The organism is Paenibacillus sp. 22594 (assembly GCF_052044425.1).
In the GTDB taxonomy this organism is placed as follows: Bacteria; Bacillota; Bacilli; order Paenibacillales; family Paenibacillaceae; genus Paenibacillus_AQ.
Genome location: NZ_JBQENA010000001.1, coordinates 1 through 230,686, shown reverse-complemented (window position 1 = coordinate 230,686; position 230,686 = coordinate 1). Strand labels below are relative to the sequence as shown.

Here is a 230,686-nt window from a genome sequence, read left to right as displayed (position 1 = left end):
CCATTAATGGGTTAACCATTTGGGCGCCAACGGTAGACTTGGAGCGGGATCCACGATGGGGCCGCACCGAAGAAGGTTATGGAGAAGATCCATTCTTGACGGGAAGGCTAACAACCAGTCTGGTCCAAGGTCTTCAGGGAGACGACCCTTTCTATTACAAGGCAGTCGCAACATTAAAGCATTTTTACGCAAACAATAATGAATTGAACCGTGGCAGCGCATCTATCAGTATCGACCCGCGTAATAAACGCGAGTATTATTTGAAGGCATTTGAACCAGCCATCCGGGATGGCCGGGCGGCATCTATAATGACTGCATACAACGGAGTTAACGGAATTCCATGCAATTTGAATCATGAGGTGAATGAGATCGTCAAAGGCGAGTGGAACATGGACGGCTTTGTCGTTAGCGATGCCGGGGATGTTCTGGGAACGGTGACAGATCATCACTACGCCGATTCTTATGCAAAAGCAGTAGCAGGCTCGATCAAAGCTGGTATTGATAATATAACGGATGATCAACCGGTCTCTTTTCAAGCGCTGCGTGATGCACTGGATCAGGGATTACTGGCAGAAGAAGACCTAAACCATGCACTGCGAAACACGTTCCGTGTAAGGTTCCGTCTGGGTGAGTTTGATCCTGCAGAGCGAAATCCATACAGCCATGTTCCGGAGGAGAAATTGTGCTCGTCAGAGCATAAGGCTTTGTCACTCGAAGCAGCCCGGGAATCCATTGTCTTGCTGAAAAATGATGGTTTACTCCCGCTATGGACAATATTGGATTCTGTAGCAGTAATAGGACCGCTGGCTGATGAAGCTTTCACTGATGCTTATAGCGGTACGCCACCTTATCGTATTACCCAGCTCCAAGGTATTTCGGAAAAAATACAGGATCGTCAGGTTCTGTTTGCAACGGGAATGGATCAAATCCGTATCCGTACTGCCACCAGCGGGAAATATGTGTGTCTGCGTGATTATGGAAACGATTCTGCTGTATTAGCGGCAGATGGCAACATCGCAACTGAAGCGGCTGTGTTTGAGTGCAGCGACTGGGGCTTCGGTAGTTTTACACTGCGGGCAATGGACATCCATAAATTGGTTACTGTAAGCGAAAATGGACGTTTGACCGCAACGGCAGATGCAGTGGGAGGATGGTACGTCAAGGAAACATTCAGATTTGAAGCGCTGGAAAAGGATTCCTTTACGATGAAATCATGGGATGACAAACCAGTTGTCACCGACGCCCATGGGCGTTTAATAGCTCTTGAAGGTCAAAGTGAATTTATCATTGAGGTCGTGAACCAAGGGCTGGAAGAAGCCATACAGTTGGCAAAAGAAGCAGAGACGGCGATTGTATTCGTAGGCAACAATCCTTATATCAATGGTAAAGAGACGGTTGACCGGCCAGATATCACACTTCCACCTGCTCAACATGAACTCATTCAAGCGGTTCGGGCCGTGAATCCAAGGACCGTTGTCGTTATCATAGGCAGCTATCCTTTTGCGGTTCATTGGGAAAATGAACACGTCCCGGCAATCGTTTTCACATCGCATGCCGGCCAAGAGCTAGGACATGCCGTAGCCGATGTGCTTTTTGGCGAATATAATCCTGCAGGCAGATTGAACATGACATGGTACAGTTCTATGGATCAACTACCAGATCTGATGAATTACGACATTATTAAAGGTAAACGTACCTATCAGTATTTCGATGAAGAAGTTCTATACCCGTTCGGTCATGGTCTGAGCTATACAGACTTTAAATATGGTGAGTTGACTGCCGGCTGTGAGGTTGTTTATGAGAATGAGACATTTCTAGTTTCTATCCTGATTTGCAATACGGGAAGCTGGTCTGGAGATGAAGTCGTTCAGCTCTATATTCGGGCTGATAACCCGCGTGTCACACGTCCAATAAAAACACTCATCGGTTTTGAACGGATGCAGCTGTTCCCCGGAGAATCCAAAACCGTTCAGTTCACCATAAAGGTGAATGACCTGGCATTCTGGGACGTAACCCGCGAGCGGTATTGTGTGGAGAAGGGGATGTATACGCTCATGGCCGGGTCATCCTCTTCTAAGATTTTTTCGATGACTACACTGCATGTAGAAGGCGAGGAGATCCCTGCACGCTCACTTGGAGAATGGGTTAAAGCGGTTAATTATGATGATTATAAGAACATTTACTTGGATGAATGCCGGGAAGGGGGAGAGAGTATCCGCCCCGTTGCAGGCAGCGGCTGGATTGCTTTTCATGATGTAGATCTAAACGAATGGCCGGTGAAGTTCATGGCCAGGGTTACCGGGAACATCCAAGGCGGGGAGATCGTATTGACACTTGATTCTCCTGCTGGTGATCCTATAGCGGTCTGTCCAATTCTGCCAACTGGCGGTATCCAAGCATGGACGACTGTAGAGTGTGAGGTTCCATCCCGGTTGATCACAGACCTCCTTACACCTGCGGAAACTGTATTCTCGGAACGGTGCAAGCTTTATCTGCACCTCAAAGGTGATGTGCAGATCAGCTCTTTCTGTCTGCAGCTGCTATGATTCTTGCATTTTACGAAATGCTTTCGGGGTCATGCCGAAGCTTTTTTTGAATTGGCGCGTGAGGTAATTGCTGTCATTAAAACCACACTCGTAAGAAATATCCGTAATGGAACGGTTTGTCTGCTTAAGCAGTGTGCAGGCACGTTCCAAACGCAGCCGGTGAAGATAAGCAATGGGTGTCGTCCGGTAATACGACTGGAAAATCCGGTTTAAATGTCTGACGGATATGTCTGATTTGGACGCAATCTCCTCCAGAGTCACTTGTTCCAGGTAGTGGTCCTCGATGTAAGAAATTGCACTGGCCAGATGCATCAGACTGTTGGCTACGCCGTTCTCCTGGTGGTCATACTGCCTGGACAGATAAACAACAAGCTCCATGAACCTGGAAGCGAGCATGGTCTGATAACCTTGTTGCTTCGTTTCATATTCTTTAATCATAACCGAAACTAAAGCTGTGACATATTCAAGGCTGGCTATCGACATGTTCAGTTTGCTTTTGTACGGATTAATGCTGCGGTAGAACGGTTCCAAAATGAAAAGCGCCTGATAACCATCCAAGGACCGTAAATCCGGTCCGGCAGACTTCAACATATCCGGCTTGTACATGATGTTGCAAATCTTAAATTCGTGCGGGGCCTTGTAGGCATGATGGGTCCCGCCGTTCAGGACAAATACATTCCCTTTCTTGATAAATGATTCTTCATTGTTGACGATATGTGTAGCATGACCATTTAATACGATGACCAGCTCAGAGAAATCCACATGTTTATGGAGGGACATTTCTTCTTCATGTCCTCCATACTGAATGAAAAATGGAAACTGTTCATCGGTCGTAAACCAGTTTAAATATACATTGCTCAAAATAATACCACCCAATCCATTGTTGTTCATGTCTATATTATGCTATTTCGTGACTTGATTATCAAGGTTTTCACTAGGACCAAAAGTTAAAATAAAGACGAAAACAGCCACTCGCAACACACCAAAAGGGGGAAATGATGACCATGATTCAAAAATTGCCCAAGACCTGCGGAATAGCACTTTTAGCAAGTGCACTCCTTCTATCTGCGGGCTGCAGCAGCTCGAAAAACAATTCTGTGAATACCGCAAATGACAGTACCGGCAGTGATACCAGTCCGATTACGTTTTCATTTTTTGGAGCGGATGCGAATCCGAACTGGAATAAAATGCAAGATGATGTGGGGAAAGAAATCACCGCGAAAACCGGAGTAACCCTTAATGCCGAATTTGATGTGGGCAACGGCGGAGGAGACAGAATCTCTTTAATGGCTGCCAGCGGGGATTTTCCAGATATCATCTACGCCAAAGGAGAGCTTGGCAAACTGGTGGATGCAGGAGCGATTATCGATTTGACGGATCTTATCGACAAATATGCTCCAAATATTAAAAAGGTCATGAGCAAGGATATGAACCGTATGAAATACAGCAACGAAAACCAGGCCATCTATTCGATACCCACCAACACAGGTGTTGACCAGCAGTATTTTGACGTTACGAGCGGCTTTGAAGTTCAGCTTCGTGTGCTCAAAGAATTAGGATATCCGGAAATTAAAACCGTTCAGCAATTTGAAAGCGTCCTCAAAGAATATGTGGCTAAACATCCGACAACCGATGGGCAGCCGACGATTCCGTTATTGTTAAATGCGGATGGCTGGAAGAGTATGATTACCGTAACCAATCAAGCCGCGGCGACTACGGGGGGTGCAGGTGACGGTGAATACTATGTGGTTCCGGAAACGTATCAAACCATGCTGCACTACAAACGTCCGGAAGAAAAAGACTACTTCCGCTGGCTGAATCATATGTATAACGAAGGACTGCTGGATAAGGATTCTTTTGTAGAAAAGGATGATCAGTATAAATCAAAAATCTCCAGTGGGCGAGTACTCGGTCTCACTTCTGTAGAATGGGAGTATGCAGATGCTGAAAATGCTCTGAAGGCTGCAGGTAAAGATGAATATACGTATGGTCATTTTCCGGTGACTATGGGTGAGCAGTACAAAGAGAACACCCTGCAGGCCATCGGAGTTGACGGTTATGGTATCAGCATTACTACAGCCTGCAAAGACCCGGTCCGCGCCATCAAATTCATAGACTGGTTATCCTCTGATGAAGGCCAGGTATTGCGAAATTGGGGCGTGGAAGGCAAACAGTACAATATCGAGAATGGAGTACGAGTGATCCCGGACGAGATCCGCAATCAGAAGGTGAATGATTCGGCCAATTTCGGGAAACAGACGGGCATCGATCTGTATACTATTTTCGGAGTCCGTTATGGAGATGGTGTTAAGGACTCAACAGGCAATTACTATACTACGAACTTCCCGGAACAGATCATCGCGAGTTACTCGGATGCTGAGAAGGAAGCATTAGCGGCATATAAAGCGACAACGTGGAAGGATCTGTTCCCGGCCGAGGATGAGTTCCCTGTCAAAGAATGGGGGGCACTGTATAACATGCAAGTTCCGACGGATGGAGATTATCAGGTGATTTACCAAAAGACCCAGGATATTGTCCACAAACGTATTCCGGAGGCCATTCTCTCTAGCCCAGCAGACTTTGACAAAATATATGATGCATTCCTCGACGAATTGAACAAAGTTGGAGCAGAGAAAATGGAGAAGGAATATACCGAGCTGGTTAAAGCAAGGGTATCACTTTTTACCGGCAAGGATATTAAATAACACAAGGAAGCATATGCAAGACCCTTACCTGTATTGAGGTGAGGGTCTTTATGTCTGTATATCTTCCAGACCTCCAGAGTGTTCTGAAGATTTGAACAAGTGCATCAGTGGATTTCAAGCATTTGAACTGTTAAGATAATATTTACGTCATTAAAGGGTTATAGGAAAATGGGGACAACGGAATGATGAAGATTTTCAGGCATAAAGCTTATTTTATCGGAATACATGTTTTATTGTTTATTTCCTTGTTTGTGGTACTGTACGCATACTCCCCGTCCATTCGGGTTAAAGTTAAAGAAATTATTGATCCTCCGGATAACGTATCTACAATTGCCCATCGCGGCGCTTCCGGATATGCTCCTGAGAACACAATGCCTGCCTTTGAGCTGGCGCTTGAAATGAAGTCGGATTATATTGAACTCGACATTCACTTAACCAAAGATCAAATTCCTGTCGTGATTCATGATGAGACTGTCAATCGCACAACAAATGGCAAAGGGTATGTGAGAAACATGACATTAGCACAGATTAGACGCCTGGACGCAGGTTCATGGTTCAATGAAGCCTATCCGATGTTTGCCAGAGAGAAATATGCAGCGACACCCATTCCCACACTTGATGAGGTATTCGACACTTTCGGGAAAAATATCAGCTATATCCTTGAAATCAAGGACTCAACTAATGAGACTAATATTGAATCCTTATTAAACGAATATATTTTGAAATATGATTTGGAGAATGTGGTGTCCATTCATTCATTCAGTAGAGCCAGTTTACGTAAATTTCATACAATAAATCCGGAAATTCCGCTCTATCAACTCGTTTGGAATGATTATTCCGAGGTGAGAGTCTCAGCATCTTTTCTGAAGGATGTGAAATCCTACGCTGTCGGAATTAGCCCCAACTTCCAGGGAATCACTTCGGCCTATGTGGCGCAGTTGAAGCGGGCCGGACTCAAAGTGATGCCATATACAGTGAATTACCAGCTCAACATGAATAAAGCCTATCTATGGGGTGTGGACGGGGTATATACTAATTTCCCTGACCGTTTTCTTGAAGTCATTGAAACGAACCGAAAGAATGCCAAGTGGTAACGCGATTGATGTAGGGAGGCGCCCTTACAAGCTGCTGAAGACGATATTGCGCAGCTTACGCGTAATCGCCATCGTTCCGGCATCTTTTTTCTGGACCATAAACAGTACGGTCAGACCATCTTGCGGACTATTGCTGAAATATGCCCCCAGCCAGCCATCCCAGCCGTATTCACCTTTGCTCCCGATAAAACCGGCTTTCCCGGTCTGGGTCATGATGCGCATCTGGTTGCCGTAGCTGTGCCCCTGCAATGAATGCCAAGTATCAAAGCCTTTTTGCTGACCATCCGTCAAACTAGCCGAAGTCATATATTGAACGGTTCTAGGCTTAAGCAATTGAACGCCATTATAGCTCCCCTGTTTCATAAGCATTGTTGTAAATTTAGCGGCATCGTCAATGGTAGAGACTAGTCCCGCACCGCCCGACTCAAATACAGGTTCACAGTTCATATGGTGGTTGATGCCCAGATGGCTGTCCGTGTACACCTTCAAGCCGCCCTCACTGTCATCCTGATAGACTTTCGCAAGACGGTCTCTTTTTTCTTCAGACAGCCAGAAACCGGTATCATTCATTTCCAGCGGCTCCAATATCTCTTTTTTCAAAAATTGCCCGTACCGCATGCCGCTAACCGCTTCCACAATGGCGCCAAGGACATCCGCCGACGTTCCATATTGCCAGTAAGCTCCCGGCTCGAACGAAAGGGGGCCTTGACCCAGGCGGTTTGCGAATTCAAGTGTGTTCATTGGATTGTCACCATGTAAGCGGCTGCCCAGTTCCTGGAACAATATCTCTGTCTGCTGTCCGGCTGTGTCGGTTCCGCCGTATACCAGTCCCGATGTCATATTCAGCAAGTCATGAATGGTGACATCCCGGCTGACGGGTACCAGTGCGCCGTTTTTCTCAACCCGTTGATTTTTGAAACCCGGAATATACCGGCTTACAGGATCGAACAAATCGATTTCGCCACGTTCCAGGAGCATCATGACGGATGTGGCAGTTACCGGCTTTGTCATCGAGTATAGACGGAAGATCGAATTTCTTGAAATAGGGCGTCCTGACTCGAGGTCGGCCAAGCCATCTTCATGATAAAAGACTTCGTTGCCGTCCTTGATCACCATAAAGTTCGCGCCGGCGATTTCCTTGTTATCGATACTTGCCCTCAGCGTTTTTTTCAATAGATTGGTTATGTTTGACTCCAGCATATCTCTAATGACTCCCTCTCCTGATAGGTTCCCTTAATCAAAGCTAACTTTATAATTGGCTAAAGTGAATATTAAACGCTTTTGGGCAGATTGTATAGTACATGGATTATAGGCTTCTCTCTAAAAGGGCCCCGACTTGCTTAGCCATCTCATGCGGCGGATACGGCATCCCATTCCTAATCCACCATTCGATGACTCCAACATACGCTGTCCCTGCATATTGCAGCATAACATCATCACTTAAATCAGCGTTCCTATCACTTTCCCTGTCAATCTCACCTTGGAATCCTTTCATAAAAGAAGCAAGAAGCCGCGTCCTAAAAGAGGATGGCGTTCCTTTACTTGCTAGCATCGTTGAAAAAAATAAATAGTTTTTCTCAAAATATTCAAAATAAGGTACAAGAGCATCGACCCAATTCAACTCACATGCCCAGGCATCCATCTCCCCTAATTCATTAATGTGTATTTCTATGAGCTGATCCAGCAAATCAAATTTGTCCTGATAATGAAGATAAATAGTTCCTCGGTTGACATTTGCCCGGTCTGCCAGCTCCTGAATGGTAATATCATCAAAATTCTTCTCCGTCATGAGTTCAATCACAGCATTTTTTAAAGATTCTTGGGTTTTGAGAATTCTGCGATCCACTTTTCCCATCGTAAATGATCACCAAACTTTCTTAGATCATGAATAGTATTGATAGATTTGTTTATAAATCAACAAATCACGTCTTTTTGATCATTGAACATAGACTTTTTACTTATATAATAATGGACATGAGTTGATTAAACAAACTATTTTGATTATGCATAAAAATGAAAGGGGGAGGCGATCATGATTGGCACCACGAAATAACTTAAGCTAGGAGTGTTTTTTTGGCTAAACCAAATAAAATGCTGGTTTTCATATTAACCTTAGGTGTATTCGGTATCATAAATACTGAGATGGGGGTTATAGGGATATTGCCTTCCCTTGCTGCCCACTTGGGTGTGAGTGTATCCAAGGCAGGGTGGTTGGTGAGTTTTTTTGCCCTGGCCGTTGCTGTTTCAGGCCCAACAATGCCGTTATTGTTTTCGGGGATCAACCGGAAGCAGGTCATGCTGCTTGTGCTTGGCGTTTTTCTGCTTGGGAACATCGTATCTATCTTTACAAGTAACTTCACCATTGCATTGATTGCTAGAGTAATTCCAGCTTTTTTTCATCCGATATATTGTTCATTGGCATTTACAGTAGCTGCAGGCTCTGTTGACACAAAAGATGCCCCAAAAGCTGTTTCTAAAGTTTTTATAGGTGTATCTGCAGGTATGGTTGCTGGTGTACCGATCGTGAGTTTCATTGCTAACTCCGCTTCGATTGAAATGGCGCTGGCGTTCTTTGCACTTATTAATGCTATTGTATTTATCGCAACACTACTATTGGTACCATCGTTGCCTGTTCAAGAAAGACTTACTTACGGATCTCAAATCAGAGTATTAAAGAAATCAATAGTTTGGTTATCTATTATAGCTGTTATTTTATTGAACTCAGCCGTATTTGGTGTGTATAGCTATCTTGCTGAATATCTTAAGACGGTTACAAATATGTCTGCAAATTCAATCAGTTTAATGTTAATTCTGTTCGGTGGGGCCAATATTCTCGGGAACATTGCAGCAGGGAGATTACTTGCAAAAAATGCGAACAAATCAGTCATGATTTTCCCCTTTGTTTTAGGGACCGTTTATATTATTTTGTTCCTGGTCGGTCAGTTTAGTATACCAATGGCAATCCTCACTGCAATATGGGGGGTACTGGCAGGGATCGGGGGGAATTTCAATCAATATTGGATTAGTTCTGCAGCTCCAGAAGCCCCTGACTTTGCTAATGGATTGTTCTTAACATCTGCGAACCTAGGAACAACTGCTGGTGCAGCTGTAGGTGGATTGTTTATATCAAGTATGGGTACACAATATGTCGTATGGGTGGGAATCCTGTCCCTGATGTTGAGTGTTGTAGCCATTTTACTTAGATACTACTTTGCAGGAGGGTATTTATGAATAAGGTTAATGCACGTGCTACATTCAGTCCAGAAGGGCCATTCAAACTGACCACGATAGAGCGCAGGGATCTAGAGCCGCATGATGTCCTGATAGAGATTAAGTTCGCAGGTATTTGCCATTCTGATATTCATACAGCTCGTGGCGAGTGGGGGCCGGTAGAGTATCCGCTTGTTCCTGGGCACGAGATCGCCGGGATTGTCACACAGATAGGTTCAGAAGTTAAAAAATATGCTATCGGTGACCGTGTCGGGGTTGGCTGTATGGTTGATTCCTGCAGAGAATGTGATAACTGCCATAAAGGGGAGGAGCAGTATTGCCTGGGCGGAATGACAGGTACTTACGGGGCTATCGACAGGTACGGGCAATTTACACAGGGTGGTTATTCCACTCATATTGTCGTAACGGAAGATTTCGTGGTGCGAATTCCCGACGGTATTGAGCTGGATGCTGCAGCTCCGTTGTTGTGTGCGGGCATCACGACGTACTCGCCACTGCGTCATTGGGGAGCAGGGCCAGGTAAAAAGGTAGCTGTAGTTGGACTTGGAGGGCTTGGACACTTGGCTGTAAAGATCGCACATGCCATGGGGGCAGAAGTTACTGTTTTATCCCAATCATTAAAGAAGAAGGACGACGGTTTGAAGCTTGGCGCGGAACATTATTATGCTACGAGCGATCCGGGAACATTTACTGAATTGGCTGGCTCGTTCGACCTCATTGTGAATACTGTGAGTGCAAAGATTGATATTAGTTCCTACCTTTCGTTATTGGCGCTGGATGGTACTCTCGTCAATGTTGGTGCTCCAGCGGAGCCATTGCCAGTTAACGTATTCTCACTTATCGGTCAGCGCCGGTCATTTGCCGGTTCCATGATTGGCAGTATCCGCGAAACACAGGAAATGCTTGATTTTTGTGCGGAACACCACATTGCTCCTGAAATTGAGATGATTTCCGCCAATCAAATCGATGAGGCTTGGGAACGCGTCCTGGCTTCCGATGTCCGCTACCGGTTTGTAATTGACATCAGCACGATGGAGAATGAATAATCACGAAAGCGGACTTAGCGCTGCTGCCATTATTCTAATAAAGGATCACAAAGAAAGAATCTGCTACGGAAATAGCAGATTCTTTCTTTATAACTAATTCTTACGGAGAAGTTATTGTGTTAAGTATTAATAATGTTATAATACCCGTAGGGGTATACGTTTTTAGAGAATATTATAAAGGAGAGATTAACATGGCATTCAAGATTTCTAAAGAAATCACTCCCCAGAAGGTAGCAGCAAAGCTCAAGAATGGGGAGTCCCTAAATATGTTGGATGTTCGCGAACTTGGAGAATGGAGGGAAGGACACATCGCCGGTGTCAAACATATTCCGCTTGGAGTTCTTTTGGAACGGCAAGATGTGCTTGATCCGGCACAAGAGACCATTGTCATCTGTCGAAGCGGGAACCGGAGCGGCCTGGCTTGCGAGTTGCTGAGTGAAAAGGGGTTTAATGTTGTGAACATGACGGGAGGGCTTAATGCTTGGACGGATGAATTGGTGCGTGACTAAAGCCGCTAATGAAAGGACAGGACGATATGATAACACTTATATACTTTTTGACTGGAGCAGTGGTCTTATGGTTCTTGCGCCAGATATGGCCCGTTCGTTCACTTTCCTATATTAATGCTCGTGATTGGGTGCAAGCAAAAGAACGGTTAAATTTGAAAATGCTTGATGTCAGAGATGCTTCGGATTATTTGGAAGAACATATTTCCGGCTCAATAAATATATCTTTAGGGCGCCTTCCTTTTGTATGGCAACACGATCTATCCCCGGATGATGGTGTAATCATTCTGTCCAACACTGGGTATCACAGCAATAAAGCAGCAAGAATTCTCCGTAAGCATGGATTCCTAATCTGTACGCAATACAAGGCGATGTTTGGCCTACACAAGCGTGTTTTCAAAAAATATGCGCATTCAGAGGAAGACATTGTGGACACAGATTCAATCATTAGCATTGTTGGAATTGTTTCCGGTTGAATAGAAGCATAATCTCTCCTGTAGACCTTCTAAGACTTCTTCTGGCAGTTCCCTAACCTTAACGTCACTACCCAGGAAAAGTAGCCAATTTGTCATTTCGGACAATTCTCCAGGTTTATCTACATGGATATAAGTCCTTAGAATGGCTGTGGTCTGGTATGGATTCGTATAGGAAATTGAAATTTTAAATGGATGGTATTTTTTGAACTGGGCAATCGCTTTTGGACCAAGTTCAAGCACAAGGTTGATTTCTTCTTCCTGTTTCCTAAGTTTTTCGAGAATCTTTTTCTTGCTTAATCTATTTTTCTCCGGATAGGGGATAATATTGGTGAGATAGTCGACCTGAAAAATCCTCTTCTTTTCTTCTTTTAAGTCAAAGCCTTCAATCAGCCAAAGGTTTTTTTCACGATAAAGGTGCATGAGATAAATGGGGTAGGACGTAATGACTTTCTCTTCTTCGATGGTAATCAATAAATAACTATCCAAAAGGAGGATTTGGATTAGTTTTTCCAGCATGGGATGGGGGAGGTCGGAAAGATCAAGCAAGTCAGGATTATTAGGGTTGGTCCCTTCAAAAAATAAGGTTTGATTTAAAAGAAAAAGATCATCTTGCTGGTTTTCTGAAATGAGGCCCAGTAGTTTTTCGGATAAAGACTGTCGACTCTTTAGATAAGGGAGTTGCCCGTTTCTTGTGGCCATAAAGGCAATAAAAAGCGCTTTGACCTCATCATCGGTAAAGCGGACAACGGGAAGAACAGAGTTGCGCATGACAAAATACCCCCCATCCCTTCCAACTTCAGCGACAAGCGGCATTCCCATGGCCTCAATTTCTCTGATATCTCTAATAGCCGTCGAACGGGAAATGTTAAATTCTTGCATGATTTCAGAAATGGTAAAGTGGGCGCGGTTGTTGATATACCTCATGATGATATTGATCCGTTCAACTTTTTTCATGGGAACTCCTAAACAGTATCATTTTTTGACATGATTTAAGGCTATCATATATTTATCAAGTGAAGAAGACAACTCATTTGATGAATCCACAAAAAAAGGATGGTTTTGAATATGGCAGATTATACCCTTGAAGAAAAAGACAGCTTTATTGTTATAGGTTTAGGAACTGAGCTTAAGAGTGATTACACAGATTATGCTGGCATTAACAAGGAGAAGTCAGACTTTTGGCAGGCCGTCAGTCAAGATGGAAGGCTTGATTATCTAAAAGGCATAGCTGCGAATGACTACATTTTTGCTGTGAACGAAGCGGTGAATAACAAAATGATGCATTATGCCGGTGTTATGACCGAGGCAGCAGCACCAGATGAAGCCCGAGTGATCCAATTTCCTAAGGGAGACTATCTGGTTGTTAAAGGGGAAGCGGAGACGGCGGATGCATTGAACAATAAGCTTGCAGGTCTTGCCTTTGGTCAAGCCTTGCCTGAAGCCAAGGATTTCGCCTACGTCGGGGGACCAAATGCATCGGTGGAGATGGGGCAGCGGGACGGCTTGGTTGTTGGTGAAATGTGGATCCCTGTGGTAAGGAAATAATCTGAACATAAAAGGAGGGATGGATATGTCCTACACCGTTGATTTTACAAATGTGTCAACAGTTGGCTTGGAGTCTTCACCTGTAGTTGATACACTTGCAGGCTTACGTGCTAATGAAGCCCGTTACTTCATGAACAAATACAAACATGAATTCGAGGTTGTACCAGCCAGTGAGAGCCAGGATACTCTTGATTATGTGAACCGGATTTTGAAGGAAGAACGTGATATTGTTTTTGCAGCCAAGCCATTAGAAACATCACGTTTTCAAGTGGAAAATATCCGGTTTGCTTACGTCTTTTATGAGGATGGCCTTGCGCTCAACGTGATGTATACGGTGGATGACCCTAAGAAGCGGGCTGTAGGTTTTAAGCTATCTGAGGGGATGGATGTACCACAGGAGTTAGAAGGGAAGTTTAAGTTTGCCAGACAGAAGTCAAAACTGGCGGGAACCATCCGGGGTTCGTTTTTTGTAATAAAAGGTGAATATTAGAGTGAGTAAAATGAATACATGCAAGCCTTGGCAGGATTTCGTACGCCACATAACCAAAAAAAGAACCTGATGAAATTCATCAGGTTCTTTAACATTGCATCTAGACAGACGCGATGATATAATCGGTTTGCATCAAAATTAATATGTATTAGCATAGTAAAGGTATCTTATATTATTAATATACCACGCAGTCAAACTCTTGTCAAATTTTTTTCTCAATTTAATGGTTAGGGGAGATCTTGAATGAGTTCATTAGTTATCGGCTTTCAGGAAGTGGATGATACCCAGCTTCTACTTGTTGGGGGAAAAGGGCTCCATTTAGGAAAGTTATCGAAACTGCCCGGAATACAGGTACCCGAAGGATTCTGTGTTACAACAGTGGGATATCAAAAAGCCATCGAACAAAACGAAATGTATCATTCTTTATTGGGTAAACTAACCATGCTAAATGTTGAAGACCGGGATCAAATTCGGGAAATCAGCCGGAAGCTTCAACAAATCATCATGGAAGCAGAAATCCCCCCGGATGTTGTGACCGCAGTTACTCACTATCTCTCCCTGCTTGGAGAAAAGCAGGCTTATGCGGTACGTTCCAGTGCGACTGCTGAGGATTTACCGCATGCTTCATTTGCCGGTCAACAAGACACCTACTTAAATATCATCGGCGTTGATGCAATCCTGCAGCATATCAGCAAATGTTGGGCTTCCCTATTTACGGAGCGGGCCGTAATCTACCGGATACAAAATGGATTTGACCACAGTCAAGTTTATTTATCCGTTATCCTGCAAAGAATGGTATACCCGGAGGCCTCAGGGGTATTATTTACCGCCGATCCGATTACTTCTAACCGGAAACTGCTATCCATTGATGCGGTCTTTGGGCTTGGAGAAGCACTGGTCTCGGGCTTGGTATCTGCCGATGGTTATAAAGTACAGGAAGAGGAAATCGTTGAGAAGAGAATCGCAACCAAGAGGTTGGCCATCTATGGATTAAAAGAAGGCGGAACAGAAACCCGGCAGATTGAACCTATTCGGCAAAAAGTTCAAACACTTACTGAACAACAAATTTTACAGCTGGCACGCATCGGAAGAGAGATTGAAGGTTACTTTGGCTGTCCCCAGGACATCGAATGGTGTTTGGCCGAGGATACTTTTTATATTGTCCAGAGCCGGCCAATTACTACGTTATACCCGATTCCTGAAACGAACGATCACAACAATCGCGTCTATGTATCTGTAGGTCATCAACAAATGATGACGGATCCCTTAAAACCACTGGGAATGTCTTTATTCCAGTTAACCTCTTTTGGACCCAGGTATAAAGCTGGTGGAAGGTTATATGTGGATATCACACAGCATCTGTCTTCGCCTGTCGGCAGGGAAACTTTATTAAATAATCTTGGATCCGATCCGCTTATACAGGGCGCCCTCATGACCCTAATAGAGCGTGATTTTATTCAATTGCTCCCCACAGATAATAAGGATTTGAGTCCCACTAAAAACAATAAAGGGATGCCGTCTGCGGGTCTTCAGCCACAAACTGAAATCGATCCGGCAATCGTTCCTGATTTGATTAAGCGAAGTCAAACATCGATAGAAGAGCTAAAACAAAATATCCAAACGAAATCAGGCTCTAATTTAATTGATTTTATTCTGGAAGATATCCAGCAATTAAGGAAGATCTTATTTGACCCGCAAAGTACGGCTGTGTTTATGGCTGCTATAAATGCTACCTCATGGATCAATGAAAACATGAACGAGTGGTTAGGCGAAAAAAACGCAGCAGATACGCTTTCTCAATCTGTGCAGAGCAATATCACTTCGGAAATGGGTCTTGCACTAATGGATGTCGCGGATGTGATTCGTCCTTATCCAGAAGTGATTGATTATTTGCATAATGCAAAAGATACTAATTTTCTGGATGAACTGGTAAAGCTTGAGGGCGGGCAGGAAACCCAAGACGCAATCCATGCTTATCTCGACAAATACGGAATGCGCTGTGCCGGAGAAATCGATATTACCAGAACGCGTTGGAGCGAGAACCCACTTCCCCTTGTCCCGTTGATTCTGAATCACATCAAGAACTTTGAGCCTAACGCCGGCCATCTGAAATTTGAGCAAGGGCGTCAGGAAGCATTGAACAAAGAACAAGAGTTATTAGATCGACTGAAAGAATTACCGGACGGTGAACCAAAAGCCAAAGAGGCAAAACGAATGATCGACATCATCCGGAATTTCATCGGCTACCGGGAATATCCAAAATACGGTATGGTAAGCCGCTACTTCGTTTATAAGCAGGCTTTACTGAAAGAAGCCGAACAACTCGTTCAAACTGGCGTTATCCATGATAAAGAAGATATATACTTCCTCACTTTTGAAGAACTTCAGGATGTCGTGCGCACAAATATGCTGGATTACAAGATCATTTGCCAACGAAAAGAAGAGTACCAATTTTATGAAAAACTAACTCCCCCACGTGTCATCACTTCAGAGGGTGAAACACTCTCCGGTGAGTACAAACGGGAAAATATGCCTGCTAATGCAATTGTAGGTTTACCCGTATCTACTGGAGTGATAGAAGGAAGAGCGCGTGTCATTTTAAACATGGACAATGCCAATCTGGATGATGGTGATATATTAGTCACCACCTATACTGACCCTGGATGGACACCACTATTTGTATCTATAAAAGGTCTAGTCACGGAAGTTGGCGGACTCATGACTCATGGAGCCGTTGTCGCGCGTGAATATGGCTTGCCGGCAGTTGTGGGAGTGGAGAATGTTACCAAACTGATCAAAGATGGGCAGCGAATTCGGGTGAATGGAACAGAAGGGTATATCGAAATACTCACTCTGAGTTTTGAATAAGAAGTAATTATTTCTCCCAAAGTTCAATCAGCCGGCCTTCAGGATCTTCAATCCAAACAAACTTTCCAAATTCACTAACCTCAATATTCTTGGCAAGCGGTACACCTATCTGTTCAAGATGTTGAATCGTCTCGTTGAGATCATGTACTTGGAAATTCAGCATCACTTGTTGTTCGGTTGGAAAAGAACTGTCATTCTCAGTAAAGAAAGAAAAGATCGTCTCATTTCCTGATTGGGGTTTAATCACAGTCCCATTCCAGTTGTCTATTTCAATCTTCAACACTTTGCTGTACCAGTTTTTCACAACTTCAAGATTCTTAGTTCTCCAAAATATTCCTCCGAAACCTTTTATCATTGTATCCAACTCCTGTCTGTTATCAAATTTTTAGTTGTCCGATTTGATATTCGAGATGGATCTCCTTCTTCCTTTTTTAATAAGATTATGGTTTTTGAATTTCTTGCATAAGCTCCGCGATATAATGGAAAACTTCTGTAGTGCGAATCAACACATTGATTCGATTTCTTAGGAGGTTAAACATTATGACAACTCAGGATCCGCAGGAGCTTCTTAAGCTTAAGCACGAGCAGGATGAGGAAAAAAGACAGTTCACAAATTTTGCACGGGCTGTCTCCGGCCACGGTGAAGTAGAAGCAGGTCAGGAAAACAGTAAAGACCGGCTGCCTGACGATCAAAACCGTATGAAATCTGTGGAGAACAGACAAAATTAAGGATTAAAATGAAGCCGATCCCCCAAAGGATCGGCTTTAAAATTCATAACTTCTTTCTTAGGTTCAACTTAAATAATTCTAAAAAATAGCTTGCTATAAAAGAAAATTTATCATAAACTGTTGATAGATCAACCGTTGACACATCAACAGATATGCTTCAGTTAGCCGGAAGTAAGGAATACAGTTTACGGAGTAGTGAACTTAAGACTGCCCGTAGAAGAGGGAGAATAACAGATGACAAAGACAGCATTAGTAACTGGTGCGAATAAAGGTATCGGATTTGAGATTGCAAAGCAATTGTTAAAAGCGGGGTATCGTGTTTTGGTTGGGGCACGCGATCAGGAGCGGGGAGAAACAGCCGTAACTGCCCTCCAAGCATTTGGTGATGCACATTTGGTATTGTTGGATGTTGCTGACCTGCAGAGTATTGATAATGCAGTAACAAGTATTAAGCAGAATTTCCCTGAGTTGACGCTTTTGGTGAACAATGCCGGTATTCCAGGTGATATGCATAAATTTGGATGGAAATTTGCGGTTGAAGAGCTGCAGGAAACTCATCAAGTTAATTTTATCGGTCCTTTTGCACTTTCAAAAGGCTTGCTCCCCCTATTGATAGCCAATAAAGGCACTATTCAAAATATCAGTATACCTATTGAGCCGTTACCTTATTTCAATGCATTTGCCTATCAAACATCCAAAGCTCCTTTGAATGTCATGACTAAGTCTTGGGGAATGAGCTTTGAGAAAGAGAATATACCTGTAGAGATTTTTTCAGTGATGCCTGGAGCGGTTTCAACAGATTTAAATGGTAATATGACAGGAGACTTCGTGAAAACAACTGCTCAAGCTGCGGAATTTATCCTTTCCTTTGTTTTGGATGAAAAAAATCACAATAAACAGGTCATTAATTACGACGGCACTCTAGCAGTATACTGATTGAATAAAAAAGATTCACTTACACATTCTGAACGACTTCAACTTTTAGGATAGCCCTTTCTCACCGGAGAGAGGGCTTTTAGGTTTGGATGAACTCACCCCCATATTCAGGAAGAGGGATCGTTGTGGCTCTAGGCAGACTTGCTTGTAAAGAAGTTACGTTGTATATTGTCTATTACATTGCAAGCCTATAGTAACAAAAAACGATTAAGAAAGATGGGATGGTTTTGAGCAAAGATTGGTCACAAAAAGCCACGCTGTTATACCAAATGTATGGTGTAAACAACGCCATTAACACTACATTCGATGCTTACATCAGCATCAGCCAATCTCGCTTTGAAATACTCGCTTTAATATATCAAGAGATCGAAATCAGTCAAAGTGACTTACAAAAAAAAGTGACCCTGGACAAGGCAGCTGTCGCTAGACATCTCAAACAGCTTGAAGATAACGGGATCGTAGCAAGAAGAAAAAAAGACGGGGACAACCGTATAACTCTGGTTAAATTAACGGATCGAGGAAGCGCATTAATCGAAACTTCACAAAAGGAGAAAGAGCATTTTGCGGAGGAACTATTAACTGATATTAGTGATACAGAGCTTACCATGCTGAGGAAAATATTAGTTCAGTTAAATAGAAATGTTGAAAAAATGAAGGGAAACGTTTGAAGTAGTTGATCTTGTAGAGGCGAATATGTGCTTATTGAAATCTGCACTATGTGCGGATTTTTTGTTATGTGCAGACACAGACCGATTGATGGATTGTAGATTGGCTGAACAAGCTGGGTCTGAAACCGCTTGAAGGCATTCAGTTGAACAGATCGCGTTGACAGCGTTTGAGGCTATAAAGCCATTTGAATCTGTCAGAGACTTTATGTAATCATAAGCCGATCTTTTTCTGATCGGCTTATTGTATTGGTACACATTTTTTCGATGTCAGAAGACAAGAATTACGCTCAGAAATCGCAAGCTTAAGTGGTCGGGTTCAATGCCCCTTGATACTCATTCATTAAATTGTTGACAATCTGCTGTACGGACAAAATCTCTTTAATCTCATGAACTCTGGACCCAGCAAAAACCAATCCGTTCTTAACATCTCCTCTAAGGGAAGTGAGCAGGGATTCCATTGTACAGAAGCGATGTGAACAAACCTTTAGACAATCATAGCATTTGACTATCTTTAATTTGGCATCATCACTGATCCGGTCCGTAAATTCATTCCGAATCGCTCTTCCTTCTAGACCCACTGTAGACTTGATGAGGACAGTATCTCCTTGCTGAGCATCTACATACTTTTGCTTAAAGGCTAAGGGAGCATCACACTCATGACTAGCCACAAATCGGGTGCCCATTTGAACACCAGATGCGCCAATCCGAAGAGCTTTTGCGATATCATCCCCTGTCAAAATCCCACCCGCAGCAATAACCGGAATCGAAACGGCCTCTAAGACTTCAGGAAGGATATCAAACATGGATCTGTCTGTACCTAAATGGCCCCCAGCTTCGAACCCTTCCACAACGACTGCGGAGGCACCAAGTCTTTCGGAAATTCGGGCTAATTTGGCGGATGAAACAATCGTTACGACAGGAGTACCATGTTCTTTACCCCAAGAATAAATATCTCTAGAAATTCCGGCTCCGGAAATAATAAAGTCAACCTTTTCTTCCAAAGCAACCTTCATTTTTTCGGCAAAGTCCTTCACTGCGAATAGTACATTCACACCGATATAGCCAATTCCATTAGTGAGTTCTCTTGTTTTGCGAATATGCATTCTCAGCTCTTCAGTAGTGATCCCTGTACCAGAGATGGTGCCGATCCCGCCTGCATTGGCTACAGCAGCAGCTAGTCCACTTAAGGATATGCCTACACCCATTCCACCTTGAATAACAGGAACTCTGGATTTAATATGTCCGAATTGGATTGTTGGAAGTTTCAATTACACACCTCTTTCATAAGTTGTAGACATTAGAATAACTCCGCTGGAGTAATTAGCTATAACTTAACACAGTTAAGTTTTTCCCGATGTGACTGTGAGCATGCTCAAACTATGTTAAATATCATGTCTTTCAATATGAAATTTGTAACGCCTTTTGGGCAGATAACATTTTTTTAAACAAGTGAAGCTTGCTTTAATAATCAGTATGGATCAATTTTATATTCGAGGGCAAACATGTCACCCGTTACTGGAAAATAAAGACCCTCTGACCAACATGCATGCCAACACAACCATTCCTGAAGGACTCGGTTGTGCCAGAGCTTACGAAGTAACCGGCGAACAAAGATGGATGGACATTGTCGCTGCCTACTGGAAATGTGCTGTCACAGAGAGAGGAACTTTGGCCACTGGCGGGAATACTGCGGGTGAAGTGTGGATGCCCAAAATGAAGATCAAGGCACGCCTCGGTGATAAGAATCAAGGTACTGTACTGTACTGTATATAATATGATTCGTCTGGCAGAGTTTCTCTTCCGACATACATCAGATCCGGCATATGCACAGTGCGCAGATACATACAAGGAGATGTACCCTTCAAGAACAGCTAACCGAAATATAACTGGTTCATATTTAATGCTTATCTAAAAATATTTGTTCGAAATTTGGACATATATGCGTAAATAATGTTTGACTTCACTAAGGTTATCTCATAACATCTTAAGTATGAACCAGATATGAACCAATGTGAGGGGAGGGCTGAAATGAAATCTGTTATTTCCTTGAAAGGCAAGGTTGAAATCTTGGATATTGATGACCCTTTAGTTGAGGCAAATTACGTGAGTGTAGAAACCATCTATTCTGCTATCAGCTCGGGAACGGAGCTACTTCTGAAAAACCTCCAATCCGAAAATCCCATTCAACTTGGGTACAGTGCGATGGGAGTGGTCAGGGACATCGGGGAGGGTGTCACTCATGTGCAGAAAGGGCAGCGTGTCGCTTGTTACGGTTCTCCATATACCAAGCATGCGGAGATGTTGGCTGTGCCTAAGCATTTAGTAGTCCCGCTTCCTGACACATGCACATCGAAGGAAGCAGCGTTTGTCGGGCTTGGTGCGATTGCTATTCATGCACTCCGGCAAGCCGATTTACGTTTTGGGGAATCTGTTGTTGTCGTTGGACTCGGGATATTAGGTCAAATCGCAGGCCGAATTGCTGACATATCGGGGAACAGGGTCATTGGGTTTGATCTGTTGGCAGAACGCTGCAGCAAGCTTTCGGAAGCCATCCGGGCACAGGTGTATGACCAAGTGGAAGATGTAAGCAGAGCAGTCGTCTCGTTAGAGCAGCATCAAGGTGTTGATGCCGTCGTTATCTGCGCTAATGGCGCCAATTCGGGTATAATCGATCAGGCACTGCATTGGATTCGCGACAGAGGCAAAATCATTATTGTAGGCGATGTCAAAATGGATTTCGACCGGGAGTTAATGTTTGCCAAGGAGGCGCAAATTCTCATTTCACGTGCTGGCGGGCCTGGACGGTATCACGAAAGTTATGAAAGTAAGGGTGTTGATTATCCGATTGGATATGTGCGTTGGACGGAAGGACGCAATATGGCGGAGTATATTCGCTTACTCGCTGAACAACGGATTTCGATCCATAGTCTTATCACACATGAATTGTCGTTACTATCCATGACTGAAGCTTACGAAATGCTAAGCGAGTCACCGCGGGATGTACTGGGTGTCATCATTGATTATGGAAAGGGATGATGTGAATGGTTATTTCCAGGGTTGAAAGAACCGCGTTTTCCAGATGGCTGCTGTCAGGATTATTAATTTTGCTCTGCTTCGTTTTATCCTTGCCTGCCAACGTTCAGGCCGCTGAGGCTGCAGAAGATATTCCCGTGGTTAATTCCGGATTTGAACAAGATCTGGTTGCAGGTAAAATACCGGGTTGGAGTTATTTTTCTGCTGGTATCCCTTCAGGGCTTTCCTTATCTGAAACCGTCAAATTTGCAGGCAATCGAAGCTTAAAAATAGAAAGGACCGGAGCTGTGGCTGGAGCCCTTGGAGCGGAGAGCGTAAAGCTGGCCGTTACAGCCGGAAAATCATATGAGGCAGCGGTAAAACTGTATATTGAAAACTATACCGGAACACCTTCTCTTTGGATCCGCTGGCATGACAGTTTGGGGAAGCCATTGAACCAGCAGGCGACTTTTAACCTGGCCGCTCCTTCGTTAAACAAATGGCTGGATATTCGAGTTCAGGGTATTGCTCCTGCGGAAGCAGCCTTTGCGACGGTCTTTGTGTATGCTTCATCGGGTACTACCCTGACTGCTTATGCGGATGAGGCGCGGTTTTATCGTGTGGCGGATCAATTGACAGTCCTCAATCCGGGATTTGAAGATCCTATCTCCGGCACAAGTATTCCTGGATGGGGGTTGTTTCCGGGGACACCAACAGGCTCTGTATCGATAAGCAAGGAGGAACAGAACAGCGGACTTTCCAGTCTCCTCATTAATGACACCAGCAGTTCAAACCCCGTTGCTGTGATCACCCCGGCGATATCCATAGAAGAAGACGGCCTGTATGAAGCGATGGCGAATGTTAAATTGATATCCGGGGGCGGTGTCATTTTATACATCAAATTCTATGATTCATCAGGAATTGAAAGAGGGCAATCTACCGTTTCTTATACTGGTCCTCTGAATATATGGAAGACCCTAAAAGTTGAGGGAATAGCACCAGCTAATGCAGCAACCGCAAAACTCCTGTTGTATTCCGGTGCGGCTACGCTCAGTAAAGCTTATTTTGACGACATTTCCCTTACGAAGAAAGTGAATGACACGCTGACGTTGCCGTTTACGTATGGCTCACCCGTTAATTTGGGTAAAGCGACTCTTTCGGGAACCACTTTGGGGGGAGCAATAGGAAACGGGGAATTATACTTCGTGGCCAACGGTGCCCCTGGTACGTTTTATGCTGTAGATGCGGTTACCGGACACGTCAACTTTTCCGAGCAAGTTCCCGGTACAACAGAAACCTGGGCGGTAACGGTCGGCTCAGATAACAAAGTCTACTTTTCCGCTACAGCCAATCAAAGCTTTTGGCAATACGATCCTATTCTCCAAAAGATCACCCTGATCGGGAATAATCTTACTAATGATTTCGTATGGGATCTGGATGCAAGTTCAGATGGGCTCATCTATGGTTCCACCTACCCAAAATCTAAAGTATTCTCATACAATATTGCCAACGGCAGTTTTAAAGATCTGGGCAGCATGCACGATAAGGAGGAATACGCACGGGGAGCCGGGGTTACGGACCAGTACCTATACGTTGGAATTGGCTCAAAAAAACACTTAATGCGTGTTTCCAGAACCACTGGGGAAAAGATTGAGATCCCTATGCCGTTCACTGGGGCTGACGATTTTGTACACAACATTTCTCCCTTCAATGGACTTCTATACATTACCCACGGTACCTCACTTACCGTCGTGCATGGTCAGACTTATGAGGTGATAAAGAATGTGGCGAATAGTTCGCTGGAGGCATTTGATGGCAAAATATCTCCTCCGTCACCTTATAATTCAAATCTGCTATATTACCATAATAAATATTCACACACCTTATGGACATATAATGTCGGGACCAATTCCGTTCAGGCTGTTGCTCCAATGATCAAGCTGCCTGAAACGGGGACTAAAGCGGTGAACTGGATCACGTTACCTGACGGCACTCAAGTATTAGCCGCTTTATACGAGAATGGACAATATACCCTGTATAATCCAACAGACAATTCAATCATAACCCGCCAAGTCCCTGTGGTAAAAGACGGTGTCAATATTCAAAGTCTCGCAGCTGGACCCGATGGAAAGCTGTATCTGGGCGGTTTCATAGATGGTCTGAGTATATTCGATCAAGCCAATCAGAAATATGATATGCAGATGTCAAATTTTGATTCTCCGCATCAAATAGAGGAGATTGGTTTCTTAAACGGAAAAGCCTATTTTGGCGCTTACTCTGGAGCACGGATTTACCGTTACGATTCAAATCAGCCTTATAACTACGGGACGCTGCCAACGAATAACCCCGGTCTCATAAAAACGATTCCGGAAGGGCAAGATCGCCCCTATGCGATGGCTTCCGGCGATAACAAGTTATTCATCGGAACTGTACCGGGTTACGGGAGTCTGGGCGGTAGCTTAACCACCTATGATGAATCTGCGAATACATGGACGTCAACTCGTAATGTCGTTCAAGATCAAAGTATCATAGCACTTGCCTATAACAACGGAGTTGTCTTTGGCGGTACATCCATTGAAGGAGGACTTGGCTCCAAACCGACGGCAACGTCAGCCAAGCTGTTCAAATGGGATGTAGCGACAGCAACCAAACTCGATGAGTTTGTACCCGTAATTCCAGGCTTGACGTCTCCAAGGTTGCTTGGCGGACTGTCCTTTGGTCCCGATGGAATGTTATGGGGCGGTGCCTGGGGAAGTGACGAGGAAGGCGGGCATATATATGCGATTTATGCTTTAGACCCTGATACGAATAAGGTTATGAAAAGCAAACTGTTTTACCCGAAAGCGAGCGGAGGAAGCCCTTGGCGGGCCTTTTATTTACGCTGGGGACAAGATGGACTGTTGTATACGAATATTGCACGTTATTTAACGGTTGTCGATCCTATCTCTATGAAATCACGTAAGCTTGTAGAGACATCAACGAACCTCGTGGACTTGGGTGTGGACGGAAGCATCTATTATGCATCTGGTCCGAATTTATACAAACTTCCAGTTCCGCTGGCTCAAGCCTCAATAACAATGGCGAAAGTTAAGCTGGAACAGGGGCAAACTGAGCCGGTTGTCCCTTCCGGCATTTTAGCCAATGGATTGCCTGCCATCATGGCTGGAAGTACAGTTTCTTTGACAAGCAGCGACCCTACTGTCGTGTCTGCGGTGTATGGGCAGGTCAAAGCACTAAAGCCGGGGACAGCAAACGTTTACGCTGATATCAGCTTAGGTGGGAAGACCGTCAGAACGAACATTATCGGAGTTACTGTTTACCAGGGAACTTCACTTACTCTCGATACCGTATCGAAGGCCACTTACAGCGATACCGCGAATTTGAGAGCGAGACTGACGAATCTTCAAGGGCAACCTCTAGAAAATCGTTCCGTACAGTTCTCAGTCGGAGGAGAAGTAAAAGGTAATGCTACAACGAATGCTGATGGCGTTGCAGCTTTTTCCTATTTAGTAAGTCAAGAGGCACCGGAGAATGCAGAAGAGGCTGTGTATGATATACGTGCTGTTTTTCAAGGGGAACCCAACTTGTTTATCGGAGCAAGCGAAAGGAAAAGCAGCCTGACTGTAAAACGCGAAACAGCTTCTGTTGCTTATTCAGGTAGTACAGCTGTCTCGGAAGGGATAGTTAATCTGTCAGCTCATGTATCACAGGAGGATGATCAAGAGTTAGGATCTATAGCTAGGCTGCCCATTCAATTTACGATCTCGAAGATGAAACCGGATGCAACGCTAGAGGCATACCAAACGCCGGTGATCCAGAACGTATATGAGACAGATGTCTCAGGCAATGTAACAACAAATGTACAGCTTCCCGCGGGATTATATCAGGTAAAGACAGGGCTGTTGACGAATAGCAGATATGTGGCAGCGGAGTCAGAAGCTATACTAGCTGTTCATAGCCCAAGCGATAATGGGTTGGAAGTAGGTGGGTGGTTCGCTATTGCCGAAGGCAATGACGAGTTAGGCAGTGTTGCGAAGAAAGTGCATATCGAAGCCGTATGGGGGCTGGATACTGAATCAACACAACGGATATTGAAGATTCATGTAGAGCCCAAAGGATTGAATCTGGAGCTGGATGAGATTCATTGGTTGGTTACGACATCCGATAGCGTCTTTCTGCAGGGTCAGGCTAAGGACAAAAACGGAGTATCCTACACGATCAGGCTGATGATTGGACAACAACAGCAAGTCGTCTCACTCCAGATTTGGCAGGGCATGAATACCCAAAGTATTCCTTTCTATGAGGCACTTGGACAGAAGTGGTTTGGCAGTACCATCATTTTATAGTAACGAAAATGTATAAACTACCGATGATTCCATAGGATAGAACAGAATGCCGACGCCCCATCCTAGACAGATGGGGCGTCGGCATTTCGCGATTGTAAGTTAAAGGGAGAGCTTCAGCTGTCGGCAAACGGTCTCAAAATCATCGAGACGTGCCCAATACAGTTTAAGAATATGCCGCATGATTTCAAGTTCGCGGAAAGTAATATTCATATCGCTGTAAAAACTGAAGGTTGGGATGATATCGCGGTACATGGGAAACCGGGAAGGCCTTGTCAACGTTTCTTCCCCGGCCCATTCTGCCGCTGTTTTGACACTAGGAATGCTTAAAGTGTTCTTGCGAATGTGCAGCTGTGCCTGGTCCGAGATGAGAAAATCCAAGAGGGTCCGGGCCGCTTCCTTATGCTTGCTCAATGTACTGACCGCAAGACCAATGATTAAGAGCTGAGTCTTTGCTTCTAATGAATAGGGTAGTGGAGCAATGTCATAAGCGAAGTCAGCTTTACGCAAATGGTTCAGGCTGAAATAGCTGGTGACAATCATCGAAGCTTTTTGCTGCAGGAAAAACCGTTCGGCATCCGAGTCGTTCTCCGACATATAGACAGTGTCCGGGTTCATTCCTTCAAATAATCCAAGGCTGATTTGCAGGGCCTGACGGAAATTGTCATTGGTAACCACCAGCTTCCCCAGCGAATCCCGTTCAAAAACGACCTTGTTTTGCAGCAAAAAAAGCGGCCAACGGTTGATGGATTGCAGATGGAACAATATGCCGATCCTGTCATGTTTGTGTGTTAAGGCTAGTGCTGCCTGTTGAACATCGCTCCAGTTCCAGCCACTGTCCGGTTCAGGCCATGCAGCTTCCCTGAAATGCTCCAGGTTATAACACAACACGACCGGTGAAAAAATAAACGGCTGCACATACAATTGTTTGTCTTGAGTAAATGGTCCAGATAGGAAGGGATATGTACTGGTCTTGCGCTCCAGTGGCTCCAACATGTCGGAGACCCGTGCGGCTTCAGAAAGTGATTCATAGCTTTGCATATTTAAAGTGATCAAGTCCAGAGCGTCTCTCTCCATGGCTGCTTTCGCGTCCTGTGAAAAGTACGAATGCGATAGAGGGATCATCTGCACAGAAATATGTGGAAACTGCCCTTCGAACACTCCCACCAGATGCAATAAATCGGCTTCCAGGGTGAGCGTTGGGTAATAACCGAATCTCAAGATGATTTTTTCGTTACGGCCTGTACCGATAACGCGTGTACCGACCCGCGGCACTTTTTCGATCATTTCCAGGTCAAGCAACTGATCCAACCCTTTGCGAACCGAGTTTTTACTAAGTTGAAACTTCTCTGTAAGCACCAGTTCGGAAGGCAGGAAGTCACCGGGTTTTAATACTCCTGTTATGATGTCCGTCTGCAAGGCTGAGACCATCTCTGCAAGCCTAGTTCGAAAGGTTGTTCGTTTAGGCTTCGCGGCCATTAATGTTGAACCTCCATGAAAAACTCTAGTGTATTGTCTTGGTATCTAACTGGGTTACATTATAGTATAAATGGAAGGGAATTGCCATCTGGACCAGTGTGATAAATGTGATATTTCTGTATATAGACTACTATTTCTTGAAATGGTCTGCTAGTTCCAACCCTGTCCGGGGCCTATAATAAATTCAAGTCATCGAAACAAATGGCGAACATCATACAAGAGGAGGGTGTTGGTCGAATGAAAAAATTATTCGTGCTAGGACTCAGCGCTATGTTAGCGCTTACGGCATGTGCTGCTGGCGAGAACACAGCAAACGAAACATCAACTACATCGCCTGATGGTGCGGGAAGTCCAGAATCGGCGAAGTTATCCTTGAACTGGTCAGTTGCTAACGGGTTTCTTGCGAATGTGACCTTGCCTTCAGCGGATAAAGATTTCGTTAAAAAAGCTATTGAAGAAAAGTTTAATGTAGATTTGAAAATTGACTATATGGCGATAGGCAAAGAGTACCACGACAAACTGAATGCCTCCTTGGCCGGAGGCAGTGCACCGGATCTGTTTATCGCTGCAGGTACGGAGTCCCAAAAATACATTTCGGACGGTATTACCGCTAATTTAAGTTCCTTTTTCACCCCGGAGACCATGCCTAACTACTACAAATGGGTGAGCACGGAAGAGGTAGAAGCTTTTCAACCCAAGCAAGGTGAGTTCACCCGTGCCATCATGCCTTTCCAGCGGAATGCATATGCATCTTGGTATATCCGCCAGGATTGGCTGGATAAGCTGGGTTTGAATCCCCCTACTAATTTCGCGGAATTGACCGATGTCCTCACTAAGTTCACTAAGGAAGATCCGGACGGAAATGGGAAGCAGGATACTTACGGCTTCACTGCTGCAGGAAGCGGACAAAGCTTGCCGCTAGACTTCCCGCAATGGTTGAATAACGGCTTTGTTGCCGATTTCATGATCGCTGACAACACCTTTGTAGATAACCGTTCGGATCTTAAGGTTCAGGGTGTTATCGATCAAGTGGTGGAATGGAATAAGGCAGGAATCGTAGATCCGGACTGGTTCCTCAACAAAAGTCCTGCACACATTGATAAAGCCGCTCAAGGTAAAGTCGGAATGATCTTCTCACCAGGTGACAAAACCATGGCACTGGATAGTGTACCGACCAGCTTGCAAAACCGGACGAAGGCGCTTAATCCGGAAGCGGACTGGCAGCCGATTTATCCGTTGGATCAACCAGTCATGTGGAAGAATAATGTACCTGAAAACACAATTCTGATCAGTAAAACGACGGCAGATAAATCACCGGATAAAGTCAAGCGCTCCTTGGAGATTCTGGATTGGCTGACTAGTGAGGAAGGGTTCCTGTTGACTCACTATGGTCAGGAAGGGAAGCATTATACGAAATCCGGCAACAAGGTTACCCTCAATGTGGAGGCTTACGATACGGATATCGCCAAAGCCGGCAACTGGTTGAATGTATATGGCGTGTTTACCCCGGATGAACCAAAGGTTCTGGGTTTAGAGTTGATGGACCCCCGAATTTCCGAGCATGACTACGCCATATTGAAGACGATTGAAGATTATCCTAAGCATGATGCTCTGCCTCCAGTGAGCCTGATTCCTCCTGCCGGCATTAACATCGGGGATTTCCGTAAAGAAATGAGTAAATTCCATATCAAAGCTGTACTGGAAGACAAGAGCGGTAAGAACTGGCCGCAATATCGTGAAGAGTTAATGACCAAGTTCAAGGGTAGAGAGATTTTTACGGAATATACGAATCAATTGAACGCGGCGCTCAAAGATAAGAAGCTTAACGATTTTAAATAGATTTAAAAATAGGAACTCAAGCTGGCGGAGGAAGCCTGGACCGATCAAGGGTTTCCTTCTGCCTTCCACCAAAGATTGAGCTAGGAGGTGATGGGGATGGCGGCGGAACCCATAGCTGTGCGGGAGAAGAAATCGATTGCTCCACGTCCTTGGAGGCAGGGTAAATTAAGCTCCGTTTACCGCAGCAGATGGTTTTATCTCATGATGTTACCGGGACTGCTCTATTATATTCTGTTTCACTATGTACCCATGGCGGGAACCTTGATTGCTTTTCAAAATTACAATTTAATGAAAGGGATCTGGGGTAGTTCTTGGGTCGGTTTTGACAATTTCCGGATCATTTTTGATAATCCTGAATTCTTGCAAATCATGAGAAACACGCTGCTGATCAGTATTTACAAAATTATAGGGAACATGGTTCCCGATGTGATACTCGCACTTATGCTGAATGAAGTGAGAGTTCGCTGGTTCAAAAAAACGGTGCAAACCATCACCTACGGACCCTATTTTTTATCCTGGGTTATTGTATATGGATTGGCCTTTTCATTTCTAGCTCCAGGCTCCGGATTAATAAGTACATTTGTACGTGATATGGGCTGGGGACAAATCGATCTAATGGCAGACAAGAATTTTTTTAGGCCGATGCTGGTGCTTACAGAAATTTGGAAAAACACAGGATTCGGAGCGATCATATATTTGGCGGCTCTGGCATCCATTAATCAGGAACAATACGAGGCTGCCGTCGTAGACGGAGCCGGACGTTGGCGCCAGCTTTGGCATATTACGTTGCCCGGTCTCCGGGATGTATTCGTACTCCTGCTGATTATTCGAATCGGCGGCATATTGGATGCAGGCTTCGACCAAGTATTTATCTTTTTGAATGCCCGGGTATATGACGTAGGAGACATTGTGGATACATGGGTTTACCGCTACGGCTTTGAACGCCTGGAGTTTGGTGTTGCTGCAGCAATGGGGGTTTTCAAATCTTTGGTTGGACTCATTTTGGTTATCGGCGCTAATAAGCTGGCCAAGAAAGTAGGAGGTTCAGGGATATGGTAGGCTGCATGCGTGTAAAGGAGGGGGTATCGGATGTTCTCACTTCAGAAGTCCAGGGGAGATAAGATTGCTGACGGGGCGATTTACACGTTTCTGGCTTTGTTCGCTCTTGTTACTTTGTTTCCACTATACTACGTCGCAATTGTCTCAGTAACTCCTTATATCGAGGTCATGAAGAATGGCGGATTCGTCATTTGGCCTGAGCATTTTACCTTCCAAGCCTATAAAGAAATATTCAGCAGCGCGCGTATCCCCCAAGCTCTAAAAATAACGGTATTCATCACTGTAGTGGGCACGGTATTGAATATGGCCGTCACAACGCTGCTGGCGTATCCTCTTTCTAAAAAGTCGGTGCCGGGTCGGAATTTTATCCTCATGGGGCTTGTTTTTACAATGATTTTTAGCGGAGGTATTATTCCTCTTTACATTTTGGTGCGGAGTCTCGGTTTATACGATACAGTGTGGGCGCTTGTGATTCCAGGCATGGTATCTACCTTTAACCTGTTAATCGTCAAAACGTATTTTGAGAATCTTCCATCGGAAATCGAGGAGGCGGCTAAGGTGGATGGCTGCGGTGATGTTACTACGTTGTTTCGCATCGTGCTTCCGCTATCGGCACCTATTATGGCAACTATAGGTTTATTCTATGGAGTTACGCATTGGAATGAATACTTCAAAGGGATATTCTATCTTTCAGATAAGACGCTTATGCCGATGCAGGTCGTGCTCAGAAGCATGATTCAAACACCGAATGTGAGTACAGAGCTGTCAGTCAATTCGCTGGCTCTGGATGCGCTGCCTCCGGAAACCATTAAAATGGCTGTAGTGGTTGTGGCGACACTGCCGCTTCTGGTCATTTATCCGTTTTTGCAAAAATATTTTATCAAAGGCGCCTTGTTGGGTTCGGTTAAGGGGTAATGATCATGCTATAATAATGGCTAAAAGCGACAGCCCTCGATACTCGGGGGCTTTGCTGTACCCTTCCTCCATGGAGTCGGCATCTGATAAGGGAGTGATCTTGTATGATTCATTTACGCACAAGGGGACGATTCACTTCCAGCGTCAGTACCAAGCTTTTCATCCTCACCTTTCTCTCCGTTATCGTATTGTTTCTGGTCATCGCTTTATTTGGATATCAACGGTTGTCAGAGCCCATCAGGCAGAACAATAATAAAGTACTTCAAGGTTCTGTTGTACAGGTTGAAGATTATATTAAAACCTTGATGAACTCTTTGCAGAGTCAGCTCATTTTTCTCTCCACACCAGTTCTCTACAATACAATGAATGAAGATGATTATTCGCAGCTGATAGATAACATCATGATCTACCATCAGGAACAGATCCATGGGATTTATTTAATCGAAAATGACAAAGTACACATCAGCTCTCCCTATGGTTATCAATTTTTCGTTCCCCCGGAGCGGATCAAGGAGATTAAAGCTCAGACGGGTAAAATGGGCCTCTGGTGGAGTCCCCCGCATCCGGTCAACGAACGCTCCGTGATTACAGTTGCCAAGCAAATCGATAAGAACAGAGTCATTGCGTTAGACATCAATTTAAGTGCACTAACGGGGCCACGGATCATCCAAGACGAGCAGCGCCGTATTTATCTGTACACGCATACCGGAGAATACTTATCAACGAATACGTATCTCGAATATCCGAAAACCTATCAGGATCATTTGGAAATGAAAGAGGCTTTGCGTTCGTTAACCCAAACAGGCGTGTCCTCTTATAACACAGTTCATACTTCTTTTGGTAACTATACCGTACTTAGCAGTAATCAGAATCGCTGGGACTGGGTCATCTTCTCCGTGATCGAGGAGTCCCAAGCCTTTCCATTATTAGATTCTCTTAAACATCAGTTGGAATTTGTGCTTCTCATTGCCATCCTGTTAGCGGTAATCGTATCCGTATGGATTACGAACTACATCCGCAAACCGGTAACAGCCATTACACGTCAGTTCAAGGCGGCGGCACTGGGGAATCTGGAAGCCCGGATCAAGCTGAAGCGTAATGATGAGTTTACGCATATTGGTGACGGCTTTAACCGGATGATGGACAATATTCAATCGTTATTTGACGATTTGCGGGAAGCGGAGGAGAAGAAGCGGCATCATGAGCTCAAAGTGCTCCAGTCACAAATTCATCCCCATTTCTTAAACAACACGCTTAATGCCATATATTGCTTGGGGGAGACCGGGCAAACTCAAGAAATGGCTGAGATGATCCGCTCACTCATGGGGCTGCTGCAATACTCCACTGACAAGGTGGGAGATATTGTGACGGTCGGGGATGAACTGCAGCAATTAGAAAGATATGGTCAGGTTATGAACCTCAGGTATGGCCCTGTGTTCGAGATGGACATTGCCGTGCCGGAGATCATTTGGGGTACACCGATTCCCAAGCTGACACTAATTACATTAGTAGAGAACAGTATCTTCTACGGCCTGAATCAAGATGAAGTAAATCACATCATTGTGACTGGGAAACATGAAAGTGCAGGTCTTGTGATTCTTGAGGTTTCCGATACAGGACCGGGTATTGAATTAGAGAGGCTTGAATCACTGATGGAAAAACCGGAAACATCTAATCCTTCCAAAGGTCTGAACAATCTTGGACTCCGCAATGTGCAGGAACGGCTTCGAATGACATTTGGTTATCCGTATGGTTTGAATTTTCAGGTAGAACCGGATGAAGGCCTTTTGGTTACCATTCAGCTCCCTGCGGGAGAAAATGGGGAATAGAGGGCTAATGCAGAAGGGGGTTGCGGCATGCTGAAGCTTCTAATGGTGGATGATGAGCAGTGGGTTCGTGAACGATTTTCAGAACGGATTCCTTGGTCTGATGCTGGGTTTATGTTTCTAGGAGCAGCTTCGGGTGCAGAAGAAGCCATCCGGATGATCGAGCGGGATATGCCCCATCTGCTGCTGACGGATATAACCATGCCGAAGATGAACGGGCTCGAATTAGCCGGCTATGTGCGAAAAAGATGGCCGCGGATTCGAATCGTGATCCTGACCGCCTATGGGGAGTTCGAATTCGCGCAGCAAGCCATTCGGCTCGGTGTGAACAATTATTTGATCAAGCTGGCCCAGACACCCGAACAGATTCTGGAGGCCTGCAGCAAGGTAGCCGAAGAAATTGAGCAGGAGATGGATGTTCATCAGAAGCTTGAGATGCGGAATAAGCTCGAACGGGAAAAAGATTGGACGAATAAACGTCAGTGGACGGATCGTCTGATGATTGACGATGGAGGCAGCTATGTCCTGACGATGCCTGAGGAATGGTTCGAAGGAATATCGAAAGCCCGTTATTTGGCGAGTTTGACTCTTGGCTGGAACAAGCCTGCGGATATCGAGGAGATTGAACATCACACTGAAGTAGAACATGGACAGCTTCAAAGTCAATTCGGTGAAGTACTGGAAATGAGACTGGACCAGCGCCTGACCGGTAAAGACAACCCGTTGATCATGCTGCCGATCGGTCAAAACCGTATATGTCTGCTGATCGGTTCCCGGCAACCATTCGAAGGCTTTCAGCTGAACCAGATGGCGTTGACCGTGCTTGAGGCTTTAAAGCCATTTGAGCCTGTCAGAGGCTTTATTCAAGTTGGGAAGGTAAGAGAACTAAGCAAACAGCCTTTATCTATAAGGCAGATTGCTGATGTTATGCGAGAAGGACTGGATGGACTGGCTGCGTATTTCTATAATCCCGGTTCGCCCATCGTTGGTAAGGAGGCTGCAGCATTCAAGCGAATGGATGCGGAGCTGTCGCGGGACTGGATTGCTGGCGTGGTCAAGGCGCTGCAGAGAGAGGATGCCAGTATGTTTCTCGAGGCGGCCTCTGTGATGATGAAGCCCTCGGACCCTGCGGTACATCCGGCTGATTTACTGCGCTTAACCAAGCAGATCTTCCATCCAGGTTTGTTGAAGCTGCCAGCATCAATCAACCCGCGTTTAGCCCGGATCGACAGGTTGGAGACATGGACAGATTACTGTGCATGGTGGGAAGGAACGATACTCGCCATTCAGGAAGGGCTGGAGAACAGCATCCAGCCGCTTGCTGCTGTGCGTAAGGAAATTCAATTCATGTGCCGTTATATCCGTGAGCACTATCAAGAGGATGTGCAGGTGGGCGAGCTAGCTGAGCTTGTTCACATGCATCCTTCCTATGCAGGTCAGTTGTTCAAGCAAGAGGTTGGAGAGAACGTATCGGATTATTTGAGTCGGGTACGGATGGAAAAGGCGAGTGAGCTGCTCGAGCGGACGACGATGAAAATTTATGAGGTTTCCGGGGCGATCGGCATATCCGACTACCGCTATTTTTGCAAGTTGTTCAAGAGCTACACCGGATTTACGCCCACGCAATATAAAAGCAGACAGATATAACGGCTATGAATCAGCCGCTGACCAGGGAACTGGTCCAGCATAGATCTAAAGGAGTGCGAAAGATGAAAACCATTCGGGTAGGTATTGTAGGTCTGGACAGCTCTCACGCTCTGGCATTCACCCGATTGTTAAATGATAAGAAGGATGCCTATCATGTGCCTGGCGGGGAAGTGACCATTGCATTTCCAGGGGGTTCCGCGGATTTTGAGCTGAGTTATTCTCGTGTTGCCGGGTATACGGAACAATTACGCAGCCAGTACGGTGTGAAAATCGTTGAGACTCCGGAAGACGTAGCTGAAGAATGTGATGCGATTCTACTTGCGTCGGCCGATGGGAGGGTGCATCTGGAAGGATTCCGGCGTGTTGCGTCTTATGGTAAACCCGTATTTATTGATAAGCCCCTGTCTGTTACGTCCATAGATGCAAAAGCAATTGTAGAATTGGCACGGCTTCATGGAGTTCCGCTGGTGAGCTGTTCTGCGCTGCGGTATGCTGAAGGATTAACAGAAGCTTTATTGCAGGCGGATAGCTGCAGCATTATCGGCGTGGATTGTTATGGTCCGCTTGACATACAACCTACTCAACCTGGGCTATTCTGGTATGGAGTTCATTCGGCTGAGATGTTATTTAGAACGTTGGGAACAGGTTGTGTTAAGGTTTCCGCTATCACAAGTGGCGATCACGACCTCATTACCGGTGTTTGGGAGAATGGAATGATCGGTACGATTCGCGGGAACCGCAAAGGCAACACCGGATTTGGAGCATTGCTGCATAAGAACACGAAAACACAATTTATCGATATATCCAGCCATCCGAAACCGTATTATGCCAGCTTGATGGAGAAAATTATGAACCTGTTTATAACAGGCATATCTGATATAGATACTGAACAAACGCTTCAGATCATTCGTTTTCTGGAAGCGGCCAATGAAAGTCGTGAATCTGGTATAGAAGTCTATTTATAGTTTCTGTTTCTGACAGGTTGCAATCACGTAACAATGAAACCTAGGGGGAATAAGCCTTTGGGCATCATGCGAGCAATCAGAGAACCTTCGACAGTCTTCAGTTGGAGAATTTGATGATACGGATTCAATCACCTTTAGGAAAGGTTGGTAGGCCTCAGTTCTTGGCTCAGCACGGGCTCATTGCCCGAAATCAGTAGGCCGCAGGCATGGGAAATCCGGATTCCCTCCAGATAACAGTGAAAATGCTCCCCGATAAAGGCTTTAAAGGAGAAGCTGAAATAACGGTCTGTTGCAATATGTAAATCCGCTGCAAGGCACTGCTTCAACTTATGAATATTCTAACGAAAAAGGAATCGAATGGTTATCATTAATACAGAAAAAAAGACGCCTCTCACCACAAATCAATGTGGAGATAGAGGCGTCTTCTTTACATCTTCATTTTTGCCCTTACTGCATTCAAGATCTGGTATAGGTACAAGAATCAGTCCAGGTACGGAGTTCCAGGGACGTTTTTTTTACAACGCTTGACCCTATGGTCATCTACAATACTGAGATTTCGCTGTGCCAAACCATGACTTTGAATCAAAATATGAATTATGCAAAATGCTCATACAAGTGAAGCATGCTTTATTAATCAGTATGGATCAATTATATATTAGTATTAATCATTGGATTGAAGGAAACGCTGCTTTATAATTTCATTGTAAAATCAAAGATATTTTAAGTCATACGAAAGATTCAACCGAATCAAGATAAATCCAACTCAATTGAGGGGCTGCAGGCGATGATAGAACTGAAGGGCAAACATGTCGTTCTTCATGATGGTGATTTGAAACGCAGGGAAGAAGCAAACAGGGCGTATTTAATGAAACTGACGAATGATAATCTCCTGTTTAACTATAAAGTAGAAGCAGGGAGATATCATGGCAGAGATATTCCACATGATGCACATGGGGGATGGGAAACTCCAGTTTGTCAGATCCGGGGACATTTTCTGGGACATTGGCTGTCTGCCGCGGCTATGCGGTTTCATGAGACTGGTGATTTGGAACTCAAACTTAAAGCGGATCTCATAGTAGACGAGCTTGCCGAATGCCAGAAAGATAATGGCGGACAATGGGCTGGGCCTATCCCAGAGAAATATTTACATTGGATCGCAACAGGAAAAGGGATATGGGCTCCACAGTATAATATCCATAAGTTATTTATGGGACTTGTGGATATGTACCAATTTACCGGCAGTCAAAAGGCACTCGATGTGGCCGATCGTTTTGCAGACTGGTTCGCCACATGGAGTAGTACCTTCACAAGAGAGAAATTCGATGACATTCTGGACATGGAGACAGGCGGTATGCTTGAAGCTTGGGCGGACCTGCTCCATATTACAGGGAATGATAAATACACTACCTTGCTGGAGCGTTATTACCGCAGCAGACTTTTTCACCCGTTACTGGAAAACAAAGACCCTCTGACCAACATGCATGCCAACACAACCATTCCTGAAGTACTCGGTTGTGCCAGAGCTTACGAAGTAACCGGCGAACAAAGATGGATGGACATTGTCACTGCCTACTGGAGATGTGCTGTCACAGAAAGAGGAACTCTGGCAACTGGCGGGAATACTGCGGGTGAAGTGTGGATGCCCAAAATGAAGATCAAGGCACGCCTCGGTGATAAGAATCAGGAGCACTGTACTGTATATAATATGATTCGTCTGGCAGAGTTTCTCTTCCGACATACATCAGATCCGGCATATGCGCAGTATATCGAATATAATTTGTACAATGGTATTATGGCTCAAGCCTATTACCAGGAATATCATCTGACCGGCAATAAGCACGGTAATCCCGAATCAGGGCTGTTGACTTATTTTCTGCCGATGAAGGCAGGCTTACGGAAGGATTGGAGTTCGGAGACCGATAGCTTCTTCTGCTGCCACGGAACGATGGTACAAGCAAATGCAGCATTAAACAGAGGCATTTATTATCAGGATCACAATGATGTATTTGTATGCCAGTATTTCCATTCTGAGCTGACAACAGAGATCAACGGAGAGAATGTCCGAATTCATCAATCTCAGGATCATATGAGTGGAAGCATGCTGAACTCTTCGAATACTGCAGGACAGCAGGAATTGAATGAGATCACAGCTCTTCACGAGAATCTGCCTGATTATAAAAAGTATGATTTCGAAGTCCATACCGGCTCTTATAATGAGTTCGCAATCCATTTCCGGATTCCGGACTGGATCATGTCAGAAGCCGTTATCTATGTGAACGATCAGCTTCATGGGAAATCTGCGGATCACAATGCATTCTACACCATATTGCGGAATTGGAGGGACGGCGATCGCGTCAGCATCATTCTGCCTGTCGGCATCCGTTTCTTTCCTCTGCCGGACGATGAACAGACAGGAGCGTTTCGCTTTGGTCCTGAAGTACTGGCTGGTATTTGTGAGAATGAAAGGATTCTCTTTACAACAGAAGAGGATGTTGCCTCTGAATTGATGATGGAGAATGAACGGGAATGGGGCAGCTGGCGCTATTTCTTCAAGACGGCCAATCAGGATCCGGGAATTCAGCTGAGAAGAATTCGCGATATTGGTTATGAACCCTATCAAGTTTACTTCCCGGTAAAAAAACTTTCTAGGTGATCTTAAAATGATTATTGAGGACATAAAAGGAAAGGGTGGTTATCTAGTGGAATATCATGTTGCAATTCATGGAAGCGATCAAGCGGCGGGTACGGAGGCACAACCTTTCCGCAGTATTTCCCGCGCTGCGGCTATAGCGGAGCCGGGAGATATCATAACCGTGCATACCGGTGTTTACAGGGAATGGGTTAACCCGGCCAATGGAGGAACAAAGGAAGAGAGGATTGTATACCAGTCTGCCGGGGATGGAGAAGTGGTTATCACGGGTGCTGAGCCTGTGGCTGACTGGAAAGACGAAGGGGACGGTGTCTGGAGGACGGAGGTGCCAAACAGTCTGTTTGTCATCCGCAACCCCTATCAGACTAAATTGTATGGTGATTGGTTGTTTGAAGGTGCGTTCGAGCCGCATCTGGGGGATGTGTATCTTGACGGAAAATCCCTATATGAATGTGATAGCGTTAACAAACTGCACAATCCCCAGGTTTGGCCGCAGGCCAAATATTCGGAGGACTCTTTGATGCAATGGTACGCGGAAGTAAGCCCAACTACAACCACCATATGGGCGAACTTCGGAGGCAAGGACCCCCGGCAAGAGAATGTGGAAATCAATGTGCGCCCTTATTGCTTCTGGCCAGAGAAGACCGGCCGCAACTATATTACCGTCAGGGGCTTTACTCTCCGCCAGGCATCACCCCAGTGGGCCCCGCCAACGGCTCTGCAAGAAGGGCTTATAGGTCCCCATTGGAGTAAAGGCTGGATTATTGAGAATAACACGATCAGCGAGTCCAAATGTACAGGTATCAGCCTAGGCAAAGAAATCACTACAGGGCAGAATGAATTCTCGGACAATCCCATCAAAGGTGGAACACAACGGGAGCAGGAGGTTATTTTCCGTGCACTACGCAAGGATTGGCATAAGGATCATATCGGAAGCCATGTTGTCCGCAACAACGTAATTCATGATTGTGAACAAGCTGGAATCGTTGGACATTTAGGTGGTGCTTTTAGCCAGATCTACCAGAATCGCATTTATAATATTCACCATAAGCGCATCTTTCACGGAGCAGAAGTGGGGGGAATCAAACTCCATGCCGCACTGGATACCCAGATTAGCGGGAATGTCATCTATAGTTCTTACCGGGCACTTTGGCTGGATTGGCAGGCACAAGGCATCCGCATTAGTCGAAATACCTTTTACGACAATCTTTCAGAGGATCTCTTTGTCGAGGTCTGTCACGGCCCTTATATGGTGGATCATAACCTGTTCCTATCGCCAATGAACTTCCGCAATATGGCCCAAGGCGGTGCGTTTGTTCATAATCTGTTTACCGGGAGATTTGTAGTGCGCTCCGAACTTACCCGCTATACTCCCTACCATATGCCTCATGAGACAGCGGTTGCCGGGTACAGCAACATCACGGGCGGCGACGACAGGTATTACAATAACCTATTTATAGGGGATGACGATCCGGGCAAAGAGCCGCTGCCTATGACCTTTTTCGAGCATCTTCCGCTCACGCCAAGGGAGGATATGGATTACGGCGAAGGCGCGGTGATGGACGGTGTACCAGACAACTCCCGCTGTTACCTTTATCCTGCCGGACTGGGCGGCTACAACGATTACCCAAGTACTTATCAAAAGCAGTGGTGGGAATATACCAAGGAAGAAATTGCGGCTATAAAGGAATCCGGAAAGCCATTTCAGCCCGATAAAATGGCACTCCCCGTTACGATACAGGGCAATCTGTATTTGAAAGGCGCGGTGCCGAGTAGTCATGAGTCAAATGCAAGAGTGTATGTCAAAGGCGGGGTCGAGATCGATATCGATCCGGCTACTTGCAAGGTAAAAGTGCATGTTCAAAGCCCTGAATTATTGCGAGGTGCAGCGCCTACGGTAGTCACCACTGAGCTTCTTGGTAGAAGCCATCACGCCGAAATGTATTACGAGGAACCGGATGGATCTTCTTACCGTTTCGACCACGACTTCTATCATAAGCTGCGCTCAGAAAAAAATGTAACACCCGGTCCGTTTGAACTATTTGACGACAGTCCGGTTGAGATTGTTTTGTAAATAGAATTATTAGATGATTTTTATACTACCCCAAAGAGAAATATAGTATCTTGTATCTGCTGCATGGAAAGGGTGGTTGTCAACATAACTTATTTGGGAAAAGCTTGTTATTTCAGGCTTTTCTTTTTTTATGTAGGAACATTTGTGTCAATGAAAAATGCATAAAGATGGAACAAGGTGGGATGAAGGAAATATAAGATGTTAGCTGACGCGGGACCTAAACCTTTGATGCCTAGATTGTCCAAGTGATTAATCTCATCAAGGATATCTTTATCTTCGTTTGTCTCAGAAATCTGTTTCTACCCGGCGATTCAGGAGTAGATATAAAGATACATAGATGGCACTAACACCATCGGCATATCAAGCCGTACAGCGTACGATCCGCGATGCTCAATATTGCCGTCTGGTAGCACACAGATTTCTCCAACCGTTAATATAAGGCTATGCGTGTTGAGAATAGACACATCGCTTTACCCTTTTAGATGTAATAATCTAAAGGGGGTTTTTTAAAATAAGAGAACGTAGCTATATTGAATTGAAGAGATCGCTATAGTCTACCATAATAAAACAAGATATCCATACCCTTGTACAAGGAGGCAGATTCTATGAAAACAATCGCCATTATTGAAGATGATGAACATATCGGAAATATTCTGGCAGAAACTTTGACCCGTGAAGGATATGATGTTATCCGGGCTTACTCAGGTACAGAAGCAATCTTATTATTTCAGCAGTGGACACCGGATTTGGTGTTGCTTGATTTGATGCTCCCTGGACGATCCGGTGAGGAATTGCTTCCTGAATTAAAAGGGATTCCGGTGATTGTAGTCAGTGCCAAGGCCGGGATTGATGATAGAGTTAATTCTCTGTTAGGCGGCGCCGCGGACTATATAACCAAGCCCTTTGAGATTAAAGAATTGCTGGCTCGAATTACCGTTCAGCTTCGTAGTCGAAGTGACCATGCCTCCGTCCTGACCTTTGGCGATTTGGCGATAAACATGACCTCTCATGCGTTAAGCGTAAAGAGCCATCCAGTGCATTTGACAAAAACGGAATTTGCAATCATCAAACTTCTGATGCAGAACCCAACGCAAGCGATAGCAAAATCAGTTCTGCTTGACCGAATCAGTATGGATACACCTGACTGTATGGAAAGCTCTCTAAAGGTCCATATCAGCAATATGCGCCGGAAACTCCGTGAAGTCAGCGGGAAAGAATACATTGAGGCCGTATGGGGAATTGGCTTTAAGCTGTCTGAGCATAAATCTTAACTGTTTCTTTACTGTTTTCTTTACTACCTTCTTAACTATTTCCCGATACACTCCATACATCAGTAGTAAGGAGGCGATTTAATGGATTATTGTTTAATAACCAATAACTTAAAAAAGTCATATGGGAATTTTAAAGCTTTGAATGGGCTGACCATGAAAGTGCCCAAAGGCTCAATTTATGGTTTTGTAGGGAGAAATGGGGCCGGAAAGACAACGCTCATTCGTTTGATTTGTGGTTTACAGCAGCCAACGGCAGGAGACTATACGCTGTATGGTAAAAAACACACCGCTAAGGATATAGTGAAATCCCGCCGTCGTATGGGTGCTGTGGTGGAAACGCCGTCGATTTATCTCGATTTGACTGCGGAGGACAATCTCAGAGATCAATATCGTGTATTAGGACTTCCTTCGTTCCATAATATCCCGGAACTGTTGCAGTTTGTGGGACTGGGGGATACAGGAAAAAAGAAAGCAAAAAATTTCTCGCTCGGTATGCGCCAGCGTTTGGGTATTGCCGTCGCTCTTGCGGGGGATCCGGATTTTCTTGTTTTGGATGAACCCATCAACGGACTTGATCCACAGGGTATCATTGAAATGCGTGAGCTACTTTTGAAACTTAACAAGGAACGGCAAATCACTATTCTAATCTCCAGTCATATTCTGGATGAGCTATCCAGATTGGCGACTCATTATGGTTTTGTTGATCAAGGGCAAATGGTTAAGGAAATCAGTGCAGCGGAATTGCACGCAGCATGTCGGACATGTACCTGGTTTAAAGTGTCGGACACGGGTGTGCTCGCCCGAGTGCTCGACCAGCGGGGAATAGAATACATAATCCGTACGCAAAACGAAGCCGTTATGTATGGAAAAGTGAGCGTCACCGACCTTGTTATGGAACTTGCAAAAAATAATTGCGAAGTCTTTACTATGAGCGAGCAGGATGAGAGCTTGGAAAGCTACTTTATCGGTCTAACCGGGGGTGGCGAAGTTGAATAAGCTGTTATCTTCCCACTTCTCACGCATGCGGAAAAGCAGAACGCTCCTGTCTTGCACAGTGGCTATGATGCTGTTTGCCAGTGCAATACTGTTCATTATCTACAGAGAAACAAGAATGAGCGAAGCTAGTCTGCAGCTTCATGAACTGCCACTCTTTCTTTTTAACATTGTAATTGGAGGAGCTCTGGCTACGTTTATAAGTCTGTTTTTGGGAACGGAATACAGTGACGGTACGATGAGAAATAAGCTGATCGTGGGACATCGAAAAAGTGACCTTTATCTGTCCAATTTAATATCCTGTTTTGTTGCGGGACTGATTCTTGCCCTAGTCTATATTGTCATTCTTATGGTAGGCGGCATTGCGGTACTTGCTTCTTTTGAGGCGGATTGGAATATGATATTGCTGTTACTAATAAGCAGTGTATTATTAATACTGGTATATGCTTCTATTTATACCATGATGAGCATGCTGTTTCAGAATAAAGCCGCGGTGGCGGTGACTGCCTTGATCGCATTTTTTGTTTTGCTTATAGCCGCAACCCAGCTTCAGAGTCGGCTCAGCTCAGAGGAATTTTATTCAGTTGACACACTTACGGATACAGGGAAGTATGTACAGGAATTGGTGGCGAACCCCAGTTATCCGCGTGGCACAAAAAAGGCAGTATATCAATTCTTATATGATTTCCTGCCGACAGGTCAAGCCAATCAAATTGCTATGGGGAATGCAACGGATTTTATCCAGATGTGGGTCTATTCTCTGGCAATTACAGTTATGACCACAGTTATTGGATTGTTAGGATTCCGTAAAAAGGACATAAAATAATGGAGTAGGTGTGGAATGAACATCGGATTGTGGCTCTTATTCGGCGTATTCGTGTTAATCATTGTATTTCTTGTAGGGAAGGTGTACCTTTTACGGAAGTCTACTCAGGAAATAAAGAACTCAATCGACGATATCCTCACATCCGATACCAATATATTGATTAGTATTTCCAGCCGTGACAGACAGATGCAGCAGTTGGCGCACAACCTGAACACCCAACTTGGTTTGCTGCGCCAAGAACGTCACCGTTATCAGCAGGGCGACACTGAATTGAAGGAAGCAATCACAAATATATCCCATGATTTGCGCACCCCTTTAACTGCAATATACGGTTATCTCGATTTACTGGAAGGGGAGAATAAGTCGGAATCCGTACAGCGGTATCTTGATCAAATTCAGAATCGGACTGAGGTCTTAAAGCAGCTGACCGAAGAACTTTTCCGCTATTCATTGATCACTTCGGTGCAAGAGATAAGCTATGAGAAGTTGACCCTGAACCGGGCGCTGGAAGAAAGTTTGTTATCCTATTACGGTGCATTTAAGACACGGCAAATTGATCCGGAAATCGAGCTTCCGGATTCACCGATTCACCGGTCGCTTGATCCCACTGCCCTCAGCCGTATTTTGGGAAACATCTTAAGCAATGTAATTAAGTATAGTGATGGTGATTTGAAGGTGAGTTTACATGGGGATGGGAAAATCACTTTTACCAATTCCGCTAAAAAGTTATCTCCGGTTACGGTGGGCAGGCTGTTTGATCGATTTTATACCGTTGAAGACGGCAGAAGCTCGACAGGATTAGGATTATCAATCGCAAAAATTCTTACAGAACGTATGGAGGGATATATTAACGCTTATTATCAAGATGGAAATCTAACGGTTGTATTGTATTTTCCTAAATAAAAGCAGAATGCCGCAAGCGGCGAGGTAACTTTGTGCCATTTGTGTAGGCGACTTTATGTCATTGGCAAACCATTGTCGGTAGACAAGAACATAGTTCTATAAGAACCCGCGCCCAGCGCGGGTTTTCTGTTTAAGGGACTATAAGGTATAGCATCATAACTTGTCAAAATTTAGCTTTTAACGTGAACAGCGAATGACTTTATAACTTAAGTTTATCTCTATGCTAGATACTGGTTTGTTAGGAATGTTATTTTCATTGTCTTCCAGAGTTAATATGAAGGTAGAATTTAACTAAACGAATAAACCCCATGTGACACAAGAAATTGTGAGGACTATATGTATTAACGTAAAGCAAAATTCATGTCATTGGTTGTTGGTGTCGGTGGACAAGAACATGGTACTATTTTTGATTAGATGATTAAATAAACATATTGATATGTTGATACATCGGACCTGAAATTACACAAAGTTGATTTTTTGAATGGATATACACTGCTCTTTTAGCATTTGGGTTTACTGTTCTAACAAAGAATTCCATGATCCCGCTTGCTGTGCTCATGATAAATTCATCTGTTGTATCATTTAGTGTCCTGCTTTTTAAGGTTACAAAGTTGGCATTTTACTTACCAGATCGGGCTGGCATTGATATGTTTATGTCTATGAGCGACAGAATTCACACCCCGTTCACAGGCGGTTTAGTCATGTTTACTTGGGTAGTCGTTCTTTTCATTGTTGCAATTGTTGTATTCCACAGGAGGGGCATCGCATCATGACTGTCTCATCTAGTAGGAAGATAACACAAATCCTTGGTGCTGAACTGGATAAATTAGTTACATTGCCATTGATATGGCGCACTCTTATGGGTACATTCATTCTTAATTTAGTTTTAGCCGCAGCATTTGGCATTAGCAATTATAACCATACCTGTCGCATTTATTATTGCTGCATCAGGTGTACTATATACTTTTATTATGATGAGAGACACAGCACTAGGATTAGAAGTAGACACAATGATAGAAACATTAGTAGGTGCAACAGGCTATTTAACATTAACAACACTTGTCAGTGCAGCTTTAGGTGGTTTATTAAGACGAACAACTCCTGCTTTAGGTTATTATTTCATTGTCAGTCCATTGTCGAGAGATTTTCTACCCAGTATTAAAAATTATTTTCCGGATACGGCAGGTATTATATGTATATGCCAACTTCCTCTGATGAAAAAAACGTCCTTACACCAATGCAAGGGACAGGCGTTGGGAGAAACGCAGCTTACATTACTTAAAATGGAATAAAGGATGTGATTAAATGTTTTAGAAATGATTAATGCAACTCACTTCTTTCGGAGTTCATTAAAGGAGGGAACACGCTTTCCTTCATTGAAATCATTGCTATACGGAGAACTTAATAGGCCGCCTTGCATGCTCTTTTGCAAATAAAAATTATATATAGGATAGGTGAGAATAAAATGATTGATTTATTACAATTACAAAAAAGAGTTTATCAGAATAAAATTGCGAAAGGATTTAATGTTACTGATATTTTTCAAGAATTTTGTTTTATATATGGCGAATTATCAGAAGCTTGTGAGGCTTATCTGAAAAAGAAAGACGATTTGGGTGAAGAATTGGCTGATGTTGCACTTTACTTAATAGGACTTTCGGAACTTCTAGGAATTAACTTGGAAGAAGAGATAGTGAATAAAATGGAAAAAAATGAAAAAAGAAAATACGAGAATAAAGATGGTGTACTTACAAAAGTAAAAGAATAATATAAAGAAATTCACACAACACTATTTTAAGCAGCCGATCAATCCCTTATTGATACTGGTTGCAAAGCGTTGGATACGTAAATCAGATCCGCTCAATTCCTAGAATTTTTAACGAATATAGCGTTTAGTAAGGAACTTTGTGTCAATTATCAATCAACAAACAATTGTAAGAGAACAAACATATAACTGGACAATAATCTCTATTGTCGGAGGACAAGAATGTGTTCCGCATAGAAGCTGAGTACTCTTTAAAATGTGGATTCATGCTATTTTGCTCAGATAATCATTGTGCATCTTATATATCGAATGAGCTCGGTCTCTGAAGAGGTAGAGCTTGAGAAGATCTTCCCGGTGATAAGATTTTTGTCCCGCTTTGGTACCTGAAAAAACCCGAAACCCTAATTCTTCCAGGACCAATCGTAAGCATCAATGACTCGGACAGTACTTTCTTCTTCGACAAAGTCATTCAACGTATTTGGCAATAAATAAATTTGATGTCTATCTTCACCTTCGACATAAGGCATACACGCTCATCTCCTTGGATATAGAGATTCGACAAATGTCTTCAATTTTTATGCCGAAAACGAAGATTTTTAAATAATTGTTAGACAGTCTGACGTACGGTGGTGTGAAGGGTCGGGGGCTTGCTGCCCCCTCCTACTCGATTGTGTTTAGTAACGACAGCCAACCAGCCATGAATTGAGATACCGAATGACCGGACAGGTGATGGAAATATGAAATCCATTCACCACACATAGAGCTCACTTAGCTTAATAAAAGTGGCAGCTTCCGGCAGTGTGCAGCAGCTTGAACAAGCAGCGGCTTTGTAGTCTGGGGCGATAGAATAGGTCTGTAAGTACATTGATTCCGCATGTGTGATCAGATTAAAGCTGCCATCTTCACGCTGCTGTACCGTAAAGGAATCAAGCGGCCGGGACAGCCCGGTGCCAATCGCCTTGATATAGCTTTCTTTTAACGTCCACAAGTCATAAAAAAAATCCAGCCGTTCCCCGGCAGACTTACCTTGTAACGCCTCTCTCTCCTCCACAGAAAAAAACCGTTCTGCTATTTGAATATCTATGGGCCGTATCTGCTCAATATCTACTCCGAGAGAACCCTCATTCATTCCCCAGATCATTAACACCCAATCTCCTGAATGAGACACATTATACTCAAAATCAGGCAACCCAGACACCCCCGGTTTGCCGAATGGATTCTCCTCGAATTGAATATTGCCATTCCGTTGACCGAGCTGGCTGCAGAGGATGTACCGCACCAGTATCTCGCCAAATAAAGAACGATACGCATCTTCTTTATGGAAAAACCGGGCGAGACGCGCGCGCCGGGCTTCCGATAACTGAGCTGTAAAATAAGCATAGCTCTCCAGACTTAGCTGCTCCGGGAGCTTAAAAGCAAGAACTTTGGACATAAACAACACCTGTCTTAGGAGATTTTAATTTGTTTTTCGTTATTGTGAATGTTGTGAAATATGAAGCCCGTTCTCTAAACAGGACAACTATACGATTCTAGCATAATTATTTGAACTCACTCCATACCTGAATTGGTACTAATTGCTCATTCCGAAATTTGCACATTATTGAACTGCTGGCAACTTACGACATAATAGGACGTCGAATGCTGCAGATATATACACGATTCCATTAATTTACTTAAATTTAAATTAATTATCTTTATTGTTATATAGTCCTAAAGATTGGTATATATTTAAATATTTTCATAGTATAGTTGGTATTATCAAGCCCTCGTCAAAATCAGTTTTAATACTACAATAATATTGAATAAAAGCAATATTACGGGAGTGTTATTATGTCATTGGAGAATGAATGTGTAGATAACAAGGCGGATATTGCCATTATTGGCCTCTCCATCCGTCTGCCTGGCATTGATACCGTTTCACAGTTCTGGGAAGCAATTCTGGGTGGGGAAGAGGTGGTTGCCAACATATCCTCGCAGGATGTAGCAGAAGATGCAGCGATGGAGGGAAGGCAAAACTTTATCCGCACAAACACCAACATTCGGAACATTGAGAATTTTGATGCTGCTTTCTTTAATTTCAACATAAGAGAGGCATCCTTGATGGACCCACAGCATCGTCTGCTTCTGGAGATGGCTTGGGAAGCGCTGGAGGCAGCGGGATATGATCCGGGAACCTATGACGGTCTTATCGGGATGTATGCGGGCGTGTACGCGAACTATTATCAAATGTTCAACCTGCTGCCGCTTATCAATGGCAACAGAGCAGCCTCTGAACTCCAAATGCAGATCGCAAGTGAGAAAGACCATGCGGCGACGATGGCCGCCTACAAGCTAGGCCTTACCGGACCAGTGCTGAATGTTCAGTCCGCCTGTTCCAGCTCGCTGGTTGCTGTACATTTGGCTTGTGAGAGTCTGCTCACTTACTCCAGTGACATGATGGTATGCGGAGGTGCAACACTCGGCATTCCCCAAGCCAACGGCTATTTCTATCAGGACAACGGGTTGTTGTCCGCTGATGGGCATCTCCGGGCGTTCGATAAGCAGGCTACCGGCACATTGTACAGCGACGGGGCAGGTTGCGTCGTACTGAAACGATACAGTGATGCCCTTGAGGATGGCGACACCATTCATGCTGTTATTAAAGGTTCTGCCGTCAATAATGACGGAGCCCTCAAAGCCGGATATACTGCTCCCGGAGTCAAAGGTCAGATTCAGGTTATTGAACGCGCACAGATGAACGCAGGCGTAAGCGCCGCCGACATCTGTTACATAGAAGCTCATGGTACCGGCACTCCTCTAGGAGATGCGATTGAGCTTGAGGCACTACATGAGGTATTTGCCAGACATACTGGAAAAAGCGCTTTTTGTGCTTTGGGTTCGGTTAAATCTAACGTCGGCCACACGGGGCCATCCGCAGGTATTGTTGGGTTAATCAAGACAGTTATGGCCCTGCGAGAGAGGATACTGCCACCCACTATTCACGCAGATACACCACACGACAGGTTAATGACGGGCCAGAGCCCGTTTTATCTAAATCCTGTTCCGCTGGAGTGGAGCAGCCCCAATCAGCGGCGTCTGGCTGGGGTCAGCTCCTTTGGGCTTGGAGGCACCAATGCACATGTTATCCTGCAAGAAGCGCCGGTGTTGCCGGGGGAACCTTCCTTACGGCGCAGCAAATTGTTCGTCCTCTCCGCCAAAAGTGCAGAGGCGCTCAAGAGGCAAAAGCAATCCTTGCAGCAATTTCTAAGCTCATCTTCAGAAGAACTGTTAGCGGATGCAGCCTATACACTGCAAACCGGACGGAAGCTGTTTGAGCACCGGGCAGTTTGGCTATACGGCTACGGAGGTGAGACGGAATGGATGGAACGGGAGACTGGCAAGAAAGATAACCCCGATCTTGCGGGCATGCCCTTGTTCCACTTCCCGGACCTATCCAATTTCGATGCTCCTGAGCCCGGGCATTGGATCGCTGAGGAACCGGTATTCTACAACAACTTCGTGCAGGGTAAGGAACTGGCAGAGGAAGGGTTCTGCAAGGGAAATTCGGCATTGCAGGAACAAGCCACATACGCATTAACCGTACAGATCTCCTTATTCAAACTCTGGGAGAGCTGGGGAATCCATCCCTCGGGCTGCCAAGGTACGGGCAGTGGCTTATTTGCCGCCGCTTATGCCTGTGGCCTCCTGACTCATACGGATGCTTTGTATCTTGGCAGCTCCTTCACAGCCGCACTCGCAGCTTCGGGTGAGGCGCGGGGTACTTTTGTCCGAAGCTACCGGCAACGTGTCTCAAGTCTGAAAACGGGGCCGATAAAGGTTCCACTTGCAGCACCGCCGGGGAGGGACCCGATGACTCATACGGAGTGGAGCAGCAGCGATTTTTGGACAGCGTATCTGATGGATGCCCTGGAAGACGGAGCCTCATTACAGACCAACAGTAAGAATGTAAAAGATCGGCTGGCGCTTGTTATGAATCTCGGTGAACCTTCAGAAAGTCATGGAACCACAGTTTGGAAGAGCGTTTACCTTCTACTCGGCAAAGTCTGGATGGAAGGATGCCCCGTCAATTGGAAGGCTTATTATCAAGGGGAACGCCGCCGACGCATTGAATTGCCTGCCTATCCATTTGAAAGAACACGCTGCTGGGTGGAGTGTGAAGATTCTGCACTTGATACTACTGGACCGCTTCAACCCATTTCGGAACCCATCAACTTGCGGCCAGAGCAGTTGGATGGATACATCGCACCAGGAACAGAGGTTGAACGGGATCTGGTCGCAGCTTGGGAGCTGTATCTGGGGGTGGCCCCGATCGGAATCAACGACAATTATTATGAACTGGGAGGCAACTCACTACTGGCAGCTTCCTTGCATGCACATATATGTGAACAGTTTTGCGTGACGCTTAGACTTGAAGTTTTTTTGGAGCAGCAGACGATAGCCCGATTAGCCGAATCCATTGAATCCTGGAGATTGAACTCTATATCTGCGAAAGGCGGACACTGACATGGATCTTGTGAATAAGGCATTGCATCGTTTAAGCCATCCCCAAAAGAGAATTTGGTATACCGAATGCCTTCATCCCCAGACAGCCGTACATCACATTGGTGGCTGTGTCCGTATTCATGGAACGCTCGACTTCCCCCGTTTGGAAACTTCGATCCAGAATGTCATTCAGTCTCATGATAGCATGCGCCTGCGTTTGCGGGCACAGACCGGTGAACCGCAACAATATGTAGCGGATGCTTCGCTACAGCCGCTACCCCGCTACGACTTCAGCTCATACGCCAATCCCCAGGCGGCATATGAGAGGTGGGTAAAGGTGGAGGCGGCAAAACGATTTGAACTTTTCGATTCTCCTTTATACCACATCGCTACCTTCAAGGTGGGGGAGCAGGATAATGGTTTCCTCCTGAAAGCCCATCATATCATCTGCGACGGCTGGTCAATGGATCTGCTGACCAGACAAATTATCGGACATTATCAATCACTGGGCAGGGAAGACATCTCTGCCTGTGCCGTGTCCGAACCCTCCTATTTGACTTATCTTGATCTCGAAAGTCAATACCTGAGCTCTCAGCGCTGTCAGAGCAACAAACAATTCTGGGAGAGCAAATTTGACGTTCTTCCCGAACCGCTGTTTGACAAAACTGCCACTGATCCGGCGGGGAGGCGCTATACCCGCCTGCTCGACAAGCAGGCCACAGAGCAGATTACCCGTATCCTGCCAGAGCTTAATGTGTCATTGCCCCTATTTTTGTCTGCTGCATTCGGGTTGGTACTAGGGAGATATTACCAGAGAGAAGATCTAATTCTGTCCATCCCCGTATCCAACCGCTCTGCACACACCAAGGCAACGGTTGGCATGTTCACCGGCAATCTGCCGCTGGCGCTCCATCTTAAGGAAGGCCTGTCCATACAGACATTTTTACAGCGGGTACGCCGTGAATATTCACGTAATCTTGCCAATCACAAGTATCCGTTCGATCTCCTTGCCAAGCATCTTCAGTTGCGACAAAAAGGTCATGACAGCTTATACCAGGCCGCTGTGAATTATTATAATACCCACCTGCTGACAACCATGGACGGCATGATGATTAGCAATGAGGAGTTCTACTCCGGCGAGCAGGCTTATCCCGTACAGTTGATGATCAAGGACTGGTCCGAGGATGGCACGTTATTGTTCACTCTGGACTACCAGACTCAGATCATTGGCAAGGAAGAGGCAGAAACGCTGGTGGAATGTCTCCTGCATGTGTTGAACCAGATGGTGCATACTCCAGACCTCCCATTGAAGGAACTGACACTGTCTACCGAAAGGCAATGGGAACAAACCTTGATTCATTACAACCGGCATTCTATCCATAACTATCCACTTGAAAAGTCGGTTATGGATCTATACGCAGATCAGGTTCGGCTCCATCCGAATCGGATTGCCGTGAGCTGTGCAGATGAGAAGCTGACCTTTGCAGAATTGGCGCAGCGGGTTAATTGCCTTGCGGCAGCCCTGACCGCAGAATTTCCGCAAGTGTCAGGCGTTATAGGCGTACGGATGCATCATTCTCCTGAACTGGTCATTGCAATTCTAGCGATTCTTCAGTGCGGTGCGTCTTTTCTGCCGCTTGACCCCGGAGTTCCGGCCGCCAGAGCAGAGTATATACTCCGAGACTCGGGAGCGATCTGCCTGTTGACCGATCTGCCAGAGGAACCGGCTTCCGGCTGGCCTATTCCAACGCGAAATCCCCGGCATCTGCTCCGGCATAGGCCGTTGTCTGCGGGGGAACAGATGAGGCCGAGGCCGGAAAGTACGGCTTACATCCTATATACCTCGGGATCTACAGGAGCGCCCAAAGGGGTTAAAGTTCTTCATTCTAACCTGGCCAACTATATCACTTGGGCAGCAGCAGAATACTTGACCTCGGAACACGAAGTGTTCGCCTTTTATTCCTCAATCGCCTTTGATCTAACGCTGACATCCTTGTTCGTACCGCTGGTCAGCGGCACCCAGTTGAGGATATACCCCTCCAGCGGCGAGGACTATACCTTGAGCCGGATTCTGAGCGAGAACAGAGCTACAGTAATCAAGCTTACCCCGTCCCATCTTGCGCTTATGGGGGAAGAACGGAGGCCGGATGCTGCCTTGCGGACATTGATTGTGGGCGGGGAGAGTCTCAAGACCGGCCTTGCGGCAGCCGTTCAGCAAGCCTACGGGCCCAAACTGGCTATTTATAACGAATACGGGCCAACGGAAGCAACCGTAGGCTGTATGATTCACCGTTATGATCCCATAGCAGACAAGGGAGCGGCGGTTCCTATAGGAGTACCTGCTGCAAATGCGAAGCTATACATATTGGATAGGGATTTGCGGCCGCTGCCTCCAGGCGCGAGGGGAGAGCTCTACATCTCCGGCCCCGGTGTTGCGGCTGGCTACGTCCATCAACCCGGGCTGACGGCGGAACGATTCTTGCCGGATTCAGTGAACAAGGGCAACCGGATGTATCGTACGGGGGATCTGGTCCGGTGGGGTGAAGGCGGAGTGATGGAATATATCGGCCGCTGCGATACCCAGCTTAAGGTTAGAGGCTACCGAATCGAGACGGAAGAGATTGAACATCATCTGCTGGAGATGGAGGGCATCCGTAATGCAGTTGTCTTGACGGAGGGTGAAGGCCCCGGCATGGAACTGGTCGCCTGTATTGTCGGAGGTTCGCTTACAGCGCTCGATATCCGCAGCCGTCTGGCAGGCATCCTGCCTGGATACATGGTTCCGGGACGCATCATTTTTAGGACAGAGATTCCGCTTACTGCTAATGGGAAGACCAATCTGAGGCTGCTTGCACAAGATTTAAATGCCGCCGCAGATCAGGTCCAGGAGTACGAAGGAGGAACTCAGACTGAACGCCTTTTATCTGCACTACGGACCGTTCTGGAGCGTAGGGAAATCAGCCTGGAGGACCGTTTTTTCAATCTGGGCGGGGATTCCATCAAAGCGATTCAGATTTCAAGCCTGCTCAAAAACCAAGGACTTCAACTCAGCGCGGCAGACATTCTGGATCATCCCCTCATTAGCGAAATGCTGCTGCATCTCACGGAAGATAAGGAGGTTCAGCCGCAGGGTCCGGCGGAGGGAATCGTCCCGTTGACACCGATATTGTCGTGGTTTTTCTCCCGGGAGCTTGAGAATGAAGACTACTATCTACAATCGATGCTGCTGGAGATCAGAGAAGATGTTGCCACGCCTACCCTTGAAGACAGTTTAAGGCAGTTGGTCCGGCAGCATGACTCCTTGCGCTTGCATTATGACTCTGTACAGCAGCAGCTATCCTATAACAACGACCTTTCTGTGTGTGAGTTCCAGCTAAATGTACTTGATTTGACCGAATTTGATCCTAAACAACGGGAGCAAGAGTTCCTGTCATATACCTCCGCACTGAAGGCAGGCATACGCCTTACTAAGCAGGATCAATTCCCCTTCTGCGCCTGTCTGATTATGGAGCCGGGACGGGCTAATCGTCTGCTGCTGGCGGTTCACCATGTCTGTATAGACGGTGTCTCATGGCGGATTATTATGGAGGATTTGGGACGATTGCTTCGGGGAGAACGCCAGTGGCTGCCCAAAACATCATCGTTCAAGCGCTGGGCGCTGGCGCTGAGCGAACGCGCTGAACCGCTGGTCCAGCCGGAGCGGGAATATTGGAGCGGAAATTACAACCTCCCGGATGATCATTGCTGTTGTTTAGGGCAACCAGGTAGTCGTGAGAGCAGAGCGCTTCGTACACTGATGTTCGGCCCTGCTGAAACGGGGCTATTGCTTGAACAGTGCCGGCAGATCAACGGTCTGCAGCCCCATGAGCTGTTGCAGACTGCCCTTGCCTTGGCACTTCATGATACCTGGGGCTGGCAGACGCAGGTCATTTGGCTGGAAGGACATGGCCGAGAGCCCTTGTTCCCTGAAATTGATCTCTCGCGTACCACTGGCTGGTTCACCAGTCTGTATCCGGTCAGAATTACGGTTGAGGCGGGTACAGGTGTAATCGAGAGGAGGGATAACATCCTCCAACAGTTCAGGGCGGTGCCCCGCAAAGGTCTGGGATATGGCATTTTGGCTTATGGATTGGGGCAGATTACACCGGCTGTTCCCCGGATTTTGTTCAATTATCTTGGGGAATTTCAGGAGGATTACGAGGATGGGCTGTTGCGTGTTCTGAATGAGCCAACAGGACCGGATATGGCCGAAGACAATTCAACACCATTCGTACTGGAGATCAACGCTTATATTCTGAAGCGCAGACTGTATCTGGAATTAAGTTATCCCTCCAGTATGCCGGACAAGGTCATAGAGCAGTGGATGGAGCGGTATGAAGCCCTCTTTGTGGAACTTCTCACAGAGCCGCCGGTTCAGAGGGAGCCAAACTGGACACCCGCCGATTTTGATGCGGTGGATATGACGCAGGAGGAATTGGATTCGTTATTCAAGTAACAGGGGGGATGACATGAACCGCTTGCTAATCAAAATGCTCTGTGCCTGTATTCTGCTTGGCGTAGCTACGCTGCCGCCAGCTTCGGCAAATTCTGCCGGCAGCGGGATTTCGGCTGAGTCCGTCGACGAATATGTGCTTAGGCTAATGGATCAGATGGACCTTCCCGGTGTCTCTGTAGCTGTGCTTCGCGGTGACAAGACTTATGTTAAGGGGTATGGCGAGGCAGACGCCAGCCGGAATATACCGGTAACCCCGGACACCTTGTTCGAACTTGGCTCCAACAGTAAAGCCTTCACCGGCGTCGGTCTGCTGCTGCTTGTTGAAAGAGGGCTTGTTGACCTGGAAGCGCCAGTAACCCGCTATCTGCCGTGGTTGGCACTGCAAGCGAAGGGGGAGGCTGCCGAACCAACAGTCGGGCATTTCCTCCACCAGACCAGCGGACTGGGCAGTGATTCCGTTGCACTGATTGATCCGTCCATCAAAGACACCGCACTCCAGGATACGGTGCGCGGACTAAGCGAGAACCCGCTCTGGTATAAACCGGGGACCCAATTTCTGTACTCCACCGGAAATTATGATGTGCTTGGCGCGATTATTGAAGCTGTGAGCGGGATGTCCTATGAATCCTATATGTCCGCTGAAGTTTTGCAGCCTTTGGGTTTAGAACAAACATCCGCAGGAAGAGCCATCCTGCAAGGTGGCAAGGAAATCTCCCAAGGCTACAAGCCTGGACTTATCGGCAATAGAGAGTATCAAGCCCCCGTCTACCGGGGGAATGTACCGGCAGGCTACATTTTATCAAGCGCTAAGGATATGGCCCGCTGGTTGAATCTACAGATGAACCCGGCAGCAGCGCCTCCAGAGCTTAGGGGAGCCATTGCCCATGCGCAGATTCCCGATGAAACGGTCAAGGCAACAGAAACCCCTCCGTACACGACACCTTTTCGCTATGGCGGAGGCTGGCTTGTATTTAACAAAGGAGATCATACCCTCTTTTCACACGGGGGCAATAATCCCAATTTCTCTTCTTACGTCTTGTTTGATCCAGTAAAACAAATCGGAGTTGCTGTCCTGGGGAATCGGAATACGACGGCGACTTACGCCATCTGCGAGGGACTGTATGCCTTGCAGCAAGATCTGAAACCTGCCGCTGCACCAATGGATACTATGGACACGGCGAATCTCGCAGGACGGATCATTATCATCAGTTGTGCGGCTCTTTGTCTCTGGATGATCTACGTGTGGGTCAAGGATCTGCGCTTGATCCGCAATGGCAGACGGATGCGCAGGGAACCTTCTTTCGCCCTATACGTCAAAACATCCGGTTTTGTTATCCTGGCCGCTTTTATCGTGGGCGTGGCCTGGTATATACCCAAATTGCTTTTTTGGGGCTATCCTTGGAGATTTATTGTCGTCTGGGCACCGTTTACGATAGTCCCGGCTATGATTTTGATCGCTATCACAGGAACGATGTTCCCGGCCCTAAGACTGTTAAAAATGTGGTTCCCGCAACAACCAGAGGTGCAAACGAATCGCAGGGCACTGCCGCAAGTGATTCAAGAGGAGGCCTCCTTATGACTATCAAGCTTTTTACAATTCCGTATTCCGGCAGCTCAGCGGCCATTTACCTGAAATGGAGGACCCTGCTGCCGGAAAATATCGAAGTGGTACCCCTTGAATTTCCAGGCAGAGGCAAACGATTCGGGTCCAAACTATGCGACAGTATGGAGGAATTGATTGACGATCTTGTACAGCATATTGGCAGCCAGCTTCAGGGGAGTCCTTATGCGCTGTACGGACACAGCCTGGGAGGACTGGCGGCTTTTGAACTGAGTGTGCGGCTCCTGGAGAGCGGACAAGCGCTTCCGGTACATGTCTTCCTCTCCGGCTGTAATCCCCCGCACCTGCGTTATGGAGAGGAGCAACTGCATAAACTGCCGGACGAGCTATTCCTTCAAGAAATCATCAAGCTGGGCGGTACCACTCAGGAACTGGTTAATCACTCGGAGCTAATGAGAGTTTTTCTGCCGATCATCAAAGCGGACTACAGAATCTATGAGTTATATGCCGGCAACGGCCGGAGCGTGAAGCTTCCGGTGGATTGCACGGTCATGCTCGGCACCGATGATCCCTTGATGCCTGCGGAGAACGGGAGAGAGTGGGAGCAGTATATCAGCGGGAGCATGGTGATCAAAAATCTGCCCGGCGGCCACTTTTTTATTCATGACCGGCAGGATGATGTGATCGCCGCCATTCAGGATGCGCTTGCCGTTCATAAGTGAGGAGGCCCGAGATGAAGGTTGAGAAAAACAACGTCCAGGATATTTGGCCGCTGCGGCCGCTGCAGCAAGGGATGCTGTTTCATTATTTGCAGGGGGAATCCAAAAGTGAATACATGGAGCACCTTGTCCTTAGCCTGCAGGGACAGGTGGATAACCGGCTGTTCAATGAGGCCTGGCTCGCTGTCTACCGTGCGAATGACGCACTGCGGTCTGTTTTCAAATGGGAGGGGCTCCGGTCACCTGTGCAGGTGGTGCTTCGGGTCTGCGAACCGTTGCCGGAAATCTATGATTTCACGGGCGGAATTATCCCTGATGAATTTAAGACCGTCATTTCCAGTGAAGATCAAGAGGCTCTGAAGCAGACGAAGAGCATGGAAGAACAGATGCAGCTAACTGCAGAAATCATTGGCAAACGGAACCGTGCGATGCGTTTCGACCTGACCCGGGAAACCCTAAGAATCGTATTATGTAAGTTCGACGGGGAATGCAGGTTGTTCCTCACGTACCATCACATTGTGCTGGATGGCTGGAGTCTCGGCATTGTACTGGAAGAATGGCTTCATGCCTATCGGGCACTCGCTGAAGATCAGGAAGTGTCCCCTTCGGCAAAGCCGGGAATGAAGGCTTATCTAGCTGCTGTTAAAAGCTCACGCGAACCGGAGCGGGAAGCGGCATATTGGGCCGGTTACCTGCGGGATTATGAAATAAAGCAGACGATACAGCCGTTCTACAAACCCCGGCGCTCGGGATTCAAACGGGTATCCCTCAACATACCGGAAACGGCAGCGGCGGGAATGCGGCTATTTTGCCAAAACAATGGCATGTCAGTAGCCACCTTGATGAATGGTGCCTGGGGCATATTGCTCCAGCGGTTCAAACACGTCGATGATATTGTATTTGGCTCAACGTTATCCGGCAGGGGCGTTACTCTTACCGGCATCGAGCGTATAGTCGGGCTGTTGATCAATACGGTGCCGCTGCGCCTTTCCAGCCGAAAGAGGGAGAGTGTCCAGGAGTATTTCGCGGGCGTTCAATCAGCAATCGCAGCCAGGCGTCCATATGAAATGGCCGGTCTGTCCGAGATCCGGGGATACGCCGGGATTCAAGGTACGGAGGAGTTATTTGATACCTTACTGGTCATGGAGAACTATCCGCTGGATAAGGTGCTGCTGGAGCAGCCGATGGCAGGCTCCACACCGGAAGGCCTAACCGGGCAAGCCCCCTTGTCGATTAGCGCCTTTGAAATGGCAGAGCATACTCATTATCCGCTTACTCTGCTCATTCGGGAGAGCAGCGGTTTCGAAATGGACTTCATCTATGACCAGGAAAGCTATGAGTATTTTGTGGTGAATCAGATGTCACAGTGCTTTGTACAACTGCTGCACAATCTTGTCGCGCGGCCAGAGGCGTTGGTGTCAGACATTAGGATCGCGGAACCTGACGCACTAAAAATGAACGGACTGCTGTCCTCCGCCGAACCCCTGAAGCTGCTCCGGGAACAATCTATTCCGCAGTGGTTCACTGAAATGTCACGGAGCCATCCCCAGCACATTGCCATCATTCATGAGCAAGTCAAGTGGACCTATGCTGAGCTTGATCGGATGTCTGACCGGGTAGCCGCTGCACTGATTCGTTATGGAGCCGGGCCGGAGCAATGCATTGGAATCGAGTCCCGGCGGAGCCCGGAGACGATCATGGGACTGCTCGCGATTCTGAAATCCGGGGCGGCTTATGTGCCTCTGCACCCGGATTATCCCGAAGAGCGGATCAGGTTCATGGTCGAAGATTCAGGAATGCGGCTTATGCTGTCAGACACGGACAGTCGGCTTTCTTATATGAAATCCATGAATGTAGAAACGCTATGTTATCAAGATATCCTTGAGAAAGAAGACCCAGCACCGCTGGACAGATTCCCTTCTCCGCAATATGGCGGACACCGTCTAGCCTGCATTGTTTATACTTCCGGCTCAACCGGAAGGCCCAAAGGCGTAATGATCGAGCATAGAGGGATCATGCGGCTGGTAAAGCATACAGAGTTTGTGAATTTCAGTACCAGCGATGTGATTTTGCCGACATGTCCGTTTGAATTCGATGTCTCCAACTTCGAGATCTGGGGGGCACTCCTGAATGGAGCGTCACTGTACCTGATGGCTCAGGACAAGCTGCTGATGCCTCAGGTATTAAAAGAAACGCTGCTCCAGCAGAAAATAAGCTTGATGTGGATGACTACACCGCTGTTCAATCAATTAGCCAGTGTGGATGCTTCGCTGTTCCGTTCCCTGCGTTATCTGATTATTGGTGGTGATACGTTGTCGCCAACACAGATTAACAAGGTGAGACAGGCCTGCCCGGCTTTGACACTCGTCAATGGCTATGGTCCTTCCGAGAATTCGGTGCTGTCCACCACATTTACGATTGAACGGGAATATGAGTCCAGAATCCCGATCGGCAGACCTGTCTCAAGCTCCACTGCTTATATCCTGGACCGGGATCAACAGTTTTTGCCTGTGGGAGCGATTGGTGAACTATGCGTCGGGCTGGAAGGCGTAGCAAGAGGGTATCTGAACAACCCTGAGCTGACCGAAGCCAAATTTATTCCCGATCCGCTTTTTCCAGAGTACAGGATGTACAGAACAGGGGATTTGGCCCGATGGCTTCCCGATGGAAGTATTGATTTTCTCGGCAGGGCCGACAATCAGGTGAAGGTACGGGGTTACCGGATTGAGCTGCAAGAAATCGAACATGAATTAAGCCGGCTGCCCGGAATAGAAGACTGTACGGTTATTGTTATTCAATCATCTGATCGGGAGAAGGAGCTGGCTGCATATTTTGTAGCGGGTGACACACTGCAAGCAGGTTCGCTAAGAAAAGCGTTGCTGGAACGGTTGCCATCCTATGCGGTGCCTACGCGTTATATGCAGCTTGCTGCGCTGCCGCTGACGATCAACGGGAAGATTGACAAGAAGGCGCTGTGCAACCTGCCGTTCCCTTCTTCCGTCATCGGAGGTACACCTGCAAAATCATTGGCCTTTATGGAAATCACGGTGCTGGAAGCCTGGAAGGAAGCATTAGGGGTGGAACAGATTGGACTGGATGACCCCTTTTTTGATATCGGCGGGAATTCACTCCTGACGATCCGTATCAGCGATAAGCTGCGGGCCTCCACTGGTATTGAGCTGTCGGTAACCGATTTATTCCGATATCCAACGGTCAGAGAGCTCGCCTCGCATATGGCGGCTAAGCAAACCGAAGGGAGCCCGAAGAACGACACCGGTCATATGGCTGTTCCCTCCCAAGTAGAGCAACAGCCGATGGAAGCTGGTTCCGCAACAGCAAGCGATATTGCTGTTATCGGACTTGCCGGAAGGTTCCCGGGTGCTGCCGATCCGATGAGTTTTTGGCGCAATCTGCGGGATGGGAAGGAGAGTATTTCGTTCTTTTCCGATGAAGAATTGCGCGCTGCCGGAATTGCCGAGACGCTGCTGCGTGACTCCAGGTATGTGAAGGCCAAGGGGATGCTTGAGGATATCGAATACTTCGATGCCGAGTTGTTCCATTACAGTCCGCAAGAGGCCGAACTTATGGACCCGCAGCTTCGCATTCTGCATGAACTCGCCTGGGCGAGCCTGGAGGATGCCGGATACGATCCCATGCGGTACCGGGATGCCATTGGCTTATTTGTGGGCGCAACGGTCCATTTGAACTGGGTGAACCGTCTGTTCGATTCGCTGGAGGACGATACAGAACGCTGGCGGGCGGCAAATCTTAATGTACATTCCTTGAGCATGCCCATCTCTTATAAGCTCAATCTGAAAGGTCCGTCGTTAACCGTTGAAACCGCCTGTTCTTCGTCACTTGTAGCGGTACATTTAGCCTGTAATTCCCTGATGCGGGGAGAATCAGATCTGGCGCTGGCAGGAGGGGTGTCGGTCTCAGTACCCAAGAAATCAGGCTACACCTACCAGGATGGCATGATTAAATCACCGGATGGACACTGCAAAGCCTTTGATGCAGATGCCAAAGGGACAGTCAGTGGCGACGGTGCGGGTCTTGTGGTGTTGAAAAGGCTGGATCAGGCTGTTCGGGATGGCGATCATATCTACGCTGTGATCAAAGGGTCTGCGATTAACAACGATGGAACGCGCAAGGCTGGATTCACAGCACCTAGTGTAAAGGGACAACAGGAGGTTGTGGCGGCTGCACTGGAAGCCGCAGCTGTCTCTGCGGACTCCATCAGTTACATTGAGACGCATGGAACGGGCACCCCGCTGGGTGATCCCATTGAGATCGAAGCCTTGTCCGGGTTGTTCCCCGCCTCCAATGGAACCGGAACAGCCATCGGGTCCGTCAAAACCAATATCGGACATCTCGATGCTGCTGCGGGAATTGCCGGATTCATCAAAACAGTGCTGGCACTGCATCACAGGCAGCTGCCTCCCAGCTTGCATTATAAGCAGGCAAATCCAGCCATCGGCTTCGACAAAAGTTCATTGTATGTCAATGCCACGCTTCAGGATTGGCTGCCGCCGGAAGGTTCTCCGCGCCGTGCCGGCGTAAGCTCCTTCGGAATCGGTGGGACCAACGCGCATGTCGTACTGGAGGAGGCCCCGCTTTCCGTCGAGGCAGATCATGGGAGCGAACAGAACCGGAGTGAGGGCTCACCGGAATTGTTCCTATTATCCGCTGCTACAAAAGAAGCCTTGCTGCAAAAAACAGAAGACTTGCTCTGTTATCTCAGTTCGGCAGAAGGTCAAGAGCAGCAGCTTGCAGATATCGCCTATACGCTGAATACAGGCCGTCAAGAATTGAATTGCCGGGTGGCACTGATTGCCGCAGATGCAGCCGAGCTTGCTGCCGGCCTGCGTGCTTGCCAGAGCGGAACACGCAACATCGCCCGTATCCGGGAGGCCGTGCATGTAGTATTCGCATTCCCGGGCCAAGGAACCCAACATGCAGGAATGGCACGTTACCTGTATGATACGCAGCCGCTATTCCGGCGTGAAATGGATCGCTGTCTGGAGCTGGCCTCACCGCTCTTGGCGACCGATTTGCGGTCCATCTGGCTGCCGCAGCAGGGGCCGGACCCGGGAGGGTCAACACTGCCGTCTACGGCTTTGAAGGCTATCGACCAGACCGAAATTGCCCAGCCGCTGCTGTTCATGGTGGAGTATGCGCTGGCCCGGCTTTTGCAGAATTGGGGCATCTCACAGGCGGCTATGATCGGGCATAGCCTCGGTGAATACACGGCGGCCTGCATCGCAGGCGTGTTGACACTGGAGGAGGCCATCCGGCTGGTGATCCGCCGATCCTCGCTAATGCAGCAGATGGAGCACGGCGAGATGATTAGCATCAGCCTGGGGCATGAACATTTGCTTCCACTGCTGGGCGAAAGGCCCGATCTGTCCGTGGCTGCGACCAACAGCCCGGAACTTACTGTGATCTCGGGACCGCCCGCATCCATTCGTGCTCTGTCAGCCGCGCTGCGGCAAAACGGCCACGAGCCGTTCCGTCTGCAGGTATCGCATGCCTTTCATTCCGCGATGATGGAGCCGATGCTCGGCCCCTACAGCAAAGCGCTCCAAAAAATCAAATTGGCGGCTCCGGAAATTCCGTATATCTCCAATGTTACGGGTGAGTTTATCACAGCCGAACAAGCAGTGGACCCTGAATACTATGTGAATCATGTCCGGCAAACCGTTAGGTTCTCGGAAGGCGTAGCAACGCTGGCGGAACAGCTTGAGCCTGTATTTCTGGAAGTCGGCCCGGGCCGGACGCTGGGTCAACTGATCCGCCGTAATCCGGGTATTAGCAGTAATAGTAAGATTCTTAGCATAGTACCCAAAGCCTCCGAGGCACAGGCCGCAGGTGTCCATCTGCTTCAGGCCTTGGGCGATCTATGGATGAGCGGAGTGGCTATCAACTGGGAGAAAGTATTTGAGAACCGCAAAGGACGGCGGGTTTCCCTGCCGGTGTACCCGTTCGAAAAGCAATACTACTGGAAATATCAGCAGGGGAAGGCAGAGAATATCCAACCGGACAGCTCGCTTTCCCGCAAACGTCCGGTTTCAGAATGGGCTTATGCCCCGGACTGGAGTGAGCAAGAGGGCCGCTCAGAAGACAAACGTCCTGCCAGAAACGGACAGACGGTGCTGTTGTTCACTGGGCGGAGCCTTCTCGCTGACCAGCTTGCAGCGTTGCTGGAGGAGCAAGGGGACCGCTGGATCATGGTCTACCCCGAAGGGACCTTTCAGAGTGAGTCTGCTGCTGTGTACACCCTTGATCCCGGCAACCCGGCCCATTATGCTCAATTGTTTGATGTGCTTGCCGAAGCCGGGATACAGCCGCCCGAACGGATCATTCATCTGTGGAGTCTCGGGTTGGAACAAGCCGATACCTTGGCTCAGGCCCAAGTAGCGTCCAGCCGGAACAGGGAGAATCTTGCCGGCATAGAGGTGCTTAACCGCTGCCTGTACAGTGTGCTGGAACTGGTTCGTGCGGCCGCTGTAGCCGTGCAAGGGAAGCCGCTGGAGCTTACGCTGGTCACAAATCAAATGGAACGGGTCCATCCGGACGACATTGTAGATCCGCTAAAAGCTACCCTGCTTGGAGCAGCCAGCGTTATCCCGCTGGAGTATCCGCATATCCGGGTTCATACGCTGGATCTCGATAAGGAGTCCGCCGCCGTGAATCCCGGACTTCTGCTGACACTGCCTTTCGAAGGATCGGAGGGTAAGGCTTGCCCGCTTCCCACTAGGCAGGCGCTGCGGTCCTCACACCGATATGAACATGGCTTCATCCGGGTGCCCCTTCCCCGGAGAACCCTTCCGTCCGGCGCTTTGCGCAAGGGTGCGGTGTACCTGATCACTGGCGGCCTTGGCGGAATCGGCCTTGCGCTCGCCGATTATCTGGCTAGTCAATATCAGGCCAAGCTTGTGCTGGTTAGCCGCAAGCCGCATCCGGTTCAGGATCGGCTGGAGCAGCTATGTGTGAGCGGAGCTCAGGTGCATGTGGAATATGCCGATGTCGCTGACCGAGCATCGATGGAACGCGTCATTCGCTCAGTGGCGGAGCGTTTTGGCCCGCTGGACGGAGTATTCCATGCCGCAGGAGTACCGGATGGAAGCATGATCCACATCGCAACAAGAGAACAAATCGCAGCGGTGCTCCGGCCCAAAATCGCAGGTACCACAGCCATATATGAAGTGCTGGCTGATATGCAGCCGCCGCCGGCATTTCTCCTGCTGTTCTCTTCGATCAGCGGCACGTTCGGTGCTTTCGGGCAGAGCGGGTACGCAGCGGCCAATGCCTTTATGGACGGATTCGCCCGCGCACATGCCGGGGAATCGTCTGCAATACGCGTAATCAGCATGGATTGGGATGCTTGGAAGGAGACGGGGATGGCTGCTCAGGCTGTGAACCGGTATAACGGCTCCGACAAAGACGATTTGGATACCCCAGGTTTTAAAGAAGGGCATACGGACCTTCCGCTGCGCATCACCCACCCGCTGCTGACCTCCAGAAGTGAGGCGGCTGGGAAGACGCAGACGGTTTATGTGTCCAGATTGTCGGCAGAGCATCATTGGGTACTGGACGGCCACCGGATGCTCGGTTCCTCCATTTTACCGGGTACGGGTTATGTAGAGATTCTCAGGGCATCGTTTGAAGAGTTAACCGGCGAAATAGGCCTGAACATTGTAGAACTGTTTTTTGTTCAGCCGCTTGTGGTCGAAGAGGTGTGTGAGCTAAGAACCGTATGGTCCAAAAACAGCAGCGGCTGGGAATTCTCCATGTCCTCCATAGGAGCGGCAGGAGAATGGATACAACATGCCAAAGGCTGCACGGAGCGCCTGGAAGAGCAGACTGATCGGACGCTCAGCCACGCAGAGCTTAATAAGCTTCATAACTGCCTACTGGCAGCGACGGTTCCTGCAGAAGCAGAACAATCCGGGGAGGGCACGAAGGTACGCATGCAGTATGGCCCTCACTGGAACAACATGCGCAGGGTCTTCCGAAACGGGAATGAAGCTGTTGCCGAATTGTCACTGCCAGAGGATCTGGCAAGGGACTCGGCTGATTTCGGAGTTCATCCCGCTCTGATGGACCGGGCAACGAGCCTGTTAAGCGGACAAACGGAGGACAGCCGTGCTTACCTGCCTTTTGCGTATAAGAACCTTCAGATTCTCCGGCCGTTTCCTGCTAATATTTGCACCATTGTGCAAGAAGGGGAACAAAGTGAGGAAGCTCGGACGTATACCTGCCGCATTACCGATCCGGAAGGCAGTGTACTCATGGAGATTGAAGAATATGTCATGAGAAAAGTCCGCGACCAGTCGCTGTCAGACAAGCTGCCGCTGGAACGCGAAGGAACGTTGCCTGCGGTCGGCAATTACCGGCTGGGATTAGCCGTACCAGGTGAACTGAACAGCCTGCATATCCTGTCTGAATACCGGATGCCTCCGGGACCGGATGAGGTAGAGATAAGAGTGGCGGCTAACGGCCTGAACTTTAAGGAAGTGTTGTATGCACTCGGTGTGCTCAAGCTGCCGGATACCTATGGTTTCAGCTTCGGCCTGGAATGCGCCGGAACGGTAACGAGGGTGGGGGCAGGGGTAACCGATTGGCTGCCTGGAGATGAAGTGATGGCGATAGCCGGAGCAAGCTTGGGCAAATACGCGCGAGTGCCGGCAAGCTCGGTGGTGCGCAAGCCTTCCCGGATATCGTTTGCTGAAGCGGCAACCTTACCGATTGCCTTTATGACGGCTTACTATGCGCTGATTATCCGTGGACAGCTCTCCTTGGGTGAGAAAGTACTGATTCATACGGCAACAGGCGGCGTGGGTCTGGCAGCCGTGCAAATCGCCCAGTGGGTTGGAGCGGAGATTTATGCAACGGCCGGCACCGAAGAGAAACGAGACTACCTGCGTTCACTGGGTATCTCCCATGTGTACTCCTCTCGGGATCTTGCTTTTGCCGGCCAAATCCGTGAGTCTGCCGGAGCGGTAGACGTGGTTCTGAATTCCCTGACGGGAGAGGCTGTCGAGAAAGGGCTGTCCCTATTGGCCCCGCACGGCAGATTTCTGGAAATGGGCGTAAAGGACATTATGGAGAACAGCAATCTGGGGATGCGGATTTTCGAGAAAGGAATTTCTGTGTCAGCCATCAGCATGGACAGCGGCCTGCCAGGCTACACAAGGCTCTTCCGCGAGATTGCCCGGCATGTGGAAGACGGCACTTATACACCGCTGCCTGTGATCCCCTACCGGTTCGCAGATACGGAAGAGGCTTTCCGGTATATGGCATCGGCCAAGCATATCGGCAAAATCGTCATTACTCAGGAACACGCTGCAGCTCAAAAGCCGGAGATGTTGCAGCTCCAGGGTGGAATGACCAATGCTGAAGGAATGGAAGTGCTTGAGCATATTTTATCCAAAGTCATGAGTGCAGAGTTGTCTCCCGTTCAGTGGCTGTTGTCGACGACAGACCTGAACACCCGGTATTCCTTACTTGAGGCCAACACGCCGGAGGGGTTAAGACCTGCTAATAGGCATCTTCCTGCGGGACACAAGCGGAAACGGCTGGCTAGCAGCACCGAATATGCACCACCGCTTACGCAGACGCAGAAGAAGCTGGCAGAACTGTTCATGGACTATCTGGACCTGGAGGCGATTGGGCTACATGACAATTTTTTCGAAGCGGGAGCAAGCTCACTTGATCTGATTCAGATTAATGCCCAAATCAATGCTTTGTCCGTCAAAGATACGTCGATTGTCAAAATGTACTCGTACCCGACGATTCATCTGCTGGATGCCTATTTGTTCGCTGACAGGGAAGACCAGACGGACAAGAGCGAGGTTCTCAAAGATTTCGAAGACCGCAAAAAAAAAGCAAGCCGCCTGAAAACACTGGAGTCCATCAAGGGAAGAAGGTGACGTGATGAGTGAAGAGACCGCAGAGACCGGACTTGAGATTGCCATCATTGGCATGAGCGGTAAATTTCCGGGCGCGGATAATATCGAGGAGTATTGGAATCTGCTGATACAAGGCGTCTCCTCGGTAACCCAATTCAGCTTCGAAGAGCTTCGGGAACAAGGGATTTCTCCAGAACGTTTGAACCATCCCGATTATGTCAAAGCGAAGCCTTACCTGGGCAACGTATACGATTTTGATGCTTCTTTATTCGGATATGCCCCCTGGGAAGCCGAGAACATGGACCCCCAGATCCGTCTGTTCCACGAAATTGTCTATCATGCGCTAGAGAATTCGGGCTATCACCCCGACCGCTATGAAGGACAAATCGGCATGTATGCTGGGGCCCCGCTCGACCTGAAATGGACGAGTGATCATCTGTCCCGCCACGGAGACGGAGAAGATGTGCTGGAGTCGGGCATCGTGTCGAGCAAGGATTTCTTAAGCCAACTGATCTCCTACAAGCTCAATCTGACGGGACCCAGCTACACCCTGTACACCGCCTGTTCAACCTCACTCGCAGCAGTCCATCTGGCTTGCCAGGGTCTCCTGCTTGGAGACTGCAACCTGGCCGTTGCCGGAGGTGTGACGCTGGAGCAGCCGGGCAAGTCGGGTTATCTCTACCAGGAGGGCACTATTTATTCCAAAAGTGGCGTTTGCCGCCCTTTCGACAGCCGGGCCGATGGCACCATATTCGGAGAAGGCGCGGGCGCCGTGGTGCTCAAGCGCCTCTCGGAAGCTATAGATGACGGCGACCATATCTATGCCGTGATTAAAGGTTCGTCGAGCAACAATGACGGGCGTCGAAAAGTAGGCTTTGCTGCCCCCAGCCTGGAGGGCCAGAAGGAGGTCATCCGCTCGGCCTGGAACCTTGCGGATATTGAACCGGATACCATCGGTTACATCGAAACCCACGGAACCGGCACCAAAGTCGGTGACCCGATTGAATTTACCGCCTTACAGCAAGTGTTCGGGCAGGAGAGCCAGCACCGGCCCATCGGCTCGGTCAAGGGCAACATCGGACACCTTCATGCCGCTGCCGGGATTGCCGGCTTGATCAAGACCGCTTTGTCTCTGGAACGGGAGATGATTCCGCCGACAGCCAATTATGCTGAACCCAATCCGCTGCTGGAGATGGAGAAGTCGGCCTTTTACCTCAGCCGGGAACCCGTGGCATGGCCTAGAGGAAAGCTGCCGCGCCGCGCAGGCATCAGTTCGTTTGGTGTTGGCGGCACCAACGTCCATCTGGTTCTCGAGGAGCCGCCTATCCGGGCACTCAGTGAGCCGGCGGAGCTTCCGGCTGTTGTGCTTCTCTCGGCTAAAAGCCCTGCTGCCCTGGAGCGGATGCAAGGCGAATTGGCAGATCATTTAGAGAATATGTCAAGCAGCGTACCGCTGGCCGATGTTGCGTTCACGCTGCAAATGGGACGGGGGCAATTCAAATACCGGTTAGCCTGCACTGCGGTGCAGACGGAAGAGGCTGTCCGCCTTCTAAGAGGGTCTGACGGTGTTGGAATTATTCGTTCTTCCCAGGAGATTATCAACCGTCCTGTGGTGTTCATGTTCACGGGCCAAGGCTCCCAAGCCATGGGGATGGGCGCTGAATTGTACCAGCGCCATCTGTCCTATCGCCAGGAAGTGGACCGGCTGTCGGAGCTGCTGCAGCCAAAGCTTGGCCTTGATATCCGCCGCTATATCGGCTTGGCGGAGGCCGAAGATCTGATTCTTGCCGGCACTTCTTCTGATTCAGAGCTGCACCAGACCTGGCTCGCTCAGCCCGCATTGTTCGTTTTGGAATATGCGCTTGCCCGTGCCTGGATGAAGCTTGGTGTCCGTCCTTCCTATATGGTGGGACACAGCATCGGGGAATATGTTGCGGCAACACTCGCCGGGGTTTTCACCCTTGAGGATGCTCTCGATATTGTTGTGGCTCGCGGACGACTGATGCAGTCCGCCCCTGGTGGAATGATGCTAGCCGCAGCTATTCCTGCATCTGAAGCAGGCCGGTATGTCAGTGCTGACGTATCGCTCGCAGCGATTAACCAGCCGGAGTTATGCGTATTCTCAGGCGACGAAGAAGAGCTGCGGCAGCGGCAGGAGGAGTGGAGCCAAGCGGGGATTTTCACGGCAAGGCTGAACACCTCCCACGCGTTCCACTCTGCACGGATGGATACCATTCTGGAGCCGTTCGGCGAAGTGCTCCGGTCCAAACACCTGAATACACCCGGGCTGCCGTTCTATTCCTGTCTGACCGGGGAACCCGTCACTAGCGAGATGGCAGTGAATCCCGAGTATTGGACCGCGCAGCTTCGCGGGACGGTGAACTTCTCGGCGATGATCAGCGGCTGTCTGGCTAATAGGGACAATGTCTTCCTTGAAGTAGGCCCAGGCCAGACGTTATGCCGTCTGGCGAAAGCTCAGGCCGGAAGTGACCGGCTGGTGTTGTCCAGCCTGGGGGCCACGGCAGCAACAAGTGAAGCATGCGTTTTCGTGCAGACCTTGTCCCAGCTATGGCTGGCCGGGGTACCCGTCCAGTGGGAGCAGCTCTATCCGCCGCAGTCCCGCCGGCGGCTGCCCCTGCCGATGTACAGCTTTGACCGGCAGACCTATCTGCCTCGGCCAACGCTTTCAGGGCCGCTCCGGGCGGCAACGGCGGAGCCGGACATTTCCTTGCTCTATCTGCCCGAATGGAAGCAGGAGCCGCTCTCGGACGCACCAAGCAATACCAGTACGCATCCTTTAACCTGGCTCATTCTGCAGGGAGAAGGCCAAGCAGTCGAACGATGTAAAGAACGGCTTGTTGAACAGGGAGACCGCTGTATCGAGGTGCTGGCTGCCGCGCAGTATCGACGGCTCGCACCGGATCTGATCGAGCTCAATCCGGTCCATGCCGGGGATTATGAGCGGCTCGCCGATGACCTGCGAAGGGACGGCATTGTCATCGACCGCATTCTCCATGCCTGGATGCTGGAAGAGCAGCCGCAGCCCGGAATTCCGTCCGCTGCAGAGATGACGGGAGCAGCAGCAGCCGAGCGCGGATACCTGTCGCTCATTCATCTAGTCCCTGCCCTGGATAAGGATCTCTGCGGAGCGCAAGTCCAGTTAACGGTGGCGGCCAGCCGGATCTTTACGATCTTCGGAGCAGGAGGAGGTGAGGCGGAACGACGGGCCATCCTGGGGCCGCTCCTGACCTTGGGCCAGGAGCAGCCCGGCTGGCAGGGCCGGCTGGTTGACTTCCAGCCTGAGGAACCCGAAAGACGTCTGACAGACAAGCTTTGGCTGGAGCTCATGTCGCCCTCCGGTACTTCGATAGTAGCCGCTTACCGGGGCGGGACGCGGCTGGTGCAGGCTTTTGAACCGTTTACCGCTCCAATTCATTTGGGCGGGCCTGCTAACTTCTCCGAAACAGCGGCAGCAACACCCGGGGAGGTTTATCTGGTCGTCTCTCCCGCTGGTGGCGCGGAGTTGATCCGCAGCTTTTTGGCAGCCCGGCCTGGTGTGGAGGTCATAGCCTCCGAAGGCCTCGGATCAGATCAGCTTCGCCAGGCCATTGCGGCAGCGGCTGGAATCTGCGGCCGGATTAACGGGGTGGTATACGAACCGGAGCTGCAAGCCTTGGAATGGCGGACACTTGCGGCATTGTCTGCGGCGGCGAACCTCAAGGTTCCGGAGCCCTGCACCTTCCAGGAACTGAACAAGCTGCTGCAGAGCTGCGGTGCTGAGATCGGTTTTGGCTGGCTATTATCTTCCTTATCTTCCGTAGTTGGCGGACTGGGCCTCACCCAACTTGCAGCGGCAGCAGGCGTGCTTGATGCCGCTGCGGAAGCTGCGGGCAGTGCGAATATCCCCTGGCTGTCGCTGAGCCGGGATTTCATCCGCAGCACGGCAGCCCCGGGTCCGGGCATTACCCGGGAACAGGAATATGCCTTATATGAGCAACTGTGGCCGATCCGGGGACAAATTAGCCGGGCTATCATCTCTGCTCAGCCTCCAAAATTCCGGTTGAAGATCGCCTCAGAGGGACAGCCGCTTCCGGCGGAATCCCATCTCTCCGCCCATCCTTACGATGCTGCGGGCAGCCGCGAGCGCCCGGCTTATCTTGGAGTATACAAACCTCCAGTGACGGAGCAGGAGGCCATCATCTGTGAGATTATCGCCGAACTGCTTGGCGTACATCCGGTGGGTGTGGACGACCATTTTTACGATTTGGGTGGACATTCGCTGCTGCTGACACGACTCCTGTCACGAATCAAGGATGTGTTTCGCACCGAACTGCCGCTTCGTACCGTGATGGAGAATCCAACGGTGGAAGGGATGATCCACAGCTTGGTGAGCGAGTGGGGAGATGCCGGAACCGTAGCGGACATTGCAGATGCTTACCGGGAATATCAACGGCTGACCTATGAAGGTGTACAGTGAGCAGAATTCAGGACGGAGGAAGAACGATGGAACAGAGGATTGGCGTTGTAGGCTCAGGCGTGATGGGAAGCGGTGTAGCCCAGGTCTTCGCTCAAGGGGGGTACGACACCGTAGTTGTAGATGTATCCGAAGCGCAGATGCGCAGAACCCGGGAGAAGATCCTGGAGAGTCTTCGTTTTCAGAAAATGATGACCGGTGTAGCCCCGCGGGAACGTGCAGGGGTGGTGCTGGACCGCATTCACTTCACCCAAGAGATCGAAGCGCTCGCTGCGTGTTCGTTCGTGGTGGAGAATGTGACCGAGAGCTGGGAAATCAAGCAGGCGGTATACGAACAGCTTAACAGGGTCTGCGCGAAGGATTGCATTCTGGGGGTCAACACGTCGGCGATTTCAATCACCCGGGTTGCTGCATTGGTGGAACGCCCCGAGCGGGTTGTCGGGATTCATTTCATGAATCCGGTGCCGCTTAAACCTATGGTTGAGGTCATCAAGGGATACCATACCACCCCGGAGACACTGCAGATGACGCAGGAACTGCTGGGAACCCTCGGCAAGCAAAGTGTAGTCGTTAACGACTCGGTCGGGTTTGTGACGAACCGGGCGATGATGATTTTTGTCAATGAGGCCATCTTCATGGTGCAGGAGCAGGTGGCTTCCCCGGAGGACATTGATATTTTGTTCAAACAGTGTTTCGGACACAAGATGGGCCCCTTGCAGACAGCCGACCTCATTGGTCTGGACACCATTCTCAAGTCACTTGATGTGCTGTACGAAGGTTATAACGACAGTAAATACCGCCCTTGTCCCTTGCTCAAAAAAATGGTCGATGCCGGGCTTCACGGTATGAAATCCGGTCAGGGTTTTTATTCTTACAATTGATTACAGGAGGCTGATCCCTATGAATCATGAGGAAATCAAAGCACAGGTGACTTCATTTCTTACCCGCTCGCTGCGTACCAAGGAACTTAAGGAGGACGATAACATATTGGAGCTGGGCCTGGTGCATTCCCTGTTCATGATCCAGTTGATTATGTTCATCGAGAAGACCTTTCATCTGGAGCTGGAAGAAGAGGATTTGGATATGGATAATATCAAGACGGTCCGCGATCTGGTAGTTCTGATTGAACGCCATCAACCTACGGGAGCTGAAATCTGATGACTACGCCATTAAAAGCGATCACCGTCCCTACCGCCCTTACCATCCGCCAGTTTGTTGACACGCACGTCCTGCCGCAGGCCGTCCAGATGGATCAGGAGCAGGAGATTCCGCGGGCATTCTTCACCGAGATGGCAGCCGAAGGACTTACAGGCCTTGCGATTCCAGAAAAATATGGGGGAACTGCCGCCGACTACGCCACACTTGGAGCCATTCATGAGGAGTTGGGCCGCGGATATGCCTCAGTGCAGAATGCCTGTACTGTGTTCGGCATGGTCTGCAAACCGCTGGCGCGGTTTGGGTCGGAAGCCCAGAAGCATAAATGGCTGCCCGCTATTGCGACCGGCGAAGTAATCCCGGCGATTGCAATCACCGAACCGATGGTGGGAAGCGATATTGCCAAGCTGGAGACGGAAGCCGTGCAGGAAGATGGCCAAATCATCCTGAATGGCCGCAAAAAGTACATCACACTCGGGCAAATCGCCGATTTGTTCCTGGTGTTCGCCCGCCTGAACGGGCGCGGGGTCGCTGTACTGGTGGAACGGGGAACTCCCGGCTTGCAGATTGATCCGCTGCGGGGGTTGATGGGGCTGAGGGCCAATATGGTTGCCGAGCTGACCTTTGAGCATTGCTGTGTGCCTGTGGAGAATCTGGTTGGCAAAATCGGCTTCGGTTTCACTCATGTGGCAAATTATGCGCTGGACGAAGGCCGTTACACCACCGCCTGCGGCAGCGTCGGGTTGGCACAGGCCTGTCTGGAGCAGAGCATCCAGTATTCCGGTGAGCGGTTCCAGTTCGGTGAACCCCTCCGCAAGCATCAGCTTGTGCAGAAGATGCTCAGCGAAATGATTACCGGGACCAAAGCCGCCCGCGAGCTGTGTGCCGCCGCTGGGAGGCTGCGGGAGCAAGGTGATCCGGCTGCTATCACAGAGACCTTGATCGCCAAGTACCATGCTTCCAAAACGGCTGTCCATGCAGCAGATCATGCCCTGCAAATACACGGCGCTTCAGGCTGTATGAGCGGTAATCCGGTAGAACGGTTCTACCGGGATGCCAAGATTATGGAGATTATTGAGGGAACTTCACAGATGCATGAGCTGCAAATTGCACGCACCTTCCGTTTGTGACACTATGCCGCATCTTTGGCAGAAGGGTGAGGATCGGATGAACAATCAAGCAGACCTGGCTTTATTATTCCCCGGATCGGGGGCCCAGTATAAAGGAATGATGCGGAGCCTCTATGAATCCTCGCGCATGGTGCAGGATACCTTGCATGAGGCAGATGACATTCTCGGGTTTGAATTATCCCGGCTGATGATGGAGGGCAGCACGGTCAAGCTGAACCGGATCGGGCATATGCTGCCGGCCATCTGTGTCGCGAGTGTTGCCCATTACCGCCTATACCGGGAGCAAGGCGGACCGCTCCCAGCCTACATGGCGGGACACAGTCTGGGCGAATATTCCGCACTGATCTGCAGCGGTGCCTTGTCCTTCAGGGACGGGCTGATGCTGGTCCGCTTCCGTGCACGGCTGGCGGAAGAGGTTATGGAAGCCACGGGCGGCGCTATGAGTATTATGAAATCGGTTGATCCTGCACAAGTCGCTTTGCTGTGCCTGGAACTGCAAGCCGAGGGGCAGGAGGTCAGCATTGCCTGCCATAACTCCCGCAGCCAGATCGCAGTTTCTGGTCAAGACGCTGCACTTGCGGAGCTGGAGCAGCGAGTCACGGAAGCATCCACCTATGCACAGATTAGCCACTTGATCGGCAGCGCCCCTTATCACTGTGCTCTAATGCAGCCGAGAGCGGCGGAAATGACGGAGGAGCTGCTCAAATATAACTGGAGCCTTCCGGCCTGTCAGCTTCTGTCCAATGTAACTGGACGGCCTTATACATCTATCCAGGATATGCAGGAGCTGCTGGCGCAGCAGCTATACAAACCGGTGCTATGGCAGAACTCCATCATGTATCTGCTGGAGAACGGTGTTCGGACATTCATTGAAATGGGTCCGCAAAACATTCTCAAAACACTGATGCCCGAAATTTCTGAGCAGACCCGTGTGTATGCCCATGATGAAAAGTTGGACCGGATGACGATCCGAAATCTCGTCGCCGCTTCTTCCGCCACGCCTGTGCCCAGGCACAAGGCTGAGACAAGCCCGCCCGCCGCAGATTTGCGGCTTAAAGCGATAAGCATGTGTCTAACCCATGCCATGACGACACGCAATAATAACCAGGCTGATACCTCGGATATGCCGTCTTTGGAGCTGTATACACAAGTCAAACAGATGAAGCATGAGCTTGATCAAGGGGAAATAGTGCTTGGAGAAGAGCATGTTGCCCTGGCGATATCCATGCTGCAGGCTGTGTTTGAAGATAAGCGTATCCCGGACAGTGAACGGGAGCTTCGCTGGCTGCAGATCAAGGAAAAGACCGGTGTGGAGCGGCAAGATGAGGTTACTGCGATTGCAAGGAGGGAACCGGAATGAGTCTGCCTACTGTAGAGAACGAATTGCTGCATACGCTGCGCGGCTTCAACGATACCGCCGCGCCTTATCCACAGGACACCACCATTGTCCAGCAATTTGAAGCACGCGTGGCGGAGCAGCCGCTCGCACCTGCTGTATACGTAAAGGAGGCCATCTACACTTACGGGGAATTGAACCGTGCGGCGAACCGGCTGGCTCATGCGCTGCGGTCAAGCGGCGCCGGAAACGGGTCGATTGTCGCCTTAATGCTTGAGCGTTCTTTTGACATGCTGGTTGCCATATTCGGTGTTCTCAAAGCCGGAGCTGCATATTTGCCGCTGGATCTGGAGAGTCCGCCTATGAGGCTGCAGACCATGCTGTCTGACAGCGCCCCGGGCTGGGTCGTTACGGAGGGAGGCGTTTCCCGTCCGTCTGTGCTGCCTGCAACAGCAAAATGGGTCCCGCTGGATAGACTGGCAGACCGTGATCTGCCCGAGACGAATCTGCCGGACGGACCAGAGCCGGGTGATCTGGCTTATGTAATCTATACTTCGGGTTCCACCGGCAACCCCAAGGGTGTGCTTGTGGAGCATGATGCCTTGACCAACCGGATCGAATGGATGCAAAAAACCTTTCCCATTACCCGCAAAGATATCCTGTTCCAAAAAACAGTGTATACGTTTGATGTCTCGGTCTGGGAACTGGTCTGGTGGTCAACCGCAGGCGCTGCGGTCTGTCTGCTGCAGCCGCGCAAGGAGAATGATCCGCGCGTGTTCGTGCGACATATCGAGAAAACAGGGATCAGTGTCATTCATTTTGTTCCCTCCGTATTGCGTCTGTTCCTTGAATATATCGGCAGCGATTTTGCTCTGGAACGCTTGCGCAGCCTGCGGTATGTCTTTTGCAGCGGAGAAGCGTTGACCGTCCCGCTGGTCAGTCAGTTCTACCATACCTTCCCGCCCGAACAAGGAGTGAAGTTGATCAATCTATATGGTCCTACGGAAGCGGCGATTGATGTCACCTGTCATGTCTGTGAGCGGGATTCTCTGGACCAGCCAGTTCCCATCGGACGCCCCATTGACAACATCCGCTTGTATATTCTGAGGGATGATTTAACGCTTGCATCCATTGGAGAGACGGGACAGCTATATATCTCAGGAGTGGGTCTGGCACGCGGATATCTGAACCAGCCACAGTTAACGCTCGAGAGATTCGTGCCCAATCCCTATGAGCCCGGACAGCGCATGTACCGTACAGGCGATCTCGCCTCATGGACTATGGAGGGGGAGGTCATGTACGCCGGACGGGAGGACGATCAGATCAAGCTGCGTGGACTCCGCATTGAGCTGGGTGAAGTGGAGAGCTGCTTGCTCCGTGCTGAACATGTAAAAGCCGCTGTTGCAGGGGTGCGCATAGGTGATGCCGGGGAACAATTCCTAACCGCCTTTGTGGTTGCGGCTACAGACGCGGAGCCCATTCCGGAACAGGACAAGCTGCGGGCGCTGCGCGCCGAGCTTGCTTTGTATTTGCCTGCATATGCGATTCCGACAGAGATCATCTGGATGGATGAAATTCCACTGAAACCAAACGGCAAGGCAGACCGGAGCCTCCTGCTTGCCATCCACGGAGGTAAGGCCGCACGAAGCTAAGGGGGCGGAATAATGATGATAAACAATGAGCTGTATGACAGATTATTGCGCAAAAAAGGCATTTCAGTTCCGGGGCACGGGCACACGGCGATTCCCCGTACAGGAGAGTCTGGTTCCTTCGGTTTGTCTCCCGCGCAGCGCGGGATCTGGTTCCTCCAGCAGTTGCATCCGGGCAGCGCCGCCTTCAATAACAGCGCGGTGCTGAAGATCGAAGGGAAACTCGACTCAGACTGCATGCGGGCAGCACTGCGCTCCCTGCTGGAGCGCCACGAACTACTGAACGTAAATTACAGACTGCGCCAGGGTGAACCGTGCGCCTGTCCTCACGCAGGAGACTTAGCTTTTGAAGTAGTGGGAGCGGAGGGCGGTGGCAAAGCCGCTTCTTCCGAATGGCTGCATGCCGAAATCTCACGCATTGCGGGAAGTCCGATAGACCTGGAGCATGATCCGCTAATTTCTTTTACACTGCTGCATGTGGGTGAGCAGGAGCATATCTGGATCATCCGCATGCACCATATTGTAGCGGACGGCTGGTCCAAGGGGATTCTCCTTCGTGACTTCACACATCTGTATGAAGCAGAGCTGGACCGGACAGCTCCAGACTTGCAGCCGCTTGCGATCCAGTACCGGGACTATGTACGGTGGCTTGAAAACCGGAGCGAAGAGACGGCGTATGCACGGGATCTGGAATTCTGGCTGGATAAGCTGGAAGGCGCGCCCCCTATGCTGGACATACCCTCCGATTTTAAACGGCCAAGCTCCATGTCGGGCTTGGGAGGGATGGAATCGTTTCGGATAGAGCCTGACGTGTATGAGCGCATTGGCAGCTTTTGCCGGAAGGAACGCTTATCGGTGTTTCACTTCCTGCTGACCGTCTTCAAGACGCTGCTCTTCCGATACTGTGCAGCAGAAGATTTGCTTATCGGCACGCCGGTAGCCGGACGGACAAGAACCGAGCTGGAGCCGCTGATAGGGATGTTCGTGAATACTGTGGTAGTCCGTACGCAGCCGCGGGGCGACCTGCCTTTTATAGATTATGCAAGGAGCGTTCAAGAAGAGGCTTTGCTGGCTTTTGACCATCAGGACCTGCCGTTCGATCTGCTTGTCGAGAGACTGAACCCGGACCGCGGGCGAAGCGTACAGCCCGTCTTCCAGACCATGTTCCAGCTCGATAATCTGGAGATGCCCGTTATGGAAGCGCAAGGTCTCCGCTTGTCAGCCGTCCCGCTGGATATCGGAATTGCCCAGAATGATCTGTCCGTATCCTGCTGGGAGGAGGACGGAGGACTGCGGGGGACTTTTGAATTCAGCTCCGATATGTTCACAAGAGCAACGATGAGACGAATGATCGGGCATTTTATCCGGCTGGCGGTGGCAGCTCTGGATGATCCGCAGGAGACGCTTGGACGGCTCAATCTGCTGGAGGCCTCAGAAGAGAACATGATCTTACGGACATGGAACGAGACAGAGCAGCCAGTACCGGAACATGGATTTGTAAGGTGGATCGAGCGCAGAGCTGCCCAAACTCCTGAGAACTGCGCGGTGCTTGAGGGAGAACATGCACTTAGTTACCGCGACCTGAACCAGTGGGCGAACCGTCTTGCGGCACAGCTTATGGACAAGAGTCTGCACGCGGAGACGCCGGTGATCGTCTGCCTTCCCTCCTCGGGACGTTTTGTGGCGGCTGCACTTGCCGTATCCAAAGCAGGGGGAGCCGTGGTGCCCGTTGATCCTGCGATGCCCCGGGAACGTATCCGGCAGATGGTGGAGGAGCTTGGCGACGTGCATGCACTTAGTGATGCCGTCCATTCCACGTTGCTGCCGCTCCCGCCCGGGCGGGTAATCTTGCTGGAGGAGCAGCTCCCGGTGTTCGGTGAGCAGGACGAGCGGGGACCGGACAATGGATTATCGCCGCAGGCGCTTGCTTTTATCATCTTTACTTCCGGTTCGACAGGGGTCCCTAAAGGAGTCCTTCTGGAGCGGCGCAGCATCGACAATCTGGTCCACTCCTTTGTTTCATCGTACCAGGTGACGGACTCAGATCGTCTGCTGCCCATTACATCGGTTGCTTCGGCCAGTTTCATCGGGGAATCGCTGCCGATTCTGGCTGCCGGAGGGACTCTCGTCTTGCCTGATACCGAAACTGTGCTGCACCCGGGCAAGCTGCGGGCATACATGGAGCGGCATCACATTACGATCCTCAGCACCGTACCCTCTATGGTTCGGCGCTTGAATAGCGACGGCGGAGCCTCTTCCCTGCTTCGCCTCATTCTGAGCGGCGGAGAGACTTTGCTGCCCACACATGTGGACAGGCTGCGCGGAATGGATATTGCCAACGGGTATGGACTATCAGAATCCGGCGTGTGCAGTACGTATAAGCTGCTGAAGCCCGGCCAGGATGGGGGGCAGGCCGTTTCCGCTTCGCTGGGCAGGCCGGTAGCCAATCACCAAGTCTATGTGCTGGACCCTCATCTACGGCCGGTTCCGATTGGGGTGAAGGGGCAAATCTGCATCTCTGGACACGGATTGGCCCGTGGATATTTGAATCGCCGTGACTTGACCGAAGCGGCATTTGTTCCCCATCCGTTCCGTCAGGGTGAGCGGCTGCTTCAGACAGGAGATTCCGGATATTGGCTCCCGGGCGGCGAGCTTGCCTTCATCGGCCGCAGCGACCGGCAGGTCCAAATTCGCGGATACCGGATTGAGCTAAGTGAAGTGGAGCGGCATTTATGCGCTTTCCCGGAAGTCGAAGAGGCGGCCGTGCATCCTCAGCCCGATTTTGAAGGCAACCTGCGGCTGTTCGCGTACTATACGGTCCGCAGCCAAGCGAGCATTATCGGCCAGCAATTGACGCATTGGCTGGAGTCGCGGATTCCTTCATATATGAAGCCCGCTGCTTATATTCAACTGGAGCGTATTCCCTACAATGCCAATGGCAAGCTGGAGGTTTCTGCCCTTCCGCAGCCCGGCGAGAGCCTTGCCCGTAACGGGGCCGCCTATGAACAGCCCCAGACCGCCACAGAGAAAACCATCGCAAAGGTCTGGGAGGAGATTCTTCAGCTCCGGCAGATTGGCGTGGAAGACAACTTTTTTGATCTGGGCGGACATTCGCTGCTGCTCGCCAAAGTGCATGACCGGCTCAGCCGGGAATTTCCCGTTCCACTGACGCTGGTGGATTTGTTCAAATACCCGACGGTCCGTTCACTTGCCGGATATCTCAGCGAAGGCTCGCGCGATGCTCTGGGGACTGATATTTACGAGACGGCCGCGAAGCAAAAAAACGCATTTCTCCGTTACCGGAAAACAGCTTCTTCCGTAGCGGTTCGCAGCACCACAGAGAAGGAGGAATAGATGCTATGAGTCATCCTGAGTATCCTTATAACGGAAATGAAATTGCGGTCATCGGCATGGCGGGAAGGTTCCCTCAGTCCGAGAACCTGGAGGCCTTCTGGCGGAATCTGACCGAGGGGAAAGAGTGTATTTCCCATTACTCCAGCCGGGAACTGGAGGAGGCCGGCATTGACCCCGGAATACTGAGTCAGCCGAATTATGTCCGGGCCAAAGGGGAAATCGGCCAGCTCGATGCATTCGATGCCGCTTTTTTCGGGATCAATCCCAAGGATGCGGAGCTTATGGACCCCCAACATCGGATGATGCTCGAATGTGCTTGGGAAGCGCTGGAGCATGCGGGCTACCAATCCTCAGAATGCAGAGGCTCCGTGGGCGTTTTTGCCGGAAAAAGCATGAGCTCATATCTGTTCCTGAACCTCTATCCTCATATTCAAAAAATGCTGGCCACCGGCAATTTGCAGGCAGCCATCGGCAATGACAAGGACAGTATGGCTACAACGATCTCCTATCGCCTGAACCTCAAAGGCCCGTCTATGGCGGTGCAGTCCTCGTCGTCCACCTCTCTGGTCTCCGTCTGCATGGCAGCACAGAGCCTGTTGACCTATCAATGTGACATGGCGCTGGCTGGTGGCATCACGGTTGGCCCGCCTGAACGTGCAGGCTACCTGTATGAGCCTGGAGGAATTATGTCGGCGGACGGGCACTGCCGCGCTTTTGACGAGAACAGCAGCGGATTTGTTCCGGGCAACGGTTACGGTCTTGTCGTGCTGAAACGACTGGATGAAGCGATCCGCGACAAGGATCATATCTGGTCTGTCATCAAGGGGTTTGCCGTCAACAATGACGGAGCGGATAAAATCAGCTATACCGCGCCAAGCGTAGGCGCACAATCCGAAGTCATCGCTTCGGCCCAGGCGCTGGCAGAGGTTCACCCGCAGACGATTGGTTACGTTGAAGCGCATGGCACCGGAACACGAATGGGAGATCCCATTGAAATAGAGGCGTTGACTCAAGCGTTCCGCCTCGGCACGAACCAGCGCGGGTATTGCCCGATCGGTTCGGTCAAGACGAACATAGGCCATCTCGATTCTGCCGCCGGCATTGCCGGCTTTATCAAAGCGACGCTCATGCTGCACCACAAGCAAATTCCGCCGACGCTGAATTATGAGCGCCCTAATCCGGCGATTGACTTTGACGGCAGTCCTTTTTACGTAAATACAGGGCTTACGGATTGGCCCGAACAAGCCTACCCGCGCCGCGCCGGAGTGAACTCGCTCGGTATGGGCGGCACCAATGCCCACGTGGTCCTTGAAGAAGGCCCACGTATGTACAGCGCATCAGCCGCGCCGGGGTGGCATATCCTTCCGGTCTCAGCGAAATCCGAGACCTCCCTGGCTGGTAATCTGTCCCGGCTGCAGCAATATTTGCGCGAAGAGACGCAGACTGAACTAGCGGATGTGGCATATACACTGTCGGTTGGCCGGCAGGCTTTTGGGATCAGGGCAGCTGTGGTCTGCTCCACGCAGGAAGAAGCGGTCCTGGCAATGGAAGCGGCCGACCCGCAAGCGGTATACCAGGGAGAAAGTCCTTCCAGGAACCGTCCTCTGGTGTTTATGTTCACGGGGCAAGGCTCGCAATATGTGGGGATGGCGGCAGGGATTTATGCTGCTGAACCGGTATTTCGTGATTATTACGACCGCTGCGCAGTGCAGATCCAAAGCCTGACGGGGATGGATATCAAGCCATTGATGCAATCCGTGAAGAACCACCCGCAAACACTGGACGTGAACGAGACCGCGCTTACCCAGCCATTGTTATTTGCTGTTGAGTACGCTATGGCCCAGCTCCTGATCAGCCGGGGACTTCGTCCACAGGCCATGATCGGCCACAGTCTGGGAGAATACGCCGCCGCAGCAATTGCTGGTGTGTTCAGTCTTGAAGACGCAGTTCTGCTGGTCTGCCGCAGGGCAGAGTGGATGTCCCGGACCGAAAGAGGAGCGATGCTGGCCGTTGGCCTCAGCCGTGAAGCAGTGAACGGATATCTTCAAGAGAGAATTACGCTGGCAGCGGTCAACAGTCCAGGTCTATGCGTGTTGTCGGGAGAAGAGGCCGCCATTACCGAACTGGAGCAGCGGCTGACGGAAGAAGGGATTTTTAATAAAAAACTGTCCACCTCTCACGCCTTCCATTCACCGCTGATGCAGCCGATGGTCGCCGCTTACCGTGAGCTGTTGATGCAGTTGGAATTAAAGGAACCCGCTGTTCCGATAATGTCCTGTCTTACCGGTACCTGGATGAAGGCTGAGGAGGCTACGGATCCCGAGTACTGGACCCGGCATATTCTCGACCCGGTTGTCTTTATGGATGGACTTGGGGCCCTGCTGCGCGAAGGGAACCGGTTGTTTGTGGAATTAGGACCAGGCTCCACATTGTGTGGTCTGGGGCGGCAGAACCCGGCAGCGGCTGAAGACAGTGTATGGGTGCCCGCCTTGCGTTCTATCGACGGGCAGGACGAGGACACGCGGGTGTTGGCCCAGGCCATAGCCAACCTATGGGTATGCGGTGCAGATCTGGACTGGGGGCTTTATTTCGGAAATGAGACGCGCCGGCGGGTTCCGCTGCCAACATATGCGTTCTCCCGGCAAAGCTACTGGGTATATCCCGAAGCTGCCCCATCCGGCTCAAATGCCACGGTTGCGGCAGGGACACAAGCATCCGGGATATCCGTACCGTTCAGTCCCATTCCCGAGCAACGTCAAACCGGATCACACCATGCCCGGCCTAAGGTAACGGCAGCTTACCGTGCGCCGGAGGGAAGCATCGAGCAGCAGCTTGTGGAGATTTTGGAACGGGAGCTTCATATTCAACCGGTGGGTGCAGATGATAACTTTTTCGAGCTGGGAGGTCATTCGCTGCTGGCCACCCAGGTGCTTGACCGGATTCGGCAAGCTTTGGGCGTACAACTGTCCATCGAGAACATATTTCTGCATCCGACCGTAAGCGGAATGGCTCAAGTGCTGGAGAACACTTCCGGAGAGACCCGCAAGGAGCAATCCATTGCAAGTTTGTTCCAGGAAATGGCTGCTATGAGCAGTGGCGAGATCGCCAGCGGCCTTGCAGAGGACAAACTCAAACCGAGCGGAGGGAAGGGGTAATGGCCGAACAAGTAGCCTTATCCTCATTGTCGCCTGAGCAAAAACAATGGTTTCGGCTGCAAATGCGTGAACGGGGCATTCCCGTGCTGCAAATTCCACTGGAAAAACAAACACGCGATGGCAAGGGATTACCGTTGTCCTACAGCCAGGAGCGGTTATGGCTGATGGAACAGCTCGGCGGCACCGCCTCCAGTTATCATCTACATCAGGCTATCCGAATTACCGGTGCTCTTAAGAAGGGGCATTTGGAAGCCAGCCTGCGCCTGCTGGCGTCCGCGCACGAGAGCTTCCGGACCTCATTCACCGCCACAGAGGGGAAGCCGCAACAGCACATTGCCGCTGGCAGCAACATTCCGCTGCTGCAGGTCAAGGTCACAGGGGCATCGGAAGCGGAGCGGCTGCGCCAGGTCGAACTGGCGGCCCAGCCGCTGCTTACGCAGCCGTTTGATCTCGGCAAGCCGCCATTGCTGCGCGCCGGATTGTATGAGCTGGCAGAGGACGATCACATGCTTGTGTTCGTCATTCATCATATTGTTGCGGATGGCTGGTCGCTTAGATTGCTTACAGAAGAATGGGTGCAGCTCTATAACGCATTATGCAAAGGTCAGAGCCCACTGCCTAATCAGCGTGTATACGACTATGCCGATTATGCCTGCTGGCAGAGAGAATGGATGCAGGCAGAGATGCTGACAGAAGGTCTGAATTACTGGAAGGAGCAACTGCGGGGCGCAGATCCTTTCTATACAATTCCTTCCCATCGCTCGCGCCCGCGCTTGCTGACCTCGAGTGGAGCTAGCTGCACGCTGCGGGTCGAAGCGGAGGAGCTTGAAGCGCTCAGAGTTCTCGCAAAATCTGCAGGATCCTCGCTCTTCATGACTGTACTGGCTGCCTTCAACGTGCTGCTGTACAGATACACCGGCAGGGGAGATGTTGTGGCCGGTACTCCGACGGCGGGAAGATGCCGGGAAGAAACCGAAGAGATGCTGGGCTGCTTCGTGAACAATGTGGTGTTAAGAACGGATATCCGCGAAGCGGGCAGCTTCACAGAGGTCTTGCAACTGACCATGCAGACAGTGCTTGGAGCCCTGAAAGCTCAGGAAGTTCCGTTCGAGCATGTACTGGATGCATTGAATCCGCCCCGGGACATGGCTTATTCGCCTTTATTCCAGCTCTTTTTTATCTTCCAGCAAGGCGGCATGTCATTGGATCAACTGGACGGTGCTGTCTGCACGCCACAGAAGTGGACTCAGCCCTCTGCCAAATTCGATATCACACTGGAAGTTATCGAGCATCTCCACCATTTGGATGTAATGCTGGAATACAACACCGATCTCTATGACAAAAGAATGGCAGAAGGACTGCTCGCCAACTATGTCTGGATGCTTGGGCATTTGCCGGCAAACGTGCAGCAGACGCTCCCGCAGCTTCCATTGATTTCTCCGTTTGAAGAAGCGGAGCTGCGTAAGGCAGGCATCGGCCCGGGTGTCGTTTACCCGGAGGGGTCGACACTGTATTCACTGGTGGAGCGGCAAGCCGCAGCCAGCCCGTCAGCCGTGGCTATTGTCTGCGGCCCACGTTCCTATACTTATGCTGAATTATATGGGGCCGCAGAGCGATTAGCCGCATATTTGCAGCGCTCAGCCGGCGCAGGGCCGGGCCGTCGCGTTGGCATCTGTGCCCGTCCTTCGTTCGAGCTGGCGGCAGGCATCCTGGGCATTCTGATCAGCGGCAGCGCTTATGTTCCGCTCGACCCGGCCTTTCCAGAGCAGCGGCTGCAATACATCGCGGGCCACGCCGAACTGGACTGCATTCTGGTAGATCATCCTGCGGAAGCCGGGCGGTTCGGCGGCCATCGCTGCTGCGACATCAGCCCAGGCAGCCTGTGTTGGCAAACGAATGGTGTCCTATCTAGCTCCAAGACATCTGACAGACCGCATCACGCTTATATGATTTATACCTCCGGGAGTACAGGTCAGCCCAAAGGGGTAGCCGTGACTCAACGGAATGCGGTCCATTTCCTATATGCCATCCAGGATCTGCTGCATATGACTTCCGAGGATTCGCTGTTGTCTGTCACGACATGCTCGTTTGATATTTTCTTGCTCGAACTGTTTTTGCCATTATCCGTTGGGGCAGCGGTGATCTTCCCGCAGGAGGGAAGCAGCAGAGATCCAGGACTGCTTATGGAGAATATGAATCGTTATAAGCCGACCTTTATGCAGGCAACACCGGTATTGTGGCGGCTGCTGCTGGCGGAGGGCTGGAAGGGTTCGGAGCACATGACTGTACTCTGCGGTGGTGAGGAACTGAAGCCGGAGCTTGCTGCACAATTGTTCCATAGGGGTAAAGCGGTATGGAATTTGTACGGTCCTACCGAAACGGCGGTATGGTCTCTGGCCCACAAGCTTACGCCGGATGACCTCCTGCACAAAGTCCCGATTGGCAGACCGATCGGACGTACAACCTGCTTGGTCCTGGATGAAGCGCTGGCGCTTGTCCCACTCGGAGCCGAAGGCACACTGTACATCGGAGGTGACGGCGTAACGGATGGCTATCACCGTCAGCCGGAGCTAACCGCGCAGAAGTTCATCATAAACCCGCTGGACAAGGCGGGAGGACGGCTATTCAATACGGGAGACCGGGTCCGGCTGCTGCCTGGAGGAGAAATGGTCTATCTCGGCCGCAAAGACCAGCAGCTCAAGCTGCGGGGCTTCCGCATCGAGCCTTCTGAGATTGAACAGCAGTTGAACCTTCAGCCAGAGATTGCGGCAAGCGCCGTGGTCGCTTGTGACGACGGACAGGGAGAACAACTGCTGGCTGCGTATTGGGTGCCGTCTCCTTCAGCCTCCGGCAAGGAGGCCATTCCTGACGAAGCAGACTGGAAGGAAACACTCCGCGGGGTGCTTCCCGGTTATATGATCCCGGCACGGTTCATTAAGCTTGCTGAGCTGCCTTTGACACCAAACCGCAAGGTAGACCGGCAATTCCTTTCACGGCTGCCACTGGACAAGGCGGTGTTAACCCGCAGTTACACAGCGCCGCGAAGCACAACTGAGATCCGGCTCGCCGAGGTATGGGGTGAGGTGCTGAACCTGACCAGCGTCGGAATATACGATCATTTTTTTGATTTGGGTGGTAATTCTTTGCTCGCTGTCAAGCTGCTGGCTGAAATCCGCTCCAGGATGGAGGTAGAGCTGACGCTCCGGGAGCTGCTTATCGCCTCCACCATTGCCAATATGGCAACTGAACTGGATACGGCTGCAGTGGCATCTTTGTCAGAGACAGGAAGCTCAGCCAGAGTGGATTTACCCGAATTTACAGTGTCGCCGCATGAAGCCTTTGAACCCTTTCCATTGACCGAAGTGCAGATGGCCTATTGGAGTGGGAGACGGAATGGCAGCGCCGCCACCCATGTCTACCAGGAGATGGAGTTTGCGGGTCTTGATATTGAACGTTTCGAACAGTGCTTCCAGGCGCTCATTAAGCGGCATCCTATGCTGCGGGCCATGATCATGCCGGACGGCTTGCAGCAGATTCTGGAGGAAGTCCCGCCATACCCAGTGAGAATGGCAGACGCAAGCAGCTGCTCCGAAGCGGAGCGCATCGCGCGGCTAGACGACATTCGTCAAGTGATGTCGCAGACCATTCATACCGGCAGTTGGCCGATGTTCGCCATTGAAGCGACCCGGCTGCCCGAAGGACTGACCCGGCTGCATATCAGCTTTGACCTAATGATCGCCGATGCGCGGAGTTTTCGGATTATTCTGGATGAACTGGCTGCGCTGTATGCCGGAGCGGCCGAATTGCCGCCACTGGAAGCGACTTTCCGTGATTATGTACTTTCCTTGCTGTCCGTAACCTCTGCAGACCGCTACAGAATAGCACAGTCCTATTGGCAAGAGCGAATTTCCAGCCTCCCGGGTGGTCCGCAGTTGCCTGTTGCGGTTTCTCAAGTCTTGACGCGGCAGGAATTCAAGCGCTGGAAGGCCGTTCTGCCGGCCAGGCTCTGGTCGAAGCTGTCGGCGGCGGCACGCAGACGGGGGTTAACTTCCTCCGCTTTGCTGCTCGCCTGTTATGCGGAAGTGCTTGCGTTGTATGCCAAGCAGCCGCATTTCTTGGTGAATCTAACGCTGTTTAACCGTCTCCCGCTGCATCCGCAAATGGAGCATCTGGTTGGCGATTTCACAACCATCAGTCTTCTGGAGGTCGATTACCGTGACCCTCTTCCTTTTGGCAGCAGGGCTCAACAGCTCCAGGAGCGTCTGTGGACCGATCTCGATCATCGCCTTTACAGTGGCATCCGTGTGACAGAACAGCTTATGGCCCACAGCATTCTGAGTGAACCGGTTCCGGTAGTGTTCACAAGCCTGCTGGACTTGTCTGGCACGGAGGGGACGACAGCCGGATTTGATCAGATCTTCCAGCGGAGGAATGAATCCGAGACGGAAGCGCGCAGTCTGTCGGAGACACCTCAGGTGTGGCTGGATCACCAGGTAGCTGAACGGGACGGCGAGCTTCACTACAATTGGGACGCGGTAGAGAGCAAGTTCCCGCCGGGAGTGCTGAATGAGATGTTTGCCATCTATGGAAGCTTGCTGCGCCGTTTGGCAGAAGAAGAAGAGGCCTGGGAGCAGGCACTGCCGCTGGCCGATTCGGGTTCAGCCGGATTCGCTCACCGTCTTAGACTGGCAGAAATTGACACACGACACCAACACAAACAGGAGACGCAGGACATTGCCCTGCATCATGGCTTTCAGCGGATGGCCCGCAGCCAGCCTGGTGCAACGGCTCTCATTGCCAATGGATATACGTTCTCTTACGAGGAACTGAACCGCACTGCCAATGCTGTAGCGCATCAGCTGGTGGCGTATGGCATACAGCCGGAGACATTGGTTGCCGTAGTGATGGAAAAAGGTTGGGAGCAGGTGGCGGCGGTCCTAGGGATCTTAAAGGCCGGAGCTGCCTACCTGCCGGTGGATGCGGGTCTGCCTGCCTACCGCATTGGTGAGCTGCTGGAGCTCGGACAGGTTCAAGTGGTACTGGTCCAGTCCTCTGTCCCTGTAGGTGATTGGGCCACTACCGGTATGAAGACCATAGAGGTCAACGTAAACACCGGAAACGAAGAGACGCCGGAATATGGAGGCCATGCGGATGGAATAGGCGAGCAGCTGGCCTACGTTTTATTCACTTCCGGCAGTACAGGAACGCCTAAAGGGGTGATGATCAGCCATATAGCCGCGGTTAATACGTTGACCGACATTAACCGCAGCTATGGGCTGAACCCGCAGGATGTCGTGCTTGGCCTTTCTTCGCTAAGCTTCGATTTGTCCGTATTCGACATCTTCGGCTGCTTGGCGGCAGGAGGCACACTTGTGCTGCCAGAGCCGCAGCGGCTGCGCGATCCGGCACACTGGCTGGAGCTGATGCAGAAGCACCGGGTTACGGTCTGGAACAGCGTTCCGGCCTTCATGAACATGCTATTGATGTATGCCGCATCTGAAGTACGGCTGGATTCCCTCAGACTGTGCCTGCTGAGCGGAGACTGGATTCCTTCTACTCTTCCGGGAGCCATCCGCCGCCTGAGTCCTGAGGCCGGGGTTATTGCGCTTGGCGGGGCAACCGAAGCAGCGATCTGGTCGATTCACTTCCCGGTTCACACTGTCGATCCGGCTTGGACCAACATTCCCTATGGTCTGTCCATGTCCGGCCAGCGTGTATATGTGCTGAATGCACGGATGGAAGAATGTCCAGTATCGGTGCCGGGAGAGTTATATATTAGCGGTCTGGGCGTTGCCAGCGGCTATTGGCGGGATGAGATCCGCTCTGCTGAGCGCTTTGTCATGTCGCCTATCACCGGAGAACGCCTCTACCGGACGGGGGATTGGGGCCGCTATGGGTCAGACGGAGTCATTGAATTCCTTGGACGCGACGACCTCCAGGTCAAAATCAGCGGCTACCGCATTGAGTTAAGTGAAATCGAAAGCACCCTGAAGACCTGTCCCGGCGTTCAAGAGGCTACTGTGCTTGCTGAAGGAGAGGAGGACGCGAGACGTCTGCGCGCTTTTGTGATTCTCGGTTCGGAACTGCAACCCTTGCCGGACCCGGCTGCACTGCGTTCCCATCTGCGCTCCCGGCTTCCAGGCTACATGGTTCCTTACAGTATAAGCATTCTCGAAGAATTCCCTTTGACTCCCAACGGCAAAATTGACCGCAAAGCACTTTTGGCCATTCTGCCTGAGACGATTGAACTCGCAGTGGGACCGACGCAATCCGTACTGGAAGAAGGTATTATCTCCATTTGGAAGGAACTGCTGAACCGTCCGCATATCGGCAGGGATGAGCATTTTTTCGATCTTGGCGGCAATTCGCTTAAGCTGGTTCAAATGCAATTGAAGCTGCAGGGGATGCTGAACCGCGAGATTCCTATCGTCGAGCTGTTCAGGCATACCTCCGTCGCGGCGATGGTTGAATTTTTCGGAAGTGCTTCAGTGGACAAGTGCCCTGCAGGTATGGAGCAAAAAGCGGTGGACCGGGCGGACAGGCGGTTTCATGCAAGACAGACGCGCCGCAGATGATTTTGAACATAAGGGAGGAAAAATAGTGAGCAAGGAACAGTCGGAGCAGGATATAAGCAATGATATCGCCATCGTCAGCATGGTGTGCCGGTTCCCCGGGGTGGATTCCGTGGAGCAGTATTGGGAGCTTCTCGTTAGTGGGACGGATGCGCTTCAGCTAAGCCCCGCACCGGCAGGACCAGGCATAGAACCCCTGAACCGCTTGGGGAGCGAAGGTCTGATCCCGGTGAATACTTCACTGAAGGACACCGAGAAATTTGATGCAGCCTTCTTCAAGCTGACCGGCAGGGAAGCCGAAATCACCGATCCGCAGCATCGGCTTTTTATGGAGAGCGCCTGGGAGGTACTGGAGAAGGCAGGGTATAACCCGCTGAATTATCCCGGACTGATTGGTTTGTTCGCGGGAGTCAGCACCAGTACCTACCTGATTAACCACTTGCTTGCGGACAGGGACCGGAACGAATCCGTCAGTGATTTGCAGCTCATGATCGCCAACGACAAGGACCATATGACCGCCCAAATTGCCTATCGCCTAAATATTTGCGGACCTGTCGTTGCCGTACAGACTTCTTGTTCGACTTCTCTCGTAGCAACGCATTTGGCCTGTGAAAGTCTGCTCAGCGGACAATGCGACCTCGCGCTCGCAGGGGGTGTGACGCTCAAATTCCCGCAAGTTCCGGGTTATCTGCATCGCCAAGGGGGGTTGACCGCAGCAGATGGGATGATTCGCGCTTTTGACGCAGAGGCTACTGGGACTGTATACAGCAATGGCCTGGGAATCGTCGTCTTGAAAAGGCTTGAAGATGCGCTGCGTGACGGAGACACGATCCAGGCCGTAATCAAAGGATCGGCGATTAACAGCGACGGCGCTAACCGGATCGGCTACGCTGCTCCCGGTGTGGATGGCCAGGCGGCAGTCATTGCTGAAGCCATGAGCATCGCCCAAGTCCAGCCGGATGCAATCAGCTACGTTGAAGCACACGGCAGCGGCACGCCGCTAGGAGATGATATTGAGCTTGAGGCGTTAAGTAGAGCATTCGCAGCGGCACGCTCCAACCGTTTTTGCGCAATTGGTTCAGCCAAAACCAACATCGGCCATGTCGAGATGGCTTCTGGGGCAGCCGGTCTGATCAAAACAGCCTTGGCGCTCAAGCACCGGAAAATTCCGGCAAGTCTTCATTTTGAGACACCGAATCCCAAGCTTGAGGAGCACAGCAGCCCCTTCTACGTGAATGATATGCTTGCTGACTGGGATGCCGGGGAATATGGGCGGTATGCCGGAGTCAGCTCCTTTGGACTAGGTGGAATCAATGCCCATCTGGTGCTGACAGAAGCACCGGTTCAGGCGGAAGGGGATGCGGAGAACCGCTGCGAGCTTCTGGTCCTGTCGGCCAAGACAGCAAGTGCATTGGAGCGGATGTGCGCCAATATGGCGGCTCATATAGAAATACACCCGCAGCTTAATCTAAGCGACGTGGCCTATACCCTTAAGACAGGACGGGCAGTATTTGCCGTTTCAAAAGCTATTGTCTTTCGCGGGCGCACCGATCTGCTGGAGCAGCTAAGGGCTGCGAGTGTAACGGGTACTACACGTCTGGGATCTACGGAGGGCAAGCTGGCAGTTTGTTTAAGCTTCTCCCAAAACTGTGTGCTCTCTGCAGAGGAGGCCCGCGATTTATACGAATCGAATCCGTCATTTCAGCAGTTGATTGGCGAGTTGTCCGACCAAATCCGCCGCTCTTATCCACTCGACCTGAGACATTATGTTCGGTCCGCCCTTGCGCCTGAAGCTTCTACCGCTACCGGGAGAATGCTGTCGTTTGCGCTGCAATTGGCGCTTGGCCGCCTGTTCCTTGGCTGGGGCATTGAGGCCTCTTCCATCGTTGGTGCAGGAATAGGAGACTGGGCCAGACAGGTGTTGGAGGGCGAATGCGCCTTGGAGGATGCTATACATCAAGTCTATAGCGAAGACAAGGATCATACTTCCGGTCAAGCACCTGTACAGGTGGAGCAGGTCTATGTCCTGAACCTGGGCAAGCCCAGCCAAACCGGCGGGCAGATTGCAGCGGCAGGCCAAGCACCCGGACAATATTGGCTGCAAAGCGAAATTGCCCAGTTATGGCTGGCAGGCGCTGAACTGGATTGGGCGCTGTATTACGAAGGGGAACGCAGACACAAGCTGGAGCTCCCAACCTATCCTTTTGAACGTGGTGTATTCTGGATCGGCCCTTCCAGCGGGCGTGCCACAGCAGATGTTGAGAGTGACAGCCGCCAAGGGAACAGAACGGCTAGCAACAACTATTATCAGCAGAAAGTCAAAGAAATCTGGGAGCAGAGCCTTGGGCTTGAGATCACGAATGGACAAGAGACCTTCTTCGAGCTGGGCGGGCATTCCCTGCTGGCGACCCAAATTTTGTTTGTGATGAACAAGACCTTCCGTACGGAAATTACGCTCCAGCAGTTTTTCGATCATCCTACTGTGGACGATCTGGCTGCATTGGCAGCGGAGCAATCCGGGCAAGGCATCAGTGCGTATACCGATCTTCCTGAGGTGCAGATTGCCTTGGCGGAGCGGTATGAACCCTTTCCACTGACCGATGTGCAAAAGGCCTACTGGATCGGCCGTTCGGAGGGCCTGGAGCTTGGGAATGTATCGACCCATATGTATTTTGAAAATGATGTCGATGACCTCAATCTGAACACGTTCCAGCAGGCGTTCCAAGCGCTGATTGACCGGCATGACATGCTTCGCGCAGTAATTCTTCCAGATGGACAGCAGCAGATTTTGCCTCATGTTCCCGGCTATGCAATCCGTTCTTATGACATCGCCTCTTTCGGGGAAGAGGCACGGAGCGCCCATGTGCGGTCCGTTCGTGAAGAGATGTCGCACCAGGTGCTGGATTGCAGCCAGTGGCCGCTGTTTGATGTCCGCGCGACGCGGCTGCCTGAAGGCCGGGTCCGGCTGCATATCAGCGTCGATCTGCTAATCGCCGATGCCTGGAGCCTGGAGCTGCTGCTGCGCGAGCTCTCTGTGCTGTACCTGAATCCAGCCCATGTCTTCGAGCCGCTGACCTTGTCCTTCCGCGATTATGTGCTGGCTGCTGCAGAGATTGAAAAAAGCGAATTATTCAGCCGCTCCGAGACGTACTGGAAGGGCCGGCTGGACTCCCTGCCGATGGGACCGCAGTTTGAACTGGTGAAGGAACCGTCCCAGGTGCTGAAGCCGGAATTCAGACGGCGGCAGCATGTCATCTCCGCCCCACACTGGAAGCAGTTCAAAAAGAGAGCGGAAGGTTATGGCATTACCTCTACGGTGGCTTTACTGTCTGCTTTTTCGGAGGTGCTGACGTTATGGAGCCGCAAGGCGCATTTCGCCCTTAATCTGACCTTATTCAACCGTCTGCCGATCCATCCCGAAGTAGGCGAAGTCATTGGGGACTTCACCTCCCTGACTCTGCTGGAAATTGACAACCGTGAACCGGGTGCCTTCATCAGCCGGGCCCGGCGCCATCAGCGCAGGCTGCTTGAGGATATGGATCACCGCTATTTCAGCGGTGTGCGGGTGACAAGGGAGCTGCTGGCCAAATACAAAGAGCCATCGAAGGCGATTGTACCCGTAATCTTTACGAGCATTCTGAATCAGACGGAACAGGCTGTGGCCGAAGGCCAGCCCGCACAGGCTCTGCAGGAGGATCGCTACAGTGTCTCGCAGACTCCTCAGGTGTGGCTGGATCACCAGGTGCTGGAACGGGATGGGGAACTGCATTTCAATTGGGATTCTGTAGATGAACTGTTCCCGGCCGGCATGCTGGACGAGATGTTCGCTGCGTATTGCGGGCTGCTGGACATGCTGGCTAAGGAAGCACAAGTCTGGGATGAACCACTGCCCCTGAGTATGGAGCTTTCGCGCAGGATGCCGCACCGCGAACGTCTTCATGAGGTTGCAACGTTCCATGCCCGGCCACTGCCGCCTAATTCGTCACCTGGATCACTGCTGGAGCGTTACCATAACAATGTACGGCAGCGTCCGTCCGCAGTGGCACTTATCGCCTCTGGAGGGCAGCTTAGTTATTCCGAATTGAATGACTACGCCGATTACGTTGCCGGTCAGCTTATCCTTAATGGAGCCCGTCCGGGCGAACCGGTGGCCGTTGTGATGCACAAGGGCTGGGAGCAGATTGCTGCCGTGCTTGGCATTCTCAAGGCTGGCTGCGCGTATCTGCCCGTGGATGCCTCGCTTCCCCAAGCCCGGATAGCTGAGCTTCTGCGGCTTGGACAAGTCGCAAATGCCGTCATTCAGCCCCATTTGGATCATACAGATTGGCCGCAGCTTATGCATGTTGTTCTTAATGAGCAGTGCAAGCCCGACGGCAAATACGGAGCAGAGGATCCGGAGGCGGCGGACCGCCTGGCATATATTATGTTCACTTCAGGAAGCACAGGCGTTCCCAAAGGGGTCATGGTTAATCACCGCTCTGTTCTCAATACCACTGAAGATATTCTTCACACTTATAAAGTTGGACCGCATGATGTCATGTTCGGCTTGTCTGCGCTGAACTTTGACCTGTCCGTGTTTGATATCTTCGGCATGCTCTCTGCAGGAGGCACACTCGTTCTGCCGGACAAGGATCATCTCCGGGACCCTGCGCATTGGCTGGAGCTGATGAACCGGACAGGCGTGACCCTCTGGAATACAGTTCCTGCTCTCCTTAGCATGCTTACCGAACTGGTCAAGGATACGAATGCTCCGGTCTGCGGCTCGCTACGGCTCGCTCTGCTTAGCGGTGACTGGATCCCGCTGGGCTTGCCTCAAGCAGCCAGCCGGTTGAAGCCAGGGCTTGAGGTGGTCTCATTAGGCGGGGCCACCGAAGCAGCTATCTGGTCGATTGCTTACCCGATTCAGGAGGTCTTGCCTGGCTGGACCAGCATTCCTTACGGACGTTCACTCGCCAATCAACGGGTATACGTGCTGAACGAACGGATGGAGGAGTGCCCTATTGGCGTATGCGGGGAATTGTATATTGGGGGAGAAGGCCTAGCTATGGGCTACTGGCAAGATGAACTGCGAACCCTTGAACGGTTCATCCGTCATCCTCTGACCGGCCAGCGCCTCTACCGCACCGGTGATTTCGGGAGATATGTGGAGGACGGGAATATAGAATTCCTGGGCCGGGAGGATTTGCAGATTAAGGTACGCGGACATCGCATTGAGCTAGGCGAGATCGAAGCTGCCCTGAAATCCCATCCTTATATCAGGGAGGCCACCGTAATCAGCCAGGGGGAAGGCGAACGCAAACGGTTGTCCGCCTATGTGACCGTGGACCGTGAACAGGCTTACGGTGTCACGGGGATGGCCGGGCAGGAATTGATCACGGGGGCAGTGGACCGGATGTTGTTCAAGCTGAATGAACCCGCATTGCGAAATAATCTATCCGGTAAAAGCTACAGTCTGGGCGATGCAGAGGAAGGCAACGCTCCATTCTTGCGGCGGCGCAGCTACCGCAGCTTCGTGAAGGAGCCGATTTCCCGGCGGCAATTCGGGGCATTTACGTCCGCTCTGTCACAAAGGACTTTCGATGGTCTTCCTTTTCCCAAGTTCCAATATGGTTCTGCAGGCGGGTTGTATCCAGTCCAGGTCTACTTCCATCTGAAGCCGGGAGCGGTAGAGGATCTGCCTGGCGGGCTGTATTATTACAACCGCAAGGAGCATCAGCTTGTTCTGCTAGAAGAACATCCAAGGATGGATGCTGCCATTCATGCGCCGGGGAACCGTGAAGTTTTTGAAGCTTCGGCCTTCCAGATTTTCCTGATCGGCTGCATGGATGCAATCGTCCCTATGTATGGACAGAAGGATGGCCTGGGCTATTCGATGATGGAAGCCGGGATCATCTCGCAGCTCCTGGAAGATAAAGGCCCTGAAAACGGAATTGGCTTAATTCAAATGGGTACCCTGGGTTTCGATCACATCCGCCCAATGTTCCGGCTGCGTAGTAACGATGTTTATCTGCATTGCCTGCTTGGAGGCGGGATTACGCCTGAGCAGATGACTTTGTCTGGACAGGTGGAAGAGATGAACCTCTATTCTTCCAATAAAACCACTGCCAAGGAGAGCAAACCGGACATCGGCAAAGCCCTAACCGCTTATCTAAAAGAGAAATTGCCTTCATACATGGTACCGTCCGCTATACAGGAGCTGGAGAATTTCCCTCTGACGGCCAATGGCAAAGTGGACCGCAAAGCGCTTGCTCTTCTGGCGCCGCAGCTCCCGGAAACCGATGAAGCGGCCGCTATGACGACTAGCGAACTCCCCTCTGGATCAGCTCCGTTGTTGCAGCAGATTGCGGATGCCTGGCGCAAAGTTCTGAACCGTCAGGATATTGGCCTGCACGATAACTTCTTCGATCTTGGTGGTGATTCGATTACCATGGTCGCGCTCTTCCGTGAATTGCAGGAGGATTATGGAAGCAGGCTGACAATGGTAGAACTATTCAGGTATCCGACGATTAGGGAGCTGTGTGAATTCCTGCTGGAAGATGAAGCAGCTTCCCCGCCGCAGGATGGCTTGCCTCTGGAGCGGGAACGGGCCGATTCCCGGCGCAGCGCCCTGGCCCAGTTAGCCGGCAAACAGCGGCAAGGCCGATAAATAACCTAAATTCAGGAGGGAATAGAACATGAAGAAATTTTTGCTGCTGTTATTTATTGCGCTGCTGGCTTGTCCGGGCGGCTCTGCCTTATCGGCTGCTGCTCCAGGGATCAAGATCTCGTGGAATGGCACACCGATTACCTTTGCAGGGGCCTCACCGGTTCAGGAGGGCAAGACCTGGCTCGTACCGATCCGGCCTGTCTCCGAAGAACTGGGTGCAGATTTGCAATGGGCTGCCAAAGAAAGGAAGCTTACCCTGTCAACGTTTGCCCGGACGGCAATACTGGTTCCCGGCAGCAAGCAAATGAAGGTCAACGAGCAGACCATTACTCTTCATACAGCCCCTAGAGAGCATCAGTCCGCCATCCTCGTTCCATTGGAGGCGCTGGAGGCGATTGGGCTTGTAATAACCTGGAATCCGGCGAAAACCGCAGTGGATCTGAAGCCGGAATTCACCGTTGTCAAAAAGTACGTTTTCCCCATTCAGGTTGCAAGCATCCGTTACCGCGGCCAATACGAGGAAATTACCAAGGTCTTTACCCTGCTGGACAGCAAAGTGAAAGATGTAATCAATGGTCAAGGCATGAGTTTGTATTATGAGCAGAATTATGAACTGGGACATGACACAGAGCTTTGCATTCCGGTCAGCAAAGCTGTGGAGGGCGAGTCCATAGAGTACAAGGGCCAGAAGATTCCGATAGTTACCAAAACGCTGGAAGGCGGTTATTTCCTGTCGGTGGTTCACCAGGGAACGCCGGATACGCTGGGTGACGTCTGGGCGCAAATGGACTTATATGCTAAAAATACAGGAGTCCAGCTTACATCACCGTCACGGGAAGTATATGTGCATGAGGATCTGAAGGATTACCGTAAACAGGTTACGGAAATTCAGCTCCGGTTCAAAGACCTATGAAGCATTATAACGAAGGTACGTTTTGCTGGGCCGAGTTAGGTAGCGGTGATCCGGCGGCATCCGCTGCATTTTATACCGCATTATTTCCTTGGACCACGCAAACGACAACTATGGAAGATGGGCGCAGCTACACGGTATTCCAATCGGACGAACAAGATGTGGCTGCCATGTATTCCTTGGGTGATCCCAAGTTGACCTCTTTCTGGGGCTGCTACATTGCTGTTCAGGACGTGGGGTTCTCGGCTGAACGGGCCCAGCTACTTGGAGCGGAAATGCTCATTGCCCCAAGACGGATAGCGGACAAGGGCGGTATGTGTGCATTCCGTGATCCTACCGGAGCGATGGTGGCCTTATGGGAAGCGGCAGAGCACCTGGGCTCGGGCGTTCAGCACGAACCGTACTCTATCGACTGGCATGAGCTGTATACAACGGATCTGAACGCCGCCGCTCATTTTTATACGGAACTGCTGGGGTGGGCAATGGAAGAAGTGCCTACTCCGTCAGGCCGTTATCTCCAGTTCAAGGTTGGAGCAGACTACGTAGCCGGCATGAAGGAAATCCCCAAAGACATGGCGAACATGAGCAGTGGCTGGGGATTATATTTCAAGGTTCCCGGATGCGAGAAGGTCACTCAGCAAGCGGCAGCTTTGGGAGCTGCTGTGGTTATTGCCCCAACTCCTGTGCCGGGTGGCGGGACATTTGCCACTTTGCAAGATCCGCAGGGAGCTTTCTTTTCGATCCAACATGGGTTCTAAGCAAATATTCTTCCGGGATAGCCCTAAACAACTGTTTGACGTTTGGCTATCCCGGATATTCCAAAAAGAATAGTGAGGTAGTGACACAATGACCTACTTGCAAATTACCAAAGAAAATATTGAGCACGAACATATCTGCTGTGCCCTGGGCGCGAAGCAATATGAGCAGGCGGTCCGGGACAAAAAACAATGGCTGAGTGAACGGATGGAGGAAGGGCTGGTTTTTTACCGGCTGAATGACCGGGCGAAGGTTTTTATTGAATATTTGCCTGCTGAGAAGGCTTGGATCCCGCTTAATGCCCCTAACTATATGTATATTAACTGCCTATGGGTATCTGGGAGACACAAGGATAACGGTCATTCCAAACAGCTTCTGGAAAAATGCAAGGCAGATGCTCAAGCCAAGGGCATGGATGGTATTGTCCATATTGTCAGCAAGAAAAAGATGCCTTATTTGAGCGACAAACGTTTTTTTGAGCATATGGGTTTTCAAATCATCGATGAAGCAGCTCCTTATTTCGAGTTGGCGGTACTAAAGTGGAACGATGAGGGGAAGCAGCCGACTTTTGCACATTCTGTGAAGTCTGCGCCAGCCTCAGGCGATGGGATTTGTATTTATTACACAGCACAATGCCCCTTTGCCGTTGGCGTTTTGGAGGATTTGCGGAAAGTGGCCAAGGAGAAAGGCATCCCGTTTACGGCTCACCTGCTTACTACCAGGGAAGAAGCACAGGCTGCCCCCTCGGTCTGGACAACCTTTAGTCTGTATCTTAATGGTACGTATATTACCCACGAGATTATGAGTCCGGGCAAGTTCGCGAAACTGCTCGACAGCGCCAAATAGGACGGATACAGGGAGGGAAAAACTTGAATTTAGCTTATCTTACCGCTTCCGATGTAATCCGGCTGCTTGAACAGGGTGAGGTGAATTCCAGGCAACTGCTGGATCACTATTATGGCCGTATGGACCATGTGAATGAACTACTCAATGCCGTTGTGCAGCAGCAGCGGGAAACTGCCTACGCCCAGGCGGATCAGGCGGACCGGGACAGAAAAGAAGGCCGGTGGCATGGGCCACTGCATGGCCTGCCACTTACGGTCAAGGAGTCTTTTAATGTCAGCGGGATGCTTACAACCTCCGGAGCCCCGCATTTGAAACATAACATTGCTGCAGAACATGCGGCCACGGTGCAACGATTGATTCAGGCCGGAGCGATCGTTATGGGGAAAACCAACGTGCCGGTAATGACTGCAGACTGGCAGACCTATAATGATCTATACGGCACGACCAACAACCCGTGGAACACAAGCTTGACACCAGGGGGTTCATCTGGCGGCAGTGCAGCCGCTTTGGCGTCTGATTGCACGCCTGTGGAATTCGGCAGCGATCTGATCGGCTGCCTGCGGATTCCTGCGCATTATACCGGTGTATATGCCCATCGCTGCAGTCTTGGAATGCTGTCGCTTAGAGGACATGTTCCCGGTAATCCTCCCGGTGATCCAAGCGAACCCGATTTGTCGGCGGCTGGCCCACTGGCCCGAAGCGCCAAGGATCTGCGGCTGATGATGGATGTACTGTATGATCCCTGGGTAGATGTGCCTGTCCCTCCTGATTTCCGCACTAACACATTAAAGGAGCAAGCGAAGATTAAAGTCCTGACCTGGTTTGAAGCTCCGGGGCATGAAATAGATGAACGTATTAAACGCAGATATGCTGATTTTACCGCAGGCTTATCAGGGCTGGAGGGGGTGGAGGTTCACCACGGAATGCCTCCTGAGATCCAAATGGACGAGTTGTTCGACTTGGCTATGAAGCTGTCTGGACGGCTTGTCGGCACCTCATTCAATTCAAGGCAGCGCCTGACTGCAAGTCTGGCCTCCCTTGGCCTGAGGGCATCCCGTTTGGTGACGAAGGCTTTTCCCGAAGGGCTTGAGGACTATTACCGGGCGATGAATCAGAGTGAGGGGGAACAAGAGGAAACGGACCGCCTGCGTCAGGAATATAACCGTGTGATCAATTCCTTACTTCAGGAATATGATGTTCTGCTGCTGCCCATCAGTCCGGTATTGGCTATTCCCCACATGCAGCAGGCGGTACCTAGAAGGATTCTGGAAGTGAATGGACGAGCGACTGGATATAACGAGCATTTAATCTGGAATATCCTGGCGACTGTCTTTGGGCTGCCTGCCACGATTTTGCCGCTAAACCGCTCTAACGATGAATTACCTTGTGGAATCCAAATCATCAGTGGGCATTTCAAGGATCACATCACCATTGACTTTGCCGAAATATGCGAGACATTGACAGGTGGATTTCAAATTCCTCCTGGCTATTAGTACAGATGAGAAAAAGGAGAGCACCCCAGTAGATACTGCGATGCTCCTCCTCAACCTTTCTCAAAACTCAGCTAACTTTTGATATGACTGATCCCGAAAATGGCACAGAGCTGGTCTGCACTATGTTCCATGGCCTTGCTGATTTCCCAGAGGCAGCAAAATATTGTCCTGTACGGTCAGACCATCAAGCAGCATAAAGTCTTGAAATACAAAACCGAGCTTTTTGATTGCGGACTTCAGCCAGCAACCGACTATATTCTCAAACACCATAGAAAAATGAGTGGTGTCATAATAGCCCATCTTCTGACCAATCTCATAGATTTTTCACTCACAAGAGTATTCCTGGAAAATGGTCTTTGCCAAAAATGATGCTGAATATAACAAGCTCAAGGAAGAAATGATTACGAAGTCTAAAGGCCTTGGTTATGACGAGGCGGTAGCCTTTGAAGTCGGAAATGCCGAAAAAAAAGGTTTTCCCAAACAGATAAGCTTCTATATTTGCAGAATAAGAAAGCCGGTTGTCCAGAGGGATCTGGTCAACCGGCTTTTCCTTAAGAAAAGCTATACAGGCGTACGTCATGAGGTGGTTCAGTGGTTGAAGCACACTGGCGGTAACTTGGGCTGGCGTCCCGCTCCACAACTCGGTGCTGGAGGCTACACCGCTGAAGCCAATCTCTTTAAGCGCCAGTTCCAGCGGTAGCGGGATATCGCCAACGTTGAATACTCCAGCATACCTCGTGCCATCGCTGTGTATGATAGTCCAGACGTTGAGAGTGCCTCTCTGGCTTCGCAGCTCTCGCTGTTCATGCGTGGCACCTCGCGGTTGGTCAGCTGCGACAGTGTCCAATGAAAGGCGTACTATCGGCGGTCAGAGGTGGCACTTCCCCCGCAATTCGCAGGAATTTACGCCAATGGGACAAAATCAGTTTAGGCCGGAACAGCAATTGCCAGGGATCTTTTGAATCCGGGAAATACGCCTTCACCGGAGTGGTGTACTTAGGTAACTATGCGGACGACTCGCCAGACGCTTCCGGGCTGAACCTCAGCGGCAGAGGAGGGCAGTCGGGACATCATTAACTGGCCGTTTCTGAATACTGCCCGCCTAGTAAACCCGCTTACTACGAAGCCGCAACGCCTAGCAAAAGGGACCCGTCCTAATTTGGAAGGAAGCTTAAACCGTCTCGGGGTGAACCATACTGAAAGATGAAGGAAGGGAACTCGGTAAACCCGATATATCAAGGTTCTTTCAGATGTTTAAGTATTGTTTTTTTTACGAAAGTCCGAAGGATTAACGCCAGTCCATCTTTTAAATTGTCTACTGAAGTGGGAGAGGTTCTTATAACCTAAACGACTTGAAATTTCATTTAATGATATTTTTGGCTGCTGTAATAATATTTTTGCTTCCTGCAGTTTTAAATCAGATAAATACGTACGGGGGGACATATTATAGAGTTTTTGGAATACTTCTAATCCATAATTGGGGCTTATCCCAAGAGAAGCAATAATCGGTTGGATGTGGATGGTATAATCTGAATTTTCCTCGATACAATTTTTTTTGAAGGCTCTCTTGATGGCCTCTGCAATCTCTTTGGCATATTTTGCAGTTGTCATTGATTGATTAGTTCTTATATCCGTGTTTAATGGCTGGATATCCAACAAAACCTCCAATAACTCAAAGAGGACAATTTGTGCTTTTAACTTTGCTTTGGAGAACGATAAATCGGGTTCATCTAAAATATCAATCCATCTTTGAAGGCATTCTTTTAACCTACTGTGATATGGATTGGAAGGTTCGTAGACCCAATCACAGTTTTTCATTATTTTCATCCGTAAGGAAGGTTCGTCTATATCAAAATGAGCGCAAAAATAGGTCATAGATTTAGTGGAGATACATTTATTGGCATGCTCAAAGCCAGGAGGAATAAGAATAATATCATCCTTTTTTAAGATGAATTGTTCATTATCAATATTTGTTTCTTGAGCACCATCTAAAACAATTAAAATCTCAAAGGCATGGTGGAATTCCTTAGTCATGATCCAATCAAAAGGAACGGTCTGTTTGTGTGCACCAAAAAAACGTATATTCCAATCTATACGCTGAAGGAGTTGGGTTTTAGCACCTGTGAATTCAAATTCATTATTTTCCAATTTTAAAGACCTGCCTTTGATTTGGGTAAATGTAGCCGTAATCATACAATCGCATTTTGATGGTGTTAGTTATTATAATATAGCTAGGCAACAGGAAACACTTTCGTTATTACTGCAGTTAACGTGAGTATATCAGGACTTGGATCTATTATAATCATAATGGAAAACGGTATCAATGTATTGCTCAAGGAATAAGAAACGTTATAAATAAGGGTAAATTGTAAAGACGTAAAATAGAAAGCGCTTATAAAAAACGACCAGCTAAACTTAAGCAAAACAACAGGCGGTGAAAGGAAGCGGAGAAATGACAATTATTAATAATCCTATAATTCCTGGGATGGCACCAGATCCATCAATCATTAGAGTCGGTGATGTTTATTATATCGCAACGTCCACGTTTCATTGGAACCCCGGCATACAAATTTTTAGATCAACTGATTTAGCAAACTGGGTGCTGACTAGCATTGTATTAAATCACGGTGAAGTCAATTTACGCGGTACGAATACACCGGCTGGTATCTGGGCGCCGCATTTATCCTATGATATCTCCACGAACAAATTCTGGTTAGCCTATTCTCACATGGTAAATATGGCAGGCCGAGAATTTAACTCGGATTCCTATGCAATGTGGGCAGAAGATGTCAACGGACCTTGGTCAGAACCCATCTATATTACATCTATTGGCTTTGATCCGGCTATCTTTCATGATGAGGACGGTAAACATTACGTGTCCATACTTGAATGGGAGACGCGTCAAGGGTATCAAGCGCCCGGACATATTGTCATCGCTGAGATTGATTTAAATGATGGGAAGATTATCGGGAAATGGCACCGGGTAACGCAGGGGTTCACAAGCCGCGGATGTGCTGAAGCACCGCAGATTTATAAATATAACGGAAAATACTATCTTATTATAGCTGCCGGCGGAACCGGCTATGCACATGGTGTGGAGATTGGCCGTTCAGAGAGTGTTTTTGGCCCATATGAACCGCATCCATCCGGGGAACCGATTATTACCTCCTCACCGCGTCATTTATTTTCACTTGGTAATCCGGATGCCGGGCATTTCGAAATGTATAATCCCTATTCAACTATGCAAAAAGCAGGTCATGGTTCCTTGGTTCAAACACAGACAGGTGAATGGTATATTGCTCATCTGATGTCACGCCCCATTGAAGGAACGCTTTTAAATCCATTAGGGCGCGAAACGTCTATTCAAAAAATGAAGTGGACGGAGGATGGCTGGCTGGAAATGAATGATGGGTCAAATTTGGCGAAGATGGAAGTTGAGGGCATGGAAGACGTTAAGGTAGCTGCCGGATTATCTCATGATGTCTTTGATGATTTTAATCGCGGGTAATATGCCATCCATTTTATGACTCCATACCGGGAGCAGGATGCTGTATGGGTGAATACGACTGAACGCCCGGGGTATTTACGGATTCATGGGGAGAACTCTCTTTTTTCGCAGGTCAATCCGGCTATTATGGCAACACGTGCAACCTCATTTCATTATGAACTTCAAACCAAAGTGGAAGTTCATCCTGACCATTACTCGGAAACTGCCGGTACGGGGCTTTACTATGATTCGAATAATTGGATGTATGTCCACTTGACCCATTCAGAATCAGAGGGAACTGTTTTAAAATTACTGCAGGCTAAACTGGGGAAACGCATCGAATTTGTTAAAAATAACATTTCAGTACCTGAAGATAAAGTCGAGTTGAAGATTATCTATAATTCAGGAATAGCGGGTATCTTTTACCGCTTCGAGCTTGATAGGGATTGGCAAGTATTGGCAGAGAATATCGATGTTCTCTATTTGTCGGATGAAGGCGTTAATGGGGAGCCGGGGGAGATTGGCGGATTTACAGGCTTATTTAATTTCATTGGTTCAGTTGATTCTCACCAGCATGACTCATTCGCAGATTTTAACTACTATGCAGTAAAAAATTACTAGCTCCAGAGAGGAATTCTCAGATGAACACGATACCACTGAAACGTTTAGTACCAGGCTTAATCATAGGACCAGCTTCCTGGCTTGGGCCCTATATTGCAATGGCAAGCTTATTTTTACCAGCGATGATTACGCATTTGGATGCAGAGAACAAAATTGAAATCGTAGCCTTATTTTCAGCCCTGGGAATGGTTGTTGCGGCCATATCCAATATGCTTGCCGGTTATCTGTCGGACCGTACCCAATCCCGCTTTGGAAAACGGACGCCTTGGCTGATTTCCGGATCATTCGTTTATATGCTGGCAATGATTTTGGCCTCAGTAACCACTACCATTCCGTTACTGTTACTAAGCTGGATGTTAGGACAGATTGCTCTAAACTTTATCGTAGCACCTATGGTAGCCTGGTTAGACCTGGCCCCTGAAGAGGGGAAAGGAACAGCCTCATCGGCTTATGGTGGACTGGGAATGGCGCTCGGCAACAATGGTTTTACCATATTCGCAGCTGTCTTTTTAGGGCAATACCGTTTAGGCTTTATCATTTTTGGGATTATTACGTTCATCGGCACATTGATTGCAGCCATTATTGTCCGTGAGCTGTCAAACTTGGGAGAGAAAATAGATGTACCGGCATCAGATAAAAAGACAGCATTCTCGATAAAAGGAATAACCACTCTTTTTCCAAAGTGGTCGGTTGGCCGTGATTACTATTTGGCCTTAATCGGTAAGCTTTCCCAAGGCGTTGGTAACTTTGCGATTACAGGCTACCTGTTATTTATAATGACAGATTTCTTACACAAAAACACCTCTAACACGCAGCATTCTATACAGTTAATTAATATTATAATGTTGATATTTGGTATTGCCATGGGTTTCATTGCCGGGCCAATTTCAGATAAGTTCAAAATATTAAAATTACCCATAGGCTTATCCACTATTTTATTAGGAATTGGAGCACTAAGTATTTTCTTCCTGCAGAATGATATCGGCATCATTATTTATGCTTTTATGGCTGGTCTGGGCATGGGAGTATGGAATTCTTTGGACAACCTTTTAAATTTGAGAGTTATTCCTGATAAAGAACGGGTTGGATTTTTCTTGGGGATCTATAATTTGGGTAATACCGTAACTCAAGCTATTGCACCAGTAGTTGCTGCATTTATGATCTCACAGATTGGCTTCTCGTCCATCTTTATCATGTCATTTGTTCTCTCGATCATCGGGGGGATATCCATTCTTTCCATTAAATCTGTATCCAGATAGATTCTATATTAAACCGTTGAGATTAAATTTAGACTCAACGGTTTTTATTAATTACAGGAAGAAACTGAAAACAAAAGAATATAGTATTCCAAAAAGCTACTTCAATTGAAGAACTTATTAAAGATCCCGATATCGATATTGTATTAAATCTTAGGGTTCCAAAAGTCATGCAAAAATAAGTCTTGCTGCGTTATATGAGGGAAAGCATGTATATACGGAAAAACCTCTGGCGGTATCATTAAGCGAAGGTTTAGATATTATAACTTTAGCTAAGGTGAAGGGGTTAAGGGTTGCTTCAGCACCGGATACCTTTTTGGGCGGAAGGTTGCAAACTGCACGAAAGGTTTTGGAGACGGTCTAATTGGAGATGTGATTGGTACAAGTGCATTCGTAGTTTGTCCTAGTCATGAATGGTTTCATCCTAACTATCAACCGGAAGGCGGACCGCTTATGGATGTAGGACCTTACTATATAACGGCAATATTATTATTACTTGGACCGATTGCTCGAGTGAGTTGTCTGGCAAATCATATGAATGATGATAGAAAAATTCTTACGGGTCCCCGGCAGGGGTAGCAGTATACTCATAACAAGTTTCGATGTTTGGGACTCTCAATTTCCAAGAATAGAGATATACGGTACAAAGGGAACTTTGTGTATTCCGGACATCGCAAGAAAGCGTGGCTTCCCAAGGCAAGAAGGTTGGATCATAGATTTTCTCTAAATCCCCTCTTGAAACGATTAAAATCATCCGCCTGACGACGTTCATATTCGATCTCGGCAATAATATTTAAGATGGTATCGGAGATTTCCTGTCTACTGCTGGGTTTTAAAAGATAATCACTGACACCAAGAGTAATTGCCTTTTGTATATAGGGGAAATTGTTATAACCACTTATAATTACAGATTTGATATGAGGATAAGTGTCCCTGACTTTCCCAATTAACGTAAGGCCGTCAATTTGCGGCATACGGACATCCGTAATTAAAATATCTACATGAAATTTGCAGAGTTGTTCCAGCGCCTGAGCACCATCATGAGCTTCTGCAATAATGGTTATCCCAAGGCTTTGCCAATTAAGTAAGGTTCTAATGCCTTCCCCTGCACGCTCTTCATCGTCAACAATCATTAGATTAATCAATTTCGGCGCATCCTTTCGCCTGAACATCATTTTTGTTTGCATTACGGACATTATACTAGGCATTGGCCAAAATAGATTTAGACAAAACAAGGGGATAATTGCCCTAATCGAAGGTGGATACTACATGGGATTTGAAAATTTACAGTCTTATATATCAACAGGTACTCGTTGGTTTCCGTCAATAAACTGGAATATAAAGTTCTTTGGAGCTCATATGCAAACGGTCGAGAGGGGCTGGCTGGTTCCGGAGGAATCGCATCATGCCTTCGAACTGATCTATATTTTAGAGGGGAGTCAACATACCTTGTTGGAGGGTATTCGCTATGAGCTGCAGGAAGGTGACATTCTGTTCATTCCTCCAGGTTTTAAACACGTTAATCAAAGTATGGGGGAGCAGGGACTGACTTATTTTGTTGCTCATTTCAACGTGGATGATCCTTTATTCCGCCAAAAAATGAGTCGCAGCACCCGGTTTTATTATCATAAGGGAACAGAGGATAATGAAAGGTTGAAAGAAGGGGCTATAGCCTGGATTTGCCTGCTTAAACGCGGTGGAGAATACTCTATATCAGATCTTTTCAAAGTTCAATCGGGATTATTTGAAATTCTGAGCATCCTTACCCTTAGTATTTCTTCCAATAAAGAGAAGAGTATCTCTCCGACAAGGCTCCACTATGCGACCCTAATTGCAGAATCAATAAAAATTCATTTTAAATCCATAATTATGGGAGGGGAAACGCTTTATAGTGAGAGGGTCCGCATCGAAGACATTGCCGCTTCTCTCAATATAAGTCCCGGATATGCTCAAGAAGTATTCAAGGAAGTCTATGATCAATCGCCGCGCCAATACCTCTCCGAGCTTAAGCTTCATGAAGCAAATCAGTTGATCCTTCAGCCAAATCTGGATTTGACACGTATAGCCGGTATGCTCGGTTACTCGAGCCTTGCTCATTTCAGCCGCCAGTATAAACGCTGGACAGGTATAAGTCCTCGTGAGTACCGGAAAATAATTGCGAAACCCTCTTAATCTAGAAAAAACAGCAAGTGTAAGGCTCCATGATCTATGAACTTACCTAGGGTTGATCTTGATGAAGATCAGCTTTTTTTGTTATCCTAAGAGGGAATAGATAAAATAAATTTATTAAAGGACGCAAGAGACTAAAAATCAACCTATGTACATATGTACAAAATACGGGTTTTGTGCAGATGACAAAGGAAAACCGCGAAGCACCGCTAGCAGATAGTCCATTTCCCAGGAAGGTGGGTTCTTCCAGAAAATAGTTTGTTGTCTGCTGGACAAGCAACACACTGATCCAAGCACGCTGGCCCTATTCGAATAAAAAGGATGATCATTCAATCGGAATGTACAGATCCAGTTTGGAGACCGGCGAGTTAGGGGGAAATCGCCAGTCGTATACATCCAAATCGAAGCCCCCGCCGTTCAAAGTACGCAGCGTACAGCCTGAGCTGGTAGCCACACCTAATATATGAAGAAAAGTTTTATCCAGCAGCTCCGTCACTCTCAAAGATGATATCAATCTAATCGGGGCAATAGTACCATGTTCTTGTCCATTATCGGCAATGGGATCAAGTTCTTGTCCTGAGAAAAGGACAAGAACTTGATCCCATAAAACAGAAAACCCGCGCAGGGCGCAGGCTCTTTTGGGACTATGTTCTTGTCTTCCGACATATATCCACTATATGGTTAAGTCTACTTATAAAATGACCATTAATATCCTTGGCTACGGCTCTTTAATTTTACAAAAGCATCAAAGCAAGAAAGTAATGTATAAAAAATCCATGGGTAATAAATGGAAGCGTCATATTCGGTCATTTGCTTATCGTTATGGTGTCGGATTCCAAATCGATTTAAAATGTTAAATATGTCGTCCTCTTCCTTAGGGAGAGTCTGTTTCAATTCCTTCCGTATGTACTCTAAGGCATCACCAATTTCACGGATTGCATTTTTCTTTTCTTCCAATCCAGATCCATATTGTAAAAACTGTTTTTTCGCAAATCGGATCCGGCTGTCCACATTCTTTTGATCACCATAAAGTGCAGTTTGATCAAGTAGCTCAACATAATAATCTTCCGTCAGTTCTCGTATGTATCCAATATCCGTCAGTTCCCACCCTTTTCCATATAGACGCAAACATTTATTTACTTCACGCCGAAACTCGTCTTCGCCAGTTTCTTTGCACCAAAAAAAATCTTGAGCAGCTCCAGATACCCAATGTTCTGGATAGACAATATTTTCGTAGAGTAGTTCTATCAGGCTGAATAAATCGGCTTCTTGATACTTTTTATGGCTGTCAATGTCCCTTGGATTAGGTAGAGCTTTACCGATCTTACGTAGAGTGTACGCTTTAAAAGCATACCCGATCCTTCCTGGTGACGTCACGCCTATGGAATTGGTTCCCCCAAGAAAATCAAAAAAATAATCTTGCCCGTCTAATTCGGTGAAAATTGAGAAGACGACATCACGTAAACCTCTTAAAGATAGCTCTTCCCTCTCCCATCCGGTTCGCTCAAGAAAATATTTTTGTTCCATTTAAAATTGAACCTCCTTGCTTGTCTATTTTTTAATTATTGTTGCTTATTTATGATGTGAGGGTCATGAACTACTTTGTTCCTAGTTTAAATTCCATATTAGCACAATGAAGATTCTTATTCGAAGATTTAGTTTGACGGGAGCCCCGAACGACCGTGTGGATTGTAGTCGGTACGCTCAACTTGTCCCGGGCCCACAGCCGTCTCTTAAAAGAACAAAATCACCCTAACACTACTTTCAAAATGACACCCTGCAGGTTTTGGCCGGAGCCAAAAGGCGGGCGACTTGGGCGCAGCAATCCGGATCGTGAAGCTCCTGTCCAGGCTGCTTCCGGGATTTTCTCCTCCTGGCAGGGCTGCGGGTGACCTACAGTTGCTGCTTATCGACGGCTGCATTGCTAATGCTGCCGTTGATAAGCAGCATCCAGGATGCCCTTTTCTTTCAGGTTGTTGCCGGAGCCAAGCCGCCCGGCGGGAGGCGCGCACTAAAATTGAAGGATGCATTAAAGTGGAGCACTCAAGTGAGAACTCCATTATTATGCAAGTGTTACCTATAGTAACAGATCTATATCATCTTTATTCGCTTCAATTATAATATTCAAAAAAAAGCAGACTGCAACTCAATATGAGTACAGTCTGCTTTTAGCAGTAGCTATCAAACCTATATGGTCTTATATCTAAGTATATTCATAGTATCCCCAATCTATTCAGCTGTTTCAGAATGACATTGGAGCGGGATTTCCTGTGCAAATTCCGCGAGAATTTCCGATTTCAGCAATATGGTTTATAACATGAATTCGAATTGCTTCTGAGAAGAAAAGATCATTTACAACCGTGCTTAGCTTGTTGCTAAAACTCCACTAACCTGGTTCCTTTCGGTCGGAGCCGGGCAATACGTTAGACGCAGGCTGGTCTTGCCAACTACTTCAGTTCCGTTCACCTGCCATTCATCCGAATGAGGCCAGACAATACGACCGCCGCCAGCGGGATGGCTCACTACTTCAGCCCAGTGCACATGCTTGTATCCGGATGAAGCCGGGTGGTACGTTCGACGCAGGTGCACAGGAATAGCTCGGGAACCTTATTGGGAGCTAAACATTGGATCATGTTGATTTTAATTATTATTCTGCTCAAGACAATTACCTGTTGTTTTTAAAATCACCGCAAAGCGATTTTATTGACTTATTTAAGACATATTTAGATAATTATCAAATCGGCAATGGGATCAAGTTCTTGTCCCGAGCAAAGGACAAGAACTTGATCCCATAGAATACAAAACCCGCGCTGGGCGCAGGTCCTTATGGGACTATGTTCTTGTCTTCCGACAGTTATTCAGCGAAGTCATGCGCGAGTGGATGCTGCGGGCTATCTACCACGTCGTCAAAACCTCTTCGCGCGACGCGGAAATCATCAACGAGATCATCACGTCCGGGCGCGGAGCGGAGTTTGTCGCATACAAACAATCGCTGGCGAAATCCGCCAACGATTGTTTGCAAGCTAATTTCCCCAGCCGGACGATTCCGGTCATCCGCTCAGCTTTTTCCGTTGGCTGCTTCTGCCGAATCCGGTTCATGCTTCGCGCTTCGAGAGCGATCTGCTGGCAAAAGGCGTGCGTGTCTTCCACCCGGAGCGCTTTCTGGTGGGAACAGCGTCGTGCGACCATCATGTGCGCGTCGCCTTATCGTCAACCTAGTCACTAGACGAGCTGCGCAAAGGTCTTGAAATTCTGCGCAGCCACCTATAACCCGATAACCTCATCGAGAAGGATCGGCGAACGAAGCTCTTGGATCACTCGTCGCGGACGGCGAAACGGGAACCGCAGCATCCCGATCGGGACCGGAAGAAGCGGCGTCCGCTTGTTCACCGCGTGTCGTATTCCGCTCGTCTGCTGCCGCCGGATACCCTCCCTCTCGCCAGCGCATCCAGTCGATCCCGATCCATAAACGGAGCCAACGCGGCCAAGCCTTTGAAATCCGAAGATCGAATCGCTCCGCCGACCAGCTCGGACACGACCTCAGATTCCAAAAATGGCGCAAGTGCAACCAATTCCGATAACGCCACCGTGTCGAAAGCCCGCAGCGCGCATTCCCCGAGTACGTCTTTGCTGATAAAATACGCAACCACAACCAGCTCGCTCAACCCGCTCGGCTGCTCGGTGCGGCCGAATACGGCGTCTGCTTGCTTGGACGGCAGCAGCGGTGCCAGCTCACGAAATTCCTCCGCCGATACTTCGCCCGGTCGCAGTGTCTCTTCAACCAGCCCCGCAACAATTTCCGTACCAGTTCCGCCCCGCGTCCACCGCTCAAAATGTCGTCGATACTCACGCCGAAGCTGTCCGCCAATAAAGGAAGCTTCGAAATATCCGGTATCGCTCCTCTCCGTTCCAAACTGCTTACCGCCTGATAACAGATCCCCAGCCGGTCCGCCAGCTCCACCTGGGCCTTTCCGCTTTCCTTGCGCAATGGATCGAAAAAAGCTCGGAACGACGGGTTTTTCAGACTTTTCCTCAACCTGATTACCCCATCGTTCCGCGCTTTAGCAGCGAAGAATTTCCGCAAAAAATCGAATTGCAATCTTTCCAACTCAAAGCCATACCGCTACTTCATACTCAGTTCCTTTTTCTCTACCGCCTTCTCCACGAGTGCCGCAAAAGCTTCGGCTCCTGCAGAAGTCAGATGCACGCCGTCCTCCGAGAAATAATCGTTATGTCCCGCGCTTGCGCCGTACCAATCGATTAGTGAAACATTGTCGTAACGTTCGGCAGCTTCGTTCAGAGAACGGTTCACAATACGCTTCCAGGAGCGCGGCACTCTCACCGTAACGAGATAGACCTGCTCCTTTCTTTGCAGGCTGTCCAGCACTTCATTCAGCTTTTTCGAATTGAAAGAGCCGTTTGTCCCCAGCTCGATCACGACGCGCCCCCCGAGCTTTTGCTGACTCTCTAATTGCGACAGCAGATTGGGCGCTTCCCACATTTGCCGTCCGATTTTGCCGTCCACGTAGACTTGCGCAATGTTGTCTTCCAGATATGGCTTGGCATCGAGAATTACCGAATCGCCGATGACCGTGTATGCCACCTTACCCGGAGTTGCGGCCGGCTGCTGGTTCCGCGTTTCTTTCGAAGGCGCCGGAGCCGAACTATTCGTTTTCTGTTGAGCAGGCAGGGTGCTATTGACTGAAGCTCCTAGTCTGCTTATCAAAGCAGGCTTGGTTCCCTGCTCCGCGTTCTTCACCGTTTCCTTGGAAGGTGCTGCCGCTTGCTCTTGCGGAGCAGGATCTGCCACGACACCTTGGGTCGCAGGCTCCGGCGCATCGACCAGTCGAACCAGGGCAAGCACAATCAGCGCCGCACTCATAAGCGTGAGTGTTCGGGAGAGCACGACGCGACCCGGACGGCGTCTGCCGCGTTTCCACAGAACGGACGCGATGGCGCGGAACCCATGCTGGCGGACCGGATCTTCGATAACTTTTAACGACAAAGCCGCCAACACGAATATAGCCAGCAGTTGAAGCGCGATTCGAAGCGGATTGAGTACTCCCGTGTCCACGCTCGGCGTCGTCAATACAATGACCGGATAATGCCACAGATATAACCCGTACGAATGCCGTCCAATCCAACGCAAGGGCGAGATCCCGAACACGCGAGCCAGCAGAGACGCAGGATGCGACAATGCAGCGACAAGCAGGGCGGCAGCCAATGCTTGCACCGCCATACCTCCCGTGTACAGCGCTGAATCATACTCACTTCCTGTCAGCATTGCATACATCAGGAAAGCCAGAGCCGCAGCCCCGATCAACTCAATTATAATACGTGCGCCAAGACTGATCGTGGAAGACAGCATCCGGCTTGGCCAGACGACTGCCAGCGCAGCCCCTGCCAGCAGTGCGAAGGCACGCGTATCAGTTCCGTAATAAACGCGGCTTGGATCGAGATCCGGATTGTATAACAACGCCATCATTTCCGCAGATAGCAGCATAAGCCCGATAACGAATACCAGCAGTGGCCCCTTTTTCTGCATCAATGGAATGAACAGCAGCAAAAGCAGCGGCCAAACGATATAAAACTGCTCCTCCACCGCGAGCGACCAGAAATGTCCTAAAGGCGACTGCGGCCCGAAACTTTCAAAGTACGAAACCTTATGAAAAATGTACCACCAATTGCTTATGTATAACGCCCCTGCGCCAATGTCTCCGCGAAGCTCGGACAATCGGCTCGGATCAGCGAATAACAGCCAAATCATAATGGCAGCCATGACGGCAAACATGCCCGGGAGCAGCCTTCTTGCCCGTCGGATATAGAAATCTTTCAGGTTGATGGAGCCCGTATTATGCCATTGAAAGAGTAAGATATCGGTAATCAAATACCCCGATAACACAAAAAATAGCCCGACCCCGAACAATCCCCCCGGCATAAAACCGAGGTCGAGGTGATAGGCGATGACCGCGAGTACCGCGACGGCCCGAAGGCCATCCAATCCGTTCATATGCCGTCGACCGCTTTCGGCCTTCAGCTTCCCGGCCTTGCCGGGTCCTTGAATATTCGGGGAATATAACGTCGCCTGACTCCTTTCATCATTCGTCTTGCCTGAAGTATTTTGCATTCCTGCTGCACCTTTCATATCCTGTTTATTTACACCGTTAGAATTATACGCCTGCTGGAGACGTTCAAAGAAAATAAAAGATGACAAAACGGAGTGAAAATTGTAACTTGCTTGTTCGCGTCAAAACGATACGTTCTATTGTACGCCTAAGCTTCGAGCAAGCTCAAGCAGCGCATAACTTTTTCCGATACTCGTATTCCAAAAAGACTTCAAAACGCCTATACCCTTCATTCGAATTCCGTCATTCAGCCTCGAACGAACGGTTCGATCTGCGAGCCCTTCGGAACTTTGCCGTTCTGAAGCTGGCGCAGCGTATAGCCGAAGTCCATCTGAAAATGCGGATAATCTGGAAATCGTCCCCAGTCTTCGCCCCAATCAAAGTCTAACGTCATCGCCAGCTCTACGACCTCCATCCAATCTGAGCGCCCGTTGCCGTTACGATCCACTTCCATATCCCAGATAACGCCACCTTATCTGTCACGCGGCGCAAAATCGATCGCCAAACCGTAATTGTGATAAGACTGGCCGCCCCCGGCATTGGTGGAGATACTCCCCCAATCTTCACGCCCCTGCCGAAACAACCGATCCTGCTCATCGCTGCTGCGGAAATCCGACGTAATCACAATCTTGATGCCCGGCCAGCCGCTTGTGCAACCAAAGTATTCGTTTTGGCCTGCACCTCTGGGTGGGTGCCGATGATTCGGCCTTCTTCTTCTCGCGGAACGTCCGGCACATAGCCGAAGTAGGCCAGTCCTTTCCAGGCAGCGACCAGAAGGATCAACAAAAAGACAACAGAAACGAAGGTCGTCTTCCCACTTTTCTTTTTGTATGCCGACTTACGAACCCTCGACCGTGGTGCTGCCCCTGACATGGATGTGCCCCTTCCTTTTTCCGGACTTGTTCATCTTGAATTTATAACACTCGGGCAGGATATTGGACAAGTCGCACCAGAACTTGACACCTGACTTTTGCATAAAAAAACGCCTGTCGAGCTCCGCATGCAGCATCGGAGAATCGAGAGGCATTTTTTCATCGTTCTTTTTATTTACTAGGGCGTGTTTTAAAACTCGATTCAATCCAATTATTTCAATAAAATCATTATCGAAGCCAAATAAACGAAGTTCAAGAAATGTCGAGAAAGCTTCTCGTAACGCGTTGCGATTCCACAAAATTGCTTCAGTTGATTTAAGAAGCTTTCAAGGACATGACGCCCTTTATACCGATGAAAATCACAATCCCAAGGTTGGGACGCATATTGGTTTTCAGCGGAATACAAAAGGTAGCTTGCTGCGATTCAATAAAGCTCCGGTTACTTACATCCTCATCATAGTCCGAAGCGTTCTGCGTTCCTGTGACCAAGGTCGTATTATAGTGGCGGCCCATAAGAAATACGGGTTTTGTGAAGAAGTAATAAGAGAAACACTTACCAGTTCTTATTTTTCATTTCCTGATCCCAGTCTCATACTGTATTCTTTGTATTCCACTAGAGAACCTCTTCAATCGTTGAACATTATTTATATTAAAAAACGGCTGCCTCTAAAGGCAACCGCGTAGTTGAATTATTTACGAACGGAGACAATGAACTTCTCCAGCGAGCTAGTATCGGTGATACTCTGGTTACAAGCATGGCCGTCCATACATACGTATTGGCCAATGGAAGAATATTGATCGGGCAAAGCACCCGCAGGCTTCGTCTTGACCGTTATGAACGCAAGCTCTTGATGCCGGTTGCAGAACATACAATACCCTTTTTTGTGTGTCGGCGTAATTCTTCCCTCGATGCCGATGAACTGGCCTTCGAATGGATAGACAATGTATAATTTGTTCGTGGCTATGTCTACCCAGCTCAGATACGTGACATATCTAAAGTCGATGGATTGCAGATCAGGTACCTTCAACTTCTTATTCTTTGGGAAAAGTTTCTGAATCTGCTTCAGTGTAATCGGTGGAAATGGCTCCAGAAAGGGTTCTAATGCAATAAGATAACTCTGAAATTCATGTGCTGTTTCCAAGCTCGATACTTGCTCCAGCAGGTGTTCCCGCTCTGTTGTCAGAGAAGAAAATGCTTCTATAATATTCACTGCTGTACGATATCTTACTGTTTTCAAGACGCTCTGATCCGCGACGGATCGCAGTGTTTTCTGAAGAAATTCGGCTTGTTTCTTAATGACATTATATTGATGGTTTCTAATAAATGGTGTATTCATAGCTCTTCAGCCCCTTATTTTTGTTGAAAAAACATAAGGTGCAAAGCCGTTATTAGAAACGATAAAGTCAAGTATGGGCGATCGGATCGTTCTCTTCTCTCGCCCTCACGCAAAGTATCGCCCCTGGATTAGGCTTTGCATGAGGACTTCCTAGCTAATGAGCAATTCGGTTTTGCCATCAGTACAACCCCCTATCAGATGAACACGTTTCTGCAAGAAAGATAAGGAACCTTTACAGCGTGAAGCTAATAAATTCTTATCTTTCGAAAAAAGTATAGCAGGGAATTCAGAAAGGCGCAATTCATCAGCCTTCATCTACTGCATTCCGGATATCATAATCACTGATATCTATTTCCATTTCCCTTTCAAGAGCCATCCTGGCCAACTGCCTTCCTAGATAAGGGCCCATGGTTAAACCCGAAGCTCCGAGGCCATTTGCTGTAAGCAAACCTTCCCAGCCGGGTATACTCCCCATAACAGGAAGAAAACCGGGCGTAAAGGGGCGAAAACCGACTCTCGTCTCCAGAAATGTGCTGTGTGCTAAACCAGGTGCAAGATCGATCCCCTTATTCAGAATTTCCTGGATTCCGCCAGCAGTTATCCTGCTATCGTACCCTTCTATATCATTTTCGTGTGTCGATCCTATAACAATCCTTTGTGGTCCCATTGAAAGCAAATACTGATCATTTGGCGGAATAACTACTGGCCAGGCATCTGTGTCTTGACGGTCCGGAACCTCTAAGTGAACGATTTGCGCTTTTTGAAAATGGACTTTAAAATCAATGCCTAAAGGCTGTAGCAATAGATTGGCCCATGCACCCGCACATACAAGGATGAGATCTGCCGAAAAGTGTTGAGCTCCGACATTTACTCCGGTTACATGGTTTGCAAGATGTTCAAGCCTGGCCTCCCCACTGACTAAGACAGCCCCATTTTGCTGCGCTGACCGGATGAGGGCGTCGCGAAGTGCACGACCATCTACCCGGGCGGCACCGCTGATATGAATGGAGGAATAACCTTCTGCCAGCAAAGGAAAACGATCATGGGTCTGTGTTTCATTTAGCCGAGTAATATCTCCGATTTCCGGTGCATCCGCTTTGCGTAATTTTGCCCGCTCCTCCATCTGATTGATTTTCATCATGTCATGATGAACACTAAGTGCACCTATCTGAGCATAGCCGGTTTCTGTCTCCCCTTCGTCCCGAAGCTGTCCAATCAACTCAGGGTAATAACGGGCACCTGCTTTGGCGAGACGATACCAAGCCTGATTACGCCGCTGCGACAGCCAAGGACAGATAATGCCGGCAGCAGCATCGGTGGCTTGCCCTTTATCTTTACGGTCAACGACTAGGACATCTGCCCCCATTTTGGCTAAGTGATAGGCGGTAGATGCCCCAAGAATTCCTGAACCGATTACGATGACTTTCTTCATAAGTCCCTTTTCTTCCCTTCCTAAAGCAAGCTCAGAGCTCTATGATCTTCGTAGCGACATTGCCGCAGAACTCCCGGTCATGCTCCACAAGAATTATGGTCGGAGTGTATTCCAGCAGCAGCTCTTCTATTTGCATCCGAGAAATAACGTCAACAAAGTTCAGCGGCTCATCCCAAATATGCAGGTGAACGTGCTCACTTAGACTTTTGGCGATCAGCACCTTCTTCTTCTGGCCGCCGCTGAAAGTGGAAATATCCTTCTCAAATTGCACTCTGGAGAAATCAAGTTTTCTCAGGATGGATTTGAACAGGCTCTCGTCTATCCCATTGTCGCGGGCGTAATCCGTAAGATTGCCGTGTAAATGCGAGGTGTCTTGGGACACGTAGGAGATTTTGAGCTGACTGTCCTTAGTGAAGCTGCCTGTGTACTGTATATCCTCGCCGCAAATCAGTTTCAGGATACTGGATTTGCCGGAACCGTTCTTACCCGAAAGCACGAGGCGATCTCCTTGCTCAACCGTGAAATTCACATCGGAACAGACCTGTTTCTCACCATAAAAAATGGAGATCTGTTCAAGCTCTGCAAGGGTGTTTTTATGATAAGGAAGCTGTGCAATCTCCAGGGTTTCCGAGCTTTCAATGTTTTTCAGCAGCTTTGATTTTTGGTCAATCGCCGATTGTTGTCTCTGCTCAATGGATTTTGAACGTTTCATCATTTTGGCAGCCTTATGGCCAATGTATCCCTTATCTACCTTGGAGCCGGAGTTTCGGGTCCCGTTTTTAGTCTTTTCCACTTCGTGTGACCAGTTCCCTGTTCTTTTGGATGAATCCGCAAGGCGGTTAATATCTCTTCTCAGCTTCTCATTTTGTGCCAGCTCAAAGTTATCCAACCGCCTTTTATTCTCCCACCAGCTCGAAAAATTCCCTTTCTGAATTTCAATGTTGGTTTTGTTGATAGACAGAATATGATCTACACAGTTATCCAGAAAGGCTCTGTCATGAGAGACCAGAATGTAACCGCTTTTGGTATTCAGATAATCACTGACCCATGTTCTTGCTTGCATGTCCAGATGATTAGTAGGTTCATCGATGAGCAGAAAGCTGTTTTCCTTAATAAACAATGCGGCCAGCAGCACCTTCGTCTGCTCTCCGTTCGACAGTGAAGCAAAGGGCCGATAAAGAACGTCTTCATCTACCTTCAGCAAAGAAAGCTCACGCATCAACTGCCAGTGAATATAATCCGGAAAGATTTCGCTAATGACATCCAGGGTCATATTTTCCTTGTTCGGCACAGGATATGGGAAGTATTCAAATGTTACATTAGCAGAAATGGTTCCACTGTATTCATGTTTACCGAGCAGCAGCTGAAGAAAGGTGGTCTTCCCTCTGCCGTTCCTCCCCGTAAATCCCAGCTTCCAATCGGTGTCGATCTGAAAATTCACGTTTTCAAATATGTTATCGTAGCTGCCCTCATAGGCAAACGTCAGGTTGGTAACATTAATTAATGACATTTAGTGATCCTCCTGTATAAAAAATAAAAGCCGCAAGAAAGTTAATTTCTTGCAGCTCAAATAGATACAGAAAATCAAGCCCCGGGGGACTGATTAAGGATCTACCGTTTGAGTGAAAGGAAATGTAACTTTCTTGCTTAATAAGAAATAAAACATGCGATATCGACCGCATTCCAATAGCTGAACATGAAGTCCAGTCTTATAGTGGTTTTATTCTCCTATCGATCAGCAAGAAAATCCTACATTATCCTCTTCAGCTCCGTTCATTAATTTACAGGCATCTTATCATAATCATTTCTGATTTTCAACTCTCCAATAACGGGTAAGAATAGACAGATGAGAGGGAAATGTGTTTATAGGAGGCTGCGATATGTTGAAACTATTCGAGTATAACTGGCAGGTTCGCAAAGATTGGTTGGACTGGTGCGGTACGGTGAACAAGGAAGAATTATTGAAAAAACGCACTGGCGGCTTAGGATACATCCTTCCTACGCTTTATCACATTGTGGCAGTTGAATATGGCTGGATATGCGTTGGAATACAAGAAAAAGCGATTGAGATCCCTCCGTTCGAGGAGGTGGTCAGCTTACAGCAAATAAAGGATTTTTCCGTCCGTTGCCATGTGGAAATCGCTCCATTTGTCTATGAGTGGAATGATGGTCTGGAAGAACGCATTGTGATTGATATCACGGATGAAGGTGAACGGGAAGCCCATAAATACGGCGAAGTGATGCGGCACGTGATAGCCCATGAGATTCACCATATCGGCCAATTGTCTATATGGTCACGAGAAATCGGAAAGAATCCGGTTAAGGCTAACTTGATTGGCAGAGGGTTATTCGATATTTAAAATTCCACCTACATAGAAAAAGAACAGCAAAAAGACCCACTCCAGGCGGGCCTTCAGTAAAGCGGTAAGTGGAATGCTCTTGAAAAAAGCGTGCTGCTCATTAATGGTTACAATCCTTGATTAAGCTCAATTAAGGTACCGGCAGGATCACGAAGGTAGGCAACGCGGTGGCCCCATTCCGGCGTGTCGTGAGGTTTTTTTACAAATTCAACATGCTTGCTGCGCAATTGATCGTATACGGAATCAACATTATCCACCTTGAAAATAAGAGCTGCCCGGTCATGTATGCTGAAATCCTTGTGTTCCCGCAAGACCTGGGGTGGTTCATTGCCCATCAGGGGCTCTAATGCCAGATTGATGTTTCCTGTTTGAAACTCCGCATAAGGAGTCTCTTCGTTACCGTGAAGGACTTTCAGACCGATAATGTCCCGGTAAAATGTAAAACATTCACATACATCCGGTACCAGCAGACGAAAATGTGAAAGATTCAAGCGAATCCCTCCTGTCTAAGATTTGGATTTGTATGCGTCTTATCGTAACATGTAGCTCATTACATGATTTCTTATGAATTGCGGTTATTCAGATTAATCTGTGACTGAGCTCGTCTGTCGTCTGATGCTGTAAAATCTCATCGCCGCAGGAATACCTTTGATTTCAAGGATACCATCATTGATAAGCTGTCTTATACGATATTCGAAATATGAATCACCGATATGTTGATCACAATAGCCAAGAACCTCGCCTACCAGGCGGGCAGATTTCACAAAGCCTTGATCTTCCTTAGGCGGTCTCAGAGAATCCAGTTTCTCCAGAAGATAATTGTCGTAGTAATCAGCTGCCACTTCAACGACTCCACTGTCCTCCCAAATGCGCAGCACCCCGTTTTTTTCGGCAATTTGTATCCACTGATCCTGCATATGATTGACCGCTGAACTGTCTAAAAGCCCGTTGCTGTCCATACGCAGAAATGCTTCACGTAGCTTATCCGCCGGAATCTCCCCGGAGCTTCGATAAATGATCGAAGCTCCTGGGGTATTGAACAACCCTTCACAAATTTCACAAGCATCATATAAGGAAATCCGATGAACTGTACCACGTAGTAAATAAAGTGCATGTCTTATCCCTGTTTGTTCGCGTACACTGCGGCTTATCCATAACACAATCACCGCTTGTTGCGGAATGCGCTTCAGCATTCCCAGCAGCTCAGCATATTCGTCTTCATATTCAGCTACGGTATACCTCTCAAGCCCGTGTGAAATATGCTCACGAAACCATTTTTCTCTTGATAGCCTTCCTTCCGGTGAATCCAGCCCGCCAAGCGGCCCGATCGCGTAATTATCCCGTAATATAATCAGCTTATGCAAGTCAGACCACCCGAGATTTTTCAGTGCTTGTTTCATACTACCTGCAAAAGAATCGCCAACCACGACATGAACATGAGTACAGTCCGGCCCAGGGTCCCAATAATCAACTTTTCCCAGCTGGCCCATTAGCTCGTCATACATGCATTACGCACCTCATTTGTCGGTTTGATAAAAAAACTATCTGTCAATACTTTACCGCTTCTGCCGCCTCCGGGTCAAAGTCCGCCACAATCAGCATATCCATATGCCTTGCATTCCGTAACAAATAATGGACGAAGCTTTCTTTGAATAAGCTGCGCCACAGCGGCCTGCGTGAGTGTCCAATAATCAGCTGGGTGGTCCTTACTTCATTCATTCTGTTGAGCAGCTGCTGATGCACGACAGCACTGCTGCCCGCCAGAGCCACTTCCATTTTCCCGCCCAGCCGTTCCGTCAAATGCCGCAGTGACTCCAGCCGTTTTTGTTCTTCGGGGGTATGGTGCCCTCCGCAGTGAACATAGTGTACATACCATTCTGCCTTGAGCCGGTGGGCAATACGGAAGCCGCGGCGGATTAGGCGCTCTGCACGCGGGCCGAGATCGACACAGACAAAGATGACCTCACGACGGCTCCATGGGCCCCGCAGGGATGGCTCCCGGTCCCATGCCTCCAGCCGTTCATCGACATCGTCAGCAATTTCACGAAGAGCCAGCTCGCGCAGAGCAATCAGATTCCCAATCTTAAAAAAAGACTCCAAGGCCTGGTTCACCTTCTCCGTTGCGTAAATTTTCCCTTCGCGCATCCGCTCCTGCAGCATTTGTGGCGTAACGTCAATAAGTTCAACCTCACCGGCCATTTTCAAAACCGCATCAGGGACCGTTTCCCTGACACGAACGCCCGTCAGCTGTGCCACTGCGTCATTTAGGCTCTCAAGATGCTGAACATTCACGGTTGTGATTACGGAAATGCCGTTATCGAGCAGCCGCATCACATCCTCATAGCGTTTTTTGGTCACACTTCCGGGGACATTGGTATGTGCCAATTCATCCACCAACACAACCTCCGGGTGACGGGCAATAATGCTGTCTGTGTCCATCTCTTCCAGTTGTGAGGACTGATACTGAATGCGGGCCCGCGGAATCATGGTCAATCGCCCGATTTGCCGTTGGGTCTCCTTCCTTCCATGTGTCTCCAGCAGACCTATGACTACATCAATCCCTTTGGTCAGCAGCAGATTCCCCTCTTGCAGCATTTTATAGGTTTTCCCAACACCGGGCGCCGCACCAATATAGACCTTGAACGTTCCACGGTGAATCCGCTCAATCTTCTGTTCCATCTCCTGGCTGGTCAATCGGTGAAAAGGTTCCTCCTTCCCTTTGGAGCTCGGTTTGATCGGCAATATCCGTTCCCCTTCCTGCTCTGCTCTGTCAGCCATCAGGAATACATCGATGTTCCGTGACTTCCGAAGGACCCGGTTGGCGATGGAGCCCTGCCACTTTTCCTGCCAGCGGCTTTTTTTGGAGTGTCCCATGACGATTCGGGTGACGTTATTCTGGATGGCATAACGCACCAATATTGCTGGAAGCAGACGCAGGCTTGGGAGGGACAGTTCTTCGAAACGGGCATCGACCCGCTCTACCAGCTTGGTGATCGCGCGTTTGAAGCTCTGCTGATCCTTCGTCAGCTGGCGTTTCATAAGCACGAAGGTCACCACCATGAGCTCACCGTTCAGCCGCTTGGCGATTTGCTGTCCTCTTCTGACATACAGCGAACCGTTCCAATGATATTGCGTGGAGACGAGAATCCGTTCACTGGCGCCGGAAGGGCCGATCAGCCCTTGCTCCTCCCGGTGTCTTTCCAGCGAATCATTGACTCCCTCGGCGACCAGACGGAGTGAGAGCTCACGGAGGACGCCGAGATTTCCGCGCCGGGTCAGGGCCGGAGGCGTCTCGCCGCCAAGAACCCCTTCTTCAATACGCTTTAATATGGTTTCAGGAGACACATCGATCAGGCGCACCTCATCCGCAAGCTCCAGCGTGTTGAGCGGAACCGTTTCCTCCGCGCAGATGCCCGTCTTCTGCTGAATAATTTCGGACATCCCAGCCAGCTCATACACGTTAATGGTTGTAATCACACTAATGCCGTGATCCATTAAATAACGGATATCGTCGAGCCGTGTCTCGAAACGGGCTCCTTCCCGGTTGCGGTGGGCCAAGCTGTCCACCAGAAGGACCTCAGGATTGCGCTGAAGCAGAATATCGACAGGAAGATCCTTCTGTTCCTTACCGTCCTTGATCCAGTGAAGGCTGGGGACGCGCTCCAGATTCACCAGTTGCTGAACAGTCTCCGCCCGTTGCATCGTCGAGACAGCACTGATCACCACATCGATCCCTTGCTGCTGCAAAAGCTTGCCTTCCTCCAGCATGTGATAGGTCTTGCCAGAACCGCTGACGGAACCGATGATGATCTTGAGACGGCCCCGGCGCAGGCGGTAAATGGAATACAGAATTTCTTCCGGAGTTTTACGTTTGTACGGGGACATCCGGTTGGCCTCCTTATAGGAATATAAATTACCCTGTCCGTGTGGAACACGAACAGGGTAAGCGCCTGATTACTCAGCTGACAATTCAGTTAAAGCCATATTCAGCTTCAGCACATTCACACGTTCTTCGCCGAACAAGCCAAGATCGCGACCCTCGGTATTTGCTTTGATTAATTGTTCAAGCTTATCCGAAGAAAGGCCGGTCAGACTGCTGATTCTGGGAACCTGCACGATAGCCGAGGCTGGGGAAATATCGGGGTCCAGGCCCGAGCCGGAGTTCGTAACCAGATCGATAGGCAGTTGATTCACTGGAACCTGCGGATTGTCCAGCTTCCACTGGGTGATAAAGTCGCTGGTGCGCTTCAGCATATCCGCATTGGATGGGCCATAATTGTTCGAGCCCGAAGCCTCGGCTTTGTAATCGATGCTGGACACTCGCCCATGGAACAGCGCCGGATTGGTGAAGCTCTGACCAATCAGCTCGGAGCCGATAACCTGGCCGGCACTGTTCTTCAGCAGGCTGCCGTTCGCCTGTGAAGGCATCAGCACCTGGGCAATAGCTGTGGAAGCCAGCGGATACACAACTCCGCAAAGAATAATAAATATGGCGCTGAGTCTTACTATGCTGAGTATATAAGAACTAGTGTTCTTCATTCATGATCCATCCTCTCTATCTTACAACCCTATTAAGCTTATATCCAAATACTAACGAGCATATCAATGAGCTTAATTCCCAGAAAAGGAACCAGTACGCCCCCGAATCCATAGATGAAGATATTCCGGCGCAGCAGCTTGACTGAGCTCATTGGCTTATAGGATACCCCTCTCATGGCAAGGGGGATCAGGAGCGGAATAATAATCGCATTAAAGATCAGTGCCGAGATAATAGCAGAGCTTGGTGATCCCAGCCCCATTACGTTCAGCACCTCCATTTCCGGAATCGCGAGCGTGAACATAGCAGGAATGATTGCAAAATATTTGGCGATGTCATTCGCAATACTGAAGGTAGTCAGGGCACCGCGGGTCATCAGCAGCTGCTTGCCGATGGCTACGACCTCTATAATCTTGGATGGGTCTGAGTCCAAATCGACCATATTCGCCGCTTCCTTGGCGGCAGAGGTTCCGCTGTTCATGGCAAGCCCCACATCGGCCTGGGCCAGAGCAGGAGCATCGTTCGTTCCGTCACCCGTCATGGCGACCAGCTTGCCTTCCTGCTGTTCACGGCGAATGACTTCAATCTTATTCTCCGGTGTACTTTCGGCGATAAAACCGTCTACTCCGGCTTCGGCGGCAATCGTTGCAGCGGTTAGTGGATTGTCTCCGGTACACATAATCGTTTTGATGCCCATTTTACGCAGCTCATCAAATCGTTCCTTCATTCCGGGTTTCACGGTGTCTTTCAGATAAATAAGTCCGAATATCCGATCGTCAACGGCTACGGCAAGCGGAGTTCCGCCTTTACCGGCTATTTCATTCGACTTTTTGTCCAGATTATCGGGAATCTGCCCGCCTTGGGAAGAGACCCAGCGCTTCATGGAATCAACAGCCCCTTTACGGACCTTGCGACCGTCCTTCAGATCCAGTCCGCTCATTCGCGTTTCGGCACGGAACTCAATGATTTCTGCCTCTTCTGCCAGTCCGGCCTGATAAGGATGACCCTGTATTTTGATCAGTTCAATCACGGAACGGCCTTCCGGCGTCTCGTCCTTCAGTGAACTGACTGCTGCCCACCCTGCCAGTTCGGCTTCATTCTCATTCCCTACGGGGACAAATTCGCTGGCCATACGGTTCCCGAAGGTGATGGTGCCTGTTTTATCGAGAATCATCGTATTAATGTCTCCGGCGGCTTCAACCGCTTTACCTGACATCGCCAGCACGTTGAACTGGGTAACCCGGTCCATGCCTGCGATTCCGATTGCAGACAGTAGACCACCGATGGTAGTAGGGATCAGACAGACCAGCAGCGCGATCAGGACAGGGATCTCCAAATCGACATTCAGATAAGCGGCAATCGGACGCAATGTGACTACGACAATCAGAAAGATAATGGTTAAGCTGATTAAAAGGGTATTGAGTGCAATTTCATTGGGTGTTTTCTGGCGTTTGGCCCCTTCGACAAGCGAGATCATACGGTCCAGAAACGACTCACCGGGATCACTGGTAATCCGAACCTTGATCTGATCACTTACTACTCTTGTGCCGCCTGTGACAGAGTTGAAGTCTCCTCCAGCCTCTTTGATGACTGGAGCGGATTCCCCGGTAATCGCAGATTCGTCCACGGAAGCAAGGCCTTCAATGACTTCGCCGTCACCGGGAATGAGTTCTCCTTGGCTGATGACCACGACATCTCCTTTGCGCAGATCCGAAGAAGAGACGATCTTAACAGCTCCGCCCACCAGCTTGTTTGCGGAAATATCCTGTTTCGTTTTCTTCAAGGTATCCGCCTGTGCCTTGCCTCGGCCTTCAGCCAGTGCTTCTGCAAAATTAGCGAACAATACTGTAACCAGCAAAATCAAAAACACTGTAATATTGAAGCCTATGGAGTCTTCGGCATGGAAATAGCCGGGGGCCAACACCATCATCAGTACGATAATAGTGCCGATTTCTACAACGAACATCACCGGATTCTTCATCAAGGTCACCGGATTAAGCTTCATGAAGCTGTCCTTGACCGCACTTTGCAGGATAGGGCCGGTCAGCAGTTTCTTTTTAGGTATGGTACTCATCTTGTTCTCCCTCTCTTAACGTAAGGTCAAATATTCTGCAACCGGACCGAGAACCACAACCGGCAGAAAGGTCAGTGCACCGATAATCAGCACCGTACCGATCAGAATCCCTGTAAATAGGCCATTGTCGGTACGGAACGTGCCGATCGTCTCCGGAACGGGCTTCTTACGGATCATGGAGCCGGCCACCGCCAGCATGGCGATAATGGATACATATCTTCCGAGCAGCATGACAATCCCTGTAAGTACATTCCAGAAGGTAGTATTATCGGCCAGCCCTTCGAAACCCGAACCGTTGTTGGCCGCAGAAGAGGTGAATTCATAGAGCACCTGCGTCATTCCATGGAAGCCCGGATTCGAGATGCTTCCCTTACCCAGCTCGGTTAAGAAGGCGGCAGCGGTAGGTGCCAGAATGATCAGCGGATGAATGAGTATTGCGATTGCGATCAGCTTCATTTCCCTCGCTTCTATTTTCCGACCAAGGAACTCCGGCGTCCGCCCTACCATCAGACCGCAGAGGAACACTCCCAGGATTGCATACATCAGCATGTTGACTAGACCTACACCTTTGCCCCCGAACACATTATTTAGCATCATCAGGGACAGCGGAGTTATGCTGCCAAGCGGGGTGAGGGTGTCATGCATATTATTAACGGTACCGGTAGTTGCAGCCGTTGTTACGGCAGTGAACAAAGAAGACTGTGCGATACCAAATCGGACCTCCTTCCCCTCCATACTACCCTGGGAAGCGTCGATACCCATGGCATTGATTGCCGGATTCCCTGCCGTTTCTGCGTAATAGTTGAGGCCCAGCAGCAATACGAACAAGGTCATCATCGCGCTGAAGATCATCCAGCCTTGACGTTTGTTTTTGGCAAATAATCCGTACATATAGGGCAGGGATGCGGGCAGCGTCCACATCGAGAGGATTTCAATGACATTCGTCAAAGGTGAGGGATTCTCAAACGGATGGGACGAGTTGGCTCCAAAGAATCCGCCGCCATTCGTACCCAGGTGCTTGATCGATTCAAGTGAGGCAACCGGACCGATGGCGATCTGCTGTGAACCACCCTCAAGCGTTGTTACATGAAGAGATGGCTGTAATGTCTGCGGAACCTGCAGCGCCACCAATACCAATGTCACCAGCAGAGCCAGCGGGAGAAAGATACGGATGATGGATTTCACGAAATCTTCGAAGAAATTCCCCACAGTATCTCTTCCTGTAATGCCTCTCACAAAAGCGACTGCCACGGAGAAGCCGCTCGCCGCTGAAGTAAACATCATCATTGTAATCACAGCCATTTGAGAGAAATAGGATAGACCAGTTTCTCCGCTGTAATGCTGCAGATTGGTATTCGTCATGAAACTGATGACTGTATTGAACGTTAGTGACTGTTCCATGCCTCCGGTTCCATTGGGATTCATCGGCAGTGCGCCTTGCAGACGAAGGAACAAGTAACTGAAGACTACCAGTACAATGTTTGTCCCCAGGAAGCTGATGGCATATCTCTTCCAAGTCATTCCCTCACGGTTCTTCAGTCCGCTCAGTTTGAATATTCCACGTTCGAAGCCGCCAAATATGCGGTCCGTTCGGTTCGGTTCATTTGAAAATACATGATATAAATAAGTTCCTACCGGCTTAACCAGCAGCAGCAGTATGACAATGACTGCGGCAATTTGCACAATACCCACGAAGGCCCCTCCTTAAGTTGACACTCTCTCTTTTAGCATCATTCAATGAATCTTTAGAATTTCTCTGGATGAATCAGGGCATATACCAAATACAGAAACAGAAGCAAGGTTGCAGCAATAACCACCGTCATTGTTCCGTCCCCCCTGTATCATCAGTCATATGTCCGCACCACTGTGCAAAGGCGTAAAGGAGTACGAAAAGCACCGCCAGAACTGCCACCATATACACATCCATCATGTTCTTTGCCACTCCTCTCACTATCATCTTTTGATCTCTTTCTCTTTTTCATAAATTCAGCGTAACATTTCTGCCATTAGTTAAGGATTAGAGATTCCGGCAGCGAATTAAGATTGCATTAAGATTGGCGCGTCTTCTCATCGTCCTCATGCTCCTCACTAAGCAGGCTTTGCCAATAGTAATGGTCATAGAATTTTTTCACAACAAATAGAATTCCGGCTATGATGGAGATAAGACCAGCATTTTTTAAAAACTCATTCATACATAACTCCTTCTCTCTTCGGCTGTTCACTACCCTTCCAGCGTAACACTGCAGCCATTTATTCAGGATTAGGATTTGCCGGAGCAGATAAAGATCACGTTAAGGTTAGGAGAATAATAAGGCTCATTTTCTATACAAAAAAAAGCGGAAGACCAAGGCTGTAAGGATAAGCCTTGGTCTTCCGCTTTTTACACATGTCCGTTCAAATGGCTTTGTTGTCATCGCCAACCTGCAGCATCCGGTATCCGACGCCAATATGCGTTTGAATGAATTTGGGCTGCGAGGGAGTTCTCTCGATCTTTTTCCTTAAGGTGGCCATAAAAACACGCAGGGCGGGAATATCGTACGTGTGGCTGCCCCAGATTTCATGAAGAATGTAATTATGAGTCAGCACTTTGCCCACATTTTTGGCGAGCAGTCCCAGCAGCTTGTATTCAATAGGAGTCAGATGAATTTCTTCATCATCCAGCCATACACAACCTGCCGCATAGTCGATTTTGAGGCCCTCATTCGTAAAAACAGAGGCATCCTTCAACAGCTTCTCACTGTCATACCGGATGCGCCTCAGACTCACCCTGAGCCGGGCCAGCAGTTCCTCCACACTGAACGGTTTGGTCAAATAATCATCTGCTCCTGCGTCTAGTGCATCAATCTTGTCCCGGTCCTCGCTGCGGGCACTGACCACAATAATGGGAAGATTGGACCAGGAACGTACTTTACGGATAATATCCACCCCATCCATATCTGGCAGACCCAAATCCAGGATCATAAGATCGGGCTGCCCCGATACCGCTTCAAGGATAGAGGCTTCACCGGTTTCAGCCGTGTGGTATTTGTACCCTTGTGTCTCCAGTGTGGTAGTTATCAGCTTGCGGATCGGTTTGTCGTCTTCAACAACGAGAATCAAAGGTTTATTCATGAACGTTTACCTCCTCTGCTTGCAGGGTAAAGCGGAATAGTGTCCCTTGCGGGAAGTTGTCATGTACGGCAAATGTGCCGCCATGAGCATTAATAATGGATTTGCACAAAGACAGCCCCAGGCCAAGTCCCCGGCGTCCGTCCCCGCGGATATTATCCGCCGTATAGAACATATCGAATATTCTGGTCTTGGCTTCATCAGAGATACCGGGACCGTCATCAGCGACCTCAACCACCACCATTTGTTTATCCCTTTTGGCCGAAAGGGTGATATGAGAGCCGGTTCCCGTATACTTAATCGCGTTGTCTAGCAGGTTGATCAGCACTTGGATAATCAATCTGGAATCCATTCTGGCCATGATCAGCTCATCACTCAGAACGGTACGAATGATGTGTTCAGTGCTTTTTCGATTCAGGTGCAGCAGCGCTTCTGCAATGACCTCCTCGATAAGCTCCGCCTGAACATTCAGATTTAAGCTTCCATTTTCGATCCGGCTAATCGACAACAGGTTCTCTACCAGATTGATCAGCCATATGGAATCGTCATAAATATCTGTATACAGCCCTGTCTTTTGCTCCTCACTTAGTACACCAGAATTCCCTATGAGAATGCCGGCATTTCCGGAAATGCTGGTGAGCGGTGTGCGCAAGTCATGAGAAATGGCCCGCAGCAGGTTGGCCCGGAGATGTTCCTGCTGAATCTGGATGGAGATTTCCTTTTGTTTTTCATTCAATTGTTCTTTCTCCAACGCCAGCGCACATTCTCCCAGCATGGCAATCACCAGGCTCTTGTCAAATACCTCGAGCGGGTCTTCGTTCTCCATCACGATGGCGGCTACTGCAAATACACTGTCCCCCCCGCGAACCGCATGATACAGACAGCCAGCAGCAGAAAAAGTATCCGTGGTGGCTCCAGCACGCTTATTGTTTTTGTAGACCCAGTCGGCTACTGAACGCTCACTGTTGCTTGTATAGATTTGCAGATCCGCAGCCAAATCCTCTTTGGGGAATATAAGAGGTTCAGACAAGGAACCAGGCAATACAGAATAAAAAATAACTGTCCTGTCCAAAAGCTTAACCATTTGCTGCGCTGTTTCATTGATGATGGCAGCCGGATCTTTGGCCTGCTGCAGCTTGCGGCTGGTCTCCAGCAGTACCTCGGTACGAAAGGCTTTTTTCGCTGATTGTCTGGCCTGCTCTTTAACCCGCATTGTCAGAGTACTGGTTATGAAAGAAGCTGCCAGCATCACCAGAAAGGTGACCGGATATCCCGAATCATACGCCCGCAGGGAAAAGTAAGGTGCGGTAAAAAAATAATTGAATACCAGCACACTGAATATAGAGGTTGCGGCACTATAGAGTCGTCCTTCGGTAATCATCGCACTTAGCAGAACGCCCAGTATATATACAGTGATGATATTTGCTTCCCTGAAACCCAGTGCACTAAACCACAAGCCGATGAGAGTACAGACCAGGAGTATTCCAAAAGTTTTGAAGGTGCTGGTCAGTGACAACCGCGGCGAAACCCTATATTGCGGAAATCTGTTGTAAAGGGCAGGCTGGGTGTCCGGGATGATATAAATATCCATATTCGGGGAGGCCGCAGCCAGTTTGTCCATGATATTAGTGTTACCGAACCAGCTTTTTTTAGAGTGTGAACGGCCCAAAATAATCTTGGAGACCCGGCTTGTTTTGGCATACTCTGCGATCTGTCCTGAAATATCCTCCCCGTAAGTTGTCGCAATCTGAGCACCAAGCTGTTCCGCCAGCCGCAGGTTCGCTCTCAGCTCGGTTTTATTCTTCTGGGTGAGCCCCTTCGTTTCCGGTGTTTCCACGAACAGTGCCGTGAAACCCCCGTGGAACGCCTCAGCCATTCTCGCGGCAGTACGGATTACCTTTTTATTTGACGCTGCCGATGACAGGCAAACAAGAATATGCTCATTGGAGTAATGCTCTTGGTTAGCTTCCTGGCTGCTAATTTGAAGCGCAATCCGGTTCAGCTGGTTCGCCGTGTAGCGCAGGGCAATCTCGCGGAGCGCAATCAGCTTTTCCGGGCTAAACCCGCCCGCATTTTGGTCTTGAGGTTGTTCATGATAGATTTTCCCTCTGTTCAGACGGTCGATCAGATCATCAGGTTCAATATCGATCAGTTCCACTTGATCGGCACTGTCTAATACATGATCCGGAATGCGTTCGTGTACGGTGAGACCGGTGATGGATACCACTATATCCTGCAGGCTTTCTATATGCTGGACATTAACGGTAGTATAGACATCAATTCCCGCACGCAGCAATTCCTCCATATCCTGATATCTTTTTTTGTGCCGGCTTCCTGCAGGATTGGTATGTGCAAGCTCGTCCAGCAGAATCAGTTCCGGCTGTCTCCGGATCGCCCGGTCCAAATCAAATTCATGTGAGTCAATTCCTTCCCGGGATATTTCCAGAGGAGGAATCTGTTCCATACCAACCAGCAGTGCTTCCGTTTCCGGCCTGTCCCGGTTCTCAATGATCCCGGCAACTACATCCATTCCGTCTTTTTGCTCTTCCCGGGCAGCACTCAGCATGGCACAGGTTTTACCGGCTCCTGCCGCATAGCTGAAATATATTTTTAGCTTTCCCCGTACTGCCATTCCATGCCTTCTTTCTGTCTATCCGTAGCTAATTCAGCTGAAATCGTTTTACTGTAAGTATAGCATGAGGCAAATCAGCATAGCATTACGGTTTTGGATCAAGCATTAAGATTGTATAAAGATTCTCCTGCGAAATATATGAATTCATGTCTCTCTGGATAAACCTGCAAAGAATTACCCATACTATGCGTTATCTAAATAAAGGAGGCATCAGCATGAAGATGACGGGCGACCGGCTGTGGATTGCAGCTCTGGGTGGTGTATATGAAATTGGCAAAAACATGTATCTTCTGCAATACGCTGAAGACATTATTGTCATTGATTGCGGGTCAAAATTCCCGGATGAGACTCTTCTTGGTATTGATCTAATTATTCCCGATATTGCCTATTTACTTAGTAATATAGATAAAGTCAGGGCTTTGGTAGTTACCCATGGACATGAAGATCACATCGGCGGCATCCCATATTTCCTCAAACAACTGAATATTCCGGTGTATGCTTCCCGTCTGACACTCGGCTTAATCGAGATCAAACTTAGGGAGCATGGGCTTCTGCGCCAGACCGAGCTTCATTGCATAGATACGGAGTCCACGCTGAATTTCGGTTCTATCACCACTACCTTTTTCCGAACAAACCACAGTATTCCGGATTGCCTTGGCATTGTCTTCGATACACCCGAAGGAACAGTAGTTCATACCGGCGATTTCAAGTTCGATATGACTCCTGTCAACAAGCAGTATCCAGATATACATAAAATGGCCGCGATCGGAGAAAAGGGGGTAAAATTTCTTTTATCGGAGAGTACAAATGCTGAACGGCCTGGCTTTACCCCATCGGAAAGGCTGGTAGGCGCTCATTTGGAGGAAGCCTTTCAAAAAGCGGAGAACAGAATCTTTATCTCTACCTTTGCTTCGAACGTGCACCGTTTGCAGCAGATTGTTGACGCAGCTGAGCATACTGGACGCAAGCTCGCCCTGCTGGGCAGAAGCATGGTCAATGTCGTTGGAGTAGCCCAAGAACTGGGGTATTTACATATCCCTGAGGGCATGCTGGTAGAGACGGCTGAGGCGGGCAAAGTGGAACGCGATAAGATCGCTGTATTGTGTACCGGAAGCCAGGGTGAACCTATGGCAGCATTATCCCGACTTGCAAATTCCAGCCACAGGCAGCTTGAGATCAGTCGAGGAGACACCGTTCTCCTCGCGGCGAATCCGATTCCAGGCAATGAACGCAACGTTTCCAGGATCGTAGACAATCTGTATATGCTGGGTGCACGAGTAATATACGGATCACGCAGTGAGCTTCATGTCTCGGGGCATGGCAGCCAGGAGGAATTGAAGCTGATGCTGACCTTGATGAAACCCGAATATTTCATACCGATTCACGGGGAGTACCGGATGCTTCATCATCACAGTTTGCTGGCTGAAGCCGTAGGGGTAAAGAGTGAGAATATCTTTATTTTAAAAAATGGGGAAATTGTTGAGTCAAACGGCGGAGATGTCCGCCAAACCGGACGGATCACAGCTGGACAAATTTTTGTGGATGGACTGGGAATCGGGGATATTGGCAGTGTTGTACTTCGCGACCGCAGGCAGCTGTCTGCAGATGGGATTCTGATTACAGTCATTACATTAAGCCAAAGTGACGGGCGGATTCTGAACGAGCCGGATACGATCTCTAGAGGTTTTGTGTACGTGCGCAACTCTGATACGCTGATGGAAGAGATCAACCAGCTGATTACAGCTACTCTTCAGAAGATGAGCACCGCAGATCTCGGTCAATGGAATATCATCAAAGAAACCATCAAAGGAACATTAAGTAAATTCCTGTATGAACGCACAAAACGCAGACCGATGATTCTGCCCATTATCATTGAGGTCTAGAAATGGGAAAAAATCCGCAGATTATGGACTTTAAGTCCTGTCTGCGGATTTTTTTTACAGAATTTGACGTCACTGAATCATGGAATTAATGAATTTTGCCATTTCGACGCTGGTCTGGTTAAGCCGTTCAATAACATCGCTGAACTCGATGACCCTTTCAGCCTGCTCAGAGGAAGAAGCGGCAATCGCTTCTATTTCCTTTTCCATCTGATGGATAGAGCGCTGAACCGTATTAAGTGAATCCTCAATCGATTTGGTCGCATCCCTCGTATGTACGGACAATTTGCGCACTTCCGTGGCGACGACACCGAAGCCAGCCCCCTCCTGCCCAACACGCGCGGCTTCGATGGCAGCATTCAACCCCAGAAGATTGGTCTGTTCAGAAATTTCACGGATAAAGCCCGCTACCTTGCTGACCTGATTAGACTCTTCCACCGTCTTTCGTGAATTCTCAAGAATCTGTGCTGTGGTAGCCGATAACTCTTCAGACTGGGCGGCAACATTTTGAACCATATCGACCAGTTGCCCGCTGATTTGATTAATGCTGCCGGTCAGTTGCTCCATTTTATCCTCGTTTTCCAAGGTATAGGCGATCGCAAATGCGCCGATAATCTCACCTGCTCCATCATAAATCGGGACGGCTGAAGAAATCACAGTAGCCCCATACAGCTCAGGCGACAGCCGGTTGGTTGTGGCTCGTCCTGCGAGCGCATTTCCGAGGGAAGGGTCATCCGGAGGAACAGGACTTCCTTTGCTCAGACCGAAATCCAGCACCTTGCTGGGAGCATAATAATGGAATATTTCTTTGTCGGTGATCCCAATCATAATATCCTGGGAATGAATTTGTTTGAAGAATGGCGCAGCTAATACCAAAGCATTTAAATTATCCATGATGTTTCTCTCCTAAATTAAGCTTTTTTACATTATTATCGTCACCTTGCAGCCATAAATTTAGAGGGGGATTATTTGTTGTACAGCTCCAAGGTAGTATGAAAGATATAATGATGTCGCCATTTCTACAAATTTTCAGCTTGGCTCTAACGAATACGTTTACATTTCTATCGTATGCTATACAGTCTGACCTCATCGAAAAGACAAAGAGGAGGAAAATGAATGTCGTTTGGTTTCAGGAAATTTGGTTTGCTGTTCGTTGCTTTGGTATTGCTGGCAGGTGCCTACGCGTATCCGGGCCAAAAGATGAAGGCTCAAGGTGCAGAGGGTTATTATCACACTTCAGGCAGCCGGATCGTGGATTCATCAGGTAACCCCGCAGTATTCAATGGACTCAATTGGTTTGGCTTCGAAACCTCAAATTATTCTCCGCATGGCTTGTGGTCACGTTCCATGGATGATGTGCTCGACCAAATCAAGGCTGAAGGCTATAACTTGATCCGCCTGCCCTACTGCAATCAGATGTTGGATACAGGTTCTGCCGCCAACAGTATCGATTATGCCAAAAATCCAGACCTCGTGGGTCTGAAGCCCATTCAGATCATGGATAAACTGGTTGAAAAAGCCGGGAAACGCGGCATTCGGATCTTCCTGGACCGCCACCGTCCGGATTCGGGAGGGCAATCGACGCTGTGGTATACTGCTGCATATCCCGAAACCCGTTGGATCAGTGACTGGGTGATGCTGGCTGAGCGCTATGCGGGTAACCCCACGGTCATCGGGGCGGATCTGCATAATGAGCCGCACGGCACGGCAAGCTGGGGCACCGGGAATCTTGCCACAGACTGGCAGCTGGCAAGTGAGCGTGCGGGAAATGCGATTCTTGCCGCGAATCCGAACTGGCTGATCATCGTCGAAGGTGTCGAAACCAACGTGCAGGGTAACTCCACCAGCTATTGGTGGGGCGGCAACCTATCAGGTGTGCGGAATCATCCGGTCGTGCTTACCCAGCCGAACCGTGTAGTCTATTCTCCACATGATTACGGGCCCGGTGTAGCGTCACAGCCTTGGTTCAGTGCTGCCAACTTCCCGAACAACCTGCCTAAGTTGTGGGATGATACCTGGGGTTATATCAGCAAGGAACAAATCGCCCCAGTTCTTGCAGGTGAATTCGGCGGCCGCAGTGTAGATACCCTCACCGTAGAAGGGAAATGGCAAAATGCACTTGTAAGCTACATTGGCCAGAATAATCTCTACTGGACCTACTGGAGTCTTAATCCTAACAGTGGAGATACCGGGGGGCTATTACTGGATGACTGGACCTCGTGGAATGAGCCCAAGCAAGCCATGCTTGACCCTATCATGAAGCCGGTTACTTTTCCTTCTGTACCTGGTGATCCGGGAGAGGGACCGGGGCCGGGAGACGTGCACGCCATATCCCTTTATCGTGTGGGTGAAACGGGGACTACTGTTAACTCAATCAGGGCGAGCCTGCAGCTCAAAAACGATTCGGGCACTCCTATTCCCTTAAATGAACTCACGATCCGCTATTGGTACACAAGTGATGGATTTACAGCACAAACCCTAGAATTTGATTATGCTGCAATTGGAAAAGAAAAACTGCTGACAGCGATCGTTCCCCTGGCGAAGCCATTGAACGGTGCCGACACCTATGCGGAAATCAGTTTTACGGCAAACGCAGGCTCTCTTGCAGCTTCCGGCACAACCGGTGACATCCAATTCCGCATTCATAAAAATAATTGGACAAATTACAATCAAGGGGATGATTATTCCTTCAAACCAGACATTACCAGCTATGCAGCGAATAATCATATCACAATCTATCATAAAGGGAAGCTGATTTATGGGATTGAACCTTAACCTGAAACATCCCTTCCCGTATTATTCTTTTCGCAGAATATCGATCGTTTTTCTATGATGCGATCATCGTCTGTATGAAAACTCTCCACAAAAAAAGCGCCGGCTCACGATATTATCGTGAAACCGGCGCTTTTTCGATCGTTTCCACATATACGTTCAAATGGAGTCTCTGTTAGGAAGCTCTGTTGGACAATGTGGGACTCCGGCTGGTTGCAATTCAGGATGCGCATGTCAATTGCGGCGAGCCGTTCGCTCTATGGCATCAACGATTACTTTGTACAGTTGGTGCGAAAGGTCATGCCCCATGCCGTCAACCAACATTAGTTCGGCGCCAGGAATGGCAGAAGCCGTGTCCTCGCCACACGCTGGGACGAACAGGGGATCGTCCACTCCATGAATGACTAGTGCTGGCACCTGTATGCTCGCCAGCCGTGGACGACGATCACCGGAGACAGCAATCGCAGCAATTTGTCGTCCGACACTGCCTGGATCGTAGGCTCGCTGGGCTTCCTCAAGAATGAGCGCACGATAAGAATCCTCTTCAAACAGATAGCCGGTGCCGGCGATGCGTTTGGCAAAAGTGAGGCTGTGCGCCAAAAATCCTGCTTCATCCTCAAACGGGTTCGGTGCCGGAGCAGTCATCATCGCCATGACCTCCGGGGAAGATTGCGGAAGGGTGGGATTACCGGAGCTGGACATAATGGATGTCAGTGATAATACCCGCTCCGGGTACTCACTGGCTGCGATCTGGGCGATCATTCCGCCCATCGACCTGCCCACGAAATGTGCCTGGTCAATGAAAAGGGCGTCGAGTAGTCCGATAGCATCGTTGGACATGTCATCGAGAGTGTAAGGGATGTCCGGTCGCTGTCCCGACATGAGAGCAGTCGCCAGAGCATCAAAATCCAGCGTCTTATAATGGCTAAAGTGCGTCGAGCAACCTACGTCACGATTGTCAAAACGAATCACGCGAAAGCCCCGCGATGCTAATATCCGACAAAATGAAACCGGCCAGCGGATCATCTGGGTTCCAAGCCCGGCAATTAGGAGAATAGCCTCGTCATTTTCGTTACCGAAACTGTCATAGGCCAAATCGATACCGTTTACTTTCAGGATGTTCATGATCGTCTTCTCCTCCAATTTTCTATTGTTCCTTTTTATTTATTTACGACTCCGCATGCTCTCATTTATTGGTTCCCTTCGTTAAATGCATTAGCGGCTAATTTTTTGACATGGTCTCTGATATCAGGTACCCAGTCATCGATGAAGTGGTGAAAACGATCCAAATCACCAGCGTACATCGCCCGCAAAGCTTCTTCGTAATGATGGAAGTTACCGGCCATTGCTGTCATGAAGTTATATGTTGCTTCTTGTGACTCTCGGATAGTGCTTTTCTTTTCTCCAGCATGGCGAGCCTCATCAATGAGTTTTCGCAATGTGACCGATGCCCCTCCAGGTTGATTCTTGAGCCATTCCCAATGCCGTGGCAATAATGTAACCTCACCGGATACAACCCCCAGCTTGGGTCGACCGACCCGCCGTGTAGGTTGATGATTCACTTCCGTAACGGATAGGTCACCAGGCTGTTCTCCTAATCGTTTGAGAACATCATCTGTACTCCCGCGAAAATCAACATCAATTAGCTTCCCTGTGGAATCGTCGAATATAAACAGCTGTGTGAGGTCTCTGTTATCCAGAGCATCCATCACTGAAGTAACAACGTGCTCTAACGAACCACTGGCGACGACTCTCATACCCAAAAATGCCGTGCAGTTAAAAAGCGTTGGGGTATTATTCATGCTGACCTCCTCTCTGCTTACCTCACCAATTATACCCGGGTAAAAATAAAAAATCAATATTACCCGGGTATAATTTGACGTACTTGACGATTCTTCCACGGCTTTGAACAGTGATTATACTTGGCTCGGCTTACACTCACTCAGATTAAAAGAAATATAGAGTCCAATTGCTGCGATCCCAGTCAATGTCCAGAAGGAGGCCTGCAGCCCATGGAGCATACTCTCAGGGAAGTGAATGGAACTATGGCTCATCGAGGCAGTCATTATGGAAATTAACATCACGCCACCCATTGAACTGCTTAAGGAGCGTATGGTAATTGTCATTGGTGAAGCATGTGCAATCATGGTGACAGGAACGCTTGCCATCGCATAGGCCGTTACCGGTGTCATAATGAACCCGATGCCAACCATAAGCAGCGCATAAATAGCGGCCACAAGAACCATTGAAGTCTGCAATGATAACAACAAAGTCAAGAGCAGCGTAATGATGGCAATTATAGAAAAGCCTCCCCGTATGATCAACCGTATACCATACCGGTCATAGAGCCTGCCAGAGACCATACTGGCTACACCCAGGAGGACAGCCCCCGGCAACAGCAACAGACCAGATATTTTCGGAGTCAACCCCCTGACATTCTGGGCATACAGCGGTATCAGCAGTTCCACCCCGACCATGACTATGAACATCAGTACTCCGATAATAGAGGATTGGGCAAATCTCCGGTTGCGGAATATATTGAAATCCAAGAGGGGTACGGCCAGCTTAAGCTGACGATGGATAAACATAACAATAATGAATATCCCCCCGAAAATGACTGCCCATGTGATCAAATGTGAACCTCCCTGTTCTCCCGCCAAATTCACCCCATACAATAATCCTGCAAATCCAAGGGTTGAAAATAGGATTGATCTCAGATCAAGCTTCTCATGATGGGTATCCCCTACATTCTTCAGACTAATTGTAGCCAGTAGCATATTAACAACCACAATGGGAAGCACAGCGTAGAACAGAATTCTCCAGGAATGCTCCTGAACGACCAAACCGGACAACGTCGGTCCCAGTGCCGGAGCGAGTCCCATCACCAGACCGATTAGCCCCATTGCAGAACCGATCTTATCCTTCGGAAAAACTCTTAGAATCGTAGTCTGAAACAGAGGCATCAACAGGCCTGCTCCTATCCCCTGAATGATCCGGCCTGTCAGGACCCAACCAAACTCTGGAGCGATTGCAGCCAGCAGCGTCCCTGTGGCAAATGACCCTACGGAAGTAAAGAAAAGTGCTCTTGTAGTGAATCTTCCGATCAAAAATCCGGCAACAGGCACAGTAATACCTGCAACCAGATAATAAATTGTAACCAGCCATTGCGCCTTGTTCTCGTTGATTCCCAAATCCAGCATGATCCGCGGAAGTGCAGTATTCAGCATCGTCTGCATCAGCTGTGCCAGGAAATTTGCGATCACCAGAGAGGAGACCATGATCCCAGGTTTTTTTCTCATTCCTTCCCCCGCCTTATCTCTTGTTCTTATTAAATACATTAAAGACTCTTTAACTCCTTGATAGTACCAAAAAAATTTTCTACTCGTTCAGCAAACCACAGGCATGATTACCGGGTAAACGAAATAAAGTTTAATCACGGACTTAATATATCCAGAATATATGCATATAGGCCTTTTGTCAAACAGAAGTTCAACATGGAAAATATAAAAAAAGAGCCACGGCAGTCAACCGGGCTCCAGTCAGTGATTATTTAAGAGAACCTCTTGTAAAAGCTATGGATTCGTCATAATCTACGTAAACATTCTGAATGTTGGGTTTATGCAGAACATCTGAAGTATAATAATACAACGGAATGACCACCATTTGATCCATGAGCAGTCGTTCAGCTTTTGCATAATATCGGATTCGCTCAGCGGGATCTGGTTGCTGCCTTGCTTGTCTCAAGTAATTATCATACTGCTTATTGCCCCAGCCCGTATCGTTAGCTGCACTCCAGGAAGTGAACAGTTCCAGAGAAGAGGCTGGATCATTATAGTCTACTGTCCACCCGCCTCTGGCCACTGTATAATTCTGGTCTGAGCGGTTATTGAGGAACTGCTCCCAGTTCTGAACCTCTAGACTTGCGGTAACTCCCAAATTTTTCTTCCAGCTGTTAATGACAGATTTCGCGATAATACTGTGACTTCCTTCATTCATAATGACTGAGAAATCAGGCATCCGCGTCAACCCTTCTTCCTTCAGACCTTCCTGAAGAAGGTTCTTAGCTGTTATTAAGTCTTCACTAAAATATCTTTTATCTGAAATTTCTGAACGGTACGGCTGCTTGGCTCCATGAATAGTTAGCGGAACGAATCCATAAGCTGGCGTACCATAATGAATCGCTTCACGGTCAATGGCCATGGCTAGCGCTTGTCGAATTTTCAGATTGTTAAAGGGTGCTTTTGACAGGTTGAATTGATAGAAGTAAGTTGCACCCGTAGGGACTTCATAAATTTTTTCGGAAGTAGAGTCGTCCAATATCGAATAATCCAATGGACCTGTCCCTATGCCCCCCAGCCAATCTATTTCACCATTCAAGTAGGCATCTGTAGCTGAAACGGATGCTGTTCCCGCTCCAGGAACAAGGAATTGCACCTCGGAGAAAAGAATCTCCTTTGCGGCATAATAGTTAGGATTTTTGACCAATACCACATGTTGATTGTCCCAATTAGCAATCTTAAAGGGGCCATTCGTAACCACGGTTTTCAGATTGGCCGCCCAGTTTTCATTCGCTTTGGCAACTACTGCATTTACCGGCAAATAGACATTTTCCGCGAGCATCTGGATGAAAGTGTAGTTCTTCTCGGACAAAGTTACCTGTAGCGTATAGTCATTAAGCGCTTTGATCCCTACATTAGAGGCATCCTTCTGCTTGCCGATGTGATAACTCTCAGCACCTGCAATCATGAACATTTTAAATGCCTGCACATTGTCTGACTGGGGTGCCAGCGCGCGTTTCCAGGCATATTCAAAATCTGAAGCTTTCACTGGCTGACGATTGCTCCATTGGCTACTAAAACGCAGTGTAAATGTGTATGTTTTGCCGTCAGCGGATATCTTCCATGACTTAGCTATGCCCGGTACGGCGAGACCAGCTTCATTCAGACGAACCAAACCTTCGAATAATCCTTTTACCACCGAAGATGCTGTGTCATACTCTGCCGAAGCAGGATCAAGCACCTGAGGAATGTAATCGACACCTATTCGAAATACCTGCTTGCCTGCCGCCGCAGAAACACCTTTTTCCTGTGTAACATTAAGACTCATAAGTAAACTAAAGGCTAGTAGCATCTGCAGCAACTTTTTCATCCACAATTCCCCTTTATATCCCCCAATATTAGGCATTCAACTTATAATATCACGAAACCCTTCTGCCAGATATGTCTGAATTGACCATAGCCGGTGCCCTGTCCAACCGATACCCGTTCCTAAGTATCTTCCTAATTCTCTGCCCGCTAACTGTTCATAATTTCCACAAAAGCTTTCAGCAGGTATTCATCGGCTCGAATTCGCAGAAGCTTATTCATACACAGATTGGCAGCCAACACCGTTCCAATCAGCCGAGTCGTTACAGGGATCATGGCATGTGTTCAGTCAATAAGCCGTGCTAAAACTTAACAACAAAGACTTAACAACAAAGCACCGCCCAGGGAATCGGGCGGCGATGGTATAAAGGTGATCTCGTAAATGGAATACATAATCCAGGCATCGCCTAGCTTTTCTTCTTCGGACAGTTGTCGCAGTATTCTGCGGTACTGGATATCTCATAGTAAAAGCAGCAAGTTTTACGGATACGCAGGGGCGAATCAGGGAGCGAGGGACTGGACGGGCGGCTATAGAAACGATCCAGCGGATTTTGCTTTTCTCCGAATAAGGCGCCGGGAGCCTGATGAACCAAGTACTGAAAGTCTGCCCGGGCCTGCTCGTGCTGGTCCCCCAATAGGCCAATTCGTTTCTCGTAGAGCGAGAACACTCGAACTGCCACATTCTCCCATAGTATGGCTTTGGGCACATGGGCCACTCTGGACATGACCTGGATAAGTCTGCCCAAATTTCTGGCAAACAGTGTTTGAAGCACCGTCTCGCGCCAAACCTGCCTTCCTTCAGCTCCCGGTATTGTGGCATTTGCATCGGTCAGACTGACATATTCCAGCCAGGAGCGGCCCGGTGGTGCTGCGAGCCAGCAGTTTCCGGACGAAAAATCCAGTCCCTTATTGTACACTGTCATAGTGTACAGCAGAGGGGCAGCGCTTAAGAAGGCGTACCTTTTTACAAACTGCGAGGCTGCAACCGCTCTCGTAGGGGAGGGCAGAAGTACATTGAGCCTGTCCAGGTAAGCAGAGCAGGTCTTTGCATCCTTTAAGGCCAAAGCATTTACCGAATAAGCGCTGCAAGGCCTGGCTTGCTTCCGCAAGCCAAAATACTGGCTCAATTCAGACCATTCTTCCTGCGATAGCGGGGACTGTTTATTCAAACACAACCCCTCCTTTTGTCCTCAGTTAAGCGCATCGGCTATCTGATCGATAATAAGATTGATGGCAATAGGCCCATAATAACCGATCCATTGTGCGGTATTCTCCGCGTATACTTGGTTGTCTTTAACTGCACTCAGATTTTTCCAGAGCGAGGTGCTTTGAAATTCAGCCGTCAGCTCCTTATTCGTATCATCCTGAAGCAGGAAAATATGGTCAGCACCAAGCTCCGGCAAGACTTCAATGGAGATCATCGAACTTGTTTCCGAGCTGTTTACGGCCATTGGAGGGGGAGTCAGTCCCAGGTCGTCGTATAGAATTTGGGAGGTTCGGTGCGCTGTGTTTTGGATACGAATCATTTTATCCCGCGGGCGGATCAGGGCAACCGTCTGACCCTTCATCTTGTCAGCCAACGCGGCTTTTAGATCGCTCACCTTCTGATTGTATTCATCTATCAGCTGCTGGGCCTTTTCGGGCTGGTCTATTATTTTCCCGAGCTTCAACATTACGGTCTTCCAATCTTCATTGCGCTCAAGCATAAGCGTCGGGGCGATTTTCTGCAGATCTTCATAGATCTTGTCATGGAACTCTGTACCGATGATAAGATCCGGATTCAGCGAAACGACCGCTTCCACATTCGGTTCTTCATATGTTCCGATTAAAGTAACATTGTCCATTTGATCTCCCAAATATTCGGGCACTGCATTGTCGGTACCGGCTACTACACTGCCTATCGGTTTCTTACCCAGTGCTAGCAGTTCGTCTGCGTACTGAACGTCCAGCACAACAATTCTCTCCGGTACTTTTTCAAGTTTGAACTCGCCTTTCAGATGCTGAATCGTTATCGGCGCCGCCGGTGCGGAGCTTATGCCGGCAGTTGGTTCTGGATTGGCCTTACCTTGATTTGAAGGGCCAGAGCACGCCCCTAGCAGCATAACCAGACATGCCAACAGGCTGATAACCCCTGCCGCTTTTATTTTCGGATGCATAAGTACAACCTCTCCTTTATCTAAATGATAATGATATTCATCATCATTATAATACTATAATGACCCAAGCAGTCCTCGGCAATGGATACTTGCGACAGCCTCAATGGATTATGGCGACCAAGTCGAAAATCGGCTATTTCGCATTTAGAAACACTTCCGCCACCTGATCTACAACCCGATTCATCGCAAGCGGACCGTAATAAGCGATCCACATGCTCGTTTGGGCTGGATACACATGTTCCTGCTGCACGGCACGTAGACTTTTCCAGGTTGCTGTTTTCTGAACCTCATCCGACCAGCTGTCAAATCTGCTGTCGGTCAATACAAAATAATGGTCGGCATCCAGCTCCGGCAAGCCCTCCAAGGGAATCATTGAGCTGGTGCATTGGCGGTGAACGGCTTGCTTTGGTGGACGCAGCCCCAAATCTCCGTATAAAATTGCCGCAGTACGGTGTGCGCTTGTATGTAGTCGGATGTCATTATCCCGGGGACGGATGACCGTTACCGACTGCCCATGCAGCTTGGCTGCCAGAACTGATTTCACCCTGCCGATTTTTAGTTTGTACCGCTGCAGGATCTGCTCCGCTTCCATTTCCTTGCCCACAATGCGCCCGATGATCCGCAATGTTTCTTTCCAGTCATGATTTCGCTTGAGCATAATGGTAGGCGCAATTTGTGTAAGGCTTTCGTAAATGTTTTTTTGAAACTCGGTGCAGAGGATCAGATCGGGTGCAAGCGCCTGCAGTGTTTCCAGATCTGGCTCATTCTTTGTTCCCAAGGTCTGCACCCCGCGCAAGCTGCCGATCAGATACTCTGGGAAGCCGTTTAGATCCCCGCTCACCGTAACGCTTCCGGCTGGCTGTTCTCCCAGAGCCAGCATATGGTCCGTAAACTGTGGGTCCAGTACAGCAATTCTCCCTGGCAACCGCGTGAGCGGCAGTTCGCCTTTAAGATGAATAATCGTCCGCAAGGAGCGGCGGAGTGCGGTATTCAGCAGATCCTTCTTTGCCGGTACAGCCGTAGCACCCGATTCATCTTCGCCGGATTGCCGCATCCATTCCCGATACGTGCTGGGAGACATCCCTGTGCAGCGTTTAAATAACCGGCTGAAATAATAGCTGTCCGCATAACCGACCGCTTCGGCGATATCCTTAAGTCCGGCATTTGTACGGCTGAGCAATGCCTTGGCTTTGACCATGCGCACCTGCAGCAGATAGTCCATCGGTCCAAGTCCCAGTCTTTTTTTGAACATCCGCTGCATCGTGCGGGAACTGCATTCCAACAGTGCCGCAAGAGTGTCCACGGTAATCGGTGCTGCATAATTTGCATCCATATACTTGGCAGCATGCAGCACAGTGTCCGGTGAAACCTGCTGTAGCCTCCGACGCTGTAGCTGATCCATCAGCTCGCACATGAACTGATAAAACAACGATTTCAGCTGTAGCTTCGCTAACGCTCCCGGTCGCTCCTTTAACAGTTCCATACGTGACAAGGTTGCGGAGAGCGGAGCGGCATGATTGGAGACAAAGCCATATTGTCTCTCAAACGGCTTCGCACGCTCCAGTAAGTCAAGTAGATCCTGGCTGCACGGCTGCGGCAAAGCGGCTGTATACTGAACCCAATAACAGCTCAATGTTTGAGTGATATCCGTAACCGTAAGAACTGCGCCTGTACCCGCATGGAAAACATACCCATTCTCCAAAAGCCGCTCTTCCCCTTCCAGCAGCAGCCGGGCACGGCCCTGTGTGGTGTATAACAGAGTACTTTCCACAAGCTCGAAGATATGTGGCTGCCCGCCGATCGGCAGCTCGATGCGCCGCACATCCACTATGTTCAGAGAGGCCTGATTCCAAAGTAAAAGCTGATCTTCCACAATCATATTCTGATGTCTCCAATCCGCGAAGCTTATCATTTGCTGAATAATTGTTCCGCATCATCAAGCGCCAACCTTTGGCCGATCGAAGAGTAATCCAGCCATTTCTGCCCGTCCAGCAGATAGACTTGATTGTTTTTGACAGCCTTCAGATTTTGCCAAACCGGATTCTTCTCCAGCTCTTCAAAGCTGCTCTTTGCCTGCTTTCCCGTGCTGATAATAACGAAAATAGCGTCTGCATCATAATCCGGGAGCACTTCCTTGGAAATCACCTGAAAAGGCTCATCTGCTGGAATCTTCTCTACTCCGTTTGCCATGTTAAGTTTCAAATCCTCGAACATGATCGGCCCCAGAGGTCTCTTGGTCCCCATGACCCGCAACTCCTTAGCTGTCATTCGGATCGCCATTACCTTTGCATCTGCACCCAGCTTCTCAGTGATCAGTCCGCTGACCCGCTCAGCTTTGGCTTCGTAATCCTGGATGTAGGCTTCAGCTTCTTTCTCGCGCCCCACATTTTCCGCAATCAGCTTCAGATGGTCTCTCCAGGTTCCGCTGTCCATGTCAATGGAGATCGTGGGAGCAATCTTCTCAAATTTGTCAAGATCCTCACCTGAGTTAGTATCATCGATATAGATTACATCCGGCTTAAGGCCAAGCACAGCTTCCATATCAGGGTCTGTAACAACCCCCAGCTTGGTCACGCCCTGCAACTGATCCGCCACATGCGGCAAAAAGTCTTTCACATCACCGCCGACTACTGAGCCAACGGGTGTAATGCCCAGAGCGAGCAGATTATTTGTAATATGAATGGACATAGAAGCGATTCGGGCGTTGGGGTCGTGGATTAATGAGTCCGCAGCAGGCTCGGCAGAAGCAGACACTGCTGGCATATTTGTTGCAGCCGGGTTAGAGGACGATTCCTTAGATTGCCCGCCACAGGCGGACAATAAGGCAAGCAGCAGTATGGAGACAAGCGTTAAAGTTAGTTTTTTCATTTGAGTATATTCCTCCAAATCATTCTTTGGTTTTGAATAGCAGATATAAAAAGTATGGGCCGCCGATAGCTGCAACAACTACGCCGGCAGGAATGGCATTTGGCCGAAAAATAGACCGGCCGACGGTATCCGCCGTAACCAGAATCACGAGGCCGATCAGTGCTGCCACAGGCAGGGAATATCGGTGCTGCGGACCGGTAAGACGTCTTGCGATATGCGGGGCGATCAGTCCGATAAAACCTATTCCCCCCGCAACCGACACACTGGCACAGGAGAGTGCTACGGCCATTCCCAGCTGCCAGAGCCGTTCACGGGTGACATGACTGCCAACACTATAGGCAATTTCATCGCCAAGCACGAAGATGTCCAGCGCTTTGGAACGGCTGTAGATGAGCGGTACGAGCACAACAATCCATGGCAGGAGAGTCCATACATGAATCCAGTCCCTCCCCCAGACACTTCCGGCTAACCAGCGCGCTGTAAAAGCATAGGTATCCTCGTCCAGCTTCAAGGAGAGCAGCAGTGTGACCGCACTAATACCAGCCGCAACCGCAATACCGACCAGGATCAACCGGATCGGCACAATCCCCCTGTGGCGGTCATAGGCGAAAATGAAAATAATCAGTGCGCATAGGGTTCCTCCGGCAAAGGTGAACAGTGGAATCAAGAGCGCCATAGGACCTTCCATTGTGCGAAAAAAAGACACAAAGATAATAAGTCCGAGCGCTGCTCCGGTATTGATTCCAAGTATGCTTGGGTCTGCAAGTGTATTCCGGGTAGTCCCCTGAAATACGGCACCTGAAACGCCAAGCCCGATCCCAGCCAGCATCGTTACGATGATCCGCGGCATCCGGTATTCGAACAAAATCATTGAATCTTGGGCTGTTCCATAGCCCAGCAGCGTCTTCCACACTGTACCTGGCGATAAGGAAATCGTCCCGGTGTTCAGGCTGGCCGTTATTACGGCCATGGCGAGCAGCAGCAGGCTGAGACTGATAAAGAGTGCCGTTTGCCCTCTTTTTCCTTCGAGCACCTTCATGTTCCTCTTCATCCTATAGCTCCCTTCCCTCTTGTCGCGCCAAGTAGAGGAAAAAAGGAACACCTACCATAGCGACCATAGCACCTATTGCGAATTCCTGCGGCGGATTTACCATACGCGAGGCGAAATCGGCCCAAACAAGCAGAATGGCTCCAAGCAGTGCAGAAAAAGGAATCAATACACGGTAATCCACGCCCAGCAGCCGACGGGCGATATGTGGCACAACCAGACCTACAAAACCAATGGACCCCGCCACCGCCACCGAAGAACCGGCAAGAGTTACAGCGGCAATAAGCCCGAAAATGCGTATGCGATTCGTATGTATTCCCAGGTTTACCGCTGTTTCATCCCCCATAGCCATCAAGGTGATCGGTCTCCCCATTATGATGGAACATACAATTACAATAAGGACTATGGGTGTAAGTACCCGCAGATGCTCCCAGGTCACTCCAGCTACTCCCCCGGCATACCAGAAGGCCAAATCCTGGCTCAGCTCAAAATAGATCGCTACTCCAGTGCTGAGTGAATGGAGAATAGCCGCTATAACTGCCCCTGCAATCGTCAGCCTGATGGAGGTTAATCCACCCTTCGCTACGGAGCCCAGGAGAACAATAAACAAAGTGGTCAGCGCCGCCCCGATGAAAGAAAATAGGATCAGTTCCGAGTAGCCCATACCCGGCATAAAAGCAAAACACAAAGCAACTGCAAATGCAGAGCCTGCATTTACGCCAAGTATCCCGCTGTCTGCCAGCGGATTGCGTGTGACACCCTGCATTATCGCACCCGCCACCGCAAAAGCCATTCCAGTCACTGCTGCTCCAAGCACACGGGGAAGCCTGAGCTCATGCACAATTTGATGAGAGGTTAAGGCCGGATCGTATTGAATGACCGCCGACCACACCGTCTGCAGCGTTAGTTCCTTAGCACCGTAGGAAATTGACACGAAAATTGTAAGTAATAATCCCGCTGCCGCAGTGATAAACCATAGACATGTGCTGATTCTCCGATTTAATTTCATATGTTTTCGCTTTGACAGCTCCCTCAATCCATTTTCTTGAAAAAACACTACCCCATAAGGTAGTGTCCAATTATAGATAATGATAATCAATATCAATTATAAGGATTGAAAGACTTGTTGTCTATTCTAAAAGCCGGTTCTTCTTGTTATGCAATTATTTAAGCTGAGGGCGTTCATTTATTGAATGACCCATAATCAGTTATGGTGAACTTAATACTAAAGGTTACCGGTACTTTGCTAAAGGTTTCATCCCAATGATCCTTCAGCTTTTTCCATACCTTAGGATGTTCAATACTTAGGCGTTCTCCGAAGCCGGCAACCTCCACCTTATAAGTGGACTGCATCTGTTGCATCAAATGATTAAGCATGCTGCTCAATCTCTTTTCAAAAAATTCTTCCCTCTCTTTAAGGGAGTCTACCTTGGTTGAGCGCTGCTCGGGGTCCCAATTTTCAATGAAGCGTCCATCCGATTCTATATTCACGTGAAATGAGACCTTGTTGTCTCCAGTGATTTTTGAAGTTATTTTACTTTTTGCGGACTTGACTTCATAGGTAATGGTTTCATGGTTATTATTGTACGTCTTGATCGTTCCTCCCTTGACATCTCCTTTGATCCAGTTAATACTCCTCAGATCGTCCTGGCCTAATGACCCAATCCATTTGCCCGTTTCCCCCTTGATGATCCCAGCCCCAGACAACTCGATATCTCCTTTAGCTTCTATAATGTTTTGCAGCACAAAGCTTTGTTTAGAGTGCATTAGAGCATCCAGAGTTGATAAGTTGACGGCTCTCATTACTTTGCTGGTTCTAAAGCGGTTGCGGACCATTTCCCTGAGATGAAAGGAAGGTACATCCTCCTTATCTTTCAATACAAAAGTATCTGAGGCCCGTCCGGTACTTAAGAAGATAAAACAGCTGGGACGGATATCGTTGTCACGAAGCATAAAATCCATCAATTGCTCTATCTTGTGCTGCTCCACAAGCTGTGTAGAAACAATGATTACCTTCAGGTGATGACCAATGATCGGGCGGTCCAGACGATTCGAGAATTGGCGAAAAATCTCCAGCACAGAGTCGCCCGTTTCCGAGACATTGATATATTGTGGCTTATTTCCGCTATCTGATGACTTGGATGCACCACCAGATGATTTTTTGGGAACTATTTGAAGAGTCGCCGTAAGCTTATTATTCTTAAAATAATCCCCGCCTTCATCCTCTAGTGCCTGCTCTGTCGAAGGTTGTTCCCCTGTATCAAGAGCCACACCGGTGTAGAGGCTCAGGTCTTCAATTTCCTTACTGCTCCAACAGCCGGATTGCGTGATCAGGAGCGTAACTGCAAGCAATACAAGGAGAGGCCTAAGTTTACACATTCTGCTTCAATCCCTTCTTTCGAATGATCAGAACTACCGAAAGCATCACAGGAAGCAAAATAAACAATATTATTCCCATCCTTCCAATAGCATCACCAAGGGCAAATACATCATTGATACGTTTGGGAACCATGGTCGAGATGAAAATCAACGGCATTAGCCCGAAGATCACAGGGACAATTTTTAACTTGAACACCTGAGAGATCCCGAGGGAAGCATTGAAGAAAAAACTGCAGAAGTTACAAAACATTTGCATCATCCAAATCACCAATAGCGGAAACTCGAACCGTTCAAAAAAGAATCCGGAGATCTCAAAGCTGCGGACTAAATCAATTGTAGGCCAAGTGCTCGTAATCACAGAATCTATTGACAGGCCTCCTACAACCACAATCACAGTCAGCAGGTATAAGACCATAGGTATGCCAATCCCCGCTAACATGGCTTTAACCGCATGCTGAGGATGCTGCATGAAGGCTGTAATTGTCATCACTACTTCGCATCCCGTATAGACGAGTACAGTGGACTTGAGTCCCTTAATTACAGGCATAAGACCTTCACTCAGTACAGGACGCAGATGGTTAATATCAAATATTCTGATACTTAACACATAACATATCATCAAGATAAAGAGGCTTATCGGGAAAATAATTTGATATAACCTTGCGATGGAATTGATTCCTCCAAACACCAGATAACATCCCACCCAGATAAATGGAATGACGATTGCCCAAACGGGAGTTCCTTCAAGTAGAAAAAACATGGTAATTTCAGCCAATACCCGTATTTCAAATCCGGCGATGATAATATAGTAAATAATGAGCAGCGAGCTTAAAAAACCTCCTGGTAATGTACCTACAATTCGTTTGGAGTATTGATAAACGGTTTTCCCTGGAAACTGCTGGCTTAATTTCACCATTACGAAAATAACCAACATTACAATCAGCCCGCCCAGCAGTACGGACATCCAGGAGTCCGGAGTTTTGGCCGATTCCGTCACACTTCTGGGCAGAGTCAGAATTCCCGCACCCAGTACCGTATTCGTCAAGAATAAAGATGCCTGACTTGTTGTGATTTTATCAGCAGAGCGTACAAACATTTCATGTCCCCCATCCTTTACTTCCTAGGATCTGCGCTTATTCTTTTGTGTTTTCATCATTTTAGGTCTTCGTTTCATAAGTGACAGAGGTGCGCGAACGTAGAGATCCTTCCAGTCACTAAAGCGTATGGGAGCGAAGGGAGTAACATAAGGCACCCCAAAGCTCTTTAATTTACTGAGATGAATGATGATCAGCAGAAAAAACAATATCGTTCCAAACATCCCGAGTACAGATGCAAACAGCATGCCAACAAAACGCAAAATGCGGAGTGTTATGCCCGTACTGTACATGGGTACTGAAAAGGAAGAGATCGCTGTCACCGCCACGACGATAACCAGGAATGGACTAACAATCCCGGCCGCCACAGCGGCATCGCCAATAATCAAGCCCCCTACGATGCCCATTGCTGGTCCAATGGGTTTGGGCAGCCGAATCCCTGCTTCACGTAATATCTCAATGGACACTTCGAGGATCATAACTTCAATAACGGATGGAAATGGAACGCCTTGACGGGTTTCAATAATGGTAATCGCCAGCTGAGTGGGGATTAATCCGGGATGGAACGAGATAAAAGAAATGTACAAAGCTGGAGTCAGCAATGCCAGAAAGGCTGTGAAAAACCTCAGTATTCGATACATGGTTCCCGGAAGCCATCGTTCATAATAATCCTCTGGGGATTGCAGCAGCATACTAAAGGTCACAGGAACGATGAGTGCAAACGGAGTGCCGTCCAGCAGTATTGCTATTCTTCCTTCCAGCAGAGAGTTAATAACCCGGTCGGGCCGTTCCGTATTCTGAGTCTGCTGGAACGGGCTCATATAATTATCTTCAATCAGCTGCTCCACATACCCGGATTCAGCGATAAAATCCATATCAATTTTTGAAATCCTGTCCTTAACCTCCTGAAGCAGCTCAGGATTAACAATATCGTTAATATAGGCAATAACCAGCTTTCTTTTGATACAGTTTCCAACCTCATAGAGCTTCATCTCCAGATTTTTATTAAGGCCTTGGCGGCGCAGCATGGAGGTATTCTCGCTTAGGACCTCCGAAAATGAAATTCGCGGCCCGCGAAGCAATCCTTCTGAGACTGGTTCTGTAATCGCCCGGATGGACCCGCTTGGTAATCCCACCAACAGCGCTGTGGACATCCCTTCTATGATTAATGCTGTATAGCCAAACAGAATCTTCTCCTGAAGCTTTTCCAATTCATTGATTTCACTAAGCTCCGTAAGCGGAAGAATTTTTTCTTTTACAATGGATAAAGTTATAGCCTCACTATCAACTTTGAGGTCTTGCATCAAAACCTGCATCACTTGTTTGTTAATCATCTCTCCATCCTGCATGCCATCTACAAAGATAAGCACAGCTCGTACATTAAACCCATACACCATAAATTCACGAAAATTCACATCACTGTTTTCGCCTATCGCTTGTTTTATGGACATTAGATCAGCATTATAATTCCCGCTAAGCTGTGGACTGGTTTGAGTAGCCATTTTCTCAGGTGAAGCAGGAGCTGAAGCTTTTCCCGTTTTCGAGGCCCTTCCGCTCCCTACAACGGAATACAGTGAATTGTATAGATAATAAATTCCTAATGGACACACTAGCGTAATTGCCGCCTGCATAAATGTTTTCCAATCAGGAATAAAAGAAACGATAGTTGACCACATCCTGATCATCCTTAACTGTAGTTTTTTTGAAATAACGCTCCGTGATGAAATCTGCAGTTTCCAGGTGAGAGGCTATAACCTAAAGTGTGCCAAAATAAAGATTTCTTTAGTCACAGTTAATAAAACTCTCCTAAGGTAAATCCATCCACCACTGTTAAAGGATGTTCCCATAACAAAAACTCCTGCCAGGGAATATTTCGCTGGCAGGAGTCAATTATTCGAAATGAAGCATCTGCATCTGTTTTCTGAAGTCCGTAGGCGTAAGCCCTGCATTCTTCTTGAACTGCTTGGAGAAGTAGAACAGGTCGCTGAAGCCGAGCTGCTCGGCGATTTCACTGATGGTGCTGGTTGTAGCTGTGAGTAGCTCCTTGGCTTTTTCGATCTTTTTTCGTGTGATGTACTGTATGGGAGGCACGCCTAACTGCTTCTTGAACAGGCGGATAAAGTAATTGGGGTGCATGTGTGCAATCTCGGCAAGCTCATGTACAGTTATATTTTGTTCAATATTGGCTTCAATGTGATTCAGGATTTTGGTTAGCTTTTCAACGGAGGTTAAATTTTTCAGGGTGATCTCATTTAGGTCCAGCTTGCTGAGGTAATAGGCGAATAGCTCCATCAGTTTGCTCTTGGCAAGCAGCTGGGCGTAAATCTCACTCGATTTGGCGTGAAATACAATGCTGCTGAACATTTCCTTAACAATATCGAGGTCTACGGTGCTGCATACATGACTCAGCTCTAGTATTTTGAACAGACTCATATCTCCTGCCCTTACACTGAAGTGGCACCAATATTTGTGGAAGGGCTGGCTACTGATACAAGAATAAGATTGCTTCACTCCCTCCGGCATCAAATAAAGCTCTCCAGGCTGGGGATAGTACTCCTGCTCCCCGATCTTCAGCCAGCCCTCACCCTCGCAAATAAAATAAAACTTGCTATAGTCAGGTGTGTAGTCCAGGTCCTTCCAATCCGTACTGCACAGATTATAGTCCGCCATAATTAAATCAAGCTTCAGGTTAGATATATAGCTGGTGAGCAGCATGTGGTTATCCATAACAAACCGCCTTAGAGGGTTATTTTTGTACATCAACAAGTTAATCATCTACATACCTATTCTCTCCAACCCCCGCTACAATGAAAGCGGTACAAGAACTTCGAGAGGATGGGAACAATAATGGACAAGGCCAGCTACTTAAAGGAGATCAATGATACGATTGGGTGTGGCAGATTCAAGGATAATTGGGACTCGTTAAGTGAGTTCCGGGTTCCTTTGTGGTATGAGCAGGCAAAATTCGGAATATTCATTCATTGGGGTCTCTATTCTATTCCTGCGTTTGGCAGCGAGTGGTACTCCCGCAATATGTACATTCAAGGCTCCCCGGAATATGAGCATCATCTGGCTGTATACGGCAAACATACAGATTTCGGTTATAAGGATTTTATTCCATTATTTACAGCGGAGCACTTCGATGCGGCCGAATGGGCACAGCTTTTCAAGCAGTCCGGTGCCAGATACATTATGCCAGTTGCTGAGCATCATGACGGTTTCCAGATGTATAAAAGCGCTTTCTCTCATTATAACACGTACGAAATGGGGCCAGAACGTGATCTTCTGGGTGAAATGAAGGCTGCCTTTGCCGAACAGAAGCTGGAGCTGTGCGTGTCTTCACACCGTGCGGAGCACTGGTTCTTCATGTCGCATGGAAAAGAATTCACATCCGATATTCATGAACCGCTCGTTCCCGGAGATTTCTACTGGCCGGCAATGCCTGAACCGGAGCATCAGGACTTATATGGTTCCCCCCCGACAGAGGAATTTCTGGAGGACTGGCTGATCCGTTGCTGCGAGCTGGTCGATCAGTATCAGCCTAAGGTATTTTATTTTGACTGGTGGATTCATACCGCTGCCTTCAAGCCTTATCTCAAGAAATTCGCCGCTTATTATTACAACCGAGGTGAAGAATGGGGATATCCGGTTGCGATCAATTACAAGCATGATGCCTTTATGTTCGGCGCTGCGGTTCCCGATGTGGAGCGGGGCCAATTTGCCGGGCTGAAGCCCTATTTCTGGCAGACAGACACCGCTGTGGCCAAGAATTCCTGGTGCTACACCGAAAATAATGATTACAAATCCGCTGTAGAGATTATCAGGGATCTGGTCGATATTGTCAGTAAAAACGGGAATCTGCTGCTAAATATTGGCCCTAAGGCGGATGGTTCCATTCCCGAGGAGGACAAGAATATTCTTCTGGAGATTGGGGAGTGGCTCAAAGTCAACGGCGAAGCCATCTATGATACGTCATACTGGCGCACTTTCGGTGAAGGTCCGACAGAGATCCAGGAAGGCCAATTTACTGATGGCCAGACCAAGCTGTTCACGAGCGAGGATATACGGTTTACGGTCAAAGGCTCTGTTCTATATGCCACCGTTCTTGTGTATCCTGAGCAAGGTAAGGTCCATATTCAGTCACTTAAAGAGAAATCCCATCATTTCCAGGGAATCATCAAAAATATCAGCATATTGGGTTGCGACGAGAAACCCGCCTGGCAAAGAACAGAAGAAGCACTTATCCTTACAACAACTACTGTTGCAAGCAACGCACCGGTTGTTTTCAAGATTGAGCTTGATTAATACAAATTTTATGGTTTCAAATTAATACTTGCTATATAAAAGTTATATGCTATAATAAAAATACGTTAAGTTACACAGCAGATTGGGAAGTAAATACAACTACTTAGGAGGAAAATCAAATGACAACGTTAAACATCGGAATTATTCTGGGCAGCACCCGTCAAGGACGCGTGAGCCCGCAGGTAGGCGAATGGGTGAAAGGTATTGCGGATGCACGCGGAGATGCAAACTATGAAATCGTAGATATTGCCGACTATAAATTGCCTCTCCTTGGAGAATCGGATGACTATGCTCCCGCACAGGCTTGGGCGGCTAAGCTGGCTACTCTCGATGGTTTCGTCTTCATTGCACAGGAATATAACCATAGTCTTACGGGCGCACTCAAGAATGCACTGGATTCAGCCCGTGAAGAATGGAACAATAAGGCAGCGGGCATCGTCAGCTACGGCTCTGCTGGAGGCGTTCGTGCAGCCGAACACCTGCGCGGAATTCTTGGTGAATTGATGGTCGCCGATGTTCGTGTACACCCACTGTTGTCCCTGTTCACCGACTTCGAGAACGGTTCTGTCTTCAAGCCGGCTGCCCTCCACACACCTAACGTAAATGCAATGCTTGATCAAGTGCTCGCATGGAGCGGCGCCCTAAAGAACTTGCGTTCATAATTTAAGTTAGCTAAGATCAAAAAAGCCACTTCAGCTGTTGAAGTGGCTTTTATTATGACCGGGACAACAGCATGAATGGCAAGTGGATGCTGAGACTAATGTAGCCCTCTTTGCTCTGGTACTGTATGAATTTGCCCTTTCGAATAGGACGCATCATCAGAGGAACCATGACCCGGTCCGAGCAGATTCAGGACAACCACTCCGATGACTATAAAGGCAATGCCAACAACACTTGCCGTATTAATCTTTTCCTTCCAAATGACTACCGAAATAATCACTGTTATTACTGTGCCTAGTCCAGACCAGATCGCATAGGCAGTATTTATTGGGATTGTCTTCAGCGATATCGACAGGAAGTAGAACGAACACACGAAAGCAACAACCGTCACGATGGACGGATACAGTCGGGTAAAACCTTGAGAAGCCTTCAGCATCGAGGTTCCGAGCAGCTCACTGGAAATGGATAAGGCCAATAACAAATAAGCCATCATTTCACCTCCTTCGTAGAGAGCAGTAATTCGTTTCGGACCTGCTCCTTCAATTCCTTGTCAGGGGGAGCAAGGCCAAACATTTCCGCAAACCACAAGCCGTCAGCCGCAAGTCTGGCGATGGTCGATTTTACAGGATCAAGGCCGTCATTCTCAATGTTGTGCTGCCACTTTATATATGCAGACCGGATACTATTCAAAGATTCCGGATTGAAAAAGAGCGCGGAAGCCAGTACCGGACCCATTTCATTACCGATACCAATGTCATCTAAGGTAGACTCGAGATAAGCCCTGCTCCATCTTCCTTTTTCTTCCTTGTCCCGCGCAATCCGTCTGGCGATATCGGCCTCAAAGGTCTTCGTCATCTCCTCCACTACACCGAGCACCAGCGCTTCTTTACTGGGAAAATGATACAACAGGCCACCTTTGCTGACGCCCGCCTTCTTGGCAACCAGATCCAGAGTCAATTGCTCTCCACCCAGTTCCTTCATCACAGCTGCGGCAGCAAGTAATATTAGTTTTCGTTTGGGGATTTTCTCTTTCTCTTGAGCTTGCGAATCCATACTCATCACCGTCCTGAAGTAACTATACCGTCTGGACGGTTTAGTTGTCAAATTGGCTACCCGTACAATAATCTCCCATCAAAACAGTCGTTGATATCTGAATCCGTCCCGGACAGCTTATGGTTTTCAAGCTGAATCCAGCCGATTGTGCCGTCAGCCATCTTAATCTTTCCATACTTCTTAGTGTCACCACCCAGAAAATAAACCGTCTCTCCCGGCTCTACCCATTTGAGGATGTTCTGCTTCCCTGAGGTTTTGTAGATAGGAAACCGTACTTTGGCTACCCAGGGCGTTGGCGGCTCCATCGGATAAAAATCTGCAGGAGCTGCTTTCCACAAGTGATTGCTGTCCAGCTTAAAATCTTCAAGGTAGAACCAGCACTGAAAATCATAGGCCTGTCTCGGAGAAACCGCGGTTCCCTGCCCATCCATGGCTTGCGCATTACCGGTAAACCCGTCCAGAGTCCCCATGCTTATCAGCCTTTTTCCGTTGTAATAATAGTAATATGTGGAATTCTGTGCACTCTCATTGGTATCCTCCAAGGCGAGTTCAAAATACGGATCTTGGATATTGGCATCTACGATTTTAAAATGGGGGATGGAATTATTAGACAGAGAAATCTTCGCTGTAGCATCATTCACCATGAGAATCCATTCGTCATCTACCTCGAAGTGTTTGCTTAATGTCATATGGATATGGTCAACAGCTCCGTCACCGTTCATGTCCACATTGGCATTTTGAAGTCCGGTTGAATCCTTCTTCGGATATCCCAGAAAGTGATAATCCACATCCCATTGTCTCTCCAGCTTGTTTGCCGAAATCAGCTTTTCGTATTTCTGAATCCTCTTGATATTTTGGCTCTCGATTTCCGTTAAACTACCCTTATATTTCTTATCCGCCTTGTACCAGCGTTTACCCGCAAAGAAGGTATTCAGGTCGGCCCGTTCAAACACCAATCCATGCCGGGCAAAAATCTCATTCCGGGCCAGCTCCAGTATTCTGCTGTCGATGTTGCTGAGATTGGCTTCTGTTAACAACGTTGTGCTGCTTTCCCGAAATATATAATCTCTGCCCTTGAAAGCTTCAGTATCCTTGCTTTGAACGCTTTTCGTATTTTGCACCTCCGGCGACTTATCGGGCTGTGCGGCTATTTGTGTATCACATCCGACAATTTGCAGCGGCAAGGCTGCTACGAGTATTAACAGTTGAAGTTTACGACGATTCAATTTAACATCCTCCTTTCATGTAGCTGAAGTAGAAACTAAATAAGAAATCTTCAGGTCTGCCCCTCCCGCAAACTCCGCTCCAGCCGCTCCATATCTACGGAGGTCTCTATTCCTTCCCGATGCCAATGCAGCACACAGCCTGAATAGTGAAGCAGCACACATTGTGGCAGATACCCCATTTCCCGTGCTTTATAGCCCCCTGAGATAAGATTCAGCACACAAGCTACGCCGATAATGCCAACCTCTCCCACACGTATACGCTCATGACCAAAAGCCGTTGAAGCATGCGGTATCATCAGCACTTTACTGCCATAGGCTTCGGCCATCACTGTAACTGCATGTACCCGGCAGGTTTTGGAGCAGCGTCTGCAGACATATCCCGGTCCTTCCTGTACAGCCCGGCAGTTCTCGGCAGTTTTGTTACGCATGCAAATGGGTAAAAAGACTATTTTATCAGGTGCCGCATGGAATCCGTCATGAAAGACCCGGTTCATGATCTCAGCACCTACCATGTTCAAATGGTACTCCACCCGCTCCCTGCTACAGAAAATACGGTTTTCCTGCCATCTCAGGCGTTGGCAGTTGTTCTCAATATAAGTGTCTACGTTCGAGGTGTATCTGCCCAGACATTCCAGACTCCGCCGTTCAAACCATACAGCCTTCCGAACAGCCCTTTGCAATATGCCTTCGCTCTCCTTCTCCGGCAATCCCCGCAGAAAATCCAGCCAGACCTTTAGCCGCCTGCTCTCCTGCTCAAACTCTCCACTGGCGCGTAGCCACCCTAGCAATTTGGCTAATGAATGCAGCTGTATTCGTTCATCCACATGTCGGCGCCGGGCCAACACCGAAGTTCCAGTAATCCCCTTAAGCCGGTCTACGACTCGGCGCGCCTCTTGGCTCCGGCTTCTAAGCGTGTACAGTGAGGATAACAGCTTACCCATGTACACACTTCCCGCAGTCGCCCTTGATCTGTATACATTCCACAGTACGCCAATCATCAGCAATTCAAGCGCATAGATATTAGGATCCCAGGCTTCCAGTTTTCGCAATGCGATATACTGGCTGAACTTGGATATAGACTGATCTTCATGCAATTTCTCCAGAACTTCATCGGTAAACACGGCAACATCTGTATAGTATTGATCTGCTCCTCCGTCTTCACCGGTTAAGGAATACGTGGGGGCATCGCTACTCTCGTCCAAAGAGATCACCTCCAGTTCACTATACCAACAAGGTAGCATTTCACCTGCAGACTGTCAGTGACTTTACGTCCGGACTAAAAGATTTTCCGATAGAAACGTGATAGGATAGTGGGATGATATTTATAGATAAGGAGTGACAGAGATGAACCAGCTTGTATTTTTTCTGGGACCGGCGGGTGCCGGCAAAACAACCCTGGCCAAAGCGGTCGCGTCACGCCGTAAAGCTGCTGTTCTGGATATGGACATTCTGCTCCGGCCTGCTGCAGATATGATTATGAATATGCACGGTCTGGACCCCGATGACAGAGACTCAGCCGAGTATAAAAGGTTATGCCGGGATCTGGGCTACCGGATCACTATGGATGCTGCGCTCGACAATATGGGACTGGAAACTGATGTATTTGTGGTGGGTCCATTTACCAAGGAAGCTGAAGATCCGGGATGGATTAGTAGTGAGCTCGCCCGGATTGGCCGGACCTTGGAAGAAATTGAAGTTAAGGTCGTGCTAGTGAGCCTGGGTAACGCGGAGTTGTACCGGGAAAGGATTGAAAGCAGGCACTCGCCGCTGGATGATTGGAAATTCCGGAATTGGGAGATGTTCCGCACATCATTAGGAAGCCGAACGGTTGCTTGGCCGCTTCCTGCGGAAAATATCATGCAGATTGATAATTCGAATCCGGATGTTCAAGCGGCAGCTGAAGCTGTCGAAAGGTTCATTTTCGTTAAGGCTTACCCCTCCAGCCCATGAAGCTGTTTGAATTCCTCAGGCCGCATGCCGGTGACCCGTTTGAAGACCGCACAGAAGTAGCTGGTATTCTCAAATCCCGCCTGCTCTGCAATCTCATAAATTTTCTTCTCCCTGCCGCTGAACATCAACTGCTTACTGCGGTTGATCCTCTGCTTGTTAATGTAAGTTACAGGCCGTTCATGTAGCGTCCGTTGGAACAAACGGCATAAATACTGAGGAGAAATCGAAACTACCTCAGCTAACTCTTTGAGTGGCAGTGTCCGGTGCAGATTCTGTTCGATATGCTGTAGCACCGGCTTGATGCGTTCCAGCTCATCCTGTCCGCCTGCCGGTGCCGACAGCTGTGCTTTGAGATCAAGCATCAATGCATACATCAGCTTGGAACGTTCCATATTTACTTCGAGACTGTTGCCATGGGACAGCTCCAGCATTTTTTGCAGGGGATTCAGTAGTGAGAGATCGTTCAGCCGTCCCGGACCCGATTCCCGGATTCCGGCATACGTCAGAAGTCTTCCCGCCTCTCTTCCATTAAAAGATACCCAGGACAGTCTCCATTCCGCGCTGATTGGCGCATAGGCATGGGCAACATGCGGAAACAGAAAGAAAACATCCCCCGGCTCCACAATGTAGCGTCTATCCTTTAGAAACAGCTCCCCTTTGCCTTCAAGAACCTGATGCAGCTGATAGTCCGGGAACCCCAAGGGCCGCTCCATTTCCGGTTGATGCTCCCAGAATCCGATAGTTGTGGCATACAGCGGCAGTGCCTCAATTTCTTCTGTTTCACAAAAGATCAATGTGCTCTCCATGTCAGTTCTCCTGTTTCATATTGTTATATTTAAGCGAATATTCTTTTATATCTCTTGAAGTATTGGCATTTTATAATATGAATATAATAATATAAGGAGATGTTAATGTGCGCAACAAATTTACCTATGAGCCCCCTGCAAATGGATACCCGGAATGGAATAACAACCCGGAGATTTTTCAGCTGAACCGCCTGGATGCGCATGCCTCCATGATCTCATATCCAAGTATCCCCGAGGCGCTCAAGGGTGAACGGGCAGCTTCGCCCAATTATCACCTGCTGAACGGAAACTGGAAGTTTGCTTTTGCAGAGACACCTGAGAAGCGCATCAAAGACTTTTATTCAACAGATTATGACAGCAGCAGCTGGGTCGAAATTCCCGTCCCTTCCCATTGGCAGTTTCAGGGTTATGACTACCCTCAATATACGAATGTCCGTTATCCGTGGGTGGTATCCGAGCCGGATTTGAAGCCTCCTTTTGCCCCAACGAAGTACAATCCTGTAGGCTCCTACATCCGTACCTTTACAGTGCCGGAAGATTGGGCGGGCCAGCCGGTGTATATCAGCTTCCAGGGCGTTGAGTCTGCCTTTTATGTGTGGGTCAATGGTGAGCTCGCAGGTTATGGGGAAGATACCTTTACACCTTCCGAATACGATATTACAGCCTACCTGCAAGAAGGAGAGAATACGCTGGCGGTTGAAGTCTACCGCTGGTGTGATGCCAGCTGGCTGGAGGATCAGGATTTTTGGCGGCTCAGCGGTATTTTCCGTGATGTCTATCTGTATACGGCCCCTCCTGTGCACATTGCCGACTTTTTCGTGCACACCGACTTGGATGAGCAATACGCCAATGCCGAACTCAGCGTTGATGTGAAGGTGGAGAATTATTTTAATACAAAAGCAGGCATCTTTACGGTTGAAATGCAGCTATATGACGGTACTGGCAAGAACGTGTGGGCCGCTCCTGTATCTGCAGGCGTTTCCTTTGGAGATGGTGAATTGCAGCAGCTGAAGCTCGGGGCAGCAGTAGTCGGACCTGATAAATGGAGCGCTGAAAAGCCGAATCTGTATACGCTTGTCCTCTCTTTGAAGAATGAACAGGGTGAATTGCAGGAAGCGGTCAGCACCAAAGTGGGCTTCCGCACCTTCGAAATTAAGGACGGCCTGATGAAGATTAACGGAAAACGGATCGTCTTCAAGGGTACGAACCGCCATGAGTTCTCCTGTGAGACCGGACGCGCACTCGGCAAAGAAGATATGATCCGTGATATTGAGCTGATGAAGGCTCATAATATCAACGCCGTTCGAACCTCGCATTATCCGAATCAGTCGATCTGGTATGAGCTATGTGATGAATATGGACTCTACGTGATCGATGAGACAAACCTGGAGACGCACGGTTCCTGGCAATATGGTCAAAAAGAGCTCCATGACGGCAACGTTCCTGCCAGCAGACCCGAATGGCGTGCCAATGTACTTGACCGCTGCAATTCCATGATGCAAAGAGACAAGAACCATCCATCCGTGATCATCTGGTCGCTTGGCAATGAGTCCTTCGGAGGCGATAACTTTATCGCGATGCATGATTATCTGCGTGAAGCGGATCCAAGCCGGATCGTTCATTATGAAGGCATCTTCCATTACCGGCCGTCGGAAGCAGCAAGTGATATTGAATCCACAATGTACATCAAGCCGCGGGAAGTTGTGGAATATGCGAAGAATGATCCGAAAAAGCCTTACATCCTCTGCGAATACAGCCATGCGATGGGCAACTCCTGCGGAGGTCTGCATTTATACACAGAGCTGTTCGATCAATATGATATCATTCAGGGCGGATTCATCTGGGATTGGGTTGATCAGGCTATCCGCACGACTACTGCCGACGGCATTTCCTATCTGGCCTATGGTGGAGATTTTGGAGAAACGCCTCATGACGGTAATTTCAGCGGTAATGGGCTGCTCTTCGCTGACCGTACCGTTACACCTAAGCTGCTTGAGGTTAAGAAATGCTATCAGAATTTGAAAATAACTGCTGCAGATCTGGCTCAAGGCCGTTTTGAAATCCGCAACAACTACCTGTTCACGAACATCGCTGAGTATGAGTTGAAATGGACAGTAGCCTTGGGTGGTGCAGTTGTTCAGGAAGGTGTAGTGAAGGTCTCTGCTGAACCAGGGGAAACGGCCGAATGCACCATTCCTTACGACCAGAGCGCATTTGTGAACGATCAAGAAGCAGTATTGACTCTGTCCTTCTCGCAGCCTGCCGCTACAGCATGGTCTGAAGCAGGACATGAAATTGCCTGGGAACAATTTATATTATCGCCTCACGTCGAAGTAAGCCCCTCCGTGTATGCTTCCACTGCTGGAAGTACATTGCGCATCACGGAGCAGATGGATCAGCTTACCGTTCAGGGAGACAGCTTTGCTCTGGCCTTCAATACAACAACAGGTGACCTGTTCTCTTATACTTCTTCCGGTAAGGAACGCTTGCTTGCACCGGTAAGACCGAATTTCTGGAGAGCGGTAACGGACAACGATCTGGGTAATGGACTCGATAAACGCTGTGCGGTATGGAAGGATGTTTCTTATAACAGAACCCTTACCGGCTGCTCTTATTCCGCAGATGACAGTCTTTGCACAGTGACAGTGAACTACCTGCTGGGTACTGAGCCCGCTTCCACCTTGCTGCTGCAATATAAGATTACACCGGACGGAACAGTGGATATTTCACAGGAGCTGAATCCAGGAAGCGATACATTGCCGGAAATCCCCGAATTCGGATTGCTCTTTGAACTGGACGGGGAGCTGGATACCATCTCCTGGTACGGCAAAGGCCCGCATGAGAACTACTGGGACCGCCAGACAGGAGCCAAGCTGGGACGTTACACAGGGAAGGTAAAAGACCAGTTCGTTAATTATCTCAAACCCCAGGAATGCGGCAACAAAACTGGAGTTCGCTTTGCTTCCCTTACTGAGAGTGTAACCGGCAACGGATTTCATGTGGAGAGCACCTTGCCGATGGAAATCAATGCGCTCCCTTGGACGCCTGAAGAGCTGGAAGCCAGCGATCACACCTACAAGTTGGCTCCTTCCGCCAAAAGCGTACTGCGAGTCAATTACAAACAGATGGGTGTCGGCGGAGATGACAGCTGGGGTGCTCCAACACACGATGAGTTCACCCTGCCGGCCAACCGTCCTTACAGTTTCCGCTTCACGCTGTCTGTACTTTAATCACTAAGAGACTAATATAAATGGAAAAGGCGCGTTTCCCTTCTTGATGAGGGGAAACGCGCCTTTTATCAGTCCTGTGGATTAATCTTTTACGTATATTCAGAGGCGCAATTTCACCACAAATAATATATTTAATAAAACAGGTAATCCTATTGCTGATAGTATTGTGATTGCAGTACGTACTTTTTTATAATCTCGTAATATAAATAGTAAAAACTTATATCCTAAAATACCAATGAATCCACCCAAACAATTTAAAATGATGTCATCAATATCTGATGCTCCAATGCCAAAAAGCCCCTGAATGGTTTCAATAAATAAACTCACTAAGAATATATATAGCAGATTGGTTATTACTCTTTTATCGGTTTTGAATAATGACAAATATGTGCCAAGAGGAATAAAGATTTCTATATTGCCACCCACATTTGCAAAAGCGAAACTTCTTATAGTGGCAGAGTTGCTAAATATATATTCCTTTATACTATAAAAAGGAATGAGATTGATTGACCTCTGTAGTGTCCTCTGACTATTTAACAAATCCACAAGAGAAACTCTTGATAAAATAAATATTTTAAATAAAAAAATTATGTAACAAATGAAAACTCCATACAAAATGACTGTTTCAATTCTCTCTCGTTTATTCATAATACCTCCATTTTTCACTTCTTCCCGCCTATTATCTGAAATTCAGTTTATATAATTTCTTATGAACCACTTGGGCGGATATACCATAAGATACGGTATACATGCTCTAAGCCTATACTTCCGCAGCCAGTTTGTACGAAGCTGGTGCAAGGAACATATGCTAAAGACGTTAAGGAGGAAATTCTATGCAGTACTACTGGAGACCCTACTTTCCCGCCCAGGGATATCCGAATGACATGCATCAACCTATGCCAATGTACGTGGCGGCAGCGTCGGAATGCCTGAGCAGAGCGCAGGTTGATCTCAATAATCAGATGAGGTCACTCTGGGAACAGCATGTGGCATGGACCCGTATGGTGATTCGCAGCATTGTTTTCTCTTTGCCTGACACAGATGATACTGTAGCCCGTCTTTTGCAGAACGCGCCGGATATGGGCGATGCCCTTAAGCCTTTCTATGGCGTGGCAGCAGGTGATGCATATGCCCAGCTTATTAAGGAGCATTTAGTCATTGCTGTCGACCTTGTAAAAGCCGCAAAAGCTGGAGATCAAGCAGCATTAGCCACAGCAGAAAAGAAATGGTATACCAATGCAGACCAGATTGTGGAATTTCTCAGCCGCCTCAATCCGTATTTCCCCAAAGAGGAATTCAGAAAGATGTTCTATCATCATCTTGCATTAACAAAAGCAGAAGCGGTAACTCTGCTGCAGAAGGATTACAAACAAAGCGTGCAACTGTATGACCAAATCGAAAAGGAAGCCTTGGTTATGGCGGATATGATCACTAATGCGATCATTCACCAGTTCCCGCAGAGCTTCAGATGATTCGCTACCCATGGTGAACCGTGACTTCATCCAAGGTATTGTCCGGCTTCCTTGAAGCTTCCAATCTCTCCAGCGCCAACTGCCGCGCACAAGGCCGCTCCGATAGCAGCTTCCTCTGAAGTTGAATTAAGGGTAAGGGGCAGTCCGAACCGCTCTTCCACTTTCGTGCACAGAGCCGGTTTTGCGCGCAGCGCGTTGCCGGAGCCGATCAATCGAGTCCAGTGATTCTCAGAACTCATTTCCTCAATACGATTATAAAAAGCATACAGCTCATCGACCATGCCCTGAAGAAAAGCATGGGCCAGCAGACCCGGAGTGAAATTGTCCAGTGTAATCCCCTCTATGCTTCCCCGCGCTTCAGGATGCAGCCGCGTCCCCAGAAATTGCGGGTTCACAGACAGGCCATGAGTGGACGCTTGCCCGTCCCCGAGTAATTTATCCATAAATGTGTACATATCTCCATGGGATTCTCCCGTATAGGCCTCTATAAGCTCGCGAATAAACTTCTCCAGAAGCGCATAGGATTTCCCGCCGCTCAGTGCGGCTCCGACCATCAGCACACCGCCTCCTGGATATGGACGTGCCTCCAAACCCTCAGGTGCGATACCCGGAAGATTCATCAGAACCGAGAGCTGGCTTCCAGTGCCAATGTTCAGCAGCATTGATTCTTCAGCAAATGGCACGCTACCCAGAAAGCTCGCCTGATTATCTCCGAGAGGAGTGAATACCGGAATACCTTCCCGGGTTAATCCCAACAGCGTTCCGGATGGAGTTACCTTCGGCAACAGGTCTATACCTATACCTAACCCTGCAATGGCTTCTTTGTCAAAATCACCCTCAGGGATGCTGTAGCATCCCATTCCTGCAGCTTGGGTGGGATCAACCAGCGGCAACGTCCGCCCGGTAAGTCTCATGGCAACGTAATCGGCAATGGTGCAGAAGCTGACTGCTTCGGATGGGACAAGGTCATGCTGCAGGTTATATAAATGAGTTGCCAGTCCGTAGCCGGGTGCAACTGGATAGCCGGTGCTCTCCTTCAGTTTCTGTGCTACTGTAAATTGATCGTCGTAAGGCAGACCTCCTCTGCCATCCTGCCAGGAATACAGCGGGGTCAGATGTTTCCCGGCAGCGTCTGTATACACTATACCGTGCATTTGTCCGGTCAGGCCAATTCCCCGGACCTCCGGCTCCACTGCCGACAAGTTGCATAGGATACCTTGCACTATATTTAGAATGACTGCGGGATCTTGCAGACGTTCCCAGTCCTCCCGGCTGACATGCAAGTGCGCCGAATTCTTTTCAGTGATAGAGTGCACAGCCCTGCGGTCTTCCAAATCATAGACCAAACCCGTTATGGAGGTCGTTCCTATATCAATTCCGATAATTTTCACATGCTTGCCTCCTATGCTGAGTCTGTTGCGTTATTTCTTATGATTTTTTTTGAAGAACAACAGGTTGAGGGTATATCCTGCAAATAGCATATCCTATAAGGCCTCCGAGCACATTCAGAATAAGATCATCCACATCAAAGCTGCCCATGGCCAAGAGAACCTGTGTGCATTCCAGAGCTGCACTCCATACTAAAGAGAAAATAAAAGCAGTGAGAAAGCTTCCTTTGCCCGATAGCCGGACGAAAATTCCCTGCGGAATAAAGAGGGCAATATTCCCGAACAAATTCATAAAATCATTGGGCTGCGAGAGCCGATCCAGATTGCGGTTGATAGAAACAAAGGGTGTAAAGTTGGCAAATGCCAGCCGGTTCTGAATCATCCCAGGCTCCTCCAGCACACTTTGCAGCTGACGCCAGAGCACTTGGACATCCACAGCTCCATACTTGAACAAAATAATTTTTATCAGCAGGTACACGTAAAGAGCATATCCCAGTATCAAAAGTTTCCGGTTCCGTCTCTTCATCTTTTCCCCCATTTGCTCAGTTCTACAGTGACGATTACCCCATCAATGTTGTTTCCTGAAATCTCATAAGGATGTCCAGCCGGCAATTGAACACTGCCAAGTTCCGAACCCGGTACATAGAGAATGAGATATTTTCGGTTGTCGACTGTAACCTTCAGACGTTTCTGCTGTTTCAGATCAGCAAGATATTCCTCCAGCACCAGGTTCTTCTCCTTCATCAGCAGACTGTGCGGCAGCCCGACATACCGGAAATGCCAAGCCTCGTATTTAATCCCGGTGATATTTGTCTTGTCTTCAGGATACCTCAGAATAAATCCATAATGCCATGCGTTGGCCTGCAGCCAGTCCCCCTCCGGAGAATGTGCTATCTCTCCAAGCGATGAGCCAATGTCCAGCGATAACCCTGTGTTATGCTCACTGTGACCCGCAGGAAGCGCGTAATCCGCTCCTTTTTCACGATAGAGTTTACGCTGCTCCGATTGATCCCGGTACCCGCTACTGATGCGAAAATGCTCCACCCCAACCCTGGCAGCCGCTTCAGTCAATTTAGAGAACCGTTCGGTTACGCTCCGGGACAGCTCGATGGAATGATCCAGCAGTTCGAAGCCCTGCGTCAATTCATCATGCTCTGAAAGGGCAACGATATCAGTGGAAACACCTTTCGTATGTACGCGATAATCCTTATTGACCAAAATGAGATTTCCCTGGTGAATTTGTGCTTTGTCTATCTTTATGGTGACAGAGTCTTCTCCAGAAGCGGATATTTCTGACGTATTCTCTGTAATGGAGGGATTATGTCCCGGCAGCCCTTCCTTTAGAAAAAACCTGAATACGATGACCAGCAAAATAATGCACAAAAAAAGCCACTTCTTCAATGCAAGCATCTCCCTTTATCATGTGTAAGACCAGATTATAGGGAAAAGCTTAAATACAAAGTGGCCTAAAAATTAAATTTTTCTTAAAAGTATACCCCTATCAAGCATTAAGCGGTAAAGTCACTTTGAAAATGGTACTTGTGATACTACTTTCTACTGTGATGGTGCCGCCATGGCGCTCGACGATATTTTTGGCGATAAAAAGTCCAAGACCCGTACTGTTCTTATCCGATGTGCGTGCCCGGTCACCGGTATAGAACATATCAAAAAGGAACGGCAGCTCTTCCGGTGGAATGAAATGGCCGTAATTCATGACCTGAACAACCGCGTTTCCATCCTCCGCCCTGCAGTGTATGTCCACATATTGTCCATCCCTGCCATAGCGCGCCGCATTAGTCAAAAGATTCTCAAAGACACGTGCGAGCAGCTCCCCTTCTGCAGGAATCATCAGCTGTGGTGTAATATGCAGCCTGGAAACCAGTTTGTTCTTCTCAAACAGCGGATACAACTCTTCATTGAGCTGGAACAGCAGCTCGCTTAGATCAATGGGTTTCTTCTCCACAGTAAGCATCCCGTAGTTCATCCGGGTAATCTCGAACAGCTCTTCAATCAGCTTCTCCAAACGCTGGGATTTGGTATAGGCAATCAGAGTATAATGCCTCGCTTGCTCTGCTGACAAATCCGTGGATTTCAGGATGTAATCCAGATAACCCAGCACCGACGTCAGCGGTGTGCGGATGTCATGCGCCAGATTCAGCACCAGCTGATCCTTGCTGCTCTCGGCAAAATCCCCCCTCGCCACAGCCTTTTGCAGCTGTTCACTTGCCCGGTTGATGTCGTCAGCGATAACCTGGAACTCGTCATGCGAGGTAATATCCACGCGGGCACTGAAATCACCGTTGGCGAGATTGTGGATACCCGAGGAGATTTTATCAAAATAGGTAGCGTAGCGTTTGGTCAGCAGAAAGAAAAAGAAGATCGCGAGCGGCACAAACAGAATTAGAAAAAAGTTAATATCGCCGATCCTGTTCATGAAAACCCGTACACGTACTATATCATCTTCTGCCAGGACCTGCTTATGATAGTACATTTGGAGCCCTTTATAAACCAGATAAGTGAAAAGTCCCGAGATCAGCATACTGAGTCCGAACAGCATCAGCATACTAGTGCGGAAACTGCGTTGTTGTCTAGCCATTGAATGCATACCCTACTCCCCATACCGTTTTGATGAACTTCTTAGGGTCCTCGCCCAGCTTCTTCCGGAGGGTACGGATATGGACCATCACGGTATTCCCGCTGTCGTAATAGGACTCGCCCCATACCTGTTCAAAGAGATTCTCTGCACTGAACACTTTGTTCGGATGACTGGCAAGCAGGTGCAAAATATCAAATTCTTTTGGAGTCAGCTCAACGGTCTGCCCATAGATCGCAACCGTGCGCGTTTCCGGGTCAATGATCAGTCCGCCAACCTGCAGGCTGGATAGGGTATCTGCAGCCGGCTGATTCAACTGCATGGCCCGGCGAAGCTGGGCATTGACCCGGGCCACCAGCTCCATCGGGTTGAACGGCTTAGTCATGTAGTCATCCGCACCAAGGACCAGCCCCGTAATTTTATCCAAATCAGATGCCTTGGCACTCAAAAAAATGATCGGCATGCGGTGCTGCTCACGGATCTGCCGGGTGACCTCATGACCATCCAGCTCAGGCATCATGATATCCAGGATCGCTAAGTCGACCGGCTGGGTTTGCACAACATGCATAGCCGCTCTACCATTCAATGCCTTGACCGTAAGGTAGCCTTCCTTCTCCAGGTGCATGGCAATCAGATCGGCGATCTCCGCCTCATCATCCGCAATCAAGATTGTAATCGGCTTCATTTCGTCACAGCCTCCAGTTTCAGATGCCCCCATTATACTTGAAACTGCCATTCCCCGCACCCTCTGCGTCTATCCTCACCCAAACACAAAAAAACCGCTCTAATATAGAGCGGTTTGTCTGGTCCACGGCCCTCCTTACTTACCGGAGATCCTTAACTCTTAGGTTGGAACTGAACAGTCCGGAAGGGCTAGTAAGCTTATAGGAAGGATAGTTCTCCTCTGCTTGCAGCGTCATGGTGGAATCAAACAAAGATTCCTGCTGGCGGTCACACACGAAGACGAAGGGCTCGTTCTGAATAACGATGTCCGTATCGTTAGGTCTGTCTACAATCTGGATTACAAGAACTCCATTGCAGCCACAATCCTCGGTATCGTAGAAAAGCTTAAGATATCCCGGCTTACCACCTAGATTCTCTTCAAGGCGTCCGGTCGTCACTCTGTCCAATTGAATCTGCATCTCACCGTTCTCTCCTTTGCATCAGTAAAATACAACACTGTTATCTCTGCAAAGTATAGTCCGTTTGAACCTATAGGTCCAGTGATTGCGGTCACCTCAATTATGACACTCCGGTAAAAGGCACCCCCGGCTTTAGCCGATCTGGGAGCGTACACCTTTCTGAAGCCCTAGTAGTTGATCTCTTACCGCCACAGATTCACCAATAATGATAAGGGCCGGATTGCTAATTTTCAGCGCAACAGCCAGCTTATCAATATTCCCTAGCGTTCCTGTCACTGTCCGTTCGCGGGCAGTCGTTCCATTCTCGATCAGGGCAGCCGGTGTTGCCGGGTTCTTCCCGAACTTCAATAACTGTTGCCGGATGTCACTTAGTGTACTAACACCCATATATATAACGAGCGTATCTACACTATGGACAAGACCCTCCCAGTGTGCAGCTGAAGCATGATCATGGCAGCGGCTCCCGGTTACAATCGCAAATGATGCAGCCAACCCGCGGTGAGTCAGCGGAATTCCGGCAGAAGCTGCTGCACCGATGGCCGATGTGATGCCAGGAATGACTTCATAATCGATGCCGGCAGCAGCTGCAGCCAATGCTTCTTCGCCGCCTCTCCCGAAGACATAGGGATCTCCCCCCTTTAACCGGACGACATGATTACCTGCGGTAGCATATTTAATGATTAGCTTCTCAATAGCTTCCTGCGGCATGGAATGATGCCCGGGTGCTTTACCGACATAGATCCGAAGCGCTTCTGGCTTGCCGTAGCTGAGAATTGCTTCATTCACCAGCCGGTCATAGAGAATTACATCAGCGGTTTGTATTCTGCGCATGGCTTTGATGGTAAGGAGCTCCGGGTCACCGGGACCTGCTCCGACAATAGACACACTTCCCTGGATCATAGGCTTCCCTCCAGAGTCAAATAGATGGAACCACTTCTCCTGTCCACTTCAACCTCATAAGTGACTACCTGACCATGATCCGGCGCCTGCACAGCCCCGCTGCGCAGATCAATACGCCAATCATGCAGCGGACAGTGCACCTTGGAACCACAGACCATTCCTTCCGACAAGACTCCGCCTTTATGCGGACATTTATTCTCTACAGCAAGGACTTCTCCATCCGACAGGCGGAATAGTGCGATTTCTTTGTCACCCATTCTGACGATACGGGAGCCTTTCACATCAATATCCGTCACCTTGCCCACCAGTATTTTGGTCATTGTCATATGGCTTCCCCCTCCAATACCGTCTTCATCTCAGACAGTTGCTCGAAATTTTTACGCAGCTCCGGTTCATTCACGATTTGCTTCCAAGGATCGGTTGTAAGACTGAGCGCAGTCTGGATTCTCTCCTGAAGGGCAAGGCGGTCCTCCCGTACCTCAAGTGCCGCTTTGATACTGTCCAGTCCTACCCTTTCAACCCATTGCGCGGTCCGCTCATTCCATCCGGCATTCTCCCGGTAATATTGCAGGAAAGCGCTGGCCCACTCCATGACTTCATCATCGGTTTTGACCACACAGAGCAAGTCGGTTGCCCGCACATGCACACCGCCATTGCCTCCAATGTGCAGTTCCCATCCGCCATCAATCGCTACTACGCCAAAATCCTTAATCGTAGCTTCCGCACAATTGCGGGGACAGCCTGATACTGCAAGCTTAACCTTACCCGGTGTATTCAGCCGTTCAAATGCTTTTTCGAGCTTGATTCCCATGCCCATGGCATCCTGGGTTCCAAACCGGCAAAAGGTGGAGCCCACGCAGGTTTTGACAGTACGCAGCGTCTTTCCGTAAGCATGTCCTGAAGGCATATCCAGCTCTTCCCACATCTTGGGCAAATCTTCTTTTTTGACTCCGAGCAGATCCAGTCTTTGACCACCGGTAAACTTCACCAGAGGAACATCAAATTTGGCAGCAACCTCGGCGATTTTCATGAGTTCAGCCGGTGAGGTTACCCCACCGTAGATCCGGGGAACCACGGAGTAGGTTCCATCTTTCTGGATATTGGCGTGATACCTTTCGTTGGTAATACGGGATTCCTTTTCATCCACATATTCTTCCGGCCACAGCATCCCCAAATAGTAATTCAGTGAAGGACGGCATTTGGGACAGCCCTCTTCGTTATTCCATTCCAGGACATTCATGACTTCCTTGACGGTCTTCAGCTCCATGCGCTTGATTTCCGCGACAATCTCGTCACGTCCCAAGGTGGTGCAGCCGCAAATCCCTTCCTTAACCGTTACAACATTATCTCCGGCATATAATTGAAGAAGTCCCTCCACCAGGGGTTTGCAGCCTCCGCAGGATGCGGAGGCTTTGGTGCAGGCCTTGATCTGGCCCACACTTGTACAGCCTCCGGATTGAATCGCTTCGGCAATGGCTCCTTTGGAAACGCCGTTGCAGCCGCAAATAATTTCATCATCGGCCATCCCTTCAAGCCGGTTGCCTTTGGGAGAAGCCAGTGCATCTGAGGATATACCAAGCAGCAGCTCTTTTTCTTTTCCTTTAATATTCTCACCGTTCTTTATCATAGAGAAGAGCTGTGCACCATCACCGGTATCACCGAATAATACCGCGCCGACCAGCTTATCATCCTCAATAACCAGCTTCTTATAAACCCCGTCGATCTCGTCCTGATATCTAAGGGCCCGGGTACCGGGCCGTTCTATGAATTGGCCTGCTGAGAATACATCGACACCGGACACCTTCAGTTTGGTCGAGGTTACAGAGCCGGAATAACCTTCCGTGGCGACCTGCGCCAGTCTTTTGGCAAGAACCGCACCTTGTTCGTACAGTGGAGCCACAAGCCCATAAGCGATTCCTCTATGCTCGGCACATTCACCTACGGCGTAAATTCCAGGAATGTTGGTCTCCATAAAATCATTGACAATGATGCCCCGGTTAATCTCTACGCCGCTCTTCTGCGCCAGTTCAACATTGGGTTTGATCCCGACAGCCATAACGATCAGATCCGCCTCGGCAACCTCTCCGTCTGCGAACAGCAGGCTTTTGACTCTCTTTTTACCGAGAATCGCTTCGGACTGCTTACTCAGCAGGAACTTCATCCCCTGCTCTTCCAGCTCCTTGCGGAGCATGATGGAAGCCGGTTCATCTAACTGGCGTTCCATGATATAGGGATGAATGTGTACAACGGATACTTCCATTCCCAGATGCAGCAAGCCTCTGGCTGCTTCCAGTCCCAGCAGCCCTCCGCCGATAACCACAGCTTTACGGTACGTTTGTGAGGTATCCTGCATAATCTGACAATCCTTGATATCGCGGAATGCGATTACGCCTTCCTTATCTGCTCCCGGCAGCGGCAGCATAAACGGATTGGAGCCAGTAGCCAGAATCAGCTCATCATACGGCAGCACCACCCCTTGATCCGAGATTACTTTGCGCTGTACCGTGTCGATTTTTGTAATGGTATGACCCATATATAAACGGATCCCGTGGCTGTGATACCACTCCAGATCATTGATGACGATTTCTTCCATGCTGGTTCCGCCTGCCAGGACAGAGGACAGCATAATCCGGTTGTAATTCGGATGCGGTTCGGAGCCGAAGATGGTAATTTCGTAAGCCTCCGGGGATAATTTCAATAGATGCTCGATGGCCCGTACCCCCGCCATTCCGTTGCCCACCAATACGAGTTTTTTGCGAATATCTGACATCTGTCTCTCTCCTCTCCATGTGAGCAACAGAAAAAGCCCGCCTCACTCCGCACGGAAACATACATCTTCCGATTGCGAAAAGTGAAAGCAGGCGCCATTGCCGCTTCAAGCGAATACATCGTTGTATTCGTAAACTTGATGAATTTGTTAAACCGACTATACTACAGGAGTTCTAATTACGTCAATATTGTTAACACATAAATTTTTAATTTTTAAATTTATCGACAAAACAACCTTTTCTGTGTTATATAATATTACATCATCTATCTTTCGTGGCTACGCTGCTGCTGGTTCATCACAACCGGTGACTACGATATAAAAGGAGCGTCAAACTATGCATTCCCTGTTGATTATTCAGAATAACAAGACAGAGAACGTCACAGAAGAGCGTTCATCAACAGGCCCGGATACCCTGCTTCGTTCCTGCGGCTATGTGGTCTCAGCGGCGGCTTCACCAGAAGAGGCGATGTTGATGATCCGAGATGCGGATGCCTCCATCCTCGATCTGCCGGTTACAGAGATCAACACCTGGAGAACATCGCTGATGCAGTGCAAAACGGCTCCCATTCTATGGTGGTGCACCTCATCAACTTCAACCTTATCCGCCGCTGCCTGTGAAGATAACATTATGGTAGACGGAATCTTGTCCCCGTCCATGCAGCCTCAGGAAATCCACTGGATTCTTCATTTCAGCGCCAGACAATGCTTCGAACGCCAGCAATGGCTGAAGGAGCGGGAGCAGCTTCTATCACGGATTGAGGAGCGCAAGTGGATTGATATGGCCAAAGGCATCCTCTCCAAAGCCAAAAATATCAGTGAATCCGAAGCCTATGATCTTCTTCGCAAGCAGGCCATGAATGAACGCAAACGAATGGTTGATGTAGCGACTTCTATCGTCAAGGTGTATCAGCTGCTGCAGGATCAAACTTAAGGAGAATCCATATGATTAATATTCTAAAAGAAGTCGCCCGGGGAAAACGGGGTGCCCGGGACTTAACCTACATTGAAGCGGAAGCCGCAGCGGAGTCGATTCTGAAACAGACGGCTTCTCCCGTCCAGATCGGTGCCTTTCTGATCGCAGAGCGTATCAAGCTGGAGAGCATTGAAGAGCTGGAGGCCTTTGTCATGGTCTGCCGGAAATATGCCCACCGTGAACCGGTTCAACAGGGATTGGATTGCGCAGGACCTTATGACGGCCGTATAAAATCTTTTGCCGCTACCTTTCCGACCTCTTTTGTGTTAGCTGCAGCCGGGCTTCCTGTCACGCTTCACGGTTCAGCTTCATTACCTCCTAAATGGGGAATCACTCTGCAGGATATCATTCAGGAAACCGGGATTGAGGTCGGTACGCTTAGCAAAGCTGAAGTGATTGAATCCGCCGGCAAGAGCGGTGTGCTGATCGTGGATTCGGAAAAGTGGTGTCCACCATTAGCAGACATTCGTAATCTCCGTGAGGATATTGGTATGCGTACCATATTTAATACGGTAGAAAAGCTGATCGACTATTCCTGCTCGCCTTACATTGTATATGGAATTTATCACAACACAGTGTTTGACCGTATATCCAGAATCATTATCAAACTTGGATACCGTAAAGGCTTGGTCGTACAAGGTGCCGAAGGGTCAGAGGATCTATACATCGACCGCCCTAACCGGGTATATACCGTTTCCGGCGGCACAGCGCAACTGGATATTATCGATCCGGAGTCGCTCGGCCTGGAAACGCCGGTGCCGGAAATGGACTGGACCCCCCGGCTGCAGCTGTTGACGGCGGAAGCGGTGCTCCAAGGCGGCGGCCACATTGCCTTTTACAATCAGGTGCTGCTTAATGCAGCAGTCCGGCTGCATCTGGCCGAAAAGGTCAATTCGATTGAAGAAGGCGTCTACACCTGTAAGCATTTGCTGGATAACGGTGAGGCATGGGCAGTATATCAGCAATGGAAACACTCGCTCCTGGGCAGCAAGGCTCCGTCCGGGTCCGGCCTGTCCATATAAGAGCGAAAAAGCGCGTATCCGAGCCTACACGGATACGCGCTTTTTGTTCGATTGTTGATATCGCATGGTTTGTGAAATCTCATTTCAGATTCAAGGCCTGTTGCGGCTTGCCGGACGAAGGTTCGCTATCCGATTCATGCGTTTTGCCTAACTTGAACACCAGAATCCCCCCAACAATGACTATCACGCCAATCAGCTTATTGATAGAGAACGGCACCCTCTCCAAGCCTAGCCAACCCAGTGAATCCCACAGAAGCGCAAAGCCAAGCTGTGAAGTAAGCACGATGGAAATCGCATAAGTGGGTCCGAGCAGCCGGGTAGCCTGTACCAGACAGATGACCACGCCAACACCGATCATACCGCTGAACCAATACCAGGGCTGCATATGCTGCAGGGTGAACATGTTGGTGCCTTCCATAATCACTCCCATCAGCAGCGAAGCGATAAATCCCATGCCTAATACCAAAGTTGTAGTAGACCAGGAGCCGGTATGCTCATTTACTTTACTGTTAAAAATATTCTGCAGACTCACCAGCGAGCCGGCTATTAGCGCAAGCAGGATTCCTATTAACATTTTATACTCACTCCATTCCCTTTGTGTACGATACTTTCATCGATGTGACTTCATTCGGCTCATAGATGTTACGGCTCGCCAGTGCACTAAGTCCTGCCTTATCCTTCACCTGAATATGTCCGTTATTTCGTTCAATAAGACCATCAAGACTAAGCTTGTAAATGACCCGGTTCAGATGTCTGTAGCTCGTGCCAATGAAATTGGCGGTATCTGTCAGGTTGATCGTATTCAGATGCCCCGTAAAGTTGGGGTCGGATTCATCATAGGAGATGGACAGCAAATAACAGGCCAGCCGCACCTCCACCGGATGCATCAGATTGAGGCTCAGAAAATTGGATTTGCGGTAGAACTTCTGGGTGATAATCTCCAGTAAAAAATGCAGCAGCGGTGGATGATCCTTACCGTATCTATTCAACCAGCGGTACTCTATGCCAAGCATATGCACCGGAGACACGGCCTCTACCGTGTTGATCCATTCCGTGTTTTGAATGTATTCCACATCGCCGATCAGCTCCAGCGGAGTTTTGAATGAAATGATCAGCGTCTTTCCTTCAGGTGTGGTGGTGTAGATTTTCAGCTTACCTTTGACCAGAACATATAAATATTCGGAAGGGTCCCCTTTGGAGCAAATATGCTCCCCTTGTTCAAAGCTGTACAGATGCAAATGTTCCTTCAGCGGTTCATTGAAAATAGATTCCAGAGAATATGCCGCGATATATCCCTGAAGCTGCTCCGAATCCAGAATTTCTTTCATGGTCTGCACCGCCCTTAGAATTTCAAAATAACTACACCGGCAATCATCATACCAATCCCGATAAACTGCGGCAGCCGCATCTTCTGCTTCACCACACCAAACCACCCGTTAATATCAATCACAAAGGTCAGGCAGAGCTGGGCGATCAACAGGGCAGAAATCGTCAGCGTAACGCCAATGCCTTGAATCGCTGTAACTTCGCTGTAAATAACAAAGGCGGCCAGCGCTCCGCCTATCAGATATAAAGGTTTGACCTGTTTGAAGCCCTGCTTCTTCGCATCCCGCACGAACAGCAGGATCATCAGCGCCATCAGGAATCCGGTGAACTGTGTTATAGTTGCGGCCTGCCAGGTACCGATGTCCTGACTAATCCGCGCGTTAGCCACCCCTTGCAAGGTAATACAGGCCCCGCCGATAAATGCAAAAATAATCCCTTTCATAACTTCTCTCCTCTGTCTTCATCTCTGTCTTCATTAAAAGACATATTCCCCATTTACGGAAGGACATATGTCCTGAACAGCTAATTTCATTCATCAGGATTACACTTCAAGACAATACAAAGCCCGCCTCAAGCCGGAAATGGCTCAAAACGGGCTGGAACAAACAGAAGGTAGCTGTAAAATTATTAATCCAGCAGCTTCATCTCATGGAGCTGGTCAAAAATGATCCTGCTGACGGCCGAAACCCGCTCCCGGTCTTCATAGGCAAGCCAGGCAAGCTCGGCAATTTCCGTCGCAGGAGTCAATTCTCCGGTATAACCGGCGGTAAAACAGGTCATCTTCACCTGTATTCCCTCCGCTTTGCCATGAGCGGGCGCTTCATAAGTGCCAAATGGTATCACTGTGTCCGGAAGGATATCGACAGACAGCTCTTCCTTCACTTCCCGGATCAGCGTTTCTACATCCGTTTCACCGGCTTCTTTTTTTCCTCCGGGAAAATAATAAGTATCTTTACCATGGGAGCGCGCCCCCAGCACACGCCCTTCCCTGATCAGAATCCAGGCAACCTTATCGATAATTTCACTCATAACCAAAGTATTCCTCCTCAGCTTGTCCCCGCAGTTCAGCTGACGGGCAGATAATCATTTTTGATATGCATATGCTCTTGTGCTTCATCCCAAGGGACCGAGTAGGCCTGCCCTTTAGAGCAAAATATAGATGAGGAAGGATACGCCGGATCGGCATCCTTATTGTAATTTTTGAGGGCAACCACAGTTGTTGTCTGGTGGCAAGGCTGGTACTCGGTGACTTTTAGCGATATTGCACCTTTCCCTTGAGTCATGGAAGCCAGCCGTACTGCGTAATTCATGAAAGTGGCTACCGGCACCTTGCCTGTAATCACTGCTTTATTTTCTGTCATCTCCGGTGGGACAAAACTGCCGCTGGCCTGCTGTATATCCGTCATTACTTTACCCAGATGCCCGGGGTCTATCCTAATTTTGAAGTCATAGACTGGCTCCAGCAGGATATTCTCTGCCTGCTCCAGCCCCTGACGCAACGCCCGCAACGCCGCTTCCCTGAAATCTCCGCCATGGGTATGCTTGTTATGCGCTCTACCGCTAAGAAGGGTCATTCTCAGATCAGTGAGTGGAGAACCCGTAAGCAGGCCGTGGTGTCCACTCTCCAGCAGAACCTGCCCGATTTGGTGCTGATAACCCACTGCCAGATCATCAGGATGACATTCGTTGATGAAGTTCAGTCCGCTGCCCCGTTCGCCCGGCTCAAGCTTTAGCAGAACCTCCGCATAGTGCTTCAGCGGTTCAAAATGCCCGCAGCCATACACTGCCTTAGCAATCGTCTCCTTGTAAAGAATCTCTGGCGGACCAAAAGCTACCGGGATCATGAACCGTTCGCCCATAATCTGTTCTAGAATCTCCAGCTGAATCTGGCCCATCACCTGGATATGGAGCTCCTGCAAAGTCACATCCCAGCTCACATTCAGGGATGGGTCCTCTGCCCCCAACAGCTGAAAGGCATTCAGAACTTCCTTCAAATGAACCGGAGGCTCGAACAGGACCTTGGACTTTAACGTGGGAACCAGCTCGCTGTCTCTTCTGTCCTGCAAAGCTCCAACACCATCACCCGGCTTCACCTTCGACAGCCCGATGACAGCAAACAGCTCTCCTGCTGCTGCCCAATCCACAGTAGTATATTTAAGGCCATTTACTCTGCGGATTCCGGTAATCCGCTCGGGTTCATCATCTTCAGCAGGCACGCTGGCCAGCTCTTCTCTGACTTTGAGCACACCTTGCAGCGCTTTGATATAGGTGATGCGGGTCCCTTTGTCATCGTGGCGGATCTTATATACTCTTCCGGCAAAAGGCCCGATGGCATCATAATCGGTTGCAGTCAGGTACTCCAGCTTGTCCAGAAAAGAATCGATTCCGAGATCCAGCAACGCAGAGCCTAGCATGCAAGGGAATATCTTGCCTTCCCTGACCATGGACCTCATAGCTTTCTGCCAATCTGAATCACTCATGGCCCCCTCGAAATAAGCATCCAGTATACGTTCATCGCGTTCAGCCAGGCAGACTTTTAGCTCCTCTGGCAATGCTGTATCTTCCCATTCCGGGAGAAGCAGCGCCCCATCGCTAAGCTGGTCGTGAATTTCTTCATACACACGCTGCGGATCAGCACCGGTGCGGTCGGTTTTATTGATAAAAAAGAAGGTTGGAATTCCATGCCTGCGCAGCAGCTGCCATACCGTTTCTGTGTGGCCTTCCACGCCTTCAACAGCGCTAACAATTACTACAGCATAGTCCAGCACCTGCAGCGCACGTTCCATTTCCGGCGAGAAATCGACATGACCCGGCGTATCCAGCAGAAAGTACCGCGTGTCCCCGCGCACAAACTCAGCCTGGTCGGCAAACACCGTAATCCCGCGAGTCTTTTCAATCTCATGGGTATCCAAAAAGGTATCCTTATGATCTACTCTGCCCCGGCTGCGGATGGCCTCGGTATGATAGAGCAGCTGCTCAGCAAACGTCGTTTTACCGGCGTCGACATGCGCGAGCAATCCAATGGTTACATTCTTCATAGAGTAGGGCTATACACCTCCACGGATATGCGGCGCTACTTCTGTCTTATAAAATGCGCTTAGCCGCTCCATTTCAACGTTGCTGAAGGATGGAACCTCAAAAGAAGCGAGATTATCTATGACCTGGGCTTCATTCTTGAAGCCAGGAATTACGCAGCTGACCGCTGGATGATCCAGAATCCAGCGCATAGCCGCTCTGGCCATGCTGCCGCGTTCATCCACAATCCATTCAAGTTCCCGCGCCAGCTCGACACCTTTTGCGAAAGGCAGTCCGGCGAAGGTTTCCCCGACATTGAACTGCTCACCGTTGGCATTGAAATTCCGGTGATCATTCGCAGCAAAGGTGCTGTTCTCCTTAAACTTACCGGTCAACAGTCCGCTGGCCAGCGGCAGCCGCACCAGGATTCCGGCCCCTGCAGCTTCTGCCCGGGGCAGAAGCGTAAGCGCCGGCTGCTGGCGGAACAAATTGAAGATGATTTGCAACGCTTCTACACCAGGATACTCCAGACTAAGCAGTCCTTCTTCGATGGTCTCTACACTGACTCCGTAATGCCGGATTTTACCGTCTGACTTCAACTTGTCCAGCACCCTGAACACGCTTCCGTCCCGCAGGATCTCAATGGGCGGACAATGGATCTGGTACAGATCAATAGCCTCCCTATTCAGACGGCGCAGACTCTGCTCGCAGAAATCGCTTACCTTCCGCTCCGAATAGGTCTCCGGGTCATGGATGTCGCCCGCCCGGCAAAATTTGGTGGCGATATGGATCTCATCCTCTTTGCCTTTGGTTGCCTTCGCGAGAAGCTCCTCGGCATGGCCGGAGCCATACACATCGGCAGTATCAAAGAAATTGACCCCCTGTTTTATCGCCAGCTCAAGCCCCTTCAGCCCATCCTCATCCCGGCTCACGCCCCAATCGCCGCCAATGGCCCATGTGCCGAAGCTGACTTCACTTATAGATAAACCTGTCTTGCCCAGTTTACGGTAGTTCATTTGATTAACCTCCCGTTCCGAGATACATTCTTGTTCTATTATGATCATTTTTCAGAGCTTGGTCTAGTCTCAGAAGTGACAGTAAAAATCACTCTTTGCTTATGGTGTATACCACCGTCTTCACTTTACCGTTCGGAAGGGCTGTATACGTGAAGGTCATTACATTCCCTTCGCGCTTTTTTAGAGCCAGCATTTTGGTCACCACATACGGGTCAGAGCCGTCTGCTGTATCCCAATCCTTGCGGTCATCTGAACTGATCAATTCCTCACTGAGATTCGTGAATTCACCAGAAAATGTATGGATGGCAAACAGCCCGGCATGCTTCAATTCACGAACGAGCAGCACATCTTTTGCCGCATATTCCACTGTGAAATCTCCAGTTCTTCCGCTGCCCTTCTCCAGCTCAAACAGCTTGCCGAGACTGCCATCGGAATTCAGATACTGAACGTTCTTTCCGTCTGTCATATACAACTGTTCCGACGGGAGTTCAGCGGGATGCGGGTAAGCGGGCATTCTGAAATGATAGTTCATTTGTTTCACAATTTTTCCGTTCTGGATGAGAGCCTGACAGCCATTGCTGAAATCACTGAACATCGCGTAGTGCTTGTCGATCAGCAGCAGCAGATCGCTCCCCTTCCCCGCACTCTTGATCTGAAGCCAGTGGGAATATGGCGATTCACCCAGTTGAAAGGTACCGATGGACTCCGGCTTGCCGTCAGATGATGCTCTAAGGAAGATTTCTCCGCTCTTCTGGGATACCCAATAAGTCCTGCCTTGAATGGAAGCAGAAGTAAATCTCGGTTCATCTACGAGCATGATGTTGCCTGTGCTCTTATCGGTCCAGGTTTTGCCGCCCATGGCGCTTACCGCTGATACCAAGTGAACGTATAACTTGTCACCAAGAATATTCGGTGCCTCCGCAAGCATTAAGGGTGTGTTGTTCGTAGACACTGTTTTTGAATTTGCCTTAAGGATCACTTCACGCCCTGGACGTATCAATACAGCAGCCCTGATCTTCTGATTCCAGGACAGCGCATAGCCCATAGAACCGGCCAGTTCCTTTAATGGGACCCATGTTGCCCCCTTCACAATGATCTGACTGCTGCCCATTGTGGTACTTTTGTCATTTAATAGAATCCCGCTTTCCTTGGCTGCATGCACTGTCCCGGTGCTTAAGGCAAGCACCAAGACTGCAGCAATACAGCCCAATGACTGCTTCCATTTTTGCATTCGCATAGTCTCCTTATAATAATCCTATAAATTGGACGCCCATGACTGGAAAAAGTTGCAAAACCTTACGTAGGGGCTCTGATTTTACTACATGAGCTCCGCTCTGCTATGATCATCCTGGAGGCGACTGAAATGACACTTGAATTCATGACTTACGGGGAGTGGGATGACGCACTATGGGCAGCAATCGAGCCGCTCTACCGCGAAGCTTTTCCGCACGGAGCCAAACCGGTTAATATTCTGCATAATATGCTGGACAAAAAAATAGCCTGGCTGCATGCCGGATACCAGAACGGAAAAATCGCTGCGATGGCGGTTTCAGGTCTTAGCGGTTCATCCGCAGAACGGTTGTTGATCATCGACTATATGGCCGTAGACACCCAGCTGCGCAGCCAGGGTCTGGGAAGACAATTTCTGGAGATGATCCGCGACTGGGCGGTGCAGGAGCATCGCATTCACGCGGTTCTAATTGAGGTTGAAGCTGGGAATACGGAAGACGATGCGGCGCGGGTCCATTTCTGGGAGCATTGCGGCTTCATTGCAACATCTTATGTGCACCAATATATCTGGATTCCCGAGCCTTACCGGGCCATGGTGCTTCCGCTGAGCCAGGATTTTGTCATTACCGGCGATGGACAAGCCTTATTCCGCCATATTACCAATTTCCATATAAAATCCTTCCGTAAAAGCGGGGACTAGAATAGCAAGGACTTAGTAACGGAGCACCAGCACAAAGCGCATGCCATGACCTGTGGCTTCAGCATAAATATCACCGTCCATCTTCTGCAGCAGCTGTTTACAAATATACAGTCCCAGACCGTTCCCTTTCTTTCCTTCTGCATTCGAACCGCGCCAGAAGCTTGTGAATATGTAAGGCAGTTCACCAGGTGTCAGCGGGGTGCCTGTATTCTCAACCAAGATGAGCTGACGCATATCCTCCTCCTGGAAGGAGAGTCTGATATGTTCACCATCCCCGTACTTGATGGCATTTTCGATCAGGTTATCCATAACCTCCAGCAGTCTATCCGGGTCTCCAAGAAGCAGCTTGTCTGCATACGAACCGATGGTCCATTCAATTTTCAGCAATTCGAGCCGTTCCTTGTGGGAATACAACAGGCGCTTAAGCCATTCCCCCAGATAGAACTCCCTGTTCTTCATTTCGATTTTCTGCAGTGAGGAAACTGAAGCTGTTATGATCTCTCCGATCAACGTTTCAATGTTTTCAGCCTTCTGACCGATTAATCTGGCGCAGTCCTTGCGTTTGTCTTCACTATCATAAATGTCCTGAACCAGTGCACCAGAATACAGCTTAATAGCTGCCACTGGTGTTTTCAGCTCATGCGAAAGTGAGGCTACGAGAGTCTGCCGGTCTTTTTCCAGGCTAAGATTGGTCTGTTGCTGAGATTCCAGGGTCTCCCTAAGCAGGTCCAGGCCCCAGATGAATTTACCGAAGAAACGGCTCCGGCTTTCCTTCAGTCCAGCTTTCAGTTGTCCTTTGGATAAGGCATAGGGTAGCTCTTCAATGGTATGAAACGGCTTGATGATCTGCAGCTTCACATAAAGGAGCAGACCAACAAGGCCTCCCAAGGCTATTAATAGTACGATATCCATAATAAGAATAGTTCTGGTTGTGTCCTTAACTGGAGGGTAGGAGAACCGCAGGTACCCCGTCAGCTCCAGGTCTTCATAGATAGGGCGAATCGCGAATTCTTCCCTGCTGTTCAAGCCTGCTCCCTCAAAAAACCGTTCAAGCTCCTTCGGTACAGCATCACTCCCGATCCAGTCAAAGGTACGGACTGCGCCGGATCCGCTTGAATTCAGAACGATGTCCTTTGGTGGAACGCCCTCTGTGACCTGATGGAGGATACGGTTAATCTCCACCAGGTATTTTCGGCCTGTCTGCGAATTTCCGACCTGAATCGTATAAGCGGTACAGATAGCAATAAAAGCCAGCCCGAAGATCACAGTCCAAAGGATCAGGGTATTAAACCGCTTCATATTTATATCCTACTCCCCAGATTGTTACTATACGCTTCGGCTCCTTGGGGTTGTCCTCGATTTTATCGCGTAATTTATTAATATGTACGGTTAGGGTCGAAGGCTCGCTGAAGCTGTCCGCACCCCACACCCTCTCGAATAGCCATTCTTTGCGCAGCGCCTTGCCCTTGTTATTGATCAGCAGTACAAGCAACTCGTATTCCTTGGAGGTCATAGCAAGAGGTTGATCCTTCTTATATACTTGCAGGGAAGCACGGTTAATGACAATATCGCCATCGGCCAGCAGCTGCTTGTCGTCATTCATATCATAACTTCGCCGCAAATGTGCCTTGACCTTGGCTGTCAGCAGGTTCGCCGAGAATGGCTTCTCCAGATAATCGTCTGCTCCCAGCTCCAGTCCGATAATCTTGTTCTCATCTCCATGCCTGGCGCTCATGATTAGGATAGGCAGATTATACTGCTCCCTTACCTGTCTGCAAACGGCGAATCCATCCAGCTCAGGCAGCATAATATCCAGTAGCAACAGTTTAACTGTATGCTCGTCCAGATATTTCAGCCCTTCTTCACCGCTGGCTGCAGTTTGTACAGAATACCCTTCCACCTGCAAGAAATCTCTGATGAGTCCGGCAAGCTCCATATGATCTTCGATAACCAGAATATCAGCCATAGTAATCTCCTCCCAGCTTCTTACCGCCTGCCCGATACAGCTGAAGAGCTGAGCCTTGCGAATGCTTACCAGCCCATCTCCATCAGCCATTTCGTCAAGCTTTGTTCCCGTTCCTTAAATCCCTGTCCTTCGGCATATTTGCCCAAAATATGTTCACCCTGTATCGTACCGTCCACCATGTAGAGCACCTTGTCACTCTGAGCGGCCACCTTCACGTCATGGGTAACCATCATAATTGTTGTTCCTTCCTGGTTAATCCGGCACAGCTCTGTCAGCACCTCTTTGGCAGCCTTTGAATTCAAGGCACCTGTAGGTTCATCGGCAAACAGCATGATCGGATGATTAATCAACGCCCGGCAGATACAAGCTCTCTGCAGCTGACCGCCCGACACCTCCGTAATATCATGGTCTGCCGTCTCAATAATACCAAGCTTGCGCATGAGCTTGTCAGCATGCTGGTTAACATCGCTGCGGGTGCGTGAATCTCCCTTTCTTTTCAAAGCCTCATAACCCGATAGAATGATATTATCATAAACGGACAGATTGCCAAGCATATGCATTTGCTGAAAAATAAACCCCATCTTGTACATCCGCAGCTCGGCCATACCCTTCTCCGAGAGCTGCGACAGGCTCTCTTGATCAAAAACCACCTCACCTGCGGTTAACCGGTCCATTCCGCTGACTGTGTACAGCAATGTTGATTTTCCTGAACCGGACGGACCCATTACAGATACGAAATCACCTTCATGAAGAGTCAGGTTTACATTTCTCAGCACATTATTCTGGCTTTTATTTACGATATAGGTTTTGCATAAGTTTGTTACCTCTAGAACTGAAGTCATGTTAATTCCTCCCTGTATGTACGCTTTGGATCGTTCTACATTGTTCCCGGCTCATTCCTCATTCATATTCCAGATCTGAATGTTCTTAATTTGACCGCAGCTTGTATATACCGCCAGCACGACCACGATCAGGATTAGCAGCGGGTACAGGAGATAGACCTGCAGTGGCACAATATTGAAGTTCATCCGGGTCAGACCGAACATGCGGAAAATGATGCCGATCAGCCGTTCACCCAAAATATTGGCCGTAATCACACCTAAAATGATTGAGCCAACCAGCAGCATTGAGATACGCAGAACCTGCCACAGTCGGATTATGCCATTCCGGAAGCCGAGGCTCTTCATCACCGCAATGCCCTGTACCTCTTTGGTAATCAGCAGCCTTACGAACAAGCTGGTAATGAAGAAAGTAATCACGCAGACAATAACCGTAAGCAGAACAATAATGCTTTTCAGCTGGCCCATAAACCCGCCAGTGACATCCCCGAGCAAATCTGTTGCGCTTTTGAGATCAAGTTCACTAAAGTCCTGCTTCATATCCGCTAAAATACGAGCCTTCTGCCCATCAGGAGCGTTGATGTTTCCCGCAATTTGATAGGCAGCCGCATTAGAGGGACTATAATCGTCTCCAAGCCGGACCAAGTAGCCTTCATTCGTTATGGTCTGGAGAAGACCGGTGATGAGGAAAGTGTCCTGCTTACCGCCGATCTCAAAAATGATTGAATCTCCAATACGTTTGTCATATTTCTCAGCCATAATGCCGGTAATCGCGATTTCATTTGCCAGTTTTGGGGCAACGCCGTCCAGATACTGAAAGGCTGCAGCCGGTTCGCTTTTCATCGCGGTGATCCGCATATTGTCCTCACCATTGTCCGAAATGTATTTCGAGTTAATAGAATAATCTACCGACAATGTAACAGGAAAGTTGTGGTCGCGGAACTCCCGGGTCATCCGTGCCAGTTTGGTGTGTATTTCTGATACCTTCTTATCGCCAACCTCGCTTTTGGTATAAAAGTCAGCCTGGACGGTTCCAAAGTAGCCAATGAACTTCGGAGTTACAATCGTATTCATCAAGTTAATCGGAATGATAATTATAGCGGTACTTAGAATAAATGTAAGAATCAGTGCAGTGTAGCTCTTCATCCGGTTGAGCACATCGCTGAGCGCCAGAAACAGTGCCGGATGCATAAACTTGCTTTTATGGAGATGGATTTTCCGTGACGCCTTGAAGCGCTCGCCCGTTTGGCCCTGCCGGATCGCATCAATGGCCGATGCCCGGTTAATCTTGCGCATGCAGAGCGTACAGAACAGCAGTGTAACTGCGATAATGGCTATTGTGCTGCATATAGAGACCATCAAGCCGGTATTGCCTCCGGGTAAAATGATATATTGTGAGATTTTTTGGGACATTAGATTTGAAAGAGGGATACTCACTCCCAGTCCGATTGCTCCGCCAGCCAGCGCGAGTCCCAAATATTTAGTCAGATACAGCTGTTTGATCGCAGCATTCCGAAATCCAATCGCCTTCATCACTCCGATTTCTTTGTATTCATCCTGCAAGGTAGAGACAATCGTGAATCTCAAGGTCAGGAAAGCAATGAAAATCAGAAACAGGCTGATCCCAAACAGCATTGCGGAAATAATCTGGTCCGTCATATAAGATTTCTTCACCAGTTCTTTCTCTACTCCAAAATTCAAGGAGATATCCTGTTTGGAAAACGCTTTTACTAAGGCCCTGCCCTCTTCGCCGTTAGTTCCCATAAAGCTCCATAGCCTAGTCAACGATTCCTCCGGCAGAGCACTCTGAAGATCTGTAAAGTCCTTAGAGGAGATCAACAGCCGCTTGAGGCCCAATAAATCCGAGCCCATATAGGCATCCTTGAATACCTTTGTGATGGTAAAAGTTTTTGAGCTTTTCCCTACCTGAATTTTCAGTTCATCCCCAAGCTTCAATCCAGTGGTGTTCATGAGGCTGATCGGCAGTCCCACTTCTCCAACCTCCATACTAAACACTTCATCCTTCTCACCGAATACGAGATTCACTTGATCCGGAACCATGGCCAGCACCAGCCCGGTATTACCCGAAATGCTTCTCCGGCCCTCGGGTACACTAATATCCTTGGACAGCAGTCCAATCTGAAGCTGAGAAGAATAGGAATCGACACTTTTCTCCGTCTTGGCCCATGCGGTAATACTCCGATTATTCTCTTCAGTATTGGCTATGGAAATATTGTAGTCAGCTACCTTGCTGTAACTGATGAAGCTGCCAATCGCCGTCGTTGTGGAGTACATCAGATTTGTACTGCTCGCCACAAGCATCGACGCTAGTATCATTAGTACTAACAGCACCATATTCATTACTTTTTTACGCTTCAGGTCCTTCTTTAATATTTTTAGAAACACAGGCGTAGTTCCCCTTTCTGTAGGCTCTAATGTGATTATAAAGGGGTAGTTATTAAATAATCCTTAAGCGTGAAAATAACCTGTTTACCTTACACGCTGGAAGATTGAATTCGTCATCTGGTAAAATGACTAAGTGCAAGGCTTAGATCCGGTGCATAGATGTCAAAATCCATGAGGAGGATGGAGTATGCCGTTTGAACTCATCCCATTTCCTGAAGTCGTGCCTAGTGCGGGCCAACTTGTCGCTGTCCAGGCCTTAAAAGGAACCGGGGAAGGAGCAGTCTCATTGCTTGCGCTAGATCGGAATAGTGGTCTTTGGCGATTTGACTTGCACACAGGGCACGCAAGAATGCTGCTGCATGTCAATATACCTGATTTGAAATTGGAGGAACCTGTACAGATTGTAGTATCGGTAGATGAATGCTTCGCAGCGGTTTCGGGTAGATTCAGCCAGCACGCAGCGTTGTACGATCTCCAAGATTCCAAGCAAATCATGGCATTGTCCCGGGATAATTATCATTATGATGTTTGTACCTTCCCGCTTGCTTTTGCTGAACATGAGGGCAGGACACTGTTGATTCACGGCACGAAATGGAACCAGCTGGATTTGCTCGATGTCCGTTCAGGTGAGAATTTGTCTACACGTCAGTCAACGGTTTCCGGAGCAGTAAATGGAGAACAGCCCACGAAACAAGATCTCGATTATTTTCACAGTAAAATCCATGTCTCCCCCCAAGGGGAGTGGATCGTCGATACTGGTTGGCACTGGCAGCCCGTCGCATCCATACGCTCCTGGAATCTTCAAGCATGGCTTATGAACTGCTGGGAGTCGGAGGATGGAGCTACCTTACGGGTGCTCGGGGACTACATGGAAGACTGGGATCAGCCAGTAGTCTGGCTTGATTCTTCTACTATCGCAGTCTGGGGGCAACTGGCAAGTGATATGTACGATGAAGAGGACACGAAGGATTACGGCGATAACTGTTACTCTCATTTTCTGGCTATATTTGATGTGCAAACCGGGGAACGGAAAAATCTGTTCATTCCAGTACCTGAATACCGGACCAAACCCTTGATCGATGGGGAGCATTATTTTCCACGCGGACAAATCGTTGTAGCAAACGGCAAGATTGTAATGTGGGGACCGGAAAAAGGCTTGTCCGTTCTAGATCCTGATTCGGGTGAAATGGAGTTCACTGACAAGGCATTATGTCCCTACTTCTACCATCCATATGCGGAAGTTTTTCTTGAGCTTGATAAATCCGGCCGTATATCGGGCATGCGGCTAATCTAAGGTGAACATGACGATCTAACAGCGGAGGTGCTTCCATGCTAATCAGAACAGCGTTAATAAGCGATTCACATGAAATTCCCAGACTTTCGGGCGAGCTTGGGTATGCAGCAGAAGCCTCCCAAATGGCTGAGAGGCTTCGTGATCTCACTGAACAGAGAGACCTAACCGGCTTGGTTTTACTCCAGTGAAAATACAACATGTACTGGATAAGTCTATCGAATAGAGCCTTTTGCGAACTCATAAAATCCGAGTGCATGCGCCCAGTCCGGGAACCCGGCTTGGGCCATTTTGTCGCTGCCGCCGCCTTTTCCCTGGAATTCGCCCAGATTAGCTTTAAAAAAGGTACCACAGGACAATTCTGTACTTCCGCTGGAAGCGAGCACGACTTTATTCTCCGCCGCTGTCAGTAGCAGCACCGGAAGTTCGGTACTACCAGTCAGCTTCATGGCCAGACTTTGCAAATCCTTGAATGATTTATCCTCGAAGATGTGTGCGGCTACACTAGCTTCGGACTCAAGTCCGGATAAGAGCTCCTGTACCAAATAATGATCATTCTGTTCTTTGAGTGCACTCAGTTCGGTCTGCAGTTGCTTCTGCTCGGCTTCCCACTTCCCGATCCGGTCCAGGATTTCATCTTTGCCTGTATTGAATTTCGCAGAAAGCGCCCCAAGGATACGCTGATTATCGTTAGCTTCGTCCAGCGCGCGCCCTCCGCATTTGAACGTGACCCGGATATTGCCCTTCTGTTTCTCCGCTCTCAACAGCTTGATCATCCCAATCGCTCCGGTAGCAGATACGTGAGTCCCGCCGCAGGCGTTATGCTCCACTCCCTCAATCTCAACAATGCGGATATTCTCCTTAACCTTGGGCAGCTTCACCAGCGGCAGGTTAGCCATTTCCCCGGCGGTGACAAAATAGCTTACGATACGATGGTCGAGCACGACCTGGCGGTTAACCTCCTGCTCTGCCACAGCCAGCTGATCCGGGGTTAGTTCCTGAAGCTCAATGTCGATAGTTGCGTAATCATTGCCCAGGTGAAAACTCAACGTATTCGCTTCGAACAGTTCACGAAATACCGCCGACAGCAGATGCTGGCCGCTGTGCTGCTGCATATGGTCAAATCTGCGGTTCCAGTCTATCTGACAGCTCACTTGGCTTCCTTCTGGAACTCGATCAACCTTGTGCAAGACCTCGTCCTCTTCAAGAATGACATCCAGTACGGGGATTCCGCCAATAGTTCCGGTATCGCAAGGCTGCCCGCCTCCATGAGGATAGAAAGCCGTCTCCTCCAAAATCAGATATTGCCCATCCTCGCGTTCTACCACTTTACTTATCGAGGTCTGCCATTCCTTCAAATAGGCCGACTCGTAATACAGCTTCTTAGTCATAATCAGGGTTCCTTTCTGCTTCAGTCTCCGGTTAAACCGGATACAAACATCAACTCCACTGCTGTTCTTAGTGCATCGTATCCCATATTTGCTTCCCGATCAAGATTACCGTAACTGTGATAAACAGCGGACGGATATAACTGGCTCCCTTGCGGATAGCCAGTCTTGAACCGACTACAGCACCGATGACAATCGGAATGCCCAGAAGCAGTCCATAATACAGGCTGACTGATCCAAATGCGGCAAACGTCAGCAGACTTGCGATATTACTGGAGAAATTAAGCACCTTGGCATTTCCGGCGGCTGTCACAAATTCAAAGCCCAACATGAGAAAAGCGAAGATCAGGAACGAACCGGTGCCTGGACCAAAGAATCCGTCATAAAATCCAATAACCAAGGCAATACCCATGCCGATAATCAGCGGTTTTTTGCTGTCTTGGGAGTAGGTAGAGACGTCCCCCCAGGATTTTTTGAACAAAGTATAGACCGTAATGACGACCAGCATCACGATCACAAGCGGCTTCAGAAACGCTGAAGGTACCTGCCGGACCGTAAGCGAGCCAGCCACCGCGCCCACAATAGAGAATGGAATTAGGAATTTGACCATCCCAAAATTAATCTTCCCGGAACGGACAAAAGACGCCGTACTCGTGAACGAGCACATGGTCCCGGCCAGTTTATTGCTGCCCAGCAGCAACGGGAGCGGGATCCCGGCAGCCAGCAGTGCTGGAATGGAGATCAGTCCGCCGCCGCCTACCACAGAATCAATAACACCCGCCAAAAAACCGCAAATCACTAAAATCGAAATCATTGTTATACTGCCATGCTCCATAATGCAAACAAAGCCCCCTGCCAGCGGTAAGTGTCATACAAACAAACTCCAGCATACACAATTTCGCGGAAGTGTACCATGGTATTCTTTGATGAACTTTTGCAGTCTTTCATTTATGAATACAAAAAGAGTGACAGGAAACTTCCCTGCCACTCTTGTCCACTCCACTTTTTCAAATGCTCATTTATACGTATTCTGTTCATTTTTCTTATAGGTAGTTTTGTCATCCCGCAGCGCTTCCTTGCGGATATCACTTTTCTTCTGTTCCATCTGCTGAGCTTCCTGGCTGGTCACCGGAGCATTGTTCAATTCGTCTACCGTATTAATCAGATTCTTATCCGGTTTGGTGTGACTATCCATTGTATTGCCTCCTTTAAGTTGTTGGGTTGATGGGTCGCATCAGCTTATTGTGGCAAGATATGGAGCAGATTATGCACTGTGGCTGGAACCAGAGAATGTCCGCAAAAAAAACCGGATAAGCAGATTCACGATCTGCCTGTCCGGCTTTCTTACCTACAATCCTTCTATTCTTCCGAATCTACATTGTGGTAGACCTGCTGTACATCATCCAGTTCCTCCAAAGCGTCGATCAGTTTCTCGAACTGTGCTTCGGCATCCTCCGGAAGAGCAACATAGTTCTGCGGGAGCATGGTCAGCTCAGCGACAGTAAAATCGGTAATTCCGGCACCGCGGAAAACCTCTTGAACGGCATGGAACTGATCAGGCTCAGCATAGACGATTACAGCCTCGTCCTCTTCCAGCACATCGCGCACATCCAGATCCGCTTCAATCAGCAGTTCCATCACTTCGTCAGCTGTTTTGCCTTCCAGGCCAATTACAGCTGTAGGCTCGAACATATAGGTTACCGAACCACTGACACCCATGTTGCCTCCGTTTTTACTGAATGCGGAACGCACCAGCGGGGCAGTACGGTTAACGTTGTTAGTCAGCGCGTCGATAATGATCATCGAACCGCTGGGTCCAAATCCTTCATAACGTAGTTCTACGTAATTTTCGTCACCGCTGCCTTTGGCCTTGTCCAGCGCCCGGTCGATAATGGCCTTAGGCACGTTGTACGTTTTGGCGCGCTCAAGCACGACTTTCAATGCACGGTTCGATTCCGGGTCCGGTTCACCCTTCTTCGCCGCTACATAAATTTCTACACCAAACTTGGCGTATACCTTACTTGTATTGGCATCCTTGGATGCCTTCTTTTCTTTAATATTATTCCATTTACGACCCATATTCTTCCCGCTCACTTTCCAACATTAATTATAAACAGTCCAATATATTATACCTCCGCTCTGTGTATCCCGTAAAGGGCAGTCCCGGTGACGGCTAAAAATCCAGCAAAGCCAGCAACCTATCCAGCCCGACAGCCTGGATCAGCACAGGGATTCGCGGACCTGTCTCCTGGCCCAGCACCAGCTGATAGATTAGGGTGAACAAACGTTTTTGATTGCTTTTCATCGTTTTTTTATCTTCGTTATAACAAATAGCGTAAATTTCCGTCATCATCTGCTCATCCTCCATCCCTCCGGTCCTCAGCAGCCCGCAAAAGGCTTCCAGCCATGCTTGCTCGTGCATCTCCAAAGTTTCGTACAGGGCAGTATCACGGCTGGAATTTACGGTAACCAGCTTTTGCGGCATCCAGTGCTTGATCCAACATTCCGCCCGATCCGCCATTTGCTGCAGCCCATTCACATCTACTTCCTCTCCGTTCCGGGTCATAATCTCCTGCAGCAGATTTGAATCGAAATGAATCAGAGGCAGCAAGCCTGCAATGGGTCCGAAGCTAGGTATTCTATCGTTCAGCGGATGAATCAGCGAAAGCTCTACCGCCGAATTCATATCATCCGTGAGTGTATGAGAGTCGTGGGCCTTCCGGTAACGTTCAAATTCCGTATAATTGCGCAGCACATCTTCGTCCATCCCGATATGAAACTCAGCGTTCGGCTGGTATTTGGCAAACAGAAAGAGAATATTCTCCGGTGCATAGACCTTCAGCAGATCATCAGGCGTGTAGTTATTCCCGGACGAGCTGGACATTTTGGCAAAGCTGCCTTTGATTCTAATAAATTCGTAAGGCTCATACATAGGCGGTTCATTCCCAAAAATCTTCTTCGAGATCACGGAGGCTACATTGTAGCTGCCCGTTTCCGACGAATGGTCACGGCCTCCAGGCTCGAACAGCACTTGCTCCAGATTCCAGCGCATCGGCCAGTCGATTTTCCATTGCAGCTTGATATTCTCCGCTTCCGCAACAGACATCGTACAGTGATAGCCGCATCTACAGCTATAGGTCAAGAGCCCTTGCTCTTCATCAAAAGAATGTACTGTAGTCGAGTCCTTGCCACAATCCCCGCAATACACACTTACAGGATAAAATGCGGCTCTCTCTGCTTCGCTGGCTTCTCCCGTTTTAAAGGACATCAGAATGTCATAGATTTCTTCTCTGCTCTGAAGTGCATGAAGGATTTCCGGTGCATAACGGCGGGATTGATACTCTTTGCTCTGATAGATGAATTCCGGTCTGATCCCAAAAGCGCTGAGCACTTGTTCAAATTCCTGTTCAAAATGCTCCGCATAGGAGACGTGGCATCCGTATGGACAAGGAACCTGCGTATAGGGTCTACCGATATACTGTCCGAAACTTGGGTCCACATGAACCGGAACCTTGCGGAAACGGTCAAAGTCATCCCATGAAAAAATAAACCGCACTTTTTTACCCGCTTTTTCAAGAGCCTTACTTACAAAATAAGTCGTCACAATCTCCCGGAAGTTCCCGATATGGATGTGGCCTGAGGGACTGATCCCTGAAGCGCATACGAATGTCTGCTGCTCCGGGTGGCTTTCGATTAACCGATTTGCAATTTTTTCTGACCAATGCATGAATAATCACCTCTACAATTATTGTAAAAAAACAACAAAAAAAGCCCTCATCCTCAAGATTGTCATCTTGAGGACGAGAGCTGTAATCAGCGCCGTGGTACCACCTCTGTTCGCGGACATGTCACCATGCACGCCTCTTCGGGTACGGCCATTACGCTTATACCCTATCTCTGTAACGGGAGAACCCGTCATAGCATCCTTGGGCATGCCGCCCAATTCCGTATGAGGCTCGGAGACTTTTTTCGTTAGGCACACTGCTGCTCCGTTTCACCATTCCGAAGCTCTCTGTGAACTATGCCGCCTAAGTACTCTTCTCGTCATCGCTGAAGTGATATGCTGTTTCAATATATTCCACTATAGCAAAACTAGATCAGAATGTCATTATCCAATTCAAGATGGCTTTTGTAATAGAATATACAATTGTACAAAAGTCACAAAATCAAATCCAAACTTCATTCGCCGTTTCAATAATCAACCGAAGCTTATCCCACTGCTCTTCCTCCGTCAGCATGTTACCTTCTTCGGTAGAGGCAAAGCCGCACTGGGCGCTGAGGCACAGCTGTTCGATCGGAACAATCTGTGCGGCTTCTTCAATGCGTGCAATGATCTGCTCTTTGCTCTCCAGACCTCCGTGCTTCGTTGTCACGAGGCCTAATACAACATGCTGATCTTGGATGAAGCGCAGCGGAGTGAAGTCACCGGAACGTTCATTGTCATATTCGAGGAAAAAGGCATCGACTTCAGCCTCTCCAAACAGAGTTTCAGCTACTGGCTCGTACCCGCCGGCGGCAAACCAGGTAGAACGGAAATTCCCCCGGCAGACATGCAGTGCAATCGTCATATCCTCCGGCCGACCGGCTATACTCTCATTGATCAGTCGCACATAATCCTTGGCAAGCTGATCAGGATCAATACCGCGGCTGCGCAGATGTGCCCGGTGTCTGCCGCTGCAGAGAGTCCCCCAGGTCGTATCGTCCAGCTGCAGATAACGGCATCCTGCCTCATAGAACGCACGGATGGCCTGCTGATAGACTTGGATAATATCACGATACAGCGTCTCGCGGTCAGGATAGATCTCATTGCCGTTGTAATCCTGCACGAAGTGGAACAAAGCCGGAGAAGGAATGGTCATTTTGGCCAGTGCATCTCCAGCCATCTGCTGCAGCTCAATGAACTCAGTCACCATGGGATGATCACCAAAGGCGATTTTGCCGACAATCCGAAAGCTTTCTGCACGCTGAGCTGTCTCTTTGACACCTCTCCCTTGATCCAGACTGATTTTCTGCGTGCCTGTGATTCCGAGGAAGAAATCCAGATGCCACCAGGACCGGCGGAATTCTCCGTCTGTAACAGCCTTAAGTCCCAGAGCCTTTTGCTGTTCCAGCAGCTTGAATATTTCCGTATTCTCGATTTCATGAAGCTGCGCGTCTGTAATTTCCCCTTGTAAACGCAGATTGCGCGCGGATTTCAGTTCCTCTGTGCGGAGGAAGCTGCCGACGATGTCGTAGCGAAAGGGCGGAGTATTTCGTTTGGAGCCGATAACTGGACTGATCATACGTCCCTCCTGCGGTTAGAGTAAGAAAGATTTAAGGTCGAAAACATTCCTGGATACCTGGTCATTCAGAATATCGATATAGGCGGACATCATCTCACCTGGCTTGCGGTCCTTATGGGCGATCCAGCCGACGGTGAATACCTCAGGACTGTCAAAAGGAATCGTAACCAGCCCATCGCCATTTCGTTCAACATCCATAATTCCCGTACCTACCGTATAAGAATCACTGCCCAGCAAAAGATGGGTCAGCGTCGCCCGGTCCGTAACCTGGATATTCTTCTCAATCTGCGTGAAGCTGAGCATCTCCTCCGAAAAATGCAGCGAGTTGTTCTCCCCCTGCTCAAAGGTAATGTACGGAAAGGGAAGAATATCAACCAGCTTAATCATTTCCTTGCCGGCAAGAATATGCCCTGCCCTCACATACACATGAGGATTCGTGTTGAACAGCGGGGTGAACTTCAGATTCCCGTCACTGAACAGCTTGTTCATCACCTTATAGTTACTCTCATTGATATAGAGAATACCCAGATCACTGCGGAGGGTCCGCACATCCTCAATAATCTCATAGGTCTGCGTCTCTCTCAGACTGAAGTTATATTCCGGCACCTTGCTCTCTTTCATCAGCTTTACAAAAGCATCCACAACAAAAGGATAATGCTGGGTGGACACAGAAAAATAGATCGGGCTGCGTTTCTTGCCGGTATAACGGTTCTCCATGAATTCAGTCTGTTCAATAATCTGCCGGGCATAACCGAGAAATTCTACACCCTCGGCTGAAATGCTGATGCCCCGGTTGTTCCGTTCGAAGATCGTAATTCCCAGCTCGTTCTCCAGCTCCTTGATGGCATTGGAGAGGCTTGGCTGGGAGACAAAAAGCCTTTTGGCCGCTTCATTCATCGAGCCGCTGTTCGCAATCTCAATGGCATAGCGGAGCTGCTGCAAAGTCAAACCTGTTCCTCCTTTTACAAGGACTTTATTGCTGATGCTTCACTTTCCGGCTACAACAGATGCCGTCCCTCGGAAGGAACGGCACCTGGGTTTCTGCTTATAGTAGCATAGATTCAAGGTTCCATCCATGCCGGATACAAGAAGAGTCTGCAGCTTTTTATTTGCCCCGCTTTTTACCTGCATCAATCTTGGACGGGTCCAGGCCTTCCCAGATGTTCTTGATATCCGCCTGCTCGGGATGATCAAACACCAGGAATGCAGTAGGCAGATAACGCTCGCCATACTGGGAGGAAGGCTTGTTGACAATCTCATTGTCCTTCACCAGAACAGTAGATGACCCACCGTCGAGGTTAGCAGCGATAACCGCTCCATGCTTCAGCATAATCTGCTGCACATCATAGAGGTTCGCACCTATGCTGTACCCGGGTTGTCTGCCGTCTATGACTACGAACAGCAACGCACCGTCAGCACGCTGGCCCATCGCGGTTCTGGGAGCAATTCCCCAGCCCTCGGCAGCATTCTTGATCAGCCCTTTGCCATTGACTATAATCCGCGGTTGAAAAGACACGGCCTCCTGCACGCCCAGCTTACTAAGCTCATTGAGAGTGTAATTCCCGGCGATCATTTTACCCTGCTTGTCGAGGCCAACGATCTGTGTGGAATTCTTGCCCCCGAGACCATTATAAAAAAGCTTGCCTTGTGAAATAACCAGTCCAATCGGTTTGAAGCCGTTCCCCTTCCAGTTGGGGTCTGCGAACCCCCCGCCATTTACACCGGCAATGGCTCCTGTACGTGCCACCATGCTGGTCACTTTTTCACCTGAGCCTGTCTTGTCCGGTACGCCCAAGCGAACCTTGGTTGGATCATTAACCGTCATAACAAAACCGGTATAACCGGTGCCGGATACTTTCTCGATTTCAACCAGGGGCTTGTCTTGTTCTTCTGCGGTGGGTTCCTTAATCACGTGGGTGTCCTTCTCATCCCCCATATGCTGAAACCGCAGATTGTATTCCGTGACACGTTCCTTCAGTTCATCTTCGCCAATAATATATTTCGCCATATAGCGGTGCTGTGTGGTTATTAGCGTATCTGCTATTAAGTAGCGGGTGTTCTGGGCAGAAGGTGCAAAATACAGCCATCCGCCAGCGGCTAACAGCAGAAATACGAAAAACAGAAAAACTCTGGAGAGTGTGCGGAAAAAGCTTTTTTTCTTGCGTTTACGAACGGGCTTCTTCTTGCGGACGGTGTTGCGCTGTGGTAATGATGAAGAATTCACTTCTTGATTTCCTCCCTGAAACTGCCTGATAATGGAAATGCATATTAGCTCATATACCCCATCATAGACGATAATGCCAGATTAAAGGTTTCAGTTTGTTCAACTATCCCCCAACATTCATTTAAAGTATTACCTCGATAAAGTGAATTTTCATGCACAAATCATTCCAGTCGCACACAACCGGCAACTTCCGTGATAAACTAACGAAAATGTTTACTTGCCGCACAACAGTCTTTTGGCTGGGCTTAGTAATATTTTCCATAATGAACCCGGAGGGAATACATGAAAACATTACTACTCAAATGGAATCAACTAAGCCTTGTAAATCGGATCCTTGTGGGGATTATAGTGGGGGTAATCTTGGCGTTGTCAGTTCCAGATGCAACAGGGATCAACATTTTCGGTTCATTATTTGTATTATCATTAAAGTCGGTTGCGCCGGTGTTGGTCTTACTCCTGGTGATATCTGCCATCTCGCAGCATAAAAAAGGCCATCAAACGAATATGAAATCCATCCTTGTCCTCTATGGTTTAAGTACTTTTCTGGCAGGTCTGATTGCAGTCATTGCAAGTTTTATATTTCCGGTAACCTTGTCACTTGTAAAGGGAGCCAATGATCTGACTCCACCTGATGGGATTATAGAAGTACTAAAGTCATTGTTGTTCCAGGTGGTCGACAACCCGGTTCACGCTCTGCTGAATGCCAACTATATCGGTATCCTGGCTTGGGCTATCCTGCTTGGATTTGCTTTGAAGAATGCCCATGAAAGTACAAAAAATATGCTTACCAACTTTTCAGATGCCGTATCACAAATCGTCAAATGGGTGATCAATCTGGCACCGCTGGGAATTATGGGACTTGTTTTTGATTCCATCACATCAAACGGCCTTTCTTCCATGCTTGACTACGGGAAATTACTTCTCGTTCTGGTGGGATGTATGTTATTTATGGCACTTGTTGTGAATCCTTTGATCGTATACCTGAATATTCGCAGAAATCCATATCCGCTTGTTTTTAGCTGCCTTAAGGAAAGTGGGATAACCGCATTCTTCACCCGAAGTTCAGCTGCCAACATTCCAATCAACATGAGATTATGTGAAAAACTCAATTTGGATAAAGATACGTATTCGGTATCCATTCCATTAGGTGCTACGATTAATATGGCGGGTGCAGCGGTTACGATTTCCGTCTTAACTCTCGCAACGGTTCATACCCTTGGTATTGAAGTAGATTTTGGTACTGCGCTTGTTCTGAGTGTTCTATCTGCTGTGTCTGCTGCAGGTGCTTCAGGTGTTGCCGGCGGGTCGCTCTTGCTCATTCCTCTGGCGTGCAGCATATTCGGAATTCCAAATGATATTGCGATTCAGGTTGTTGGTGTAGGATTCATCATCGGCGTATTACAGGATTCATTTGAAACAGCACTCAATTCATCCTCTGACGTACTTTTCACAGCAACAGCTGAATATTCAAAAAACCGTAAAGAGGGCAAGACATCAATAATTAATGTTTAGATAAAAATGTTAAAAAGACGACATCTCATTCAGAAATAAATGAATGAGTGTCGTCTTTTTTCAGGTCTAGCGATTTCGTGCAATGTAGCGATTGCGCCGTGAGGCTAAGAAACTGCAAAAAGCGATAACAAGCAGAAATAATCCCGTGATTACAAATCCTTCAGCCTTTGTGAGAGAATCTTTTACCGTGCTTGAAACAGAAGCTGAAGTGCTTTTGGAAGATTGGGAGCTCGAAGACTGCGACTGGACAGGTTTGGAGATTGCCGGAGCCGCAACCGTTGATTTCAGAGCGTAATCTGCCCGGGACAGAAAAAAACGGTAAAACGCATTGGCCGTGGCAGTAGCGCCAGCTGCATACTTTTTTTGAACAAACTGCGGTTCAAGCTCGGTATTCAGAATGTCGCTGACTACGTCATTGGTCAGTAGGCCATCTATACCCTTTCCCTGCAGCACATGATAATTGTCTCCCCCGATATCCAGCACCAGCATCACATCATTTGGACCTGCGCCTACGGAAGCGAATTTAGCATAGGTGAAATCTTCCAGGCTCTTATCTCCTAAATTCTTAACGGTTACGATATATACGCCGCTGTGGGTTGTGGACTGATAACGGTTGGCGGATTGATTCAGATAATCCTTGGTAACCTGTTTGAACACTCCGGCGTTATCGGCGACATAATTTCGGGTGCCTGCGGTTTCAGAGTAGATACCACCCAGACTTTGAATCAATGCGCCATAGGTTTTACGGGCACCCGCATTGTAGTCCTTTTTGGCGAAATCCGGCTCTAGTGAATCAGAGAGAATCTGCGTAATCCGGTTCTCGGTCAGCGTAGAATCTAGCCCTTTGCCGGGGACAGCCCAATAGTCATCATCTTTGATGGACAGCAGCAGCAGCACACCATTGTTTTTCTCAGCCGCCCCTGCTCCCCAAGAGTTGAATAACGATGTTGCATATTCCTCCATAGAAATGCCATTCGTGGAATCAACAGTTACCAACCTGACCTGCGCCCCATCCTTCTGATGGAGTTTCACCCCATAGTTGACCATATAATTCTCGGTTTTCGCGTCAATCACTTGGGCAAAATCGTTCACATAGAACGAATCGGTGTGGTCTGGAACACCTGTTTTGGCCAAGCTGAGTGATGGCAGCAAGAGTACACTGAGCAGCATTGCGATTAGGGCCGTTTTAAACGTTGTATGATTCATACCTACCCCCCGGATTGTCATAGATCCTATCTTCTATATCGCCTGTACATCCAATAGTTCCATTCGAATTCCCAGTGAATCAGAACAATGTAGCCGGAATCAGCTTTCGTCCACCTTTTATAAGCGTGGATTCCAGCATTTCTCCTTTTTCACCGCCAAAATACAGCTGCCAGTACACGCCAAACCGGACACTGACATCATTCTTCACCAGCTCCGGCGGCGTAACGATCAGCCACTGGAACCTAAGTGCCTTGGAGATTTCAAATACCGGATCAAGTACGTTGTTGGAGACCATTTCACCAAAGGGGTTGTCATATAAAAAGACCGTCCAGCCTTTGTTCTCGCGGTTGACCCGTTTATGGGTCATGATCATCATCGCTACCAGCAGCTGGACCGATTGGCGCTGTCCGCCGCTGCCGACCGCTTCATCCAGCGCACCGCGGTTGATGACCTCCCAATCGGAGTAGTGATACTCCTCGGGAGCTGCATATAAGAAATAGTTCTCCGTTACCGGCTTGTAAACCTGCAAGACCGGGAAGCGGTTCTGCATAGAGGCATAGACAATCTTACCGTCACTGATCAGATCCTTGAGGGCTGCTAACGGAACCTGCTCAATCCTCGGGAATTTCTCCAGCAGGCTGCTGATGCAGCGGTTGAAGTAGTCGCTGACCAGCGATTCGATGTCTTCTGTGGTTTTTGGTACAATAATGTTCTTATAATTCAAACGCACTAGCGGGAAGGCATGACCGTTCTCGTTGTGGATAATCATCCGGCGTTCCATCCGCTTCAGGATGTCGACGATCTGCACAACTCGTTTGGCAGCACGGCCGACCCACATCTTGCGGGAGAGCTCCATGCCTTCCTTATCACTGCGAATGCTCTCAATCTGGTCTTGCGAGCTCTGGAGCATGGAGTCCAGCACCTGAAGCGCAATGGAGAAATCTTCCCAGTGAACAGTATTCAGGCGTTCCTGGATCTTGACCTCCAGCTCCGCATTCCAGCCGCTCTTGGCAAGCTTGCCGCTGAGAGTGTTCTTCTCTTCCTTAACTCTCCGCGAAATTTCGCTCCGTTCACTGCGGCTCTCCCTGCTGCGCAGCAGCCATTCACCCACCGCACGCTCGCATTCCTCTCTTACACGATGCTGGATCTCTTCAGGAATGTCCCGGAGCTGCAGTCGCCCTTCCACATGAGTTTCCATGATTTTACTCTGACTCGTGAGCGTTTGAAGCCATTGGTCCAGGGAGGACAGCTTCAGCTTACTGCTATTCAGCGCATATTCATTCTCCCGGGACCGTTCTCTAATCTCTTCTTCTTTTTGGTCCAGTGGATCATGCCACTGCTCAGTCGCTCTTTCATGCTTCTCCTTAATCGACTTCTCCAATTTAGCCAGCTGCTTCTGCAGGTTATCCAGCTCGGTCTGGCAGCGGACGAAGGAATCACGGACATGCTGATAGTCCTCGTCCAGAATCCCGGTATCGCTCCTCTGACGCGCTCTGGCTGACATAATCGAGTCAGGAGTGTCTCCGGGTTCCGGCACATTGCGCCAGTTAGGATCAATTTGCTGGACCGCAGTCTCAAGCTCGGCCACCTGCCCGGCTGCAGATTTGATCTGTGCCGACCGTGTACGGATTTCCAGTTCATTGCGGCTCAGGGATTGCTGGAGACTCTCTAGTGTGCTGAGTGTCTCAAGCAGCTTCTGCTGAACGGAAGCATCAGGCATGAATTCAATCATTTCGTCTTGATTCTCACAAGTAGAAACCTGAAGCCCATCCGGGAAGATCAGCTCAGGGAACCAGGTTTGCAGTCTCGGGAATAATGAATATCTGGTATCTCCATGCCATTTTTCCCGCTCAAGGGAGGTGCTGTTAAGTTCCGCTTTTAGCTGTGCGAGCTGGTGTTCCTTGCCTGTGATCTCTTTATTCAGATCACCTTTGCGCTCAAGCGCCTTCTGCTTGTCCTTATAATCCTGTTCCTGCTTCTTGGTCCGTTCGTTCCACTCGCGCAGTGTTGCCGCTCTATCCTCCTGCTCGGATTTGCCGGCCTCGCATTCGGCGGTTTCTCTCATGATTAACGCTATTGCTGCTTCGTTTTCACTGATTTCTGTATTCAGTGCGCTTATAGCTGTGCGCACCTCGTTTTGCAAACCCTCAAGTGCATTCAGCTTGCCCTTCAGACTAACCGAATGTTCACCTTGGAATAACCGTTCATATTCCTGTCTTGCGGATTTCAGCTTGGACAGATAACCTTCAGCATCCTGCAGCTCAGCTTCCTGTTCCTTCAGTCTGGCAGAAATTCCCTGCTTCCATTCCAGAAAACGGTCCGGCTGCAGCACCATTTGCGGACCTTGCCCGTCCAGCACGAGGAAGGGCTGCGCCGCAGGCTGCGCCATCTGTTCACGGATGAAGATTGGCACCGCTGATTTTAATAGAAGATCCTTCAGTATGTCCGGCTGCAGCTTGGCAGCCTCGCGTTCAGTAACGATGAGGCCGTAAGGCAGTAAAGGATTACGCTCCAGCTCTTCCTCCCGGATCAGGTAGGGCTGATCGTTCAGGAAGGCACTGCCCAGCATCGAGCTAATCTTCAGCGAATCGAGCCTGTCCTTGACCGTCAGCAGATCGCTGTTCGGCAACCAGTACGCTTCATGCTGAAGCTCAACATCCAGCAACTGATGATAATAATCTCTTCTGAGCCTTTTGGTCTGCACCTCAGCCTCATCCAGTCTGCGGATGAACCGCTCCTGTACGGCGGCCTTCGCTTCGAACAAGCCTGTAGCGCCCAGCTCGTTATGCTCCTCATACAGCTCCAGCAGTACCACGAGCTGAGACCAAAGCTGTGACTCTTTGTTCAGCTGTAGATCCAGCTGCGATTGAAGCTCGCTCTCCTGCTGTTCATGGCTGAGAAGCTTCTCGCTAAGCTGGGTCTGCTTTTTATGCAGATTGAAGCGGTCCTCCTCAGCAGTTTTACGCCGTTCATTCAGCGTTATGATATTTTCGGCGAAGCTTCTGGCGTAAGCGATGGCCCGCTGAAGCGATGCTGCCGGTGAATGGGCAGCTTCCTGCCCATGTCGGGAAGCGAACACTCCCAGGGCTTCCGTATATTGGCGGATGGAGGCGGTCAACTCATTAATCCGGCTGTCCAGCCCGCCCAGCTCCAGCAAAAAGCTTTCCCGTTCTTTGCGAACCCCCGCTTCTTCGGCGGTCAATGAGTCCAGGCGGCGGCTGAACATGGAAATCTGCTCTTGCCACAGCTTGAACACATCCCCCCATTGCTTGCGCAGGTTTTCCTTCGAAGCTTGTACCACCTCTTGGCGCTCCTTCATTTCCAGGGAGCCTTCGATAGCTTCAATCTCCTTCTGCCACTGCTCCATCTGACGGAGCTGAAGCATCCGGCGGGCCAGATAAAGGGCGACTTCAAGCTCCTTTTCCTTGGCCTTCGAATCTTCCAGCCGTTGACGGGCCCTGTTCTGATTGTCGCTAACCTGTTTGAAATCTTCCTGTTTCCGTTCAACTTCCTCTCGGCTGCGCAGGTAATTCAGGTTGTCTCCCTCAAAACGCAGCTGACGGGCCTCCTGGTGTAGCACCACCAGCTCGTCTGCTTTTTTGCGGCGCTCTTCCTCGGCTGCTTTCAATTCATCATGTATGACCGTGTACATTTGCCGTCCCAACAGCTCCGTTTCGCGGTAGCTCCGGTCTGCTTCCATCCCCTGCTTTACCAGTTCATACAGCGGTGCCGCCAGCGTGGTGAATTCGGCAAAAGCCTTTTCCCGCTGCTCCAGCATCGGCAATCTCTGTGCAACAATCGCCGCATCCATGAACATCTTCTGAAGGGAGCCCTCCTGTTCGGACAGACCTTCGTTCAGGCTGGTTCCGATTTCGGGAATGATAAGCTTTTCGAACAGGTTCTGGTTCGTAAAGGCATCATTTTTCTGGAAATACCCTTTAATACCACCCTCTTCACCATTAATCCGCCGCATGTTGCGCCATTCACCGATATGGATATCCCGTTCCGCCAGAAATTGATAATACCTTTTCAGATCCGAGCTATGGCTTCCGAAGGAGGCAATTTCGCCCCGACGGTCACGTACGAACTGCTGTATGCTCTCAAAGCTCACAGGCCCCCCGGCATTCTCATCATATAGAGGCAACGTAGACAGCGTAAGCTCTGCATGCTCTTCATAATCGAGCAAAGCATAGAGCAGATAGTCGACCTTGATCTCCAATTGATCCGCAGAGCTGTGGGCTGTCATCGCAATGCCTGTAGTCATATACTCGTTACGATCACTGTTATCCAGCCGCCACTCAATAGCCACATGGAAGGTGTAGGGCTTGAGCTGTTTTTTGTGATTATGGAAAAAAGCTTCGACCTGATTCTCATTATCCTTGCCCCAGGCCGCTTTCGGAATTAGCAGCTGAAAAATCGACTGCAGCAGCACTCCTTTACCGCCACCGTTCATCAGAGTAATCAGCGTATTCGCCGGACCCTCATCATTGCTGAGGTCCAGAACCATATCGTCATACTTTTTGAGCATCTTCTCATATTTGAGACCGGCAATCCGGATCCGTTCAATACGCGGCATGGGCTTCCCCCTCTTTCTCCGTCAAGGTGCGCAGGGTTAGTGCTTTCAGTTCCTTATAACGGTCAACATCATGGTACAGGTAACGCATTCTTTCATATAATTCTTCACGCGGGAAGATCCGCTTCTCATTCTCCGAGATGAATACCAGATGCTCTTCCTCCAGCAGCTTCATCCCCTCATGAATCAGGCCGATCCGGGAACCTGCCCCCCGGGTCAGGGAATCGCCTTCCTCCTGGCTTTTGGTCTGCATGTAAAGGCTTGTCCAAACCTTATGCATTGCCTGAATATCCAGTCGCCATTGCTTGCTGAAGCCCCCGTCAGCATCCATTTCCAACCACGATTGAAACAGCGAGGATACCTGGTCGGAGATTTGCATATAAGACATGCTGTCCTGACCCGGCTTGAAATGGTGCTCATCCTGATCCATCTCGGCCAGGAACACCAGAATGATTATGTTTATGATATGTAAATGGGTTTTACGCTCAATTCGTGAATATTTGTTCCTGAGTTGGGTGAAGTTGCTGGCAAAACCCGAGCCCAGCGGATTGACCAGCAGATGCAGGCGGTGTCCAGAATTCATAATCCTGCAGCCTCCTTCTTTGGCCATGTACTGCAGGGCATCATAGGCTCCCGTGTCCTGCAGGCATTCGGCGGCTGCGGGATCATCCAGCGAGATCACCTTCCGGCGAAGTAAATCAAAAAACAGCCGTGAGGCCTGCTGCAATTGTTCGAGTGAATAGCTCATGCTGTATCATCTCACCTCTCGATTATAGTAATGGTATAAGGACTCATTTCCAGGCCGGGCCAGGAGATGTTTGGGCTGTTATTGCCCTGAATCGTTGTACGCAGCACCTTACCGCGCAGCACCTCCAGTTCGGGGTTTGCACCCAGCAGCCGCTGGATTAGTTTCTGGCATTCATCTGCCGCTCCACCCTGCTTATTGTCCGGTTCTTGCTCCTGTACTGTAATTTCAGTGTGGAAGAACTGCACCCACAGATCGATTGCATCCGGTGTAAGCGACCATTTGTGCTGTTGTTCCTCTGTGAATGCTTCTGCTGAAAAAGTAAAGCTGCCGTGATCCGCCAGTCCTTTAAAAACAGGACGCCACAGTTCGGCAACCTCCGGCCATGGTATAGATCTCGGTGTATAGGAGGTGCTCTCTTCTTCTCCAGCTTCATCCGGATGATCGTCCAGTGCATCTTCAGGCAGGAATCCGACCTCCTGCTCTTCCCATGCCCAAGCCAGCGGATAGATAAAGTCCTGATTAGGGGCAAACAGTCCGCTAACCAGCAGCTCTAGGCTGTCCGCGTCTGGCAAGCCATCGGCTTTGACCCATTCCTCCCAGACATTCGTGCGGAAATTAAAGCCACCTGCTCCCCAGAAGAGCTCTGGAAAATTCAACCGGAGATTCGTCTCAGCCTCAAAGATGCTCAGTACCACCTCGGCTAGTTCATCATGCACCCGTCTCGACAGCTCCACTCTTTCCGACAGCTGACGGAGCTCATTGAAGTCGATAACATCCTTCTCATCATTGGCCAGACGTGCCAGCGAGCGGTGGATATTATCAAAATGCTTGCGCTCTTCATCAAACTGCAGGTGGATTTCCTCCAGCCGCTGATGCCGCATCACCCCGTATTCACTGAACATATGCTTCGGATTGCGGCGCAGCGCATTGCGGTATTCCTGCTGCTGCTGTGTCATCTTCCGTACCCGCGAGATCAGTTCACCCACATCCTGCATTGCGCGCGTCACCCGTCCATGCTTGATATGCATCTGAATTTCCAGCAGCTTGATGCTGATCTGAAATTCTTCTATAATCTCATGGCTCATGAAGATCAGCTCCATGGCATATTCCGACAGCCTGTAGACCGTTTTTCCGCTCTCCTCCCAGCTGGTGCGGGTAGCATCCTCATCGACAGTAAAGTACTTGTATTTCTGCACTGCCATCTGCCGGGACAGATCGTCATAATAGTAGGCTTCGAAATCTCCGCCGCTCCCGCTCCATAGCAGACCATCCACCAGCCGCTCCACAGAATCGGCAGTACCGAGTTTGGTTATATTGAACCGCTCCAGTGAACTCCAGGCCAGCTCCACGATATCCTCCCTGGCTCTAAGCTCACTGGATTCCAGTTCCAGATAATAGACCTGCAGCAATACGCTCAACGCAACCATTTCTTTATAAGGCTGCAGCTCGCCGAGATTCATGCCCGCCCCCAAGGTCCATAAGGGATTGAGACGTTTGTTCCGTTCTCCAAAATCACTCCAGTTCATGCTTCACTCTAACCTCGCCATCACTTCGTAGTTTAGGACTTTCTGGGGAATCCTCATAAAATAACATAAACCCATATCTGCCCCATGAAGGGTGGAATATGGGCTATATGTTATCGGGGAATATATGTTTCTATTATAACAATGATATAGAATTCTGGCTATTTGCAAAAATATAGATGCATTAAAAATAGGGGCTGTTCCAAAAGTAATGAAATGACTACTTGGTACGGCCCCGCTGTTTTTGAGTTGGATGGACTTGTGCTCTTGGTGCGGATGCTCCGCTGTTTAAGCGGAGAACGTTTCTACAATTCTTTCAGAAATCACAGAACCCATTACTATTATAGATACAGCAAAGCGCATGCCAACACCGGCATGCGCTTCTACGATTGAAAAGATTCTATTCTTCTGGAGATGTTTCCACATATTTTTTGAAATTATCGAGAATCGCCTGCCACCCGGCTTGCTGCATCTCCACAGCATTGATCGCTTCCGCATCGAACACGGTGATGATTTTCGTGTCGTTATCTTGGCGGGAAAATTTGACTTCTACCTTTCTGCCGTCAGCAATCGTGTAGGCGATGCTCTCGTTAATGCTCACATTGTCGTATACTCCTGTAAAATCAAACCCAAAACTTCCGTCCTTGGCTTCCATTCTGGACAGGAATTTACCCCCGGCCTTCAGATCATTCTCGGCATAAGGTGTATGCCAGTCTTCGGAAGCGGTATTCCACTGCGTGATATGCTTCGGCTCTGTCCAATAGGTCCACACACTTTCAACGGGAGAATGAACAATTGTTTCCACTGTTATCGTTACCGGCTTACCTGTTTCCAATACATAACCTCCTTGGTGGCTGAGATATATACTTTATTTACAACCTTTATTATAGCAAAAAAAGTATGTACTACATTTCTTTTTGATTGCTATATTTCCAAACTTGTTCAAATTATTATTTACCATAATTATTGTTATGCATACTTCACATGAAGCAAGTAATGCAGATTTGATTGTACCGCAGGCCACTCGTCATCAATAATACTGTACAGTACGGTATCTAAAATAGAGCCTTCCGCAGTGATCCGGTGTTTGCGCAAAGTGCCCTCCCTCACCGCACCAATACGTTCGATCGCCTGTTGAGATCTAAGGTTATCCCCTACTATAGTGAAATTGACACGGATGAAACCTAAAGATTCAAAACAATATTGCAACAGCAGTGCCTTAGATTCTGTATTAACAGCTGTCCGCCAGAACTCCGGTGAAATCCAGGTGCAGCCAATTTCCGCGTTGCGGTGATTGTGATCGATGTGCATAATTCGCGATGTGCCGGCGATCCTGCCTGTGGATTGTTCGATCATGACAAAAGGGAGCTCCGTTCCCTTTGCCTGATTGGCAAGAGCCGTATCTATTAATCCTTCCGCTTGTGCGGCAGAAGTAATTTTGCGCCAGGTATACTGCCAAATTTGCGGATTGATCAGAATAGCAACCAGTTCGGCCTTATGCTCGGCTTCCAAAGGAACCATTCTAATACTAGTGCCGATAAGTTCTTTGATATTGTTGGAAATCACGAAGATGCCTCCTATAGACATATTATTCCAGTTAATTCCCGCAGAAGGGAACCCTCATATGATTATAAAATACATATATTATCCTGTCTGCCTCATTCATATAAAAAAACAGCCCCGTTTGTGTAAAACGAAGCTGCACAAGGCCGTTATTTTTGCCGGCATATTAATGAAGAAAACCTATCCTCTTCCCTCTATCTCACTTGCAATTTGCCGGACAAGCTCAGATAGGCTCATGACTCCGGCATCGCCGCCCTCACGTTTTCTTACAGCTACCATAGCGGAGCTCTGCTCTTGCTCACCAAGCACAAGCATGTACGGTACTTTCTCCAGCTGGGCTTCACGGATTTTGTAACCCAACTTCTCATTCCGCAGATCCAGTTCGACGCGTATTCCGGCAGCCAGCAGTTCTTTTTTTACCTGAAGGGCATAATCGGCATAGTGTTCAGAGACTGGCAGCAGCTTCACTTGCACCGGAGACAGCCACAGTGGAAAAGCACCGCTGAAATGCTCCGTAAGAATCCCCATGAAACGGTCGATTGAGCCATAGATGGCACGGTGGATGACGACCGGACGGTGTTTCTCACCGTCTTCGCCGACATAAGTCAGATCGAACTTCTCCGGCATCTGGAAATCCAGTTGAATGGTCCCGCATTGCCAGCTTCTCTTCAGTGCATCCTGAATATGAAAATCAATCTTCGGTCCGTAAAACGCACCGTCCCCCGCATTTACCCGATAGTCTATTCCACGCTTATCCAGTACCTTTTGGAGCGACGCTTCCGCCTGATCCCATAACGCTTCCGAACCCATATAATCTTCCGGCCGTGTAGACAGCTCTACCTTGTATTCGAAACCGAATACTTTGTAGATGTAGTCGATCAGCTCCAGCACACCGCCGATTTCCTCTTCGATCTGCTTAGGGAGCACGAACAGATGGGCGTCATCCTGGCAAAAGGTCCGGACCCGCATCATCCCGTTCAGCGCTCCTGAAAATTCATGACGGTGCACCTGGCCAAACTCCGCAATACGCATCGGCAGTTCCCGGTAGGAATGCAAGCTGTTTTTGAACATCAGCATATGCCCCGGGCAGTTCATAGGTTTCAGCGCATATTTTGTTTCATCCACCTGAGTAAAGTACATGTTGTCCTTATAATGGTCCCAGTGGCCTGACTGCTCCCACATCCGGTTGTTCATCATCAACGGTGTACGGACCTCGTCATATCCCCGTTCACGCTGCAATGCCCGAGAGAAGTTCTCCAGCTCTGTGCGGAGAATCATTCCTTTGGGCAAATAGAAAGGCATGCCAGGCGCTTCTTCGGAGAACATGAATAGTCCCAGCTCCTTACCCAGCTTGCGGTGATCGCGCTTCTTCGCTTCCTCCAGCATTTGCAGATGCTCTTCCAGCTTCGATTTCTTATAAAAAGCCGTTCCATAAATCCGCTGCAGCATTGGATTATCAGAATTACCGCGCCAATAGGCTCCGGCTACACTCAGCAGCTTAAAGGCTTTGATCTGGCCTGTAGAACCCACATGCGGTCCCCGGCATAGATCTGTGAACTCCCCTTGCTCATACAGGCTGATCTCTGCGTCCTCCGGCAGATCGTGAATCAGTTCTACCTTGAGCGGTTCACCCTTTGCTTTGAAAAATTCGTTTGCTTCACTGCGGCTGACGACCCGCCGGACAATCGGCAGATTATCCCGGATGATCTTCTGCATCTCCTGCTCAATTGCAGCGAATTCATCTGTGGATATCGGTTGATCTGTGTCGATATCGTAGTAGAAGCCGTCCTCGATAACCGGACCAATGCCCAGCTTAACCTTCGGTGCGCCATATATACGTTGGATGGCCTGAGCCATGAGATGTGCTGTACTGTGCCGCAGGATAGTCAGTCCATCTGAGCTTTCCGGCATCACGATTTCAACGAGACAGTCGTATTCAACTGGTTGATGTAAGTCAACGGGTCTGCCATCGATTTTGCCGGCTACTGCTTGCTTCTTCAGGCTAGGGCTGATCGATTCCGCTATTTGCGCAATCGTGGTGCTGCGTGCGTACCTCCTAATTGTTCCATCCGGCAGCGTTACATTGATCTCCATGATTGTGGCCTCCATTTCTTCGAGTTTATTGGTGTTATTGAACGCAAAAAAACGCATCTCTCCCGGAAAGGGACGAGTGCGTTCTGGCTCGTGGTTCCACCCTAATTTGATCTGCAATGTTCGACCCCCGGCTGTTCGGCGGAAGAATAATATACAAGATCCTCATTGGTATCCGTTATCGGGGATAAGTCGGTGGCATTTACAGCGTCCCTAACAGCAGGGAAGGTTCAGTGCCACGGCTGCAAAGGGGTAACATCCTGCCGGTATCTGTAAGAAGCTCTCACCGTTCACTTCTTTCTCTGGCCAGTCCGCGAAGGATATCATGTCTTTGGTCATTGCCTTGGATATGGTGTTGCTGGTTACATAATACTCATGTTATTTATGAAATGTCAACCACTCCAATAAAAAGACTTTTCACCAGTCATTGAACCTGCGGATGAAAAAGTATGATCATAGCATTTATTTCACGCCAATAACATTGGCATGAATACGTGAGATAATATTACCTATATCTATCACATCGTACGCAATGTCATCCGCCCCGGCTCTTTGAAGCTCCGCTTCCGAACCATAGCCGATCATGACACCGATAGAGGCTACCCCGCAGGCTTTGGCACCGATGATGTCATGCTCGCGGTCTCCAATCATCAGCGCTGTTTCCGGAGGAATGTGATTCGTATCCAGCACATACTGAATAACCTCTTTCTTCTTGGAACGGGTGCCGTCCAGATTGCTTCCAGCTACATGTCTGAAATAGGAGTCCAGACCATAATGACGAATAATCTCTTCCGCAAACACCGTTGGTTTTGAAGTAGCTACGTATAGGTTGAATCCTTTGCCATTCAGCTCCTTAAGCAGCTCCGGGATACCGGGTATCACCGCATTCTCGAACATTCCCAGTGTGCGGTACCGTTCACGGTAGAATTCAACAGCTTGGGCCGCTTTCTCAGCGGTGAAACCCTGGATTTCTATGAAAGAATCGTATAAGGGTGGTCCAATGTAAGGCAAGAGCAGGTCCGGATGCTCCACGGTAATTCCGAATTTGCCCAGCGCGTATTCTACGCTTTTGGTGATCCCTACTTTGGGGTCAGTTAAGGTGCCGTCCAGATCAAATAAAATACTCTGCAGTCTCTCCATAACTTATGCGATGCTCCCTTCATGATTAATTGATGCCTGCTTTGATTCCACAGCTTTTACAATCATACCTTCGATTCTCCATACTTTCCACACACTTATTTACTAACATGATCATGACAGTTATTTAATCTATTGGAGGAACGAACATGAACATGACGCATTACATGTCCCTGCTAGCGGATAATCAGCCATGGAACTTGATTCTTTTTATGGCGATTCCGGTCATCTTTGCTGAGACAATCACAGTGACCGAATTTATTATTCTGTTCACCAAAAAACAGAGCGGGCCGCTTAGAGCGTTTAACCGGGTATGCAGCATACTTGCCGGGCTGTATTTTACAGGAGTATTTCTGTATTTATTCCCTACCGCCTTTGTTCCGATTACCGCGAACGGGGAATGGCATACCTGGGTTGACGTAGTAGCGGTAAGCTTTTACTTAAGCGGTGTCATCTTCCTGTTGCCCCTTGCCCTGCTGGACCTTGGACTCATTGCCCGTAAGCAAAGTGAGGAAAACAAGCTGAGACTGCATTTCATCCTGATCAGCGGCTTTCTAGTGGTAGCGCATATCGCGATGATCTTCGGGATGGTTAATCCTGAGATTATGGGCGGGATGGCTGGGATGAGTCATTGAGCGATGTTTGGAAAATAGAAAAAACTAGCGAAAAGGTATATGGCCGTAACTGCGGGAATGTTTGGACTTTCGGCCGCTGTTTTTACCAGATTTCTTGATTTGTACCGCTGACCGCGGTTGAAATCCGGTAACAGTATATGCTTCCGATGCGAGCTTTCCTTCGGAAAGCTTTTAGGCGGACGCTGCCGCTCCTACAGTTCCAAAATTCCACTCCGTTACTCTCTACCTTTCTCAAAGTTTTAAATTTTCCATCCGAAGGGGATAGGAAAATGGAAAAGAACGCGTGTGGTTGCGCGTTCTTTTTTTATTGCTAGGGATACTATAGAATACATGCAATTTATGGGGAGCTTAGAAGCATTAGGCTGTGCATAATGTGATCTGGTAACTCGTTATCGTCTAAGAATGCAGAATGTTACGGACAGAGAAGGCGTTATTTTTGCGAATACACTTGTTTCTTTAGCATATACGGACTCAGGAGGCGTTATTTCGTGCATTCCCTCCTGAATTGAAGAGGAACAGGCTACGTAACGTCATCTGTGTCCGTATGATCTAAAGAATCGCCTGATCCGACCAAATAAGGGATATACGGTCCGCAACACTCGTGAATGTACAGAGAAAAATCCAAACCACGTGCAGGCTTTATCATGCTGAAAACCAAAAGTTTATGCGAAACTTATAACATTCAGAATAGATTCGACTCCATTCAATCAAGTTCGATTCGGTCGAATTCAATTAGTTCCAATTGGGTTTATTTAGTTTTGGTTCACAGTCAAGATTTATACTGTTCTCAACTACGCTTTGGAAACCTGACCTCGCAGCGTGTGCCCATACCATTTGCACTGGTGATGCGGATCGAACCGCCCAAGAGCTCGGCCAGCTTCTTCACGATAGAAAGTCCAAGGCCAGTGCCCCCGTACTGTCGTGAGCGGGACTTCTCCACCCGGTAAAAACGGTCAAAGATATACGGAAGCTCGTCTTCAGGAATCCCAATCCCGGTATCTTCTACGATGAAAAGTACGGCGTCGGGTGTAGTATTCAGCTGGACGTTAATCCCGCCCTCGTCGGTATAACGCACGGCATTTTCCAGCAGATTCATCACAATCTGCTCCATCCGTTTGCGGTCCCCGTGAACTTCAACAGCTTGGCCGCTATAAGAAACTGTAATACTGAGGCCTTTTTCTTTGGCGGTTAATTCCAGCTTGCGGGCCGCGTGCTCCACGATCGGCTTTAAGTCCACGTCTTCCATGTGAAGCGGAATTTTGCCTTCCTCCATCTTGGCGAGCTCAAATAAATCGTCCACCAGGTGCTGGATACGGTGCGCCTCCTGGTCAATAATATCGAGATACAGCTTTTTTTCTTCTTCCGTCTCGTACAATTCACCTTTCAATACCTTGGCATAGCCCTGCAGATAGGTGATCGGTGTCCGCAGTTCATGTGAGATATTTGCCAGAAACTCCTGCCGGGTGTCTCGATAGCGCTGCAGGTCAATGGCAAGGTCGTTGATTGCAGCGGACAGATACCCGATCTCATCATTGCTGCTGATCGTCAGCCTGGTCTCAAGCTCTCCTGCCGCAATTTTGCGGGTAGCCTTCTGCATCTGCACCAACGGACGCGACAGCACCCGGGCAATAATCCAGGTGATTCCCAGCGCCAGCACCAAAGCCCCTATTCCCGAGAGCAGCAGGATAACCCGCACCGAATCTATGGATTGCTCCATACTGGCTGTAGAAGACATGACATAAAGCGCAGAGCTGATGGTCTGGCCTGCCTTAATGGGTTGTCCTGTCACGAAATAGCGGTTTCCACCGGGATCTTTATAGAGAAAGCTCACACTGTTTCCGGAAAAAATCCGTTCCAAATCTGCCGCATGAATAAATGACCGGTCAGCTGAATTATGCAAGCCTGAGTGGAAACTGACGCTCTGGTCCTGAGAAATGTTAAAAATACTCACATTTGAAAATTCAGCAAAGGTACGCATCATTTGTTCGCTGGTCGTATCCTTGGATTCAGCCATCACAGTGAAATGCGAAGCCAGTTCATTGGTCTCAGTCTGCATTTCTTTATAATAAAAACTGCTGAACATCCGGTCGATGGCTATCCCCAGAAACAGCAAAACAATCACAAACACTGACATGATCACAACTCCCAGTTTAAAACCGATGATGTTGTTTTTCATTCGACAGTGCCGGGAATTTGGAATTTATATCCCAGTCCCCATACCGTTTGAACCGGGTTGTAGGGTAGTCCTGCCTTTTGCAGCTTCTCGCGGATATTCTTGATATGTGTGTCGATCACGCGTGCCTCTCCGCCATAATCAATGCCCCATAGACGTTCCACCAGTTCATCCCTGGTAAATACCCGCTGGCCGTTTCGTGCAAGCATTGTCAGAAGATCGAACTCCTTCATGGTAAAATCAGCACTCTGGCCTTCAATCCAGACCTCCCGTGCTTCAGGAGAGATTCGCAGGCCCGGATAATTCAACTGCTCTTCCTGAGGTTCGACCGCCCGGGTCAGCGATGAACGCCGCAGCAAAGAATGAATTCGTGCCAATAATTCTTCCGGTTCAAAGGGTTTGGTCAGATAGTCATCCGCGCCGATTCCCAATCCAAGCACTTTGTCCTTAGTTTCCGAGCGTGCGGTAAGCATCAAAATGGGAAGCTGCGTGTGCTCTCGTACAGCACGGCAGACCTGCCAGCCATCCATGTCAGGCATCATAACATCCAGGAGCAGCAGATCGAAGGTGTGTTGTTCGACCATACGGAGCGCTTCGTGTCCTGTCGCCGCTTCCTGAGTGGCAAAGCCTTCCTTCTGTAAATAGATACGCAGCAAATTCCGCATATTCCATTCGTCGTCTATAATCAGAATTTGTGTTTTCATACGTTACCTCACTAATTCCTCCAGGCTGCCGAATAAGGCTTGTGCCGATTTCATTCTGGTTTCATTGCCAACCACACTGAAGTAGTTCTTCTCCGCCACAGCTTTTAGCAGCCCGGAATATTCCCTGATATCTTCTGGTGTAGTAGACAAGATTTCATTCCGCTCCTGCTGCAATTCTTCTCCGGTAATCTGTTCAAAAAAATGCCGGTCCGCCCGCCGTCTCTGAGCGCTAATACTGAGCGGCTGGTCAAACATTGCCAGGGTGCCAATAATCGATTTGGTCATCTCATCTTCATCCGCTTCAAAGCTTTCAGCAAAACGATACGCCTGATCATAGATCTCCAGAGTCTCCTGCAAATTAGGATCGCGATAGGAAGTGAATAAGAGAATACCCTCTTTTTGCAGAATCAGATTCCCGCCATAAGCCCCGCCTTTTACTCGGACTGCATTCCAGAGGTAGGTTAGACTGAGGATTTTTTTGAGAACTTGCATCTTGCCGGAATACGTAAATCCAAGTTTGTTAAAGTCATATCCCTTAACTACATACTGCACCTGGCTTGAAGACATGAAACCTTCGTTACTGGCATGGTCTTGTGCCTTCAGCACAGGTTTCAGCTCCACCTGCCGATCCTGAAGACTCAGTTGTTCCACATTCGCAGCGAACTCTTCATAGATATCCGAAGCCCCTGTCACAGACAGAATCAGATTCTGCTTGTTGAACAAGACTGCGCAGATATCTTTGAGCGTGTCAGAGAGCCGTTCACTCTGCTGATCTATAGTATGGGCAAGTTCCCGGATAAATCGGTGATAAGCCACACCTCCGAGCTGTTCCTGATACGCACCCCGATCTGAGAAATAGGAAAGCAAACGACTGGCTGCGATTTCATTGCCTTTCTGGTTCAGAATTGATTCCATCTTCGAGGCTTCCCGGCGGACGATTTCCTGCAGCTTGATTAGGTTATCCAGATTGCTGGCATAGAGCAACTCATGGAGCAACTGCAGAGAATTCCCAATGTTCCCCTTCATCACTTTTATGCGCGCACTGAATTTAGGCTGATAATTGGCATCAGAATCTTTAGCGGCACCAAAAACCTCGTTTTGAAAATGAATGCCTCCGGTTTTGATCCCAATTTCACTGGTAAGCTCTTCAATACTGTAAGCGTCTGTCTCCAATTGGCCGAGTACCTTCGACAACAGCACTAGATAAGAAATCTGCTCCGTGTCAACAACCCCAGTGTCCCAATACAGCTTGATATAAGCAATTTGGTTCGTAGGAATCTCATGATGAATCAGTTTTATGCCATTATGCGTGTATTCATGGGTAGGTACTTGCGGTAGTGCGCTGCGGTTAATGTCCTGAAGGGACAGCTTCGGAAGTTTTTGGAGATCCTCAGGCGCGTCCGGACGGCTCTGCCTGGTCAACAGGTTCTGCGTGTTCTCAACAAGCTGATCGAGCTGTTCAGGGGTCAAAGACGCTTTGTATTCCGCAAGCTGCTTACGGTTACATGCTTCTTTTTCGGCTGCAATGGTATTCGACGGTTGAAGTATGACTACACTGCAATGTTGACTGTTCAGCAAATATGTTTCGATCAGCTGTTCAAAGTAACGGTCCGCACACTTTTCCCGGATGGCAGCAAACACAGTTTCATATTCCAGATGGGCAGACGGTGAACCTTCGTACAGCCAGGACTTCATAACCTCAATATTATAGGTCAGCCCTTTCGGATACCGGTCAAAGTCCGCTTCACGCAGTTCAAATTCCTTGCTGTTGACTGCGGCGAGCACCAGCTTCTCATCCAGACCGTCCGCTGCAAGGCGGCTTAACGTAGTTCTGATCAGGTCAAGAAAAGCAGCCTTGGATGAGGGGTTGGAGTGGGTCAGTGTAATACCCAGCAGAGGCTGGACCATACTGTCGGAATAGAAGGCAAACGCGTCTTTGCCCAGACCGCTTTCAAGCAGTGCTTGTTTCAGCGGAGCAGCGTTGCTGTCCATCAATATGTTTTTCAGAATAGTAAAGGCCAGATTCAACTCCCGGTCCAAGGAGGTTCCAATCACATAGTTCATGCTCAGATAGGTCTTATCCTCAGCTGTTTCTGATTCCAGAATGGAATATTCCGCCGTAAATTCCGTCATTCCTGTCGGCTGCTGCATAGATATGGCGGTATCGAAGTCATTCCGGGTGTACTGGCTGAGGTATTCCTGATGGATGAACTGCAGCCGCTCTTCGATGTTCACATCCCCATAGAGATAAAAATAGCTGTTGGACGGATGGTAATAGTTGCTGTGCGCCGCAAGGAACTGCTCGTAAGTCAATGCAGGGATATCCTGAGGATCTCCGCCGGAGGAATGACGATATAAGGTGTCCGGGTAGAGTGACTTTTTGATCCGGTCCAGCAGTACCGTTACCGGTGAGGAATAAGAGCCTTTCATTTCGTTGTACACAACGCCCTTATAGATCAGCTCATCCTCCGTATGCTGCAGCTCGTAATGCCAGCCCTCCTGCTCAAAAATCTCCTGCTGCTTATAAATATTCGGCTTAAACACGCTGTCCAGATAGACCTCCATCAAGTTAGAGAAATCCTTGTCATTCCTGCTTGCCACCGGATACATGGTCTTATCGGCAAATGTAAATGCATTCAGAAATGACTTCATCGAGCCCTTTAGCAGCTCAACAAACGGTTCTTTGACCGGATATTTATCCGAACCGCATAATACGGAATGCTCTAAAATATGAAAAACTCCTGTGCTGTCCACGGGCGGAGTCCGAAAGCTGACGCTGAACACCTTATTATCATCCTGATTCTGCACGCAAAGCAGCCTTGCGCCGCTTTGCTGATGCTCCATCGTAAATACGGAGGATTCGATTTCCCGGATATATTCCTCATGTACGACTTTAAATCCGGAATAGACATTGCCTGTTTTTAAGCTGCTCATAGATTGTCCTCCTCTGATTAAGGCTGTACTTCTCTCTATGAGCTTATCATATTACGGGTTTATTGTTCTAACCTAAGTTAATGCCCGGAGTGAGGGTCTTCCCCAGAGGCAGAAGAGATCTCCAGCATATCGTCGATTTCACTTTGCGTACCGCTGTAAAGGGTATCGGTATCACCGGTCAGCCAGGCATGATTATACGGACCTTCCGCAGGAGAATCCTTGAATTTCGGTTGAAGCTCCATTGTATAATTCATTAACGAATCCGGCATACCATCTTTTTTTGTGAACACTAGCGGAGCATGCTTGCCTAAGTGTGACAACGGCGCAGCTGCAATCGCCAGCATAGTCGAATCCGCCGTCAGTAAAGATAAGTTATGTCCGGGCGTTGTGATGCCCCAGCCGAAGCCGGTTGCTTCATCCTTAAACTTCGCAAAAGCAATGGCGTTCGTGTAAGGATCATCGCCGGAAATCCGCTTTACCGTTCCGTATTCCTGAAGCTGTGCCTCAACATCTGCCGAAACTGCGGACGTTGGGCCAAGAATGTAGATTGTCGCTTTACCTCCGCGGGCTTTGAGGGCTTCTGCAGTAGCTTCCGGAATTTTTCGTTTACTCACATAGAGTAAAGGCTCGGGCATATGCGCGATCCAGTTGACTGCAGGCAGTGAATATTCAGGACTGTCCACGGAGCTGACAATGACGTTTTGCGGCAGCGAGCCGGACACTTTTTCATAATAGGCATCGATCGATTTAGCAATTTCAGCCGGATCTTCCCCCTTAATTGCATCCACCTTCAAATCCAGGATCTTTAGTTGATCTTCTACACCGTCTGCTATTGGTCCGACAAGAACCACTTGAACGCCATCGTTACTCACCGCTCCCATGGGCTTAAGTCTTCTGAGTTCCATCAGCGTTGCTTCCGGAATACCCTCTTTGGTGATGAACAGCACCGGACCATTGTTCGGATGATGGATCAAGTCCGTGCTTACCGCGGCAATCTGCCAGCTGCTGACATCGGTAAGTACCACACTGGAAGGCCGATTGTTCTCCGTTTCCGCCGTCCACAGGGATTGAGATACGAGCACTGCCGCTTGGATCGGATCTGAGGTATTGATTCTGGTTGTATTCTTGGTAGCGATCCAGGGTATAGAAATAGCTGATTGTGATGGAGTGTCCGTTGACGCGGAAGGTGAGTTATTACCTGCGGCACAGCCTGCCAGCGCCGCACCCAGCGATAAAGTCAAAGCAGCTTTATATATGGTTTTCTTCATCGGTGTATCCCTCCATTTCATTGCTCTCGCGAATGTAAATAGAAGTGTACCGGATAATTGTGTAGAAAGAATGTAGAATTGCAACAATTAAAGAATGACTATTATCTGAGAGATAATATTTCTATGCATCTTTCTTTTCGTACAAAAACGGCTGCCCCGCCCTTTACTGGGCGTTACAGCCGTTTTTGAATTCGGATTTGCCATTTTTGGAGTTCTTTTTACCAGGCTACACGGATAATCAGACCTTTGGGATCGCCAACCTCCAGATAAGAGGCTTGACCATTGACATCATCATAAGGGAAGCCGTAAGCCAGGCCGCTGATGCTGTGGTCATGCCAGAACTTCGCATAATAATTGGCTGGAGCAGCATTGTAATAATTAGCTACATTGTTCCAATTGCTGGTTGTATAGACATGGCGGTTGATCGCAGCCGCAGTTGCGGCATCGGTTAGCGCTCCGTCGCAGCGGAGAATATCCTTAGTGCTATAGCCGGAATAGCCGGCGAAATAGTTGGCATTCGCTCCGCCTGGAGCGAATGATCCATGAATCGGAGCTATGATCCGGTATGGCGCTTGATCGGTAGCCAGCGATTTGAAAGCGGCCGGCACTTCGTTCTGATATTTGGTGAATATTCCGGCACGGGTTTCAGATTCCAATTCGCCTACGGTTTGGTCGTAGGAACCGGACAAGCTCACCAGACGGTGCTGGATCGGGAAACCGAAAGCGTCAACCCGGGTAGTATTGCCATGATATCCGGTTGCGTCGACAGTAAATTCAACAAAATCAAAATAAATATTGCGGTTCGGGTCGGTTAGATTGTCGATATCCGGTCCGGCGAAGCCGTCGTTATAGGTTTTGATGTACAATGGTGAACCTACACTGAGGAACATCCGGCCGGAAGTGATTTTAGGCATGTTCACCCAAGAGGCCTGGCTGACCGTATGATAAATATTCGCATAATTCACGCCATTCTTGGTCAAATGGCCTGAAGCGTCATTCAGAGCTGTTGAGATCGGCAACAGATTTCCATTCAGATCCAAATAACTCCATTGTCCGTTGGCCGGATTGATGCCGATAACCCCCCAGTAGATCTGGCTGTCCGGATATGCGCCGCCGGTTCCGTTCATTACCTTAAGCGACAATGAACCGCTTGGCGCTGTAGGAATGGAGGAAGCAGGAATCGAATAGATCGACCCGGAAGGATTCGGTGGTGTTGGTGTAGGTGTAGGTGTGGTTCCGGCAGTGTAAGTGAACCAGCCAGTGTCAAAAGCAGGCGTTCCATTGTTGTACGTGAAGGAATAGTTGATTGCGGTTCCGCTGGAAACACCCGTTACGGCTTGTTCATAGCGGGCGTTGCTGCTGCTGTAAGTCATGCGGAGATTCATCTGAGCACCGTTATTAACCTTGTAATGCACATCAGTCCAACTCGTGCTGACAGTTGATTTGAACCAGATGGTTGCCGTGGATCCTGACAAATCAACACCTTGCGTGTAATCGGCTGCCTCCGCCTTAGAGGCGAACAAAGGGAAACAGGAAACCAGTAGCAGAAGCGCGAGTACGGACATTAGCCATTTTTTTCTCATCGCAATCTTCCTCCATTAAATGGTATAGGTTCTATCACGCACCATAAATGTATGCGTTTACAGTGTTGATTATAGTATCCTTACAGCACATTTAGTAGGAGCAGAATTTCGGTTTTAGGCACCATATTTCGGGTGAAACGTTATAATAAGGTAGTTTTCGCCATCGGATACTGCAAAAAAAGAAAAAAGCCTTAATTCTCCATAATACAGGAGGTATAAGGCTTTTCAAATTCGATTCCAGCTTTACCAATGCTTCGTGATGAAGGTGTCGCGTCCGGATTGCTCGCGGTCCTCTTTATAGTGCTTCGGATTCTTTTTATGATAGTCCTGATGGTATTCTTCCGCCCGGTAAAAGACCGGCGCCGGCAGAATTTCCGTCACTACCGGACCTTCGAACCTGCCGCTGGCCGCTACCTGTTCCCGGGAGGACAACGCAGCCTGACGCTGCTCTTCATTATAGTAGAATACCGCTGTCCGGTATTGTGACCCTCTATCCTGAAACTGTCCGCCGTCATCGGTCGGATCAATTTGCGGCCAGAACAGCTCCAGCAGCTTCTCGTACGGGAACAACGCCGGATCATAAGTGATCCGGACTACCTCATAATGGCCTGTCGTTCCTGTTTTGACCTGCTCATAGGTCGGATTCTCTACGGATCCTCCGGCGTAACCGGAGACAATCCCATGAATTCCGGGGAGCTCCTCAAAAGGTGTTACCATGCACCAGAAGCAGCCTCCGGCAAACATTGCCTGTTCCATAACCTGTATCCCTCTCCCTGTCTATCATCTGCCATATTAGTAACGTATGTTATGAAGATAAGGCTAAATCCGTTTCAAGTCAATTTGAGGGAGTCCATGGCCCATTTTTTTTCAGATGCTTCTGAGGATGTATAAATACCAACAATAACCTCAAGGGCCTTGATCCCCTCGTTCCCGTCAATCCAGAATTTCCGGCCATCGTTGATATGCTTGTAGAAGTCACGGATTAACCGGTTGTGACTGGTTCCCCAGTAAGACTTTCCTTCGACTGCCGTGGACAGGGGTTCACTGAGCAGCGTTTCATGGCCATCCTTCCAGAGGTACAGGCAGTCTCTGCGCAGTAGCAGTGTTCCCTGTTCAAAGATAAGCTCTAATTCAACCGGAGAATTCACCGAATATGCATTTGTACCATAAAAAAGCCCGCGTACTTTATTCTTGAAAAGAATACAGGCATGTGCTGTATCCTCCACTTCAATGACTTCATTCAGCACGTCTGTGGTCACACTTCCCTTAATGGAGGCGATTTCGCCACCGAACCATTGCAGCAGATCCAGGGTGTGGATCGTCTGGTTAATCAAGACTCCGCCACCTTCAGTAGCCCATTTTCCGCGCCAGCTGCTCTCTGTGTAATAGGCTTCGTTCCGGGTCCAGGTCACAATCCCCTTCATGCAGATCAGTTGGCCCAGAATGCCGGAATCAATGGTTTCTTTGATCCGTATGGAAGGTTCATTATAGCGGTTCTGAAACACAACACCCAGTTGTCCCTTGCTGACCGCAGCAGCTTCCTGCATCCTCCGGGCAGAGGGGACATCTATGGCCATTGGCTTCTCAGTCAGAACATGATGCCCGGCCTGAAGAAATTCTACTGCCATCGCTGCGTGGAGATGATGCGGTGTGCATAAATGGATTATGCCGATATCTGTTCTCCCGAGAAGCTGCTTATAGTCTGTTACCGACTCACAGCCGTAGTCCTGTGCAGCTTGTGCTGCCCGTTCAGGATCTACATCGGCAACGGCTACCAGCCTAGCACCTTCCATTGATAGAATTGCCCTGGCATGCAGGGGAGCAATTGCCCCGCAGCCGATGATAGCTGCGCCTATTGTACTCATCCAGTTCACCTTCCGCTCTGGTCTGTGTTAGATTCTGCTATCTGAGTATATCCGGTGTAAGGTTCAGAGCCTGCGATTGTGCTATGAGACACAGCTCTGCCGCTTTAAAGACATGGGCCTGTGTCATCGCCAGCTCCGAGCGCTGCAGGCAATCCAGAATAAGCTCTCCGAAGAAAGGAAAGCCAATCTTACCGGCCACCTGCTCATAATGCTCGCCTTGACTGTCTACCCAGAAGACATGATCCGGTGTATTCGAACGGGCTAAATCGGTGTATTTACGCAGCTCCAGGTATCCTTCGGTTCCCATGATAATCATGCGCCCGTCTCCCCATGTGCCGAGTCCCTCCGGGGTGAACCAGTCCACGCGAAAATACTGGGTTGCTCCGTTGTCACCCACCAATGTGGCATCTCCGAAATCCTCCAGCTCCGGGTAGGCCGCGTGGTTGTAATTGGCAACCTTGCTGTGCAGCACCTTGGCGTCACGGCAGCCGGCATAGTAGAGAAACTGTTCGATCTGGTGACTGCCGATATCACAGAGAATACCTCCATATTTCTCACGCTGAAAAAACCACTCGGGACGGCTGGGCGCATTCAGACGGTGCGGCCCCATTCCGATGAGCTGAAGCACGCGGCCGATCGCGCCCTGTCTGATCAAATGACCTGCATATACTGCACTTTCCACATGCAGCCGTTCACTGAAATAGCACATATATTTACGTTTTGTCTTCTCTGCCTGCACCCGCACTGCCTCCAGCTGCTCCATCGCTGTAAAAGGCGCCTTGTCTGTAAAATAGTCCTTCCCGTGTGCCATTACACGCAGGCCCAGCGGCCCTCTCTCGGAAGGAACGGCGGCAGCCGCCACCAGGCGTACCTCCGGGTCTTCCAGTATTTCTTCTGCAGATCTGGCCACCCGGACTCCCGGATATGCGGCGGTGAAGGTTTTGACTTTTTCCTGATCCGGATCATATACCCATTTCAATTGCGCTCCGGCCTCCACCAGGCCGTTGCACATTCCATAAATATGTCCATGGTCCAGAGCAATTGCAGCAATTATGAATTCACCCGGTCCCACAACTGGTTTAGCCTCATGCTTGGGAGCATAATTCATTCCGTCTTTACGGCTCATTCTTCTTCCCTCCCGATCTGATTACAGCAAGGTATGCAGATACTTCAAACTAATCTCTAGACTCTCGAACGGATTGCGGCGGCAGACATCCTGCTCAACCACATACCACTCTACTCCTGTCTCGCGGCAGGCTTCAATGATCGCTCTGTAATCCATATTGCCTTGGCCGATTTCAGCAAACTCCGCTTTTCTCGCGACCACCGCCATATCCTTCAGATGCACCACCCGCATTCTGTCCTTCACTTTGTTGATCCAATCCACCGGACTTCCTCCTCCGGCCTGAACCCAGTAGAGATCCAGTTCAAAATCGAACGCCCCCGGGTCTGACTCCTGCAGCAGTACTTCAAGGCCGGTGAGGCCGTCCAGACGCTCGAACTCAAAATCATGATTATGATACACAAACTGCAACCCGTGCTTCTGCTTCAGTACATGTGCAATTTGGGAGGCTTTCCTCGCGAATGTCCGATAACCTTCCTGACTTGTCTGGTACTCGCCCGGAAGTGCTCCAAGCCCGATGTATGTACAGTTCCATAGCTTATGCTCAGCGGCCAGTGCATCCAGATCGTTCACCAGCCTGTCCCAGGGAACATGTGTCGCACAGATCGCAAGCCCGGCTTCATCCGCGTATTGCTTCACCAGCTGCGGATCAATCGGCCCAATACCCGATACCTGCACCGCCTGATAGCCTATGTCATGAACCTTAAGAAAACTGTCACGCAGTCCCTCAGCAGTCTGGGTGAACTCCCTTAGGGTATACATTTGCGCGGCAATCGTTGAAGTCTTCATAGGTCGCTTCACTCCTTGAGTTTTAGTGTGTTCCAGATACATTCAACGTCGTTTGTGCAGTTATATCCTTCTGGAAGGTGGAATTCTGCACTTTCTCCATCAGCTTCTCATGAAACAGATCGCTGTCGATCGGCAGCTCCACCCAGTTGTCTGTCCATGCGGACAAATACATGGCGTTTGAGAGTGTCAGGCCATGGATGCCTTCTTCTCCAGGTGCAAGCAAAGGCTCATCGAACAGGATGGCATTTGTGAAGTTACGCAAAATACCTTTGTGCTGCTCTCCATCCCCTTTTTCTACCGGGATCTCGCATTTCCAGCACTCCGGTGCTCCGAATCCGCCTTTAAATTCAGTGTTGAAAACAGGCTCCGGTGTACGCAGCCGCCAGAAGGTCAGCGTACCGTCTTCAATGACGATTTTTCCATTGTCTCCTGTAATTTCAAAGCGGTTCGTCCCCGGAGCTTCTCCGGTTGTGGTAATAAATAGCCCGGTGGCACCATTCGCATACTCGGCATAAGCGGTTACATCATCTTCGACCTCGATCTTGCGGTATTTGCCAAAGTGGCAAAATGCCCGGATGCGTACCGGCATCATTCCTGTGGTCCACTGCCAGAGATCCAGCTGATGCGGGTCCTGATTCAGCAGCACCCCACCGCCTTCTCCGGCCCATGTCGCACGCCAGCCGCCAGAATCGTAATAGTTCTGTGATCTGTACCAGTTGGTAATAATCCAGTTCGTACGGCGGATCTCACCAAGCTCACCGGCCTGAATCAGCTCCCGGAGTTTCTGGTACAGCGGGTTGGTCCGCTGATTATACATAATACCGAATTTGCGGTCCGATTTAGCAGCGGCGTCGTTCATTTCCTGAACCGCTTTGGTGTATACACCAGCAGGCTTTTCAATCAGAACATGAAGTCCGTAGCCCAGCGCTTCTACCGCGAGCGGAGGGTGGTCATAATGCGGCGTGGAAATTAATACGGCATCAATAGCGCCTGACTGAAACATCGCTGTTGCCGTGCTGAAATGCTTCACCTTCTCCGGTAATTGTTCCACTGCCCATTCCAGGCGTTCAGGACTGATATCGCATACAGCAGCCAGTTCCGCCCCTTTCACATCTTCAAGCAGACTCAGGGCATGAGCCCGGCCCATATTTCCGATGCCGATAATTCCATAACGTACCTTTGTCATCTCTATGATCACTTCCTGATTTCAGTTTATGTTATGAGGATAACCTTAATCTTCGGGTGTGAACATGACTGGAATTAAGGAGTATTTGTATATAATTAAGATGTATTAGATAAATGAAAGCGGTATAATAGAAACAACAACCTAAAAGGAGGTGCTCTATGGATCGATTGGGAAATATGACTGGACGCCTGCTGCAGAATTTGAACGTCACCGTGACCCATGCCCAGCTCACCACAGGTTACCCCGGCTGGAACCGCACGAACGAGACACCTTCTTTTAACCGGCTTTATTTTATTGACCGCGGAGAAGGAAAAGTGATCATCAACGGAGTTTCTTATTATCCCAGACCGGGGCAATTAATGATCATGCCTGCCGGTTCCATACAGACTACCGAAACATCGCCAGACCATCCATATACCCGCTACTATTGCCATTTCGATGCCCGCATCGGGGAGTGGCCGCTGTTTCATTCCGCGAACAAGCTGTATATCAGCGATGCTGCCGATCCGGATGCGGTCCGGGCGGTATTTACTGAGATGATCTCACTGTTTCAGGCTGAGGGCTTTCTCTCCTCGATTCGTGTGCAGGCCGCGTTGCTCAATCTGATGGCGTTGTGCCTGGAGGCTGGCGGCTACTCTGATTTCATGGATGATCTGCTGCATACCAGTGATCAGGGCAAACTCGCGCATGTGCTGGAATACATTGACCAGCGGCTGAAGCGCCCCCTTGAGGTCGAGGAGCTGGCGGAGCAGGTGCATTTGCATCCGAATTACTTCATCCCTTATTTCAAAAAATTCATGGGGGTCACCCCCATGCATTATGTACAGCTCAAACGGATGGAGCTCGCCAAAAAACAGCTTTCTTATACCAGCTTCAGCATCTCCGATATCGCCGAGCAGGTCGGTATGGAGCTCGCCCACTTCTCTAAGTATTTCAAAAAAACAACCGGTGTCTCCCCTTCGGCCTACCGGAGCAGTACACGATAAATCCCTGTTAACTGTTTGTTTACTCATCCTGGGTTGCGCCTCCGCGCAGCACCCTACAGAGAGGAAGTGCCATATATGGCTGAGTTAGCCTTACAGCCTGCACTTGCAGGCAAAGTTGCTGTCATTACCGGAGGAGCGGGTGTCTTATGCGCTGTCATGGCACAGGAATTAGGACGCCAGGGAGCGAAGGTCGCTATTCTTAACCGCACCGCAGCAAAAGGAGACTCTCTTGCTGCCAGGATTAACGCCGCTGGAGGACAGGCCCTTTCTGTGGCCTGTGATGTTACAGAAGACAGCAGCGTGCGGAGTGCCGCAGCTGAAGTTCTGAAGCATTGGGGACCTTGTGATCTGTTAATCAATGGGGCCGGGGGAAATCAGCCTTCAGCAGTTACCACGAAGGAAACATTAACCGAAGGAGATTTGGAGAACCCGGAGATGATATGCTCCCCATATAGTGGACAGGTGAAATAACAAAAACCTGTTACTGTATGGGGAGCATTTTTTATGGAACA

At 48.9% G+C, this 230,686-nt stretch carries 173 protein-coding genes, 2 pseudogenes and 1 other annotated feature (1 of these 176 cut by a window edge); of the genes and pseudogenes, 73 read left to right on the top strand and 102 right to left on the bottom strand.

The genetic code is table 11. The features are described 5' to 3' along the window. Positions 1-2,546: the 3' portion of a glycoside hydrolase family 3 C-terminal domain-containing protein gene (locus ACTJKB_RS00875; RefSeq protein ID WP_440832668.1), read on the top strand. It extends 316 nt beyond the left edge of the window; the window shows 2,546 of its 2,862 coding nt (coding positions 317-2,862); the start codon falls outside the window, past its left edge; the stop codon is at positions 2,544-2,546. Here ACTJKB_RS00875 and ACTJKB_RS00870 read toward each other — a convergent pair. Further along, entirely contained in the window at positions 2,541-3,407 is an 867-nt protein-coding gene (locus tag ACTJKB_RS00870) for a helix-turn-helix domain-containing protein (RefSeq protein WP_440831389.1), read from the bottom strand. The two genes, ACTJKB_RS00875 and ACTJKB_RS00870, sit on opposite strands and share 6 nt — an antisense overlap. Before the next feature lie 137 nt (positions 3,408-3,544). On the opposite strand from ACTJKB_RS00870, the gene ACTJKB_RS00865 reads away from it, so the two are divergent. After that, the gene (locus tag ACTJKB_RS00865) at positions 3,545-5,251 is read left to right on the top strand and encodes an ABC transporter substrate-binding protein (RefSeq protein WP_440831388.1); all 1,707 of its coding nucleotides are present in this window, start codon (positions 3,545-3,547) and stop codon (positions 5,249-5,251) included. A gap of 182 nt (positions 5,252-5,433) precedes the next feature. After that, positions 5,434-6,345: a glycerophosphodiester phosphodiesterase family protein gene (locus tag ACTJKB_RS00860; RefSeq protein ID WP_440831387.1), complete on the top strand. Its 912-nt coding sequence runs from the start codon at positions 5,434-5,436 to the stop codon at positions 6,343-6,345. A 24-nt stretch (positions 6,346-6,369) separates the two neighbouring features. On the opposite strand, the gene ACTJKB_RS00855 is transcribed toward ACTJKB_RS00860, so the two are convergent. After that, positions 6,370-7,545, bottom strand: coding sequence for a serine hydrolase domain-containing protein (locus tag ACTJKB_RS00855; RefSeq protein WP_440831386.1), 1,176 nt, complete (start codon positions 7,543-7,545; stop codon positions 6,370-6,372). A gap of 106 nt (positions 7,546-7,651) precedes the next feature. Beyond that, entirely contained in the window at positions 7,652-8,200 is a 549-nt protein-coding gene (locus ACTJKB_RS00850; RefSeq protein WP_440831385.1) for a TetR/AcrR family transcriptional regulator, read from the bottom strand. A 218-nt stretch (positions 8,201-8,418) separates the two neighbouring features. Here ACTJKB_RS00850 and ACTJKB_RS00845 point away from each other — a divergent pair, with 218 nt between their 5' ends. The 4 genes from ACTJKB_RS00845 to ACTJKB_RS00830 all read left to right on the top strand — a co-directional run bounded on the left by ACTJKB_RS00845 (position 8,419) and on the right by ACTJKB_RS00830 (position 11,604). Next, positions 8,419-9,576, top strand: a complete 1,158-nt coding sequence (locus ACTJKB_RS00845; RefSeq protein ID WP_440831384.1) for an MFS transporter — start codon at positions 8,419-8,421, stop codon at positions 9,574-9,576. Further along, positions 9,573-10,622, top strand: coding sequence for an NAD(P)-dependent alcohol dehydrogenase (locus ACTJKB_RS00840; RefSeq protein WP_440831383.1), 1,050 nt, complete (start codon positions 9,573-9,575; stop codon positions 10,620-10,622). Before ACTJKB_RS00845 ends, ACTJKB_RS00840 begins: the two co-directional genes overlap by 4 nt. A gap of 191 nt (positions 10,623-10,813) precedes the next feature. Beyond that, entirely contained in the window at positions 10,814-11,131 is a 318-nt protein-coding gene (locus ACTJKB_RS00835; RefSeq protein ID WP_440831382.1) for a rhodanese-like domain-containing protein, read from the top strand. An 8-nt stretch (positions 11,132-11,139) separates the two neighbouring features. Beyond that, positions 11,140-11,604, top strand: coding sequence for a rhodanese-like domain-containing protein (locus tag ACTJKB_RS00830; protein WP_440831381.1), 465 nt, complete (start codon positions 11,140-11,142; stop codon positions 11,602-11,604). Here the strand turns inward: ACTJKB_RS00830 and ACTJKB_RS00825 are convergent. Beyond that, positions 11,569-12,558, bottom strand: a complete 990-nt coding sequence (locus tag ACTJKB_RS00825) for a helix-turn-helix transcriptional regulator (RefSeq protein ID WP_440831380.1) — start codon at positions 12,556-12,558, stop codon at positions 11,569-11,571. The two genes, ACTJKB_RS00830 and ACTJKB_RS00825, sit on opposite strands and share 36 nt — an antisense overlap. 111 nt (positions 12,559-12,669) lie before the next feature. Here ACTJKB_RS00825 and ACTJKB_RS00820 point away from each other — a divergent pair, with 111 nt between their 5' ends. The 3 genes from ACTJKB_RS00820 (at position 12,670) to ppsA (ending at position 16,507) form a co-directional block, all read left to right on the top strand. Then, complete coding sequence (locus ACTJKB_RS00820; RefSeq protein ID WP_440831379.1) at positions 12,670-13,149, top strand: GyrI-like domain-containing protein; 480 nt, start codon at positions 12,670-12,672, stop codon at positions 13,147-13,149. Positions 13,150-13,174: 25 nt separating this feature from the next. After that, a complete protein-coding gene (locus ACTJKB_RS00815; RefSeq protein WP_440832667.1) occupies positions 13,175-13,639 on the top strand; it encodes a phage tail protein in 465 nt (154 codons plus the stop codon). A 243-nt stretch (positions 13,640-13,882) separates the two neighbouring features. Then, a complete protein-coding gene (ppsA, locus tag ACTJKB_RS00810; protein WP_440831378.1) occupies positions 13,883-16,507 on the top strand; it encodes a phosphoenolpyruvate synthase in 2,625 nt (874 codons plus the stop codon). A gap of 7 nt (positions 16,508-16,514) precedes the next feature. Here the strand turns inward: ppsA and ACTJKB_RS00805 are convergent, their stop codons facing one another. Continuing rightward, positions 16,515-16,862 carry a VOC family protein gene (locus tag ACTJKB_RS00805; RefSeq protein ID WP_440831377.1) on the bottom strand — a complete coding sequence of 116 codons (348 nt, stop codon included), beginning with the start codon at positions 16,860-16,862 and terminating at the stop codon, positions 16,515-16,517. 185 nt (positions 16,863-17,047) lie between these two features. Between ACTJKB_RS00805 and ACTJKB_RS00800 the strand changes: the two genes are divergently transcribed. The 3 genes from ACTJKB_RS00800 (at position 17,048) to ACTJKB_RS00790 (ending at position 18,840) form a co-directional block, all read left to right on the top strand. Beyond that, complete coding sequence (locus ACTJKB_RS00800) at positions 17,048-17,236, top strand: hypothetical protein (RefSeq protein WP_074083362.1); 189 nt, start codon at positions 17,048-17,050, stop codon at positions 17,234-17,236. Positions 17,237-17,470: 234 nt separating this feature from the next. Further along, positions 17,471-18,172 (top strand): SDR family NAD(P)-dependent oxidoreductase, encoded by a 702-nt coding sequence (locus tag ACTJKB_RS00795; protein WP_440831376.1) that lies wholly within the window; start codon positions 17,471-17,473, stop codon positions 18,170-18,172. A 221-nt stretch (positions 18,173-18,393) separates the two neighbouring features. Next, the gene (locus ACTJKB_RS00790) at positions 18,394-18,840 is read left to right on the top strand and encodes a MarR family transcriptional regulator (protein WP_440831375.1); all 447 of its coding nucleotides are present in this window, start codon (positions 18,394-18,396) and stop codon (positions 18,838-18,840) included. Between the two features lie 302 nt (positions 18,841-19,142). Here the strand turns inward: ACTJKB_RS00790 and ACTJKB_RS00785 are convergent, their stop codons facing one another. After that, entirely contained in the window at positions 19,143-20,108 is a 966-nt protein-coding gene (locus ACTJKB_RS00785; protein WP_440831374.1) for an NAD(P)H-dependent flavin oxidoreductase, read from the bottom strand. A gap of 274 nt (positions 20,109-20,382) precedes the next feature. Here ACTJKB_RS00785 and ACTJKB_RS00780 point away from each other — a divergent pair, with 274 nt between their 5' ends. From ACTJKB_RS00780 to ACTJKB_RS00770, 3 genes are all read left to right on the top strand, one after another. Next, entirely contained in the window at positions 20,383-20,613 is a 231-nt protein-coding gene (locus ACTJKB_RS00780; RefSeq protein ID WP_440831373.1) for a beta-L-arabinofuranosidase domain-containing protein, read from the top strand. 255 nt (positions 20,614-20,868) lie between these two features. Next, complete coding sequence (locus ACTJKB_RS00775; protein WP_440831372.1) at positions 20,869-21,876, top strand: zinc-dependent alcohol dehydrogenase; 1,008 nt, start codon at positions 20,869-20,871, stop codon at positions 21,874-21,876. A gap of 5 nt (positions 21,877-21,881) precedes the next feature. Then, positions 21,882-26,198 carry a hypothetical protein gene (locus ACTJKB_RS00770; protein WP_440831371.1) on the top strand — a complete coding sequence of 1,439 codons (4,317 nt, stop codon included), beginning with the start codon at positions 21,882-21,884 and terminating at the stop codon, positions 26,196-26,198. A 99-nt stretch (positions 26,199-26,297) separates the two neighbouring features. Here ACTJKB_RS00770 and ACTJKB_RS00765 read toward each other — a convergent pair whose 3' ends face one another. Continuing rightward, positions 26,298-27,674, bottom strand: coding sequence for an extracellular solute-binding protein (locus ACTJKB_RS00765; RefSeq protein ID WP_440831370.1), 1,377 nt, complete (start codon positions 27,672-27,674; stop codon positions 26,298-26,300). Between the two features lie 237 nt (positions 27,675-27,911). Here ACTJKB_RS00765 and ACTJKB_RS00760 point away from each other — a divergent pair, with 237 nt between their 5' ends. The 14 genes from ACTJKB_RS00760 to ACTJKB_RS00695 all read left to right on the top strand — a co-directional run bounded on the left by ACTJKB_RS00760 (position 27,912) and on the right by ACTJKB_RS00695 (position 46,410). Beyond that, complete coding sequence (locus ACTJKB_RS00760; RefSeq protein WP_440831369.1) at positions 27,912-29,513, top strand: hypothetical protein; 1,602 nt, start codon at positions 27,912-27,914, stop codon at positions 29,511-29,513. Positions 29,514-29,609: 96 nt separating this feature from the next. Then, a complete protein-coding gene (locus ACTJKB_RS00755; RefSeq protein ID WP_440831368.1) occupies positions 29,610-30,572 on the top strand; it encodes an ABC transporter permease in 963 nt (320 codons plus the stop codon). Positions 30,573-30,602: 30 nt separating this feature from the next. Continuing rightward, on the top strand, positions 30,603-31,487 hold the full coding sequence (locus ACTJKB_RS00750; RefSeq protein WP_440831367.1) for a carbohydrate ABC transporter permease: 885 nt from the start codon (positions 30,603-30,605) through the stop codon (positions 31,485-31,487). A gap of 104 nt (positions 31,488-31,591) precedes the next feature. Beyond that, positions 31,592-33,316: a cache domain-containing sensor histidine kinase gene (locus tag ACTJKB_RS00745; protein WP_440831366.1), complete on the top strand. Its 1,725-nt coding sequence runs from the start codon at positions 31,592-31,594 to the stop codon at positions 33,314-33,316. 27 nt (positions 33,317-33,343) lie between these two features. Further along, a complete protein-coding gene (locus ACTJKB_RS00740; RefSeq protein WP_440831365.1) occupies positions 33,344-34,960 on the top strand; it encodes a response regulator transcription factor in 1,617 nt (538 codons plus the stop codon). A 62-nt stretch (positions 34,961-35,022) separates the two neighbouring features. After that, on the top strand, positions 35,023-35,925 hold the full coding sequence (locus ACTJKB_RS00735; RefSeq protein ID WP_440831364.1) for a Gfo/Idh/MocA family protein: 903 nt from the start codon (positions 35,023-35,025) through the stop codon (positions 35,923-35,925). 784 nt (positions 35,926-36,709) lie between these two features. Then, positions 36,710-38,578: a beta-L-arabinofuranosidase domain-containing protein gene (locus ACTJKB_RS00730; RefSeq protein ID WP_440831363.1), complete on the top strand. Its 1,869-nt coding sequence runs from the start codon at positions 36,710-36,712 to the stop codon at positions 38,576-38,578. Positions 38,579-38,624: 46 nt separating this feature from the next. After that, positions 38,625-40,649, top strand: a complete 2,025-nt coding sequence (locus ACTJKB_RS00725) for a right-handed parallel beta-helix repeat-containing protein (RefSeq protein ID WP_440831362.1) — start codon at positions 38,625-38,627, stop codon at positions 40,647-40,649. 605 nt (positions 40,650-41,254) lie between these two features. Further along, the gene (locus ACTJKB_RS00720; RefSeq protein ID WP_440831361.1) at positions 41,255-41,920 is read left to right on the top strand and encodes a response regulator transcription factor; all 666 of its coding nucleotides are present in this window, start codon (positions 41,255-41,257) and stop codon (positions 41,918-41,920) included. A gap of 81 nt (positions 41,921-42,001) precedes the next feature. After that, positions 42,002-42,916, top strand: a complete 915-nt coding sequence (locus tag ACTJKB_RS00715; RefSeq protein ID WP_440831360.1) for an ABC transporter ATP-binding protein — start codon at positions 42,002-42,004, stop codon at positions 42,914-42,916. A gap of 25 nt (positions 42,917-42,941) precedes the next feature. After that, a complete protein-coding gene (locus tag ACTJKB_RS00710) occupies positions 42,942-43,739 on the top strand; it encodes an ABC transporter permease subunit (protein ID WP_440831359.1) in 798 nt (265 codons plus the stop codon). 15 nt (positions 43,740-43,754) lie between these two features. Further along, positions 43,755-44,642 (top strand): sensor histidine kinase, encoded by an 888-nt coding sequence (locus ACTJKB_RS00705; protein WP_440831358.1) that lies wholly within the window; start codon positions 43,755-43,757, stop codon positions 44,640-44,642. An 899-nt stretch (positions 44,643-45,541) separates the two neighbouring features. Continuing rightward, positions 45,542-45,934 (top strand): hypothetical protein, encoded by a 393-nt coding sequence (locus tag ACTJKB_RS00700; protein ID WP_440831356.1) that lies wholly within the window; start codon positions 45,542-45,544, stop codon positions 45,932-45,934. A 173-nt stretch (positions 45,935-46,107) separates the two neighbouring features. Beyond that, on the top strand, positions 46,108-46,410 hold the full coding sequence (locus ACTJKB_RS00695) for a MazG-like family protein (RefSeq protein WP_440831354.1): 303 nt from the start codon (positions 46,108-46,110) through the stop codon (positions 46,408-46,410). A 398-nt stretch (positions 46,411-46,808) separates the two neighbouring features. Here ACTJKB_RS00695 and ACTJKB_RS00690 read toward each other — a convergent pair whose 3' ends face one another. Continuing rightward, complete coding sequence (locus ACTJKB_RS00690) at positions 46,809-46,934, bottom strand: hypothetical protein (RefSeq protein WP_440831352.1); 126 nt, start codon at positions 46,932-46,934, stop codon at positions 46,809-46,811. Between the two features lie 221 nt (positions 46,935-47,155). Continuing rightward, a complete protein-coding gene (locus ACTJKB_RS00685) occupies positions 47,156-47,839 on the bottom strand; it encodes a 4'-phosphopantetheinyl transferase family protein (protein WP_440831351.1) in 684 nt (227 codons plus the stop codon). 398 nt (positions 47,840-48,237) lie between these two features. On the opposite strand from ACTJKB_RS00685, the gene ACTJKB_RS00680 reads away from it, so the two are divergent. The 19 genes from ACTJKB_RS00680 to ACTJKB_RS00590 all read left to right on the top strand — a co-directional run bounded on the left by ACTJKB_RS00680 (position 48,238) and on the right by ACTJKB_RS00590 (position 101,051). After that, a complete protein-coding gene (locus tag ACTJKB_RS00680) occupies positions 48,238-50,910 on the top strand; it encodes a beta-ketoacyl synthase N-terminal-like domain-containing protein (RefSeq protein WP_440831350.1) in 2,673 nt (890 codons plus the stop codon). Position 50,911: 1 nt separating this feature from the next. Then, on the top strand, positions 50,912-55,384 hold the full coding sequence (locus tag ACTJKB_RS00675; protein WP_440831349.1) for an amino acid adenylation domain-containing protein: 4,473 nt from the start codon (positions 50,912-50,914) through the stop codon (positions 55,382-55,384). Positions 55,385-55,397: 13 nt separating this feature from the next. Next, positions 55,398-56,963, top strand: coding sequence for a serine hydrolase domain-containing protein (locus tag ACTJKB_RS00670; RefSeq protein ID WP_440831348.1), 1,566 nt, complete (start codon positions 55,398-55,400; stop codon positions 56,961-56,963). Beyond that, positions 56,960-57,667, top strand: a complete 708-nt coding sequence (locus tag ACTJKB_RS00665; RefSeq protein ID WP_440831347.1) for a thioesterase II family protein — start codon at positions 56,960-56,962, stop codon at positions 57,665-57,667. The genes ACTJKB_RS00670 and ACTJKB_RS00665 overlap by 4 nt, the downstream gene beginning before the upstream one ends. Before the next feature lie 11 nt (positions 57,668-57,678). Continuing rightward, a complete protein-coding gene (locus tag ACTJKB_RS00660; protein WP_440831346.1) occupies positions 57,679-67,596 on the top strand; it encodes an amino acid adenylation domain-containing protein in 9,918 nt (3,305 codons plus the stop codon). A 4-nt stretch (positions 67,597-67,600) separates the two neighbouring features. Continuing rightward, positions 67,601-72,052 carry a beta-ketoacyl synthase N-terminal-like domain-containing protein gene (locus ACTJKB_RS00655; protein WP_440831345.1) on the top strand — a complete coding sequence of 1,484 codons (4,452 nt, stop codon included), beginning with the start codon at positions 67,601-67,603 and terminating at the stop codon, positions 72,050-72,052. A 26-nt stretch (positions 72,053-72,078) separates the two neighbouring features. Then, the gene (locus ACTJKB_RS00650; RefSeq protein WP_440831344.1) at positions 72,079-72,930 is read left to right on the top strand and encodes a 3-hydroxyacyl-CoA dehydrogenase family protein; all 852 of its coding nucleotides are present in this window, start codon (positions 72,079-72,081) and stop codon (positions 72,928-72,930) included. A 19-nt stretch (positions 72,931-72,949) separates the two neighbouring features. Next, entirely contained in the window at positions 72,950-73,207 is a 258-nt protein-coding gene (locus tag ACTJKB_RS00645) for an acyl carrier protein (protein ID WP_438496288.1), read from the top strand. Next, positions 73,207-74,334, top strand: coding sequence for an acyl-CoA dehydrogenase family protein (locus tag ACTJKB_RS00640; RefSeq protein WP_440831343.1), 1,128 nt, complete (start codon positions 73,207-73,209; stop codon positions 74,332-74,334). The genes ACTJKB_RS00645 and ACTJKB_RS00640 overlap by 1 nt, the downstream gene beginning before the upstream one ends. Positions 74,335-74,371: 37 nt before the next feature. Next, on the top strand, positions 74,372-75,694 hold the full coding sequence (locus ACTJKB_RS00635) for an ACP S-malonyltransferase (RefSeq protein ID WP_440831342.1): 1,323 nt from the start codon (positions 74,372-74,374) through the stop codon (positions 75,692-75,694). Then, complete coding sequence (locus ACTJKB_RS00630; RefSeq protein WP_440831341.1) at positions 75,691-77,322, top strand: non-ribosomal peptide synthetase; 1,632 nt, start codon at positions 75,691-75,693, stop codon at positions 77,320-77,322. The genes ACTJKB_RS00635 and ACTJKB_RS00630 overlap by 4 nt, the downstream gene beginning before the upstream one ends. Before the next feature lie 12 nt (positions 77,323-77,334). Next, the gene (locus ACTJKB_RS00625; protein ID WP_440831340.1) at positions 77,335-80,673 is read left to right on the top strand and encodes a non-ribosomal peptide synthetase; all 3,339 of its coding nucleotides are present in this window, start codon (positions 77,335-77,337) and stop codon (positions 80,671-80,673) included. A 5-nt stretch (positions 80,674-80,678) separates the two neighbouring features. Continuing rightward, positions 80,679-83,828: a type I polyketide synthase gene (locus tag ACTJKB_RS00620; RefSeq protein WP_440831339.1), complete on the top strand. Its 3,150-nt coding sequence runs from the start codon at positions 80,679-80,681 to the stop codon at positions 83,826-83,828. After that, on the top strand, positions 83,828-90,403 hold the full coding sequence (locus ACTJKB_RS00615; protein ID WP_440831338.1) for an amino acid adenylation domain-containing protein: 6,576 nt from the start codon (positions 83,828-83,830) through the stop codon (positions 90,401-90,403). Before ACTJKB_RS00620 ends, ACTJKB_RS00615 begins: the two co-directional genes overlap by 1 nt. 25 nt (positions 90,404-90,428) lie before the next feature. Continuing rightward, on the top strand, positions 90,429-97,046 hold the full coding sequence (locus tag ACTJKB_RS00610; RefSeq protein ID WP_440831337.1) for an amino acid adenylation domain-containing protein: 6,618 nt from the start codon (positions 90,429-90,431) through the stop codon (positions 97,044-97,046). 28 nt (positions 97,047-97,074) lie between these two features. After that, positions 97,075-97,959, top strand: coding sequence for a stalk domain-containing protein (locus ACTJKB_RS00605; protein ID WP_440831336.1), 885 nt, complete (start codon positions 97,075-97,077; stop codon positions 97,957-97,959). Further along, positions 97,956-98,714: a VOC family protein gene (locus ACTJKB_RS00600; protein ID WP_440831335.1), complete on the top strand. Its 759-nt coding sequence runs from the start codon at positions 97,956-97,958 to the stop codon at positions 98,712-98,714. Before ACTJKB_RS00605 ends, ACTJKB_RS00600 begins: the two co-directional genes overlap by 4 nt. Before the next feature lie 88 nt (positions 98,715-98,802). Next, positions 98,803-99,558, top strand: a complete 756-nt coding sequence (locus ACTJKB_RS00595) for a GNAT family N-acetyltransferase (RefSeq protein WP_440831334.1) — start codon at positions 98,803-98,805, stop codon at positions 99,556-99,558. Positions 99,559-99,581: 23 nt separating this feature from the next. Beyond that, on the top strand, positions 99,582-101,051 hold the full coding sequence (locus tag ACTJKB_RS00590) for an amidase family protein (RefSeq protein WP_440831333.1): 1,470 nt from the start codon (positions 99,582-99,584) through the stop codon (positions 101,049-101,051). Between the two features lie 120 nt (positions 101,052-101,171). On the opposite strand, the gene ACTJKB_RS00585 is transcribed toward ACTJKB_RS00590, so the two are convergent. Further along, positions 101,172-101,321 (bottom strand): hypothetical protein, encoded by a 150-nt coding sequence (locus tag ACTJKB_RS00585; protein WP_440831332.1) that lies wholly within the window; start codon positions 101,319-101,321, stop codon positions 101,172-101,174. A gap of 79 nt (positions 101,322-101,400) precedes the next feature. On the opposite strand from ACTJKB_RS00585, the gene ACTJKB_RS00580 reads away from it, so the two are divergent. Both ACTJKB_RS00580 and ACTJKB_RS00575 read left to right on the top strand, forming a co-directional pair. Beyond that, entirely contained in the window at positions 101,401-101,751 is a 351-nt protein-coding gene (locus ACTJKB_RS00580; protein ID WP_440831331.1) for a hypothetical protein, read from the top strand. A 146-nt stretch (positions 101,752-101,897) separates the two neighbouring features. After that, a complete protein-coding gene (locus ACTJKB_RS00575) occupies positions 101,898-102,128 on the top strand; it encodes a hypothetical protein (RefSeq protein WP_440831330.1) in 231 nt (76 codons plus the stop codon). Between the two features lie 177 nt (positions 102,129-102,305). Here the strand turns inward: ACTJKB_RS00575 and ACTJKB_RS00570 are convergent, their stop codons facing one another. Then, on the bottom strand, positions 102,306-103,199 hold the full coding sequence (locus ACTJKB_RS00570; protein WP_440831329.1) for a helix-turn-helix domain-containing protein: 894 nt from the start codon (positions 103,197-103,199) through the stop codon (positions 102,306-102,308). 304 nt (positions 103,200-103,503) lie between these two features. Here ACTJKB_RS00570 and ACTJKB_RS00565 point away from each other — a divergent pair, with 304 nt between their 5' ends. The 5 genes and pseudogenes from ACTJKB_RS00565 to ACTJKB_RS00545 all read left to right on the top strand — a co-directional run bounded on the left by ACTJKB_RS00565 (position 103,504) and on the right by ACTJKB_RS00545 (position 106,994). Then, positions 103,504-104,559, top strand: coding sequence for a family 43 glycosylhydrolase (locus ACTJKB_RS00565; RefSeq protein WP_440831328.1), 1,056 nt, complete (start codon positions 103,504-103,506; stop codon positions 104,557-104,559). A 15-nt stretch (positions 104,560-104,574) separates the two neighbouring features. Beyond that, positions 104,575-105,159, top strand: coding sequence for a hypothetical protein (locus ACTJKB_RS00560; RefSeq protein ID WP_440831327.1), 585 nt, complete (start codon positions 104,575-104,577; stop codon positions 105,157-105,159). Positions 105,160-105,179: 20 nt separating this feature from the next. Beyond that, entirely contained in the window at positions 105,180-106,418 is a 1,239-nt protein-coding gene (locus ACTJKB_RS00555; protein ID WP_440831326.1) for an MFS transporter, read from the top strand. Between the two features lie 172 nt (positions 106,419-106,590). Next, a pseudogene (locus tag ACTJKB_RS00550) lies at positions 106,591-106,779 on the top strand (Gfo/Idh/MocA family oxidoreductase); the annotation flags it as partial. Continuing rightward, on the top strand, positions 106,779-106,994 hold the full coding sequence (locus ACTJKB_RS00545) for a Gfo/Idh/MocA family protein (protein WP_440832665.1): 216 nt from the start codon (positions 106,779-106,781) through the stop codon (positions 106,992-106,994). The pseudogene ACTJKB_RS00550 and the gene ACTJKB_RS00545, both read left to right, overlap by 1 nt. Before the next feature lie 131 nt (positions 106,995-107,125). Here the strand turns inward: ACTJKB_RS00545 and ACTJKB_RS00540 are convergent, their stop codons facing one another. Continuing rightward, on the bottom strand, positions 107,126-107,548 hold the full coding sequence (locus ACTJKB_RS00540) for a response regulator (protein ID WP_440831325.1): 423 nt from the start codon (positions 107,546-107,548) through the stop codon (positions 107,126-107,128). 136 nt (positions 107,549-107,684) lie between these two features. Here ACTJKB_RS00540 and ACTJKB_RS00535 point away from each other — a divergent pair, with 136 nt between their 5' ends. After that, on the top strand, positions 107,685-108,587 hold the full coding sequence (locus tag ACTJKB_RS00535) for a helix-turn-helix domain-containing protein (RefSeq protein WP_440831324.1): 903 nt from the start codon (positions 107,685-107,687) through the stop codon (positions 108,585-108,587). A gap of 322 nt (positions 108,588-108,909) precedes the next feature. On the opposite strand, the gene ACTJKB_RS00530 is transcribed toward ACTJKB_RS00535, so the two are convergent. From ACTJKB_RS00530 to ACTJKB_RS00475, 12 genes are all read right to left on the bottom strand, one after another. Beyond that, positions 108,910-109,098, bottom strand: coding sequence for a hypothetical protein (locus ACTJKB_RS00530; protein WP_440831323.1), 189 nt, complete (start codon positions 109,096-109,098; stop codon positions 108,910-108,912). A gap of 191 nt (positions 109,099-109,289) precedes the next feature. Then, positions 109,290-110,111, bottom strand: a complete 822-nt coding sequence (locus tag ACTJKB_RS00525; protein WP_440831322.1) for a hypothetical protein — start codon at positions 110,109-110,111, stop codon at positions 109,290-109,292. 1,368 nt (positions 110,112-111,479) lie between these two features. Beyond that, complete coding sequence (locus ACTJKB_RS00520; RefSeq protein WP_440831321.1) at positions 111,480-111,776, bottom strand: hypothetical protein; 297 nt, start codon at positions 111,774-111,776, stop codon at positions 111,480-111,482. A 194-nt stretch (positions 111,777-111,970) separates the two neighbouring features. Beyond that, positions 111,971-112,234 carry a hypothetical protein gene (locus ACTJKB_RS00515; protein ID WP_440831320.1) on the bottom strand — a complete coding sequence of 88 codons (264 nt, stop codon included), beginning with the start codon at positions 112,232-112,234 and terminating at the stop codon, positions 111,971-111,973. A gap of 11 nt (positions 112,235-112,245) precedes the next feature. Next, positions 112,246-112,572 (bottom strand): helix-turn-helix transcriptional regulator, encoded by a 327-nt coding sequence (locus tag ACTJKB_RS00510; protein ID WP_440831319.1) that lies wholly within the window; start codon positions 112,570-112,572, stop codon positions 112,246-112,248. 135 nt (positions 112,573-112,707) lie between these two features. Continuing rightward, positions 112,708-114,711: an acyltransferase family protein gene (locus ACTJKB_RS00505; protein WP_440831318.1), complete on the bottom strand. Its 2,004-nt coding sequence runs from the start codon at positions 114,709-114,711 to the stop codon at positions 112,708-112,710. Positions 114,712-114,956: 245 nt separating this feature from the next. Next, entirely contained in the window at positions 114,957-115,163 is a 207-nt protein-coding gene (locus ACTJKB_RS00500; RefSeq protein WP_440831317.1) for a M15 family metallopeptidase, read from the bottom strand. 18 nt (positions 115,164-115,181) lie between these two features. Continuing rightward, on the bottom strand, positions 115,182-115,334 hold the full coding sequence (locus ACTJKB_RS00495; RefSeq protein WP_440831316.1) for a M15 family metallopeptidase: 153 nt from the start codon (positions 115,332-115,334) through the stop codon (positions 115,182-115,184). Continuing rightward, a complete protein-coding gene (locus ACTJKB_RS00490) occupies positions 115,331-115,582 on the bottom strand; it encodes a hypothetical protein (protein ID WP_440831315.1) in 252 nt (83 codons plus the stop codon). Before ACTJKB_RS00490 ends, ACTJKB_RS00495 begins: the two co-directional genes overlap by 4 nt. 688 nt (positions 115,583-116,270) lie before the next feature. Next, entirely contained in the window at positions 116,271-116,918 is a 648-nt protein-coding gene (locus tag ACTJKB_RS00485; protein WP_440831314.1) for a FusB/FusC family EF-G-binding protein, read from the bottom strand. Positions 116,919-117,222: 304 nt separating this feature from the next. Further along, a complete protein-coding gene (locus ACTJKB_RS00480; protein ID WP_440831313.1) occupies positions 117,223-118,350 on the bottom strand; it encodes an NAD(P)/FAD-dependent oxidoreductase in 1,128 nt (375 codons plus the stop codon). A gap of 31 nt (positions 118,351-118,381) precedes the next feature. Continuing rightward, positions 118,382-119,860, bottom strand: coding sequence for an Lsa family ABC-F type ribosomal protection protein (locus tag ACTJKB_RS00475; protein ID WP_440831312.1), 1,479 nt, complete (start codon positions 119,858-119,860; stop codon positions 118,382-118,384). Positions 119,861-120,230: 370 nt separating this feature from the next. On the opposite strand from ACTJKB_RS00475, the gene ACTJKB_RS00470 reads away from it, so the two are divergent. Continuing rightward, positions 120,231-120,710, top strand: coding sequence for a DinB family protein (locus ACTJKB_RS00470; RefSeq protein WP_440831311.1), 480 nt, complete (start codon positions 120,231-120,233; stop codon positions 120,708-120,710). 107 nt (positions 120,711-120,817) lie between these two features. Here ACTJKB_RS00470 and ACTJKB_RS00465 read toward each other — a convergent pair whose 3' ends face one another. The 11 genes from ACTJKB_RS00465 to ACTJKB_RS00415 all read right to left on the bottom strand — a co-directional run bounded on the left by ACTJKB_RS00465 (position 120,818) and on the right by ACTJKB_RS00415 (position 133,061). Beyond that, the gene (locus tag ACTJKB_RS00465) at positions 120,818-121,201 is read right to left on the bottom strand and encodes a VOC family protein (RefSeq protein WP_440831310.1); all 384 of its coding nucleotides are present in this window, start codon (positions 121,199-121,201) and stop codon (positions 120,818-120,820) included. A 93-nt stretch (positions 121,202-121,294) separates the two neighbouring features. Next, entirely contained in the window at positions 121,295-122,215 is a 921-nt protein-coding gene (locus ACTJKB_RS00460; protein WP_440831309.1) for a DUF1835 domain-containing protein, read from the bottom strand. Positions 122,216-122,258: 43 nt separating this feature from the next. Then, entirely contained in the window at positions 122,259-124,595 is a 2,337-nt protein-coding gene (locus ACTJKB_RS00455; RefSeq protein ID WP_440831308.1) for a histidine kinase, read from the bottom strand. Positions 124,596-124,664: 69 nt separating this feature from the next. Continuing rightward, positions 124,665-125,249 (bottom strand): potassium-transporting ATPase subunit KdpC, encoded by a 585-nt coding sequence (gene kdpC, locus ACTJKB_RS00450; RefSeq protein ID WP_440831307.1) that lies wholly within the window; start codon positions 125,247-125,249, stop codon positions 124,665-124,667. 38 nt (positions 125,250-125,287) lie between these two features. Next, positions 125,288-127,321, bottom strand: coding sequence for a potassium-transporting ATPase subunit KdpB (gene kdpB, locus ACTJKB_RS00445; RefSeq protein WP_440831306.1), 2,034 nt, complete (start codon positions 127,319-127,321; stop codon positions 125,288-125,290). A 15-nt stretch (positions 127,322-127,336) separates the two neighbouring features. Further along, positions 127,337-129,013, bottom strand: coding sequence for a potassium-transporting ATPase subunit KdpA (gene kdpA / locus ACTJKB_RS00440; RefSeq protein WP_440831305.1), 1,677 nt, complete (start codon positions 129,011-129,013; stop codon positions 127,337-127,339). A 53-nt stretch (positions 129,014-129,066) separates the two neighbouring features. Further along, positions 129,067-129,144, bottom strand: coding sequence for a K(+)-transporting ATPase subunit F (gene kdpF, locus ACTJKB_RS00435; RefSeq protein ID WP_074083653.1), 78 nt, complete (start codon positions 129,142-129,144; stop codon positions 129,067-129,069). Then, entirely contained in the window at positions 129,141-129,278 is a 138-nt protein-coding gene (locus ACTJKB_RS00430; protein ID WP_440831304.1) for a hypothetical protein, read from the bottom strand. Before ACTJKB_RS00430 ends, kdpF begins: the two co-directional genes overlap by 4 nt. Positions 129,279-129,369: 91 nt before the next feature. After that, positions 129,370-129,513: a hypothetical protein gene (locus ACTJKB_RS00425; RefSeq protein WP_440831303.1), complete on the bottom strand. Its 144-nt coding sequence runs from the start codon at positions 129,511-129,513 to the stop codon at positions 129,370-129,372. A gap of 202 nt (positions 129,514-129,715) precedes the next feature. Then, on the bottom strand, positions 129,716-130,432 hold the full coding sequence (locus ACTJKB_RS00420; protein ID WP_440831302.1) for a response regulator: 717 nt from the start codon (positions 130,430-130,432) through the stop codon (positions 129,716-129,718). Further along, a complete protein-coding gene (locus ACTJKB_RS00415; RefSeq protein WP_440831301.1) occupies positions 130,425-133,061 on the bottom strand; it encodes a DUF4118 domain-containing protein in 2,637 nt (878 codons plus the stop codon). The genes ACTJKB_RS00420 and ACTJKB_RS00415 overlap by 8 nt, the downstream gene beginning before the upstream one ends. 215 nt (positions 133,062-133,276) lie before the next feature. Here ACTJKB_RS00415 and ACTJKB_RS00410 point away from each other — a divergent pair, with 215 nt between their 5' ends. Further along, the gene (locus ACTJKB_RS00410) at positions 133,277-134,944 is read left to right on the top strand and encodes a ribonuclease J (protein ID WP_440831300.1); all 1,668 of its coding nucleotides are present in this window, start codon (positions 133,277-133,279) and stop codon (positions 134,942-134,944) included. 69 nt (positions 134,945-135,013) lie between these two features. Here the strand turns inward: ACTJKB_RS00410 and ACTJKB_RS00405 are convergent, their stop codons facing one another. Then, positions 135,014-135,835, bottom strand: coding sequence for a methyl-accepting chemotaxis protein (locus ACTJKB_RS00405; RefSeq protein ID WP_440831299.1), 822 nt, complete (start codon positions 135,833-135,835; stop codon positions 135,014-135,016). Positions 135,836-136,057: 222 nt separating this feature from the next. On the opposite strand from ACTJKB_RS00405, the gene ACTJKB_RS00400 reads away from it, so the two are divergent. Then, entirely contained in the window at positions 136,058-137,716 is a 1,659-nt protein-coding gene (locus ACTJKB_RS00400; RefSeq protein WP_440831298.1) for a cellulase family glycosylhydrolase, read from the top strand. Between the two features lie 231 nt (positions 137,717-137,947). On the opposite strand, the gene ACTJKB_RS00395 is transcribed toward ACTJKB_RS00400, so the two are convergent. From ACTJKB_RS00395 to ACTJKB_RS00330, 14 genes are all read right to left on the bottom strand, one after another. Further along, positions 137,948-138,838, bottom strand: coding sequence for an alpha/beta fold hydrolase (locus ACTJKB_RS00395; protein WP_440831297.1), 891 nt, complete (start codon positions 138,836-138,838; stop codon positions 137,948-137,950). Between the two features lie 65 nt (positions 138,839-138,903). Then, positions 138,904-139,515: a DUF2239 family protein gene (locus ACTJKB_RS00390; RefSeq protein WP_440831296.1), complete on the bottom strand. Its 612-nt coding sequence runs from the start codon at positions 139,513-139,515 to the stop codon at positions 138,904-138,906. Positions 139,516-139,629: 114 nt separating this feature from the next. Next, on the bottom strand, positions 139,630-141,012 hold the full coding sequence (locus ACTJKB_RS00385; RefSeq protein WP_440831295.1) for a DHA2 family efflux MFS transporter permease subunit: 1,383 nt from the start codon (positions 141,010-141,012) through the stop codon (positions 139,630-139,632). A gap of 247 nt (positions 141,013-141,259) precedes the next feature. Then, positions 141,260-142,861: a peptide ABC transporter substrate-binding protein gene (locus ACTJKB_RS00380; RefSeq protein ID WP_440831294.1), complete on the bottom strand. Its 1,602-nt coding sequence runs from the start codon at positions 142,859-142,861 to the stop codon at positions 141,260-141,262. A 403-nt stretch (positions 142,862-143,264) separates the two neighbouring features. Then, positions 143,265-144,026, bottom strand: coding sequence for an IucA/IucC family C-terminal-domain containing protein (locus ACTJKB_RS00375; RefSeq protein WP_440831293.1), 762 nt, complete (start codon positions 144,024-144,026; stop codon positions 143,265-143,267). Between the two features lie 21 nt (positions 144,027-144,047). Then, entirely contained in the window at positions 144,048-145,013 is a 966-nt protein-coding gene (locus ACTJKB_RS00370) for an ABC transporter substrate-binding protein (RefSeq protein WP_440831292.1), read from the bottom strand. Positions 145,014-145,146: 133 nt separating this feature from the next. Next, on the bottom strand, positions 145,147-146,925 hold the full coding sequence (locus ACTJKB_RS00365) for a helix-turn-helix domain-containing protein (RefSeq protein WP_440831291.1): 1,779 nt from the start codon (positions 146,923-146,925) through the stop codon (positions 145,147-145,149). Beyond that, positions 146,922-147,881, bottom strand: a complete 960-nt coding sequence (locus ACTJKB_RS00360; RefSeq protein WP_440831290.1) for an iron-hydroxamate ABC transporter substrate-binding protein — start codon at positions 147,879-147,881, stop codon at positions 146,922-146,924. The genes ACTJKB_RS00365 and ACTJKB_RS00360 overlap by 4 nt, the downstream gene beginning before the upstream one ends. 19 nt (positions 147,882-147,900) lie before the next feature. Further along, positions 147,901-148,932, bottom strand: a complete 1,032-nt coding sequence (locus ACTJKB_RS00355) for a FecCD family ABC transporter permease (protein ID WP_440831289.1) — start codon at positions 148,930-148,932, stop codon at positions 147,901-147,903. A 1-nt stretch (position 148,933) separates the two neighbouring features. Further along, positions 148,934-149,938 carry a FecCD family ABC transporter permease gene (locus ACTJKB_RS00350; protein ID WP_440831288.1) on the bottom strand — a complete coding sequence of 335 codons (1,005 nt, stop codon included), beginning with the start codon at positions 149,936-149,938 and terminating at the stop codon, positions 148,934-148,936. Positions 149,939-150,111: 173 nt separating this feature from the next. Beyond that, positions 150,112-151,308, bottom strand: coding sequence for a Ger(x)C family spore germination protein (locus ACTJKB_RS00345; RefSeq protein WP_440831287.1), 1,197 nt, complete (start codon positions 151,306-151,308; stop codon positions 150,112-150,114). Then, entirely contained in the window at positions 151,301-152,404 is a 1,104-nt protein-coding gene (locus ACTJKB_RS00340; protein ID WP_440831286.1) for a GerAB/ArcD/ProY family transporter, read from the bottom strand. The genes ACTJKB_RS00345 and ACTJKB_RS00340 overlap by 8 nt, the downstream gene beginning before the upstream one ends. 24 nt (positions 152,405-152,428) lie before the next feature. Next, positions 152,429-154,078 (bottom strand): spore germination protein, encoded by a 1,650-nt coding sequence (locus ACTJKB_RS00335; protein ID WP_440831285.1) that lies wholly within the window; start codon positions 154,076-154,078, stop codon positions 152,429-152,431. Positions 154,079-154,292: 214 nt separating this feature from the next. Next, entirely contained in the window at positions 154,293-155,129 is an 837-nt protein-coding gene (locus ACTJKB_RS00330) for a helix-turn-helix domain-containing protein (RefSeq protein ID WP_440831284.1), read from the bottom strand. 108 nt (positions 155,130-155,237) lie between these two features. Here ACTJKB_RS00330 and ACTJKB_RS00325 point away from each other — a divergent pair, with 108 nt between their 5' ends. Together ACTJKB_RS00325 and ACTJKB_RS00320 are read left to right on the top strand one after the other, a co-directional pair. After that, the gene (locus tag ACTJKB_RS00325) at positions 155,238-156,707 is read left to right on the top strand and encodes an alpha-L-fucosidase (RefSeq protein WP_440831283.1); all 1,470 of its coding nucleotides are present in this window, start codon (positions 155,238-155,240) and stop codon (positions 156,705-156,707) included. A 119-nt stretch (positions 156,708-156,826) separates the two neighbouring features. Continuing rightward, the gene (locus ACTJKB_RS00320; protein ID WP_440831282.1) at positions 156,827-157,369 is read left to right on the top strand and encodes an NADPH-dependent FMN reductase; all 543 of its coding nucleotides are present in this window, start codon (positions 156,827-156,829) and stop codon (positions 157,367-157,369) included. 95 nt (positions 157,370-157,464) lie between these two features. On the opposite strand, the gene ACTJKB_RS00315 is transcribed toward ACTJKB_RS00320, so the two are convergent. The 4 genes from ACTJKB_RS00315 to ACTJKB_RS00300 are packed head-to-tail and all read right to left on the bottom strand — an operon-like array spanning position 157,465 to position 160,848. Next, on the bottom strand, positions 157,465-157,860 hold the full coding sequence (locus tag ACTJKB_RS00315; RefSeq protein WP_440831281.1) for a DMT family transporter: 396 nt from the start codon (positions 157,858-157,860) through the stop codon (positions 157,465-157,467). Then, positions 157,857-158,420 (bottom strand): TetR family transcriptional regulator, encoded by a 564-nt coding sequence (locus tag ACTJKB_RS00310; protein WP_440831280.1) that lies wholly within the window; start codon positions 158,418-158,420, stop codon positions 157,857-157,859. The genes ACTJKB_RS00315 and ACTJKB_RS00310 overlap by 4 nt, the downstream gene beginning before the upstream one ends. A gap of 56 nt (positions 158,421-158,476) precedes the next feature. Further along, the gene (locus ACTJKB_RS00305) at positions 158,477-159,646 is read right to left on the bottom strand and encodes a YARHG domain-containing protein (protein ID WP_440831279.1); all 1,170 of its coding nucleotides are present in this window, start codon (positions 159,644-159,646) and stop codon (positions 158,477-158,479) included. 50 nt (positions 159,647-159,696) lie between these two features. Beyond that, the gene (locus tag ACTJKB_RS00300) at positions 159,697-160,848 is read right to left on the bottom strand and encodes a DUF116 domain-containing protein (protein WP_440831278.1); all 1,152 of its coding nucleotides are present in this window, start codon (positions 160,846-160,848) and stop codon (positions 159,697-159,699) included. Positions 160,849-160,990: 142 nt separating this feature from the next. On the opposite strand from ACTJKB_RS00300, the gene ACTJKB_RS00295 reads away from it, so the two are divergent. Next, complete coding sequence (locus ACTJKB_RS00295; protein WP_440831277.1) at positions 160,991-161,596, top strand: AAA family ATPase; 606 nt, start codon at positions 160,991-160,993, stop codon at positions 161,594-161,596. Here the strand turns inward: ACTJKB_RS00295 and ACTJKB_RS00290 are convergent. Then, positions 161,578-162,402, bottom strand: coding sequence for an AraC family transcriptional regulator (locus ACTJKB_RS00290; RefSeq protein ID WP_440831276.1), 825 nt, complete (start codon positions 162,400-162,402; stop codon positions 161,578-161,580). The genes ACTJKB_RS00295 and ACTJKB_RS00290 overlap by 19 nt on opposite strands. A gap of 107 nt (positions 162,403-162,509) precedes the next feature. On the opposite strand from ACTJKB_RS00290, the gene ACTJKB_RS00285 reads away from it, so the two are divergent. Further along, positions 162,510-165,632: a glycoside hydrolase family 2 TIM barrel-domain containing protein gene (locus ACTJKB_RS00285; protein WP_440831275.1), complete on the top strand. Its 3,123-nt coding sequence runs from the start codon at positions 162,510-162,512 to the stop codon at positions 165,630-165,632. Positions 165,633-165,731: 99 nt separating this feature from the next. On the opposite strand, the gene ACTJKB_RS00280 is transcribed toward ACTJKB_RS00285, so the two are convergent. Next, positions 165,732-166,298, bottom strand: coding sequence for a VanZ family protein (locus ACTJKB_RS00280; protein WP_440831274.1), 567 nt, complete (start codon positions 166,296-166,298; stop codon positions 165,732-165,734). 290 nt (positions 166,299-166,588) lie between these two features. Between ACTJKB_RS00280 and ACTJKB_RS00275 the strand changes: the two are divergent. Further along, positions 166,589-167,104, top strand: a pseudogene (locus ACTJKB_RS00275) (acetylglutamate kinase); the annotation flags it as partial. Between the two features lie 26 nt (positions 167,105-167,130). On the opposite strand, the gene ACTJKB_RS00270 reads toward ACTJKB_RS00275, so the two are convergent. From ACTJKB_RS00270 to nirB, 9 genes are all read right to left on the bottom strand, one after another. After that, positions 167,131-168,495, bottom strand: coding sequence for a sedoheptulokinase (locus ACTJKB_RS00270; RefSeq protein WP_440831273.1), 1,365 nt, complete (start codon positions 168,493-168,495; stop codon positions 167,131-167,133). Between the two features lie 37 nt (positions 168,496-168,532). Continuing rightward, the gene (locus ACTJKB_RS00265; RefSeq protein ID WP_440831272.1) at positions 168,533-168,970 is read right to left on the bottom strand and encodes a VanZ family protein; all 438 of its coding nucleotides are present in this window, start codon (positions 168,968-168,970) and stop codon (positions 168,533-168,535) included. 44 nt (positions 168,971-169,014) lie between these two features. Beyond that, positions 169,015-169,893, bottom strand: a complete 879-nt coding sequence (locus tag ACTJKB_RS00260; protein WP_440831271.1) for a M15 family metallopeptidase — start codon at positions 169,891-169,893, stop codon at positions 169,015-169,017. A gap of 100 nt (positions 169,894-169,993) precedes the next feature. After that, positions 169,994-171,088 (bottom strand): ATP-binding protein, encoded by a 1,095-nt coding sequence (locus ACTJKB_RS00255; RefSeq protein WP_440831270.1) that lies wholly within the window; start codon positions 171,086-171,088, stop codon positions 169,994-169,996. Next, complete coding sequence (locus tag ACTJKB_RS00250; RefSeq protein WP_440831269.1) at positions 171,081-171,770, bottom strand: response regulator transcription factor; 690 nt, start codon at positions 171,768-171,770, stop codon at positions 171,081-171,083. Before ACTJKB_RS00250 ends, ACTJKB_RS00255 begins: the two co-directional genes overlap by 8 nt. A 139-nt stretch (positions 171,771-171,909) precedes the next feature. After that, a complete protein-coding gene (locus tag ACTJKB_RS00245; RefSeq protein ID WP_074106236.1) occupies positions 171,910-172,227 on the bottom strand; it encodes an iron-sulfur cluster biosynthesis family protein in 318 nt (105 codons plus the stop codon). Positions 172,228-172,359: 132 nt separating this feature from the next. Beyond that, positions 172,360-173,127 carry a uroporphyrinogen-III C-methyltransferase gene (gene cobA / locus ACTJKB_RS00240; RefSeq protein ID WP_440831268.1) on the bottom strand — a complete coding sequence of 256 codons (768 nt, stop codon included), beginning with the start codon at positions 173,125-173,127 and terminating at the stop codon, positions 172,360-172,362. Beyond that, positions 173,124-173,447, bottom strand: coding sequence for a nitrite reductase small subunit NirD (nirD, locus tag ACTJKB_RS00235; RefSeq protein WP_440832662.1), 324 nt, complete (start codon positions 173,445-173,447; stop codon positions 173,124-173,126). Before nirD ends, cobA begins: the two co-directional genes overlap by 4 nt. A 2-nt stretch (positions 173,448-173,449) precedes the next feature. Next, positions 173,450-175,897 (bottom strand): nitrite reductase large subunit NirB, encoded by a 2,448-nt coding sequence (gene nirB / locus ACTJKB_RS00230; protein ID WP_440831267.1) that lies wholly within the window; start codon positions 175,895-175,897, stop codon positions 173,450-173,452. Between the two features lie 334 nt (positions 175,898-176,231). On the opposite strand from nirB, the gene ACTJKB_RS00225 reads away from it, so the two are divergent. Next, positions 176,232-176,828, top strand: coding sequence for an ANTAR domain-containing response regulator (locus tag ACTJKB_RS00225; protein WP_440831266.1), 597 nt, complete (start codon positions 176,232-176,234; stop codon positions 176,826-176,828). 5 nt (positions 176,829-176,833) lie between these two features. Beyond that, entirely contained in the window at positions 176,834-177,892 is a 1,059-nt protein-coding gene (locus ACTJKB_RS00220) for an anthranilate phosphoribosyltransferase (protein ID WP_440832660.1), read from the top strand. A gap of 79 nt (positions 177,893-177,971) precedes the next feature. On the opposite strand, the gene ACTJKB_RS00215 is transcribed toward ACTJKB_RS00220, so the two are convergent. The 7 genes from ACTJKB_RS00215 to ACTJKB_RS00185 all read right to left on the bottom strand — a co-directional run bounded on the left by ACTJKB_RS00215 (position 177,972) and on the right by ACTJKB_RS00185 (position 184,480). Beyond that, positions 177,972-178,466, bottom strand: a complete 495-nt coding sequence (locus ACTJKB_RS00215) for a DMT family transporter (protein WP_440831265.1) — start codon at positions 178,464-178,466, stop codon at positions 177,972-177,974. Positions 178,467-178,473: 7 nt separating this feature from the next. Next, positions 178,474-179,220 (bottom strand): Crp/Fnr family transcriptional regulator, encoded by a 747-nt coding sequence (locus tag ACTJKB_RS00210; RefSeq protein ID WP_440831264.1) that lies wholly within the window; start codon positions 179,218-179,220, stop codon positions 178,474-178,476. A gap of 14 nt (positions 179,221-179,234) precedes the next feature. Beyond that, positions 179,235-179,660 (bottom strand): DMT family transporter, encoded by a 426-nt coding sequence (locus ACTJKB_RS00205; protein WP_074114668.1) that lies wholly within the window; start codon positions 179,658-179,660, stop codon positions 179,235-179,237. A gap of 185 nt (positions 179,661-179,845) precedes the next feature. After that, a complete protein-coding gene (locus tag ACTJKB_RS00200; RefSeq protein ID WP_440831263.1) occupies positions 179,846-180,247 on the bottom strand; it encodes an NUDIX hydrolase in 402 nt (133 codons plus the stop codon). 35 nt (positions 180,248-180,282) lie between these two features. After that, on the bottom strand, positions 180,283-182,256 hold the full coding sequence (locus ACTJKB_RS00195; RefSeq protein WP_440831262.1) for a GTP-binding protein: 1,974 nt from the start codon (positions 182,254-182,256) through the stop codon (positions 180,283-180,285). Between the two features lie 9 nt (positions 182,257-182,265). Beyond that, positions 182,266-183,249: an aldo/keto reductase gene (locus tag ACTJKB_RS00190; RefSeq protein WP_440831261.1), complete on the bottom strand. Its 984-nt coding sequence runs from the start codon at positions 183,247-183,249 to the stop codon at positions 182,266-182,268. An 88-nt stretch (positions 183,250-183,337) separates the two neighbouring features. Then, positions 183,338-184,480, bottom strand: a complete 1,143-nt coding sequence (locus ACTJKB_RS00185; protein ID WP_440831260.1) for a stalk domain-containing protein — start codon at positions 184,478-184,480, stop codon at positions 183,338-183,340. A gap of 132 nt (positions 184,481-184,612) precedes the next feature. Here ACTJKB_RS00185 and ACTJKB_RS00180 point away from each other — a divergent pair, with 132 nt between their 5' ends. Continuing rightward, on the top strand, positions 184,613-185,179 hold the full coding sequence (locus ACTJKB_RS00180; protein WP_440831259.1) for a GNAT family N-acetyltransferase: 567 nt from the start codon (positions 184,613-184,615) through the stop codon (positions 185,177-185,179). Positions 185,180-185,191: 12 nt separating this feature from the next. On the opposite strand, the gene ACTJKB_RS00175 is transcribed toward ACTJKB_RS00180, so the two are convergent. Genes ACTJKB_RS00175 through ACTJKB_RS00160 form a run of 4 tightly spaced genes read right to left on the bottom strand, consistent with a single transcriptional unit; the run spans position 185,192 to position 190,390 of the window. Continuing rightward, positions 185,192-186,478: a sensor histidine kinase gene (locus ACTJKB_RS00175; RefSeq protein WP_440831258.1), complete on the bottom strand. Its 1,287-nt coding sequence runs from the start codon at positions 186,476-186,478 to the stop codon at positions 185,192-185,194. Then, the gene (locus ACTJKB_RS00170) at positions 186,465-187,235 is read right to left on the bottom strand and encodes a response regulator transcription factor (RefSeq protein ID WP_440831257.1); all 771 of its coding nucleotides are present in this window, start codon (positions 187,233-187,235) and stop codon (positions 186,465-186,467) included. The genes ACTJKB_RS00175 and ACTJKB_RS00170 overlap by 14 nt, the downstream gene beginning before the upstream one ends. Further along, entirely contained in the window at positions 187,211-187,987 is a 777-nt protein-coding gene (locus ACTJKB_RS00165) for an ABC transporter ATP-binding protein (RefSeq protein ID WP_440831256.1), read from the bottom strand. The genes ACTJKB_RS00170 and ACTJKB_RS00165 overlap by 25 nt, the downstream gene beginning before the upstream one ends. Positions 187,988-188,038: 51 nt before the next feature. Next, positions 188,039-190,390 (bottom strand): FtsX-like permease family protein, encoded by a 2,352-nt coding sequence (locus tag ACTJKB_RS00160; RefSeq protein ID WP_440831255.1) that lies wholly within the window; start codon positions 190,388-190,390, stop codon positions 188,039-188,041. Positions 190,391-190,577: 187 nt separating this feature from the next. On the opposite strand from ACTJKB_RS00160, the gene ACTJKB_RS00155 reads away from it, so the two are divergent. Then, positions 190,578-191,684, top strand: coding sequence for a hypothetical protein (locus ACTJKB_RS00155; protein ID WP_440831254.1), 1,107 nt, complete (start codon positions 190,578-190,580; stop codon positions 191,682-191,684). 212 nt (positions 191,685-191,896) lie between these two features. On the opposite strand, the gene ACTJKB_RS00150 is transcribed toward ACTJKB_RS00155, so the two are convergent. The 8 genes from ACTJKB_RS00150 to ACTJKB_RS00115 all read right to left on the bottom strand — a co-directional run bounded on the left by ACTJKB_RS00150 (position 191,897) and on the right by ACTJKB_RS00115 (position 200,575). Beyond that, complete coding sequence (locus ACTJKB_RS00150) at positions 191,897-193,072, bottom strand: alanyl-tRNA editing protein (protein ID WP_440831253.1); 1,176 nt, start codon at positions 193,070-193,072, stop codon at positions 191,897-191,899. Between the two features lie 67 nt (positions 193,073-193,139). Further along, positions 193,140-193,904 (bottom strand): TSUP family transporter, encoded by a 765-nt coding sequence (locus ACTJKB_RS00145; protein WP_440831252.1) that lies wholly within the window; start codon positions 193,902-193,904, stop codon positions 193,140-193,142. Between the two features lie 180 nt (positions 193,905-194,084). After that, entirely contained in the window at positions 194,085-194,264 is a 180-nt protein-coding gene (locus tag ACTJKB_RS00140) for a hypothetical protein (RefSeq protein ID WP_074103390.1), read from the bottom strand. A gap of 164 nt (positions 194,265-194,428) precedes the next feature. Then, a complete protein-coding gene (locus tag ACTJKB_RS00135) occupies positions 194,429-195,148 on the bottom strand; it encodes a YebC/PmpR family DNA-binding transcriptional regulator (protein WP_074083433.1) in 720 nt (239 codons plus the stop codon). A gap of 94 nt (positions 195,149-195,242) precedes the next feature. Continuing rightward, a complete protein-coding gene (lysS, locus tag ACTJKB_RS00130; protein WP_440831251.1) occupies positions 195,243-196,796 on the bottom strand; it encodes a lysine--tRNA ligase in 1,554 nt (517 codons plus the stop codon). A 66-nt stretch (positions 196,797-196,862) separates the two neighbouring features. Then, positions 196,863-197,126: a binding site (T-box leader), on the bottom strand. Between the two features lie 109 nt (positions 197,127-197,235). Beyond that, on the bottom strand, positions 197,236-198,351 hold the full coding sequence (locus ACTJKB_RS00125) for a 5-methyltetrahydropteroyltriglutamate--homocysteine S-methyltransferase (RefSeq protein WP_440831250.1): 1,116 nt from the start codon (positions 198,349-198,351) through the stop codon (positions 197,236-197,238). 15 nt (positions 198,352-198,366) lie between these two features. Next, entirely contained in the window at positions 198,367-199,299 is a 933-nt protein-coding gene (locus ACTJKB_RS00120) for a LysR family transcriptional regulator (RefSeq protein ID WP_440831249.1), read from the bottom strand. Positions 199,300-199,456: 157 nt separating this feature from the next. Beyond that, positions 199,457-200,575, bottom strand: a complete 1,119-nt coding sequence (locus tag ACTJKB_RS00115; RefSeq protein ID WP_440831248.1) for a phosphodiester glycosidase family protein — start codon at positions 200,573-200,575, stop codon at positions 199,457-199,459. Positions 200,576-200,857: 282 nt separating this feature from the next. Here ACTJKB_RS00115 and sstT point away from each other — a divergent pair, with 282 nt between their 5' ends. Beyond that, entirely contained in the window at positions 200,858-202,087 is a 1,230-nt protein-coding gene (sstT, locus tag ACTJKB_RS00110; protein WP_440831247.1) for a serine/threonine transporter SstT, read from the top strand. Positions 202,088-202,153: 66 nt separating this feature from the next. Here the strand turns inward: sstT and ACTJKB_RS00105 are convergent, their stop codons facing one another. The 8 genes from ACTJKB_RS00105 to ACTJKB_RS00070 form a co-directional block, all read right to left on the bottom strand. Beyond that, positions 202,154-203,293: a TPM domain-containing protein gene (locus tag ACTJKB_RS00105; RefSeq protein ID WP_440831246.1), complete on the bottom strand. Its 1,140-nt coding sequence runs from the start codon at positions 203,291-203,293 to the stop codon at positions 202,154-202,156. Between the two features lie 79 nt (positions 203,294-203,372). Next, positions 203,373-207,869, bottom strand: a complete 4,497-nt coding sequence (locus ACTJKB_RS00100; RefSeq protein WP_440831245.1) for a hypothetical protein — start codon at positions 207,867-207,869, stop codon at positions 203,373-203,375. Further along, positions 207,856-208,614, bottom strand: coding sequence for a DUF6063 family protein (locus tag ACTJKB_RS00095; RefSeq protein WP_440831244.1), 759 nt, complete (start codon positions 208,612-208,614; stop codon positions 207,856-207,858). Before ACTJKB_RS00095 ends, ACTJKB_RS00100 begins: the two co-directional genes overlap by 14 nt. Positions 208,615-208,625: 11 nt before the next feature. After that, entirely contained in the window at positions 208,626-210,140 is a 1,515-nt protein-coding gene (locus tag ACTJKB_RS00090; RefSeq protein ID WP_440831243.1) for a hypothetical protein, read from the bottom strand. A 397-nt stretch (positions 210,141-210,537) separates the two neighbouring features. Beyond that, entirely contained in the window at positions 210,538-210,972 is a 435-nt protein-coding gene (locus tag ACTJKB_RS00085) for an SRPBCC family protein (RefSeq protein ID WP_440831242.1), read from the bottom strand. Positions 210,973-211,106: 134 nt separating this feature from the next. Continuing rightward, entirely contained in the window at positions 211,107-211,703 is a 597-nt protein-coding gene (locus ACTJKB_RS00080) for a GNAT family N-acetyltransferase (protein ID WP_440831241.1), read from the bottom strand. A 177-nt stretch (positions 211,704-211,880) separates the two neighbouring features. Next, complete coding sequence (thrS, locus tag ACTJKB_RS00075; protein WP_440831240.1) at positions 211,881-213,794, bottom strand: threonine--tRNA ligase; 1,914 nt, start codon at positions 213,792-213,794, stop codon at positions 211,881-211,883. A gap of 459 nt (positions 213,795-214,253) precedes the next feature. After that, positions 214,254-214,931: an HAD family hydrolase gene (locus tag ACTJKB_RS00070; RefSeq protein ID WP_440831239.1), complete on the bottom strand. Its 678-nt coding sequence runs from the start codon at positions 214,929-214,931 to the stop codon at positions 214,254-214,256. 146 nt (positions 214,932-215,077) lie between these two features. Here ACTJKB_RS00070 and ACTJKB_RS00065 point away from each other — a divergent pair, with 146 nt between their 5' ends. Beyond that, positions 215,078-215,563 (top strand): DUF6803 family protein, encoded by a 486-nt coding sequence (locus tag ACTJKB_RS00065; protein ID WP_440831238.1) that lies wholly within the window; start codon positions 215,078-215,080, stop codon positions 215,561-215,563. Between the two features lie 787 nt (positions 215,564-216,350). Here ACTJKB_RS00065 and ACTJKB_RS00060 read toward each other — a convergent pair. The 10 genes from ACTJKB_RS00060 to ACTJKB_RS00015 all read right to left on the bottom strand — a co-directional run bounded on the left by ACTJKB_RS00060 (position 216,351) and on the right by ACTJKB_RS00015 (position 229,188). Then, a complete protein-coding gene (locus ACTJKB_RS00060) occupies positions 216,351-217,739 on the bottom strand; it encodes a sensor histidine kinase (protein ID WP_440831237.1) in 1,389 nt (462 codons plus the stop codon). Next, positions 217,736-218,440, bottom strand: coding sequence for a response regulator transcription factor (locus ACTJKB_RS00055; RefSeq protein ID WP_440831236.1), 705 nt, complete (start codon positions 218,438-218,440; stop codon positions 217,736-217,738). The genes ACTJKB_RS00060 and ACTJKB_RS00055 overlap by 4 nt, the downstream gene beginning before the upstream one ends. A gap of 3 nt (positions 218,441-218,443) precedes the next feature. Next, entirely contained in the window at positions 218,444-221,374 is a 2,931-nt protein-coding gene (locus ACTJKB_RS00050) for an insulinase family protein (protein WP_440831235.1), read from the bottom strand. A gap of 77 nt (positions 221,375-221,451) precedes the next feature. Then, entirely contained in the window at positions 221,452-222,642 is a 1,191-nt protein-coding gene (locus tag ACTJKB_RS00045; RefSeq protein ID WP_440831234.1) for a cell wall-binding repeat-containing protein, read from the bottom strand. A gap of 218 nt (positions 222,643-222,860) precedes the next feature. After that, the gene (locus ACTJKB_RS00040; RefSeq protein ID WP_440831233.1) at positions 222,861-224,225 is read right to left on the bottom strand and encodes a glycoside hydrolase family 64 protein; all 1,365 of its coding nucleotides are present in this window, start codon (positions 224,223-224,225) and stop codon (positions 222,861-222,863) included. 243 nt (positions 224,226-224,468) lie between these two features. Continuing rightward, positions 224,469-224,981 carry a peptide-methionine (S)-S-oxide reductase MsrA gene (gene msrA / locus ACTJKB_RS00035; RefSeq protein ID WP_440831232.1) on the bottom strand — a complete coding sequence of 171 codons (513 nt, stop codon included), beginning with the start codon at positions 224,979-224,981 and terminating at the stop codon, positions 224,469-224,471. A gap of 74 nt (positions 224,982-225,055) precedes the next feature. After that, positions 225,056-226,090 (bottom strand): Gfo/Idh/MocA family protein, encoded by a 1,035-nt coding sequence (locus tag ACTJKB_RS00030; protein ID WP_440831231.1) that lies wholly within the window; start codon positions 226,088-226,090, stop codon positions 225,056-225,058. Between the two features lie 37 nt (positions 226,091-226,127). Next, the gene (locus ACTJKB_RS00025; RefSeq protein ID WP_440831230.1) at positions 226,128-227,216 is read right to left on the bottom strand and encodes a Gfo/Idh/MocA family protein; all 1,089 of its coding nucleotides are present in this window, start codon (positions 227,214-227,216) and stop codon (positions 226,128-226,130) included. A gap of 21 nt (positions 227,217-227,237) precedes the next feature. Next, entirely contained in the window at positions 227,238-228,002 is a 765-nt protein-coding gene (locus ACTJKB_RS00020) for a sugar phosphate isomerase/epimerase family protein (RefSeq protein WP_440831229.1), read from the bottom strand. 22 nt (positions 228,003-228,024) lie between these two features. Continuing rightward, positions 228,025-229,188 (bottom strand): Gfo/Idh/MocA family protein, encoded by a 1,164-nt coding sequence (locus ACTJKB_RS00015; protein ID WP_440831228.1) that lies wholly within the window; start codon positions 229,186-229,188, stop codon positions 228,025-228,027. A gap of 158 nt (positions 229,189-229,346) precedes the next feature. On the opposite strand from ACTJKB_RS00015, the gene ACTJKB_RS00010 reads away from it, so the two are divergent. After that, on the top strand, positions 229,347-230,174 hold the full coding sequence (locus ACTJKB_RS00010; RefSeq protein ID WP_440831227.1) for a helix-turn-helix domain-containing protein: 828 nt from the start codon (positions 229,347-229,349) through the stop codon (positions 230,172-230,174). 75 nt (positions 230,175-230,249) lie between these two features. Further along, positions 230,250-230,645, top strand: coding sequence for an SDR family NAD(P)-dependent oxidoreductase (locus ACTJKB_RS00005; protein ID WP_440831226.1), 396 nt, complete (start codon positions 230,250-230,252; stop codon positions 230,643-230,645). Positions 230,646-230,686: the final 41 nt, after the last annotated feature.

Excerpts from the sequence above, each read along its gene's own strand:
- ACTJKB_RS00180 (WP_440831259.1), top strand. The coding sequence starts at position 184,613 with ATGACACTTGAATTCATGACTTACGGGGAGTGGGATGACGCACTATGG.
- ACTJKB_RS00770 (WP_440831371.1), top strand. The coding sequence starts at position 21,882 with ATGGTTATTTCCAGGGTTGAAAGAACCGCGTTTTCCAGATGGCTGCTG.
- ACTJKB_RS00310 (WP_440831280.1), bottom strand. The coding sequence starts at position 158,420 with ATGGATTCGCAAGCTCAAGAGAAAGAGAAAATCCCCAAACGAAAACTA.
- cobA (WP_440831268.1), bottom strand. The coding sequence starts at position 173,127 with ATGATCCAGGGAAGTGTGTCTATTGTCGGAGCAGGTCCCGGTGACCCG.
- ACTJKB_RS00190 (WP_440831261.1), bottom strand. The coding sequence starts at position 183,249 with ATGAACTACCGTAAACTGGGCAAGACAGGTTTATCTATAAGTGAAGTC.
- ACTJKB_RS00485 (WP_440831314.1), bottom strand. The coding sequence starts at position 116,918 with ATGAATACACCATTTATTAGAAACCATCAATATAATGTCATTAAGAAA.
- ACTJKB_RS00620 (WP_440831339.1), top strand. The coding sequence starts at position 80,679 with ATGAGTCATCCTGAGTATCCTTATAACGGAAATGAAATTGCGGTCATC.
- ACTJKB_RS00695 (WP_440831354.1), top strand. The coding sequence starts at position 46,108 with ATGATTGATTTATTACAATTACAAAAAAGAGTTTATCAGAATAAAATT.
- ACTJKB_RS00595 (WP_440831334.1), top strand. The coding sequence starts at position 98,803 with ATGACCTACTTGCAAATTACCAAAGAAAATATTGAGCACGAACATATC.
- lysS (WP_440831251.1), bottom strand. The coding sequence starts at position 196,796 with ATGCATTGGTCAGAAAAAATTGCAAATCGGTTAATCGAAAGCCACCCG.
- ACTJKB_RS00625 (WP_440831340.1), top strand. The coding sequence starts at position 77,335 with ATGATGATAAACAATGAGCTGTATGACAGATTATTGCGCAAAAAAGGC.
- ACTJKB_RS00460 (WP_440831309.1), bottom strand. The coding sequence starts at position 122,215 with ATGTATGACGAGCTAATGGGCCAGCTGGGAAAAGTTGATTATTGGGAC.
- ACTJKB_RS00835 (WP_440831382.1), top strand. The coding sequence starts at position 10,814 with ATGGCATTCAAGATTTCTAAAGAAATCACTCCCCAGAAGGTAGCAGCA.
- ACTJKB_RS00165 (WP_440831256.1), bottom strand. The coding sequence starts at position 187,987 with ATGACTTCAGTTCTAGAGGTAACAAACTTATGCAAAACCTATATCGTA.
- ACTJKB_RS00155 (WP_440831254.1), top strand. The coding sequence starts at position 190,578 with ATGCCGTTTGAACTCATCCCATTTCCTGAAGTCGTGCCTAGTGCGGGC.
- ACTJKB_RS00090 (WP_440831243.1), bottom strand. The coding sequence starts at position 210,140 with ATGAACTGGAGTGATTTTGGAGAACGGAACAAACGTCTCAATCCCTTA.
- ACTJKB_RS00475 (WP_440831312.1), bottom strand. The coding sequence starts at position 119,860 with ATGTCATTAATTAATGTTACCAACCTGACGTTTGCCTATGAGGGCAGC.
- kdpF (WP_074083653.1), bottom strand. The coding sequence starts at position 129,144 with ATGACGGTGGTTATTGCTGCAACCTTGCTTCTGTTTCTGTATTTGGTA.
- ACTJKB_RS00050 (WP_440831235.1), bottom strand. The coding sequence starts at position 221,374 with ATGAGCAGCTTAAAAACAGGCAATGTCTATTCCGGATTTAAAGTCGTA.
- ACTJKB_RS00525 (WP_440831322.1), bottom strand. The coding sequence starts at position 110,111 with ATGGAACAAAAATATTTTCTTGAGCGAACCGGATGGGAGAGGGAAGAG.
- ACTJKB_RS00790 (WP_440831375.1), top strand. The coding sequence starts at position 18,394 with ATGGTTTTGAGCAAAGATTGGTCACAAAAAGCCACGCTGTTATACCAA.
- ACTJKB_RS00795 (WP_440831376.1), top strand. The coding sequence starts at position 17,471 with ATGACAAAGACAGCATTAGTAACTGGTGCGAATAAAGGTATCGGATTT.
- ACTJKB_RS00455 (WP_440831308.1), bottom strand. The coding sequence starts at position 124,595 with ATGTCCCCGTACAAACGTAAAACTCCGGAAGAAATTCTGTATTCCATT.
- ACTJKB_RS00350 (WP_440831288.1), bottom strand. The coding sequence starts at position 149,938 with ATGAAATTAAATCGGAGAATCAGCACATGTCTATGGTTTATCACTGCG.
- ACTJKB_RS00805 (WP_440831377.1), bottom strand. The coding sequence starts at position 16,862 with ATGATAAAAGGTTTCGGAGGAATATTTTGGAGAACTAAGAATCTTGAA.
- ACTJKB_RS00105 (WP_440831246.1), bottom strand. The coding sequence starts at position 203,293 with ATGAATCATACAACGTTTAAAACGGCCCTAATCGCAATGCTGCTCAGT.
- ACTJKB_RS00605 (WP_440831336.1), top strand. The coding sequence starts at position 97,075 with ATGAAGAAATTTTTGCTGCTGTTATTTATTGCGCTGCTGGCTTGTCCG.
- ACTJKB_RS00175 (WP_440831258.1), bottom strand. The coding sequence starts at position 186,478 with ATGAAGCGGTTTAATACCCTGATCCTTTGGACTGTGATCTTCGGGCTG.
- ACTJKB_RS00865 (WP_440831388.1), top strand. The coding sequence starts at position 3,545 with ATGACCATGATTCAAAAATTGCCCAAGACCTGCGGAATAGCACTTTTA.
- ACTJKB_RS00600 (WP_440831335.1), top strand. The coding sequence starts at position 97,956 with ATGAAGCATTATAACGAAGGTACGTTTTGCTGGGCCGAGTTAGGTAGC.
- ACTJKB_RS00170 (WP_440831257.1), bottom strand. The coding sequence starts at position 187,235 with ATGGCTGATGGAGATGGGCTGGTAAGCATTCGCAAGGCTCAGCTCTTC.
- ACTJKB_RS00470 (WP_440831311.1), top strand. The coding sequence starts at position 120,231 with ATGTTGAAACTATTCGAGTATAACTGGCAGGTTCGCAAAGATTGGTTG.
- ACTJKB_RS00480 (WP_440831313.1), bottom strand. The coding sequence starts at position 118,350 with ATGAAGAAAGTCATCGTAATCGGTTCAGGAATTCTTGGGGCATCTACC.
- ACTJKB_RS00690 (WP_440831352.1), bottom strand. The coding sequence starts at position 46,934 with ATGCCTTATGTCGAAGGTGAAGATAGACATCAAATTTATTTATTGCCA.
- ACTJKB_RS00340 (WP_440831286.1), bottom strand. The coding sequence starts at position 152,404 with ATGTTTGTACGCTCTGCTGATAAAATCACAACAAGTCAGGCATCTTTA.
- ACTJKB_RS00065 (WP_440831238.1), top strand. The coding sequence starts at position 215,078 with ATGAACATGACGCATTACATGTCCCTGCTAGCGGATAATCAGCCATGG.
- ACTJKB_RS00390 (WP_440831296.1), bottom strand. The coding sequence starts at position 139,515 with ATGAATAATACCCCAACGCTTTTTAACTGCACGGCATTTTTGGGTATG.
- ACTJKB_RS00540 (WP_440831325.1), bottom strand. The coding sequence starts at position 107,548 with ATGATTGTTGACGATGAAGAGCGTGCAGGGGAAGGCATTAGAACCTTA.
- ACTJKB_RS00185 (WP_440831260.1), bottom strand. The coding sequence starts at position 184,480 with ATGCAAAAATGGAAGCAGTCATTGGGCTGTATTGCTGCAGTCTTGGTG.
- ACTJKB_RS00675 (WP_440831349.1), top strand. The coding sequence starts at position 50,912 with ATGGATCTTGTGAATAAGGCATTGCATCGTTTAAGCCATCCCCAAAAG.
- ACTJKB_RS00800 (WP_074083362.1), top strand. The coding sequence starts at position 17,048 with ATGACAACTCAGGATCCGCAGGAGCTTCTTAAGCTTAAGCACGAGCAG.
- ACTJKB_RS00145 (WP_440831252.1), bottom strand. The coding sequence starts at position 193,904 with ATGGAGCATGGCAGTATAACAATGATTTCGATTTTAGTGATTTGCGGT.
- ACTJKB_RS00425 (WP_440831303.1), bottom strand. The coding sequence starts at position 129,513 with ATGAATGAGTTTTTAAAAAATGCTGGTCTTATCTCCATCATAGCCGGA.
- ACTJKB_RS00565 (WP_440831328.1), top strand. The coding sequence starts at position 103,504 with ATGACAATTATTAATAATCCTATAATTCCTGGGATGGCACCAGATCCA.
- ACTJKB_RS00585 (WP_440831332.1), bottom strand. The coding sequence starts at position 101,321 with ATGGTGTTTGAGAATATAGTCGGTTGCTGGCTGAAGTCCGCAATCAAA.
- ACTJKB_RS00615 (WP_440831338.1), top strand. The coding sequence starts at position 83,828 with ATGGCCGAACAAGTAGCCTTATCCTCATTGTCGCCTGAGCAAAAACAA.
- ACTJKB_RS00380 (WP_440831294.1), bottom strand. The coding sequence starts at position 142,861 with ATGAAAAAGTTGCTGCAGATGCTACTAGCCTTTAGTTTACTTATGAGT.
- ACTJKB_RS00765 (WP_440831370.1), bottom strand. The coding sequence starts at position 27,674 with ATGGCCGCGAAGCCTAAACGAACAACCTTTCGAACTAGGCTTGCAGAG.
- ACTJKB_RS00415 (WP_440831301.1), bottom strand. The coding sequence starts at position 133,061 with ATGGCAGTACGGGGAAAGCTAAAAATATATTTCAGCTATGCGGCAGGA.
- ACTJKB_RS00150 (WP_440831253.1), bottom strand. The coding sequence starts at position 193,072 with ATGACTAAGAAGCTGTATTACGAGTCGGCCTATTTGAAGGAATGGCAG.
- ACTJKB_RS00815 (WP_440832667.1), top strand. The coding sequence starts at position 13,175 with ATGTCCTACACCGTTGATTTTACAAATGTGTCAACAGTTGGCTTGGAG.
- ACTJKB_RS00015 (WP_440831228.1), bottom strand. The coding sequence starts at position 229,188 with ATGACAAAGGTACGTTATGGAATTATCGGCATCGGAAATATGGGCCGG.
- ACTJKB_RS00010 (WP_440831227.1), top strand. The coding sequence starts at position 229,347 with ATGGATCGATTGGGAAATATGACTGGACGCCTGCTGCAGAATTTGAAC.
- ACTJKB_RS00335 (WP_440831285.1), bottom strand. The coding sequence starts at position 154,078 with ATGTGGTCAACTATCGTTTCTTTTATTCCTGATTGGAAAACATTTATG.
- ACTJKB_RS00140 (WP_074103390.1), bottom strand. The coding sequence starts at position 194,264 with ATGGATAGTCACACCAAACCGGATAAGAATCTGATTAATACGGTAGAC.
- ACTJKB_RS00755 (WP_440831368.1), top strand. The coding sequence starts at position 29,610 with ATGGCGGCGGAACCCATAGCTGTGCGGGAGAAGAAATCGATTGCTCCA.
- ACTJKB_RS00705 (WP_440831358.1), top strand. The coding sequence starts at position 43,755 with ATGAACATCGGATTGTGGCTCTTATTCGGCGTATTCGTGTTAATCATT.
- ACTJKB_RS00005 (WP_440831226.1), top strand. The coding sequence starts at position 230,250 with ATGGCTGAGTTAGCCTTACAGCCTGCACTTGCAGGCAAAGTTGCTGTC.
- ACTJKB_RS00710 (WP_440831359.1), top strand. The coding sequence starts at position 42,942 with ATGCGGAAAAGCAGAACGCTCCTGTCTTGCACAGTGGCTATGATGCTG.
- ACTJKB_RS00775 (WP_440831372.1), top strand. The coding sequence starts at position 20,869 with ATGAAATCTGTTATTTCCTTGAAAGGCAAGGTTGAAATCTTGGATATT.
- ACTJKB_RS00245 (WP_074106236.1), bottom strand. The coding sequence starts at position 172,227 with ATGCAGATTCAATTGGACAGAGTGACGACCGGACGCCTTGAAGAGAAT.
- ACTJKB_RS00635 (WP_440831342.1), top strand. The coding sequence starts at position 74,372 with ATGAACAATCAAGCAGACCTGGCTTTATTATTCCCCGGATCGGGGGCC.
- ACTJKB_RS00025 (WP_440831230.1), bottom strand. The coding sequence starts at position 227,216 with ATGAGCCGTAAAGACGGAATGAATTATGCTCCCAAGCATGAGGCTAAA.
- ACTJKB_RS00360 (WP_440831290.1), bottom strand. The coding sequence starts at position 147,881 with ATGAAAAAACTAACTTTAACGCTTGTCTCCATACTGCTGCTTGCCTTA.
- sstT (WP_440831247.1), top strand. The coding sequence starts at position 200,858 with ATGAAAACATTACTACTCAAATGGAATCAACTAAGCCTTGTAAATCGG.
- ppsA (WP_440831378.1), top strand. The coding sequence starts at position 13,883 with ATGAGTTCATTAGTTATCGGCTTTCAGGAAGTGGATGATACCCAGCTT.
- ACTJKB_RS00325 (WP_440831283.1), top strand. The coding sequence starts at position 155,238 with ATGGGAACAATAATGGACAAGGCCAGCTACTTAAAGGAGATCAATGAT.
- ACTJKB_RS00320 (WP_440831282.1), top strand. The coding sequence starts at position 156,827 with ATGACAACGTTAAACATCGGAATTATTCTGGGCAGCACCCGTCAAGGA.
- ACTJKB_RS00640 (WP_440831343.1), top strand. The coding sequence starts at position 73,207 with ATGACTACGCCATTAAAAGCGATCACCGTCCCTACCGCCCTTACCATC.
- ACTJKB_RS00030 (WP_440831231.1), bottom strand. The coding sequence starts at position 226,090 with ATGAGTACAATAGGCGCAGCTATCATCGGCTGCGGGGCAATTGCTCCC.
- ACTJKB_RS00295 (WP_440831277.1), top strand. The coding sequence starts at position 160,991 with ATGAACCAGCTTGTATTTTTTCTGGGACCGGCGGGTGCCGGCAAAACA.
- ACTJKB_RS00850 (WP_440831385.1), bottom strand. The coding sequence starts at position 8,200 with ATGGGAAAAGTGGATCGCAGAATTCTCAAAACCCAAGAATCTTTAAAA.
- thrS (WP_440831240.1), bottom strand. The coding sequence starts at position 213,794 with ATGGAGATCAATGTAACGCTGCCGGATGGAACAATTAGGAGGTACGCA.
- ACTJKB_RS00430 (WP_440831304.1), bottom strand. The coding sequence starts at position 129,278 with ATGATAGTGAGAGGAGTGGCAAAGAACATGATGGATGTGTATATGGTG.
- ACTJKB_RS00560 (WP_440831327.1), top strand. The coding sequence starts at position 104,575 with ATGACTCCATACCGGGAGCAGGATGCTGTATGGGTGAATACGACTGAA.
- ACTJKB_RS00780 (WP_440831373.1), top strand. The coding sequence starts at position 20,383 with ATGCATGCCAACACAACCATTCCTGAAGGACTCGGTTGTGCCAGAGCT.
- ACTJKB_RS00040 (WP_440831233.1), bottom strand. The coding sequence starts at position 224,225 with ATGAGAAAAAAATGGCTAATGTCCGTACTCGCGCTTCTGCTACTGGTT.
- nirD (WP_440832662.1), bottom strand. The coding sequence starts at position 173,447 with ATGACCAAAATACTGGTGGGCAAGGTGACGGATATTGATGTGAAAGGC.
- ACTJKB_RS00205 (WP_074114668.1), bottom strand. The coding sequence starts at position 179,660 with ATGAAAGGGATTATTTTTGCATTTATCGGCGGGGCCTGTATTACCTTG.
- ACTJKB_RS00420 (WP_440831302.1), bottom strand. The coding sequence starts at position 130,432 with ATGAATAAACCTTTGATTCTCGTTGTTGAAGACGACAAACCGATCCGC.
- ACTJKB_RS00750 (WP_440831367.1), top strand. The coding sequence starts at position 30,603 with ATGTTCTCACTTCAGAAGTCCAGGGGAGATAAGATTGCTGACGGGGCG.
- ACTJKB_RS00665 (WP_440831347.1), top strand. The coding sequence starts at position 56,960 with ATGACTATCAAGCTTTTTACAATTCCGTATTCCGGCAGCTCAGCGGCC.
- ACTJKB_RS00830 (WP_440831381.1), top strand. The coding sequence starts at position 11,140 with ATGAAAGGACAGGACGATATGATAACACTTATATACTTTTTGACTGGA.
- ACTJKB_RS00125 (WP_440831250.1), bottom strand. The coding sequence starts at position 198,351 with ATGATCAGTCCAGTTATCGGCTCCAAACGAAATACTCCGCCCTTTCGC.
- ACTJKB_RS00740 (WP_440831365.1), top strand. The coding sequence starts at position 33,344 with ATGCTGAAGCTTCTAATGGTGGATGATGAGCAGTGGGTTCGTGAACGA.
- ACTJKB_RS00405 (WP_440831299.1), bottom strand. The coding sequence starts at position 135,835 with ATGGATAATTTAAATGCTTTGGTATTAGCTGCGCCATTCTTCAAACAA.
- ACTJKB_RS00745 (WP_440831366.1), top strand. The coding sequence starts at position 31,592 with ATGATTCATTTACGCACAAGGGGACGATTCACTTCCAGCGTCAGTACC.
- ACTJKB_RS00855 (WP_440831386.1), bottom strand. The coding sequence starts at position 7,545 with ATGCTGGAGTCAAACATAACCAATCTATTGAAAAAAACGCTGAGGGCA.
- ACTJKB_RS00680 (WP_440831350.1), top strand. The coding sequence starts at position 48,238 with ATGTCATTGGAGAATGAATGTGTAGATAACAAGGCGGATATTGCCATT.
- ACTJKB_RS00580 (WP_440831331.1), top strand. The coding sequence starts at position 101,401 with ATGGTCTTTGCCAAAAATGATGCTGAATATAACAAGCTCAAGGAAGAA.
- ACTJKB_RS00365 (WP_440831291.1), bottom strand. The coding sequence starts at position 146,925 with ATGATAAGCTTCGCGGATTGGAGACATCAGAATATGATTGTGGAAGAT.
- ACTJKB_RS00715 (WP_440831360.1), top strand. The coding sequence starts at position 42,002 with ATGGATTATTGTTTAATAACCAATAACTTAAAAAAGTCATATGGGAAT.
- ACTJKB_RS00730 (WP_440831363.1), top strand. The coding sequence starts at position 36,710 with ATGATAGAACTGAAGGGCAAACATGTCGTTCTTCATGATGGTGATTTG.
- ACTJKB_RS00045 (WP_440831234.1), bottom strand. The coding sequence starts at position 222,642 with ATGAAGAAAACCATATATAAAGCTGCTTTGACTTTATCGCTGGGTGCG.
- ACTJKB_RS00385 (WP_440831295.1), bottom strand. The coding sequence starts at position 141,012 with ATGAGAAAAAAACCTGGGATCATGGTCTCCTCTCTGGTGATCGCAAAT.
- ACTJKB_RS00535 (WP_440831324.1), top strand. The coding sequence starts at position 107,685 with ATGGGATTTGAAAATTTACAGTCTTATATATCAACAGGTACTCGTTGG.
- ACTJKB_RS00630 (WP_440831341.1), top strand. The coding sequence starts at position 75,691 with ATGAGTCTGCCTACTGTAGAGAACGAATTGCTGCATACGCTGCGCGGC.
- ACTJKB_RS00660 (WP_440831346.1), top strand. The coding sequence starts at position 57,679 with ATGAAGGTTGAGAAAAACAACGTCCAGGATATTTGGCCGCTGCGGCCG.
- ACTJKB_RS00395 (WP_440831297.1), bottom strand. The coding sequence starts at position 138,838 with ATGAACATCCTGAAAGTAAACGGTATCGATTTGGCCTATGACAGTTTC.
- kdpB (WP_440831306.1), bottom strand. The coding sequence starts at position 127,321 with ATGAGTACCATACCTAAAAAGAAACTGCTGACCGGCCCTATCCTGCAA.
- ACTJKB_RS00735 (WP_440831364.1), top strand. The coding sequence starts at position 35,023 with ATGAAAACCATTCGGGTAGGTATTGTAGGTCTGGACAGCTCTCACGCT.
- ACTJKB_RS00670 (WP_440831348.1), top strand. The coding sequence starts at position 55,398 with ATGAACCGCTTGCTAATCAAAATGCTCTGTGCCTGTATTCTGCTTGGC.
- ACTJKB_RS00255 (WP_440831270.1), bottom strand. The coding sequence starts at position 171,088 with ATGGCTAGACAACAACGCAGTTTCCGCACTAGTATGCTGATGCTGTTC.
- ACTJKB_RS00060 (WP_440831237.1), bottom strand. The coding sequence starts at position 217,739 with ATGAAAAACAACATCATCGGTTTTAAACTGGGAGTTGTGATCATGTCA.
- ACTJKB_RS00820 (WP_440831379.1), top strand. The coding sequence starts at position 12,670 with ATGGCAGATTATACCCTTGAAGAAAAAGACAGCTTTATTGTTATAGGT.
- ACTJKB_RS00370 (WP_440831292.1), bottom strand. The coding sequence starts at position 145,013 with ATGCATCCGAAAATAAAAGCGGCAGGGGTTATCAGCCTGTTGGCATGT.
- ACTJKB_RS00505 (WP_440831318.1), bottom strand. The coding sequence starts at position 114,711 with ATGCAAAATACTTCAGGCAAGACGAATGATGAAAGGAGTCAGGCGACG.
- ACTJKB_RS00200 (WP_440831263.1), bottom strand. The coding sequence starts at position 180,247 with ATGAGTGAAATTATCGATAAGGTTGCCTGGATTCTGATCAGGGAAGGG.
- ACTJKB_RS00685 (WP_440831351.1), bottom strand. The coding sequence starts at position 47,839 with ATGTCCAAAGTTCTTGCTTTTAAGCTCCCGGAGCAGCTAAGTCTGGAG.
- nirB (WP_440831267.1), bottom strand. The coding sequence starts at position 175,897 with ATGTCAGATATTCGCAAAAAACTCGTATTGGTGGGCAACGGAATGGCG.
- ACTJKB_RS00490 (WP_440831315.1), bottom strand. The coding sequence starts at position 115,582 with ATGTCAGGGGCAGCACCACGGTCGAGGGTTCGTAAGTCGGCATACAAA.
- ACTJKB_RS00400 (WP_440831298.1), top strand. The coding sequence starts at position 136,058 with ATGTCGTTTGGTTTCAGGAAATTTGGTTTGCTGTTCGTTGCTTTGGTA.
- ACTJKB_RS00195 (WP_440831262.1), bottom strand. The coding sequence starts at position 182,256 with ATGAAGAATGTAACCATTGGATTGCTCGCGCATGTCGACGCCGGTAAA.
- ACTJKB_RS00410 (WP_440831300.1), top strand. The coding sequence starts at position 133,277 with ATGAAGATGACGGGCGACCGGCTGTGGATTGCAGCTCTGGGTGGTGTA.
- ACTJKB_RS00720 (WP_440831361.1), top strand. The coding sequence starts at position 41,255 with ATGAAAACAATCGCCATTATTGAAGATGATGAACATATCGGAAATATT.
- ACTJKB_RS00575 (WP_440831330.1), top strand. The coding sequence starts at position 101,898 with ATGAAAGGCGTACTATCGGCGGTCAGAGGTGGCACTTCCCCCGCAATT.
- kdpC (WP_440831307.1), bottom strand. The coding sequence starts at position 125,249 with ATGAAGAACACTAGTTCTTATATACTCAGCATAGTAAGACTCAGCGCC.
- ACTJKB_RS00210 (WP_440831264.1), bottom strand. The coding sequence starts at position 179,220 with ATGAAAGAAATTCTGGATTCGGAGCAGCTTCAGGGATATATCGCGGCA.
- ACTJKB_RS00650 (WP_440831344.1), top strand. The coding sequence starts at position 72,079 with ATGGAACAGAGGATTGGCGTTGTAGGCTCAGGCGTGATGGGAAGCGGT.
- ACTJKB_RS00760 (WP_440831369.1), top strand. The coding sequence starts at position 27,912 with ATGAAAAAATTATTCGTGCTAGGACTCAGCGCTATGTTAGCGCTTACG.
- ACTJKB_RS00520 (WP_440831321.1), bottom strand. The coding sequence starts at position 111,776 with ATGATGGTCGCACGACGCTGTTCCCACCAGAAAGCGCTCCGGGTGGAA.
- ACTJKB_RS00860 (WP_440831387.1), top strand. The coding sequence starts at position 5,434 with ATGATGAAGATTTTCAGGCATAAAGCTTATTTTATCGGAATACATGTT.
- ACTJKB_RS00250 (WP_440831269.1), bottom strand. The coding sequence starts at position 171,770 with ATGAAGCCGATTACAATCTTGATTGCGGATGATGAGGCGGAGATCGCC.
- ACTJKB_RS00330 (WP_440831284.1), bottom strand. The coding sequence starts at position 155,129 with ATGGATAACCACATGCTGCTCACCAGCTATATATCTAACCTGAAGCTT.
- ACTJKB_RS00645 (WP_438496288.1), top strand. The coding sequence starts at position 72,950 with ATGAATCATGAGGAAATCAAAGCACAGGTGACTTCATTTCTTACCCGC.
- ACTJKB_RS00500 (WP_440831317.1), bottom strand. The coding sequence starts at position 115,163 with ATGGAAGTGGATCGTAACGGCAACGGGCGCTCAGATTGGATGGAGGTC.
- ACTJKB_RS00825 (WP_440831380.1), bottom strand. The coding sequence starts at position 12,558 with ATGAAAAAAGTTGAACGGATCAATATCATCATGAGGTATATCAACAAC.
- ACTJKB_RS00290 (WP_440831276.1), bottom strand. The coding sequence starts at position 162,402 with ATGGAGAGCACATTGATCTTTTGTGAAACAGAAGAAATTGAGGCACTG.
- ACTJKB_RS00100 (WP_440831245.1), bottom strand. The coding sequence starts at position 207,869 with ATGCCGCGTATTGAACGGATCCGGATTGCCGGTCTCAAATATGAGAAG.
- ACTJKB_RS00225 (WP_440831266.1), top strand. The coding sequence starts at position 176,232 with ATGCATTCCCTGTTGATTATTCAGAATAACAAGACAGAGAACGTCACA.
- ACTJKB_RS00355 (WP_440831289.1), bottom strand. The coding sequence starts at position 148,932 with ATGAAGAGGAACATGAAGGTGCTCGAAGGAAAAAGAGGGCAAACGGCA.
- ACTJKB_RS00135 (WP_074083433.1), bottom strand. The coding sequence starts at position 195,148 with ATGGGTCGTAAATGGAATAATATTAAAGAAAAGAAGGCATCCAAGGAT.
- msrA (WP_440831232.1), bottom strand. The coding sequence starts at position 224,981 with ATGGAACAGGCAATGTTTGCCGGAGGCTGCTTCTGGTGCATGGTAACA.
- ACTJKB_RS00655 (WP_440831345.1), top strand. The coding sequence starts at position 67,601 with ATGAGTGAAGAGACCGCAGAGACCGGACTTGAGATTGCCATCATTGGC.
- ACTJKB_RS00345 (WP_440831287.1), bottom strand. The coding sequence starts at position 151,308 with ATGTGTAAACTTAGGCCTCTCCTTGTATTGCTTGCAGTTACGCTCCTG.
- ACTJKB_RS00840 (WP_440831383.1), top strand. The coding sequence starts at position 9,573 with ATGAATAAGGTTAATGCACGTGCTACATTCAGTCCAGAAGGGCCATTC.
- ACTJKB_RS00315 (WP_440831281.1), bottom strand. The coding sequence starts at position 157,860 with ATGATGGCTTATTTGTTATTGGCCTTATCCATTTCCAGTGAGCTGCTC.
- ACTJKB_RS00095 (WP_440831244.1), bottom strand. The coding sequence starts at position 208,614 with ATGAGCTATTCACTCGAACAATTGCAGCAGGCCTCACGGCTGTTTTTT.
- ACTJKB_RS00055 (WP_440831236.1), bottom strand. The coding sequence starts at position 218,440 with ATGAAAACACAAATTCTGATTATAGACGACGAATGGAATATGCGGAAT.
- ACTJKB_RS00215 (WP_440831265.1), bottom strand. The coding sequence starts at position 178,466 with ATGTTAATAGGAATCCTGCTTGCGCTAATAGCCGGCTCGCTGGTGAGT.
- ACTJKB_RS00020 (WP_440831229.1), bottom strand. The coding sequence starts at position 228,002 with ATGAAGACTTCAACGATTGCCGCGCAAATGTATACCCTAAGGGAGTTC.
- ACTJKB_RS00070 (WP_440831239.1), bottom strand. The coding sequence starts at position 214,931 with ATGGAGAGACTGCAGAGTATTTTATTTGATCTGGACGGCACCTTAACT.
- ACTJKB_RS00555 (WP_440831326.1), top strand. The coding sequence starts at position 105,180 with ATGAACACGATACCACTGAAACGTTTAGTACCAGGCTTAATCATAGGA.